This window comes from Devosia sp. Z11_6 (assembly GCF_058133665.1).
Window position 1 is genome coordinate 674212 of sequence record NZ_JBYUNQ010000001.1, and the last position, 225331, is coordinate 899542.

Genomic DNA, 225331 nt, shown 5'->3' on the forward strand with positions numbered 1-225331 from the left:
GGCGGAGGGCGGAAACCCAGGGCAAGGCGACCCGCACTGGCGAGCCAGGTTGTTGCCCGCCGGTGCCAGCCATTACCACCGCCCAAATGCGCCGGCGTAGCCGCCGCGACGGGGGCGGGGCGTTCCCATTCATCGAAGTAAACTGATTTGAAGAGATAGCTTGGAGGGATCATTATCGCACTACTCCTTGAATCGGTTCAACCCGAGGATGTGAGTGTGGGTTGAATCGGTTCAAACTAGCATTGCGATTGCCAGCGTCAACCCGATTTGAACCGATACATCTTTTTTGCTAGTGGTGGAGGGAAGGAGTTCTTCGTGGTCAAACCGCCGGTCACCATAAAACTGAGGGATGTAGCGGCGGCGGCCGGTGTGTCGCAGGGCACGGCATCCAATGTGTTCAGCCGACCTGAACTCGTTCGGCAAGAGGTGCGCGAGCGCGTGCAAGCGGTTGCCAAGGAGTTGGGCTATGGCGGGCCGAGCCTGAAGGGGCGGCTGCTGCGGGCGGGCAAGGTCAATGCCATCGGGGTCGCTGCGGTTGAGCCGCTGTCCTATTTCTTTGAGGATCCGTGGGCCCGCAGCCTGCTCGCGGAGATGTCCGAAATCTGCGATCGGCGGGGCGCCGGCATGGCGCTGGTCTCGGCGGTGAACCGGGAAAAGCTGGCCTGGAACATCGAAACAGCTTTAGTGGACGGGTTTGTGCTGCTGTGCGTGGAAGGCGGGCACGAACTGGTGGCGCTGACGCGCAAGCGGGACCTGCCTTTCGTGGCGCTGGCGCTGGGAACAGGCGACGACTCCATCCCTGCGATCGGGATCGACAATATTGCCGGCGCGGCGATGGCGGCGCAGCACCTGGTGGAACTGGGGCACTGGCGCTTTGCGGTGCTGAGCACCGAGCTTAAAGAGGGGCATGCGGGCCCGGTGGGAGAGGCGGAGATCGCGGCGGCAATTTATTCCACCTCGCGCGACCGCATGCTGGGCTATTGGCAGGTGCTGGACGGTGCCGGCATCGCCCGCGCTGACGTGCCGGTGCATGAAACCCGCAATGAGCCGGCCAGCGTATGGGCGGCGCTGGAGGCAGTGTTCACCGGGGCGACCAAACCAACGGCCTTGCTGTGCATGTCGGACCGGATTGCGATTCTCGCCCTGGACTGGCTGCGCGGGCGCGGGCTGCGCGTGCCTGAGGATGTTTCGGTGGTGGGTTTTGATGGTGTGCCTGAAAGCGCCGCGGCGCAGCCGCCGCTGACCACGGTGCAGCAACCGCTGGCGGATATTGCCCATCGGGCCGTGGCGGCGATCCTCGACGGGCCGGTGGAGCGCCAGGTGGTTCCGCTGTCGCTGGTGGTCCGCGGTTCCACGGGAGCGCCGCCGCCATAGCGCTTGCCGGTGCCCGAACGGGCCAGTATCACATCCCACAGATGTGGAGATGATCGATGAAACTGTTGTCGGATGCATTGGACCGGGTGGCGCCTTCGGCCACGGTGGCCATCACGCAAAAAGCGCGCGACATGGTGGCCGCGGGCAAGGACGTGATTGCCCTTTCGGCGGGGGAGCCCGATTTCGACACCCCGCTGCACGTGCGCGAAGCCGGGATCCGCGCCATCAATGAGGGCAAGACGCGCTACACCAATGTGGATGGGATCGCCGAGCTCAAGGAAGCAGTGGCGGCAAAATTCCGGCGCGACAACGGGCTCGATGTTCGGGCCGATGAGTGCTTTGTGGGCTCGGGCGGCAAGCAGATCATTTTCAATGCCCTGATGGCGACGCTGAACCCCGGCGACGAAGTGGTGGTGCCGGTGCCGTTCTGGGTGAGCTATCCCGAAATCACCCGGCTTTGCGGCGCCGAGCCCGTGCTGGCGCGGGCCGATGCCTCGACCGGCTTCAAGCTCAAGCCCGAAGTGCTGGAACAGGCGATTTCGCCCCGCACGAAATGGTTGATCCTCAATACGCCGTCCAACCCAACGGGCGCAGCCTATTCGGCCGAAGAATTGCGGGCGCTCGCGCAGGTGCTGCTGCGCCATCCCCAGGTGATGATCCTGACCGACGACATCTATGAGCCGCTGGTTTATGACGGGCGCCAGTTCGCGACAATTGCCCAGGTGGAGCCCGCGCTACGCGAGCGCACGCTGACCATGAATGGCGTCAGCAAATCGCATGCGATGACGGGCTGGCGCATCGGCTATTGCACCGGGCCCAAGCCGCTGCTGGCGGCGATGACCAAGCTGCAAAGCCAATCCACCACCAATGCCTGCTCGATTTCGCAATGGGCGGCGGTGGCGGCGCTGAACGGGCCGCAGGAGTTCCTCAAGGACTGGCGGGCGGCGTTCCAGGCGCGGCGCGACCTTGTGGTCGAGGGCCTGAACGCCGCCGCGGGGGTCGAGTGCCTGGTGCCCGAGGGCGCGTTTTACGTCTTCCCCTCCTGCGCTGAATTGCTGGGGCGCACCAGCGGCGGCGGCACCAAGCTCGAAACGGACGAGGACTTCGTCTTGGCGCTCCTGGCCGAAACGGGGGTGGCGCTGGTGCATGGGGCCGCGTTCGGGCTGCCCGGGCATTTCCGGCTGAGCTATGCGGCGGCGGATGCGCAACTGCGCGAAGCGGTGGCGCGCGTGCAGCAGTTCTGCGCCGCAGTACGCTAGACCCAACGAGGTATGGGGGTGCCGGCCAGTGCTGGCGCCCTAGCGATCGACGAAGCGGGCGGGGAAAAAAAAGGGCCCCATCCGAAGATGGGGCCATGGATAGGGCCGAAGCCAAATCGCTAGTAATGGTCCCGCGCAAGGGAGGAGGAGATGCGCCGGACCGGGTGGACCCAAGCCGAGGGAGGAGGATACGGCTTGAACCCGGTGTCGGGCAACGCAGGTCCGAGGGAGGAGGAAACGGACGGCGTCGCAGCGACAAGGACGTATATAGATAGCCCGATCAGTTAGTGCAACGCGGAAGAGCGAATAGGAGCTATGCGTTAGGCACAGCGACAATGTGTCCACTAAATAAGCAGGCGCATTGCTCGGCGTTGCAACCCGCCGGAACAGGCGAAAAAAAAGCCCCATCCGAAGATGGGGCTGATGATAGGGCCGAAGCCAAATCGATAGTGATGGCGAAGCGCAAGGGAGGAGGAAAGCGCTTCACCGATGGACCGGGATCGAGGGAGGAGAATCGATCCAAATCCGGCGTCGCGATGCGGGGTCCGAGGGAGGAGGATTCGGAGCGCGCCTCAGCGACAGGTTCAATATGAGGGAGACCCGCCCCGCCAGCAATGCGCGATGGGTCATGCCAGCCATGCGCCACATGCAGGCGATATACGATCACAATTGTGGGTTTTGGAGCCGGGAGTGCCCGGCGTGCTGCAGAAAGATTCGCGATTCTTGCGCTGGGCGCGCAGCGTCATTCCGCGTGAATATTTGGGACTGACAGGGCGTTAGCTGGGTAGGGGCCCCGACGGTGTCGCTGGCGGGGCAGGTCCGCCCAGCGATGGGTATTTGGAAGGCGCATCCGACAACGAACGCGTTCGCCCGCTAAAAGCTCCACTCGCGCGCCTTGCCGACGATGAAGTCGCGGAAGACGCCAACGCGCTTGGAATTCTTCAGCGCGGGAGGGTAAACAAAGTATGCTTCATAGGCCGGCAGCTCGATTTCGGGCAGAACCTGGACGAGGCCGCCGTCTTCCTGCTCGGTGACATAGTCGGGCAGCATGGCGATGCCGATGCTGGCCTGGCAGGCCTGGAGCATGCCGTAAATCGAATTGACCTTGAGCACCGCACGGCGCGGGCTGGAATCGCTGCGGCCCATGCGCTCGAGGAAATTGAGCTCGGGCAGGTAGGAAGGCACCGGCTCGCCAAAGCTGATGATGCGATGATCGTCGAGTTGCTCGGGGCTGTTGGGAGAGCCGAATTCGCTCAGGTATTCGGGCGTGGCATAGAAGTGGTTATGCACGGTGAACAGCTTGCGCTGGATCATCTCGGACTGGTTGGGACGATGCAGGCGAATGGCGACGTCGGCTTCGCGCATGGCTAGATCGAGCTCGGCGTCGTTGAGGCGGATTTCGAGCTGGATCAGCGGATAAAGGCGGATGAACTCGTTGATGCGCGAGGACAGCCAGGTGGAGCCGATCCCGACCGTGGTGGTGACGATCAGCGGGCCGGTGGGCTCGTCCTGGGACTCGGACATCTGGGTTTCCACCTGCTGCAGTTCCCAGTGCATGCGGTGGGCGGTGCGGAACAGCTGCTCGCCGACCTCGGTCAGCACGAGGCCGCGGGCATGGCGGATAAAGAGTTTAAGCCCAAGGTCGTCTTCGAGCGCCGAAATCTGGCGGCTGACGGCCGATTGGCTCATTCCCAGTTTTTCGGCGGCGTGGGTGAAACTGCCCGACTCTGCGGCGGTATGAAAAATCCGGAGCTTGTCCCAGTCGAGCATTACACAGTGCTTTCTTCTTAGTGGGTGGTCTACTCCGCCGCTTCGGCGAGTTCGTGTTCGGCCAGGAACCGTTCGGCATCGAGCGCGGCCATGCAGCCCATCCCCGCTGCAGTGATGGCCTGGCGATAAACGTCGTCGGTGACATCGCCGGCGGCAAACACGCCGGGGATGTTGGTCTGGGTCGTGCCGGGCTGGACCTGCAGATAGCCGCCCGGCTTCATGTCGAGCTTGCCGGCAAAGATCGAGGTTGCGGGCGAGTGACCGATGGCGACGAATACGCCGTCGATCGGCTGGGAATAGGTGCGGCCGGTCTTGAGGTCGCGCAGGGTCACTGCGTTGACCGAAGGGGGCATGGCGCTGCCATGGACTTCGTCGATCTCGGTGTTCCAGCGCACTTCGATCTTGGGGTTCTTGAACAGGCGATCCTGCAGGATCCGCTCGGCCCGGAACTCGCTGCGGCGATGCACGAGAATGACCTTGGAGGCGAAGTTGGTGAGGAAGAGCGCTTCCTCGACTGCGGTGTTGCCACCCCCGACTACGACCACTTCCTTGTTGCGATAGAAAAAGCCATCGCAGGTGGCGCAGGCGGAAACGCCAAAGCCCTGGAACTTCTGCTCGGAGGGCAAGCCCAGCCACTTGGCCTGGGCACCGGTGCAGATGATGATGCTGTCGGCGGTGTAGGTGGTGCCGCTGTCGCTGTGGAGCACAAAGGGGCGGCGGTCGAAATCGACCGAGGTGATCACGTCGTTGACGATGCGGGTGCCGACATGTTCGGCCTGCGCGCGCATCTGGTCCATGAGCCAGGGGCCTTGGATGACGTCGGCAAAGCCGGGATAGTTTTCAACATCAGTGGTGATGGTGAGCTGGCCACCGGGCTGGATGCCCTGGATCATCACGGGCTCCAGCATGGCGCGCGCCGCGTAGATCGCAGCGGTGTAGCCGGCCGGACCCGAACCGATGATGATGACTTTGGCGTGCATCGCAACGCTCTCCCCAGAGTACGAGGCCTCCCTTGGCCTCAGTTAAAGGCCGAAGTGCGGGCGGTTTCAAGGCCACCGGCACGCCGGGGGCAATTCAGCTGGGGCTGTGCACCGAAAAAGCACAGCCTGCACCAGCCTTTGCTCGCTAAACAGGCTTAGCTGTAGCGGATTTTCAGGATTTCGTAGGAACGCGAACCACCCGGGGCGGCTACTTCAAACGAATCGCCGACCGATTTGCCGATCATCGCCTTGGCAATGGGCGAGGAAATGGAGATGCGGCCACCCGAGGCATCGGCCTCTGGATCGCCCACGATCTGATAGGTCTTTTCCTCTTCGGTGTCCTCGTCGACATAGGTGACGGTGGCACCAAACTTGACGGTGGAGCCCGAGAGCTTGGAGACATCGATGATGTCGGCCAGCGCCAGGATCGATTCAAGTTCCTGGATGCGCCCTTCGTTCAGGCTCTGCTGTTCCTTGGCAGCCGAATATTCGGCGTTTTCGGAGAGATCGCCATGGGCGCGCGCTTCGGAGATGGCGTCGATGATGCGACGGCGCTCATTGGCAGTGCGGTGCTCATATTCAACGGTGAGGGCCTTGTGACCAGCCACCGTCATCGGGATCTTGTCCATTCGTATCGCCTCCAGGGCAAATGCAGGTGTCTTCCAGCCGCAACCCGTTCGGCATCCGCTTCACGACTAGTTTTCGGGGAAGATGGTTCAAATTGCCCGCCAGACGCGTTGCGGTCAAGCGGGTGACGTTCAAGAACATGGGGTGTCCACACGTGCGTTCAAGCTCCGCCCTAGTGTCAAGAGGAGGTTTGCCAATGCGCCGTCTTTTCGCAACACGATGTTCTTCCGTCATTATTGGGCTGTTTGCACTTGGGCGTCGCGCTGCCGGCTAGCATTCGCGCGCGCCGCTCGGGGAAGGTGCGGATAAGCCCGGGCTTGCGCCCGTCGGCAAAAAGCCCAGCGCCCAGGGATGGCGGCTGTTGAATTTAGGTCTCAGCGCAGGCCTCAACAAAAAAGCGCATCCGGTGGGATGCGCTTCCTATCGGTTGGGGGATTATTGAGGTCAGGAGGCGACGAGATTGTCGGCGGCGGATTTGCCGGTGCGTTTGTCCTTGACGATCTCGTAGGTAATCTTCTGGCCCTCATCCAGACCGTTCAGGCCGGAGCGCTGAACCGCCGAAATATGGACGAAGACATCGGTCCCGCCTTCGTCGGGCTGGATGAAGCCGTAGCCCTTTTGACCGTTGAACCACTTTACGGTGCCAGTTGCCATGATGCGCGTTCCCTCGTGCAGTCGCTGCTGTAGGCGGCCTTGGTCACAGCGACCAAGACTTGGTTGAATCGAATTGTCGGATAATGACGTCAGCAGGAGCGAATGGTATTCGCATGATCAGATCAGTCGGCCGCTTTATTCGATGAGGGGAGCTTAGCTCTAAACAATGGGGGGTTCAATACAGCGAATGATCGTGCCGAAGCACCCGGCCAAACATTCGTTTTGGCTAGGTCAAGAGCAACATGGCTCTAGTGCTTGGCATAGACTTGCGCGCTGCCAAGGCGGGAACTGAAGACGGCTCCGTAAGGGACCCAATGCTCGACAGCAGCAAAAAGCTGCAGGCGATGAAAAGATGTTAGCTCAAATGCATCCCAATGTAACCCTTTTGCGCAAAGCGTGTTCTTGCTTTTCGTCAAGAAATCCGTCACATCCGCCCTCCATCACCTCCATTCAGAGATCGTATACGCTTGACCAAGGCGTTCCAGAGTTCGGGCGACATGATCGCCGACCGACGTGCCGGTTTCGCACGACTCCTATCCGAAGAAGGCGATCACCACGCAGCTGCAGAGGTGATGGCGCAAACCCTGGAACTGGCGCCCGATTGGGCCGGGGGCTGGGACCTGCTGGGCACCTACTGCGAGAAGGCGGGCGATGTGAGCGGGGCCATTTCGGCCTGGCGGCACCTCGAAGCGCTGGACGACGAGGGGGTGTTCGGCACCGCCCTCAAGCTTTCAGCCCATGGTGCCGCGGTCGCAGCCGCAGGAACCGCAGTGAGCTATGTGGAAGCGCTGTTTGATCAATATGCGCCGCGGTTCGAGGCGTCGCTGGTGGGCAAGCTTGGCTACCAGGTGCCCGAACTGCTCGATGCAATGATCGAGCAGGAGATGGCGCGGCAGGGGATCGGGCGCTGGACCCTGGCGCTGGACCTTGGCTGTGGCACGGGCCTGATGGGCGAGCGGCTGCGAGGCAAGGTCGAGCGGCTCGACGGGGTCGATCTTTCCGCTGCCATGGTCGCGACAGCCCGGCGCAAGAACATCTATGATCGACTGGAAAAGGACGAACTCGTCCGGTTCCTCCAGCGCCGGCCAATCGAGGCCGATCTGATCACCGCGGCCGATGTGCTGATTTATTGCGGCGCGCTGCCCCCGGTGCTCAACGCGATGGTGGGAGCACTCAAGCCGGGTGGGCTGCTGGCCTTTTCGCTCGAGGCGCATGAGGGCGAAGAGCCGATGTTCTTGCGCCCGTCGCTCCGCTATGCGCATGGGGTTGCGGCAACGCGGGTGGCCCTTGCCGATGCGGGCCTGCATGTGTGTCAGTTTGAGACCGCGACTCTGCGCCAAGACCGCGGCGCGCCAATTGCCGGTATGCTGGTGGTGGCGCAAAAGCCCGATCCGGCCCAGCTTGAGGATGAAGCATGAATACGCTGCGTTATGATTTCCGCTCCGACACCGTGACCCGTCCTTCCCCCGGTATGAGGGCGGCGATGGCGGCGGCGGAGGTGGGTGACGATGTTTATGGCGATGACCCGACCGTGCAGCACCTCGAGCAGCGGATGGCAGCGCTGCTGGGCAAGGAAGCGGCGCTGTTCGTGCCGTCGGGGACAATGTCTAACCTCCTGGCGCTGATGAGCCATTGCGGGCGCGGCGACGAGTTCATTGCCGGGCAAAACGCGCATTGCTACATGTTCGAAGCGGGCGGGGCAGCCGTGCTGGGCTCGATCCAGCCCCAGCCCATTGCCCACCAGCCTGATGGGACGATGGCGCTCCATGACATCTCGGCAGCCATCAAGGCTGACGACATGCATTTTGCCCGCACCCGGGTGATTGCGCTCGAAAACACCTTTGGGGGCCGGGTGCTGCCGCTCGATTATATGAATGAGGTGGTCGAGCTGGCGCGCGAGCGTGAGCTCGGGTTGCATCTTGACGGCGCGCGAGCGTTCAATGCCTGCGTGGCGCTGGGGATCGAGATCTCGGAGTTTGCCGCACCGTTCGATACGGTGTCGATTTGCCTATCCAAAGGGTTGGGCACGCCGGTTGGGTCAGTGCTGGTGGGAACCGGCACGCTGATCGAAAAAGCGCGGCGCAATCGCAAGATGCTCGGTGGCGGGATGCGGCAGGCGGGCATTCTGGCGGCGGCGGGGCTTTATGCGCTGGAGCACAACGTGGAGCGGCTGGCCGAGGATCACCGTCGGGCCCGGCGGCTGGCAGAGGGGCTCGCGGGCTTTGCGGGGCTGAGCGTGCCGATGCCGGACACCAATATCGTCTTCGTGAAGGCTGATGCCGAGCTCGAAAAGGCGATGACGCAGTTCCTGGGGGAGCGCGGCATTGCCATCGGCGGGCAATATGGGCAGCAACGCTGGGTGACGCATCTGGATATCGATGATGCGGCGGTGGGCGATGCGCTGGCGGCCGTGCGCGAGTTTTTCGGGGGCTGAGACGTAGGGGCGGGAGCACGAGCCGCCGCCCCTTTGAATTTCACCCCAGGGCCACGCGGATGGCCCTTTCCACCGGGGAGTAGTTGTCGTCTGCCCGCTCGAGCTGAAGGGGTTCGGCGGGCAGGAGTGGCGGCTGGGCCATGAACTTGACCGTTTTGCCGCGGTGGATCTGGGCGGCGTGGACGAGGAACGGGTGGCACAGATAAACCGTGCCCGCGGGACCCGTGGCGAGGGCCTCGCGACCGGTGTCAAACCAGTCAGGCCGGTCCGTCAGCATGTCGCGCAAGCTGCGTCCGTCTTCCCCAGCCGGAGCCAGATAACGGGCGACTTCGAGATGCGAGCCGGGGCGAATGCGGGTGGGGGCATCGTCCGCCCCGACATCGGAGAACAGGAACAACATCAAGAGCGCACGGCCGCGCGAGTTGATGTTGGCGCGCCATTCGAGGAAGTCCGGGTTGTCGTCGCCAAAGCTCGCATCGATGTGCCAGCCGGTGTCGCCCGCATCCTGGGGAATGGGGAAGCGGACCGGGAAGGTGCCGAGGCCGCCCCGTGGCAACCAGCGACCGGGGCCGACGAGCTGGTTATAGGCGGCCCTCAGTGTTGGCGTGTTGACGGCTTCGCGGAAGGGCGGCTGGGAGAATTCGCCGAGCCGGATTACCGGTTGAGTCCAGGTAGCGGGGTCATCGGGATTGCAGCCGGTGGCGGCCCAGAGGATGGCACGACCTTCGGCGGCGAGTTCGGCAGGAAAGGCATGGTCGAGGCGTACGAAGCCGTCGGTGATGAAAGCGTTGATCTGCGCTGGCGTGAGCCCGTCCGAAGTTTCAGGCATTGAGATGTCCATGAGTTCGCGTGGCCGCACGGCGGCCTGGAGGCGGCTGGGCCGCCAGTGTGTGCCTCAGGAGGCGCCGATCAGGCGCGCAGGAACACGGCGAACTTGTTGGACAGGATCATCATCATGGTGAGCCAAGGATAGCAAAAGCGGCGCCGAGTGCAAGCGGGCGCCAGGCTAGAGGTCTTCGAGCACTTCGGCGATCCAACCCTTGGGGTCGGCGGTGAAATCACGGTAAAGCCGGAAGTGGCGGGTATCGGCGAGCCGCACCGGGGCAAGGCCGTCGCGGGTGATTTCGAGGAGGGTGGCGCCGGGGAGCGCCATCAGCAGGGGCGAGTGGGTGGCCATGATGATCTGGGCGGTGGCGTTCTGGCCCAGGCGATGGAGCAGGCGCAGCAGTTCGCGCTGGCGCTGGGGCGAGAGGGCGCTTTCAGGTTCGTCGAGGAAATAGATGCCCTGGCGGGTCATGCGGCTTTCAAAGAAATCAACAAAGCCCTCGCCATGGCTTTGCGACAGGTAGTCCGGGGCTGCGCCACCGGCGTCCATGGCTGCGGCATCGAGATAGCGGGCGACGGAATAAAACGACTCGGCGCGAAAGAACCAGCCATTGGTCACCTTGGGGAGCCAGGAGGCGCGCAGCACGTCGGTGAGGAGGGCGCCGCTGCGGTCGAGGGCGCTGGAATGGTCGACCGGCATATAGCCCTTGCCGCCGCCCGCTTCATCATAGCCGCTGAGGGCCGCGATGGCTTCCACGAGGGTGGATTTGCCGGTGCCGTTTTCGCCCACGATGATGGTGATGGGAGTGGTGAACTCAAGGCTCCAGTCGGGATCCTGCAACCAGGGGAGGTTGAAGGGATAGCCGGAGCGGGTACCCCAATCGGGGAGTCGCCACAAGCGCTTGAGGAAGGGAGCGGGGAGGCGGGTTTGCCGGCTTTGACGGGCCAAGACCGCCTCCCTTGAGCTTTGGTTGGATGGGCAGGAAAGCTTCGCCAGATGGCGAAACTTTGGCTCCCAGCCGATCTAGTGGGCGAAGTAGTCCTGCAGCGGGCGGACCTGAAGGTTGCCGTCGCGATAAGCGAGGATACCCTGCACGGCCGCCATCGCCCCATCGATCGTGGTGTAATAGGGGATCTTGGCATAAAGCGCGGTGCGGCGGATGTCGCGGCTGTCGGAGATCGACTTCATGCCATCGGTGGTGTTGATCACCAGCTGCACGCCGCCATTCTTCATCAGATCCACAATATGCGGGCGCCCTTCGAGCACCTTGTTGATCTTGGTGGCGGCAATGCCGTTTTCCACCAGATAACGCTGGGTGCCGCCGGTGGCGAGGATGGTGAAACCAGCCTGCTCGAGATGGCGGGCGGTGTCGATGATCAACTCCTTGTCGTCATCGCGCACCGAGATGAAGGCGGCACCGCTGGTGGGGACCTTGGAGCCCGCACCCATCTGCGACTTGGCGAAAGCCATGGCGAAATCGTAGTCGAGGCCAATCACTTCGCCGGTCGACTTCATCTCGGGCCCGAGCACCGTATCGACGCCCGGGAAGCGGCTGAAGGGGAACACGGCTTCCTTGACGGCGATGTGCTTGAAGGTCTTTTCCTGGAGATTGAAGCTCGCCAGGCTTTCACCGGCCATGATGCGCGAGGCGATCTTGGCAATGGGCTGGCCAATCACCTTGGCCACGAAGGGCACGGTGCGCGAAGCGCGCGGATTGACTTCGAGGAGGTAGATGACACCGTCCTTGAGGGCATATTGCACGTTCATCAGGCCGCCCACCTTGAGGGCAAAGGCGAGTTCGCGGGTCTGCCGCTTGAGCTCGTCCATGATCTCGGGGGAGAGATTTTGCGGCGGCAGCGAGCAGGCGGAGTCGCCCGAGTGGATGCCCGCTTCCTCGATGTGCTCCATGATGCCGGCAACGAAGACGTCCTTGCCATCGCAAAGCGCGTCGACGTCGATTTCGGTGGCGCCGGACAGGTAGGCATCAAACAGCAGCGGGTTGTCGGACAGCACCGAGTTGATCTGGCCGGTGCGGTCATTGGGGTAGCGCTGCAGGATATCGGGCGGCACAAGACCGGTCAGGGTATCCTGCACATAGCGCTCGAATTCGCTGGCGGAATGGACGATCGCCATGGCGCGGCCGCCCAGCACATAGGAAGGGCGGATCACCAGCGGGTAGCCCAGGCGCTCGGCAACAAGGCGAGCCTGTTCAAGGCTATAGGCGATGCCGTTCTTGGGTTGAGTCAATTCGAGCTTGTTGAGGAGCTTGGAGAAGAGGTCACGGTCTTCGGCCAGATCGATGGCGTCGGGCTGAGTGCCGAGAATGGGCACGCCAGCCTTGAGCACGGCTTCAGCGAGGTTGAGCGGGGTCTGGCCGCCGAACTGCACGATCACGCCATGGAGCGTGCCGTTCTGCTTTTCGGTGAGCAGGATCTCGATGACGTCTTCTTCGGTCAGCGGCTCGAAATAGAGGCGGTCGGAGGTGTCGTAGTCGGTCGAGACAGTTTCGGGATTGCAGTTGACCATGATGGTCTCGTAGCCGGCCTCACCGAGCGCGAAGGCGGCATGGCAGCAGCAATAATCGAACTCTATGCCTTGGCCGATGCGGTTGGGACCGCCGCCAAGGATGACGACCTTCTTGCGGTCGGTGGGACGGGCTTCGTCGGCGGGCTCGCCGGCAAAAGGCGCCTCATAGGTCGAGTACATATAGGCGGTCGGGGAGGCGAACTCGGCGGCCGAAGTGTCGATGCGCTTGTAGACCGGGCGCACGGCAAGTGACTGGCGCAGCTTGCGCACATCCGTGGTTTTCACCCCGGCGAGTTGAGCGAGCCGCGCATCGGAAAAGCCCATGGCCTTGAGCGAGCGCAGGGTCGCGGCGTCCTTGGGCAGGCCGAATTGCTTGACCTTGGCTTCGGTATCCACGATCCCCTGCATCTGCTCGAGGAACCAAGGGTCGATCTTGCAGGCGGCGTGAATGTCCTCAAGGCTGGTGCCCAGCCGCATGGCTTCGGCGACATGGAGGAGCCGGTTGGGCGTTGGCGTGCCGAGAGCCGCCTTGATGGCGTTTTTGTCTTCGCCTTCGCCAAGACCGGGAATGCCGATCTCGTTGAGGCCGGTCAGGCCGGTTTCGAGCGAGCGCAGCGCCTTTTGCAGCGATTCCTGGAAGGTGCGGCCGATAGCCATGGCTTCGCCGACCGACTTCATCGACGTGGTCAGGCGATTGTCAGCGCCGGGGAATTTCTCAAAGGCAAAGCGCGGGATCTTGGTGACGACATAGTCGATGGTGGGCTCAAAGGACGCCGGGGTCGCGCCGCCGGTGATGTCGTTGTCGAGCTCATCGAGCGTGTAGCCGACGGCGAGGCGCGCCGCGACCTTGGCGATGGGGAAGCCGGTCGCCTTGGAGGCGAGGGCGGAGGAGCGCGACACGCGCGGGTTCATCTCGATGACAACCATGCGGCCGTCAGCCGGGTTGATGCCGAACTGGACGTTGGAGCCGCCGGTTTCCACACCGATCTCGCGCAGCACCGCCAGCGAGGCGTCGCGCATGATCTGGTATTCCTTGTCGGTCAGGGTCAGGGCGGGGGCGACGGTGATAGAGTCGCCGGTATGCACGCCCATGGGATCGATGTTCTCGATCGAGCAGATGATGATGCAGTTGTCCTTTTTGTCGCGGACAACTTCCATCTCGTATTCTTTCCAGCCGAGCACCGATTCTTCGACCAGCACTTCGTTGGTGGGCGAGGCGTCGACGCCGGACTCGACGATGGCGAGATATTCTTCGCGGTTATAGGCGATGCCGCCGCCGGTGCCGCCCAGGGTAAAGGACGGGCGGATGATGGCGGGCAGGCCAATCACTTCAAGCGCCTGGAGCGCTTCGATGGTGTTGTGCGCCAGCATGGAGCGTGGGGTTTCGAGTCCGATCTTCTTCATGGCGTCGCGGAAGAGTTCGCGGTCCTCGGCCTTGTCGATGGCTTCAGCGGTGGCGCCGATCATCTCGACGCCGAACTTTTCGAGCACGCCCATCTTGCGCAGCGAAAGCGCGCAATTGAGGGCGGTCTGGCCGCCCATGGTGGGCAGGAGCGCATCGGGGCGTTCCTTCTCGATGATCTTGGCGACCACTTCGGGGGTGATCGGCTCCATATAGGTCGCGTCAGCCAGATCCGGGTCGGTCATGATCGTGGCCGGATTGGAATTGACCAGGATGATCCGGTAGCCCTCTTCCTTGAGCGCCTTGCAGGCCTGGGTGCCTGAATAGTCGAACTCGCAGGCCTGGCCGATGATGATCGGGCCGGCACCGATGATGAGGATCGATTTGATATCGGTACGTTTTGGCATGGTGCTCGCTCAACTGTTCACGTCGTAGTGGCGCGCTGCCGAGCAAAAGTGAGAACCACTTTTCCGGCAACGCTCCGAGAGCCCGGCGAGAAGGAGGGAATCGCCCGGACAGCACCTGTCGTGGCAAACTCGCGCGGCGGCAGCGCTGCGCGCGCGGGGTCAGATTCCAGACATGGTGGTTAGGTGGGCTGTCTAGCCGAGATGGTGGGGAAAGGGAAGGGGGTGGCAGCTCTGCATAACGCGGGGAACTGACGCGGGGCGCCTTGCCCGGGCGGGGTAAAAACCGCGCTGCCGCTGGGGTTTGGCTGCGGTGTTGCGCAAATGCGGCAAATACACGGCATGTTAAGTGGACTTGGCCAATAGTGCGGCTGGGGAGCCAGGATCGCGGCGCCCGTGAGTTCAAGTGGGCAGATCCGGCAGCAGCGGCAAAGGTCGCGGCGCGAGGGCGGCCTTCAAAGCGAGTGTATGCTGCATGCGCCTTCTTGTCGGTATTCTGATCGTGGTCGGCTGCGTCATGGGCGGCTATGCCGGCGTGGGCGGGCATTTTGCGGTGTTGTGGCAGCCGTTTGAATTCATCATCATCCTGGGGGCCGCGATCGGGGCCTTCGTGATCGGCAATACCGGGCCGGTGATCAAGGGCACGCTGGGGGCGTTTGCGACGCTGTTCAAAGGCCCAAAATACAACAAGGCCGCTTATGTCGAGCTGCTGGGCATGCAGTTCACGCTGTTCAAGCTGGTGCAGGCCAAGGGGATCCTCGCGCTCGAGCCGCATATCGAAAACCCGCATGAATCGGAGCTGTTCAAGCGTTTCCCGACCTTTGCCAACAACCACCATGCGGTGGAGTTCGTGTGTGACTATCTGCGCATGGTGACGCTCGGGTCCAACAATGTCCATGAGATGGAAGCCCTGATGGATGAGGAGCTGGAGACCCACCACCAGGAGCAATATCGGATCGTGGGCGCGATGCAGGCGCTGGCTGATGGTACGCCGGCGCTCGGGATCGTGGCGGCGGTGCTGGGCGTGATCCACACGATGGGCGCGATCAGCGAGCCGCCCGAAGTTTTGGGCCACATGATCGGCGGCGCACTGGTCGGGACATTCTTTGGCGTGTTCGTCGCCTATGGGTTCTTTGCGCCCTTCGCCCAGTCGCTCAACAATATCTACCAGGCGGAATCGAAATACTTCCTGTCGCTCAAGGTCGGCCTGCTTGCCCATATCTCGGGGCAGGTGCCGGTGATGGCGATCGAATTTGCGCGCAAGGCGCTGCTGTCGGAAGACCGCCCGAGTTTTGAAGAGGTCGATGCGGCAACGGCAAACCTGGCCGCGGCATAAGAGTAGAACGCCATGGCCCAGTATAATCAGCCCATCATCATCAAGAAGGTCAAGAAGGCGGCCCACGCCCATCATGGCGGGGCCTGGAAGATCGCCTATGCCGATTTCGTGACGGCCATGATGGCGTTCTTCCTGCTGCTCTGGCTGATCAGCATGACGACGCCGGAGCAGAAGGAAGGCCTGGCGGATTATTTCGCCCCGCCGAGCATTGCGCCGACGACGAGCGGGGCGGGGGGCTTACTGGGGGGCACGGCGCTTGACGCCGCTGGCGCCAAGATGGCCGGCACTTCGCTCAAGGACCAGCAGGAGGCGGCTACTTCTCCCGCAAGCACGCGCGCGGGCAGCCAGGAAGCGGGAACCGAGGGGATCAAGGGCGAGACCGGCGCAACCGAAACTACCACTGGCGTTGCGCCCAAGGACTTGAACACAGTCCAGGCCTTTCACAGCGCTGCGGCCAGCATCCGCCAGGCCTGGCAGGCGCTGCCCGATATCACGGAGATCGCCGATAATCTGCTGGTGGAAGCGACCGAGGACGGCCTCGACATCCAGATCATCGACCAGGAAGGGACGCCCATGTTCCCCGAAGGATCGAAATACCCCACCGAGCCGGCGCGCCAGGCGATTGCTGCGCTAGGGCCGATTTTGCAGAAGCTTTCCAGCCAGATCACGATCTCAGGCCACACGGCGGCGGGTGGCACATATGTCAATCCGCGCTATGGCTCCTGGGAGCTTTCGAGCGATCGGGCCAATGTGGTGCGGGGGCTGTTGGGCGAGTTCGGGCTCTCCGATGACCGGGTGAGCGCTGTGAGCGGCAGGGCGAGTGCCGATCCGTTCTTTCCCAACGACCCCTATCAGGCAGCCAATGAGCGGATCAAAATCGTCGTGCTCAACCAAGCCCCGCCGGTGCCGGCCGGCTTAAGCTTCTAGTTGGCTGAAGCGCTGCCGTAGCGCTCGCGATTGCGAGCGCGCGCCTTGGCGGCTTCGATCTCCCGATCCTTGGGCGGGGCGGCGGTTTCGAGCGCCTGCAGCAGGTGGCGCAGATTGCGCTCGATGGCTTCGACGGCCTCATGGAAGGCGGCCTCGTTAGCCTTTGATGGTGCCGTAAAGCCCGAAACCTTGCGCACGAACTGGAGCGCGGCGTCGTGGATCTCGTTGCCGCTCGCGGGCGGCTCGAAATTGAACAGCGGCTTGATGTTGCGGCACATGTTTATTCCTCCGGCTCGGTGGTGAACAGCAGCGGGTAGCCCTTGCTGCGCGCCGTTTCGGTGGCCCGGTTGGCCTTTTCCTCGGCGATCTCCTTGGTGAACACGGCAACCACGCACGACCCCTTGGTGTGGGCCGTCAGCATGATGCCAAGGGCCTGAGCCTCGGGCACGCGGAATTCGGCCTTGAGTAGCCGCACGACGAATTCGCGCGGCGTGAAATCGTCATTGACGAGGATGACCTTGTGCAAGGGCGGGCGGGCAGTTTTCTGGCGCGTCTCGACGCGAGGCTTTGAGTCGGTGTTGGTTCCAGCCATGAGCAAGCCTCCCTGGTGGTGATGGTGCCTGGAGCGCCGCCAAATTCTAGCACATCTGCTGTCGGAGCAGGAGGGGCGCTGGGCAAGGGCTGCAGAGCTAAGGCAAAGGCGCGGCCAAGGGCGCCGCCTTGTAATTAGCCCGGCGGAAGAGCATATATGAGCGGTATGTTTTCGGCCAATTGGCTACCTGATCCTCCCGGTCCTGCCGGTTGCTTGGCGATCCCCGAGACTTGCGACTCCCCGCAGCGCCCCGCTTTTGAGCCCGTGCTGCCCGTCCATCTTGATCCCCAGGCAGGTGCCCATGTCCAGTTTCAACTACAATGCCGCGGCCGAACTTTACCCTAGCAAGAGCTTCTACAAATCTCGCCAGGTGCGTTACCAGCGCTTCACTTCGGCCGCCGAGGCGCTCCGCTACGCCATCGAAGAGATGCCAGCGGAATTGCTGCGTGGCTCGTTGCTCGAAGTCGACGAGCAGCGCTTCGAAGGCAGCGATATTCGTGATCTGTATTACGCCGAAGGTTATCCACTGGCGCGCGCGCAGGGCTAACCGACGACCGGGCTGCCGCCGGTGGCGGAGCGGCCCGGAGAGCGCAGGCATGAAAAAGCCCCGCTCCAAAGAGCGGGGCCGGTATGGCATCAAGCCTTGGGCTAGATGCTGGTCTTGCGGTCGCCAAGGCCGGTATTGCGGTCGTCCTCGACTTCCACTTCGGTCTTGCGCACGGTGTCGCTGATGGTTTCCTCGCGGCTGGCTCCCTCCTTGCGCAGGGAGATTTCCTCGGTAACGCGAGCCTGCTTGTCGACCACAGCTTCTTCGGCGTGCTCCTCGGCCTCGATGGTGCGATCCTGGAAGGCGGCGTCGCCGGCGCCCAAAGCACGATCCACGGGGCGACGCTCGATGGTCACGCGCTCCTCATAGAGGTTCACATTGGCGCTGACGGGTTCCTCGCGAACATAGGAGCGGACGCGGACCCGACCCAGATTGACGTCGCGCTTGCCAACGCGCAGTTCTTCCTCAACCACCGGGATCACTTCATCAGTGCCGATCTCGGAGGTGGTGCGATCGGTATATCCAGCACCCGAGGTGGAGGTTGTCTGGCCCTGGCTGGTCGAGGCGTAGCCCGCGCTGCCAGTCGAGCCGGCAATGTCCGAGGTGGTGGTGGCGCCTACGCCGCTCGCGCCCAGCGTGCTGCCGCTGGTGGTGCCTGCACCCAGAGTGCCGCCGGAGCTGTTGGTGGAGTCGGCGGCGCGGCGGGCAGTGCCGGAATAATCGGTGGTGTAACCGGTCCAGCCTTCCGTGCGCCAGCTTTCCTCGCGCTCGTCGAGATCAATGGCCCCTTCGTCATCCAGGATGTCGAGAGCGGTATCGTGGTTCGTTGAATCCAGATCGCTGACGGTCACCAGATAACCGCCGCGGCTCAGGCCCTCGGCATAGGTGTAGCGGTCCTCGTCGGGCATGAAGAAATCAGCCAGCGAGGCAAAGAAGCCGCGGTGGGTTTCTTCGCGATTCTGCACAGGTTCGTCATTCTCGTAGCCAGGCATAAGGCGAACATTGTCGCGCGAGATGCCCGCGTCAATCAGCCGCTCGACAGCGCGATCAGCTTCGCTGCGGGAGTCAAAAAATGCCGAAAGCGTGCGCTCGGCGCCGGTTGCGGAAAACTGGCTCATTTATTGTTCCTCTTCGATGTTGGGTTGGTCCGTTTCACTTCTTTCAACCACCGCGTGCTGCTTGCGCAGGGTGATCGGTAATTCGACGTGCTCACGCGATACAGAACGGCGCAGATGAAGCTCCTCCTTGAGCACCAGGCGCTTTTCGACCACGAGAACCTCCTCAACCACGGGGATGATGGTAGTATCCCCTTCGGTGCGGATTGGGGGGGCCTCGGTGATCTCGATCCCACGCGGGACGCGGGTCACTTCAACATCCTGGCGGTCGAGCATGGCCGAAACCACGTCCTCCACGAGCTCAGTCTTGGTGCTAACCCGGACCTTGCCGGTGACCACGTCCTGCTTACGAATGGTCGAAAACTCGTCAACGACCTGCAGGGTATCTTGGGCGTCTGTCATTGCTGTTCCGCCGCTGTGTCGAGGCCAAGGGAACGGGCGGATTCAGGCTTGGTTCCCAATTGTGAAGTGCCGGGCGGGCACGGTTTTGTTAACATGGCTTTCACCACGTCAGAGTGATGATCGAGTGTTAGTAGGAGTTCGTGGATGCGCCAGATCGAGGTGCTAGATGGAGTGCGGGTACGGTTTCCGGGCCGGGACGATGAGTTCGACCTGGGTGTAGAGATCGGTGCGGCGGTTGTGTTGATGGCTCTTGGCGAGCCGGTGATCGAGCGGCGGGTGCGGGCTGAGTGCGTCGAGCAACTGCGCCCCCTGGCCGAGCGGTTCGGGTATCGCCTGGTTGGGGGCGAAAGCGACGAGCAAGCCGAAGCCGAAATCACGCTGTTCCATGCGTCCCGCCGGCCGCAACTCAAGCTCGTGCCGACGCAGGCTAAGCGCTAGCTGGTGCCTCCTGGGTGATAGATCATCCCCAGGCGCTGAACTCTTGGAGCGGAGAGCCGTTGGGCAGGGAGTTTGAACCTGCGCAAGGAGCTTTCGCATGGCCGGCGTCCCCAATATTTCCCTCAATGATGGCAATTCCATTCCCCAGCTTGGCTTCGGGGTCTGGCAAGTGCCCAATAATGAAGTGCAGGCAGCGGTCAGCGAAGCCTTGCAGGCGGGGTATCGCTCTATCGATACGGCCCAGGGCTATAATAATGAAGAAGGCGTGGGACGCGCCATCAAGGACAGCGGCATTGCGCGCGAGGAGCTGTTTGTCACTTCCAAGCTGCGCACCCGGGACCAAGCTTATGATCAAGCGATCAAGAGCTTCCATGGGTCCCTCGAAAAGCTCGGGCTCGATTATCTCGATCTGTTTTTAATCCACTGGCCGGTGCCGGGGCAGGACAAGTATCCCGAAGCCTGGAAGGCCTTTGTGCAGCTGCAAAAAGAAGGCCTGATCAAGAGCATCGGGGTTTCCAACTTCCTGCCCGAGCATCTGGAGCGAATCATCGGGGAGACTGGCGTGACCCCGGCGGTCAACCAGATCGAGGTGCATCCCGAGTACCAGCAGCGCGACGTGCTGGATTTCCATGTGAAGAACCGCATTGCGATCGAGAGCTATAGCCCGCTCGGCAGCGGGGCGGCGCTCAAGAACCCCACAATCGCCGAGATTGCCGAAAAGCACGGCAAGAGCCCGGCGCAGGCGATTTTGCGCTGGCACATCCAGGAAGGTTTTATCGTCATTCCCAAGTCCACCCATCCGGAGCGCATCCGGGCCAATATCGACGTGTTCGATTTCGAATTGGACGGGGAAGACCTGCAGCGGATTGCGGGGCTCGACCGGCCAGATGGCAAGACGGGTGGCGATCCGGCGACCAATAACGCGATCTGGTAGGAACTAGCCGTGCCTGGGGCTGAGCAGCTTGGCCAGCCCCAGCACAAAAACGGCGACGAGCGCGGGACCAATTGCGAGGAGCGAGCCCGCCGCCATGAGCGCGCCCGTGCCGGCCCACATGATGGAAGCAAAGGCTTCCGACAGGGTGGCGGCGCGGGAGGCGACCTGGCGGCGGCGGAACATGGAGCGCTTGGCGGTAACGCGGAACCAGAGCTGGATGGCCGTGGCGGAGCCGGCGGACAAGGCCGCGCAAAGCGCCGTGACGGCCGCCATGGCTGGCGAGGACAGAGCCAGCAAGGCGAGCAGTGGCAGGAGGATGATCGCAATGACGGCGAGCACCGCCTCGATCTTGCTGATCAGCACCGTGCGCGCTGCGAGGGGCGCGGTGGCCACGAGGTCAGGGGCGTCCTCACCCGAGATGGCGAGCCAGGCGAGCCCGCCGGCAAGCTGGCCCGCGGCCATCACGAGAACGGGCACGGCCACGACATAGGCGCCGGCGCTGTCGCCATAGTTGATCCAGAGCAAAAGAGCTGGCGGCAGCAGGTAAAGGATCTGCATCAGCGTTTGCGACAAGAGCCAGGGGTCGCGCTTGAGAAGGCGCCATTCCTTGCGGCGCAGCGCCTGGGCTTGCGTCATCGGGCGAAAACGCGGCGGGGATGGCTCACTGCCGGCGCGGACATGGGCCAGACCTGCCGCGGCAATGGCGTGGCGCCCAAAGCTCGAGGCGGAAAGCGCGATCATGCCAGCGAGGGCACCAAAGCTGATCGCTGCGGCCAGCGTCAAGGCCACCCAGTCCCCCAGGGCTGCGCGGGCGGGAAGCCAAACGGGGCTGTTGAGAGCCGGAGCGGCGTTCACCAGATCGGCAGACTGGAACAGGGTGAAGCGCGAGAAACTGCCGTAGTGAATGATCGCGACCGCCTGGATGCCAATGATGAAGCCGGCGCCGATAATGGCGGCGACGATCTGGGCGATCAGCCGGGTTCGCTTCGCGCCGACCAGGCGGAACAAGGCGATGGTGATGGCGACGGCAATGGCGGTGGACAGCGCGCCCGCGGCGAGAAGAAGGCCGTAGGCAGCGAGCCAGCGGGGGCCATCGAGCAGCGCCAGCATGTTGATGAGCGGGCTGGCCAGCAAAGCGGAGAGGGCCACGGTGGTGATCGCAACGGCGCCGGTGCGAACGGCAAAGAGGCGGCGTGACGAGGCGGGGGACGAGAGGATCAGGTCGAGATCGGAGCGGGCGTAATAAACGCGGGTGATCGACTCAAGGGCCTGGGAAAGCGTGACGGACCAGAACAGCAGGCCGGTGCCGGTCAGCAACACCAGCGTTGGCTTGTCGGGGACGATGCCCGCCGCGACCCAGGGGCGCACCAGCCCATAAGCAAGGAGGTGGAAGAGGACGGCGGCAAAAATACCGAACAGTACAATCGCTACCCGGCGGCCCGTCTGGCCCCCGGTCATCATGACCAGCCAGTCGCGCCAGGCGAGCTTGAGCTCGTGGCGGGCAAACCAGAAAAGGGATGTGGGCGCCGTGGTCATGCAGCGGCGGTATCCGGTTCGTTGCGCGCGACCAGATCGAGGAAAATATCCTCGAGGCTTTGGTTGGCTCCGCCGATCCGGTTGCGCAGCTCGGCGAGCGTGCCTTCGGCAATGAGCCGGCCACCGCTGATCACCCCGATGCGCTCGGCCATGCGTTCGGCGACTTCGAGAATGTGGGTAGTCATGATGACGGTGACGCCTTCGCCCACCTTGCCCAGCAGCACGTCCTTGACCTGGCGGGCCGAGCCGGCGTCGAGTCCGGTGAGCGGTTCGTCGAGGATGATGAGGCGCGGGTCGTGGACGAGGGCGCCGGCAAGGGCGACTTTTTGCAGCATGCCTTTGGAGAAGCTGCCGCAGAGCTGATTGGCGTGGGGCGCGAGGCCGAGCCAGTCGATCAGGTCATGGGCCTTGCGACGGGCGGTGGAGGCGTCCATCTGCCAAAGGCCGGCGACGAATTCGAGATATTCCAGCGGGGTGAGGCGGTCATAAACCATGGGCTCGTCCGAGACCCAGGCGAGGATGCGCTTGGCTGCCACCGGGTCTCGCCGCGCATCGATGCCGAAGATGGAAATGGCGCCGCGGTCGGGCTGCAGCAGTCCCGCCACCATGCGCAGGATCGTGGTCTTGCCCGCGCCATTGGGACCGAGCAGGGCGTAGAACTCGCCGGCCCGCACGGTGAGATCAAGCTGCTGGATCACAGGACGATCAAAGGATTTGGACAGATCGGAAATGGCGAGGGCAGGGGCGGCGGTCATGGCGAACTCCGGCTGACAAAGCCAGGTTTAGCGCCGGGAGCGTTGCGGTGGCGTGAAGGGGGGCAGTTAATGTTCGGCAAAGCGGCATTTGCTGGAGCCGGGCAACCAACCCGGCCCTAGGGGTGTTCAAACCCCAACCCAGGAGGTTCGATAATGGCTGACGTGAAGTATGAAGTTGTGGAGCATGATGGCGGGTTTGCCTACAAGGTAGGGGACGTGTTCTCCGAGGCTTATCCTACCCACGAACTGGCGCTCGATGCGGCCGTGGCTGCGGCCGACCGGCAGCAACTGGCCGGCGACACCGCGGCCATTCTTTACCAGGACGCCAAGGGCGAATGGCACGAGGAACTCGCCACGGGCGAAGACCGGCCGCAAACCGAGATCGAAGATGCGCTGGTGGATCAGGAGCCGGTTGCCGCTGAAGAAAACGCCGGTGAGGGTGACTTCGTGGTCGGCACCACCGTTGTCGAGGGTAAGGCGCATAGCCGTGATGAGAGTTACAAGGGCCGTGCGCCCCTGGCCTCACCGAACGAGCGGCAGAGCTAGCTTCCGGAACCAAGTTGGCGCCGCGCGCATTGTGGCGACAACATAGTGCAGGAGTTACAAATGGATATTCGCGAACGTGAAACCGTTGTGGTCGATCGCGGGAGCCGCGGCGGTGGCAGCGGCTTGTTGATCGGCATCATCGTGGCGCTCGCGCTGCTCGCCATCGGTTACCTCGTGTTCTTCAACAATAATGGCGGTGGCGGCGGGACAGTCGATGTCGACGTTCCAGCAGTCAGCGTCGATGTGGTTCCCGACGGGCAGTAAGCCCCGTTACCACCAGATGCAGCAGCGGGCGCCTTCAGGGGCGCCCGCTTTGTTTTGTTCAGAGGGTGATGCGGTACAGCCCGAAGCCGTCTTCGTTGTTGTCGCCGGTGGGCTCGACTTTGACAGCGGTGACATCGGCGACGTGCTCGGCGGCCTTGGGGCCGGTGGCAAACAGGACGGTGGTGTCGCCGATCGGGGCGAGCGACCAGTTGCTGTCCGCCTTAGGGTCAATCGTGCCGTTTTCGACGATATAGCGCACGATGAGGTCGCGATTGGTGTCGGGCCCCTTGAAGACGATCTTGTCGGCGCCAATGCCGGGGAAGGTACCGCCGCCTCCAGCGCGGTAATTGTTGGAGGCGACCACGAAGCGGGCAGCCGGATCGATGGGCGCGCCGTTGAACTGCAGATCAACGATGCGGTTGGCGTCGGGATTGAGCTCCTGCTTGCCGTCGGCGGAAAAGCGCGAGGGCTGGGTGATGTCGATCTTGTAGGTCACGCCATCGATGACGTCGAAGTTGTAGGCGGGAAAATCGAGGTTGATGAGTTCGGCGTCGGAGGCGCCCTTTTCCACCTGGTTGAAGATGCCGGCGGAGCGCTCGAGCCAGTTCTTGACGTCGGCCCCGGTGATGACGAGGGCCTGGATGGTGTTGGGGTAGAGATAAAGGTCGGCGACGTTCTTGATGGCGACGGGGCCCACCGGCACATCGGTGTAATAATCGGGGCCGCCGCGACCGCCGGACTTGAAGGGGGCTGCGGCGGACAGGATCGGCAGACCCTCCCATTCAGTACCCTTCATCATCTGGGCGATGTACCAGGTCTGAGCCTGGGAGACGATCTGCACGGATGGATCATCGGCCACGAGGGCGAAATAGGAGTGGAGGGGGGCTGAGGTTTCGCCCACAGGGCGGCGGATATAATCGAGGGTTTCCTCATGCTCTTGCTTGGCGGCGGCTGTGACTTCCGCCTGGTCCTCCACCAGCGGGGTGACCTTGCCATCGACGCGTTCGAAGATCGGGCGAGCTTCGGCGGTGTGGGAGACGACGGACCATTTGCCCTCGGCGTCCTGCTCGAGGAGCAGGTCGATCAGGCCCACATGCGAGCCCCAGAAGCCCGGCATCACGGCGGGCTTGCCGTTGAGGGTGCCAGCATCGACATCGGCGCCTTCCAGTTCGGCAAAGTCGGGGCCGGGGAACACCAGATGCTGGTGGCCGGTGAGGACCACGTCGATGCCCTCGACACCAGCCAACTGCAGGGAAGCGTTTTCCGAGCCCGGACCTTTGTCTTCGGCGATGCCGGAGTGGGAGAGGGCGATGATCAGGTCGGCGCCTTCAGCACGCATGCGCGGTACATAGGCCTTAGCGGTTTCCACGATGTCGCGCGTGGCGACCTTGCCGGTGAGGTGGCTCGAGTCCCAGGTCATGATCTGAGGCGGCAGGAAGCCGATGATGCCGACGCGGATGGTCTTGCCCGCGCCCGAGCCATCAGTCAGCTGTTTTTCGATGATGCGGTAGGGCGCGATATAGGTGTCGTCGGCTGTGGGGTCGTCGCCCAGCGTCGTGCCGCGCACCAGATTGGCTGATACAAAGGGGAAGTTGGCGCCCGAAAGGGCGGCGTCGAGATAGTCGAGGCCGTAGTTGAATTCGTGGTTGCCGAGGGTGGCGGCTTCGTAACCCAGCGTGTTCATGGCCGCGATCATCGGGTGCACATTGCCCTTAAGGCCCTTTTCATAGGCGATGTAATCGCCCATGGGCGTGCCCTGGATAATGTCGCCGTTGTCGACCAGCATGGAGTTACCCGCCTCGGCGCGGATCTGCTCGATGATCGCCGCGGTGCGGGCCAGGCCCATCGTGTCGTTGGGCGCATCGGCATAGTAATCATAGGGGAAGACCGCGACATGCAGATCGGTGGTCTGCAGGATGCGCAGATGGGCCTGATTGGCCTGGGCGAGGCTGGCAAAGGGGTGCATGGCGGCGAGTGCACCAATGCTGACCGACCCGGCAAGAAAATGACGCCGGGACATGCTGGGATTGAACTTCATCGCGTTCTCCGAACTGCGGCTCTGGGGAGGAACTGCCCCCGTGGGGGCGGCATCGAACTCGGGTGGTCTGCCGTGTCGCCGTGACGCTGCGATGACAGCGGCAGGAGCAGGCTAGGCCTTCTGTCGGGACGGGTCAATTTGGCGCATCAGGGCCGCGGGGGAACTCACATCCTCCTCCAAGGCTTATGGTGGCAGGCATTGTTACGCCCCGCGCAAGGATCCAGCATGAAGTGGCAAGGAAGAAATCGTAGCTCCAATATCGAGGACCGGCGCGGGCAGGGCGGCGGTTTTGGCGGCCGTCGTGGCGGCGGGCTGGGCGGACTTGGACGGGGCGGTGGTATTCGCATTCCAATGGGCGGCCGCACGGGCGGTGGCCTGGGGCTGTTTGGCACCATCGTCGTGCTGGGCATCCTCTGGTTTGCGACTGGGCAGAATCCGCTCGATATGCTCACGGGCGGGTCGAGCACCGGCGGGGTTCCGGCGCAAAGTTCGTCGCGCAGTCTGCCCACGCAGGGCGAGGATGAACTCGCCGATTTTGTGGGCGTGGTGGTCAAGGAAACCGAGGATCTCTGGACCGAGGTGTTCACCGCCCAAGGCGCGGAATATGTGGAGCCACGCGTCGTGCTGTTCACCGATGTGGTCAACACCGCGTGTGGCACAGCCGATTCGAGCACGGGTCCGTTTTATTGCCCCGGCGACCAGCGGGTGTATATCGATCTGAGCTTTTATGATCAGCTGCACCGGCAGTTTGGCGCGCCCGGCGACTTTGCCCAGGCCTATGTGCTGGCCCATGAAGTTGGCCACCATGTGCAGAACCTGACCGGCATCCTCCCCGAATTCAACCAGCGCCGGCAGAGCATGAGCCAGGAAGATGCCAATGCTTATTCGGTGCGCATCGAATTGCAGGCCGATTGCTATGCCGGGGTGTGGGCAAACTATGCGGGGCAGCAAAACCTGCTGGAAACGGGCGACTTTGAAGAAGCGCTCAATGCGGCCGAGCAGATTGGGGATGATACGCTGCAGATGCGCTCGCAGGGGTTCGTCGTGCCCAAGACCTTCAATCACGGCACATCCGAGCAGCGCCGTAACTGGTTTGACCGCGGTTACCGTTCGGGGGATCCGGCCGATTGCGACACTTTCTCGGCGCGTATCTAATGCTTGAGCCGGAAGAGTTGCTGCTCGCCGATGACGGCGTGTTTCCTAATAGCCGGCTGCCGGTGCTGGTGTATCGTGGCGCGGTCAAGCCCGAAGACGGCGCGCCGGCGCTGGAGCGCTTGTTCGAGCGTAATGGCTGGCCGCCCAAATGGCGCGACACGGTGTTCACGTTCCACCATTATCATTCCAACGCGCATGAATGCCTTGGCGTGGCTGAGGGAAATGCAACCCTGCGCCTGGGGGGACCGAGCGGGGCCGAAGTGAAGGTGGAGGCGGGCGACGTGGTGGTGATCCCCGCCGGGGTGGCGCATCAGCGGATGCTGGCGAGCACTGACTTCATGGTGGTGGGCGCTTATCCACCAGGCGAAGAGCAATGGGATACGCTGCGCGGGCAGCCCGATGATCGACCCAAGGCCGATGAAACCATCGCCAAGCTGCCGCTGCCGGAAAGCGATCCGGTGACCGGCAAGACTGGAGCACTGGTAGACCGGTGGCGCTAGTCGCCAGGCGTGCTTAAAGGCCGAGCAGGTGCCGGGCGACCATGGCGGTGGCCCAGCCGGCAAACAGCATGATGAGGCCGGGATAGCGCAGCGACACGAGGCCCGCGACCAGCAGGGCGAGTTTGACGTCCCAGCCGCCATTGAAGAAGGCCGGAGCGAACAGGGTTGTCAGCACGGCCGCCGGAACGGCATCCAGCGCTGCCTGCAGGCGGGGCGGGATGGTGTGGAGCCGGGTGATCAGCACATAGCCGCCAATTCGGGTCAGGTAGGTGGCCACTGCAGCCGCAGCAATCAGGGCCAGCATTCCAGCATCGACCCCCATCAGTGCGCCTCCGGCGCTACGGAAGACCTAGCCTGCGCCAGCGGAGCGGGCAGCAGCACGGCAACAAGGATGCCGAGGACTGCGCCGATGCTGACATGCCAGGGGGAGCCGACGAAGTGATAGGCGAGCACGGCGCCCGTCATGCTGGCGAGCACAACCGGATAAAAGCCGGTCCGCCGGCGGAAAGTGACCACGAGACCAAGGAAATAGATGGGCAGCAGCACGTCGATGGCGAAGGTGCGGGGGTCGCCGAGCAGGCCGCCGAACCAGGCGCCAAGGACGGAGAACACCACCCATTGCAGCCAGACCACAAGGCCGAAGGTGAGATACCAGGTGAAGCTGAGCGACTGGTTTGTCTCGGAGCGCCGGATGGCGTCGGCATATTGCGGATCGGTGAGGAGAAAGAAAGCGAGTAGCCGCTGCATGGGGCTGTAGCGGCTGAACATCGGCGCCAGCGCCGCCGAATAGAGCACGTGCCGAAAGTTCACCGCGAGGATCGACAGAACAATCAGCCAGGCTGGAACGTGGCTGCCGAAAAGCTCGATGCCAACGAGCTGGCTGGCGCCCGCAAAAACGAGGGCGCTCATGAGGCCGACATCGAGAACGCTCAGGCCATTGTCGACCGCGACCGCCCCAAACAGCACCGCGAACGGCGCCGAGGAGACGGCCACCACAAAGCCACTGCGCAGGCCCGCGAGGAAATCGCTACGGTTCATGAGGCGAAACGCTTCCTCGCGTGAGACTTAGGTGCCCTTAGACGCCGGGCTGCTTGTGTTCGGGCTCGGGGGCCATGCCCTTTTGCTCGCGCACATGGTTGAGAAAGCGCGTGAACAGGTAATGGCTGTCGCGCGGGCCGGGGCTGGCTTCGGGGTGGTATTGTACAGAAAAGATCGGCTTGCCCTCGACCGCCAGGCCGGCGTTGGAGCCATCGAACAGGGAGATATGGGTCTGGGTCACGCCGGCGGGCAGGCTCGCGGAATCAACGGCAAAGCCGTGGTTCATCGAGGTGATCTCGACCTTGCCGGTCGTGAGGTCCTTGACCGGGTGATTGGCGCCGTGATGACCCTGGTGCATCTTGGAGGTCTTGCCGCCCAGGGCAAGGCCGAGCAGCTGGTGGCCAAGGCAGATGCCAAAGACCGGCTTGCCGGTATCCATCAGCTTCTGGATGGTGGGCACGGCATATTCGCCGGTCGCCGCGGGATCGCCGGGGCCGTTGGACAGGAAAATGCCGTCGGGCTGGTAGGCCATCACATCCTCGGCCGTGGCGGTCGCGGGCAGGACAGTGACGCGGGCGCCCTGATCGGCCAGGCAACGCAGAATGTTGCGCTTGGCGCCGTAGTCGATGGCGACGATGTGGAAGGCCGGATCGGTGACTTCGGCATAGCCTTCGCCCCATTTCCAGCCGGTCTCGGACCAATGATAGGTTTGGGCGGTGGTGACTTCCTTGGCCAGGTCGAGCCCTTCAAGGCCGGGGAAGGCGTTGAGTTCGGCGGTAATGACCGCATCGTCAAAGGCGCCGTCGGGCTGGTGGGCGATCACGCCATTGGGCATGCCGCCTTCCCGGATCTTGGCGGTCAGGGCGCGCGTGTCGATACCGGCAATGCCGATGATGTTGCGCTTCTTGAGCCAGGCGTCGAGCTTTTCAGCGGCCCGGTAATTGGAAGGATTGGTGATATCGGCCTTGAGCACGACGCCCCGCACGCCCGACAGAGCGGCCTGGTTGACCATCTCGATGTCTTCGTCGTTGGTGCCGACATTGCCGATATGGGGGAAGGTGAAGGTGATGATCTGCCCGGCATAGGAGGGATCGGTCAGCACTTCCTGGTAGCCGGTCATGGCGGTGTTGAAGCACACTTCGCCGGCGGCCTGGCCCGTGGCTCCGATTCCGCGCCCCTCAAGACGGGTACCATCCGCAAGGATCAAAAGGGCGGTCGCGGGGGATTGCTGCCAGCCGGTCACGGTGGGCCTCCAGGGTTCTTGGCAATGTCGATTGAGGTCTCCTTCTAGAAGGAGCCACGGGACCGCGCAAGTGGCGCACGGCTTTGTTTACGCCTATATGGGCCGGCAGAATTGCATGGCAAGAGGAGATCGAGTGTGCGCGAGACCATCAGCGAAGCCCTGAAAACTGCGCTCAAGGCACGGGACCAGCGCCGGACGGCCACGCTCCGGGCGATCAGTGCGGCCATCAAGGACAAGGATATCGCGATCCGCCAGGACAATCGCGGGCCGGCGACCAATGAGGAAGTGCTCGCCATCATCCAGAAGATGGTCAAGCAGCGGGAAGAAAGCTTTGCCATTTATGCGCAGGCGGGACGCGCGGACCTGGCCACGGTGGAAAAGGAAGAAATCGATATTCTCAATGAGTTCCTGCCCAAAGGACTCACGGAGGATGAGGTGGACAGCGCCATCAAGGCCGCCATTGCGGCTACGGGCGCCGAGGGACCCAAGGACATGGGCAAGGTCATCGCCCAGCTTAAGGCTGACTATCCCGGACGGATTGATTTCGGCAAAGCCAGCGGCAAGGTGAAGGCTGCGCTGTCGGCCTAGGCCACTAGCCGGCGCCCGGCAGTGGGGTCTTAAACGCAGTCCGGCCCGCCCGCTTCGGACTAATAAAGAGCGTCATCAGCGCGACGCAGCAGCTCTTTAAAAAGGTCCGCCCGGCGGTCCTCAGGCGGCGGCAGGCGCGCCGGGCGGCACTTCACCGCCGTGGCGCTCCCACGCATAGGAGAGAACTGCAATGGCCAGCGCCAGCAGCAACGCCGCGACCCCGATCAGGGGGAGGTTGCGGTACCCAAAGCCGTGCTCGAGCAAGGTGCCGCCCAGCACCGCGCCGATCGCAATGCCGATATTGAAGCCGGTGGGCACCAGGGCCGAGGCCAGATTGGGCGCATCGCCGGCCCAAGCGAGAATGCGGGACTGCACGGGTGAGCCGAAGGCGAAGTTGACGCCGCCCCAAGCGATCACCGTGATGGCCATCAACCAGGGGACGGGGCTGGCGAGATAGAGGGCTGCATAAACGCTGGCCTGCAGCACCATGATGCCGATCAGCGATGGCATGAGTTTCCAGTCGGCGAGGCGGCCGCCGATGAAAACGCCAATGGTGGAGCCGATGCCGAAGAGCAGCAGCACCCACGGCACGACGCCGGGTTCGAGTTGGGTGACTTCGAGCAGGAGCGGGGCGATGAAGGTGAAGAGGCTGTATTGGCCGATCATCACCAGAACGACGATCAGCAGCGAGCAGATAATGGCTTGTCGCCCGAGCGCGCGGAACTCGCGCTTGAAACTGCCCGCAGCGGCCTGAACGCCGGGGGCGGCGGGCAGGAAAAAGGCGGTTGCCAGCGTGGCGACAAACCCGATAGCGCCCACGGTCCAGAAGGTGGCGCGCCAGCCCAGGGCATTGCCGATCGCGGTCCCGCCGGGCACGCCAAGAATATTGGAGACGGTGAGGCCCGACAGGATCAGGGCGACGGCAAAGCCGCGCCGTTCGGGCGCGACCAAGGTCACTGCGACCACGGCGGCGATGCCGAAATAGGCGCCATGCACGACCGAGACGATCACCCGCGCCGCCATCAAGAGCTCGAAGTTGGGCGCGATGGCGCAGAGCGCCTGTCCCAGGGTGAACACGGCGCCTAGAAGAAGGATCAGGGTCTTGCGCGACATGCGATTGGTCAGGAGCGCAAGGAGGGGGCCACCTATGGCGATGCCGATGGCGTAGCCCGAGATGAGGTAGCCGGCGACCGGAACCGAAACGCCGAGATCGGTGGCGACATCAGGCAGAATGCCGGCGATGACGAATTCGGCGGTGCCGAAGGCAAATGCCGCAAGAAACAGGGCGAGCAGCGGCAACGACATCAAAGCAAACCTCGGCATGGATGGGGCGGGGCGACAAACCATGCCCGAAGCGGCAGGGCAATCCACATCAGGGTCGCAGTGGCTCGGCGGCAACCAGGGCAAGGGTGACCGATGGCTTGCGCCGCGCTAGAGTGGGGTGCTGGCAGCGGGGCCGGCCGGGAGATCTTTTGATGGCGATTAATGGAGAAATCAAGCGGCGCTTTGCGGCGATTACCGCCTTGCGCGGCCTCATCATGTTGCTGGCGGGGCTTTATGCGATCCTGGCGCCGGGCGATGCGCTGACGGTGCTGGTGCTGGCCGGCGGCATTATTCTGATCGTCGACGGCGCCCTGGGTTTGTGGAGCCTCACGTTTGGTGGCGGCAAGAGCGGCAATTACTGGTTCGACGTTATTTCCAATGCCTTGTCGCTGCTTCTTGGTGTGTTGATTCTGCTCAGCCCGCTGGTCGCCACGATTTTAACGGCGACGTTCCTCGCGAGCCTTGTCGGGCTGGCGGCGCTGCTGGTGGGGATCATGCAAATCGTCGTCATCATTCGCGAGCGTGAAATCTACGCGCGCATCTGGCCGGTGCTGCTGTCGGGCATCGCCTATGTGGTGCTTGGTCTGGTGTTTCTGGTTTTTCCCCTTGTCAGTTCAAGCGTGATGGTGGTGTTGGGCGGCATCATGCTGGTGCTATTCGCCTGTGGCCTGTTTGGCTGGGCCTGGCGGCTGTATCAGCGCAGCAAGCGCGCCTGAGGCTGTGGAAAACCGCTGAGGACGTGACATCGGTCAAGCCAGTGCTTACCTAGCGGCTATGCGCTTTTCCGATCAGTTCCTGGATGAAATCCGTCAGCGCCTGCCGATAACGCAGGTGGTAGGCGAGCACGTCATTTGGGATAAGCGCAAGTCGCAGCCGGGCAAGGGCGACATGTGGGCCTGTTGCCCGTTTCATGGCGAAAAATCGCCCAGCTTTCACGCTGATGACCGGCGCGGCATCTATCATTGCTTTGGCTGCGGGGTGAGCGGGGACCATTTTCGCTTCCTCGTGGAAAAAGCCGGGTTGAGCTTCCCCGAAGCGGTAGAGCGGCTGGCTGGGATGGCTGGCGTGCCGATGCCGGCGCGCGACGAGCGTCAGGAGAAGCGAGCCGCGCAGCAGCGCACGCTGATGGATGTGATGGAGCTGGCCGCCAAGTATTTCGAGGCGGCGCTGCATCACAATATCGGCGCGCGGGCGCGGGGCTATCTGCATGAGCGGGGCGTTTCAGCCGCCAGCCAGGCGCGGTTCCGGCTGGGTTTTGCACCCGATAGCCGCAATGGGCTCAAGGAGCATCTGGCGGCCAATGGCGTATCGGGCCAGCAGATGCTCGAAACGGGGCTCGTGGCGACGCGCGACAATGATCCCATGCCCTATGATCGCTTCCGCAATCGGCTGATGTTCCCGATCACCGATTTTCGTGGGCGCATCATCGCCTTTGGCGGGCGGGCGCTGTCGGCGGATGTGCCGGCAAAGTACCTCAATTCGCCCGAAACGGAGCTCTTCAAGAAGCGCCAGACGCTTTACAACGGCCACACGGCCCGACAGGCCGCCCATGACGGAGCGACGGTGATCGTGGTCGAGGGTTATCTCGATGTGATTGCCGCGGTCAGCGCCGGCTTTGAAGGGACGGTGGCGCCCTTAGGGACGGCTCTGACCGAGGAGCATCTGCAGCTGCTTTGGCGCCTGAGCGATACGCCGGTGCTGTGTTTTGACGGCGATGCGGCGGGCCAGAAAGCAGCGCAGCGCGCGGCGGAAATGGTGCTGCCGCACCTCAAGCCCGGTCAAACCGTGAAGATTGCGACGTTGCCGGAAGGGCAGGATCCCGATGACCTGATCAAGGCGCAGGGCAGGGCGGCCTTTGCCGATGTGATCGAGCGGGCGCGCAGCTTGTCGGATGTGATCTGGAGCCTGGAAACGGGTGGGTTGGTGCCCGAAGCGCCCGAGGAGCGGGCAGCATTGCAGGCGCGACTGCGCGAGCGCGCCAATTCCATCGGCGACAGTTCGGTGCGCTTTCATTACGCGCAGGCATTTGATGAGCGTTTGAAGGCGTTCTTCTCGCCTGTGCGCTCGGGAGGCTATGAACGGCGGGGTGGCGGAGGCGAGAAGCGATCGCCCTACGGTGCTGGCGGGTATGCTCGGTCGGGTCGCGGCTCACCGCGGGTGGTCGTGTCCGATACGTTGCGCAATTCGCGGTTGCTGAAGCCAGGTCTTGCCGCCGAGGCAACGCCGCGCGAGGCAGCGATCATCCTTAGTCTGGTCAATCATCCCGCATTGGTGGAAGACAAGTTCGAAGCGCTGGCGGCGCTCGACTTTGAGACTCCTTCGGCTCGCAATGCGCTAAGCGAAATCTTGCGGCTGGTGGTACGGCACCACGATATTTCGGCGGCCGATCTTAAATCGGCACTGAGCATTCGCGGATTTGGGCCAGCCTTGGAACGAATGGAGCAAGTCCTGCAGGGGCAGGGCGTCTGGCAGATCGGGCTGGAGATTGCCCTTATTGACGCGGAAACTGGATTGAGTCACGCGCTGGCCTTGCATAACAAGAAAGTTCAGCTAAATAAGGAACTCAAGGCAGCCGAAGCGGCGCTGGGCGATGACCCGAGCGAAGAGACCTTTGAAAGGCTGCGCGACATCAAGAACCAGATAACCACTGTCGATGGCACAGAGGCACTGATAGAAGGATTTGGTTCGCTATCGGGACGCGCGACACGCAGTTTTTAGGGTTTCTCCCTAAATGCCGCGGGTACGCGCAATTTTGCATATGTGAAGAACCCGAAGCGAACCCGGTAGCGCGCCGCGGCGTTAACGCTTGAGCTACCGCACCTTTACCGCGCTTTGAGGTGTCACCACTTAAAGACCTTACCGGCACTCGCCTGCAGCGGGTCCCGAGGAGTACCAGATGGCCACTAAGGCAGCTACCAAGACCACCAAGGAAACCGAGAAGCCGGAAGCCGGCGCCCCCGAGGCGACGAATGACAGCCCGCTACTCGACCTATCCGATGCCGCCGTCAAAAAGCTCATCAAGGTCGCCAAGAAGCGCGGCTATGTGACTTACGAAGAACTCAATGCGGTTATGCCCTCGGAGGAAGTTTCCTCCGAGCAGATCGAGGACATCATGTCGATGTTCTCGGACATGGGCATTAATGTCGTTGATGAGGACGAGGTCGAAGAAACCGAAGTCGAAAAGGACGAGGACGAGGGCGGCGGCGGTGAAATCGCGCCTGCCAGCAGCACCGGCAGCGCGGTTGCGACCACATCCAATGCCAAGGCCGGTTCAGACCGGACCGACGATCCCGTGCGCATGTATCTGCGCGAAATGGGTTCGGTCGAGCTGCTGAGCCGCGAGGGCGAAATCGCCATCGCCAAGCGCATCGAGGCTGGTCGCGAGACCATGATCGAAGGCTTGTGCGAATCGCCGCTCACTTTCCAGGCCATCATCATCTGGCGCGATCAGCTCGCCGAAGGTGAAATCCTGCTGCGCGACATCATCGACCTGGAAGCAACCTATGCAGGCCCCGATGCCAAGCAGGCCGCTCCCGCGCCCGACCTCGTCAACCTCAACGCTGCCCCGCGCATGGAGAGCGTCGCTGAAAAGCCCAAGGCTGCGCCGGCCTCGCGTCGCGCCGGTTCGGGCGAGGATGACGACTATGTGCCCGAGGAGCCGCAGGCCCCGCAGGACCCGGTCGACGATGACGACGACGAGTTCGAGAACGCGCTGTCGCTCTCGGCGATGGAAGCCGAGCTCAAGCCGCAGGTCGTGGAGACCTTCGATCGCATTGCCGAAGCCTATGGCAAGATGCGCGAGATGCAGGACCGGCATGCTGAGGACCGCAGCGCCGATGTCAGCGATGCCGATCGCAAGCAGCTCGATGAGTTGCGTGGCGAGGTGATCGCCGACGTCAAGTCGCTGTCGCTCAATGCCGGCCGCATCGAGAACCTGGTCGAGCAGCTTTATGACATCAACAAGCGGTTGGTGAAGCTCGAGGGCCGTTTGCTACGCCTGGCGGAAAGCTATGGCGTCAAGCGCGAGAAGTTCCTTGAAAGCTATTACGGCCAGGAAGTGAACCCGGCCTGGGAAGAAAACCTCGCCAGTTTCGATGGCAAGGGCTGGGCTGAGTTCGCCAAGCGCGAAGCCGACACGATCCGCGAGATTCGTGGTGACGTGGCGACGCTGGCGACCGAAGCTGGCCTCAATATCGGCGAATATCGCCGCATCGTGCACAAGGTGCAAAAGGGCGAGCGCGAAGCTGCCATCGCCAAGAAGGAAATGGTGGAAGCCAATCTTCGCCTCGTGATCTCGATCGCCAAGAAGTACACCAATCGCGGGTTGCAGTTCCTGGATCTGATCCAGGAGGGCAATATCGGGCTGATGAAGGCCGTCGATAAGTTCGAATATCGACGCGGCTACAAGTTCTCGACCTATGCGACCTGGTGGATCCGGCAGGCCATTACCCGCTCGATCGCCGACCAGGCGCGCACCATACGTATCCCGGTGCACATGATCGAGACGATCAACAAGATCGTGCGCACCTCGCGCCAGATGCTACACGAGATCGGGCGCGAACCAACGCCGGAGGAGCTCAGCGAAAAGCTGCAGATGCCTTTGGACAAGGTGCGCAAGGTGCTCAAGATCGCCAAGGAGCCGATCTCGCTTGAAACCCCGATCGGGGACGAGGAAGACTCAAACCTGGGCGATTTCATCCAAGACGTGAATGCGATCCAGCCAATCGACGCGGCTATCCAGAGCAATCTGCGAGAGACGACGACGCGCGTGCTGGCGTCACTGACGCCACGTGAAGAGCGCGTGCTGCGCATGCGCTTTGGTATTGGCATGAACACCGACCACACGCTCGAGGAAGTGGGCCAGCAGTTCTCGGTTACGCGCGAACGTATCCGTCAGATCGAGGCCAAGGCCTTGCGCAAGCTCAAGCATCCCAGCCGCAGCCGCAAGCTGCGCAGCTTCCTTGATAACTAAGTGTAACCGGGCATCCTCGCCGGTGGCGGGGATGCTGATGTCGGCAAGGCAAGCTTTCCCATGTCCGCTGTGCAGCGCCTGAAGGTTACGGCGATCCGCGCCATAGTGCCATTCAAGCTGGTGGTCACCTTCTCGGATGGCTCGAGCGGGACCTTCGATGCCGCTCAGATGCTGAGCGAGCGAGGCGAGGGGGTCGAGCCCCTGCGCGACCGGCGTTATTTCGGCAGCGTAGCCCTGGCTAATGGCGTGCCGACCTGGCCGAACTATTTCGACCTGTCGCCTAGCTGGCTCCGCGAAGAAATGGAGCGGCGCGGTGAGTTAATTGTGCCGCGCCCAGCGCGGCAGCGCCCATAAGGAGGATGGCGATGTCGTTTCTGAGCAAGCTTTTTGGTGGCGGGGCCAAGACATCGGCTGAGCCGGCGGGGGACAAGGTTCTGGGCGAAGAAAGCTACAAGGACTTCACTATCCGGGCCATCGAGATGCGGGCGGGAAGCGAATATCAGCTGGCCGGGACCATCGAAAAGGACGTCGGCGGCGAGCTCAAGACCTATCGGTTCGTTCGGGCAGACCGCATGAGCTCCAAGGATGATCTGATTGCGATGGCCTTGAACAAGGGCCGGCAGATCATCGACGAACAGGGCGAGAATATTTTCAGCTAGCCCTTTTTTCAATCTTTGCAACCGGACCGGGCGCGCAGCCGTGCGCCTGGCGGTTGCTGCTGTTTAGGAGAACCTATCATGGCAAGAAAGCCAACCGCCCGCAGTGAATTCGTGATGTTTGACGTTATCTATGAAGATGGCAGCCAGCGCTCTAACCGCAAGGTCGACGCAGCCTTGTTGGGTGGCCTCGACGGCGATGAGCCGGCGCGTGCCGCCATCATGGAGCAAGATCGCGCCATTTCCGAGAAGTCGGGCCTGCCGCCGCTGCAGATCAAGTCGATCCGCCGCAGCGGCAAGTAGGCGCTTGCGTTTTATGGCGCGGCAGGCGCGCCCAAGGCTTTGTCCACCGCAGGCTTAACCACCGTTCCATAAAGCTCGATGGCCTTCATGACCTTGTCATGGGGGAGGGTGCCGACGCTCATCTGCAGCCCGAAACGGTCGTGCTTGAACCATTCATGCTGCTGCAGGATCTTGTCGATGACCTCCTGCGGCGAACCCATCACATAGGCTCCCTGTGGGCTCGCTCCAGCCTCGAACTGTGCGCGGGTGGTTGGTGACCAGCCCCGCTCCTTGCCGATCCGGCTCATGGCATCGCTATGGGCGGGAAAGGCGATGTCACGGGCGTCCTGGCTGTCTTGCGCGATGAAGCCATGCGAGCTGATGCCAACGGGTAGGGTGGTCTCTCGGCCAACTTGCGCCAGAGTGTCGCGATAAAACTGCACCAGAGGCGCGAACTGCCTGGGCTGTCCGCCAATGATGGCGATCATCAAGGGCAGGCCGTAATAGGCGGCGCGAGCGACCGAGTTTGGAGTGCCACCCACCGCGATCCAGAGCGGCAGCGGCTGTTGCACAGGTTGCGGGTAGACGGTTATGCCGGGGATGGCGTGCGTGTGCTTGCTGCCGGGCCAAACGACCTTGCCGCCCTCGCGCAGCTTGAGCAGCAGTTCAAGCTTTTCCTCAAATAGTTCGTCGTAATCGTTGAGGTCATAGCCGAAGAGCGGAAAGCTCTCGATGAACGAGCCTCGCCCGGCCATGATCTCGGCACGGCCGTTCGAGAGCAAATCCAGGGTCGCAAACTGCTGGTAGACGCGGATCGGATCATCCGAGCTCAGCACGGTAACGGCGCTGGAGAGGCGAATGGATTTGGTGCGCGCGGCCGCTGCGGCCAGGATCGTTACGGGTGCGGAAGCCACATAGTCAGGCCGGTGATGTTCGCCCAAGCCGAAAAAGCCGAGGCCCAACTGATCAGCCAGCTCAATCTCCTCCAGGAGGTCACGCAGCCGTTCTGCCGGGCTTTGCAGATGACCATTGTTCAACAGATCCGGGGTGTTCTCGGCGAAGGAATAAAGTCCAAGTTCCATGCGATGTCCTTTCCGTCCGCCCGGAGATGACCCTGCTGCCTGGCGCAATCAAGAACGCACATGGTTGTAACTGCCCAATGGGCGCATTCCTGTTGCCCAAACAGAAGGGCCCCGGCGAATGCCAGGGCCCTGAAGATGCCTGCCTTGGGAGTGCAAGGGCACCGTATCTGAAGTTTATTATGGAGCCACTGGAGCGCCAGCAGCAGGGGCTGCATCAGTCGCCGGAGCGGCTGGGGCAGGGGTAGCTTCAACGGGGGGAGCCGATTCGATGGCCGGAGCTGGAGCCGTCATTGCGGGTTCAGCCGCAGGCTCGGTGACAGCTGCGGGCGCCGCTGCGCCATCAACTGCAGTTGACGTGCCGGAGTTTGCAGAAAATACAAGGTAGCCAATCGCCAGCAGGGCGAGAGCTACGATAATGCCGACGAACCAGCCAGTGCCGCTACTTTCGCGCACATAGGTGGTCCGAGTTGTGTCTGTATCATACACGGTGTCGCGTTCTGGATTTGCCATAGTACTCACTCCTCTATGCTGTTCCGTAGTCCAGAAACGCGAGGTTTTTACTTTCGTTCCCGATTAAGTGATCACAAGGATCATGCCGTTCCGGGAGTCTTCGGGACAAAGAAAAAGGCCGGGCACATTGCCCGGCCTTTCCAAAGTCAGTGGCTCTGACGCCGATTACTTGTTGGCGACCGTGATGAGCGGCGTGATCCGGCGGATCGTCACGCGACGGTTTTCCCGCTCGGGAGCTTCGGTGCGGATCTTGAGATAGCGTTCGCCATAGCCCTGCGTAGCAAGGTTCTCAGGGGGCACGTCGTAGAAGTCGGTCAGGATACGAGCGACCGTGGCGGCGCGAAGATCGGAGAGCTGCAGGTTCGAGATGTCCGAACCAACCGCGTCGGTGTGGCCTTCGATCAGGAAGGTTTCAGCCGGGTTGCTTTCCAGCAGGTCGAGCATCGCGGCCGCGACCTTGGACAGCGAGCCAACCTGGTCCTGGCTGATCGTGGCAGCACCGGTGTCGAAGGTCAGACCGCCCACTTCGAGCTTGCGCACGCTGTCGCGAACGCGGGCCGAACGCTTGACCTCGTCGATGGAGTAAAGGCGCGCAACCTGTTCCACTGGTGGCTGGCGGAAGAACACTTCAACCTGTTCCTCGTCAGCATCGGCGGCATCCAGCACATATTCCTGCACCGGAATGTTGAGACGCAGCGGCGGGAGGTCCTGACCCGGGTCGCGCCATTCCAGGAGTTCGTCATCATACTGTTCGTCGAAATAGGCGAGCACGACTTCCTGGCCGTCTGGCCGGATGCGGGTGCGCTGCAGCACGTCACCATTGCGGTTGCGCACGGTTACGATCTGGGTGCCGTCGGGACGCGTCACGGTTTCGCGGATGCGGCCGTTGCGGAGCTCTTCGTAGAAGACCTCGTCCTCATTGGCATTGTAGAAGCGCGAAGTGTCCTGGCCGGGAGTGTTGACATAAAGCTGGTTGCCAAGCTCCACGACGACCTGGGTCAAGGTATCGCCATAATTGGTCTGCTGGACATTGTTCTGCTGAACGTTGTTTTGCTGAACGTTGTTCTGCTGACCGATATTGGTCGAGTTGTCGATGGCCGTATTGTTGGTGGTGTTGTTCGTGACGTTGTTGACCACATTGGTTTGGTTAACAACCGTGACGTTCTGCGGCACCTGCTGGGCAGGCAAAGCCTGAGCCTCGATAACCTGACCCTGCTCCTCGCGAACGGCAAGGACGGCAGCTTCTTCAGGAACCGCCAGGCGAGCTTGGGCGTCCGCATCGCTGGTTGGCGGGGGCGCGGCAGGCTCTTCAGCAACTGCGGGCTGTGCTGCAGTTTCGGGGGCAGCCTGGCCTTCCACGGGAGCCGTTTCGGCGTCCTTGGCGCTGTCCAGAACCGGGGCGACCTGTTCCTGGGTGACGCCTTCGGGCAGATCTTCGATGACTTCGGCAGGTTCTTCGGCCGATAGGGTCTCGATCGACTCCGAGGTAGCAGGCTGTTCAGTGGTGGTGGCTTCGGGCGTGGTCAGCTCGGGGGTGGTTTCGGCGGGCTGTTCGGTTGCAGGCTGTTCGCCGGTTCCGGTGGTAGCGGCTGGCTCTTCACCGGCCTCGGTGGTTTGCTCGGCTGCCGGCTCTTCGGCGGTCGCGGGTTCTTCCGTGACAACGGTTTCAGCAGCAGGCTCTTCGGCTGCCGGAGCGGTCTCCTCAGCGGCCGCGGGCCCCGCTTCGGGCGCGACGTCCTGGGTGGTTACGGTTTCTTCGGGATCGGTTTCCTCGACGGTTTCTTCTTCAACCGTTTCTTCGTCTACCGATGGTTCTTCGACGGCTTCCGTCTCGACCGCAGGCTCTTCAGCGGGTGCTTGCTCGACAGCCGCAGGTTCTTCGGCCGGAGCTTCTTCCTCGACGGCAGGCTCCTCAGCCGGCGCCTCGTCTACAACAGCGGGCTCTTCGGCAGGGGCTTCTTCGGTGGTTTCGTCGGCAGCGGGAGCTTCCTCTTCGTCCGGGGCGGCTTCGGCATCGGCGCCGGCGGGCTGCGCGGCGATGCAAGATTCTAGCGTGCTGAACCCGGCGTCAACGCAAGCCTGGGGCAGCTCGGCTGGTGCGACGCTTTCCTGCGCCGAGACGCTCAATGGGGCAACGGCCAGAAGGCCCAGGCTCGTGCTGGTCAGGAGCCAGTTTCGGATGCGCATTGCTGTTTTTCCTTTAATTTTTAATGTTGGCATCAAGCATCAGCATCTCAGATGAACGGCTTCTGAACGAAACGACAGCTGGCTGGATGATGCTCTTATCCCCGCAAGGCCCGCAACGCCGGGGGTTAGGGGTGGTTCCACCGGAGCGCTGCGGCTTACTGTCTTGAAGCCAAAGATGGCGCGATTGCGGCGTAGGCCAGTGGCGGCGCGACGGGCGCCATGCTAGGGCGGGAACAGGCTCGTGGACCTTGCATGCACCAGATCATTGAAACGCTGACGATGCCGACCCGGGGGCAGGGGCTTTACGAGTTCACCGCCAAGGCTCGGGACGTGGTCACGCGCGCTGAGGTCGGCACGGGGCTGCTGACCGTGTTTTGCCGGCATACTTCATGCTCGCTGCTGATCGGGGAAAATGCCGATCCGGATGTGCAAACCGACATGCAGGGCTATTTTGAGCGGCTGGTGCCCGAGGGCATGGATTGGCTGGTGCATACCGCCGAGGGTCCCGACGATATGCCGGCGCATCTGCGCACTGCCCTTACCCAGACCTCGATCGGTATTCCGGTGATGGGCGGCGCCCCGGTATTCGGGACCTGGCAGGGCTTGTTTTTGTTCGAGCACCGCCGCCGCCCGCATTGGCGGGAGGTCGTGCTGCACCTGTCAGGAGAGCGCTGATGGCCTGGACTGAACTGGTCGGGTACTGGCCCTTCGTACTGGGCCTCATGGTGACCGGGGTGTTCTCCGGCCTTGCCGCGGGTCTGCTGGGGATCGGGGGTGGTGCCATCATCGTGCCGGCATTGAGCAATGCGCTGCTCCTGCTAGGGTTCGATGCCGATGTGGTGCAGCACGCCGCGGTGGGTACCTCGCTCGCCATCATTATTCCCACCGGCCTGATGAGCGCACGGGCGCATCTGGCGCGTGGGGCGCTGGATGTGCCGACGCTCAAGCTTTGGGTGCCATTCATTGTCGCGGGGACATTCCTGGGTGGTTTGATGGCGGGGTTATTTTCCGGCGATGCCTTGCGGATCGTTTTTGCGGTGATGGCCTTTCTGATCGCCGCCAATATCGTGTCCAGCTGGCAGACCCGCTTGATGGGGCACCTGAACGGCTCGCGCTTGGTGCACCGGATCGCAGCCAGCATTGTTGGCTATAATTCGGCGCTGATGGGGGTCGGGGGCGGCTCGCTCACCGTGCCAACGCTGGTCGCCTTTGGTGCCACCATGCATGCCGCGGTCGGGACCTCAGCGGCGATCGGGGTGGCCATCGCCGTCTCGGGAACCCTGGGCTTTATCATTTCGGGCTGGGGCGTGCCGGGCCTTCCCCCACTCAGCCTGGGCTACATCAACCTGGTGGCGCTCGTGCTGGTGGGAACGCTTGCAGCGGTGTTCGCGCCCTATGGGGCGGCGCTGGCGCATCGGCTGGACCAAAAAACGCTCCGCTATCTGTTCGCGGCGTTCCTGGTGCTGGTCGGGCTCAACATGCTCTGGAAGGTGTTGGCTGGATAGGTTGATGGGGGCGGTTTGACTACGGTGGTCCGCCCCCATCGCCCATACCCCTCGCGAGAGGAGAGTGGGATTCTTATTTGTCGGTGTCGAGTTCCCATTGCACCGAGACATTGATGGCGAAGCTGAGCTCGCCAGCCTCGACAGGAACATCCTTCTGGGGCGCAGCGGCGGCCATGCTGCGCGCCTCGAATGGCTGCGGGCCGCTGAAGTTCTGGCTTTCGTTGATCGACACGATCTCCTCGAGCGAACCGCCGGCGGCAGTAGCATAAAGCTCGGCCTTGGTGCGGGCATCGGCAAAGGCTGCCTTACGGGCCTCGTCCAACAATTCGCGTGGATCCTCGACGCTGAAGGACACGCCATTGATGGTGTTGGCGCCGATGGTCACCGACTTGTCGAGAATGGCGCCGAGCTGGTCGAGCGCGCGAACCTTGACAGTCACGACATTGGCCACCTGGTAGCCGGCGATGCGAGGCGGCAGGGTATAGCCGTTGGTGTCGCGCTCGTCGGAATAAACATAATTTGGGCTGACTGAGAAACCCGAGGTCTGGATGTCGCGGGCCTCGATGCCCGAAGCCTTGAGCTCGGTGATCAGCTCGGCCATAGCCTTGGTGTTGAGGTCGAGCGCTTCGCGGGCGGTGGCGCCTTGGGTGGTCACGCCCGAGGTGATGAAGGCGGTATCGGGGGCGGCGGTGACTTCGCCTCGACCTTCGATGGAGATGGTCCCGGCATAGGCCGGCAAGGCAAATCCGGCCACGAGGGCGAGGGGCAAAAGAGCAGCAAGGTGACGCATCTGAACACTCCATCAGGGGCGGGGAGACTTCCCCAGTCAATGCGTCAGTATTGCGGCACAGCTGAACCGGAGTTGAACAAGGCTGTGGGTAATCGTTTAGCGCAGCCGAACGCTTCGGGGCCTGCGAGGTCTTGCGCGAGCGGGCGCCCGAGAGTAGTCAAACCCCATAAGCGGAGGGAGCATTATATGAGCGGGCAGGATTATCCCGAGGGCGTGTTGCTGGGGCGGGCACGAGTGCCGGGACACAATCATCCACGCGTGGTGACAGTGCGCGACGACGTGCTGCTGGACATCACGGCGCCGGGTTTTGCCACAGTGCGCGACATTGCTGAAAGCCAAGATGCGTCAGGATATGTCAGTTCAGCGCAGGGTACGCCGATCGGTCCTGTCGAAGCGGTGCTACGCAACAGCCATGCCCCCAGCCACGATGCCAGCCAGGCCAGCCTGCTTTCGCCCATCGATCTGCAGGCGATCAAGGCTTCGGGCGTCACTTTCGTGGTGTCCCTGCTCGAGCGCGTGATCGAGGAGCAGGCACGCGGCGACAAAAGCCGCGCCGATTCCCTGCGCACAGAGATCCTCGACCTGATCGGCACGGACTTGTCCGAACTGGTGCCGGGCTCGGAAACGGCAGCGCGCGTCAAGGCAGCGCTGATCGAGCGGGGCGTGTGGAGCCAGTATCTGGAAGTCGGCATCGGGCCGGACGCCGAGATCTTCACCAAGGGCCAGCCGATGAGCTCGGTGGGCTATGGCGCCAATGTGGGCCTGCACCCCGCTTCGAGCTGGAACAACCCCGAGCCGGAAGTGGCTCTGGTGGTGACCAGCAAGGGCGCGATCATCGGCGCCACGCTGGGCAATGACGTCAATCTGCGCGACGTGGAAGGCCGTTCGGCACTGCTGCTGGGCAAGGCCAAGGACAACAATGCTTCGGCTTCGCTAGGGCCATTCATCCGCCTCTTCAGCGGCGACTTCACGCTTGAAACGGTCAGCAATGCCGAGATCACGCTGCGGGTGGAAGGCGAGGATGGCTTCGAGCTCGACGGCCATTCGTCCATGAGCCAGATCTCGCGTACGCCGGCATCGCTGGTTGCAGCCACGATCGGGGATCACCATCAATATCCCGACGGCCTGGTGCTCTATCTCGGCACCATGTTCGCCCCGGTCAAGGATCGCGGCGGCGCCGGCAAGGGTTTTACCCACAAGCTGGGCGATGTGGTGTCGATCTCGACCCCTTCGCTGGGGAAGCTCACCAACCGGGTGCAACTATCCACCCAATGTCCGCCCTGGACCTATGGCGCCAGCCACCTGCTGCGCGACCTCGCCAAGGCGAACCTGCTTTAAGGCTTTTCGGAAAGGCACGAAACCATGACTGACCTCTACCAGAACCTGATCGACGGCGAATGGGTGGGCTCGGATGGCGCCGAGAACATCAATCCATCCAACACGGCCGAAGTTGTGGGTGTTTATGCACGCGCCTCGGCCGAAGACACCAAGCAGGCCATTGCGGCGGCCAAGGCGGCATTTCCAGCCTGGTCGCGTTCGGGCATTCTCGAGCGCCATGCCATTTTGCGCAAGGCCGCCGACGAGATCCTCGCGCGCAAGGCGGAGCTGGGCGAACTGCTGAGCCGAGAAGAAGGCAAGACACTGCCCGAAGCAATCGGTGAAGTGACCCGCGCCGGGCAGATCTTTGACTTTTTTGCCGGCGAAGTGCTGCGCCTGACGGGCGAAGTGGTGCAGAGCGTCCGCCCCGGCGTCGGCGTCGAGATCACCCGCGAGCCCATCGGGGTGACCGGCATCATCACGCCCTGGAACTTCCCCATCGCCATCCCGAGCTGGAAGATTGCGCCGGCGCTTTGCTATGGCAATACCGTGGTGATCAAGCCGGCCGACCTCGTGCCGGGCTCAACCTGGGCCATCGTCGATATCCTGCGGCGCGCGGGGCTGCCCAAGGGCGTGCTCAACCTCGTCATGGGCAAGGGTTCGGTCGTGGGCCAGACCCTGCTCGACAGCCCCGATGTGACTGCCATCAGCTTCACCGGCTCGGTGGGCACCGGCAAGCGCGTGGCTGCGGCTTCCATCGAGCATAACCGCAAGTTCCAGCTCGAGATGGGTGGCAAGAACCCGGTCGTGGTGCTGGACGATGCCGACCTCAAGGTCGCGATCGAAAGCGTGGCGCAGTCGGCGTTCTTCTCGACCGGCCAGCGCTGCACGGCCTCTTCGCGCGTGATCGTGACCGAAGGCATCCATGATGCGTTCGTCGAGGGTCTGGCGGAGCGCGCCCGCAATCTGCGCGTCGGCCATGCGCTGGATAAGAACACCGAGATCGGGCCGGTGGTTGATCCCAACCAGCTCAAGCAGGACACCGATTATATCGCGATCGGCAAGCAGGAAGGCGCCAAGCTGGTGGCCGGCGGCGAGCGCGTCCAGAAGGACACCGAGGGCTACTTCCTCCAGCCGACGCTCTTCACCGAAACCACCAACCAGATGCGCATTTCGCGCGAGGAAATCTTCGGGCCGGTCGCTTCGGTGATCCGGGTCAAGGATTATGAGGAAGCGCTCGCCGTTTCCAACGACACGCCGTTTGGCCTGTCGGCGGGTATCGTCACGACCTCGCTGAAATATGCCACCCACTTCAAGCGCAATGCGGAAGCGGGCATGGTGATGGTCAATGTGCCCACCGCCGGCGTTGACTTCCACGTGCCCTTCGGTGGCCGCAAGGGCTCGAGCTATGGCCCGCGCGAGCAGGGCAAGTATGCGGCTGAGTTCTTCACCGTGGTCAAGACCGCCTATACAGCGGCCGGCTAGGCTTACCCAGGAGGGCAATGATGGACAAGGCAGACCCGCGAGCGGCGACCCCATTGGCCATCATTGCCGCCGAGGCCCCGGTTCGCATCAAGCCGTCCAACTATCCGCCGGTATTTGCGGTGCGGATGGAAGGGCGGGTCAAGCAACCGCTGGGCGATCTGTTCGCCCTGCGCAATTTCGGCGTCAACCGCACGACGCTCAATCCGGGGGCGGTCAGCTCCCTCCAGCACCGGCACAGCCGCCAGGACGAGTTCGTTTACGTGCTCGAAGGCGAGTTGTGGCTGGTGGCGGGCGAGACCGAGATGCGGCTTGAGGCGGGGATGTGCGCTGGCTTTGCGGCCGGCGGCATCAGCCACCATCTGGAAAACCGCTCCTGGGAGCCCGCAATCTATCTCGAGATCGGCGATCGCAGCCCAGGCGATGTTGGCAGCTATCCCGATGACGATCTTGTTGCCAACCACACGCCCGAGGGCTGGCGTTTTACCCACAAGGACGGCACGCCTTATTGAGGCGGCTTAGCGCAGCGTATTGCCGGAGACGGTGAGGGTCGGGAACTGGCCGGCATCGTCCTGCAGACGCTCGGAGGCGATCTCGTTCCAGCGCGCGGCGACCAGCGGGTGGAGCGTTTCCGAGATCAAATTGCCGGTGATGCGGGCGGCTCCGGCGCCTTCGGCGACGCTAACCACAATGCCGCGCTCGGTGCCGCGGATCAGATTGTCGGTCACAAGCACATCGCGCAGGAACGGTCCCCAGCCCACGCCGATGCCGATGCCGGGCACGGCATCGATAATATTACCCGAGATGACGGCGTCTGCTTCGGCGGCGATGCCATAGGGATTGACGTCGGGATTGGTGCGGGAGGTGGCGGTGATGTTGCGCACGATATTGCCCGAGCACATGGCGAGGCGCCCGCCATTGTCCCAATTGGTCATGGAAATGCCGCCGGCGGCGCCATCCACCAGATTGTTGGCGATGATCGAGCCGGCAAAGGCGAATTCGGAATAGATCGCGATCTCGCCGCCATTGGTGCAGGTGTTGCCGGTGATCTGGGTGTCGTTGGCCGTGTTGAGGCGAATGGCCGAAAAGGCGCAGTCGCTGATCTGGTTGTCGGAAACGATCACGCCGTCAGCGCGGAAAATGTTGATGCCATTGCCGTTCTGGCCATTGCCGCCGTCACGCCAGTCGATGCTGCTGACCGCATTGTTGGTGATGATGGAGCGATCCCAGCCCGGTTCGCTGCGCCAGATCAGAATGCCGCCATTGCCGCAACCGGTGATGCGGTTGCCAGAGATGAGCATGCCCAAGCTGTCGATGGAATAGATGGCGGCGTCGGCGCTGCGCGAAAAGCTGCAGCCGGTGATGGAAGCGGCACTGCGCGCAAGGAGGAGGCCCTGGGCCGGGGCATCGGTGAAGCGGCAATCGCGCAGCGTGGTGTCAGTGGCGTCCACCAGTTGGACGAGGCCGGTATCGCTGCGGCCGGTGCCACTGCCGTTGCCGGCGAAGCTGAGGCCATCGAGGATGACGTCGGCGGTGTTCTCGATGGAAAGGAGGCTGTCGCCGCCGGCGGCGAGCGCCAGGATGGTCTGGCCGGAGCCTTGGAGGCGGAGGGGAGCCGTGATGCGGATATCGGCGACCGCGTAGGTGCCGGAGGGGAGGGCGAGCGGCTGCCCCAGGCCGGTGGCGGCGTCGATGGCGGCTTGCAGGGCACCGGACTGGTTGGCGCTCGACGTGCCATCGAGGCCAAAGGCTGATGCGTCAAGGGCCGGTTGGGCGCGCAGGGGGGAAGCTAGTGCTGCGGCGCTCGCCATCACACCCAAGGCCAAGATGCTGCGTCGCTGGATCATTGCCGGTACTCCTTTGTTCAAGGCTAGCGAGTTGCGGCGAGAGCGGGGTTAAGGCGTGGCGGGGCGGGGCTAAAATCCCTCCGTGTGCTTAGCACTTCCTTCACGCGCAACTCCGTAGTGTTGCCGCGATAGGCGTCAGGCGGCGCCGCAGCGCTGCAGGGCCGGCTCATGGCTGAATTGGCGGGCGCCTTTGCGCCTCACACAGGTATCGGCACTCGGCTAGGGCGCAGCTTCCTGCGCGACCGCGCGCTCTGGCTCTTGCACGCAGCGGTGGCGATATGGGTGTTCTCGGGTGGCGTCGTTCTGTTCGAGCCATCGCCTTACGAGTTCAGCTTCGTGCTGGTGCTTGCCATGGCACTGGCTGCGGGGATGAGCCTTTTTAGTTCGACCATCCCGTTGCTGCTGTTGACGACGGCCTTTATCCCGTTCGGGCTTATCGCAGCGTTCCAGGTGCGCTACACGCCGCTGACCGAGGCTTTCACCTTTGTCGCGGTGACGATCTTCCTGTTCATCACCAGCTATTTCGTCGCGAACTTCGTGGGTGAAGCTCCGGAACGGCGGGTTCGGCTGATCGTTCGTGCTTATATGGCCATCGCCGTGCTGTCGTCAGTGCTCGGCGTCTTGGCTTATCTCGGCCTCATGCCGGGCGCTGATGCCTTTGTGCTGTATGGTCGCGCCAAGGGGCTGTTCAAGGACCCCAATGTGTATGGGCCCTTCCTGATCCTGCCGGCTATGTATGTGCTGCGCGACGTGTTTTTCCTGCGCGGCGGCAAGCTCTTGATCCCCGCCATCTTGTTCATGCTGGTGATGATCGGCGTTTTCATGAGCTTTTCGCGGGCGGCATGGGGGCATTTTGCCCTGTCGTCGCTGCTGGTGTTCGGCTTGTGCTTTTTTCTTGAGGCTTATGCCCGCGACAAGGTGCGGATGTTGCTCCTGGCGCTGGCGGGTTTGTTCGTGATCATGATCGCGTTAGCCGGACTGCTGAGTATCCCGGCGGTGGGGAGCCTGTTCGAGGAGCGGGCCAGCGTCACGCAGGATTATGATACCGGCGATACCGGGCGGTTTGGGCGGCAGGGCTATGCGTTCGATCTGGCGCTATCGCATCCGCTGGGACTTGGACCGACCGAGTTCCACAATCTGCGCATCATCGAGCAGCCGCACAACACCTATGTCACTGTGATCCAGGCCTATGGCTGGGGTGGTGGTGCTTGTTACTATCTGCTGGTGCTGGCGACGTTGTGGCGCGGGTTCCGCGGCCTGGCCGACCGGAGCCGGCGCAAGCTGCTGATCCCGGCACTGGCGGTGTTTATCCCGCTCGCGCTGCAATCGGGCGTGATCGATACCGATCACTGGCGGCATTATTTCCTGGTCGTAGGGTTGATCTGGGGCGTGACTGTCCGGGCCGATCCAGACCTGCGGCTGCCCGCTTTGCGCAAGCAGGCCGCCCGAGGGCTATGACCCTCAGGCGGGCGGGAAGCGTCAGCCCATTGCGAGCACGCCCCCCAGCACGATCATCGCCAGCGTGACGAGCATGGAATAGGCTAGCAGAATGGACAGCGGTGGCGCGTGTTCGGGCTTAAGGGCCCGCGCTAGCAGCAGCAGCAGGATGGGCAGCCAATCTAGGGTGAAGCGCTGGGCGGCATATTGCGAGAAGCCGTTGGAATGGTAGAGCAGCGTCAACCCAAGAATGGCGGCGCAGGTGCCCAGACCCCACCAGAAGCTGCGGTTCCAGTTACCCAGAAACACCCACAACAGCACTGGCGTCACGAGGAATAGCGAGGCGCCATTGGTGTCAAAGCCGCCCATCTGCGTGAGATAGGGCCCGGTGAAATCCACATGCGGACCGGCAACGAACATGTAGATGAGGTTGAAGATGAAGTAAGCGGGGGCAAAGATCCCGATTTCGCGTACCCGCGAGACAAGGAAGTTGCCCGCTGTCTCCCCCGTGTCGAACTGGGGTGGGAAGATATAGTTGTAGCCCGTTTCGGTGAAGGAATCGAAGCGGACATAATTGTAGGCGAGGTAGATCAGCACCCCGAGAATGGGGAAGGCAGCAAGGGTAAAGGCTCGCCGCCATGCGGCCTGATCGATGCGGAACAGGGGCACGCCATCTTCGAGCAGGAGGATGTAGAGGAAGGGCAGGTAAAGGATCGTCATCTGCCGCGACAGGAAGGCGAGCGCGATGAAGAGCCCCGCGAGCAAACCGTTGCGGCGCACCAGCGCGAAGTAGATCGCTGCCGTACTGAACAAGGTCCCCCAGCTCTGGGCGAAGAACCAGACCCGGTCGCCCCGAATGGTGACAAAGGCGAGCGGCGTCGCGAACAGCACCAGAAAAACGAGCAGGACGGCCAGATCGCGGTTGAGCTGTATCGACGCGTTGGCGATGCGCCACCAAAGCCAGCCGGTGAGGCCAAAAGCAAGGATCGTCAGCGGCAAGAAGAAGTGAAAGCTGCTGCCGAACAGGGCTACGAAGGGCAGGATGACCAGCCCGGGCGCGGGCGGAAACACCACATAGGTGCGGCCCTCATAAAGCGCGCAGTCGCCGTCAAAGCACGGCCCGGTGGCATCGAGCCGCCCTTCGAGCCAGGATTGGGCGAGCAGCGCGTAGCTGTTGGTGCCGGGCACTTCGCGCAAAATCGAAACTGCCATGACGGCGAGGAAGGCGAGGACGAGCCCGCCCAGTACCCCTGAGATAACAAGACGCTTGCTGTTCACTTCTGCCCCCAATTACTGGGCAAAAACCTAGCCAGCAAAGAATGAAGAAAATCTCGCTGCAATTAGCAACAATTGTGAGGGAAGATGATTGGGGCTGAGCGCCCATCGAGTTGCTGTTTCTATGCTTTCCCAAGCATTTCCACCCGCGGTTAACGGCGTGAACATGGAAAGGCACTAGGCTGCCCCGGTTCCTGCCGTTAGAGGCCAGTTGCTTGCGCGCGTTTGACTCCCAGATCGACCTTTATCAGCTGCTCGGAATTATCTGGGCGCGCCGGTGGGCCGCGCTGCTGGTGCTCCTTGTGGTGCCCGTGCTGGCATATGTTGCCGTGTCACGCGTTCCCCGGCTTTATGAATCTTCGGCCACGATCCTGGTGGAGCCACGACCCAACTACTTCGGGGCGGGTCAGCCAGCGTCCGTATCAGTTCCGGACCGAGCGACCATTTCCAGCAATGTGCAATTGCTGCGCTCACGCGACACTTTGATGGATGTGGTGGCGCAGCTCGGGCTGGCGCAGCAAGCCGAGTTCAACGGCGGCGAAACGGGGCAGGCGGCGTTTGACGCCGCGGTGCTGGCGCTCGATGAGCGTACGCTGGTAACGAGCGAACTGGGAACCGCGATAATCTGGCTGAAGACCCGGGCCCGTGCACCCGAATTGGCACGCCGATTGGCGCTGAGCATCGCCGAAACGGCGATCGCCCGACGGGCGCAGCAGGGGCTCGACGATGCCCGGCAGGCACTAACGTGGCTTGAGAGCACGATACCGGAGTTGCGGCAGCGAGTGTTTCAAGCCGAGGACGCCGTGGCCAAGTTCCGCATTGCGCGGGGGACGATTGGGGACCTGCCGGAGGGCAGCATGGTTGGCAGCCAATTGAGCGACATGGCGGGGCGACGGCTTGCGGCTGAGGAGCGCAGTTCGAGCTTCAGGGCGCGTGCGGCGGTGCTGCGGCAGCGCCTGGCGCTAGGAGGTTCGCTGGTGGGCAGCACGGAACTGGCGGCGGACGCAAGGGGCAGAAGTCTCATTCAGCTCCGGGCCAGTCTGCAGGGACAGCTGGCGCAGCAAGCCAGCAGTTTATCGTTCAACCATCCGAATGTTCTGGGATTGCGGGCGCAGATTGCGGACGTCGATGCGCAACTCGCTACCGCGGCGCGGCACATTGGTGACCAGATGGATCGGCAGGCCGAGACTGAAGCGGCTCTGGCTGCGGCACTGGCGGCCGACCAGCAGATCTTGCAACAATCCGTCGGCGGGGAAGAGCGCGACAGCGTGGCCCTCGCGGCGCTGCAGCGCGATGCGGCGGCGCAACGTAGCGTCCTCGAGCGTTACCTGCAGCAGGCGGAAGCGGCGCGGGCCCAGGTAGACGGGGGCGCTGCATTCCCTGATATGCGCCTGGTGTCGCATCCGGTGGTGTTGAGTGCACCGGTTTCGCCCAAGACCGGGCTGGTGCTGCTGGCGGTGATGATCACGGCGGGAGCGCTGGTGTTGACCTATCTGATCGTCACGAGCCTTGTGGCCCGTCGTCCGGCTGCAGGATAGGATCGATCAGTCGGGTTTTGACTGGCGCCACTGGCGCAGCTGCTTGGCAAAGCTCCAAAGCTTGTCGTTCTGCTTGATGTGCCGCTTAAGCGCGCGCTTGCCATTAAGGAGGGCGGCGGCGGCAGTGCCCTTAGCGCTTAGCGCAATCGCCGCGTCGTTGATCGGCGTCTTCTGGGTCCAGGAGGTTTTGTAGGCGAAATCGCCCACGCCCATATCGATGCTGCTGATCCCCGCGGCGATAAGATCTTCCACCAGCAGGAACATCAGGAGGCCCACAAGGCTGTATTTGGAGGCCGGCCCGTCCGTGTTGGAGTTGATGTATTGCGAATAATGGCAGGGGGAATAGGTGCCTACCGCCGTCGCCACGATTTCTTCGCCGACATAAAGCGCATGGAGCGCTACGGCCGGCTTGTCCTCGCTGGCGCCGGCAATGGCCCCATCCCGGAACAAGGCGCGGAAGTGAGGCTCGGCAAAGACATTTGGCACGCCCATTTGCCGGAATCGCACGGAGCGATGCTCAAGGAAGGCCGCATGGACTTGGTCGATGTGCTCGAGCGTTGTGGCGCGGCGCAAGGTGACGGGACCTAGCGTTTCTTCGAGCCGGCGACGCCCGCGCAGGATATCGACCCGCCGCTTTTTGGGGAGCGTTTCGAGCATGGTGGGCGCAATGTCCGCATAATAGAAATGGTCCGGCGAAGGCTGATGGGGAAAGCTCAGCAGGGGATTGTCGATGCCTCGCCATTGGGGAGGCAGGTGCTCGAAGCTCAGCACATCGACGCCGGCCTCGTCTCGCAACTGGGCAAAGGCCCGGTTCAGCAGGAGTCGGGTAAGAAGCGCCGCAGCATCGCGCCGAACAGGCATCCAGTCGCTGTTGCCAAAGGAGGAGCCGGGAATGGCCGCAAAGGTGCAGCCGGCCTTGCGGTGAAGATGCAAGGGAAGCAGGGCGGCGGGGCTGCCATCGAATTCGATCTGTAGGGTGACGAAGTCCGCATCTTCGAGCTGCTGGGAGCGGGCAATCTCGGCAATCCAGTCGAAGCGCTGGTAGGGCGTGAAGATCGCCTCGCGCTCAAGAGCGCGCCACGCCGGCTCGGCAGCGGCGAGGCCGCGCTGCAGGGTGATTCGGCCGCCGGAGGTCGTGGACCCCGGAGCCGGCTGGTTGGCAAGCTCGTCGATCAGGCGTTGATCCGTGGTGGTCATGCACTGCCCCGCCGTTCCCTCAAGAAAACAGCGTTAGCAGCCGGCTTTTAACAAACCGCTTGAGCAGATCGTTACAAAATCATCAACAGGCGAGAGCAGGATCGCTCAGGCGGGCTGGGCGAAACGCTCGTCAAAGGCATAACCAGCGCCCCGCACGGTGCGGATCGGATCGGCATCGCGGCCCCGGTTGATCGCGCGGCGCAGGCGGCCGATGTGCACATCAACGGTGCGTTCATCGACATAAACCTCGTTGCCCCAAACGCCGTCGAGCAACTGCTCGCGCGAATAAACCCGGCCGGGATGGCGCATCAAATATTCCAGCAGGCGGTATTCAGTAGGGCCAAGATGGACGTCGCGGCTGCCGCGCCGCACCCGGTGCGTGGTGCGATCGAGTTCCAGATCACCCAGCTTGAGCGAGGCGGTGACGAGATTTGGGCTGGCGCGGCGCAGCAGCGCCCGCACCCGGGCAACCAGTTCAGGCACCGAGAAGGGCTTGACCATGTAGTCATCGGCACCGGTCGCCAAACCCCGGATGCGCTCTTCTTCCTCGCCACGGGCGGTCAGCATGATGATGGGGATCAATGCGGTTTCCTGGCGGGCACGGAGGCGCCGGCACAACTCGATGCCGGAAATTTCAGGCAGCATCCAATCGAGCAGGATCAGATCGGGAACCTTGTCCTTGATATGCTCGAGCGCATCATTGCCGGTTTCGGCCGTGAGCACCGCAAAGCCTTCGGCTTCGAGATTGTAGCGCAGGAGGATCGAGAGGTCTTCTTCGTCTTCGACAACAAGAATTGTGGCTGGCATGGGTTACCCTCCAGTCGGGCTCAGCGACCCGATTGTTCAACTGCGCACTCCCTCCCACAGGGCAGGGTGGCGCCAAAATAAACCTTGGTGCGTGCTATGCTTTGATTTGCGTGCGGTGCAGTTCCTGAACGTCGCCCGTAAGCTGCCGGCCGGTTTGCAGGTAGTAGGCCCGTTCGGCAATGTTGGTGGCGTGATCGCCGATCCGCTCCAGGCTTTTGGCGCAGAACAGGAGATGGGTGCAGGTGGTAATGTTGCGCGGGTCTTCCATCATATAGGTCAGGAGTTCGCGGAAGAGCGATGTGTGCATGGCATCGACCTCGTCGTCGCGATTGCAAACCTCGATGGCAGCGGCAGCGTCGCGGTTCGAATAGGCATCGAGTGCGTTCTTGATCTGGCCCAGCACCAGCGCCGTCATGTTCTTGACGCCGTTATAGAAGGTGGGCTGTAGGTTCATGCCTTCGAGTTTGAGCGAGCGGCGGGCCAGTTGCTTGGCCATGTCGCCGACGCGCTCCAGGTCCTGGGCGACGTGGATCGCGGTGATGATGGCACGCAGGTCCGAAGCCATGGGCTGGCGCCGGGCGATCATTGACACCGCCATGTCGTCGATGCGGCGCTGCATGTCGTCGATGCGCTGGTCGGCGATGATGGTGAGGTCGGCCAGTTCGCGGTCAAGCTTGAGCAGCGACTTGGTGCCGTTCTCGATGGCGAGTTCCACCATGCCGCCCATTTCCGCGATGGCCTGGGCAAGCGCGACCAGTTCGTCGCTGTAGGACGTTACAATGTGGTCTTTAGTGGCGGGCATGGCGTTTCCTCCGTTGGTGCCGGGCAAATCAGCCGATGCGGCCCATGATATAGTCTTGCGTCTGCTTGTGGACCGGGTTGGTGAAGATGTCTTCGGTCACCCCTTCCTCGATCAGCTTGCCCAGGTGGAAGAACGCGGTTTTCTGGGACACACGCGCTGCCTGTTGCATGGAGTGGGTGACGATCACGATGGTGTAGTTCTCGCGCAACTCATCGATCAGTTCTTCGATGATGGCGGTGGCGATCGGATCAAGGGCTGAGCAGGGCTCGTCCATGAGGATGACTTCGGGGCCGACGGCGATGGCGCGGGCAATGCACAAACGCTGCTGCTGACCGCCCGACAGGCCGGTGCCGGGCTCGTTGAGGCGATCCTTGACCTCCTCGAACAGACCGGCCTTGCGGAGCGAGGAGACAACGATCTCGTCGAGATCGGACTTGTTGCGCGCCAGGCCGTGAATGCGCGGTCCGTAGGCGACGTTCTCGTAGATGGATTTGGGGAACGGGTTGGGCTTTTGGAACACCATGCCGATCCGGGCGCGCAGTTCCACCACGTCGAGCGCGGGATCGTAGATGTCTTCGCCGTCGAGCTTGATGGTGCCGCCGACTCGAGCGCCTTCGATGGTGTCGTTCATGCGATTGATGCAGCGCAGGAAGGTCGACTTGCCGCATCCCGAGGGGCCGATAAACGAGGTCACCGCGCGATCGGGGATGTCGATGGAGATGCCGAACAAAGCCTGCTTGGCGCCGTAGTGGACGGTTACGTCCCGGGCTTCGATCCGGATAGGACGATCCAAGGCGGCAGACGGGTTCATGGCGCTAGTCACTGATTGTTGGGTCAACTTCACCTTACCGGCAAGCATGTCCATTTTCGATGTCCTTGTTGCGTGAGGTCGATCAGACGCGCTTTTCGAGGCGCGAGCGCAGATAGATGGCCGTGCCGTTCAGCACGATCATGACGCCAAGCAGCACCATGATGGCCGCTGCCGTGCGCGGTTCAAAGAAATTGCGGTTCTCGTTGCCTTGCCAGAGATAGATCTGGACGGGCAGGGCGGTGGCCTGATCGAGCGGGGTAGCGGGCACCTGGGCCACAAAGGCCTTCATGCCGATCAGCAGGAGCGGCGCTGTTTCACCAAGGGCGTGGGCGACGCCCAGAATGGTGGCCGTGAGGATGGAGGGAAGCGTCACCGGCAGTACATGATGGAACACCATCTGCGTCTTGCTGGCCCCCATGCCCAAGGCGGCTTGGCGCAGGGCGGGGGAAACGCCCAGCAGCGCGCCACGGGTCGCGATGATGATGGTGGGAAGCGTCATCAGCGTCAGCACCAGACCACCAACCAAGGGAGCCGAGATGGGCAGGTGCATGTAGTTGATGAAGACCGCGGCGCCGAGCAGACCGAAGACGATGGAGGGCACGGCGGCGAGGTTGTTGATGTTGACCTCAATGAAGTCGGTCAAGCGCGACTTGGGGGCAAATTCCTCGAGATAGATCGCCGCGGCAACACCGACGGGAACGGCCAGGACGATCACGATCAGCATCATGTAAAGGGAGCCCACAAAGGCGCCCAGCAGGCCCGCGGAGGCCGGCGCGGCGCGGCTATCGGCATTGGTGAACAGTGACCAGGCAAAGCCATTGGTGACGGTGCCGTTCGCCTCGAACGCATCGATCACGCTGCGGGCGGCCGGTGACAGCTGCTGCTGCGCATCGCCGAGCGAGCGGTTGATGTTGCCCTTGATCCAATTGTCGGCGTTGGCCGAGGCGAGAACGTCCACCGGCACAGTGCGGCCAAGCAGCGCTGGATCGGCAACGAACATCTCCCGGAGTTGATGGCGGGCATTGGTTTCCGGAATCGAGAGGAGTTCGCGCGAGGTGATCTCGGTGCCCGACGGCAGCTTGGCGAGCAGCGCGGCCTCTAGGATGCGGTTCCAGTTCAACAAAGCCAGTTCACGCCGCCACCGAAGGTCCGCAGCCTGATATTCCGCGGGCGAGGGGAATTCGCTGGCCACGGGCGCAGGGCCGACATCGATGATGGCGGGATCGAAGAACACCTCCAGATGCAGGTTGGACTGTACGAAAGCCGGGATCCCCTTGCGGGTCACATCCACGAACAGGAGGGCGACAAAGCCCAGGGCGAGAACAATGGCGCCGATGCCCAGTCCTCGAAAGATCGCTTCGTTCCGGTGCCGGCGGCGCAAGCCCGACCGGACCAGGCGCGTGCGCTGCTGGGAGATTTCGCGGGGGGCAGTGGTGAGGGTGGTGGCCATGTTACTCGTACTGCTCCCGGAAGCGGCGGACGATATAAAGCGCGAAGATGTTGAGGCAGAGGGTAATCACGAAGAGGGTGAGCCCCAGGGCAAAGCCGACGAGGGACTGAGGGCCGGAGAAATCGGTATCGCCGGTGAGCTGGTTGACGATGGACACGGTGATGGTCGCAACGGGCTCGAAGGGGTTGCCGCGCAGCACGGGTGCATTGCCCGCGGCAAGCACCACGATCATGGTTTCGCCAATCGCGCGGCTGACGGCCAGCAAAAAGGCGCCAACGATGCCCGGCAGCGCGGCGGGCAGCAGCACTTTTCGGATGGTTTCGCTCTGGGTGGCCCCAAGCCCGTATGAACCATCGCGCAGAGTGCGTGGCACCTGGTTGAGAATGTCGTCGCTGAGCGAGGAGACAAAGGGGATGATCATGATGCCCATGACAATGCCGGCGGTGAGGGCGCTGGTGGCATTGATGTTGAGCCCGACTAGACGGCCGAAATCGCGCAGGAATGGCCCGACGGTCACGAGTGCGAAAAACCCGAAGACGATGGTCGGAATGCCGGCCAGCACCTCGATCAAGGGCTTGGCGACGGCCCGCAGCCGGCGCGGCGCATATTGGCTGAGATAGATGGCGGCCATCAGGCCTAACGGTACGGCCACCAGCATCGCGATGGCGGTGATCATCAGCGTGCCGGCGAGGAGCGGGAGCAGCCCGTAGCGGCCGTAATTGCCCGCAGCGGGGGCATTATTGGGGGCCCAAACCGTACCGAAGAAGAAATCGAGGGGATGGATGAAGGTGAAGAAGCGGATGGCTTCGGTCAGCAGGGACGCAACAATCCCAAGGGTGGTGAGGATTGCGACCGCCGAGCAAAGCAGCAAAACGATGTTGATGACCCGCTCCACTGCGTTGCGAGCGCGAAGACGGGCAGTGATGCGCTTGCGGGCGTAAAGAAGCGCTGCACCACCACACAGTGCGGCGACCAGCAGCACGCCGGCATTGGTGAGCATTTGGAACCAGCGCAGGTGCTCCCCGGCGGCTTGCTCATAGGGGGCGACTTCGCCAGCAACGCCAAAGCCCGAGGCGATAGCCTGGATGCGGCCGATGGTGGCGTTCAGGCCGGTCTGGTCGAGCGACCGGAGGGTTTCGAGGGGAATTTGCGCGACGATGTAGTTGTGGGTGATCTCGCCACCGAACCAGGCCCAGAGCAGCAGAACCAGCAGGGCGGGGATCATGGTCCAGATGGCGGTATAGGCACCGTGGTATTGCGGGCGCGAATGGACCTTCTGGCCACTGGTTGTTGCAAGAGCGCGGCTGCGCGACCAACCCGTCTGGTAGGACAAGCCGAGCAACACCAGCAAGAGGCCGGCAACAGCAAGGGAATTCATGCGATGCTCCCGCACATAAGGGAGCGGGCCACCTTCGAGGGTGGCCCGCCGGATCGATTACTGGGTCGGGCCAGCTTCGAAAGCGGCCATAACTTCTTCGGTTTTTTCGGCGGGCTGGGGAATCAGGCCGGCAGCTTCAAGCACGCCGCCTTCGCCGGAAACGGCCTCGGACAGGAAGAAGGCGACATAATCTTCCAGGCCCGGGATGACGCCGATATGCTGGCCCTTGACGTAAAAGAACAGCGGACGGCTGACAGGGTATTCACCCGCTGCAACGGTTTCCTTGGAGGGCGTTACACCGTCAACGGTGGCGACCTTCAGGGTATCGGTGTTCTGCTCGTAAAAGGAGAGGCCGAAAACGCCGACGGTGTTGGGGTCGGAATTGAGACGCGCCAGAGTTTCGGTATAGTCGCCCGAGATCTCGGTGACCACGTCCTGACGGTAAGTGGTGCAAGCGGCTTCTGCTTCGTCCTCGCTCAGCCCTTCAGGCAGCCCGGCTTCCTCGCAACCGGCGTCCACAACGCGTTCCTGGAATACTTCACGCGTGCCGTGGTTCGAAGCGGGAACCGCCAACATGATCGGCTGGTCGGGCAGCGAGGGATCGATTTCGGACCAGTTGGTGTAGGGATTGTCCACGAGTTCGCCGTCCACAACTACCTTGTCTGCGATTGCCTTGTAGACATGAACAGGGGTGAGGGCAAAGTCGGGGCCCGAGGCGGCAGAAGCAAAGACGATGCCGTCAAAGCCGAACTGGATTTCCCGGATGTCAGTCACGCCGGCGGCGGTGCAGGCTTCGCGCTCGCCGTCGCGGATCTGGCGGGATGCATTGGCAATATCGATGGTGTTGTCGCCAACGCCAGCGCAGAACTGGGACAACCCACCGCCCGTGCCGCCGGAGCCAACAACTGGCGTGTTGAATTCAGGGAAAGCTGCGCCGAATTCTTCAGCGACGATCGACGCGAAAGGCAGAACGGTGGAGGAGCCGGCGATCTGGATGGTATCGCGGGTCTGGGCGAACGCAGCAGTGGAGCCGGCAACAAGCGCAACGGCTGCAGCACTGGCAAGAAGTGCAGTTTTCATGTGGTTCCCTTTTCGGAGTTCGTCTTTATCGTGTTAGCCGATCCGGCAAGTCCGGGCCCGCGCTGTGACCCGGCCAACCTATGAAGCCGTGGCGACGGTTTTATTACGGATGTGCAACACCTGTGTGACGGTGCAAGTCATTGCCGCCACGGGCGAATTTCAATGACAACGCCACGCTTGCCAAAGGACGGGCTTTCTCAGGTGGCATAGGTGAGTAGGCGTGCCACGGAGTGCCTCGGGCGATCCGCTGCGGGATTAACACGGGGAAAATTGAACCGCAGGCGAGATCTGACCGTTAGCTCACGGACAGGAGGCCCTATGAGAAACGTTCTTATCGCTCTCGCAATTTTTCTGGTTCTCGGCATCGGGGCCGTAGTGGTCAGCTCGTTCAATGCCGCAGGTCCGCAGCGTGACGTCACGGCACCAGAGTCGCTGGAAGGCGGAGCCGAAGCCTCCCAGTAGCCGAGTCTGCCGGATCAGCGTTGATCCGATGGAGGTGGAGCCGCCCTGGGGCGGCTTCCTTCGTCAGGCGCGGCCGCCGTCGACGCTCAGGATCTGCCCGGTGATCCAGCTGGCATGTTCGGACGCTAGGAATAGCACGGCCTTGGCAATATCGGCGGGCTCGCCCAGCCGGCGGAGATGAATGGAGTCAACAAGCGCCTTTTGCCCCGCCTCACCATAGCTTTCCCACTGCCGCTGGGTTGCGGGGTTGGAGAGAACAAAGCCAGGGGCGACACTGTTGACCGTGACGCCATGCGGCCCGAGCTCCAGGGCGAGTTGCTTGGTCAGCCCGACCAGGGCGTGCTTGGCTGAGCTATAGGCCTGGATCCCAGTCAGGCTTGGGCGCAGCCCGGCCCCCGAGGCAATGGTGACGATACGTCCCCCTTTTTGTGCTTTCATGCCGGGGGCGGCAGCCTGGGCGCACCAGAAGGCAGCATCGACATTGGCGGCAAAGAGCTGATGCCAGGCCTGCTCGGATACGTCCTCGAGCGGGTGGGCCACCTGGCCCCGCACGCCCCCTGCAGCCAGAGCCAGCACGTCAATGCCCCCGAGCAGGGCATTGATTTCGCTGAACCTTGCCTGCACCTGACTGCGGTCGGACAGATCAAGGGTCATGGTGTGTTCAGCACCTGCGGCCTTGGCTTCGACGAGCCCTTCTGGGTCCAGGTCAAGAGCCACGACGCGGGCGCCGGCTTCAACCAGCGCCGCAACGATGGAGCGGCCAATGCCTTGGGCGGCGCCCGTGACGACCGCGCGTTTACCGGTGAAATCTAGCTGCATGCTGCCAACAACTCGTCCAGAACGTCCCAGGATTGGGGGCGGCCATTTTCCACTTCGTGCACCAGCTCAACCAAGCGCTTGGTGATCGGGGCATCAACGCCCGCTTCCTTGGCCAGATCGATGATAATGGCGAATTGCGCGTCCACCTCGGTCTTGCGCTTGCGCACGGCGATGTCGCGCCATACGCCCGAATGGGTCTTGGCGGTGTGGCGGTTGTGTTCTTCCATGGCGGCAATGGAGCGCTTGGCGTCCTCGGTTGAGGAGCCCGGCATGAAGGCGGCAGGATCAAAGCCGTTGAAGCCCAAGGGCGTCACGCCACGGGCGCGGGCGACGGCCATCACTTCACGGCCAAGGCCTTCAAAGACCGGGGCGTGCTTGGGGCTGGCGAAGTTGTCCGACATGGAGGCGGGGGTGAGGGCGGTGGCGAACAGCATGCCGCCATAGCCCATCTTGCCCCAGAGATAGCCCCAGATATTGGTGGTGAGCTCGGCATCGGGCTCGTAGAGCGAGAAGAGGCGGTGCACTTCGCGCAGCCGGTCGGTGACCGAGCCGTCGAGTTCACCGATCGCCACTTTGCCGCGATTGCCCAGGAGAATCTTGCCCGCTTCGAGCCAATCGGCGCCGAAATTGACAAAGCAGCCAATGGTGCGCTCGGGGCCGATCAGCTTGCCAATGGTGAGCTCGTTGAGGCCATTCTGGGCGGATACGACATAGCCGTCATCAGCCAGGAACGGCCGCAAGGCCTCGATGGCCGCTTCGGTGTGCTGGGCCTTGACCGCCAGGATCACGGTCTTGAACTTGCCGGTGACCTCAGCGGGCAGGGCCGCCTTCATGGGCTGGGTGAAGGTTTCCACCGGCCCTTCGATGAGCAGGCCATTTTCGTTGATGGCAGCGACGTGCTCGGGGACGATGTCCACCAGCAGCACATCCTCGCCGGCGCGGGCCATGAAGGCGCCGAGCGTGCCGCCAATGGCGCCGCCGCCCCAGATCAAGATGGTGTCGGTCATGCCCAGCCATCCTCGATCAGCGCGCGGGTTTCTGCAATGGCAACGTCCCAGATCGCCTGCATGTCTTCGTCCGAGCGCTGGTAGCGGCCGCCGAAATTGCCGTCGCCCAGGTATTCCTTGACCTTGCCGGCGTCCATGGTCTTGAGCTTGTCGAGGTCAGCCATCGGCTTTTGCTCGTCGGGCATGCCGATATTGGGCAGGCGCGTCCAGGGGAAGTTCTCCATCCAGGAAGCGTGCGAAGCCACGGGATCGATGGCGTGCACCTTGGCAAGCGTCTTGGGGGCGTTCCACCAGTTGTGCCAGCGGATTCGGCAATCGGGGTTGCTGTTGAGCCATTCGAGCGCCGCGGTCTGGCCCGGCGTGTTGCCGCCATGCCCGTTCACGAACAGCACGCGCTTGAAACCAGTGCTCGCGAGGCTATCGAGAATATCGGTGATGATGCGCCCATAGGTATCCATGCGCAGGGTGATGCTGCCGGGATAGGTGGCGAAATAGGGGGTGATGCCAAAAGCCAGGGCCGGAAACACCGGAATGCCATAAGGTTCAGTAGCTTCCACCGAGATCTTCTCGGCAAGAATCGAGTCCACCGCATTGCTCAGATAGGCGTGCTGTTCGGTAGAGCCGAGAGGCACGATCGCCCGGTCATCCGATTTCAGGTAGGCTTCGACCTGAAACCAATTCATGTCGGCGATTTTCATGCTGTCTCCTTGGCAGTGGTATTGTTTCTCAGGTTATCAAGCAGCGGCAGGACGTGTTGCTGCACGAAAGTCCGCTCCGGCGCGTGCCGGTATTCGAATGCCTGTTGATGGGGAGCGACCTTGGCGGCCATCCAGTCCAGGCCGGTGGCATAAACCACGACGTCGACCTGCTCTATAAAGCGTTCGAGCTCGGGATCGTCGGCCATGGTGATCGCCGTGCTGGTCACATGAGGGCAAAAGCGCATGACGCCGGACTTCATCATCGCCATGAACTGGGGGAAGATGGAGACGATGCCGACCCGCATGCTTGGATCGAGGCCGGCGAGGCGCGTTCGGGTGGCCTCCGAGGCAATAAACTGAAGGCCGAGCACCGGGATATTGGTGCCAACGATCTGCTCGACTTCAGCCCGCCGGTTGGCGAAGGTTAGGATCAGGTCGGCAGGGGGCAGGGGCGCTCCATTGCGCAAAGCGTCGACGGTTACTGCAACAAGAGTGTCAGTTGCGGGCAAGTTCGGGCGAATGTGGTCGGCATAGGCCTGGGTCGCATCGGCAAACAAGCCCACCAGCACGAGATTGAGCCCGTTTGCCTGCTGGAACCGCAGATGCCCGGCACGACCGGCAATCATGGCGGTGATCCTGCCAGCGTCCACGCCCAGGCTTTGCCCCAGTTGCAGCAGGGCGTCGATGGCGGGGTTAAGCCGCTGGAACACCGTGGGGTCGGGCAAGCTCTCGGTCTTGGCTACGAATGTGCCCGAACTGCCACGCGACTCGATCAGTTTCTGTTGCTTGAGTTCGTTGTAGACGCCCACAATGGTCATGGGGGCTACGCCGGCGCTTTCCGCCAGCTCGCGTACAGAGGGTAGCCGCATTCCGGCCGGCAGGTCGCCGAGCGCAATGCCATATTGGATAAGGCCCTGGAGCTGCACGCCGAGTGGGACGGGCAGGGAGCGGTCGAGTTTCGCAGCAAATGTGGCCAGGATTAGCTCAGCCTGCGCATGTCCTAGGCGGTCAGAACGATTTGATCGTTTTTCCGGCAGATTAGTGCGAGGAGAGCTTGACATCAAGGGCCGATCTGGTTCCGTTTGGGCGCAAGCGTTCTAGTCAGTCAGTACAGGATTGAACAGTGGCGCCACGTAATCAAGGGGTTCAAATGCTTTTCCGGAAGAATGCCGTCCTCGCCCTCACCTTAGCCCTGATCGGCTCCACAACTCTGTCCGCCCAGGTCATGGCTGACGACCTGACGATCGGCGTGCGCGCCGGTCCTGACTCCATCGATCCGCATTGGTCGACCCTGGGTAGCCAGGCAGAGTCGCTGCGCCACATCTTCGATACGCTGATCGGCGTCGACAAGGATCTGCAGCTGCAGCCGGCGATCGCCACTTCGTGGACGCCAGTCGATGACGACACCTGGGAATTCAAGATCCGGGAAGGCGTCAAGTTTCATGACGGCTCCGACCTGACCGCCGAGGACGTCAAGTTCTCGATCGACCGCATTCCGCAGGTCACTGGCCCGATGAGCATGACCATCTACACCAAGTCGGTGGATTCGGTTGAGGTCATCGACGACTACACCGTGCATGTGCACACCAAGGGTACCGCGGCAACGCTGCCCAACGACTTTATCCGTCTCTTCGTGGTGTCGTCCGAGATCGGCGAAGTAGGCAACGAGGAGTTCAACTCCGGCCAGGCTGCGATCGGCACCGGTCCCTATAAGTTCGTCTCCTGGCAGCCCAAGGGCGACCTCGTCCTCGTGCGCAATGAGGAATATTGGGGCGAGCCAGCCCATTGGGAAAATGTCGTCCGCAAGGAAATCCCCAATGACGCCTCGCGCGTTGCGGCTCTCCAGTCGGGTGAAGTCGACCTGATCAACTATGTGCCGGCGACCGACTATGCCGCCATGCAGAATGACTCGCGTCTGGACACCTTCATCGCCGACAGCGTCTATATCCTCAACATCACGCCTAACGTGAAGGATGAGCTGCCGGTCAAGGCCAAGGTGAACGGCGCTGAGATCGCCGAGAACCCGCTCAAGGACCTGCGCGTTCGCGAAGCCATGGATCTCGCCATCAACCGCGACATCCTGTCGGAAGTTGTGCTCGAAGGGTTGGGCAAGCCTGCCAATCAGCTGATGCCGGCTACCTTCTTTGGCGGCTCGACCGAACTGCCAGTGCGTGAGTATGATCTCGAGCGCGCCAAGGCGCTGCTGGCGGAAGCTGGCTACCCCAACGGGTTCGAGCTCGATTTCGCCTGCACCAACAATCGTCTTCCCGGCGATGCTGCTGTGTGCGAGGCCCTGTCGCAGATGTGGGCGCGTGCTGGTCTCAAGATCAACGCCAATGCACTTAACGGCACAGTGTTCTTCCCGGCCCAGCAGGCTGGCGAATTCAGCCTCTGGCTCTCGGGCTGGGGTACGTTGACGGGCGAAGCGTCCTATACCTATGGTTCGCTGGTGCACACCGCTGATCCGGAAAATGGTCTCGGCGCGTTCAACAAGTCGGGCTACTCCAATCCAGAGATCGATGCTCTGCTCGAGGAAGGCTCGCGCACGCTGGATGATGAAAAGCGCCGTGGGCTCTACAAGCAGGCCACCGAGCTCTCGATGAACGACCGTGTGCTGATCCCGACCGTGATCATCCAGACTGTATGGGCTGCCAAGGCCGATACGCTGACCTTCGAGCCGCGTGTTGACCAGGAAACGCTCGCCCACCTGATCCAGCCTGTCGCTCAGTAAAGCTCTCGACGCCCGGCTGTTCAGCTGACAGCCGGGCGGTTCCCATCAACCTGTTGAGCCCGATGGGGCTTCACGCTAGCGGATTTCCTGTTCTTGGGATTCTTCATCCAACGCATTTTTCAGGCAGCCATCGTCGTGGTGGTCATGTCGATCCTGGTGTTTATCGGCGTTTACGCCATCGGCAATCCTATCGATGTGATGATCGATCCGGCCTCAACCCAGGAAATTCGAGAAAACCTCATCCGGCAGTACGGCTTCGACCGGCCGCTGTACGAGCAGTATTTCGTGTTCGTAGGCAATGTGCTGCAGGGCGAGTTCGGCCAGTCATTCGTATACCGCGTACCGGTGCTGGATCTGATCTTTTCGCGCTTGCCAGCGACTTTTGAGTTGGCGCTGGGCGCCATTTTGATGGCTGCCGTAGTCGGTGTACCCCTCGGGATCTGGGCCGGCTACCGGCCACGGGCGTTTTCGTCCAAGGCCATCATGGCGCTGTCGATCCTCGGCTTTTCGCTGCCGACCTTCTGGGTGGGCTTGTTGCTGGTGCTGACCTTCGCCGTGCAGCTGCATTGGCTGCCTTCAGGCGGGCGCGGGCCGACCAGCGACCTTCTCGGCGTGCCCTTCTCGTTCTTCACGCCAGAGGGCTGGAGCTACATCATCCTGCCGGCCTTTAACCTCGCGCTGTTCAATATGGGCCTGCTGATCCGGCTGGCTCGCGCGGGCACGCTCGAGGCGATGAGCTCAGACTATGTGCGCTTTGCGCGCGCCCAGGGCCTCAAGGAAAGCAAGGTCGTGGGCCTGCATGTGCTCAAGAACATCTCGATCCCGATCGTGACCGTGTTCGGCCTCGAATTCGGTTCGACCCTGGCCTTTGCCGTCGTGACCGAGACAATCTTCAACTGGCCCGGAGTGGGCAAGCTGATCATCGACTCCATCATGGTGCTCGATCGCCCGGTGATGGTGGCTTACCTCATCCTGGTGGTGCTTCTTTTTGTTCTCATCAATCTGGTGGTCGATCTGCTGTACGGCATTCTCGATCCGCGTATTCGCGCGAGGCGGTCGGCATGAGCATGGTTGAAGATCTTCAGGTTGAAACCTGGCGCACACGGCTGCGCGACTTCTGGAGCGAGTTCTCCGAGAGCAAGGTGGCGCTGGTCTCGCTGGTGGTCATCGTCGCCATCGTGCTGATCGCCATCTTTGCCCCCTGGCTGTCGCCGCAGAACCCGTATGACCTGGCCAAGCTCGACCTCTTCGACTCGCGCCTGCCGCCAGGCAGCGTTGGCTCGGGCGGCTATGTGCACGTGCTGGGCACCGATGCGGCGGGTCGCGACCTGCTGTCGGCGATCTTTTATGGATTGCGCATCTCGCTGCTGATCGGGCTGATGTCGGGTGCCCTGGCATTGCTCGTTGGCATGACCATCGGACTCATCGCCGCCTTCAAGGGCGGCCGGGTCGAGGCGCTGATCATGCGCGTGGTCGATCTGCAGCTCTCGATGCCGGCGATCCTGTTGGCCCTTGTGCTGACGGCGATGCTGGGGCAGGGGCTGTGGCAGCTGGTGACGGCTTTGGTCGTGGCGCAGTACGCCTACTTCGCCCGCACCATTCATGGTTCGGCCAGTGCCGAGCGCGACAAGGACTATATCGAGGCGGCAATCGCCACGCCCTTGCCGGCGCACATCATCCTCCTGCGGCACCTGCTGCCCAATTCGCTGCCCCCGCTCATCGTGGTGGCGACCGTGCAGGTCGCAAGCGCCATTGCGCTGGAAGCGACATTGTCGTTCCTCGGCCTTGGGCTGCCGCTCACCGAGCCCTCGCTCGGCGCGCTGATCTCCAACGGCTTCCAGTATCTGCTGTCGGGCCGGTTCTGGATCTCGGTTTATCCGGGGGTCGCGCTGGTGATCACCATCGTTTCAATCAATCTTGTCGGCGATCAGGTTCGGCATGTGCTTAATCCGAGGCGCGGCCAATGAGTGATGCCGTTCTGTCTGTGGAAGAACTGCAGACCCATTTCTTTACCCGCAAGGGCGTGCTCAAGGCCGTGGACGGGGTATCCTTCTCCGTCGGCAAGGGTCGGATCCTGGGGCTGGTTGGCGAGTCCGGTTCGGGCAAGTCGGTCACCGGCTATTCGATCCTGCGGCTGGTGGATGCACCGGGCAAGATCGTCGGTGGCCGGATCCTGCTGAACGGGACCGATCTGGCGAGCCTCGACAACGAGGCCATGCGCAAAACGCGTGGCGCCGTCATCTCGATGATCTTCCAGGATCCGATGATGACGCTCAATCCCGTGCTCAAAATCGGCACGCAGATGGTGGCGGCGCTCAAGGCGCATGTCAAAATCTCCACCGGCGACGCGCGCAAGCGCGCCCGGGATGCGCTCGCGCTGGTGGGTATTCCCGCTCCCGATGAGCGGCTCGATGTCTACCCGCATCATTTGTCCGGCGGGATGCGCCAGCGCGTGGCGATTGCTATTGCGCTGCTGCACAAGCCCGCGGTGATCATTGCCGACGAGCCGACCACGGCGCTCGACGTGTCGATCCAGAGCCAGATCCTGGCCGAGGTGCGCCGGCTCGCCGATAGCACCGGCACAGCCTTTGTCTGGGTGACCCACGACCTGTCGGTGGTGTCGAGCCTCGCGGACGATATTGCGGTGATGTATGCGGGCCGCATCGTGGAGTCGGGGGAAAGCGCGGCCGTGCTGGCTCACCCCAAGCACCCCTATACGGCCGGGCTGATCGCTTCGGTGCCGAGCCAAGCCAAGCGCGGCGAGAAGCTGGCGCAGATCAAGGGTTCGACTCCTTCGCTGGCCAATTTGCCGCCGGGCTGCCCATTCCAGCCGCGCTGCCCACGCGCCACCGAGATCTGCCGAACCATGCCGCCATTGGCGCCGGTCGGCGACACCATGGTGCGTTGTTACCACCCCATTCTGGAGGGCGCGGCATGAACCAGCCGATCCTTGCCATCACCAACGCCTCCAAGCGCTTTGTGCGCCGCCCAGCCCTGACCGACAAGATCGCCCATAAGCTGGGCGGCAAAGACCGCACGCAGACCGTGCATGCCGTAACGGACGTCAGTCTTGGCGTCCAAAAAGGGGAAGTGGTCGGCCTCGTCGGGGAGTCGGGCTGCGGAAAATCCACCCTTGGGCGGATGATTGCCGGCATTTATGACCCGAGCGACGGGTCCATCACCCTTGACGGCAAGCCCGTGGCCACCAGCACGGGCGGGCGCCCGCGCAAGCTGACGACCCGTGTGCAGATGGTGCATCAGGACCCGTTCTCGAGCCTTGATCCGCGCATGCGGGTGGGCGACACGGTGGCCGAAGGCCCCGTGCACCACAAGCTCGTGCCGGCCAGCGGCGCGGATAGCTATGTCGCCGACATGCTGCGTCGGGTGGGCCTTGATCCCAGCACGCGCCGCCGCTTTCCGCACCAGTTCTCGGGCGGCCAGCGCCAGCGCGTAGCCATTGCGCGCGCCTTGGCCATGCAGCCCGAACTGCTGGTGCTGGACGAGCCGGTAGCGTCGCTCGACGTGTCGATCCAGGCGCAGGTGCTCAACCTCTTCCTTGATCTGCGGCAGACACTGGGGCTCACCGCCGTCTTCATCAGCCACGACCTCAGCGTTGTGCGTCACGTGTCGGACCGCGTCGCGATCATGTATCTGGGGCGGATCGTGGAACTGGCCGATGCCGTGCCGCTGTTCGATGCGCCGGCCCATCCCTATACGCGTGCCTTGCTCGATAGCGTGCCCAAGCTGGGTGCCGGGCGCGGTGCGTTTTCGGCCGTGGTCGGGGAAATTCCGTCGCCGCTCAATCCGCCGCCAGGATGCCCGTTCCATCCGCGTTGCCCCCATGCGGGGCCCCGCTGCAAGGTTGACCGTCCCGTTCTCAAGCCTGCCGCCGGTGCCCCCGGCGATGTTGCCTGCCACCTTTATGATGGTGGCACAGGAGCCTGATTGACATGACTGCATACCAAGATTTCGTCACGCGCTTCGGCGCGGTCAACGACGTGCTCAACGCCGTGAACATCCTCAACTGGGATGCGCGTACGATGATGCCGGCGCAGGCCAGCGTCACGCGCTCCGAACAGGTAGGCACGCTGACGGGCCTCGCGCGCGATCTGATCGTCGAGAGCAAAACGCGCGACCTGACCGCTGCCGCCGACGCGGAAACCGCCGGCCTGCCCGACGATTCCATCGAGCGATGCAGCGTGGTGCAGGCCAAGCAAGCCATCGACTTCCACCTGCGCGTGCCTGGTGAGTTGGTGCGCGAGCGGGCGGCCCAACATTCGGTGGCGAATGATGCCTGGATTGCCGCCCGGCAGGCCAATGATTTTTCGATTTTTGCGCCTCATCTGGCCGAAATGCTGCGCCTCTCCAAGCTTTATGCCGATGCGATCGGCTGGCAGGAGCATCCCTATGATGCACTGGTGGGGCTTTATGAACCCGGCGAGACCGCCGCCAGTTTGACGAGTCTTTTCAGCGCCCTGCGGGCCGGTCTTAAGCCGATCTACGACGCGGCCGTGGCGCGCCCGGCACCGCGCAGCGACTTTCTGTTCCGCACGGTGGATCCGGCCCTGCAGCGCAAGTTCGCTGCCCGGATGGCGGAGGCGTTCACTTTTGATCAGAACCGTGGGCGGCTCGATATTTCCGTGCATCCTTTCGAGGTGTCGTTCACGCGCAACGATGTGCGCCTGACCACGCGCTATCGTCCCAACTACATGCCGATGGCCTTGTTCGGCACCCTGCACGAAACCGGACACGGGCTCTACGAGCAGAACATTGCGCCCGAGCTGACCCGCTCCGTACTCGCGACCGACCTCATCGGGCTTTATGCCGTGGGTGGCACGAGCTTTGGCGCCCATGAGTCGCAGTCGCGGCTGTGGGAGAACCATGTCGGGCGCAGTCGGTCGTTCTGGCAGCGGCATATGGACGATCTGCGCAGCGATGTGCCAGGCGTTTATGACGATGTCAGCGCCGAGGAGTTCTACAAGGGCGTGACCCGGGTTTCGCCGGGCCTGACCCGGGTCGAGTCCGACGAGATGAGCTACGACTTCCACATCATGCTGCGGGTGGAGCTCGAGCAAGCCATGCTCGATAGCAGCGTGGCTGTCGCGGATGTGCCGGGCGAGTGGAACAAGGCAATCAAGCGCGATCTGGGGCTGGATGTGCCCGATGACCTGCAGGGGTGCCTGCAGGATATCCACTGGTCGGTGGGTTACCTCGGCTCGTTCCCGACCTATACGATCGGCAACATCACGGCAGCGCAGCTGATGGAAACTGCACGCAAGAACGTTCCCGAAGTGATCGCCTCGAGCGAAGCAGGTGATTATGCGCCGCTCGCGGGCTGGCTGCGCGACAATATCTGGCAGCATGGCCGGCGGTTCTCGCGCGATGAACTGCTGCAGCGCGTGACCGGGCGTTCGCTCGAGATCGCGCCCTATCTCAACTATCTCCAAGCCCGTTATTCGGAAGAGGCATAAAGCATGGCAAGTCTTGTGATCCACGGCGGCGCCGGCACCATTCCGCGTGCCAACTTTACGCCCGAGACCTACCAGGCCGCCCGGGATGGTCTGCGTGATGCGCTGCGCGCCGGCTGGGACGTCCTCTCCCGTGGTGGGTTGGCGGTTGATGCGGTGGAAGCGGCCGTGGTGGCGCTCGAGAAGCACCCGAGCTTCAATGCCGGCCATGGCGCGGTGCTCAATGCCGCCGGCGACCATGAGCTGGATGCCGCCATCATGGACGGCCGCACCCGCGCCGCTGGCGCCGTTGCCTCGGCCCGCGCCATCCGCAATCCGGTGCGTGCGGCGCGCCGGGTGATGGATGACAGTGATTGTGTGCTCTTGTCGGCCGGCGGTGCCGATGCCTTTGCGCGCGAGCAGGGGCTCGAAATGGTGGAGCAGTCCTATTTCACGACGCCGCTGCGCCAGCAGCACTGGCTGCGGGCCCAGGAAGAAAAGGCGGGCCTGCTGATGCGGCCGCGCAGCGAAGCCGAAAAGCACGGCACCGTGGGTGCGGTGGCGTTTGACGATCAGGGCAATCTGGCCGCGGCGACCTCGACCGGCGGCTATACCTATAAGCGCGTTGGCCGCGTTGGCGACACACCGGTGATCGGGGCCGGCACCTATGCCTGCAATGGCGTGGTGGCGGTGTCCTGCACGGGCCTGGGCGAGTATTTCATCCGCCGTGGCACGGCCCATGACATTGCCGCGCGCATCCGCTATCGCGGGGAAGCAGTGGCGGATGCTGCACAGGCTGCCATTGCCGATCTGACGGAAGACCAGTGCGGCGCCGGGCTCATTGCGGTTGATTTCGAGGGCCGGGTCGCCATGCCGCACAACACCGAAGGCATGTATCGCGGCTCGGTGACAGCCGAGGGGATCGCTTCGGTCGGCGTTTATGCCGACGATTTCAGCGCGGTGCCGCTGTAAACCGCACGGTGGGCGCGTTCACCGCGCCTGCCACTTGCGAGAAATTAACAATCCTCTTGTGCGCTTAAGCCCTGACATCGCCGCGCTGCCGGGTTAAGCGGAAGCCGAGCGTCGCAACGCCCCTCCCGGGGCGCGGCGGCGTAAGCGTTTTCAATGCCGCTTGGCTGGCCCGGAGCAAAGTGCGGGTCAGCTGCCCAGCGGCGCAAAGGGTAGTTTTATGGTTCGCAAGTTTATTCTCGATACCGATGGTGGCGTCGACGACGCTCAGGCGCTGCTGATGCTGATCGCTGCGGGGCGCACGCCTGACGCCATCACCACCGTGTTTGGCAATGTGGGGCTTGATGCCGCCACGCGGAACATTCTGGCGGTTCTCGCCGTAGGTGGGGCGGGCGATGTGCCCGTGCATAAAGGGGCGGCACGGCCGCTGACCCAGCCCATCATCGATGCCAAATATATCCATGGCGAAGATGGCCTTGGCGGTGCACCGCGGCCGACGCAAACGGCGCAGCCCGCCAGCGAAGATGCGGTTGGCTTCCTCGTTTCGAGCCTACGCGCAGCGGCCCCTGCCGGCGACAAGATCGATATACTAATGATCGGGCCGTTGACCAATCTGGCCCTGGCCTTGCGCCTGGCCCCCGACATCGTGGGCGGCATCGGACAGCTGACGATCATGGGCGCTACGGTTTACGGCCGCGGCAACACCACGCCCGCGGCAGAGTTCAATATCTATGCCGACCCGGAGGCGGCCGCGATCGTGTTCGGGGCCGAGATCGAGACCCTCGTGGCACCCTGGGAGCCCTGCGTTACCCATTACATGACGGGGGCGGAAGTGGATGCGATGTTCGCAGCGCTCCCCGAGTGCTTCGAAAAGCAGTTCTCGCTGGCCCTGGCCCACCATGCCCGGCAAACCAATATCGGCTATGGCGGGGAAGACCATTTCCGCTTCGTCGATCCGCTAGCCGCCGCGGCCGTGATCGAGCCCGGCATCGTGACCAAGACGATCGAAGCATCGATCGATGTGGCGCTGGCACCCGGCATCACCCGCGGCATGACCGTGGTGGACCCCTCGGGCCGGCTGGGCACGCCAAAGGTTACCGTGATCGAGGAAGCCCGGATCGAGCGGCTGGTGGCGCTGTATCAGCGCTCGGTGGCGTATCGTTCCGCTGCCAGCTAAGGGCAGGGCGCCGCTGCCGACGAACTTGGAGTAAGACCGTTATGAGCGGTCGTCTCCAGGGTCACGCTTCGGCTAAAGCGGCGTGATGGCGAAAGCGCGATCAGCCACGATTGGCTGCGGCGTGAATTCAAGCGCTCCGTTCCGGGCACTGGCGACATGCTGGTCGAGAGCGCGCCCATCCGAAGTGTTCCAGCCCGTGACCTGGTAAGTGCCTTCGGCAATGCCAGGAACACGGACCATGGTTGAGCGGGCGGAAACGTCGGTTCGCACCCGCCCATCCGCTGCCAGTTCATCGCGGCGCAAGAGCCAGAGCAGTGCCTGCTGGGCGTCGCCGCAGCCAAAGGCGTGAAAGCCTTCGGCGGTGATCTCGGTGTTGAGGTTGCGGCGCCTGAACTCGGTCCAGTTCAGGAGCGGCAGAAAGTCGGCCATGGCCTTTTGTGCGCGGCGCATGCCGGGCGTCAGCACATGGGGATGGCGATTGGGCCAGCGCATGCCGCCGCCCACCGCACCCGAGGCGAGATGGGCCCAGGAGATATGGCGGAAATACTCGTCGTCGAATGCTTCGGGCAGAGTTTTCTTCTTATCCTTGAAGCTGTGGATCGGGCCGTGCTCGGTATCGAGAAAGGGACGGTTGTCGCGGATCTCGGCGAGACTGTCGCGAACGATCTGGCCAAACAGGACGGCCGGCTGCACCGTGTCCTTGGGATTGTCGATCGGCCCCGAGCCATAGATATGGATGGTTGCGAAATCGAGATCCGGATGGCGGAAGATATGCTCGTGCAGAGCCATATGCGGCTTCCACGTCAACTCGGGCCCGAAGACGGAAACGGTCTGGGGATGAGCGCGGCCGTAGAGTTCGGTTTCCAGTTCACGGACATAGCTGGAGAGGTCATGGATGAATTCAGAAAAGTTGTCGGCGCTGTCGCCGGCTTGAGCGGGGTGAATTTCGTTCCACAGATCCCAAGCAAAGAGCGCGCCTGATCCACCCCAGCGGCGGGCGGCAAAGCCCAGCCTTGCCTTGATCAGCTGCCGGGTTTCGGGGCAGGTGAGGATCTCCGAGGGCGAGCGGAGCGGACCGCCATTGGCCGTGTTCCAAGGGTGCCAGCGCCAATGCAGCCAGGTCCAGAAGGTATCAACCGGGGTCAGGAGCAGGCGCAGGCCGATGCGCTCGCAAAGGGCAAATAGGTCGTCCCAGAACTGCACCATGGAAGGCACGTAGCGGCCAGCGGGGCGTTCGAAATAGCGGTGCCGGACTTGGGCATATTCCAGCATCAGCCGCAGACAGGTAACCCCGCTGTCCTTGAGCCACAGCAGGTGTTTTTCGACGCTTTCCGCGTCGCGGCGGCGAAACAGGCCGTTCAGCTCGGGCCAGCTGATAGCGTCGTTCTGCCCGATGGGCGTCCAGGGAGAGCCGGTTTCATCGACAAAGTATGGCGCGTGACGCGCCACCGAGATCCAGGAGAGGGATGGGGTCGCAGCGGAAAGAAGCGAGCCGTCCGCGCCAACAGCCTTACTCATCCAAACTCCTGATATTTAACTCAAGCTGCGAGCCAAATGGTTCGGGCCGGACGGGGTTCCTCCTGGCATGGACACATCAATTGGTCCAGAGCGGAGTGGCGCCCACCGTGGATGAACTCAGTGGATATTGGCCTCAGCAACGATCAAGAGGGTTGGAGCTGAAACTCACTTCCGCTCGCGTAGGGCCTTGCGGGCTCCGGCCGCGGCGCGGCGGATAATGGCGGCACGTCGATCATCCTCGTCGGCAGCCCACATCGGGTCCACCTTGTCTTCCTTCATGATCAGATGGCGCGTCGGCTTGGTATCGGGATGCAGTTCAGCGTTCATGAGGGTGTTCTCCTGCATGGACGGTGCGCCGCTGATGGTTAGCGATGTGTGAAGAAGGTCGATCAAATCTGTTACATCGCGGGACTGTGATCTGGCGGTGATGCATTCCGCGAATAGCTCGCCCGCAAGTCAGCGAACCACCCCTTAATGGTCCAGCTTGGGGCTTGCCTAGTGGCCTTTGCCGCCGCTTTCCAGCTGCAGCTTTCGCCAGCGGGCCAAGCGCTCCGGGTCGAGCGTGCCTGCCGCCACAGCTGCGCGAACGGCGCATCCTGGCTCGTGATCGTGGCTGCAGTTGCGGAACTTGCAAGCGGGGGCAAGCTCAGTGATTTCGGCAAACAGCATGTCGATGCCTTGGCCGACATCCCTTAAATGCAGGCTGCGCACCCCGGGTGTGTCGATTACCCAGCCGCCAGCTTGAACGGCGTGAAGAGAGCGCGACGTCGTTGTGTGGCGCCCTTTTGAGTCAGTCTCCCGGACCCTTCCGGTTTGCTGTGGCGGCTCTCCGGTTTCACCCACCAGCGTATTGACCAAGGTAGATTTGCCAACGCCCGATGAGCCGACCACGGCTACTGTGGAGCCAGCCCCGCACCAGGGCTGCAGCGCTAACGCGGCATCAGGCGAGCGAGCGTTCAGTGTAAGCGCAACCAGGTCGCGCTGCAGGCCCTTGGCCTGGCGCAGGTAATCGGCTGGGTCGCTGGCCATGTCGGCTTTGGTCAAGACGATAACGGGTTCGGTTCCTGCATCATTGGCGAAAGCGAGGTAGCGCTCGAGGCGAGCGGTGTTGAAGTCGGCATTGCAGGAAACGACAACCAGCAGGGTGTCGACATTGGCCGCGACGAGCTGGGCGGGCCTTCGGCCCTCGCCGGGACGCTGCAACAGCGTTTTGCGCTCCAGCCGTCGGTGCAGGAGCCCTGTCAGGGGATCTGCGAGGACCCAGTCCCCAACGGCGAAGTCAGCCGTGTCGGTACGCACCGGTAGATCGATGTCGATCTGGCCAGTCACCGAGAGCGCGGTGAGCCTCGCACGGTGCACGGCATCGATCCTGGCTGGGGTAAACTCTGCCTCCCCGGCCGAAAGCTGGTCCTGGAGAAATGTTCCCCAACCCAGCTGGCGCAACGAATCTGCCTGGTCCGGGGGTGGGGGCGACTTCACGCTCCGGCCCTGACAAGAAGCAGTGTTTGCAGCCCGAAGGTCGATCCCTGCGAAGCCATCTACTGCTCGCTGGAGGTCTGGTCGGGATCGGTGTTCTCGGTTTCGCCGGCGGGTTTGAGCTTGGCTTCAGCTCGTTCAGCCTTTTTCTGCTTTTGCAGCCGCTCGCGTTCCCGCCGTTCGAAGTCGTAATTGGGTTTGCGCGCCATGGATGCCTCTTTCTGTATGTCTGCGTAGGTGAGGCTTTGGCGCTCAGATTGCAACCCGTCCGCGCGCTTTCCTACTTGGAGCGTGGATCGAGCGCATCACGCAAACCGTCGCCCAGCAGGTTGAAGGACAGCACGGTGATGAAAATGGCCATGCCGGGCCACAGTGCCATCCAGGGTGCGTTGCCCATGAAGCGCTGCGCCGTGTTGAGCATCGAGCCCCAGGACGGTGCCGGGGGCTGCAGCCCCAGTCCGAGGAAGGACATGCTGGCCTCTGCAATGATGGCCGCAGCAATGGTCAGCGTGCTCTGCACCATCAGCTGGGGCAGGATATTGGGTAGGATATGCCGGAAGGCGATGCGCCAGCGCGGATTGCCGACGGCGCTTGCCGCTTCCACATATTCTTCGCTCTTGATCTGCAGCACCTGGCCGCGCGTCAGGCGGATAAAGAGCGGCATGGCGGTGATGCCGATGGCGAGCATGGCATTGGTCAGGCTGGGCCCGAGAAAAGCGGCAAGTGCAATGGCAAGGATCAGGAAGGGGCAGGCCAGCATCGCGTCGGTAAAACGGCTGATGAGGCCATCGACAAAGCCGCCGATGAAGCCGGCGGCGAGCCCAAGCGGGACGCCGATGGCGATAGCAATGGCGACCGAGGTCAGGCCCGCCATCAGCGAAGCGCGGGCGCCATAGATGATGCGCGAAAGGATGTCGCGCCCGGCCTCGTCGGTGCCCATCCAGAATTCCGCGCTTGGCGGCTTGCGGACGGCCGTCCAGCTTTGGGCCGTGGGATCATAGGGTGCGATAAGGGGCGCGAAGATCGCGACCAGCACCATGAACACTACGATGATCAGGCCGAACATGGCGCTTTTGTGCCGCACGAGGCGGCGCCAGACGCGATGTTGGGTCCAGGCGGTCAGTGGGTTGGTGCGCGGCGCAGAAGAAGAGATTGCGGCCAAGATCAGCTCCTCAGACGAGGATTAACAAGGATATAGCCGATATCGGCCAGGAGATTGAGGATGATGTAAAAGAGGGCCGTCACGAGGACGACGCCCTGCACCACCGGGTAATCCCGGGTGAACACGGCATCCACGATCAGCTTGCCGAAGCCGGGAATGGTGAAGATCTGCTCGGTCAGCACCGCGCCGGACAGGAGCGCACCAAATTCTAGCGCACCGAGGGTGATGATCGGCGTTAGGGCATTGCGCATGGCGTGCTTGAACAGCACGACCCATTCGCTTAGGCCCTTAGCGCGGGCGGTGCGGACGTAGTCGCTCTGCAGCGCCTGGATCATGGCACCACGCGTGTGGCGCATGATGACGCCGGCAATGCTGCAGCCGAGAACGAAGGCCGGCATGATCGTGGTGGCCAGATTCATCTGCCAGTTCTCGCCGGGGCTGACATATCCCGAGGCCGGCAGCCAGCGCAGATAGATGGAGAAGAACAGGATCATCATGATCCCGAGCCAGAAATTTGGGATCGAGATGCCGGCCAGCGACACGACGTTTGTCACGTAGTCGACGGGGGTGTTGCGCTTGAGCGCCGAGATCACCCCGCCGGTGATGCCGAGCAGCAGGGCGATAACAATGCCCATCACCGCCAGCTGCAGGGTCACGGGGAGTTTCAGCAGGATCAGTGAGGCGACGGGCTGGCCATGGCGCATGGAAACGCCCAGATCCCCGGAGAACACGCCCTGGACCCAGTAGAGATACTGCACGAAAATAGGCTGATCGAGATGGTACTGCGCGCGGATGGCGGCGACCGTTTCGGCATCCGGGTTCTCACCGGCCAGGATCAGGGCCGGATCGCCGGGCAACAGATGCTGGAGCGAGAAGATGATCAGCGACAGCAGGAATACGGTGGGGACCAGCTGCAGGAGGCGGCGGGCAAAGAGGCTCCACATGGCTCTAGTTCCTCCCTGCGGCCGTGATCGGCGCAGTCTCGAAAGCGGCAAAAAGCTGCTCGAGCTTGGGATTGCGGCTGGCGTCAGTCCGGGTCACGGGGCCAGGTTCGGGCAATTCGCGCCAGAAGGCGCAGGCATTGGCGTGGCCATTGGGTTCAACATCAAGCCGCATATCCACCTCCTTGCAAGCGGGGCGGGCGTGGGGGCAGCGGGTGTGCAAGCGGCAGCCCTGCGGGGGCGCCAGCGGGCTGGGCAGATCGCCCTGCAGGGTCGCGGCACTCGTTTCGCGCTTGGTGGGCGCGGCGACGGGGATCGCGGCCAGCAGCGCGCGGGTATAAGGATGGCGCGGGGCGCCAAAGATCATGTCGGCGGTGCCGATTTCCACGAGCTTGCCCAGATACATGACGGCAACGCGGTCGGCGATGTGCTTGACCACGCCCAGATCGTGGGAAATGAACACCAGCGCCAGTCCAAGTCGCTTCTGCAAATCCTTGAGCAAATTGAGGATCTGGGCCTGGATGGAGACGTCGAGAGCTGAGACGGCTTCATCGCAGATGATGGCGCGGGGCTCGGAGGCGAGGGCGCGGGCAATCACGACACGCTGGCGCTGGCCGCCGGAGAACTCGTGCGGATAACGGTTGGCCTGTTCGGGACGCAGGCCAACCATTTCCAGCAGTTCGGCGACGCGCTGGCGGCGCTGATTGGCGGGCACCACATTGTGCAGCATCAGCGGTTCAGCGATGGTCTGGCCGATGGTCATGCGCGGATTAAGCGAGGCATAGGGATCCTGGAAGATCAGCTGCACCTTGTGCCGGCGGCGGCGCATGGCGGCGTGGCCGAGCTTGGTGACATCTTCCCCGTCGATCCAGACCTGCCCGGCCGTCGGCTCGATCAGGCGCATCAGCAGGCGCCCGACCGTGGATTTGCCGCAACCGGATTCGCCGACAATGGCGAGGATTTCGCCCGGCATCAGCGCCAACGACACGTCGTCAACGGCTTTGACGCTGGCCAGCGGGCGACCCAGGAAGCTGCGCTTGGCGACGAACTGCTTTTCGATGCCGCGGATTTCGACAATCGGGTGAACGGCCGGCGCAGTCTGGGCTGAAACGGTGGAGGCGGTCATGGGACGAGGTTCTCCAGCGGAGTGCGCCAGCAGCGGCTGAAATGGCCAGGCGAGACTTCCAGCAGGTCCGGCATCTCGGCGCATTTGTCGATGCTGAAGGGGCAGCGGGCGCGGAAGCGGCAGCCGCTCGGTGGATTTGCCATATCGGGCACGGTGCCGCTGATTGCGGTCAGGCGCTCGCGCTTGCCATCAAGCCGGGGCAGGGAGCCGAGCAGGCCAACGGTATAAGGGTGTTCGGGAAAGGCGAAGAGCTGCTCAACCGAGCATTGCTCGACCACCTGGCCGGCATACATGACGATCACGTCGTCGCAGGCTTCGGCCACAACGCCCAGATCATGGGTGATGAGGATGATGGCGGTGCCGGTTTTCTCCTGCAGCTCGCCCATCAGTTCGAGCACCTGCGCCTGGATGGTGACGTCGAGCGCGGTGGTGGGTTCGTCGGCAATCAGCAGTTCGGGATCGCAGGCCAAGGCCATGGCGATCATCACGCGCTGGCGCATGCCGCCGGAAAGATTGTGCGGATATTGGTGGTAACGGGTTTCGGGCGAGGGGATGCGCACAAGGCGCAGCATCTCGATCGTCCGTTCCGCAGCTGCCTGTTTGGACACTTTGCGGTGGCGCAGGATGGCTTCGCTGATCTGGTCCCCAATCGTATAGGAGGGGTTCAGCGAGGTCATCGGCTCCTGAAAGATCATGGCGAGGCGATTGCCACGCAGATCGCGAATGGTGCCGTGCGGTTCGCCCAGGAGTTCGCGGCCGGCGAAATTGACAGCGCCCGAGATGCGGGCGCTGTCTTCGGGCAGGAGGCGCATTACCGCCAGCGAGGTCACGCTCTTGCCGCTGCCTGACTCACCCACGATGGCGAGCGTGCGGCCCTTGCGGACGGCAAAGCTCACGCCATCAACCGCGGTTACGGTGCGATCTTCGCCGGCGAAAACGACGCGCAGATCGTTGACCTCGAGAACCGGGTTGGCGGCAAGGTCAGCCCGTTTTTCTGGGCGGGCTGACAGGGTTTGAAGCGGAGTGGGCGTGCTCATTGCAGCGGTAATGCCTGTTGCTTAGTCCTGCCGGCTGACGCCGCCCAGACGGATGATGCCGTCGGGGAAGGGCTGGAAGCCGGACAGATTGGCGTTGTGGGCGAAGATCCACTGCGAGTGGTAGAGATAAACGATCGGCAGATCGCGCAGCAGGATCTCGATGGCCTGGGCGTATTTGGCCTTGCGCGTTTCGGTGTCCCCGACAGCGCGCGCTTCGGTCATGATCGCGTCCAGTTCCTCGTTGCAGTAGTGCGCATCATTGCCGGCTGCACCGCAAGCGAGCATGGGCGTGATGTTGAGGTCAGGATCGACGCGGCCGCTCCAGCCCACAAGGTGAGCTTCAAAGGCGCCTTCGCGGGCGATGTCGAGCAGGGTCATCAGCTCGGTCGGCTTGATTTCGACATTGATGCCGACTTCACCAACCATGGCCTGGATGATCTGGGCGACCTGCTGACGCTCGGCGTCGGTGGGCACCAGCAGTTCCACATCAACCGAGCTCACGCCGGCTTCGGCCATCTTGGCGCGGGCAGCGTCAAGGTCGCGAGCGGGAATGGGGTAGTTCTGGTCGTAGTATGGGCTGCTGGGTGGGAAGGGCTGGTTGCCGGTGGTGAACTGGCCTTCGAACACAACCTGGTTGATGGCGTCGCGATCGATGGCCAGGCTGAAGGCTTCCCGAACGGCAGCCCTCTTGCCGGCGTCGAGGTCGGCGCCGGAACCCGTAATATTGAAGGTCACGCCATAATAGCCCAGGCCCACGACGGGAGCGACCGCGAGGTTGCTTTCGCCCTGAACAGCCGGAACATCGGTCGCAGCAAGGCGCTCGATCAGATCCATCTGGCCCGAGCGCAGGTTGAGCAGGCGCACATTGCCATCGGGCATGCCACGATAAACCAGGCGGTCAAAGTGGTAGTTGTCGGCGTCGTGGTATTCGGCGAACTTTTCGAGGACAATGCGGTCCTGGGCAATGTGTTCGACGAACTTGTAGGGGCCCGAGCAGACTGGGCTGTTGGTGAAGTTCTCACCCAGCTCTTCGCCGGCCTTGGGGCTGATGATCATGCCGGCGCGATCGGTGAGTGCGGCCAGCAGCGGCACCGAAGGCTCGCTCAGATTGATCTGGAGCTGAAAGGGGCCGAGCACCTCGATGTTGGCGATGCTGCTGATCTCGGACTTGCGGCGCGAGGCTTCCATGGTCAGTGCGCGATCGAGATTGTACTTGATCGCTTCGGCATCGACCTTCTCGCCATCGTGGAAGGTGGCGTCTTCGCGGATGGTCAGGGTCAGCGCGGTGCTGTCGGCATTCCATTCCCAGCTGGTGGCCAGCATGGGTGCGATCTGGCCTTGTGCGTCGATGTCGACGATCTTGTCGCACAGCGACTGCAGCACGTGGCGGCCAACAAAGCTCCAGTTGGTTGCCGGATCGAGGGTATCGGGATCATCCTGCAGGCCGATATTGAGCACTGACTGTGCCTGAGCCGGCGCGGCAGCGATGCCCGTCAGGGCAAGGCTCGCCATCAGGGCGATGTGTAGTGGCTTGAGCATCATTCTGGTCTGTTCTCCCATTCGATATGATTGTTGCGGCTAGCGCGCGACCGCGTAGCCCTGCATTCCGCGCGGATTGGCTGCCGCCTTGATGACTTGCGTCGTCCCGTCCATCTCACGGGCGACGGCGCTGAGCCGGCCTTCCGACCAGGCATCCCCCAGGGTGATCTTGTGACCGCGCCGTTCCAGTTCCGCCTGGGTTTCGGCGGAATAGCGCGACTCGAGGGTCACGGCGCCAAGGCTGATCTCGCGTGGCCAGAAGGAGCTGGGCAGATGGTCGGTATGGAAGCTAGGCGCGTCGATAGCTTCCTGCAGGTTCATGCCGCCATGGATGTGGCGCAGCAGCATGATGAGCTGCCACTGATCCTGCTGGTCGCCGCCAGGAGTGCCGAAGGCGAGATAAGGAACGCCGTCGCGGAACACCATGGAAGGCGTGAGCGTCGTGCGTGGCCGCACACCCGGCGCCATGCTGGAATTGAGACCCTCATCGAGCCAGAACATCTGTCCGCGCGTGGTGAGGCCAAAGCCGAGACCTGGAATAACCGGGCTCGACTGCAGCCAGCCGCCCGACGGCGTGGCGGAAACCATGTTGCCCCAGCGATCCACCGCGCTCACCTGCACGGTGTCGCCGCGCTGGGCGCCATCGCGGGTGAGGGCAGGCTCGCCCTGTTTGTCGGTGGGCAGCAGCACATCGCGCGCAACGGTCGGCTCGCCGCCGCCGATACCCGGCTGGGGAATCGTGCCGACGGGCCGCAGCGGCGGCAGCGCGGAGTTGCGGCCCTCGGGGGAGCCCGGACGAACCTCCATCGAGGCGGTGTCGCCGATCAGCTTGCGGCGCTCATCGGCATAAGCATCGGACAGCAGCGCAGTCAGCGGCACATCGGGGCTGTCGCCATACCAGGCTTCGCGGTCAGCCATGGCGAGCTTGGCGCTTTCCACCACCAGATGCACGAAGTCGGGGCCGAGCGTGTCGACCTTGTCGATGCCGGTGCCCTTGAGCAGCTGCAGCATCTGGAGCAGCACCGGCCCCTGCGACCAGGCTCCGCACTTGTAAACGTCGTAGCCGTGATAGCTGACCGAAACGGGCTTTTCGATCTGAGGCTGCCAGTTGGCCATGTCCTCGGCGGTCAGCAGGCCTTTGTGGGCTTTGCCCGAAACGTCCCACACTTCCTCTGTCGCGCAAAACCGGTCGATCTGTTCGGCCACGGGTCCCTTGTACCAGAAGTCCAGCGCCGCATTGATGCGGGCTTCGCGCGTTGGCGCCTTTTGGGCGTCATCCAGAATGCGGGTGTAAAGCGCCGCGACCTGCGGGTTGCGAAACAGCTTGCCTGCTTCGGGTGCCGCGCCGTTGGGCAGGTATAGTTCGGCCGAGCTTGGCCAATGGGTGGTGAACAGCTCGCGCATGGACGCGATGGTGTTGGCGATGCGTGGCACCAGGGGATGGCCGTTGGCCGCGTAGTAAATGGCCGGCGCCAGCACATCTTCGAGTTCGGCCGTGCCGAAATCACGCAACAGAGTCAGCCAGGCGCCGAATGCCCCCGGCACGCAGGCCGGCAGCATGCCAGTGCCCGGAACAACGGTCAGGCCAAGTTCGCGAAAATAGTCCAGCGTTGCCTTGGCGGGAGCAAGGCCTTGCCCGGAAATCACGATCGGCTCGGAGGCGCCGGCGGGCGTTACCAGAATTGGAACTTCGCCCGCGGGGCCGTTCAGATGCGGCTCCACGATCTGCAGCACAAAGCCCGCCGCGACAGCGGCGTCAAAGGCCGTGTGACCTTTTTCGAGAATCGCCATCCCCGTAGCCGATGCGAGCCAGTGGGTGGTGGACACCCCCCCGAACGTACCGCGCAGTTCCGGACGTGTTGTAAAGCTCATCTTTTCCCTTCAGCTTCTCGGATACGCCCTTGAGGCGCTGTGGACAAAACTCGTATCAGCTGTGAGTATTGTATACGATACAGCTGTGCGGCCCCAACACAGCGGGGGATAAGGCGGCATACTGTATATTGTTTGCGCACATTGCAAGGCTGTTGCATAATTCACCGATGCAAGAATGCCGCGGCGCCAAGAGGGTCCGCGAGGAAGGAGCACGATGCTGGAGACGCGCAAGGTCCACAGCCATGTGGTTGCGGAGGAACTCGAAGAAGAAATTATCGCTGGGATCATCCCGGCGGGATCTCGTCTGGATGAGAGCTCCATTGCGGAGCGATTCGGCATTTCGCGCACCCCCGTTCGCGAGGCCCTCCATATCTTGTGCGGCCGCTCGCTTGCCGAGCGCGTCCCCTACAAGGGCGTTCTGGTGGTGCAGATTTCGGCCGAGCGCATCGACCAGATGTTCGAGGCCATGGCCGAAATGGAGGCCACCTGTGGCCGCTTGTCCTCGCAGCGCATGACTATGAGCGAGCGCGCCGAGCTCGAGCGCCTGCACCAGCAGATGAATGCGCTGGCTGAAGCGGGCGACCATGGCGGCTATGACACCGCCAATGCCGCGTTCCATGAGCTGTTGTTCCAAGGCAGCCACAACAGCGATCTGGCCGCGATAGCCCAGGCCCTGCGCGTCAAACTGGCTCCGTTCCGCAAGTATCAGCTCAAGGATACCGGCCGGCTCAAGCGCTCCTGCATCGAGCACCAGCAGATCGTTGATGCCATCTTGGATCAGGATGGGCGCGCGGCGGAAACGGCCCTGCGGCGCCATCTGGTTTCGGCAGCGCAGGAAGTGCTGATCCGCCGCCAGATCCAGGACAGCGCCACCAGCCATTCCACCCTTTCACCCGCTTGAACAAGACCCCACAATGTCCCATTCCGAAGACGAAGCCGCGATCCGCACCGTAATTGCCGACATGCAGGCTGCTTGGAATAACGGCGACTTTCACGGCTACATGGCTGGCTTCGCCAACCCTGACGTGGTCTTCGTCTCCCGCGGGCGCGTGCAGCGCGACTGGCAGGCAACGCTCGACCATTATATCCGCGATTATGGCGCGGCCCCCGAGATGCGTGGCGAGCTTGAGTTCTCCAATATTCGCATCGAGATGCTTGCACCCGATGCGGCCCAACTCATCAGTTCCTACCGCCTGTCGCGGCCGCGCGAGGCACAGCAGGGCATTAATACAAGGCTAATGCGTAAGCGGAACGGGCGCTGGGTGATTGCGCTAAACCACGTTTCGAGCTTCGAGCCAGACTAACCTCTCTTTCTTCCCATTCCTTCCGGCGCGCTTCTGCCGCCCAACCAATTCGGCGACTTCAATGGCATTTTCCACGCGACTCAAGAGCCTCGGCATTGATATTTACATGGTGCTGCTGATCGGCATGGTGGTCCTCGCGACGCTGTTGCCGGCGCGTGGTTTTGGGGCGGAGGTGGTTTCGAAGGCCTCCTACTACGCCGTAATGCTGCTGTTCTTTTTGTATGGTGCCAAGCTCAATACCTCGGCCATTGTGGCGGGCATCGCTAATTGGCGGCTGCAGCTGCTGGTGTTTGCGTTCACCTTCATCGCTTTCCCGTTGCTGGGCCTTCTTGCGTCGACCGCGCTGGGCCCGGTGCTGCAGCCGGAAATCGTAATGGGGCTGCTTTATCTCAGCCTCCTACCGTCAACGGTGCAGTCTTCCATCGCCTTTACGTCCATCGCCGGTGGCAATGTGCCCGCTGCAGTCTGCGCGGCATCGGTGTCGAACCTGTTGGGTGTCTTCATAACCCCGGCGCTCACAGCGCTACTCCTGCACACCGGCGGGCATGGGGTTGATGCCAGCGCCATGCTGAGCATCGGCGTGCAGATTCTGCTGCCCTTCTTTCTTGGGCAAGTGGCCCGTCCGCTGATTGGACCATGGGTCCAAAAGCATAAGCTGCTGACTTCTATCGTTGATCGTGGCTCGATCCTGTTGATCGTTTATTCCGCCTTCAGCGCGGGCATGGTGGCCGGCATCTGGAGTCAGGTGGATTGGGTGGCGATCCTCATTCTCATGCTGATCAGCTCCGTTCTTCTTGCCGTGGTGATGATCGGCACAGTCTATGTCGGGAAGGCCTGCGGCTTGTCGCAGGAGGACCGCTTGGTGCTGCTGTTCTGCGGCTCCAAGAAAAGCCTCGCGAGCGGGTTGCCCATGGCCAATATCCTGTTTGCCGGGCAAGCCGTGAGCCTGATCATCCTTCCCGTGATGATCTTCCACCAGATCCAGCTTCTGGTCTGCGCCGTCATCGCCCAACGCATCGCCAATGGCCGCAAGGCGATGGTGGCCCAAGTCGAGCCCAAGGCCTCGGCAGCTTAGCAGGCTTCAAAGGCGGCGTGCTGGCGGCTTTCGCCGCTCGCGGCCTGGAGGCGGTCATTGTTGATCTCCCGGTCTTGATCAGCAATGACCATGCGCTTGGGAATCAGCTGACGTTCGGTTCAGCCAATAGTGGGCCAACTGCGCTTCGCCTGCAGGTGTCGCTTTCCAGGACCGCTAAAAAGCGCTGCTTTCCCGCCCGGATACAAACCGCTCGTCGCAGCGTTTGACTTTCGTTTGCAGGGTTCGGCCATGAGCGACCAGCAAACCACCCCCACTCCCGCGCCGATCCAGACCGGTCCAGCCCAGGTCGCGCTCTATGCTCTGGTGATCGGCGCGGTTGTTGGCCTGATGCTCGTCGCATGGTTCCTGCGTCAGATCTTGCTGCTGTTCTTCGCGGCGATCCTGTTGGCAGTGATCATCTGGAGCGTGGCCGAATTGGTGCGCAAAATCCTGCCGCTCCGTCCAAAAGGGTCGGTGGCAGTCGCTTGCCTGATCATTGTCGCCCTCGTTGTCGGCCTGGTCTGGCTGATGGGCGCTCAGGTGGTCGAGCAAGTCTCGACCTTGCGTGACGCAGTTCCCTTGGTGGCATCTGAACTGAAAACCCGATTTGGCCTGGATGTGCAGCAATGGTTCGCCCATGCTGACTACACCAGCTGGCTCCAGGACGCTCTGGGCTATGTGCCGAGTGTGTTCAGCACGGTATCATCCAGCATCCTTGTCGTGGCCGGCGGAGTCTTTCTGGCGCTTGATCCACAGGGTCATCGGGAAGGGGCCCTTTTGCTGGTGCCCCGGTCCCGACGCGAGCGGCTGCGCCAAACGCTCAATCTGGCGGCACGGTCACTGCAACATTGGCTGGCGGGGCAGGTGATTGCCATGGTGATTATCGGCGGTGCAACCGCTGCGGTTCTCGCCATGTTCGGAGTTCCCTCCGCGCTGGCCCTAGGGCTGATTGCAGGTCTGCTGGAATTCGTGCCCTATGTCGGCGCCATCGTCGCCTATGTTCCACTTGGGTTGGCCGCCATTGCTCAGGGCGTCAACACCTTCTGGTGGGTCTTAGGGGTTTACGTCCTCATCCAGCAAAGCGAGGGCAATATCCTCATGCCGCTCCTCCAGAAACGGACGGTGGAGGTGCCGCCAGTCGTCGCGCTATTTTCGGTGGTGGGCTTGGCACTGCTGTTCGGACCACTGGGAATTGTCCTGGGCGTGCCGCTGACGGTGGTGCTGCTAGTAGCCCTGCGCGAACTCTATATCATCGATGTGTTGGGGGAGCCGCGCGAAAGCGCAAGGTCCGACCGTATCCGAGCCAGACCGACCCGAAGGGCCTAACTCTAAGCACTTGAATAGAATGGTGGGCCCACCAGGACTCGAACCTGGAACCAGACCGTTATGAGCGGTCGGCTCTAACCATTGAGCTATAGGCCCCGGCTGGGTGTGTAGCAAAGTGTCGGGAGGGCCGAAAGGGTCAACTGCCAAGGAAGTAACACTTCCGTCAGGGTCTGACGTTGGGTGCTGGAGCTGGGGCTCATCGCCCCGAGGCACTGGGGCGGCTGAACAGTTCGGTGAGCTTGAGCAGCGCCGCCAGATGCACGTTCTCGGGGGTGGAGGGATCACGCAGGCAAAGCACATCGCTGACAACGGTGAAACTCACGCCGTTGCGGATGCCCGACGCGGTGAAATGCAGCCGCCGGTGCTCGGCCGAATAGCGGGCATGGGTCACTTCAAACTGCATGATGCCAGCTAGGCATAAGCCGTTGGCAAGGCAAGCGCGATGCGCAAGAAGCGCCCAGTAGTCCGCTCAATTCTGCATGACCGGCAAGGATCAGGGTAGCCGGGCCAGCCGTTCGGCCAGCAAGGCATAAAAGCCATCGGCATCTGCGTGGCGCATGAACTGCACATTGGCTGGCTTGCCGGTGACATGCCAATAATCGGCCACGCTCATGCCGCGCGTCAGCTCGCTCCCCGTTTCAACCGCAACATGACAGTGACGGCCGGTGAACAGGGTGGGCTTGAGCAGATAGGCGATCACCGTGGGATCATGCAGCGGCGCGCCTGACCAGCCATATTTCTGCAAATCGAAATCCTGGGAAAAGCTCAGCATCTCGTACACCGCCGTGCCGGCGCGATTGCCCAGGGCGCGGATGGCGGCGAGCCGCTCCGGTGTGGACTGTACGCCATGCGTAACGTCGAGCGGCATCATGGTGATTGGCGCCCCACAACGCAGCACAACATCCGCGGCTTCGGGATCAACATAGATGTTGAATTCGGCCGCTGGCGTGATGTTGCCGACTTCGAAGTAAGCGCCGCCCATCAAGACGATCTCGGCAATCCGCTCGGCGATCCGCGGCTCCTTGATGAGCGCCATCGCAATATTGGTGAGAGGCCCCAGCGCACAGAGGGTTACCGTGCCCGGCTCGGAAGCGAGCAGAGTATTTACGATGAAGTCCACCCCATGCATCCGCTCGAGCAGGAGCTTGGGGGCCGGCAGGTCGGGGCCATCGAGGCCGGTTTCGCCATGCACATGCTCGGCCGTGATCAGCGGGCGCCGGATGGGGCGGCCGCAGCCGGCGAACACGGGAATGTCCTTGCGGCCGGAAAGCTCGACCACCTTGAGCGCGTTGCGGGCGTTTTGCGCAAGCCCGACATTGCCTGCAACAGCGACCACCCCCACAACCTCAAGTTCCTCAGGTGATGCCAGCGCCAGCAGCATGGCGACAGCATCATCCTGGCCGGGATCGGTGTCGATGATGATCTTGCGGGTCATGGAAGAACCTGAATTTAGTTGGATCGAAGAATAGCTGAGTGGCGCCAAGGGCCTGGCGCGCCAAACCTTACATCGGCCGGCGCCCGGCGCGATAGCCGAATAGCTGCCATGCCCTCATGTGCTTGACGGATGTCGCTTGGCTGCCGAACAGTCCGGGTTCATCGAAGACAAGGAATCGAGTGTGGAACACGTGGTAACGGAAGCGGCAGGTCACGGGGTGGACCTGATACCCATCGTGGTGCTGCTGGCGGCAGGTGTGTTTGCCGTACCATTGTTCAAACGCATCGGGCTCGGCTCAGTGCTGGGCTATCTCGCCGCTGGGTTGTTGCTTGGCCCATCCGTGCTGGGCGTGATCCATGAGCCTGAAGCCGTGCTTTCGGCCGCCGAGCTCGGGGTCGTCCTCTTTTTGTTCATCATCGGCCTCGAAATGGAGCCGACGCGGTTGTGGGCGCTGCGCAAGCAGATCTTTGGCCTGGGGGTCGTCCAGGTACTGGTCTGCGGCGCGCTGCTGACGGGGGTGGGCATTCTCCTCGGCTTTGCGCCACCGGTGGCCTTTGTCGCCGGCATGGGCTTCGTTTTGACCTCGACGGCCATCGTCATGCAAATTCTCGGCGAGCGCGGGGAACTTGCCACAGATAGCGGCCAGAAAATGGTCTCCGTTCTGCTGCTCGAAGACCTTGCCATCGTGCCGCTCCTGGCCATCGTGGCGCTGCTCGGCCATTCCGGCGGATCGGACAGCTTCGGTACCCGCCTGGTGAGCATTGCCATCGCGCTTGGCGCCGTGCTGCTGCTGATTTTTCTCGGGCGCCGCATCATGAACCCGCTCTTTGCGGCGCTGGCCTCCACCAAGCAGCGTGAGGTCATGACTGCCGCTGCATTGCTGGTGGTACTGGGCGCGGCCTTGTTGTTTCAGTTGAGCGGGCTTTCCATGGCCATGGGAGCCTTCCTGGCTGGCGTGCTGCTCTCGACCTCGACCTTCCGGCATCAGCTGGAAGCGGATGTGGAGCCGTTCCGCGGCATCCTGCTCGGGCTGTTCTTCCTTGCCGTCGGGATGTCGCTGGACCTGCGCATTGTCGCGGACAACTGGGCGATCATTGCGCTCAGTGTTGCCTGCTATATGCTGGTCAAGGGTATTGGCATCTATGCGATTGCCCGCCTGTTGCGGTCCTCCCATGGCGAAGCGCTGGAGCGCGCCGTGCTCATGTCACAGGGCGGCGAATTTGCCTTTGTGTTGTACACGACGGCGACAGCCGCTGGCATCATCGACGCACCCACCAACTCCATCTTCACCGCGACAGTCGTGATCTCGATGGTGCTGACCCCCTTTGCGATCGCGGGCCTGCGTTTTGTGACGCCAAAGACCACCCAGTCCATGGACGGGGTGGATAGGGTGAGCAATCTGCGGGGCAGGGTGCTCATCATCGGCTTCGGGCGCTTTGGCCAGATCGCCAGCCAGCCGCTGCTGGCGATGCATCATTCCGTCTCGATCATCGACAATGATACCGACATGATCCGGGCTGCCTCGCAGATCGGCTTCAAGGTCTATTACGGGGATGGAACGCGGCTCGATATCCTGCATGCCGCAGGGGCTGACAATGCCGAGATCATCCTGATTTGCGTCAATGACAAGGCGAGTGCAACGCGCATCGCCGAATTGGTGCGTGACGAGTTTCCCCTTGCTAAGGTCATGGCCCGTGCATTCGACCGCGGGCACGCCATTGAACTGGTCAAAGCCGGGGTCGAGTATCAACAGCGCGAACTGTTCGAGTCCTCGTTGATCCTTGGCGGCAAGGCGATCACGCTGCTTGGCGCCAGCCAGGAAGAAGCCGACCAGGTCGTGGCGGGCGTTCGCGAGCGCGACAGCCAGCGGTTCGAGTTGCAGATGGTGGGCGGCGCGCAAATGGCAGGGCGCCACTTGCTGCTCAGCAATGCGGTCGATCAGGCGCGTGAAAGCGGTGTTGCCGTGCGTGAGGAGGACATCGACGAAGACGCTAAAGAAGCGTCTTCGGTGGGAGGAGCCCGTTAGTGCCGCCAAAGTGAGGGCTTTAACCAACACTGGTTAAATGCCAGACTAAAGTCTAAGAGGGACCTGTTCGTCACGTATTCCGGATCGCGATATGCCCCAGAAGCCAATCGTCTACGACGCTCCCACCCCCCAGCCTCGTGCCACTACAGTGGAGGCATTGGAAGCCGAGATCCTTGAACGGCTGATCTATTCGGTCGGCAAGGACCCCATTGTCGCGCGGCCTCATGACTGGCTGGCGGCGACAATTCTGGCGGTGCGCGATCGGGTGATGGACCGCTGGATGGAGTCCTCGCGCGAAACCTGGCGCATTTCCCACAAGCGCGTTTATTATCTCAGCCTCGAGTTCCTGATCGGCCGCCTGATGCGCGACGCCATGAGCAATGTGGGCCTGCTTGAGCCGGTGAGAGAAGCCCTCAAGAACCTCAATGTCGATTTGGGCGACCTTATCGATCTGGAGCCTGATGCCGCGCTCGGCAATGGCGGCCTAGGCCGTCTTGCCGCGTGTTTTCTTGAGTCGATGTCCTCGCTCAAGATCCCTGCCTATGGCTATGGCATCCGCTATGTGCACGGGCTGTTCCGCCAGGAAATGAGCGAAGGCTGGCAGGTGGAGCTGCCCGAAGAATGGCTCGCCCACGGCAATCCCTGGGAATTCGAGCGGCGCGAAAGCTCCTATGAAATTGGCTTCGGCGGCATCGTTGAGCCGGTTGAAGGGCCCGATGGCACGGTGCGCCAGGAATGGCGCCCCAACGATCATTTCCTTGCCGTCGCCTTCGACACACCCATTGTAGGCTGGCGCGGAGCGCGGGTGAATACGCTGCGCCTTTGGAGCGCCCAGCCGATTGATCCCATCCTCCTCGACAAGTTCAATTCGGGCGACCATCTCGGGGCGCTCGAGGAAAGCTCACGGGCCGAGGCGATCACACGGGTGCTCTACCCCGCTGACTCGACCGCCGCCGGGCAGGAGTTGCGGCTGCGTCAGGAGTTTTTCTTCTCCTCGGCTTCCCTGCAGGACATCGTGCGCCGGCACTTGCAGCAATATGGCGATCTGCATTCCCTGCCGGACAAGGTCGCCATCCAGCTCAACGACACGCACCCGGCCATTTCGATTGCCGAAATGATGCGCATCCTAGTGGATTTGCATGGTCTGGATTGGTCCGTCGCCTGGCCGATCTGCAAGGCAACCTTCAGCTACACCAACCACACCCTGTTGCCCGAAGCGCTGGAAAGCTGGCCGGTGGCCTTGCTCGAGCGCATGCTGCCGCGGCACATGCAGATCATCTACCAGATCAACAGCCAAGTTCTGGGCGAAGCGCGGCGCAGCGCCGAGTTCACCGATGCGCAGGTGGCCAATCTGTCGTTGATCGATGAGAATAGCGGGCGGCGGGTGCGCATGGGCCAGCTGGCTTTCGTCGGCTCGCACGCCACCAATGGTGTGTCGGCGCTCCACACCGAGCTCATGAAGCAGACGGTGTTTTCCGATCTGCACAAGCTTTATCCCGACCGGATCACCAACAAGACCAATGGCATTACGCCGCGCCGCTGGCTGATGCAGTGTAATCCCGAACTCACCAAGCTCATCACCGAAACCATTGGGCCCGCATTTCTGGATGATGTGAATGCGCTCCACGCGCTCGCTGATCACGCCGAGGATCCGGCCTTTCAGAATAAGTTTGCCGCAGTCAAGCGCGGGAACAAGGATCGGCTGACCCGCCTGATCAAGGATCGCATGAACATCGTAGTCTCACCGGACGCCGTGTTCGACGTCCAGGTAAAGCGCATCCACGAGTACAAGCGACAGTTGCTCAACATCATCCAAGCCGTTGCCGCTTATCAGGAAATTCGCGCTCACCCGGAACGCGAATGGGTGCCCCGCGTTAAGATCTTCGCGGGCAAGGCAGCGCCAGGGTACTGGAACGCCAAGCTCATCATCAAACTCATCAACGACGTCGCCAAGGTCATCAATAATGACCCGGCGGTGCGCGGTCTTCTCAAGGTGGTCTTCCTGCCCAACTACAATGTCAGCCTCGCCGAGGTGATCATGCCAGCAGCCGATTTGTCTGAGCAGATCTCGACAGCGGGCATGGAGGCATCGGGCACCGGCAACATGAAGTTCATGGCCAATGGCGCCATCACCATTGGCACCATGGATGGCGCCAATGTGGAGATGCACAAGGAAGTTGGCGCGGAAAACATCGTCATCTTTGGCTTGTCCACTGAAGAGGTCAACGACAAGCGAGCGCGGCACGAGGCGCCCATCCAGGCCATCGATAGTTCGCCAGCTCTCAAGGAAGCCCTCGAAGCGATCGCGTCGGGCGTGTTTTCGCCCGATGATCCGCATCGCTATGGCGATCTGATCGGCGGGCTTTATGACCGCGACTGGTTCATGGTCGCGCGAGATTTCGACTCCTATGTGGCGGCCCAAGCCCGGGTGGATGGCTTGTGGCTCGATAAGGCGCGCTGGAATGCCATGGGCATTCGCAACACGGCGCGCGTAGGCTTTTTCTCTTCGGATCGCACGATTAAGCAATATGCCGAAGAAATCTGGGGCGTGCCCGTCGCTGCAACCTAGGTTGCAGCGGAGCGCGTCCGATGAATGCAATAAGTCAATGAGGTCCAGCCGGCTTTGACCGGCTGTGATCGGACAAAGGATGCGCGGGTGGACAGGCAGGACTGGCAGGCAGATGCCCGGGAAGTGGAAGCGATCGTCGGTGGGCGTCATGCCGACCCGTTCGCCTTTCTGGGCTTGCACGAGAGTAACGGACAGATGGTGCTGCGCGCATTCGTGCCGCACGCCGAGAAACTGAGCGCTTGGACGCTGGGCGGCGAGTTCCTTGGTGAACTGTTGCAGAGCCATCCGGCTGGTTTCTTTGAAGGCCCGGTCCCGCTAGCTGCCCGCCAGCCGATCCGCTATAAGGCAAGCAATGCGGGCGGGGAGTGGGATGTCTATGATCCCTATTCCTTTGGTCCCGTACTCGGCCCGCTCGATGACTACTATATCGGCGAAGGCAGCCATCTCAGGCTTTACGACAAGCTTGGCGCGCATGAGATGGAATTCGAAGGCATCCATGGCACTCACTTTGCTGTCTGGGCGCCCAATGCGCAGCGCGTGAGCGTCGTTGGCTCGTTCAACGAATGGGACGGCCGGCGCCATCCCATGCGCAAGCGGCTAGATACCGGGGTCTGGGAAGTCTTCATCCCCGTGCTCGGAACGGGCACGCTCTACAAATACGAGATCGTCGGTCCCGACGGCGTCACCCAGCCGCTCAAGGCCGATCCTTACGCCCGCCAGGCGGAAATGCGCCCGCGCACCGCTTCCGTGGTCCCCGATCCCTCGCCGTTCGTGTGGACGGATGCCCAATACATGGAAGAGCGCCGCTCCAAGGATTGGCGGCGCATGCCTATGTCCATCTTTGAGGTGCATCTGGGCTCATGGCGCCGCAAGCCTGATGGCGGCTTCATGTCCTATGAACAGCTTGCCGAGCAGCTGGTCCCCTATGCCGCCGACATGGGCTATACCCATATCGAGCTGATGCCGATCACCGAGCATCCCTATGATCCGAGCTGGGGCTACCAGCCCACCGGGCTTTATGCGCCGACGGCAAGGTTCGGCGATCCCGCCGGCCTTGCCCGCTTTGTTGATGCCGCTCATGAAGCCGGTATCGGGGTCATTCTCGATTGGGTGCCGGCGCATTTCCCGACCGATGCGCATGGGCTCGCTCATTTCGACGGCACGGCGCTGTATGAGCATGCCGATCCGCGCCAGGGTTTCCACCCCGACTGGAACACGGCGATCTACAATTTCGGCCGCCGTGAGGTCGTCTCCTTCCTCGTCAACAATGCCCTCTATTGGCTCGAGCAGTTCCACCTTGACGGCTTGCGCGTCGATGCAGTGGCCTCGATGCTTTATCTCGACTACTCCCGCCAGCCCGGCGAGTGGGTGCCCAACCAGCATGGCGGCAATGAAAACCTGGAAGCGGTCGAGTTCCTGCAGCGGGTAAACACTGAAGCTTATCGGCTTCATCCGGGCACATTCATGATCGCCGAAGAGTCCACGTCCTGGCCCGGGGTGAGCCGCCCCGTTGATGCGGGCGGGCTGGGCTTCGGGTTCAAGTGGAACATGGGGTTCATGAACGACACCCTGCGTTACATGAGCCGCGAAATGATCCACCGTCGCTATCACCACAACGACATGACCTTCGGCACGGTCTACGCGTTCACGGAAAACTTTGTGTTGCCGCTCAGCCATGACGAGGTGGTGCATGGCAAGAAGTCACTGATCGAGAAAATGCCGGGCGATGACTGGCAGAAATTTGCCAATCTGCGCGCTTATTACGCCTTCATGTGGGGCCATCCCGGCAAGAAGCTCTTGTTCATGGGGCAGGAGTTTGGCCAGCGTGAAGAATGGACCGAGGCCCATTCGCTGGATTGGTGGCTGCTGGAAGCAGGCATGCATGAGGGACTGCGGAGGCTCGTTGCTGACCTCAATGCTGCCTATCGCCAGCTTCCCGCCCTGCACGAGCGTGATTGCGAGCCGGAGGGCTTTGAGTGGGTCATTGGCAACGACCACGCCAATTCCGTCTTTGCCTGGTTGCGCAAGGCCCCGGGCGCCGATCCGGTGCTGGTGGTCTCCAACATGACCCCCGTGCCGCGCAGCAACTACAAGATCCCGATGCCGATTGCCGGCAAGTGGGTCGAGCGTATCAACACCGATGCGGGTTGGTATTCCGGCAGCAACACGGGCAACCAGGGTGCTGTTACCGCCTATCCCGTCGAGGGCATGCATTGGCCGGCAGAAGCCGAGCTCTATCTGCCGCCACTTTCGACACTGTTCTTGAAATTCGAACCTGCGTGAACCGGCGGGGGCCGAAGAACGCTCCGGGTCAAACCGGGCTATTTTGGAGGGATTAAATGGCTGATTATCGGGCGCCGTCGCCGCTGGCACGCGAGGCGATGGCATATGTGTTGGCCGGTGGTCGCGGCACGCGTTTGATGGAACTGACCGACCGCCGCGCCAAGCCCGCAGTGTATTTCGGCGGCAAGTCGCGCATCATCGATTTTGCGCTCTCGAACGCCATCAATTCGGGCATTCGCCGCATTTCCGTGGCGACGCAATACCAGGCGCACAGCCTGATCCGGCACTTGTCGCGCGGCTGGAACTTCCTGCGCCCCGAGCGTAACGAAAGCTTCGACGTCTTGCCCGCCAGCCAGCGGGTGCGCGAGGACATGTGGTATGCCGGCACTGCCGATGCCGTGTACCAGAACATGGACATCATCGAGGATTCCGGGGCGCGCTATATCGTTATCCTCGCGGGCGACCACATCTACAAGATGGACTACGAAATCATGCTGCGCCAGCATGTGGACACCGGCGCCGACGTGACCATCGGCTGCCTGGAAGTGCCGCGCATGGAAGCCACCGGCTTTGGCGTGATGCATGTGGATGGCCGCGACCGGGTCGTCAATTTCGTCGAGAAACCCAAGGATCCGCCTGGGATCCCCGACAAGCCGGACATGGCGCTGGCCTCGATGGGCATCTATGTGTTCGACACGCGGTTCCTGATGGAGCAGCTGCGGCGCGATGCGGCCACCGAAGGCTCCAACCGGGACTTCGGCAAGGACATCATCCCCTATATCGTCAAGAACGGCACCGCATGGGCGCACCGCTTCCCACGCTCCTGCGTGCGCTCGTCCAAGGAAGAAGTTTCCTATTGGCGCGACGTCGGCACGATCGACGCCTATTGGAAGGCCTCGATCGACCTCACCGATATCCAGCCCCAGCTCGATCTCTATGACCGCGACTGGCCGATCTGGACCTATGCCGAGATCACCCCGCCGGCCAAATTCGTGCATGACTATGACGGGCGGCGCGGTGCGGCGGTGAACTCCCTGGTCTCGGGCGATTGCATCATCTCGGGCGGCTCGCTGCAGCGCACGCTGCTCTCGACCGGGTCGCGCGTCCACTCCTATTCCGAACTCAACGAAGCGGTGGTGCTGCCCTATTGCGACATCGGCCGCAGTGCCAGGTTGCGCAAGGTGGTGATCGATCGCGGCGTCAACATTCCCGAAGGCCTGGTTGTGGGCGAGGATCCCGAGTTCGACGCCAAGTGGTTCCGCCGCAGCGATGATGGCGTGACGCTGATCACCCAGCCCATGATCAACAAATACCTGGCGAGCCGATGATTGAAGTTCTCTCGGTCGCGTCAGAGGTTTACCCGCTGATCAAGACCGGCGGCCTGGCCGATGTGACGGGCGCCTTGCCCGCCGCGCTGGCTGGCCGCGGCGTCAATATGCGCACCCTTGTCCCCGGCTATCCAAGCGTGCTGGGGCAGATGGAAGGTGGTCGGGTGGTCAAGGAGCTCGATGATCTCTTTGGCGGTCCCGCACGGCTGCTGGCCGGCCGGACGGCTGGCCTCGACGTGATCATCATCGATGCGCCGCATCTCTATAATCGCCCCGGCAATATCTATGTCGGCCCCGAAGGGGACTGGCCGGATAGCTGGCAGCGTTTTGCCGCGCTGGGCTGGGTCGGGGCTGAACTGGCCATGGGCATGGTGGGTGGCTATCACCCCCAGATCATCCATGCCCATGATTGGCAGGCGGGCCTTGCCCCGGCCTATATCAAGTTCGGCCGCTCGGACCGGATCAAGACCGTGATGACCATCCACAACATGGCATTCAAGGGCTTTTTCGGCGCCGAGATTTTTGGCCAGCTCCGCTTGCCGCCACAGGCCTTCAGCGTGCACGGCGTCGAGTACTATGGCGGCATTTCTTACCTGAAATCGGGGCTGGAATGCGCTGACTTTGTCACCACCGTGAGCCCCACCTATGCCGAGGAAATCCGCACGCCCGAGTTCGGCCTCGGCCTCGAAGGGCTGCTGAACGCCCGCCAGAGTACCGTTGCGGGCATTCTGAACGGCATTGACACCCAGACCTGGAACCCCGCCACCGATCCGGCGCTGGCACAGAAATATACCTCCAGCACTGTGCATATGCGTCGCGTCAACAAGGCGGCGGTGGTTGAGCAGTTCGGCCTGGACGGCGTGAACGGCCCGCTGTTCTGCGTCGTCAGTCGTTTGACCGACCAGAAGGGCATGGACCTGCTGCTGCAAGCTGTGCCCGACCTGATCGGGGCCGGTGGGCGGCTCGCGGTCCTGGGCTCGGGAGAAGCTTATCTTGAGGATGGCTTCCGCCACATGGCCGCTGCTTACCCCGGCAAGGTTGGCCTCGTCGTGGGCTATAACGAGAACCTGTCTCACCTCATGCAGGGCGGGTGCGACGCTATTGTGATCCCGTCGCGGTTCGAGCCCTGCGGGCTGACCCAGCTTTATGGCCTGCGCTATGGCTGCGTGCCGGTTGTCAGCCGCATCGGCGGTTTGGCCGATACGGTGATCGACGCCAATCCCGCCGCGCTGCAGGCGGAAGTCGCCACCGGATTTCAGTTTGCGCCCAACAGTGTCGAGGCCCTTGCTGAAGCCCTGCGCAAAGCCGTCCGGCTTTACCGCCGGGACAAGGTTTGGAAGAAAATGCAACGCCGCGGCATGAAGGCTGATGTGTCCTGGGAAACCAGCGCCGGCCTTTATGCAGACCTTTATGCCTCTCTCCTCCGGCTCAAGAATGACGATGATCAAGACGATTGAAACCACGCCTTACCCCGACCAGAAGCCGGGCACATCCGGGCTGCGCAAGCGCGTAACCGTTTATCAGCAGCCCAACTATGTCGAGAACTACATCCAGGCGATCTTTGACTCGCTCGAGGGGTTTGCGGGCCAGACCCTCGTGATCGGCGGCGATGGCCGGTTCTACAATGATGTGGCCATCCAGAAGGCGATCCGCATCGCGGCTGCCAATGGCTTTGGCAAGGTGATGGTGGGGCAGAACGGCCTGCTCTCGACGCCCGCCGCCAGCCACATCATTCGCCACTACGGCGCCTTTGGCGGCCTCGTGCTCTCGGCCAGCCACAATCCGGGCGGACCGGACGGCGATTTCGGCATCAAGTACAATATCGGCAATGGCGGGCCGGCGCCCGAAAAGATCACCGATGCGGTGTTCGCGCGCACCAAGGTGATCGAGAGCTACAAAACCGTCGATGCGCCCGATGTGGGGCTGGGGCAGGTGGGTAGCCAGCGCGTCGGCGACATGGTGGTCGAGGTGATCGACCCCGTGGCTGATTACGCGGCCTTGATGGAAACTCTCTTCGACTTCGACGCCATCCGCGCATTGTTTGCCGGTGGTTTCCGCATGACCTTTGATGCGATGCATGCGGTCACCGGGCCCTACGCCAAGAATATCCTCGAGGACCTACTGGGTGCTCCTCATGGCACTGTCGTGAACGGCACACCGTCGCCCGATTTCGGCAACGGCCACCCCGATCCGAACCTCGTCTACTGCAAGGACATGCACGACCTGCTGATGACGCCTGAGGGTCCTGATTTCGGCGCCGCCTCTGATGGCGATGGCGACCGGAACCTCATTATCGGCAAGAACCGCTTCGTTACCCCCTCGGATTCTCTCGCGCTGCTCGCCGCCAATGCGCATCTCGCGCCCGGCTATCGCAACGGCATTGCCGGGATCGCTCGTTCCATGCCCACCAGCGCCGCGGCAGACCGGGTCGCGGAAAAGCTGGGCATCGAGATGCACGAGACGCCCACCGGCTGGAAGTTTTTCGGCAATCTTCTCGATGCTGGCCGCGTCACCATCTGTGGCGAGGAAAGCGCGGGCACGGGCTCCAATCACGTGCGCGAAAAGGATGGGCTCTGGGCCGTGCTGCTGTGGCTCAACATCATCGCCGCGCGCGGGCAGAGCGTGGACGAGATTGTGCGCGAACATTGGGCCACTTACGGGCGCAACTACTATACGCGGCACGATTATGAGGAGGTCGATGCCGCGATTGCCAATACGCTGGTCGATGATCTGCGCGCGCGCCTGCCGAGCCTTGCCGGCCAGACCTTCGGCGAGGACCTGCAGATCGCCTATGCCGATGACTTCACCTACCATGATCCGGTGGATGGCTCCACGAGCGCCAAGCAGGGCATCCGCATTGGCTTCACTGACGGCTCGCGCATCGTCCTGCGCCTGAGCGGCACGGGTACCGTTGGTGCCACCTTGCGGCTGTATCTTGAGCGTTACGAGGCGGCCGACGGACGTCACGAACTGGAAACGCAAATGGCTCTCGAGCCTTTGATCGCCATTGCCGACCAACTTGCCGGAGTTCGGCAACGCACTGGCCGTGAGGCACCGAGTGTTATCACCTGAGATGGTGCCGCGGCTGCTCCCCGGCCGCGGCAACACCCATGATCTGGGCGCGACGATCACCCCTGCGGGGGTCAACTTCGCGGTTTATTCCTCTGCTGCAACAGCGCTTTGGGTATCGATCTTCGATGAGCATGACAGTGAGGTTCATCGCTTTCCATTCGATGTGCATCACGACGGTATCCATGCCGCTCTGATCGCCGGTCTGGGCGTCGGCACGCGCTATGGGCTGCGTGTCGATGGTCCATATGCGCCCGATAGCGGCTTGTTTTTCGATCCCGCGCGGCTCCTCGTTGATCCCTATGCCCGGCAACTGGATCGGGTCTTCGCCTATTCGCCCGATTTGCGTTGCCCACGAGACCCCTCCTTCGATACTGCGCCACTGGTGCCCAAGGCCGTTGTCGTCGAAAAGCTTACGGCTGCGACTGGGCCGCTCCTGACGACTCCTAAGTTCTTCTACGAGCTCAATGTGCGTGGTTTCACCATGCGCCACCCCCAGGTCCCACCGGCCGAGCGCGGTACGCTGAAGGGCTTGGGTGCGCCGGCCGTGATCGAGCACTTCCAACAGCTTGGCGTCGACACCCTGCAGTTGATGCCGGTGACCGCCTGGATTGACGAGCGGCACCTGCCGGCGCTGGGGCTGAGCAATGCCTGGGGCTATAATCCTATTGCCTATGGCGCCATTGATCCGCGCCTTGCACCCGGCGGTATCGCCGATCTACGTCAGCTCACAGACCGCTATCGGGAAGCGGGGATAGCGGTGATCCTGGATGTGGTGTTCAACCACACCGGCGAAAGCGATGCGCAAGGCCCGATCCTGAGCCTCATGGGTCTCGATCCCCAAGCTTATTTCTGGTTTGCCGATCGCGAAGACCGCCAGGAACTCGTCAATTACACCGGCACTGGCAATACGCTGCGCTGCAATCATCCAGCGACGCAGCGCCTCGTCATCGATAGCCTGCGCTTCTGGGTGGAGGAGGGCGGTGTGTCAGGCTTTCGCTTCGACCTGGCGCCGGTGCTGGGGCGCGAGCCCGAGTTCAATTCCAGCGCCGAACTGCTCGAGCGGATCAAGGCCGATCCACTGCTGAGCCGGTGCATCCTTGCCGCGGAACCCTGGGATCCGGGTCCTGGCGGTTATCAGCTGGGCCAGTTCGGGCCGCCATTCCGGGAGCACAATGACACTTATCGGGATGGGGTGCGGGCCTTCTGGCGGGGCGAGCCCGGCTCGATCGGCCGTTTTGCCTCCAAGCTTGCCGGCAGCGCCGAGTTGTTTGATCGCGATGGACGCACGCCCGCTTCGGTGATCAATCTGCTGGCGGTGCATGATGGCTTCACCCTGCGTGACCTCGTCAGCTACGCGCACAAGCATAATCTCGCCAATGGCGAAGACAACCGCGACGGCCACAACCATAATCTCTCCTGGAATTGCGGCGTGGAAGGGGAAACCGAGGACGCGCAGATCAATCTAGCCCGGCGCCGCGATGTGCGCGCGCTGCTCGCCACGCTGCTGCTGTCGCGCGGCGGCATCCTCCTGCAACAGGGCGACGAGTTGTTCCGCACGCAAGGAGGCAACAACAATGCCTATGCGCAGGACAACGAGATCACCTGGCTGGACTGGTCCAACGGCGATTGGGAGCTAGCGGCCCTTGTTGCCGCCCTTTGCGCTTTTCGCCAGGGGCATCCGGCGGTGCATGCTGATCGCTTCCTCAACGGGACCGGAGCCGCCGGGCACCGCGACGTGACCTGGCTGCACCCATCGGGTCACGAGATGAACAGCGTCGAATGGGAGCATCCCAATGCTTCGGTTCTCGGCATGCATCTCTGCTACGGCTCCGATGACGTGCTGATCTGGTTCAACCGCCGGCACGATAGCCTCGCGGCGCAACTGCCCGCTGGCGACTGGAGAGTGGGTCTCGCTTCCGACCTGCACCCGGTGATTGGCGGCGGAACGGTTACTTTGGGGCCCCGTACGGTGGTGGCTCTGGTTCGGGGAAAGGCAGACAATGATCATCGCCCAGCTCAGTGATATCCACGCCAACGGAACCCGAGAGGCGCTGGCCCGGCTCGATGCCGTGCTGACCTGGCTGCGACCTCTCGCGCCGGACGCGGTAATCGTGAGCGGGGACTTGGCGGAAGATGGCGCACTGCAAAGCTATGCTGATGTTGCCGAACGGCTGGGATCGCTCAAGGCGCCGGTCCAGGTTGTGCCCGGCAATATGGATCACCACGGCCCCATGCGGCGCGTCTTCGGAGCCGAGCACGGTTGGGGGCTGCAGGGCGCGCTTCACAGCATCAGGGATCTGGGGTCGCTGCGATTGATCGGGCTGGATGTGACCGTGGCCGGTCAGCACCATGGTGACGCTGCACCCGTGCTTGGGTGGCTCGCGGAGCAGCTGGCGGAGCAGGTCCCGCCAGCGCTCCTGTTCCAGCACCAGCATCCTTTTCGCTGCGGCATCGACAACAAGGATCGCAATATTTGCCTTAACGGCGCCGCCTTGGCGGACACGATCGCTGCGGCTGCCTCGCCCGTGCTAGGCCTTACCTGCGGGCATGTGCACCGACCATTGTTCACGAGCTTTGCCGGCCGCCCCGCCACGATGGCTCCTTCTGTGGCGCGCTCCAACAAGCTGCGCCTCGATGGCAAGGAGGCTCAACGCGTCGACCCGCCCGGGCTGATGATCCACCATTTCGCCGATGGTCGTCTGGTCAGCCATGTGGTGATGATCGCTTCCTAGTCCGTCGCCTCGACCATGCCCATGCGGCGGTAAAAGCGTTGCGCGGCAATGTTGTCGGCCTCGACCTTGAGATCAACCTGGGTCAGCCCCTCGGCGGCAAAGACGGCCAAGGCGGTGCGCAGCAAGGCTGCGCCAATACCTCGATGGCGCCACGCTGGCGCAACAGCCAGATCCTTGATGAAGCCACTAGTCCAGCACTGGGCAATGCCGATGGGCCGGTCATTCGCGTCCGCGGCGATGATGACGAGCTCGGGACGAAACTCGTCATCCTCGACAAGACCTGTCCACCAGGTCTCAAAGGGCGGGACACTGCCGCCGCCATCGCGGTAAGCCAGCACCAGCAGATCGTGCAGATCTCGCGGTCGGGCCACCGCCAGTGGCATCCGGTATGTGCCTTGGGGCCAGACCGGCGCCGGCGGCGAGCCCGTAAGGCTCGCCCGCAAGCGCAGAAAGACGGTCACTGCTATTCCGCGGCCGCGGTCACCTCGGCCAGCCCGCCGGCCTTTTCGATGAAGGCGATGATCTGATCGAGGCTTTCGCGGCGCAGCAGGTCGGTGAACACATAGGGGCGGCCCTCGCGCACCTTTTGCGTATCGCTTTCCATCACTTCAAGGCTGGCGCGCACATGTGGCGCAAGATCGGTATGGGTGATCACCAGCAGGTCCGAGCGCGAGATCGCCGGGCCGCCCTTGCGCGGGATCTTTTCGCCCTGGGCCACCGAAATCACATAGATGGTGAGGTCAGCCAGGTCGGGCGAGAAGGTTGCGGCCAGATTATCGCCGCCGCTTTCGATCAGGATGATGTCGAGATCGGGGAACTTGCGGTTGAGCGCGTCGATGGCCGCAAGGTTCAGCGAGGCATCCTCGCGGATCGCCGTATGCGGGCAGCCACCGGTTTCAACGCCAACGATGCGATCTTCCGAAATCGCCTGCACCCGCGCGAGGATCAGGGCATCCTCCTGAGTGTAGATGTCGTTGGTCACCACGGCCATGGAATAGCGCTCGCGCATGGATTTGAGCAGCATTTCACATAGCGTGGTCTTGCCCGAACCGACGGGACCGCCAATGCCGATGCGGAGGGGACCGTTGAGCGACTTCATAGGAGCCTCAAGAGAACAAGTGCCAGAAAGCCCAGCCCGATAAACAGGCAAAGCGGTGAATAAACCCGCCGGTCGTTGAACCGGAAGCTTGGTTCAGGGGTCCGTTCCGCCCAGCGGGCGGTATAGCCCAGGCCTCCTCGCGCCAAAAATGGGATCGCACACAGCGCGCCGACCAGTGTCAGGGTGGCGCCGCCGCTGTCATGGTCCGCGAGTGCCAGGGCGACGATGCCGGCGGCCAGCGTGCCGATTGCTACGGCCAGCGAAACCAGCCGAGGCGGCATCCGCGTGACGCCCGGGGTGCCCACAACGGTTTGGGCGAGCAATTGCTCGTTGCGGATCGGCCAGGTCGTGCCCACCGACCAGAGTAGGTGGGCAAACGAAACCGCCAGCAAGGGAATGAACATGAAGGCGGCAATGAACATGCTCATGAGCGGAAGATTCTCGTATGGAGGGTCTCGTGGGCCATTTGCGCGATATCGGCGGCATAGGCAATGCCCCCGATCTCGTTGAGGCCAGCGCTCCCGCACAACGTCGCCACTTGCGCGACCGCCGGCTCCAGCGCAGCCATGATCCGCAAGCCATCGGTTTGACCGATGGGCACGAGCCGCACAGCCACCGAGACCTGCGCATGCACGGCCGCAGTGATGAAGGCCAGGAGTGTGGCGCCGGGCTCAAGCCCGTGCTTGCCGGCAATGGCGCCTACGGCGATGGGGTAGGGGCAGGGCTGAGGCAGCACCAGGGTCCCCGTCCCGGACCAGGCCTGCGCTGCCGCAGCAAAGGCATCGCCGGTAGTGACGGTTTCCGTGTGTCGTTCTCGCGCCGGCGTCAGTGCGAGGCACAAGTCGGCAAGCTCACTTAATGCTGCCGCGTCATCGGCCACGCGATGGGCGGCGGCCAGGAGGATGGCGTCGGTGCGCAGCCCACCATGATGCAGGCTGCCCTCGATCCAGTCCTGCGTCGTGGCGCGGTCATGCACCACACGGGTCTGGATGGCGGTTTCGAGCCCCGCCGACCACGCGAAAGCCCCGACGGGAAAGGCGGGTGACAGCCAGGTCAGCAGCTTTTGCAGGTCGCCGCCGCTCATCGGTTAAGCAAGGCGTGCCCGGCATCGCCATGGCTGTGATAGGCGCCGTGCTCGGCGAAAAACGGTTCGGAGATATTGGTGATGCGCGCACCGAGCCCTTCCAACATGGTTTTGAGCACGTGATCGCGCTTGATCAGGATGCGATCCGCCTCCAGCTGCGCTGAAGTGTGGCGATTGCCGATATGCCAGGCGAGCCGCACCAGATGGGCGCGATCGTCGGCCCGAATCTCATAGAGCAATTCGTCCGCAGCAATGATCCCTGCAAGGCGCCCGTCCTCGAGCAGCAAGGCCCCGTCATGCTCAAGGGTCAGGGTTTGGGGAAAATCCACCAGCACTTCGGTGCCGCCGCGCAGGGTCAGGAGCTTGCGGCGCAGGCGCCGCTCGTCATGGGCAAGACTGATGACGTCAAAGGCATCCCCACGGCCATGGCCGGGGGGCAGGTGGGCGGAGGCACGCAGCATGGGTTCACTCTGTTGCCTGAACGAGGGCTCAGGGGGTGTTGTTGACTTCACTACAGGTATTGATCGGGTCGGCATCCTCGCCTTCGGTGATGTCGATCAGCGTCGCGTCGACACCCTTGGTGGACCAGATGAATTGCCCCGCGGCATAGCGCACACCCGAAGCGGAGAGCACCGCGGCAAACACCAGCGGTTCGGTTTGGTCGGGCACGGGCAGGATGGCGAGGAAGTTGGGGGCGGCATTGATGTATTGCACGCTGATGGGATCACCCACTTCGCAATCATAGACGGTCACTCGGCGCTCCAGATCGCCACCTTCGTTGCCCAGCGTTATGGAAACGCTGGTCTGCGCTGCCATGGCTGGCACCGCCGTGCCGGTGAGCACCGCAAGCGCGGCCAGAACTCGTTTCGTGATCATCGTGGCTCTCCCTATCGACCTCAGCCCAAAGACTTGCACCAACAAGCGGCGGAAGTTGGATGGCGCTCAGACCAGCGCCACTATAGCGAAAGCCAGAACAATCGCGATAACGTCTTCCACCAGCCCCGCGGGTCGATCGCTGCCGAACGCGGCGGCCATGCGGGCGCGCAATTCAGCGCCGCCTAGGGTGCCCAGAACCGCCCCTATGGCGCCGGCGATCAATCCGCCGATCAGGCCGTCGCCCGAAATGCCAAGCACGGCTCCAGAAAAGGCGCCGGTCACGATGCGGGCGCCAAATTGCATCGGCACCTTGCGGCTGGGTGTTTGCGGCAGTTGGTCGGTCACCAGCTCCAACACCGCAAGAATGGTGAAGATCCAGGGTGTGATCGCCGACCCCATGAACGACGCCCAGCTGTTGCTGAGGTCGATCCAGCCCAGAGCCGCCGCCCAACTGACGGCCGCCAGCGGGGTCACGGCGCGCAAGCCGGCAACAACGCCAATAAGAAGTGCGAGAAGGTAGATCATCGACGCCTCCAGCAACGATCCGCGGCAGACTGCCGCCCTGCAAGATTAGTGCAGCCGGGAAGGCTTGTATCTAGGCCGATCCCAGTCAAAACAGGAAATAGCGTTGCGCCATCGGCAGCACGGTTGCCGGTTCGCAGGTCAGCAACTCTCCATCGGCTCGCACTTCATAGGTTTCGGGATCAACATCGATAACCGGGGTTGCCGTGTTGTGGATCATCGCTGCTTTGCCGATACCACCACGGGTATTGGTGACGGGCAACAATTGCTTGTCGACGCCCAGCTTGCCGCGCAAGCCGTCTTCATAGGCCGCTTGCGAAATGAAGGTGACCGATGAGTTGGTCACGAGCTTGCCGAAGGCGGCGAACATGGGCCGGTAATGCATGGGCTGGGGCGTTGGGATGGAGGCATTGGGGTCACCCATGGGGGCAGCGGCAATCGAGCCGCCAAGCAGCACCATTTCGGGTTTGACGCCGAAAAAAGCCGGGCTCCAGAGCACGAGGTCCGCCCGTTTGCCCACTTCGATCGAGCCGATATGCTGGCTCATGCCATGGGCGATTGCGGGGTTGATGGTGTATTTGGCGATGTAGCGCTTGACGCGGAAATTGTCATTGCTGCCCGTTTCTTGCGGCAATTGTCCGCGCTGCCGCTTCATCTTGTCGGCGGTCTGCCAGGTTCGGATCAGCACCTCGCCGACCCGGCCCATCGCCTGGCTGTCCGACGAGATGATCGAGAGCGCGCCCATGTCGTGCAGGATGTCTTCCGCCGCAATGGTTTCCTTGCGGATGCGCGACTCGGCAAAAGCCACATCCTCGGGAATGTTCCCGTCGAGGTGGTGGCACACCATCAGCATGTCGAGATGCTCGGCAATGGTGTTGACCGTATAGGGTCGGGTCGGATTGGTGGAAGAGGGGATCACATTGGGCAGCCCCGCCACCTTCAGAATGTCGGGTGCGTGCCCGCCGCCGGCGCCTTCGGTGTGGAAGGCGTGGATAGTGCGGCCCTTGAAGGCGCCGATCGTGTCTTCCACAAAGCCCGATTCATTGAGCGTATCGGTGTGGATCATCACCTGCACGTCAAACTCGTCAGCGACAGAGAGGCAGTTGTCGATGGCCGAGGGTGTGGTGCCCCAGTCCTCGTGCAGCTTGAGGCATGATGCACCGGCCAGGATCATTTCGACTAAGGGGGCAGGGCGCGAAGCATTGCCCTTGCCCGCTAGCGCCAGGTTCATTGGAAAGGCATCAAAGCTCTCGATCATCCGCCCGATATGCCAGGCGCCGGTGCAGGTGGTCGCCAAAGTGCCGTGCGCCGGGCCCGAGCCGCCCCCCAGCATGGTTGTCACCCCGCTCATCAGCGCTTCCTCGATCTGCTGGGGGCAGATGAAGTGAATATGGGCATCCATGCCGCCCGCCGTCAGGATCTTGCCTTCCCCGGCTATGGCCTCCGTGGAGGGGCCGATGATGATGTTGACGCCCGACTGCGTATCGGGATTGCCCGCCTTGCCGATGGCAAAGATCCGGCCGTCCTTCAAGCCGATATCGGCCTTGTAGATCCCTGTTACGTCGACAACCAAGGCATTCGTGATCACCGTATCCACGGCGCCTTCTGCCCGGGTCCGCTGGGACTGGCCCATGCCGTCGCGGATCACCTTGCCGCCGCCGAACTTGACCTCTTCGCCATAGGTGGTGAAGTCCTTTTCCACCTCGATAAAGAGTTCCGTATCGGCCAGGCGCACCCGGTCGCCGGTGGTCGGGCCATACATGTCGGCATAGGTAGCGCGGGAAATGCGGGCGGGCATTGAAACGGCTCCGGTGGTGGGCGGCTGAGGGTTGGTCCGGCGATCAGTTCGACTTGGCGGGGCGCTGCTGGCGGTAAAAGGCGATGGCGCGTTCGATCAGCGTGTCGATCAGTTGCTCGCCTTGAGCCACTACGGGATCATCGGCATGGCTGCGCGCCAGGATCGACATGGAAAGGGCCTGGATGGCATAGGCCTGGTTGATCCGCCCGGCGCGCTGATGGGTGTCCATTTGGGTGCCGAATTCCCCAAGCACCGCGCGCACAAAGGTCATGTTCATGGCGGATTTGGCATCGGGCCAGGTTGCAACCCTGAGCTGGTCGGCGATGCCCTGCGCCAGATGGCCCAGCGTCAGCATGGCAGGCGCGCTGCGGATGCCATCCCCGTTGAGGTCTGCCATCACTGCTGCCAGGCGCCGCTTGAACTCTTCGCGCTGTCCCACTTCGGTCTCGCTCATAGTGCCCCGCCGATCTGCCCGCGAAACCCATAGACTTGCCGGTCGCCGCCAAGCGGGATCAGCCTGATCTCTCGGGTTTGCCCGGGCTCGAAGCGCACGGCAGTTCCCGCTGCGATATCGAGCCGCATGCCGCGGGCTTGCTCGCGCTCAAAGCGCAGCCCCGCATTGGCTTCATAGAAGTGATAGTGCGAGCCGACTTGCACCGGGCGATCGCCGGTATTGGCCACTTCGAGCACGGTCACAGCAGCGCCGGCGTTTAGTTCAACATCGCCGGGAACGGTGATGACTTCACCTGGAATCATGGACGGGACCTGTTGGTTCTTGGGCTGCCGAGCAGACTCGGCTCAGCGGATCGGTTGGTGGACGGTAACCAGCTTGGTGCCGTCGGGAAAGGTTGCTTCCACCTGGATGTCATGGATCATCTCGGCAATCCCTTCCATGACCTGGTCGCGGTTGACCACATGGGCCCCGGCTTCCATCAGTTCGGCCACCGGCCGCCCGTCGCGCGCGCCTTCCACGACGAAGTCGGTGATCAGCGCGATGGCTTCGGGATGGTTGAGCTTGACGCCGCGCTCCAGCCGCCGACGGGCGACGGTTGCGGCCATGGAGATCAACAGCTTGTCTTTTTCGCGGGGGGTCAGGTTCATCGGAAGTCCTATAGATGCCACAGGCGCGGCACGCTGCCGGTGCCGGAGAGCTGGGCAAGAAGTGGAACAATTCGGCGCCGTAGCGCAAGCCCGCCTTGAGCGAGTGCGCGGATCACGAGCCGTTCGCCAACGACGCTGGCCGCGATGGGCCCGTCCAGATCTGCAATGGTTTGGCGCACTCGGGCAAGTTGGGCTTCGGCGGCATCAGCGCTCGCGGCGATGTGGAGGATCGTGGCAAAGGCGCGATGGCCGGCCAGCAGCGACAAACCTTCGCGCGGCGAGGATTCCGGCGTCAGCCGGTTCGCTTCGGCATGAATAAGGCGGCCCTCGCGCCGCACCCGCCATTGATCGGTCAGGGCGGCATGGGACGCGGTTTCTCCCATCGCATCGCGCCCGAGCAGAACCGCTTCAACGGCGGTGAGAGTGGCGCCGGCCTCCAGTTCGATGTCGATACGACGGTTGAGGGCGCTATGTTCAAAGAGAATGGTTTCCTGGGGCATCCAGTCCAGATGCGCGCCAGCGCCCACTTCGAGCCGGGCTTGCACCTGCGCAGGCCCGCCTAAGGAGCGATAGATGCGCTCGCAAGCCTGGGTGGTCACCAGCAGCTTGCCGTCCGGGGCCACCTGCGCCGACCAGGCCATTTGGTCGCCGCCGGTCAGGCCCCCCGCGGTGTTGATCAACACCGCTTCGAGATGTTGCCCATGGGTGTTGGGCAGGCGGATCTTGGCGCATCCATCCTGGAACAGGGTGTCGATCCGCGTCGCCCCGGCGCGCTCCTTGGTGCGGAGTTCACCGGCCCCGCGGGCGCGCTGCAAAACGGGGAATGAGTGCTCTATGGTAAGTGAATGCTTCATTGCGACAGTTGAATGGGGCGAGCAACGATTTGCGCGAACCGGCGTTCTTTCTGCGAGCACATGCTCTTACAGCACAAAAAATAAAGAGGAACCTTGCATGCGTACAAAGTCTCTGCTTTCAGCCGTTGCACTTGTCTCCGCCATGACGTTTTCTGGCTCCGCCTTTGCACAGACCATGTTCAACGGTGTTGAGCTGACCGGATCCGAGCTTGATGCTGTCCAGCAGCGCTGCACGCAGCTGGCAACCGCTGCCACCACCGAGTCGCTGACCGAAGATAGTGCTTCCGACGACGGCGACGGTGCTACGGAATCCACTCCTGGTGCCGGTGCGGATTCTACCCCCCAGGTCGAGAATCCTCCGGCCGCCAATGAAGTCGAAAATGCCGGCATCAATATCGACCTCGATACGATCACGCTGGAACAGTGCGAAGCTGCCGGTCTCGGCGAGTAAGCACTCCAAGCTTCTGCTTTAACGCCCGGCCTTGCCGGGCGTTTTTGTTTAAACCATGAGGTGCCGGCGCACTTCGGGCCGGTCAAGATCGCTGGCAGGCCCTGCATGCTGAATCTCTCCTCGGTCCATGACATAGATATCGTCGGCGACCTCCCGGCAGAAATCCAAGAACTGTTCCACCAGCAGGATGGTCATGCCCTTTTCGTCGCGCAGGAACTGCAGGGCGCGGCCGATATCCTTGATGATCGAAGGCTGAATGCCTTCGGTTGGTTCATCGAGCACCAGCACTTTGGGCCGGGTCACCAGCGCCCGCCCGATCGCCAGTTGCTGCTGCTGGCCCCCTGACAAATCCCCGCCGCGCCGGTTGAGCATGGATTTGAGCACCGGGAACAGCTCGAAAATGTAATCGGGAATGGTGCGCTCCGAGCGGGGAACGCTCGCAAATCCGGTTTCAAGGTTTTCCCGCACGGTGAGTAGCGGAAAAATTTCCCGGCCCTGCGGCACATAGCCGAGCCCCAGCCGCGCGCGCTTATAAGGCGGAGATTTGCGCAGCAGTTCGTCCCCGAGGGTGATGGAGCCTGCGGTAATATTGTTGATCCCCGATATGGCGCGCAGGGTCGAGGATTTACCGACCCCATTGCGCCCGAGCACGGCGGTGATGCGGCCGGGCTGGCAGGTGATGGACACGCCGCGCAGCGCCTGGGCGGCGCCGTAATGTAGGTCGATGGCGTCGATGGAGAGGGCGGTCATGCTCAGCGTCCCAGATAGCGTTCGATGACGAGGGGATTGGCGCTGACCTGTTCGAGGCTGCCTTCGGCCAGCACCGCGCCCTCGGCGAGGCACGTCACGCGTGAGCCCAGATCGCGCACAAAGCTCATATCGTGTTCCACCACCACCACTGAACGGGTCGTTGCGATCTCGCGCAGGAGCTTGGCGGTTTCGGCCGTTTCGCTGTCGGTCATCCCGGCAACAGGCTCATCCACCAGCAGCAGCTTGGGATCCTGCGCCAGCAGCATGCCGATTTCGAGCCACTGCTTTTGCCCATGGCTCAGATTGGCGGCCAGATCATTCTTGCGGTGACCGAGCCGGACCGTGTCGAGAATGTCCTCGATCCGGCCGATGTCCTCGGCGTCAGCGGTATAAAACAGCGTCGCAAAGATGCCGCGCGGCTTGCGCAACGCCATTTCCAGATTGTCCCAGACGGTCTGGCTTTCGAACACGGTGGGCTTCTGGAACTTGCGGCCGATGCCCAGATTGGCGATCGCCGCTTCATCGAGGCGGGTTAAGTCGGTGCGCCCATCGAACAGCACTTCGCCATCATCGGGCCGAGTCTTGCCGGTTATGATATCCATCATCGTGGTCTTGCCCGCGCCGTTGGGGCCGATAATGGCCAGCATCTCGGCGGGATAAACGATCAACGACAGGTTGTTGATCGCCTTGAAGCCATCAAAGGCGACCGAAACGCCATCGAGATACAGCATGGTGCCGGTTTTTTCGGACATGGCTTACTCCGCTGCCTTGGGTTGAGGATCAAGGCCGGCTTCCAGCTGCATCGGGCTGGGCGTCTGCGGCTGGTGCTGCTCGCGCCTCGTGGTGAGACTGCGATATTGCCCGAGTAGGCCGACAATGCCCTTGGGCAGGAAGAGCGTAACGCCGACGAACAGTGCGCCCAGCGCAAACAGCCACAACTCGGGCAGGGCGCCGGTGAAATAAGACTTGCCCATATTGACGAGAATTGCCCCGATGATCGGCCCGACAATGGTGCCGCGCCCGCCCACTGCGGTCCAGATCACCACCTCGATGGAATTGGCGGGATCGAACTCGCCGGGGTTGATGATCCCGACCTGGGGCACATAAAGCGCGCCGGCAATGCCGGCCATGACTGCCGACACTACAAAGGCAAAGAGCTTCACATACTCAACCCGGTAGCCGAGAAAGCGCGTGCGGCTTTCGGCGTCGCGCACTGCCACCATCACCTTGCCGAGCTTGGAGCGCACAATTGTGGAGCAAACCAGCACGGAAAGTGCGAGCGCGATTGCCGTCGCTGCGAACAAGGAGGCCCGTGTCGTGGGCGCGGCAATCGGCTGGCCGAGGATGTCCTTGAAGTCGGTCAGCCCGTTATTGCCGCCAAAGCCCATGTCATTGCGGAAAAAGGCCAGCAGCAGTGCATAGGTCATGGCCTGGGTGATGATGGAAAGATAAACGCCCGTGACCCGGCTGCGGAAGGCGAGAAAGCCGAACACAAAGGCGAGGATGCCCGGCACCAGCATCACCATCAGCATGGCAAAGGCGAAATTGTCGAAGCCCTGCCAATACCAGGGCAGTTCCTTCCAGTTGAGGAAAACCATGAAGTCAGGCAGCTGGGCATTGGCATAAACGCCGCGATTGCCGATCTGGCGCATCAAATACATGCCCATGGCGTAGCCACCCAGCGCGAAAAAGGCGCCGTGGCCGAGCGAAAGAATGCCGCAATAGCCCCAGACCAGATCAAGGGCGAGCGCCAGCATGGCGTAGCTCAGATATTTGCCGAAGAGGGTCACGGCATAGTTGGGAACGTGGCCGAACTGGCCCGGCGGGATCAGCAGGTTGGCGGCCGGCACCAGCACGGCCAGCGTCACCAAGATGCCAATCAACCAGATCGCCTTGCGATCCAGCGCGCGAAACAAGGCCTGGGTCAGCATGGGGCGGCACTCCAAGATGGGTCAGTCCGGCACAGCGCACGGGGCTCCTGCGCTTCCCTCCCCCTTGAGGGGAGGGATCGAGGGTGGGGGTGGCTGGGCGCGCCACTGAACGACCCCCAGCCCAGCCCTCCCCTCAAGGGGGAGGGAGCGAACACACCGAGATTACCGATCGTTCTCACGCCTCCACCGACCTTCCCTTGAGCGCGAACAGCCCGCGGGGCCGGCGCTGGATGAAAAGGATGATCAGCACCAGGATCAGGATTTTGCCCAGCACCGCCCCGGCATAGGGCTCAAGGAACTTGTTGGCGATCCCGAGCGTCATGGCGCCCACCAGCGTGCCCCAGAGATTGCCCACGCCGCCGAACACCACGACCATGAAGCTGTCGATGATGTAGCCTTGCCCCAGATTGGGCGAGACATTGTCGATCTGGCTGAGCGCCACCCCCGCGAGCCCGGCAATGCCCGAGCCGAGACCAAAGGTCATCGCATCGACAAAGGGGGTGCGGATGCCCATGGCCGAAGCCATGCGCCGGTTCTGGGTGACAGCGCGCATCTGCAGGCCCAGCGCCGTGCGATTGAGCACCACCAGCAGCGCGACGAATACGACAATGGCAAAGACGACGATCCAGACTCGGCTCCAGGTCAGCGACAGTCCGTAAAAATCCACGGAGCCCGACATCCAGCTGGGATTGCCGACCTGCCGGTTGGTGGGCCCGAAGATCGAGCGTACGGTTTGCTGCAGGATCAGCGACAGGCCCCAGGTTGCGAGCAGCGTTTCGAGCGCCCGGCCGTAAAGCCAGCGGATCACGCCGCGCTCGATGGCAATGCCGATCAGGGCAGTCAGGAGAAAGGCAAGGGGTAGGGCAATGGCGAGGGAATAGTCGAACAGAGCCGGCGCGTTCTGGCGGATCACCTCCTGCACCGCAAAGGTGGTGTAGGCGCCCAGCATCACCATCTCGCCATGGGCCATGTTGATGACGCCCATGACGCCAAAGGTGATGGCGAGCCCGATCGCGGCGAGCAGCAGCACCGAGCCCAGCGACACGCCGAACCAAACATTTTGCAACGCCGCCCAGGCGGCTCGATCACGCTGGAGCCCATCAAGGCTCGATTGGATGGCGGGCTTGAGGTCGTCGGGCGCACTGGCCAATGCCGATGTGAGGATGGTGATCGCATCGCGGCTGCCGGAAGCCGCGACGGTGGCTGCGGCCTGCTGCTGGTCTTCAAAGCTCACATCGTCGGATTTGAGCAGGATCACCGCGCGGGCCAGCTCCATCGTGGTGCGGATCTTGGGATCGGCTTCGCTGGCCAAGGCGGCGTCGAGCAGTTCCAGATTGGCTGGATCCGCATCGCGCAAAATGGATTGGGCAGCCGACAGGCGCGTGCCGGGATTGTCGCTCAGCAGCGTCATCTGCCCGATAGCCGTACGGATGGTGCGCCGAAGCGAATTGTTGACGCGCACCTTTTCGGAGTCGCTGCGCGCAACCTCGCCGAGCGCGGCACCGGTCACCGGATCGGTCAGGGCATAATTGCTGCCGCTGCGCTCGACAAAGGCCACCTTGCCGGTCGCTTCCACGGCGTAAAGATCGCCTTCACCCAGCACCTGCAGTACCGGCACAGCGCGCGGGTCGCCGGTGGCCACCAGCGCGGCGATGGCCGCTTGCCGGTCACCATAGTCACCGGGATAAAGGGCATCCACCAGCGTGGAGAGTTGCTCGTTGGGTGCCTGGGCGAAGCCGGGTGAGGAGAAGGAGACGAGGAGCGCCATAAGCAGAGTCAAACGAGCGGCCAAGGAGCGCCAGTTCCACTGACGGTTTAACCGCAAGCCGAGGCTCGCCGTCTTGCTGCCAGACCGCTCGCCGATAAGGCTGCCCTCGATCATGCTCATATGCTTTGCTCCGCCTAGACAGGAGCGAAGGCGGCAGACCGCCTTCGCCAGCTCAGGTTGGGGTGTTACTGGGCGGCGACAGCCGCGCCGCAACTCTTGGTCTGGGTGTTGTAGTTGCCGCAGTTGATGGGCGCGGTCCAATCGGCTTCCAGCACCGCCGACTCGGGCAGGAAGTCCGACCAGGCATCGCCCGGGACCAGGTCTTCGGTTTCCCACACGACGTCGAACTGGCCGTCGTCCTGGATTTCGCCGATCAGCACCGGCTTGGTGATGTGGTGGTTGGGAAGCATCTTGGCGACGCCGCCGGTCAGGTTGGGCGTTTCGAGCCCGACAATGGCTTCGATCACCGCATCAGCCTCGGTGCTCTCGGCCGCTTCGACCGCCTTCACCCAAAGATTGAAGCCGATATAGTGCGCTTCCATCGGGTCATTGGTGACGCGATCCTCGCTGCCGATGAACTCGTGCCAGGCGGTGATGAACTCCTCGTTCTCGGGCGTATCGACCGACATGAAGTAGTTCCAGGCCGCCAGGTGCCCGACCAGCGGCGTGGTGTCGAAACCCGAAAGCTCTTCCTCGCCCACCGAGAAGGCCACGACCGGGATGTCTTCAGCCGCGACGCCCTGGTTGCCCAGTTCGCGATAGAAGGGGACATTGGCGTCGCCATTGATGGTTGAGACCACAGCGGTCTTCTTGCCCTCCGAGCCGAAGGCGACGATGTCGGAGACAATGGTCTGCCAGTCGGAATGACCGAAAGGCGTGTAGTTGATCATGATGTCTTCCTGCGCGACGCCCTTGTCGAGCAGGTATTGTTCAAGGATCTTGTTGGTGGTCTGCGGATAGACATAGTCGGTGCCGGCCAGCACCCAGCGCTCCACGCCTTCGTCGTTCATGAGGTAATCGACAGCCGGGATCGCTTGCTGGTTGGGGGACGCGCCGGTGTAGAACACGTTGCGCTGGGACTCTTCGCCTTCATACTGCACGGGATAGAACAGCAGCCCGTTGAGCTCCTCGAACACCGGCAGCACCGACTTGCGGCATACCGAGGTCCAGCAACCGAATACGGCATCCACTTCATTGACGGTCAGCAGTTCGCGGGCCTTTTCGGCAGCCAGCGGCCAGTCCGACGCGATATCGACCACTACTGGCTCGATCTGCTTGCCCAGCAGCCCGCCCTTGGCGTTCTGCTGCTCGATCAGGAACAGCATGGTGTCCTTGAGCGTGGTTTCGGAGATCGCCATCGTGCCCGAGAGCGAATGGAGGATACCGACCTTGATGGTGTCGTCTTGAGCGAAAGCGGGGACCACGGCCGCGCCCAGTGTAATGCTCGCGCCCAGGCCCAGTCCCGCGATCAGGCGGTTTACTTTTGTCATGCTTACCTCCGGCAGATGATTGCAGCGAGGTAATTGCAAAGCCTGTGCCAGCAGCTAGCGGCGGCGGCTAAGAGACTGATTCAAATACAGGCTAGTCGGCAAATACTCGCCGCCCCCTGCCCAGAGCGGGTGGGCGCGTGCTGCATCTGTAAGCAGGCCCCTAATGGTCCGGCTATATTTTAGGCATTGAGCGTGACTGCTGCTGAATTGCGCATAACTGACGGTGTTCACGAAATTTTAGCTAGCGCAAAACCCGGGAACATTTCATCGGGCAACCCGTTCTTCCAGCAAGCTGCAGCCCCGCGAACCTGGTGGCCGGCAGGAATTGGCGATTGGCCCGGTGCCGCGCCAAATGATCGGCGGGCGCTGCAAAGGCTGACGCTCCTTTGCAGCGCCTCCGGTGGGGGCGTGAGGCTTTGGTCTCGCGCCCCTTTTTGATGTTCGCTGCCTCGTTCCGGTAGGCATTGCGCCGCCATATTGTGCAACGGAGCTCGTTGGCGCGAAATGATGCAGTTTCTGCTTGCGCCTCGCTGTGCCGTGCGCTTGACTTCCCCCAACATTGTTGAGGGACAAACGCATGTTCAATCGCCGACATTTCACTGCTTGCGCAGCTCTAGCCGCCACACTGGCCGTCACTGGCTTTGGCAGCCTGCCTGCCATGGCGCAAACTGCCATCAAGCTAACGCTCGACTGGCGCTTCGAAGGCCCTGCTGCCGGCTTCCTTTTGGCGCAGGACAATGGCCACTTCGCCGCCGAAGGGCTCCACGTCACCATCGACACCGGCAACGGCTCGGTGGAAGCCATTCCGCGCGTTGCCACTGGCGCCTACCAGTTTGGCTTTGGCGACATCAACTCCCTGATCAAGTTCCTCGACGAAGATCCTGCCCAGCCGGTCAAATCGGTCATGATGGTCTATGACAAGCCGGTGTTTTCGGTGGTCGGCCGCAAGTCGCTGGGCGTGACTGACGATCCCAAGTCGCTGGAAGGCAAAAAGCTCGGCGCCCCGCCGCCCGATGGCGCTTTCGCGCAGTGGCCCGCCTTTGTGGAAGCCGCCGATCTCGACACCTCCTCCATCACTATCGAAAGCATCGGCTTTCCCGTGCGCGAGCCAATGCTGGCTTCGGGCGATGTGGATGGCGTCTTCGGCTTTGCCTTTTCGGTGATCCTCAACCTTCTGGCCAATGGTGTGCCCGAGGATGACATCTCCACCATCCTCTTTGCCGATCACGGCCTTGAGCTTTACGGCAATGCCATTCTGGTCAACGAGACCTTCGCTGACGAAAACCCCGAGGTCGTGACTGGCTTCCTGCGCGCCCTTGCCAAGGGCTTTGCCGATGCCGTCGCGGATCCCGCTGCCGGGGCCGCGGCCGTTCTGGCCCGCAACGAGACGCTCAATATCGATACCGAAACGGCGCGGCTCGAAATGGCCAATGAGATGAACATCAAGACCCCTTACGTGGTCGAGAACGGCTTTGGCGGCATCGATGAGGCGCGCCTTGCCGCTTCCATCGAAACCCTCAAGATCTCCATGGATCTCAAGGGTGTCGTCACCGCTGCCGATGTGTTCGACGCCAGCTATCTGCCGCCCGCGGCCGAGCGTATGCTGCCCTGATAACAACAACCACGGGGTGGTTCGGCATGCCGGACCATCACCACTGACGGGGGAGATTGCATGGCGCTGGTCAGCATTGAAAACGTGGATATGCGCTATGGCGGCCCGGAGGGCACGCTCGCCGTATCCGGCCTTTCCATGAACATCCAAAAGGGCGAGTTCGTGGCCGTGGTTGGGCCCTCGGGCTGCGGCAAGTCCACGCTGATGAAGCTTGTGACGGGTCTCCATATTCCTCAAGCCGGAGACGTGGTCGTGGCCGGCTCGCCAGTGACCAAACCCGTCTCCATCGTGGGCATGGCCTTCCAGAACCCAACCATGCTGCCCTGGCGCACCACGCTCGAGAACATCCTCTTGCCCCTCGAAATCGTCGAGCGCCACCGCCATCGCCTGCGCAGCCACAAGCGCGACTATGTCGAGCAGGCCGAGCAATTGCTCGAAACCGTGGGGCTCAAGGGCTTTGGCTCTAAATTTCCCTGGCAACTCTCGGGCGGCATGCAGCAGCGCGCCAATCTCTGCCGCGCGCTGATCCACCAGCCCGAATTGCTGATGCTGGACGAACCTTTCGGCGCGCTGGATGCCTTTACCCGCGAAGAGCTCTGGTGCGTAATCCGCGACCTGCATGCCGCGCAGGGCGTCACCATCGTGCTCGTCACGCACGATCTGCGCGAGTCAGTGTTTTTGGCCGACAAGGTCGTGGTGATGAGCGCCCGGCCGGGCCGGGTCATTGCCGAGCACCGGGTGCCTTTCGCGCGCCCGCGCCAGCTCGACATCATGTACCAGCCGGAGTTCAACGAGATGGTGCAATCGCTCCATGGCGAGATTGCCAGTGCGCGGGTGGCGGCATGAGCGTCATCACCCAGAACACCGCCGTTGCCGGCACCCCGCCGCGCCCAGCCTTCCGCATCAACTGGATCCGCCTCGCGCCGCTGCTCTACACCATCGGGCTCTTCGTGCTGTGGGAGATCGGGGTGCGCCTGTCCGGCCTGCCGCACACCATTCTGCCCGCGCCCTCGCGCGTGTTCGAAGCCATCGTGCAGTACTGGTCGCCGATCTGGAAGAACTCGCTACAAACCCTTTACACCACGACGCTGGGCTTCCTGATCGCCGTGGTGGCGGGGCTCGGCATTGGCCTTTTCATCGGCTGGTCCAAAACCATCTATGCCGGGCTTTACCCGATCATGATTGGCTTCAACGCCATCCCGAAAGTGGCGCTGGTGCCGGTGCTGGTGATCTGGTTCGGCATCGGCACCGTGCCCGCCGTGCTGACCGCCTTCCTGATCTCGTTCTTCCCCATCGTGGTCAATGTCGCCACGGGGCTCGCCACCATCGAGCCGGAAACCGAGGATGTGCTGCGCGCGCTCGGGGCGAAAAAGCTCGACATCATGCTCAAGGTCGGCATCCCGCGCTCGATGCCGTATTTCTTTGGCTCGCTCAAGATCGCCATCACCCTGGCTTTTGTCGGCTCCGTGGTCAGCGAAACCGTCGCCTCCAACAATGGTTTGGGTAATATGATGGCTTCGGCGCAGTCCAACTTCAACGTGCCGCTGGTGTTCGCCGGGCTCTTGATGCTCGCCGTTGAAGGCATCGCTATGTATGCGCTGATGGCGTGGCTGGAACGGCGCATGACCGGTTGGGCGCACCGCTCCACCATGGCGCAATAGCGACAAAGAAAACGGGCGCCGCGGCGCCCGTTGCTTTATTCCGCTGCCGCTTCGATCACGGCGCAAGCGACGCGATCACCCGAATTACCCGAGGGATCGGTCTTGTAGTCGTCGGCGCTGGCATGGATCACCAGGGCGGTGCCATCGTCATCGAACACGTAGGCGTCGTCACCTTCCTCCAGCGAAATCATCTCCGTGGAAAGCTCGATGTCTGCCATGCCATCGGCATCCGCCGTGATGTTGGGCAGGTCACCGGCATGCGGCCCTTCGGGATTCTCGGTGCCGTGCTGATGCTCGGTTGGGTTGAAGTGCGAACCCGCCGATTCAAAAGCGGTCGAGGCATCGCAATCGCCCGTTTCGTGGAAGTGGAGGCCGTGCTCGCCCGGGGTGATGTCCATCACATGCCCAACAATGCTGACGGCATCGCCGTCCTGGGTGAGCGTCACCGAGCCCACTTCATTGCCCGAGGCATCGATGAATGTGGCTGTAGCCGTAGCGGCGTCCTGCGCTTGGGCGGGCAGGGCGGCGGCGAGAGCGAAGGCGCTGATCAGAACTAAGCGTCGCATCGTGATGCTCCATTTTTGGTGTTGGAAGGTAACGATGCCGGCTCGCCTCCGTTCCGCCGTTCAGCGCCGCTCCGAACCGCAGCGCAGCCAGCAATAGCCATAGGGCCCCAGTGTCACTGTCGTGCCGCTAGCGAAGGGCGTGCGGTTCTCGGCGTCCGACAGCAGCGGCACATAGCGTTCGATGTCATCGATCTCCATCACCATGCTGACGGGACGGTCGGTAAAGTTGTGCAAGGTCACCACATGCCCGCCGCGCCAGCGATAGCTCAGCGCCAGCACATCGTCCGTGCCCAGGTCGACCACTTCGCATTCGCCCCAGCCGATTTCGGGCGCCGAGCGGCGGGTGCCGATCATGCCCGCCACCGCATGGAGCAGGGAATCGGGATCGCATATCTGCTCGGCGACATTGACCCGGCGGTGCCCGTTGGCGCCTTTAGCCGGCACTTTGCGCACGGTCTCTTCGGGTTGGGCGGCCGAAAAGCCGCCATTGGGTTGCTCGTTCCATTGCATGGGCGTGCGCACCGCCGCACGCTCGGGCAGGGACAGGTCCTCGCCCATGCCAATTTCCTCGCCGTACCACATCACCGGGGTGCCGGGCAGGGCGAACATCAGGGAATGGGCGAGCCGCAGCCGGGCGGCGTCATTGCCCAGCATGGGCGCCAAGCGCCGGCGAATGCCGCGCTCGTAAAGCTGCATGTCGGGCTCGGGAGCAAAGGCCTTGAACACTTCGCGCTGCTCGGCCTTGGACAATTGGCCGAGGTTCAACTCGTCATGATTGCGCAAAAAGCTCGCCCATTGCGCCGCTTCGGCCCGCTTGGGACGGTGCATCAGCGTTTGGCGCACGGGTTCAGCCGTCTTGCGCGCAAAGCCGAGGAACAGGCTTTGGTTGAGAGGGAAATCGAGGATCATGTTCATGCGATTGCCATCGCCAAAATAATCGCCTGATCCCTCATAGGGAATGTCGGCTTCGGCCAGCAGCACCGAGCCGGCTCGCCGCCAACTCATGAATTCCTGCATTTCGGTCAGCAGCACAAAAGGGTCAGCGCCGGTGTTCTCCAGTCCCATATCCTCGATGAGGAAAGGCACCGCATCCACCCGGAAGCCCGACACGCCTAGGGCCAGCCAGAAGCCCATGATCTTGAGGATTTCGGCCCGTACTTCGGGATTGGCGACATTGAGGTCGGGCTGGTGCTTGAAGAAGCGATGCAGATACCAGGCACCGGCCTTGCGGTCATAGGTCCAGATGGCTTCCTGCACGCCCGGATAAACCACGCCTTCGGTAATGTTGTCGGGCTTCTCCTTGCTCCACACATACCAGTCGCGGAAGGGGGAGTCCTCGCTTTCGCGCGCCGATTGAAACCAGGGATGGTCAATCGAGGTATGGTTCACCACGAGGTCGAGGATCACCCGCATGCCCCGGTCGCTTGCCGCGTGCATGAACTCCACAAAGTCCCCGAGCGTGCCATAGCGCGGGTCGACCCCGTAATAATCGGTGATGTCATAACCATTGTCGCGCCGGGGCGAGGGATAGAACGGGTTGAGCCAGATGCAATTGACGCCCAGGCGCTCCAGGTGATCGAGTCGGTCGGCCAGGCCAACGAAGTCACCAATGCCGTCGCCATTGCCATCCATGAAGGTTTCGACATGCAGGCAATAGATGACGGCGTTTTTGTACCAAAGATTGGCTGACATGAATTCTCCCGGCGTAACCGGAACGCCAACGACGCTAAGGGCTTGGCCGTTCCCGCTTCATGTCGTCGCGCTAAAGCGAGCTTTGCGCCGGGGCGACACCGCCGCCGAAGCGGGCGCTGGTGTTCAGCCGCCGCTACCTACGGGCGCATTGCCGTGGCGCTCGGCTTGGCCTACATAGCAGCCCAAACCAAGGTTCCTACGAGGTCGCAAGCCTATGGCTCGCCAGTTTATCTATCACATGAGCGGAATGTCCAAAGCCTATGCCGGTGGCAAGAAGGTCTTGGACAACATCCACCTGTCATTCTACCCCGATGCCAAGATCGGCGTGCTGGGTCCGAACGGCTCGGGTAAGTCGACCCTGCTCAAGATCATGGCGGGCATCGATACCGAGTTCACCGGCGAAGCCTGGTTGGCCCAGGGCGCCAAGCTCGGTTACCTCTCGCAGGAGCCCGAGCTTGATCCGGCGCTCAACGTGCTCGGCAATGTCATGACCGGGGTCAAGGAAAAGAAGGCCGTCATCGATCGCTATAACGAGCTGATGATGAACTATTCCGACGAGACCGCCGATGAAGCGGCCAAGTTGCAGGACCAGATCGACGCTGAAAACCTGTGGGACCTCGAGTCCCAGGTGGAGGTGGCGATGGAAGCCCTGGGTTGCCCTCCGGGCGAAGCCGACGTGACCAAGCTTTCAGGCGGCGAACGCCGCCGCGTGGCCCTGTGCGCCCTGTTGCTCAGCAAGCCCGACCTGCTGCTGCTCGACGAGCCCACCAACCATCTCGATGCCGAAACCACCGCCTGGCTGGAGCGCCATCTGCGCGAATTCGCCGGCGCCGTTTTGATCATCACCCACGATCGCTACTTCCTCGACAATGTCACGGGCTGGATCCTCGAACTCGATCGTGGTCGCGGCGTGCCCTATGAAGGCAATTACTCGGCTTATCTCGCCGCCAAAGCCAAGCGCTTCGCCCAGGAAAAGAGCGAAGACCAGGCCCGCGCCAAGGTGCTCGAGCGCGAACGCGAATGGATGGGGCAGTCCCCCCAGGCGCGCCAGTCCAAGAGCAAGGCCCGCCTCAAGGCCTATGACGAGTTGGTCAAGATCAACGAGGCGCGGACGCAGTCCTCGACCGCCCAGATCATCATTCCTGTGGGCGAGCGGCTGGGCCAGAACGTCATCGACGTGGAAGGCCTCTCCAAATCCTTTGGTGATCGCCTCCTCATCGACAATCTCACCTTCAAGCTGCCCCCGGGCGGCATCGTGGGCATTATCGGCCCCAATGGCGCAGGCAAGACCACGCTGTTCAAGATGCTGACCGGCCAGGAGCAGCCTGACTCCGGCACCATCAAGGTCGCCGAAAATGTCCATATGGGCTATGTCGACCAGAGCCGGGACAGCCTCAACCCCAACAAGACTGTGTGGGAAGAGATCTCGGAGGGCGACGAAATCCTCATGCTGGGCAAGCGCGAGGTCAATTCGCGCGCCTATACCTCGTCCTTCAACTTCAAGGGCGGCGATCAGCAGCAAAAGGTGGGCAATCTTTCGGGCGGGCAGCGCAACCGGGTGCACCTGGCCAAGATGCTCAAGTCTGGCGCCAACGTCCTCCTCCTCGATGAGCCGACCAACGATCTGGACACCGAAACCCTTGCGGCGCTCGAAGAGGCGCTGGAGGAATTCGCCGGCTGCGCCGTGATCATCAGCCACGATCGCATGTTCCTCGATCGGCTCGCGACCCATATGCTGGCCTTTGAAGGCGACAGCCATGTGGAATGGTTCGAGGGCAACTTCGCCGACTATGAAGCCGACAAGGTCCGGCGCCTCGGCGCCGATGCGGTCAATCCCAAGCGCGCCACCTATAAGCCGCTGACGCGCTGATCGGACCAATAATGATGGGCGAGCCATTCGACATCGAGATCGGCCAGGCAATCCTGGCCGGCTCCGAACTGGGCGAGGGCCTGCCCGTCGTCTTCCTGCATGCCGGCGTTGCCGACAGCCGCATGTGGGCCAGCCAGATGCAGGCGGTCGCCGATGCCGGCTGGCATACCATCGCCTATGACCGGCGCGGCTTCGGCGAAAGCGAAAGCCCCGACGAGCCCTTTAGCCATCTCGATGATCTCGAAGCACTGCTTGATGCGCTCGATATCCATGCCGCCGTACTGGTGGGCTGCTCGCTCGGGGGTGGCCTCGCCCTCGATTTTGCCCTGCGCCATCCCGGCCGCATCATCGGTCTCGCATTGCTCGGCACGTCGGTGACCGGCGCGCCCTGGAGCACTTCGGACATGGAAGCCGCGGTGGAAGCGGCCGAGGAAGACGCCTATGAGCGCGGCGATCTCGACATGCTCAACAAGGTGCAGGCTCACCAATGGCTCGATGGTCCGCGCGCCCAAAGCGGCCGCGTTGGCGGGGCGGTGCGCGAGCTGTTCCTCGACATGAACGGCATTGCTTTGCGCAAGCCCGAACTCACGCAAGGGGAGCGCGCGTCCGAAGCCTGGAGCCGGGTAGGGGAGGTTGCCGCCCCCACGCTGCTGCTGGTGGGCGACGAGGATTTCGGCGCCCTCATCGAGCGGCACGACCACCTTTCTGAAGAAATGCCCAACGCCTTTGCCGCGGTGCTCGAGGGCGTCGCCCACCTGCCCAGCATCGAGCGGCCTGATCTGGTCAACACGCTGCTGCTGCAGTTCCTCGATGCCATTGAAGGCGGCGGCTCGCCTGAGCTCGACTAGCCGGTGACCACAAGGGTCTTGGCGCCGCTGTCACGCCCCTGCTAAGGACACCCGAGCCCCGGTTCCGGGGCGGAGCATCCCATGTCCGCGCCAACTTCCCCCGCTACGTCCCCATCCACGACGCGCCCGCAAAGCGCCGACGCGCGCACCGGCGTTCTTGCCGCGATCGGCACGTTCCTGTGCTGGGGCTTCCTGCCGCTGCTGTTCCGGCAGCTCGATGCGGTGGGCTCGGTGATGATCGTCGCCGAGCGCACGCTGTGGTCGTTGCTGCTCTTGGGCGTTATCCTGCTCGTCACGCGCAAGTTCGGCGAAGTTCGCGCTCTCTTTGCCGATCGGCGCAAGGCCATCATCATGCTGGTGTCCGCGGTGCTGCTGGGCGGCAACTGGCTACTTTATATCTGGGCGGTGGAAACCGGTCAGGTGATCGAGGCCAGCTTTGGCTATTTCATCAATCCACTGGTCAATGTCGCCATGGGCATGGTGCTGTTGGGCGAACGGCAGAACCGCCTGCAAACCATTGCCATCGCCATCGCCGCCTTCGCCATCCTGCTCCAGGCCATCGGCATGGGCAGCTTTCCCTTTATCGCGCTCGGTCTGGCGCTGACCTTCGGTTTTTACGGCTACTTCCGCAAAACGGTTATGGCCGGCCCGGTGTCGGGCCTGTTCGGGGAAACGGTGCTGCTGGCTCCGGCGGCCCTGGCCTATGTCGTCTTCAACATCGCGACCTATGGCTGGGGCGCCCATGCTGATCCGGGCACGATGGTGCTGCTCATGCTGACCGGCCCCGCCACGGCGGTGCCGCTGCTGCTGTTCGCCTATGGCGTGCAGCGGCTGCGCCTGACCACGATCGGCATGCTGCAATATATTTCGCCGTCCCTGCAGTTCATGGTCGCCGTCTTCGTGTTCCACGAGGAGCTCAACGGTGTGCGGCTCCTCAGCTTTGGGCTGATTTGGCTGTCCCTTGCCGTGTTCAGCTATGACAGCTTCCGCAATCGCCGGCTGCCGGTGGAGCCCGTTCCGGCAGGCTAGCCTTTGGCCTCGCCCATCCCGGTCTCGCGGATCAGCTCGGCCACTTGTTCAAACACCCCGGCAAATGGCGATCCATCTCGCCATACAAGCGACAGGTGCCGGCCTGCGCGGGGCGGCGCCAAGGGGTGGATGGCGATGCGGTCGCCCGCTTCCTTGCGCAAAGCAATGCGGGGTAACAGCGTCACGCCCTGGCCGGCGGCAACAAATTCCACAATGGTGGACAGCGAAGTGGCGGCAAAGGTACGGCTCGATAGCTCGCTGCCGAGATCGCAAGCCGCAATGGCCTGGTCACGAAAGCAATGGCCTTCATCGAGCAACAAGATGCGCTCAGGCGGCACGCCGGCCAGCGATACCGGACCCTCGCGCGCTTCCGCCAAACTCGTGGCCAGCACAAAGGGATCCTCGAACAAGGGGAGGCTGCTCAGCTTGGGGCCGCCCCTTGGCAGCTCGGAGCCGATCAGCGCCAGATCAAGGCTCCCGTCGCCCAGCGCCGCCAGCAAGGCGCCCGTGCGGTCCTCGCTGATGGCAAAGCGCATTTCGGGCAGCCGCTGCGCCAGGGCCGGGAAAACATCGGGCAGCAGATAGGGCGCCACAGTTGGAATCAGCCCGAACCTGAGCGGTCGGTCGGGCGCGGTGGCGGGCCCGGCGGCAAAACTCGCCAGCGCCTCGGCTCCCGATAGCAGCGGGCGGGCCCGCCCAACGAACTCGCGCCCAAAGGGCGTCAGGCGCACTTCCCGCACCAGCCTATCGAAGATCGGGATTCCGCACCAGGCTTCAAGTGACTGAATTTGCTGGGAAAGTGCGGGTTGAGTAACGTTGCAGGCGGCGGCCGCGCGGCCGAAATGGCCGAGATCGGCGACCGCGATGGCGTAGCGAAGCTGTTTGAGGGTAAAGCTCATGATAGGTTCATCTTATCGCATTAAGAAGATCAATCAATTTGCCTGATGAAGATTGATTGGGCACAAAGCTGCCAGATTAGAACGGGTCCAGCTTGCTGACTCGTTGGCGCAAGGAGTTTCTCGTGAGCGACAGACCAAGACTGACCACCACCGCCGGTGCGCCGGTTACCGATAACCAGAATGCCAAGACCGTCGGCCCGCGTGGCCCGGTGCTGCTCGAGGACTACCAGCTGATTGAAAAGCTCGCGCACCAGAATCGCGAGCGCGTTCCCGAGCGCGTGGTGCATGCCAAGGGCTGGGGCGCCTATGGCACCCTGACCGTCACCGAGGACATTACGCGTTATAGCCGTGCCGCCTTGTTCTCGCATGTGGGCAAGCAGACCGAAATGCTGCTCCGCTTCTCGACTGTGGCCGGCGAGCAGGGTGCCGCCGACGCCGAACGCGACGTGCGCGGCTTCTCGCTCAAGTTCTATACCGAAGAGGGCAACTGGGACATCGTGGGCAACAACACGCCCGTGTTCTTTGTCGCTGATCCCTACAAGTTCCCTGACTTCATCCACACCCAGAAGCGTCATCCGCGCACCAATCTGCGCTCGGGTACCGCCATGTGGGATTTCTGGTCGCTGTGCCCGGAATCGCTGCACCAGGTCACCATCCTCATGTCCGACCGCGGCATCCCCCAGGCGCCGATGTTTATGAACGGCTATGGCTCCCACACTTTCTCCATGTGGAATGCCAATGGCGAGCGGTTCTGGGTTAAGTTCCACTTCAAGACCCAGCAGGGCCACCGCACCTTCACCAATCGTGAAGCTGAGGACGTCATTGCCAAGTCGCGCGAGAGCTACCAGGAAGAGCTTTACACCACGATCGAGAACGGTCAGTTCCCCAAGTGGACCTTCTTCATCCAGGTCATGCCGGAAGGCGAAGAAGACGAGTTCGAGAGCCGCACCGGCTGGAGCGCGTTCGACCTGACCAAGGTCTGGCCCCATGCCGACTATCCGCTGATCAAGGTCGGCGAGATCGAGCTCAACAAGAACCCCGAGAACTACTTCCAGCACATCGAGCAGGCTGCCTTCAACCCGTCCAACGTGGTCCCGGGCATCGGCTTTTCGCCTGACAAGATGCTGCAGGGCCGCTTGTTCTCCTATCCCGATGCGCAGCGCTACCGTATCGGCGTCCACTATCAGTCGATCGAGGTCAACAAGCCCCGCTGCCCGGTGCATCATTATCACCGCGACGGCGAAGCCACGCTCGGTATGCGCACCAATGCGGACGCCTATTACGAGCCCAACAGCTTTGGCGGCCCGGTGGAAGATCCGAGCTTTGCCGAACCACCGCACCGCTATGAAGGCGTAGTGGGCCGCTATGACTTCCGTGGCACGGCCGATCACTTCAGCCAGCCGCGGGCACTGTTTGCCCTTTTTGACGAAGGCCAGCGCCAGCGGCTGTTCTCCAACATTGCCGAAGCCATGAACGGCATCCCCCAGTTCATCGAAGATCGCCAGCTGGCGTTGTTCGATCAGGTGGACCCGGCCTATGGCGCCGGCGTGCGGGCAGCTCTGGTCAAGGTGAAGGGCGAAACCGATGCCGAGAAGACCTCGAGCATCAGCACCAGCCACAGCAGCGAAGTCGGCTCGCACTAAGTCGCAGAGATGATCGAAGGGGCGCACTGGTTGCGCCCCTTTCTTCTATCTGGTTGCGTACAATTTTAGTCAATTGCTCCGCATCCGTTTGACCGGGCGCAAGCGAGTGCGGGCGCAGGGTGGTTTTACGCATAGTCGTGGAGACCACCGATGAACGAACTCGATCAAGGCCAACGCGCATTCTCCAGCTTCCGGGTCTTGAATGGCGAGGACAATCACTCCGAGCGCGAACAGCTGTTCCGCAACATGGCGCAATTGTTCAGCTATGTTTCCGACCGCTGCGACGATGAGCAGGTTGCCCAATATGATGAGGTGCTTTGCCACCTGGCCGAGCTGGTCGAGGTGGAAGCCCGCGCCCATGTCGCCAAGCTGCTGGCGCCGCTGGAACGCGCTCCGGGCACTGTCGTGGTCAAGCTCGCCAATGATGATATCGAAGTGGCGCGTCCGCTGCTCGAATTCTCCAATGTCCTCAGTGACGACGATCTGATCGACATCATCAGCAAGCAGAGCGAAGCGCATCGTGTCGCCATTGCCAGTCGCCCCAGCGTGCCCGAACGGGTGGGCGAGGCCATTATCGAGCATGGCGAGACTTCCTCGCTGGTGCGGCTGGTGCGCAATTCCCATGCCGAGTTCGACCGGGCGACGTTGCAAAAGCTGGTCGCCCGCGCCACCCAGGACGCCGAGATCGCCCATGACCTGCGCGGCCGGCACGATCTGGATTGGCAGTCGCTGCGCGGCGAGATCCACCAGCTGTCGGACAAGGTGCTGGAAGATCTCTCGCGGGCCGAGAGCACGCTGGATCCGGTGGCCGCTGGCAAGGTCAACGCCGTGGTGTTCAACCGCATCCGCAATGGCGTCGGCTTTGCCGCCTCCGAGTGGAAGCTGGCCTATAACCAGGTCAAGGCGCTGTCCGATCGCAAGCAGTTGGACGACCGCGCGCTCGCGCGCTTTGCCCGCTTTGGCTATGGCCACCACGCGGCCGCTGCCATCAGCGTAATGCTGCGCATCACCCCGGAAGTGGTGGTGAAGTGGCTCGCGAGCCAGGATTATGTCGCGGTAAGCGTCGCGCTCAAGGCCGCGGGCGTTGCGCCCGACCTGTTTGCAGCCCTTTTTGCCGTGCTGCCCTGGCGCGATCTGCCCAGTGCCGATGACAAGGCATTGATCCAGCAGCGTTTCGTTGGCATGGATCGCGAGGAAGCCGACGAGATATTTGCGCTGTGGCGGGCCCATTCCTTCCGCAAGCGCACCGCGACCGACGAACGCGCCTCCGCCTAGGCCCAAGCCTCTGGACCTCCGTCCCAAAGGGATATAAAGATATCTTTATATCTCGTGAGGGCTGATGGCTGAGTTGGCGGAATTGGTGGGAGTGCTCAAGGCGGCAGGTGAGGGGACTCGCCTGCGCCTTCTGGCTTTACTCGCTGGCGGGGATCATTCCGTCAAGGACCTGACCGAAATCCTTGATCAAAGCCAGCCGCGCGTTTCGCGCCATCTCAAGCTCCTAGCCGATGCTGGCCTCGTGCAACGCAATGCCGAGGGCGCCTGGGCTTATTATGGCCTCGCCCAGGATGGCGAAGCGGGAGCGGTTGCGCAATGGCTGGTGGGGCGGGTGGATCACACCGACCCAGAGCGGGTGCGCGACTGCGAGCGGCAGGCCGAGGTGCGTGCCGCCCAGCAGGCGCAGGCGGCGCATTACTTCGCCAAGGTCGCCGGCAGCTGGGACCTGCTCAAAACGCTCCATGTTCCTGAAGACGCCGTCGAATCGGCTGTGCTTGAGGGCTTCCAGGCAGGGGCGGTGGAGTTGCTGCTTGATCTGGGTACCGGCACCGGGCGCATGCTCCAGCTGCTGGCCGACCGCTACAAGCGCGGCATCGGCGTTGATTCCAGCCGCGAAATGTTGAGCGTGGCGCGCGCGCGGCTTGGGTCGGCCGGCGTGACCCATGCGCAGGTGCGGCTCGGAGACATGGCCGAACTGGACCCTGCACTCGGACCGGCCGATGCGATCGTGATCCACCAGGTTCTGCATTATTTCGATGATCCGGGCCGCATGCTGATGGGCGCGCGCGAATTGCTCAAGCCAGGCGGGCAGATGGTGATTGTCGATTTTGCCCCTCATGAACTGGAATTCCTGCGCACCGAGCACGCGCATCGTCGGCTGGGCTTGTCCCAGGCGCAGATGAGCGGTTGGGCCGCGAGTGCCGGGCTGCAGGTTCAGACCGTGCGGGAATTCCCCAGTGACAATGGCGAACGCGGGCTGACCGTCTGCCTGTGGCGCCTCTGCGCATAAACTTGAATGGAACAGCCATGATCGAAGACAGCGACCGCACCAGCCGGCAACTTGCGGAAAAGCGCCCGCCGCTTCACCTTTCCTTTGAGTTTTTCCCCCCCAAGAACGACGCTACCGAGGAGCGCTTCTGGGAAAGCCTGCACAAGCTCGCGCCGCTCCACCCCGAATTCGTTTCCGTCACCTATGGCGCCGGGGGCACGACGCGCGAACGCACCTTGCGCATGGTGTCGAGCATCACCGACCAGACCGGGCTATCGGGTGCCGCGCACCTGACCTGCGTCGGCGCCACGCGCGACGAGGTTGATGCCGTCGTGCGCGCTTATCAAGCCGCCGGGGTCAACCGCATCGTTGCCCTGCGCGGCGATCCGCCGGAAGGGGTAGGGCAGCCCTTCACGCCCCATCCCGAAGGCTACCGCAACGCCGCGGACCTCGTCGCCGGTATCCGCCGCATCGGTGATTTCGACATTTCCGTCGCGGCCTATCCCGAGCGGCACCCGCAAAGCCCCGATTGGCAAAGCGATATCGATAATTTGAAGAGCAAGCTCGACGCCGGCGCCACCCGCGCGATCACGCAGATGTTCTTCAACAATGCCGATTACCTGCGCTTTCTGGAACGTGCTCGCGCCGCCGGCATCACCGCCCCGATCATCCCCGGCATCCAGCCCATCCACAGCTTCAAGCAGATCTCGGGCTTTGCCGCCCGCTGCGGCGCTTCCATCCCACCCTGGATGGTCGAGCGATTCGAGGGCCTGGACGATGATCCGGAAACCCATGCGCTTGTGGCATCCGCCGTGGCTGCAGAGCAGGTCACCGAGCTACTCGACGAAGGCGTCACCGCCTTCCACTTCTATACGCTCAACCGCTCCAACCTGGTGCTGGCGCTTGCCCGGCTGCTGGGGCGGCGCGCCAATTAATTCCGCCTTAACCATGTTCTGGTGGCGTGGCCAGATGCCGTTCAGGTTCTGTTCAGGCGCGTGGCCGCTATGTGGCGGGCTGACATGGTCTCCTTGAAATGGCCATGAAAACCGTCTTTCTCCCGGTTTTGAGGGCGGGACAACAGGGTTTGAGAACATGAAATTCGATCGTCGTCTCACCAATGGCCTGGCATGGGCCGGTCTGTTTGTTGTTGTCGGCGTACCCGTCGCCGATATGCTGTCAGCCCAGCTGCTGGGCGAGCCCGAGCGCGTGGCCGTCACCTCGCCCCAGGCGCCGATCCCTGCGCCAGCGGGCGAACGGCCCACAGCCAAGCCGGTAAAGGAAGCTGTCTCCAGCGCACCAACAACTCCGGTCGCCGCCAAGCCAGCCGCGATCGCCCCGGTCAAGGCTGATTCGGCGGCGCCCGCCAAGGCAGTAGAGCCGGTCAAGCCCGTGGCCGAGCCCGCAAAAACCGGCAACAAGCCCGGCGATCCGGTGAACTCGTTCCTCGAGTCCGGCAAGGCGATGCCTTCCTATATCACCGAGGCCAATTCTGCGCCCCAGGCTGCCCCCGCTCAACCGACGGCTCCGGCTCCCGTTGTGGCTCCGGCTCCCGCTCCGGCCGTTGCCGCTGCGCCGCTCGAGCCCGCGGCTCCTGGAGTTGACCCCGTGGAAGTCGCTTCGCTGCCGCCCCAGAAGGTGGCACCCGTGCCGATGCCACTGTCCATGCGTCCCCCGGCGCAGATTGCCGTGGCACCGAGCCGGGATGAGCCCGTGATCATTCCGCCCGATGTTGTCAGTGCCGACCGTGGCCGGATCGACGCTGACGATCTGGAGGACTGGGAGTCCGGCCCGCTCTCCGAATTCCTCAACCGGCGCCAGGGCGGATCCGGAAGGACCGCCGGCTTTGAGGAAGAATTCTATCCCGAGGAACCGGTTCGCCGGGGCCGGGATCGCCTGATCGGGCCCGTTGAGGAAGTTTATATCGTCCCCTTCCGCTGATGGGCTGGCATGCGCGGGGAGTGGTGGACGCCGCCCCACGCCGCCGGTATTTTCCCAACCCAACTGGCCGACGAGTCGTTCGCCGGACGCTGCCGAAAGGAGCCGCAATGCTGTGCTGTGTGCGCAAAGTGGAAGAGAACAAGGATCGCTGGGAGAAACTCTCGGCCTTTCTCGGCTCGTTCACGCGTCGCACTGGACTGGCCGGCTCTGTCGCCAATATCCTTGATCCCGACACCTGGCTGCCGGGCGGACGCGACGCAGCCTTTACCCTCGCGCTGATTGCGCTTTCGGCCAAGATGGCGGTGGCCGATGGGGCGGTGACCGCCTCGGAAGTGCGTGCCTTCAACGCGACGGTCGAAGTCTCCCAGGAGCAGGAGCCTCAGGTTGAGCGCTTGTTCAATCTGGCCAAGCAGGATGTAGCGGGTTTTGAAAGCTATGCCCGCAAGATCGGCCGCTTTTTCGCCGACAGTCCCGACACGCTCGAGCATGTGCTCGATAGCCTGTTCTTTATCGCTACCGCCGACGGCATGGTGCATGAGGCCGAGCTGGAATATCTCCACTCCGTGAGCAACATCTTCGGCTTTGATGAAGCGCGCTTCGAGCAGATCTCGGCCCAGCATGTCATGCTGGATAGCGATCTTGACCCCTATCTCGTGCTTGGCCTGACTCCCGGCGCGCCACCAGAAGAAGTGCGCCGCGTTTATCGCCTTCTTGTTGCCGAACACCACCCTGACCGTCTCATCGCCAAGGGCGTACCTGAGGAACTGATCGAGGTTGCTACAGCGCGCATGGCGGCGATTAATCTGGCCTATCAGGCGATTACCAAGCCACGCGTCCAGCCGCTGCTGCCCAGCAGTGCTTGACGGCACCAACGATCCGTTTCTACAAGGCCCATGCCAGTTGACCGGGTGGCCGCTGCCGGATGGGTAACCATCCGGGAGAGGAAAGTCCGGGCTCCTTCGAAACACGGTGCCGGGTAACGCCCGGCGAGGGCGACCTCAGGGAAAGTGCCACAGAAAGCAAACCGCTCCGGCGCGCCGGAGTAAGGATGAAAGGGTGCGGTAAGAGCGCACCGGGGACCCAGCAATGGGGACCGCACGGTAAACCCCACCGGGAGCAAGACCAAATAGGGATGACGCGGGGCTTCATGCCCCAGCCGGTTTTGAGGCCAGATCATCCGGGTTGGTTGCACGAGGCGCCTGGCAACAGGCGTCCTAGATGAATGGTCACCACGTACCGCGCGCAAGCGCGGTGCCCTACAGAACCCGGCTTACAGGTCAACTGGCGCCTTTTACGAGGCAGAGAACTGGAGCGACACGCGGGTGCCGCGTCCCTCGGCCTGATAGGCGACAGTGCCCCCAAGGCCGTGGGCCATTGCCTTGACAATACGGCTGCCCAGGCCCGTGCCCTGGGGCTTGCCGGTGCCGTTCCAGCCGATCCCATCGTCTTCCACCACCAGGTCGATCAGTTCGCCCTTGCGGGCAACGCTGATGCGCACTTCGCCACCGGCATCGGCGCCATAGGCGTATTTTATGGCGTTGGTGACGAGCTCGGTCACGATAACACCCACGGAAGCGGCCTTTTCCGTGGGAATGGAGATGTTCTCGACCGCAACGAGGATGCGCGAAAGGCTGCCCGCCGCCTGCATCGAGGTTTCAAGTTCGCTGGCAAGGCTTTGCAGATATTCGCCAATATGGACCGAGCGCACATCGTCAGTGGTGTAGAGATGCCGGTGCACGCCCGCGATAGCCTGGATGCGGGCCTGGGTTTCGGCCAGCGCGCTGCGAGCTTCCTCATTGGTGATGGCATTGGCCTGCAGGCCCACCAACGCCGCCACCATGGCCAGGCTATTGGCCACGCGGTGGTTGACCTCGCCCAGCAGCGTTTCGGCGCGGTCCTTGGCCTCGCGCATTTCCTGCTCCGCCTTGGCCTTGGCGCGGTTGAGGCGTTGCAGGTCCACGGCATGGCCGATCGCGCTGGTCAGGAGTTCCAGGAAGTCCATGTCGACGGTTTTAAGGACGTAATCGGCCGCGCCCGCCTTGAGCGCCGCCACCGCCACGGCCGTTTCCACCGTGCCAGTGACATAAACCACCGCCGGCCGGTCAGGCATATCGGCCAGTTGAGCCAGAACATCGAGCCCGGTGCCGGTGGGCAGATTATGATCCAGCGCCACCACGTCGATGCCGCCTTGCGCAATGCGCGCCAGGCCTTGTTCGCCCGTCGTTGCATGCTCGAAGATATAGCCGCGTCGCTCTATTGCCTTCTGCACAAGGCGTGCAAGGCCGGCATCGTCATCGATATAGAGCACATAGGGCGTGCGGTTAGGCATGGGTCAGTCGGCTTCCGGAACCTGAATCACCGAGAAAAACAATCCCAACTGGCGAATCGCGTTGGCAAACCCGTCATAGTCGACCGGTTTGGTGATATAGACATTGGCGCCCAGATCATAGCAACGCTGGATTTCGCGCTGGTCATCAGTGGTGGTCAGCACCACGACCGGCGAGCGGCGGGTATGTTCGTTGCTCTTGACCTTCTCGAGGATGTCGACGCCGGTCATGTCGGGCAGGTTCAGATCGAGCAGGATCAGCAATTGCCGTCCGCTGCTGACTTCGCCGCTGCCATCATTGCCCATCAGATAGTTCAGCGCCGAGGTGCCGTCGGTGAAGGGGATGATCTGGTTGCTGACGCCGGCCCGCCGGATGTTCTTCTCGATCAGCCGCGCGTGCCCCTCGTCGTCCTCGATCATGACAATGGTGACGGGTGTGCCGGAGTTCATTTTGCATTGCTCCCGAGATAGCTGCGCAGATCGCGCGGCAGATTGATTCTAAAGGTCGTTCCTTTGCCCAGCTCCGAGGAGAGGGTAATTTCGCCACCCAGGCTGCGCACCATGGTGCGCACATGCGCCAGGCCGATGCCTTCGCCCGGTTGGCTCTGGCTACCAGAGCGGCGGAAAAGTTCAAAGACGCGCTCATGGTCAGTAGACGCAATGCCGCGGCCGTTATCGATCACTTCGATGTTGAGTCGGTTGCGCTCCGCGGGCAGGGCGCGGATGGCCACGGTCAGCGGTCGGCCAGGTTCCTGGTACTTGACCGCATTGTCCAGGAGATTGCCGAGCACCTGTTCCAGCGAAAGCCGGTCAGTGACGAGGCGTGCGACCTTGACCTCGGTTGTAACCGAGCCGCCATTTTCCGTCACCTGATGCTGGATGGCGCTGACCGAAGCGTCGATGATTTCGGCGAGGTTCAGTGCTTCGGGCTTGAGCTGGCGCCGGCCTTCGCGGGAAATCTTGAGGATGGCGTTGATCAGTGCATCCATCTTGCGGGTCGAAGAGCGGATAAAGCCGATCGCCTCCGGAAGGTCCTCCGTGGCGGCCAGGCGCGCCTCGGCGAATTTCGGATCGCCCGATTCTTCGCGCTCGCTCATATAGTCACGCAGGGTAGCGACGCTGGTTTCCAGTTCGCTGGTAAACCCCATGATGTTGACGAGAGGCGCGCGCAGATCATGGGTCACGATGTAGGCGAAGCGTTGGATTTCCTCATTGGCCTTGCCCAGGTCCGCGGTGCGTTCCTGCACCCGCTCCTCAAGGCTTTGATTGGCTTCTTCCACTTCGCGGCGCGCCCGGGCAATTTCCCTGGTATAGGCCAACGCTGTCCAGACTGAGCCCCCCACCACAGCAACGATCACCAGCGCGCCAAAAATGGCGACCCAACGCAGCGCGGTGGCGGCATTGCGCTGGTCGACCACGCCGGTATCGAGGCGCTCCTGTGCGCTTGCCACCAGTGCCACGAGGAAGTCGCGGGTGCGCCCCATGTTCTCATTGCCGGTGTCGCTGTTGACGATCGCCAGGGCGGCATCACGGTCGCCAGCGCGCATGAGATCAATAGTTCGGGCAAGTTCTTGCAGCTTGATGTCGATGGCAGATTGGAGTTCGACAAGGCCTTCGCGAAGCTGGGGATAGGGCGCCAGCACGGTGACCAGCCGCTGCTGCAACACGGGCAGGCGTTGAACGGCCCCGGTATAGGGTTCCAGATAGGCTTCGTTGCCTGTCAGCAGAAAACCGCGCTGCCCTGTTTCGGCGTCCACCAATGCGTTACGCAGATCGGTAGCGGCGCTACGGATTTCGCGCGATACGACCACCTCGTTGAAATAGCCCTGAGTGCGCTCAACCAGCCAGATCGTCGTGCCGACAATGCCGACCAGTGCAAAAAAGCCGACCAACAAGAGAATGGTGGTCGCGCGAACAAAGGCATTGTTCGATATCGGCATCAAATTACCCTGAAGTGACGGTTGTTCATGGCCTAATCCGCTGGAGGGGGCAACCTTGAATTCCGCCCTCCAGGTGGGCAGGCGTCGCGCGCGATGCGTCGGGTGTGATCGGCAACTTGCCGCGTGCGCGACATGGGAAACAGAATCTTAAACACACTGGTCCAAGAGTGAGCTTGGTTTGAGTGACCCGCATCGACGCGGGCGTGGAGTTATGGTCGCATGGGCAAGAGTAAGATGCCCGAAGCCAGCCAAGAGAATATGTCGCATATCCCCGTGCTCCTCGATGAGGTGCTGGCGGTGTTTGCGCCTGTTCATGGCAAGCGAATCGTTGATGGCACTTTTGGTGCCGGCGGCTATTCCCGCGCGCTCTTGGCTGCCGGGGCCGAGGTCGTGGGCATTGATCGCGATCCAAGCGTGCTGCCCTTTGCCGATGCATTGAAGGCCGACTACCCCGACCGGTTTACCTTTCTGCCGGGCACATTTTCCCAGCTTGACGATTTGGCGGGCGAGCAGGGCCCGTTTGACGGGGTGGTGCTCGATATCGGCGTCAGCTCGATGCAGCTGGACGAGGCCGAGCGCGGCTTTTCCTTCATGCGCGAGGGTCCACTCGACATGCGCATGAGCGGGGCAGGCGAAAGCGCTGCTGATCTCGTCAATGGCCTTGAGGCAGAAGCGCTTGCCAACCTGCTTTATGCCTTCGGCGAAGAGCGCAAGTCGCGGCGTATCGCCCAGTTCATCGTGGCGGCCCGCCAGGAAGCGCCAATCGAAACAACCTTGCAGCTGGCCCGCATCATCGAGAAAGCCATCGGCCGCAAACCCGGCGATGCCCATCCGGCCACCCGCTCGTTCCAGGCGCTGCGTATTGCCGTTAATGCCGAGTTCGAGCAGTTGGTGCAGGGCCTGTTCGCGGCCGAGCGCCTGCTAGGTGAAGGTGGGCGGCTCGCCGTCATTACCTTCCACTCCCTTGAAGACCGCATCGTCAAACGCTTCTTTGATCCCGACAAGGGCGCGCCAACTCAGTCACGGCACCTGCCGCAGGTGGTGGGCGAACAGCGGCGCTGGGTCGAAGTTGCCAAGGCGAAAAAGCCTGGCAGCGCCGAGCTTGAGCGCAACAGCCGCTCGCGGTCGGCCATTCTGCGCTGGGCGGTCCGGGGCGCTGCGCCCGCCCGTCCGGTGCGAATGGAGGGCCTTGGCGTGCCAACAATCCGGGGGAATGCATGATCCGCAACCTCAACATTCTGCTGCTGTTTTCCAGCGTGCTGATGCTTTCGGGCGTTTACGCGCTGAAATTCTCCATCGAGCACACCGCCAGTGAGCGCACCGCGCTGATCGCCCGCATCGACCAGCAGGAGGGTGACCTTTCTCTGCTCAAGGCCGATTGGGCGGTGCTCAACCAGCCCGGCCATATCGATCCGATCGTTCGTCGGCACCAGGCGGCGCTAGGCATTGTGCCGGTCAAGCAAGAGCAGTTTGGCTCTTTTGCGAGTCTCCCCATGCGGCCGGTCAAGCCCAACAGCGCCGCGCTTAACGCGCTGTTCCAGTCGCTGGACGCCGGCATCGACCCCATCGACGCTATTCTCGAACTTGAGGGTATTGAGTAATGGCCTTGGCGCACGAGAATTTCGCCCCGCCCATTTCGCTCGACGGCGCCCGCAAGGTTCGCGGCAATCTCACCCAGGCGCGCATTCGCTGGATGATCTTCGCGATCGTGCTGGGTTTTGCCCTGGTGAGCGCGCGGCTGGTGCAGTTGGGCATGGTCGTGCCCGACTCCACGATCGAAGGGCAGGCACGCGACCTGATCACCGCGACTCGCCCACCAATTCTTGACCGCAATGGGCTCGAAATGGCGGTCGATATTCGTGTTCCCTCGCTGTTTGCCGAGCCGCGCCGCATCATCGATGTGGAAGAAGCCGTGCAAAAACTGCGCACGGTCATCCCTGATCTCGACGAGAAGTGGCTGCGCGACCGGCTCACCGGCGACAAGGGCTTTGTTTGGCTCAAGCGCGAGCTGTCGCCCTCCATCCAGGAGCGGGTGATGCGGCTGGGCATTCCAGGCATCGACTTCATCACGGAATCCAAGCGCTTTTACCCCGGCATGGCCGAGGCTTCCCACGTTCTGGGCTCAACCAATATCGACAACCAGGGCATTGCCGGCATCGAGCGGCACATGGACGGCGAAAACGTCGCGCTCCTGCAGGAGCTGGGTCTTGCCCGCGGCAATGCGCTGACCCCGGTTGAGCTTTCCATCGACATGCGCGCCCAGCATGTGATGCACGAGCAGCTGATGGACGCGATGACGCGCTACCAGGCGATTGCTGCCGCCGGCATCATGCTCGATGTGCATACCGGCGAGGTCATTGCGCTCGCCTCCGTGCCCGATTTCAACCCGAATGATCCCGCCTCCGCACTGGTCAAAGACAGCTTCAACCGCATCACGGCCGGCCTTTTCGAGCCCGGCTCCATCTTCAAGACCGTGACCATTGCCGGTGCACTCGATAGCGGCGCAGTGTCGGTGGGCGATCAGTTCGATGCGCGCTTCGGCGTTCGCTTTGGCCGCTTCACCATCGATGACTTCCACGGCAAGCACCGCATTCTCAGCCTGCCTGAAGTTTATAAATACTCGTCCAATATCGGCACGATCCGCATCATGCAGGCCATGGGCAAGGAGCCCTACCGGCAGTTCCTGAGCACGATGGGCTTTGACCAGCGGGTACCGTTCGAGCTGCCCGAGATGCGCTTGCCAACGGTTCCCAAGCAGCTGTCCGAAGTTGGCGCGGCCACCGCGTCTTTCGGTCACGGCTTATCGGTTTCCCCGCTGCACATGGCGGTAGCCTATGCAGCATTCGTCAATGGCGGCAATTACGTGCCTCCCACGCTTTACAAGCGTGACCTGGGGGAGGCCGAGACCCTGTACCGGCGCGTCCTGCAGCCATCCACCAGTGATGCCCTGCGCTATCTCATGCGGCTTAATGCCCTTGAAGGTTCGGGCTCGCAGATGAACAAGGAAGCGCTGGGTTATCGCGTCGGCGGCAAGACCGGCACGGCCGAAAAGGTGGTTGACGGCCGCTATTCTTCCAGCAAAGTCACCAACTTCTTTGCGTCGGCGTTCCCGCTGGACAATCCGCGCTATGCAATGGTGATCATGGTCGACGAGCCAAAGGCCGAAAACCCGCAGTCCGGCACCACCGCGGGCTGGAATGCCGGTACCGTCACCGGCCGCATCGTGCAGCGGGTTGCGCCCATGCTGGGCATCGCGCCCGATTTCTCCGAAGCGCTCGATCAGGCGCTGAAGCCCGCTGGCGTTTACTAAGGCGAACCACAAGGACCTGTTGCAGTGTCACTGAGCGTATCCCAGTTGCTGGAAGGATCAGGCGCCGCGCCGGTCGAGGATCTGGGTGCGGTGTTCGGCCTCAACTCGGACAGCCGGCGGATCGAGCTGGGCGAGCTGTTCTTTGCGCTCCCCGGCGCAGCGGTGCATGGCAATGCCTTTATCGCCGATGCGGTGGGGCGCGGGGCCCTGGCAGTGGTCACCGATCTCGCGCCGGCCCAAGATCCGGGCGTGCCGGTCATCTTGGTTCCCGATGTCCGTGCCGCCTATGCCCGCGCCGCCGCGCGCATCTTTGCGCCCCAGCCGCAAACCGTGGTGGCGGTCACCGGCACCAATGGCAAGACGTCCGTCGCGTCTTTCGTGCGGCAGATCTGGCAGCAGGCCGGAATTGCTGGCGCCAGCATCGGCACGCTCGGGGTGCAAACCGCCACGCGCCACATCGAGGGCAGTCTCACCACCCCCGACGCGCGATCGATCCACCAGAACATGCGCGCGCTCAAGGGGCAGGGCATCGACCATGTCGCGCTCGAAGCCTCCAGCCATGGTCTTGACCAGCGGCGTCTCGAAGGTATGCGCTTTGCCGCTGTCGCCTTCACCAACCTGACGCGCGATCATCTCGATTACCACGCCGATATGGATGAGTATCGCGCGGCTAAACTGCGGCTCTTTAGCGATCTGCTGGCCGATGGCGGCACGGCGGTGGTCTATATGGACGATCCCGAGCACGCGGCTTTCCTCGCGGCCGCGGCCGAACGGGGCGCAAAGCTGCTGGGCGTTGGCCATGCCCCCGGGGCTGCCATCCAGATCCTTTCGGTGACAACGCAGGGCTACGGGCAGCGCGTCGAGGTCCGCTTCGAAGGCGAAACCGTGAGCTTTCACCTTCCGCTCACCGGCGAGTTCCAGGTCGGCAATGCCCTGGTCGCCGCCGGGTTGGCGATAGCGAGCGGTGTCCCAAAGGCGCAGGCTTTCGCCGCGGTGGAGCAGCTGCGTGGCGCCAAGGGGCGCCTGGAGCTCGTAGCCGAGCACAACGGCGCGGCGGTGTTCGTGGATTATTCCCACACGCCCGACGCCTTGAAGACCGCGCTCGTGGCTTTACGCCCCTATGTGACGCGTGATCTGCGTGTGGTCTTTGGCGCCGGCGGTGATCGCGACAAGGGCAAGCGTCCGCAGATGGGCGCCGTTGCAGCCGAGCTGGCGGACAAGATCATCGTCACTGACGACAATCCCCGCACCGAAATTGCCGCCACGATCCGCGCCGAGATCATGCATGCGGTACCCCGCGCCGCAGAGATCGGCGATCGCGGCGAAGCCATCAGCACCGCCGTTGCCGCGCTCCAGCCCGGCGACGTTTTGCTCGTTGCCGGCAAGGGGCATGAGGATTACCAGATCATCGGCACGACCAAGCACCACTTCTCGGACCACCAAGCCGTGGCCGAGGCAATCAAGAGACTCTGATGCCCGCACTCTGGACCCGAGACGCCCTGTTGCAAGCCACAGGGGGGCGGATGGTGGGAACGGTTGGGGCGAGCATCGGCTCGGTCTCGATCGACTCGCGTGACCTGGGTCCCGATTCCTTGTTCGTCGCCATCAAGGGCGACCGCTTCGATGGTCATGACTTTGTGGCCCAAGCCCTGGCCAATGGCGCCGCTGCTGCATTGGTGAGCGAGGGTCGGGGCGAACAAGACGGCTGCATCGTCGTCCCCGATGCGCTGGAGGGACTGCGCGATCTCGCTCGCGCCGCCCGTGCCAGGAGCGAGGCGCTGGTGGTTGGCGTCACCGGCAGCGTTGGCAAGACCACCACCAAGGAGGCGATCCGCACCGTGCTCGAGGCGGCAGGTCCGACCCATGCATCGATCAAGAGTTTCAACAATCACTGGGGCGTGCCGCTGATGCTGGCCCGTATGCCAGCGGAAGCGCAGTTCGGCGTCTTCGAAATGGGCATGAACGCCGCCCGCGAGATCTCGCCCTTGTCGCAACTGGTGCGGCCGCATGTCGCCGTTATCACCAATGTGGCCGCCGCACATCTGGAAAATCTCGGTTCTTTGGAAGCCATCGCCGCGGCCAAAGCTGAGATCTTCGAGGGGCTCGAGCCTGGCGGCACCGCGGTGCTCAATGCCGATCACCCCCAGATCGAGCTGCTGCTCGAGGCGGCAAGCAAGGCGGGCGTTCAACGGGTGATCACCTATGGCTTCACCGAGGGCTGTGACTGGCGCATCCTCGAAGCGGATCTGCAAGCCGAGGGCAGCACCGCCACGCTCGAGCATGCCGGCGAGCGCATCTCGCTCCATCTCAACACTCCGGGCCGCCATATGGTGGTCAATGCCGTTGCAGCGCTGATTGTCGCTGACCTCGCCGGAATAAGCCGGGAGCCTGCCGTGGCAGCATTGGCCAGCTTTGGCGCACAGCCGGGCAGGGGGCAGCGCCTGCTCCTGGGCGATCCCGAGCGCCCGCTGCTGCTGATTGATGAAAGCTACAATGCCAACACCGCCTCGATGACTGCGGCGCTCGACGTCTTTGCGGCCCAGCCCGCACCCGGCGGCCGCAAACTGCTGGTGCTGGGCGACATGCGTGAGCTTGGCGCTCAAAGCGCTGCACTCCATGCCAGCCTGGCCGAAGCAGTTCTGCGCTCGGGCGCCGAGCGTATCTACCTGGTCGGCCCCGAAATGGCCGCCCTCGCCACTACACTGGGCGCCGGGCGTGTGGCTTGCCACACACAAACGGCAGCAGAGATGGGGATGATCGTGCTCAACGATCTTGCTTCGGGCGATGCAGTTATGATCAAAGGGTCCAACGGCGTGGGGCTAGCGGGCGTCGTTGAAAAAATCCGGGGCCATTTCCACCAGAAATAGCCCACCCACGCGAGGACACCTCCCAGAAATGCTGTACTTTCTTGCCCAGTTGGGGGACACGCTCGCGGCGTTCAACGTCTTCCGCTACATCACCTTCCGCACGGCGGGGGCGGTGGTTACCGCCTTGTTCTTCGTGTTCCTGTTTGGGCCGGGGATGATCTCCTTGCTGCGCCTCAAGCAAGGCAAGGGTCAGCCGATCCGCGAAGATGGCCCCCAAGGCCACCTGCTGACCAAGAAGGGCACGCCCACCATGGGCGGGCTGATGATCCTGTCGGGCGCGGTTATTTCGACCCTGCTTTGGTCGAACCTCACCAATGGCTATGTCTGGGTGGTCTTGTTCGTGACGGTCGGCTTCGGCGCCATCGGCTTTTACGATGACTACCTCAAGGTCAAGCGCATGAGCCACAAGGGCTTTGGGGGCAAGCAGCGCCTAGCTCTTGAAGCCATCATCGGCGTGGTGGCCTGCTACGCCATCTCGCAACTCTCGCCCGGCGCGTTCTCCAATGCGCTTTTGTTCCCATTTGCCAAGGGATTGGCGGTTGATCTTGGCATCTTCTTTGTGCTGTTCGGCGGCTTCGTGATCATGGCCGCCGGTAACTCGGTGAACCTCACCGACGGGCTGGATGGCCTCGCCATTGTGCCGGTGATGGTTGCCTCGGCCTGCTTTGCCCTGATCGCCTATCTCGTGGGTAACCAGGTCTTCTCGGATTACCTGCTGCTCAACCATGTCCCCGGCACAGCCGAACTTTCGGTGGTTTGCGGCGCCCTGATCGGGGCCGGCCTCGGCTTTTTGTGGTTCAACGCCCCGCCAGCCCAGATCTTCATGGGCGACACCGGCTCGCTCGCCTTGGGCGGCGCGCTCGGCTCAATCGCCGTCGCCACCAAGCACGAAATCGTCCTTGCCATTATTGGGGGCCTCTTCGTGCTGGAAACCGTGTCGGTGATCGTTCAGGTCGCCTCGTTCCGTCTCACCGGCAAGCGGGTGTTCCGCATGGCGCCCATCCACCACCATTTCGAGCATATGGGCTGGACGGAGAGCCAAGTCGTGATCCGGTTCTGGATCATTTCCTTCGTGCTGGCGCTGATCGGGTTGAGCTCGCTCAAGCTACGCTAGTTGGCGGCGCTGCGCCGCAGTTGTCCAACTTGTTGCAAAATGCGATGCAAGTTGGAAATCGGTAACCATCCCTGGGTTAGATATGGGGACTAGTGTTCCGCCTGGAGGCCGCGAGGCCGACTGCCCATGATGTTTTCCCGTGCCGAAAAAACACCCATCGCCGAATGGTGGTGGTCGATCGATCGCGAACTGCTTGGGGCGCTGATCCTGTTGCTGACCTGCGGCATGGTGCTGAGCTTTGCCGCCAGCCCGCCGGTGGCCGAGCGCATCGGGCTGTCGCCGTGGTTCTTCATCATTCGCCACGCCATGTTTTGTGGGCTGGCGCTGCCCGTGCTGGTCGCAACCTCCTTGTTGAGCCACCGGCAGGCGCGGGTTGGCGCTCTCATTGCGCTGGGTGTCAGCGTTGTCCTGCTCTGGGCGACCCTGAAGCTGGGCACGGAAGTGAAGGGCGCCCGGCGCTGGATCACCCTGGCCGGCCAGTCCATTCAGCCATCCGAATTCGTCAAGCCGGCCTTTGCCGTGCTGGGCGCCTGGTTGTTCTCGGAATCGATGATCCACCGCAATGTACCGGGCAAGATCCTTGCCACGCTGATCATGCTGGTGATCGTTTGTGGCCTCTTGCTGCAGCCCGACATCGGGCAGACCGCGCTGGTACTGGCGACCTGGGCCGTGCTGCTGTTCCTGTCCGGCATTTCCTGGTTCATCATCTTTGGCCTGGCCGGTGTCGCAGCCGTGCTGCTGTTTGGCGCTTATATGTTCTTCCCGCACTTTTCGCGCCGCATCGATACCTTCCTCAACCCCGATGGTGGTGGCAATACCTACCAGATCGACCGCGCCCTCCAGTCCTTGCTGGAAGGCGGCTGGTTTGGTCGGGGCCCCGGCGAATCTATTGCCAAAAAGCTCATCCCCGACGCCCATGCGGACTATGTGTTCTCCGCCGCCGCCGGTGAGTTCGGCATTCTCTTCTGCATGGTTTTGGTGGGATTGATCGGCTTTATCGTTATCCGCGCCATGCTCGGGGCACAGCGCCAGAGCAGCCTGTTCGCCCGGCTCGCGGCTTCGACCCTCGCAATCCAGTTCGCCATGCAGTCAGGCATCAACCTGGCCGTGAACCTCAACCTCGTTCCACCCAAGGGCATGACCTTGCCCTTCGTGTCCTATGGCGGCACCTCGATGATTGCCATTGCTTTTGGCATGGGGCTGATGCTCGCGTTCACCCGCACCAAGCCCGAAGAACGCCTGGCCACCGGGCTGCCCAGTTACAAAAGCGCATTGGTGCCCGCAGAATGAAAAAGTTCATGTTGATGGCCGGCGGCACGGGCGGGCACCTGTTTCCCGCCATGGCCCTGGCCCAGGAATTGCGCCGTCGTGGTCACGTCATCGAGCTGATGACCGACCATCGGGTGGAAAGCTATGGCAGCGAATTCCCGGCGCGCGAAATCCACATCGTGCCCTCCGCCACGCCCTCGACGCGCAACCCGGTCAAGTTTGCCGCGGCGGCGGTCAAGCTGAGCGGCGGCGTTGCCGTCGCCTTGCGCAAGCTGCGGCGCAGCCGACCTGATGCCGTTATTGGCTTTGGCGGCTATCCCACCTTTCCACCATTCGTCGCAGCAAGCCTCCTGGGCATTCCCGGCATCCTGCATGAGCAGAATGCCGTAATGGGTCGGGCCAACCGCGCGCTGGTGCGTTTCGCCGATCTGCTTGCCCTGAGCTTTGCCAGCACCAAATATGCCGAGGCGCTGCAGATCGAAACCGTGCTCACCGGCAATCCGGTGCGTGACCGGGTGCGCGCCGTTGCCGATCGCCCCTATGCGGCGCCCGATTCCGAAGGGCCGTTGCACCTCGTTGTGTTCGGCGGCAGCCAGGGCGCCAAGGCGCTGTCCGACATTGTCCCCGCCGCCATTGCCGAGTTGCCCGAAGCCCTGCGCCAGCGCCTTCAGGTACTGCAGCAGTGCCGCGCCGAAGACCTCGACCGGGTGGCCGAAATTTACCGCAAGGCTCGAGTCAATGTTGAACTGGCGGCCTTTTTCGGCGACCTGCCGGAGCGCATCGCCGCCTCCCATCTGGTGATCGCCCGCTCGGGTGCATCGACGGTGGCGGAACTCTGCGTCCTCGGGCGCCCCGCAATCCTTGTGCCGCTGCCTGGCTCGATTGATGCCGATCAGAAAAACAACGCCCTCACGGTCGAAGCGGCCGGGGGCGGCTGGGTGGCCGAGCAGGCTACGCTCTCACCGCAATCGCTTGCGACACGCCTTGGCACCTTGTTGACCGACCCTCCGGCTCTTGCCACCGCAGCGGCCCGGGCCAAGGGGCTGGGCGCGCCCCATGCTGTGGAAAAACTCGCTGACCTCGCCGAAATGCTGGCGGGCAAAGACTTTCAAGAACTGGAACATACCCCATGAAAATGCCGCGCAATATCGGGCCGGTCCACTTTGTCGGCATCGGCGGCATCGGCATGAGTGGCATCGCCGAAATCCTGCACAATCAGGGCTATGTGGTGCAGGGCTCGGACGCCGCTGCCAACCCCAATGTGCAGCGCCTGCGCGACATGGGCATCCGCATCGAGATCGGCCAGCGCGCCGAAAATCTCGGTGAAGCCGCTGTTGTCGTCGTCTCTTCCGCCATCAAGAAGGACAACCCCGAGCTGGTGGCCGCCCGTGCCCGGGCGCTGCCGGTGGTGCGGCGTGCCGAGATGCTGGCCGAGATCATGCGCTTCAAGAACGCCATCGCCATCGGCGGCACCCATGGCAAGACCACGACCACCACCCTGGTCGCGACGCTGCTCGATGCCGGCGACCTTGATCCCACCGTTATCAATGGCGGCATCATCAATGCCTATGGCACCAATGCGCGCCTCGGCGCCGGCGAATGGATGGTCGTGGAGGCCGATGAAAGCGACGGCACCTTTGTCAAGCTGCCGGCCGACGTTGTCGTCGTCACCAATATCGATCCCGAGCATCTCGATCACTATCGCGACTTCGAGGGGGTCAAGCGCGCCTTCCACAACTTCGTCGAGAACGTGCCCTTTTACGGCTTTGCGGTGATGTGCCTCGATCACCCCGAAGTGCAGGCGCTGGTCGGCGAGATCCGCGATCGCCGCGTCATCACCTATGGCACCAACCCCCAGGCCGATGTGCGCCTCGTGGACCTGGAAACCGTGGACGGTATCAGCAAGTTCTCCGTCGAGATCCGCGACCGCATCCGGTTGACCCAGCTGCGCATCGACGGGCTCGAACTGCCCATGCCGGGCGAACATAACGCCCTCAACGCTACCGCCGCCATCGCGGTGGCCGACCAACTCCATGTCCCGGCCGAAGCCATCCGCAAGGGCCTCAAGGGCTTTTCGGGTGTCAAGCGCCGCTTCACCAAGACCGGCGTGGTCGGCGGCGTCACCGTGATCGATGATTACGGCCACCATCCCGTCGAGATCGCCTCGGTGCTGCGCGCCGCCCGCCAATCCACCAAGCGCGACGTTATCGCCGTGGTCCAACCGCATCGCTATTCGCGCCTGCAGGATCTGTTCGACGATTTCTCTGCCTGCTTCAACGACGCCGACACCGTGATCGTCGCCCCGGTCTACGCCGCCGGCGAGCAGCCCATCCCCGGCGTCACCCATGACGAACTGGTCAACCGTATCCGCGCCCGCGGCCACCGCGATGCTCGCGTGATCGACCGCGCCGAAGCCCTTGCGCCGCTGCTCGCCAGCCGCGTGGCCAAGGGCGACTATGTGGTGTGCCTGGGTGCCGGCAACATTACGCAATGGGCCGCCGCGCTGCCGGCGGAACTCGGCGCGCTTATGGGGGAGGATCCCCAGTGAGCCACCCCGTCGCGTTCGCTGTTCCTGGAGCAATTTGATGGCCAAGCATGTTGCCGTCCTTATGGGCGGATTGTCCAATGAGCGTCCCGTATCCCTGAGCTCCGGCAAGGGCTGTGCCGAAGCCCTTCGCCGCGTCGGCTACCAGGTGACCGAGGTCGATGTCGGCTATGACGTCGCCGAACAGCTGCGCGAGATTGCGCCAGACGTTGCCTTCAATGCTCTGCATGGCCGCTATGGCGAGGACGGCACCATCCAGGGTGTGCTGGAATTTCTGCGCATTCCCTATACCCATTCGGGCGTTTTGGCTTCGGCCTTGGCCATGGACAAGCACCAGACCAAGATCATGCTCAAGGCCGCCGGCGTGCCGGTGACCGACCATGTGGTGGCGAGCCGCGCCGAAGTGGGCCGCTCCCATGTCATGCCCGCGCCCTATGTAGTCAAGCCCGTCGCCGATGGTTCCAGCTTTGGCATCCTGATCGTCAAGGCTGACCAGTCCCATCCACCCCAGGAGATCCTGGGCGAAGACTGGAAGGGCGGCGAAGAGCTGATGGTGGAGCGCTATATCCCTGGGCGGGAGCTGACCTGTGCCGTGATGGGCGATGTAGCCCTTGGCGTCACCGAGATCGTCACCGATCTGGCCTTCTACAACTACGAGGCGAAATACTCCGCCGGCGGATCACATCATGTGCTGCCGGCGCAAATTTCACCGAAAATTTACGACAAAGTGCAGAAGATGAGCCTGCTTGCCCATGCGGCGTTGGGGTGTCGCGGGATTACCCGAAGCGACTTCCGCTTCAACGACGCGGCAGGCGAAGATGGTGAATTGGTCTGCCTTGAAATCAACACCCAGCCGGGAATGACCCCCACTTCGCTGGCGCCCGAACAAGCGGCTCACGCCGGGCATTCCTTCGAAGAACTGGTCACCTGGTTGGTGGAGGACGCGAGTTGCAACAGGTAAAAAGCGAGGCGTTTTTCGCCGGAGCGCGGGTGGTCAATCCGCGCCAGCTGCCTGTTCGCATGCGACCGCCCCGGCGCAAGCTGGCCAATATTGTGGGCCGCGCCTGGGTGCTGCACCGCCTCGCCCTCGTGCGGGCCGCCAGCGCTATGGCGCTGCTCGCCGTTGGGCTGGGTGTGTGGCAGGTCCGCGAGCCGATCGGGCTGGGGATGGCCACACTTGGCGAGCTGGCGCAAGGGCAGGCTGCCGCTGCCGGCTTTGCCATTGGCGAAATCTCGATCACGGGCCAAGCCCTGACGCGCGAGCAGGACGTCTTCGATGCCCTTGGCGTGCAGCCCTACACCTCGACCGTTGCGTTTGACGTCGAAGCGGCCCGCCTGCGCATTGCCGAGCTGCCTTCGGTAGAAGCCGTCAGCGTCCGCAAGGGCCTGCCCGGCGATATCGTCGTGACCATCACTGAAAAGGTGCCGGTGGCGCGTTGGCGCGTGGATGGCGTCACCTTTGTGGTGGATGCCCAGGGCGACCAGATCGGCGAAGATGCTGGTGCTTATGGCGATCTGCCCCTCGTCGTGGGCGATGGCGCGGCGGATGATGCCCTCGTGATGATCCGGGCGCTGCAGCAATATCCGGTGCTGCAGGAGGGTCTGGTGGCCCTGTCGCGCATCGCCGATCGCCGCTGGGACATGATCTACGAAACCGGCTTGCGCGTGCAATTGCCCGAGCTTGGCGTCGCCCAGGCGCTGCGCAAGCTCGATATGTATCAAACTGAATACCAGCTCCTCGACCGCGACGTCACCGTGATCGATTTGCGCGTGGATAGCCTCGTGGCAGTCCGGCCGGCCGAGATCGAAGAAGAAAAAGAAACCAAGAAACCATGATGACCGATGCCATGACTTCGCGGCTTCGTCCCCTTCAGCCCGGGCGCACCACGCTTGTGGCGGTGCTCGACATCGGCTCCACCAAGATTTGTTGCGTGATTGCGCGTTTGTCGCCCCGGCCGGAAGGCAAGTCGCTCAAGGGCCGCTCGCACAAGGCCGAGGTCATCGGCTTTGGTTATGGCCCATCCTCGGGGGTCAAGAGCGGGGTCGTCACCGATATAGAGAAGGCCGAGCAGGCTATTCGCTCGGTCGTGGGCATGGCCGAGCGCGCCGCCGGGCTGACCCTGGAGTCGGTGCTCGTCAATGTCACCGCAGGCCGACTCGGCTCGGAAACCTTTTCCGCGGCCGTCTCGCTTGATGGTCAGGAAGTCGAAAAGGCCGATCTGCAGCGCGTGCTGCGCGCCGTTAACGAGCGCAGCGTTCGCCCCGAGCGCTCCATCATCCATGCCTTGCCCATCGGCTATTCGCTCGATGGCCAAAAGGGCATCCAGGATCCCAAAGGCATGGTCGGCGACAAGCTCGGCGTCGATGTGGCGGTGGTGAGCTCGGAAACCCTTGCCATGCGCAATCTCGAATTGGTGCTGCATCGCTGCCATTTGCAGATCGAAGCGCTGGTCGCCACGCCCTATGCCTCGGGTCTGGCGACCCTGGTTGATGATGAAGCCCAGCTCGGTGTCGCCTGCCTGGATTTCGGCGGCGCGACCACGACCGTTTCGGTCTTCAACGAAGGCCATCTTTGCTATGCCGACGCTATCGCGATTGGCGGGCATCACCTGACTCTGGACATTGCGCGCCAGCTCTCGGTCAGCGTTGCCGATGCCGAGCGCCTGAAGACGCTTTATGGCTCGGTGCTGCCCGGCCAGGCCGATGAACGCGACATGATTCCCATCCAGCCGGTGGGCGCGACTCACGATGAGGCGCCGGGGCAGGTGGCTCGTTCCGTGCTGACCCGGATCATGCGGCCGCGAATCGAAGAAATCCTGACGGCCATCCGTGATCGCATGCAAGCCACGGGCATGATGGATATGTGCGGGCGGCGCTTCGTGATGACCGGTGGCGCCAGCGAAATGACGGGCCTGCCCGAAGTCGCGCGCCGCGTGCTCGCACGCAATGTGCGCAACGGCCGGCCGATGGGAATCGCGGGGCTGCCGGAGATGGCCAAGGGCGCAGCCTTCGCGACCGTTGCCGGCATGCTGATTTACCCGCAGGTGTGCTCGCATGAATATGCCGAGCCGCGCGGCGCCAGCAAGCTGACCGGCACCGATGGCTACCTGGCGCGGGTCGGGCACTGGCTGAAGGCCAGCTTTTAGCGTGGTTGGCCGGGCAGCCTCCGCTGCCCGGCGACTCACTTTATCCCCGGTGCCAAAAGCTCGGTTATTGTTGCCCCATCTTCATGCGCAACTGCGCGGTCGCGACGAACGGTCGGCATGGGGAGGCCGGATGGCATGGGGGTCGCTCCATGTCCTGTGGTTTAAAGGATGATCTGTGACCCGATTTGAGCCCCCGGGTTTGCTTTCGGCACGGGCTTAAGCCGAGGACGGTCCTTTCCATAGAGTCTCCGGGATAGCATGGGGCAAGGCTTGCTTCACCTATACCTTTCGCCGGACGACCGGCACCGAGGCGATCCTTGCCCCATGTCGCAGCCGCTGACCTCCGGTCGAGCGGAGATTTGGCACGTCTCAGCCGCCCTGGCGCCGTTTACCATCTCGTTTTCGTGAAGCTGAAAGCCGGCCTGAAACGCCGCACGTCCCCTGGTCTCCAGAGAGCGGGGAAGTGTTGCATTTTGCATGAGGGTTAACGGCAATGGGACAGTTGTTAGGTGCCCGTTAACGATTTGGGAGGTAAATCTTTACCAACCAAGCCACTATGGGGCCCCTAATGACCATCAACCTCACGATCCCAGATATTCAGGAACTTAAGCCCCGCATCACCGTATTCGGATGTGGTGGCGCCGGCGGCAACGCCGTTAACAACATGATCGAGTCTGGGCTCGATGGCGTCGACTTCGTCGTTGCCAACACCGACGCACAGGCTCTCGCCCTCAGCAAGGCACAGCGCATCATCCAGTTGGGTGTCGGCGTTACCGAAGGCTTGGGTGCTGGCTCGCACCCGGAAGTCGGTCGCGCCGCAGCCGAAGAAAGCTGGGACGAGATCAACGATCACCTCTCGGGCTCGCACATGGTGTTTATCACCGCGGGCATGGGCGGCGGTACCGGCACCGGTGCGGCACCGGTTGTGGCTCGGGCCGCTCGTGAGCAGGGCATCCTGACGGTTGGCGTGGTCACCAAGCCGTTCTCGTTCGAAGGGAATCGTCGCGCTCGTCTGGCTGAAGACGGCATCGATGAGCTGCACCGCCATGTCGACACCCTGATCGTTATCCCCAACCAGAACCTGTTCCGGGTTGCTAACGAAAAAACCACCTTCGCCGACGCCTTCGCGATGGCAGATCAGGTGCTGTTCTCCGGCGTGGCCTGCATCACCGATCTGATGGTCAAGGAAGGCCTCATCAACCTCGACTTCGCCGACGTTCGCGCCGTGATGCGCGGCATGGGCAAGGCGATGATGGGTACTGGCGAAGCATCGGGCGAAGACCGTGCGCGTCACGCTGCCGAAGCTGCCATTGCCAATCCGCTGCTGGACGATGTGTCCATGCAGGGTGCACGTGGCCTGCTGATCTCGATCACCGGCGGCCCTGACCTGACCCTTTACGAAGTGGACGAGGCTGCCAGCCGCATCCGCGAGGAAGTCGACTCGGATGCCAACATCATCCTGGGTGCAACCTATGATCCAGATCTGACCGGCACGATCCGCGTCTCCGTCGTGGCGACCGGCACCGATGCAACCATGGTGCAGGCGCTTGAGCCCGCAAAGCCGCATGCTTCGCGCACGCCGCTTTCGGTAAAGCGTCATGTTCCCGTCGAGCCGACCCGTATTGCCGCCGAGCGTAGCGCCCAGGGCGTTGTTCAGCAGCAGATCGAACATCAGGTGGAAGCCGCGGTAGCCGAGGCTATCTCCCATGAAGCGCCAGCCCCCGCCTATAGCGGCCATGACGATGATGGTGTGATGGTGGAGCCCTATATCCCTTCGGCCCAGGCCATCGACGAGATGGACGAGCCCGCAATGCCCGAAGAATCGCCGGTGCCGAGCGTTTATGTGCCTTCGCACGCCGCTCGCCCCGAAGGTCAGCGCCGGATGCCCCGCACTGAGGAGCTTCCAATTGTTGCGCGCCGGTCACAGGAGCCGCAGGAAAGGCAGGACGCCGAGCCCCGCAATGCCCGTGCCTTGTTCAAGCGTTTGGCCTCCAATGTGGGCCTGAGCCTGGGTCAAACCGCTGAAGGCGGACGCGACGAAGCGGTCTATTCCGGAGCCGATGATGCCGCTGCCCGCAGCGCGATTGAGGCAGGCGGCCCAAGGGCTTCGCGGGTTCCGGCTGCTGCTGAAGGTGCGCGCGGCGCTCTTGATCCGCATGGTCGCCAGCCCGCTCCTGCGCCCCAGAAAGAGCATCTTGAGATCCCCGCTTTCCTGCGCAAGCACGGTTAACGGTTCCTTGTAGCGAGCATCCAACATCACTCGGTGCGGCTTCCGCACCGAGTTTTTTTTGGCTAACAGTTTCCGCGTACCCCGCTGGGGTGGAGTGATCCCGAGTATGAATAAACTGTCCACGCGCCAGCGCACCCTGTCATCCACCCTGTCCTTTGCTGGATATGGTGTTCACGGGGCACAGCCCGTTACGCTTACCTTGGGCCCCGCGCCCGTAGATAGCGGGTTCCTGATTTGCCGCGAAATGAGCGACGGAAGGGTCACCAAGCCCGTACCGGTGCATTTCTCACGCATTACCCGCACCACGCTGTGCACCACGCTCGATCTGGGCGACAGCGTCAGCGTCGCCACCATCGAGCATGTGACCTCCGCCTTGTCGGGCATGGGCGTCGACAATGCCTTGATCACTCTGGACGGCCCGGAATGCCCCATTCTTGATGGCAGTGCATTCCCGTTCGCCCAGGCGATTCTGGAAGCAGGGCTCGAAATCCAGCCCGCCCAGCGCAAGTTCCTCAAGGTCATGCGCGCTGTTACCGTGCGCAACAACGACTCCTTTGCCGCGCTCGAGCCCTATAACGGCCGCGCCCTCGATCTCGAGATTGATTTCGACAGCAAGGTCATTGGCCGCCAGCGCATGATCTTCGACTGGACGCCGCGCCGGTACTACGACGACGTTTCGCGTGCCCGTACCTTCGGTTTCGTTCGCGACGCCAAGATCCTGCGCCAGGCCGGCTACGCCATGGGCTCGAGTCTCGACAATTCCATCACCGTCCATGAGGACAAGATCCTCAATCCCGGCGGCTTGCGCTACGAGGACGAATTCGTCCGTCACAAGCTGCTCGATGCCATCGGCGACCTGTCACTCGGTGGCTTGCCGATCTGGGGCCGGTTCCGCTCCTATAAGGGTGGCCACGCCTTGAACGCCCATGTTCTGGCTGGGCTATTTTCGAGTGAAGCCAACTATGAAATAGTGGGCGCCGAGGCATTGCCGCTCGAATTCGAGGCGTTTGACGATCAACCTGATGGGCTGGCTGTCAATCATTACCTGCGTTCGGTGCGTTAATTCTTCGTGGCCGGCACGGCCACAGTTTTGATCCATTTTCTATCTACGCCGCAGCAGCGGTACGTGTAAGGACGGGACAGTTCGTGACAGTTGTTGCTTTTGGTGGTCGCGCTAGCCGGACAGTCCGGTTGCTTTCGGTTGGCGTCATGGTCGTGGCGCTTACGGGCTGCTCGGGCATGAACCTGTTCGGGCCCCCTAAGGCCAAGGAAGAGCCGATCATCCCGGCGGAGTCGCTGTATCAGCAGGCTCTCGATAATATGGACGCGCAGCGCTACAACACGGCTGTGACCCAGCTTGAGCGCCTCGAGCGCCAGCACCCCAATTCGCCCCTGGCGGAAAAAGGCAAGCTGATGCAGGTCTATGCGCATTACCGCATCGGCAAGTTCGCCGAAGCGATCCTCGCCGCCGACCGCTTCCTTGCGCTTTATCCGAACGGCAAGGACGTTCCTTACGTGCTCTATCTCAAGGGCAACTCCTATTACGGGCAGATCAAGGACATCACTCGCGACCAGCAATTGTCGCGCGATGCCATCGACACCTATAATCTGCTGATCGCCAACTATCCCAAGTCGCCTTACGCCGAGGACGCTAAGGAAAAGCTGCTGGTTGGTTATGACCAACTCGCTGGCAAGGAAATGTCGGTTGGCCGCTATTATCTCGGCAACGGCCAGTACACGGCTGCCATCAATCGCTTCCGGGTGGTTGTGGAAGAACACCAGACCTCGACCCACATCGAGGAAGCGCTTTATCGCCTGACCGAGGCCTATCTCCTGCTCGGTCTCGTCAATGAGGCGAAAACCGCAGCGGCCGTGCTTGGACACAACTATCCCTCCAGCACCTGGTACCAGGAAGCCTTCAAGAAACTGGGCCAGCAGGGTCTGGCTCCTGCCATGGGAAGCGGCAGCTGGATGAGTTCGCTGCGCAAGTAACGAACTAAAGTGTTGCTTGTTTGTTCCGGGGCGCGCTAGTTTGCTGGCGTGCCCCGATTATTTGCCGGCCATGCCGCGCAGCGGTGCCGGTCTGGGTGGAGCTTGGGATTTCCGGGAATGCTGAACGCGCTTTCGGTTCGCAACATTGTCCTTATCGATCAGCTTGATCTGGCGCTGGGCGCCGGCATGACAGTCCTCACCGGTGAGACCGGCGCCGGCAAGTCGATCCTGCTTGATGCGCTGACGCTGGCTCTCGGCGGGCGGGGGGACGCTTCGCTGGTGCGCCGCGGCAGCGAGAACGGCCAGGTTGTCGCCGTGCTGCAACTTGCGGCCGATCACCCGGCGCGGGCGGCACTGCGCGACAACGCCATCCCGGACGATGAGGACGTGATCCTCCGGCGGGTGCAATATGCCGATGGCCGCACCCGAGCGTTTATCAATGATCAGCCGGTGTCGGCTGCGCTCCTGCAACGCGTTGGCTCGCAGATCGTGGAAATCCATGGCCAGCACGATGACCGCGCTCTGGTGGATGTCGCAACCCACCGCGCGGCGCTCGACGCCTTTGGGGAATTGGACACCCAGGCGGCTCTGGTCCGGGACGCCTGGCAGGAACTCGCCGATGCACAAGCTGCGGTCAAGGAGCAGAAAGCCTTGGTTGCGGCGGCGTTGGCGGAGGAGGACTTCGCCCGTCACACTGTCGAAGAGCTCTCCAAGCTCGCCCCGCAGGTCGGCGAGGAAGAAGAGTTGTCCGAGCGCCGGCAACATCTGCAGCAGCTTGAGCGTTCGGCCGCCGAGGTCGGGGAAATTGACGAGTTGATCAACGGACCCATGGCTCCGGCGCCGGCCCTTGCCGGGCTGATGCGCCGCTTGCTCCGCAAGATCGACGGTGGGGCAGACCTGTTCCAGCCCATTGTCGATGCGCTCGATAACTCGTTAGTTGCGCTTGATCGTACCGCCGATGCGCTTGAAGAGCTCAAGCGTGAGATGGCGTTTGACCCGGCCGAGCTGGAGGGTGCGGAAGAGCGCTTGTTTGCCCTGCGCGCTGCAGCACGAAAGCACCAGACCAGCTGCGATGACCTGCCAGCCGTGCTGGCGCGGTTCTCCGCTGACCTGGAGACCCTGCAAAGTGGGGAAAGCCGATTGGCCTCCCTTGAAGCCGCGGCGGCGCAGGCTGAAGCGCTCTACCGCAGCCATGCCAAGGCTCTCAGTGCCAGCCGGGCCGAGGCTGCCGGGGCACTGGGCGCGGCCGTGGGCGCCGAGTTGCCGGATTTGAAGCTGGGTTCGGCGCGTTTCATCGTTGATCACCAGATCGATGAAAGCCGGCTCATGGCGTCTGGCTACGACCAGATCGCCTTTCATGTGCAAACCAATCCGGGCACCATGCCCGGGCCGCTGCTCAAGGTTGCCTCAGGGGGCGAGCTCAGCCGCTTCCTTCTGGCGCTCAAAGTGGTGCTGGCCGATCGTGGTTCGGCGCCGGTGCTGATCTTTGACGAAATCGACACCGGCGTTGGCGGCGCGGTGGCAGACGCCATTGGGCGGCGCTTGGCGCGCCTGGCCAACAAGGTGCAGGTTCTGGCCGTGACCCACGCTCCCCAAGTTGCCGCCCGTGCTCAACGGCATCTCTTGATCGAGAAGCAGGCGGTTGAAGAGGGCGCCTTTGTCCGTACGCATGTCAAACCGCTGGATACTCCAGCGCGGCGCGAGGAAGTAGCGCGCATGCTGGCCGGCGCAAAGGTTACCGAGGAAGCCAGGGCCGCTGCCAGCAAGCTTCTGAGCGAAGTGCACTGACGGATCTGGAAGCGCGGAGCATTGGCAGCAGCGGATTTCCCGCTGCTGCAGGGCTACAATCTAAGCCGCTTCGCCGCCGCTCTTGTTCAGCCGTACAATCAGCACATCGCGGGCCGGCACGGTAATTGCCCCCGCACCATCCGCAGCGTTGTATGATGACCAGTAAGGCTTACCCAGGGAGGCGATTTGCTGGTCCACCATGACTTCCGCCTTTTGCGCCTCGCGCGTAGGATTGATCACCCAAAGCACAGCTCCTTCCGGTCCTTCATGCACGCGGGCATGCAGTTGGGGGTTTGAGAGGGTTAATAGCGGTTTTTTGCCGGTCCACGCGAGCACATCAGCAAAGTAAGCCAGGTTTTCCGCGCTGCTGGTGCGAAAATATGCAATGCCGGGATGGGTGCCGACCAGCAATGTCCGGCCCTTACCAAAGCTGTTCTCCACCACCGCGGTGCGACCGTCCGTGAAAGCGCCGCGCGCAGTGCCCGTCGTCGGAGCATAGGACTGCAGGAACCCGCCGCCGCCAACTGGCTTCCCACCGAAATCGAAACGGATGCGATCCCCGATATCAGGCATGAACTCGACCTCGCTTTCGCGCGCCCCGAACACCCGGTCGAGCCCGTTGTGGGGCTGCACCGTTCCAACCTTGCCGCGATCGCCGAAATAGCCCGGCGTTGCTTCCGAGATCAGGGTTCCGCCGGCTTCCACCCAAGCTGCCAAGGCCTGCGCATGCTCACCAGTCAGCATGATCGGGTAGGGGGCATAGATGGTGTCGTAATCGTCGATATGATCGATATGGACCCAGTCGGCTTGGATGCCATTGTCGAAAAAGCCGCGATAGGCACCCCACATTGCCTCACGATAAGTCTCGGGCTTGTGGTTGTGGTTGAGCAGGTAGTCCCATGCCTGCGCCTCCGGGATCACCAGCAGGGCGATATCGCCTTTGACCGGCTTGGCCGCAAACAGCGACTTCTGCTCGGGTGCATTGGCCCATTTGCCGATCTCGCTCGCCATGTCCGAGCGCGGGGTGCGCGATCCGTCCATGCCATAGGAGCCAAAGGCGCCAAACAGCGGACCGTCCAGCAGCGGCCGGTAGCGCAGGTTGAGCACGCCAGTTGCGCCGGCGGCAAAGGAGGTCATGGTGAGCGTGCGGATATCTTCGGGGTCCATCACCCGGCCATCTTCCTTGTCGCGGCCCAGCACTTGCGGCTGCAGCCACAGCGGGCCGCCAGGCCGTTCGGCATGCCACCAGGGTTTGCCGCGGGCAGCCGCTCGCGTAATGTCTGGCCCGAAGAAGTTCTGCCAGGGTGCAAAGCCGCGCCGGCTCGGCACCCAGGTCAGCCCGTAGAGCTCGACCTTGGAAGCGGCGAGCCAGTCATCGGAGCCATTGGCGGCCATGTTGGGGATCGCGCCACCCACGCCATGGGCGGCAATCAGGCAATCCGGATCGATCCCGCGGATGGTGTCGATCTTGAACTGCATCTGGTCGTAGTAGTTCTCGCGCTTGAAGGCGAGCCAGTCGAGATTCTCGGGGTAAGCTGCCACTTCGCGGGGCGGCTCGATGTCGTCCCATTCGGCATAGGAATAGCGATACCAGGCATTGGCGAGCCTATCGAGATCGCCATACTTGGCCTGCAGCCAGAGCCGGAAATCGGCCTTCATGAACTCGGAATAGTCGACGTCGGCGGCGTAGTTGACCTCGTTCCACACGTCATAGCCGAGCAGGCCGGGATGGCCCTTGTAGCGGGTCGCGAGGGTAGACAGGAAGTTGCCCACCGCTTCCTTGACCTCAGGCGCATTCATGCTCAGCGAGCCCGCGCCACCGCCATTATTAGCAAAGCCGCCGGTTGCCGCGCTCACCCCCATAGTGGAGGTCAACGGCCGCCCGTCAGCCCGCAGCTGCCGGGCATGGGCAAATTTGCGGTAAGCCCAGTCTGGCACGGTGTGCGTCAACTCGGCGATGATGGTCTTGATCCCGTTCTTGGCGGCAAGGTCCATCTGCCGGTCATAATCGTCCCAGTCATAAAAGCCGGGGCGCCGCTCGATGGCCGACCACATGAACCAGTGCCGGAACACATTCATGCCGTCCTCGGCAGCAACGGCATAATCGCGCTCCCAATCCTCGCGCGGTGGATTGGATTTGCGGAAATACACGGCTCCAAATGGCGTCTGCGGCAGCTTGTCGAGTGGCATGGCTTGGTTCCTGGGCATGAAGGTTCGTTCAGCGGCACGTCGGCGCCGCTGCTGGCAAGCTTGTGCTGGTGCGTGGGGCTAGCTGCTGCCGCCCGCCAGCGCCTCAAGGGTGCGGATCAGGGCGGAATGGTCTTTGTCGCCGTCACCTCTGGCGACAGCGGCATTCATCAGCTGCTGGGTTGCCGCGGCGTTGGGCAGGGCAAGGTCAAGCGCGCGCGCCGCATCTACCGCCAGCGCCAGATCCTTGCGGTGCAGCCGAATACGGAATCCGGGATCGAAGGTCTGCTTGATCATGCGTTCGCCATGCAGCTCAAGCACGCGGGACGCGGCAAAGCCGCCCATCAGCGCCTCGCGCACCTTGGCGGGATCTGCGCCGGCTTTCTGGGCAAACAGCAAGGCCTCGGCGACTGCCTGGATGTTGAGCCCGACAATGATCTGGTTGGCGACCTTGGCGGTCTGCCCATCACCGACACCACCGACGAGCGTGATGTTTTTGCCCATGGTCTGGAACAGCGGCAGGGTGCGCTGGAACACCGCCTCCTTGCCACCCACCATGATGGTGAGAGCGGCGTTCTTGGCGCCCACTTCGCCGCCCGAAACCGGTGCATCCAGATAATCAGCGCCGAGCGCCTCAATGCGGCTGGCGAAGTCCTTGGTGGCAATGGGCGAGATGGAGCTCATGTCGATCACGAGCTTGCCGGGGGCAAGGCCGGCGGCCACGCCCTCAGGTCCAAACAGCACCGCTTCGACATCGGGCGTGTCGGGTAGCATCAGGATGACGATGTCGGAGGCCTCAGCCACGGCCTGCGCGCTCGACAGCGCCTTGCCGCCTTGCTCGACCAAGGCTTGGGACGCTTCCTTGACCCGGTGCAAGGCGACCTGGTGCCCGGCAGCGATCAGATGGCCGGCCATGGGGCGCCCCATGACGCCGAGGCCGATGAAACCGATATTCATGTTGCGCTCCTTAGAGATAGGGTTTCATCCAGCCGAGCCCGGCGCTGGTGCCGGCCTTGGGCTTGTACTCGCAGCCTACCCAGCCGGTGTAGCCGAGCCGATCGAGTTCGCTGAGGACGAAGGGATAGTTGATCTCGCCCGTGCCCGGCTCGTTGCGGCCGGGATTATCGGCGATCTGGACATGGGCGATGCGCTCGCGCAGCCGGGCATAGGTGGGCACGAGGTCTCCCTGCATCACCTGGGTATGGTAGACGTCGAATTGGATGAAGAGGTTGTCGGACCCCACCGCATCAAGGATGCGCTCGGCATGGTGGGTCGTCGAAACGTGGAACCCCGGAATGTCACGCAGATTGATCGGCTCGAGCAGCAGCTTGATGCCGGCATCGGCCAGACGCGGTGCCGCATAGCGCAGATTGTCGATCAGAATTGCATCGCGCTCTTCCACGCTGCTGCCCGCAGGGGCGATGCCGGCAAGGCAGTTCACCTTGGTGCAAGCCAGGGCCTGCGCATAGGCAACGGCGGTCGTTACGCCGCTCCGGAACTCCTCGACGCGGTTGGGCAGACAGCCAATGCCGCGCTCGCCAGCGTCCCAGTCACCGGGGGGCAGGTTGAACAGCGCCTGCTCAAGACCATTGTCCTTCAGGCGCTCCGCGACCTCATCGGCGCCAAAGGCGTACGGGGCAACATATTCGACGGCCCTGAACCCATCGGCTGCCGCCGCGGCAAAGCGGTCAAGGAATGGCTGGTCGGCATAGAGGAAGGCGAGATTGGCGGAGAATTTGGGCAAGGCGGTTTTCCTTCAGGCCACATAGCGGGTGCGGTGCAGCATCCGTTTGTTGCGGGGATCGGGGTTGGGAACAGCCGAAATCAGGCTCTGGGTGTAGGGGTGTTGCGGCTGGGTGCAGATCTGCTCGGCGGTGCCGACCTCCACCAGCTTGCCCAGGCGCATCACCGCAACCCGGTCGCAGAAATAGCGGACCACGGAGATGTCGTGGGAGATGAAGATGAAGCTCAGGCCCAGCTTTTGCTGGATGTCGAGCAGCAGATCGAGGATCTGGGCGCGGATCGACACGTCGAGCGCTGCCGTGGCCTCGTCGGCGATAATGATCTTGGGATCGAGCGCCAGGGCGCGGGCGATGCCGATGCGCTGGCGCTGGCCACCGGAGAACGCATGCGGATAGCGCTCCATCGCCATGGGGTCGAGCCCTACCAGCGTCAGCAATTCGGCGACACGCGCTTCGATTGCCGCCCCGCGCATCTTGCCCGAGACATAAAGCGGATCGCCGATGATCTCCTTGACGGTCATGCGCGGGTTCAGAGACGCGAATGGGTCCTGGAACACCAGCCGCACATCGCGATGAAACGCCTTGAGACCCTGCTTGCTTAGAGCGGTGACATCCATGGGCGCGCCGGCACCATGATAGGTGACCGTGCCGGCGCTGGGCTCGACGGTGCGCAGGATCAGGCGGCCAAGCGTGGTCTTGCCCGAGCCGCTCTCGCCCACAATGCCGAGGTTCTCGCCGGGATAAAGATCGAGGCTCACATCATCGACGGCTTTGAGCGCATGGCTGTTGCCACCGAACCACGCGCTCGAGGCACCATAAACCTTGGACAGGTTGCGCACGCTAAGGACCAGCTGGCGCGCCTGCGTGCTGGTCTCGGCACGCGCGGCGGTGCGCTGGTTCTGCTCGAGCTTCACCGTCGAGTTGAGCAGGCGCACCGTGTAGGGATGACGGGCATCATGGAAAATGTCCTCAGCGCTGCCCGCCTCGACAATACGGCCATAGCGCATCACCGCAACGGCGTCGGCAACCTCGGCGACCACGCCCATGTCATGGGTGATCAGCAACATCGCCATGCCACGGCTCACCTGGAGGCGCTTGATGAGATCGAGGATCTCCGCCTGGGTTGTGACATCGAGCGCGGTGGTGGGCTCGTCGGCGATCAGGATGTCGGGATCAGCCGCCAGCGCCATGGCGATCATGGCGCGCTGGCGCATGCCGCCGGAGAATTCGAAGGTATAGCGGTCGACCATCTTGTCGGGATTGGGGATCTCGACCTGCCGCAAGAGCTCGATGGTTTCGGCACGCGCCTGCTTCTTGTCCATGCGCCGATGCAGACGCAGGGCTTCGATGATCTGGCTGCCGATCGTGTGCACTGGCGAGAGCGAGCTCATCGGCTCCTGAAAGATAAGCCCAATGCGTCCGCCGCGGATTTGCAGCAGCTTGGGATCGCGGTCCGAGAGCGCTGCGATGTCGATCTCTTCGCCCTGGTTGCCGAGGAGGATGCGGCCGCCGGTAATGGCCCCGTTGCGATCAAGGATACGAAGCAGGGCACGGGCGGTCACCGATTTGCCCGAGCCGCTTTCACCGACAAGGCACAGGGTCTCGCCGCGCCGCAGCACAAAGCTGACATCCCGCACCGCATGCAGGATCTCGGTGCGGAGCCGGAAATCGAGGCTGAGATGCTCGACACTGAGGACAATCGGCGCCTCATCGCCTGCTGGCTGCGTGCCGGTAGAGAGGGGATGGACAGTCATGGCTCAGCTTTCATAGGGGTCGGCCGCGTCGCGCAGACCATCGCCAAGGAAGTTGTAGGCCAGCACGGTCAGAACCACAGCGCCTGCCGGCCAGATCAGCAGCCAGGGCGCGCCCGCAATGGTGCGCACATTCTGCGCGTCCTGCAGCAGCACCCCCCAGGACACGACCGGTGCCTTGAGCCCAATGCCGAGAAAGCTCAGCGCCGTTTCAGCAACGATCATCGTGGGCAGGGCGAGGGTCACGACCGCGAGGATGTGGCTCGTCAGCGAGGGCATGATGTGCCGGAAGATCAGCCGGCGTTCGCTTGAGCCATCCAGACGGGCGGCGGTAACGAAATCCTCGCCGCGCAGGGCAAAGAAGCGGCCCCGCACTTCCCGCGCCAGTCCGGTCCAGCCGAACAGCGAGACGATAAGGGTGATGAGGAAATACACCGTCAGGGGTGACCAGCTCAGCGGAATGGCCGCGGCAAGGCCCAGCCAAAGCGGGATAGTCGGCATTGAGGAAATCACCTCGATGATGCGCTGGATCACCAGATCAACCACGCCGCCGTAGAACCCAGAGATCGCACCGAGCGTCACGCCGAGACAGAGGCTAATGGCGACGCCGATCAGGCCGATGGACATGGACACCCTTGTGCCGTGGATCAACCGGCTCAGCAGGTCGCGGCCGAGCTTATCGGTGCCCAGCAGATACATGGTATCGGTCGACTTGAGGGGCCCGAGCAGATGTACGTCGGAAGGGAACAGGCCCCAGAGCTTATAGGGCGCGCCCTTGACCAAGAGACCGATGGGCACGACGGCGTTCTCATCGATCACGTAGCTACGGCGCAGCGATGCCTGATCCACACTCATAGTGTAGCCAGTGACGTGCAGTTGGAAGTGTTGGCTACCATCCTGCTCGGTCACGAAAAGCCTTAGTTCCTGGGGCGGCGCATTGGTGAATTGCGGGCGGGCCGCGTCGGGCAGGGTGGGTGCCAGGAACTCGGCAAAGATGCCGATAAGATAGAGCATGAGGATGATCACGCCGGCGACGAGCGCGACCTTGTTGCGCGAGAACTTGGCCCACATCAGCCGCCATGGACCCGCGACCGCAGTTTCGATCGGCTTGCCGACCTGCAGGGAAGAGACGGCAGGGCCGGTTTCGGGCGTTCCCTCGATGAAAGTGTGCGCAAGCATCAGTTGAACCTGATCCGTGGGTCAAGAAGGGCGAGCAGAATGTCGGAGATCAGCATGCCAAAGAGCGTCAGCACGCCCATCAGCAGGATAAAGCTGCCGGCCAGATACATGTCCTGGCTGATCAGGGCCCGCAGCAGCAGCGGGCCGGCCGTGGGCAGGTTGAGGACAATGGCGGTGATGGTGACGCCAGAAACAAGCTCGGGCAGGACCCAGCCGATCGCCGAAACGAAGGGGTTCAGCGCGATCCGGACCGGATACTTCAACACGGCCTTGTATTCGGGCAGGCCCTTGGCCTTAGCCGTCACCACATAGGGCTTGTTCAACTCGTCGGTGAGATTGGCACGCAGGATGCGGATCAGTGCTGCCGTGCCGCTGGTGCCGATGACGATGATCGGGATCCAGAGGTGAGCCAGGAGATCGACGAACTTGCCCCAGCTCCAGGGCGCCTCGACATATTCAGGCGAGAACAGGCCGCCCACGCTCTGGCCCAGAACCTTGTAGCTGAAATACATCAGCGCCAGCGCCATGATGAAGTTGGGCACGGCGAGGCCGATAAAGCCGAGGAACGTGAACGCGTAATCGCCGAACGAGTGGCGTCGCATGGCCGAATAAATGCCGATCGGCAGGGACACAGCCCAGACAAAGAGCAGGGCGGCAATCGAGATGGCGAGCGTCGAGCCCATCCGCTCCCAGATCAGGTCGGCGACTGGGCGGTTCCATTCAAAGGAATAGCCAAAATCGCCGCGGAAGATGATGCCGCTGATCCACTTCCAATACTGCAGCCAGATCGGGTCATCAAAACCATAGGCGCGGCGCATGGCTTCGAGCTGCGCGGGATCGACGTTCTGGCCGCTCTCGGCCATGGTCGCCAGCATGGAGGTGAGATAATCCCCCGGCGGTAGCTGGATAATCATGAAGGCGATGAGCGACATGCCGAACAATGTCGGGATCATGTAGATCAGCCGCTTGATCACATAGTTCAACATGGCGCCGCCCCCTCTAGCTCCAGGTCAGGTGGACAACTTCGAGTGTCTCGATGCTGGGCACAACGACATTAAGCCGTTCGTCCACAAGGCTCGTCTCCAAGCGCTGGCCGGCGACCAGCAAATCGACTTTGCCCACAGTCTTGCCAGCTGGCACTGCGATGGAGACCGTGATCTCGCCGGTTGGATAGACTTCGCGGATGGGGCCCTTCATCATCATGGGATTGGAAATGTTGTTGAGCACAACAGCCATGCCCGCTTCGTTCTCGCGCACTGCGAGGTCGAGCACCGCGCGGCCGCCGATTTCGACGTCAGCACGTTTGCCCAAAGCCCAGCGTACGGCATTGCCGATGAGGCGGGAGTGGTCGGCCGCGAGAACCTCCCACAGAATGGCGCCGATATTCCACGGGATGTAGACAGTGCGACCGCCGCCGGGATGCTCGCGGGTCACCACCGCTGCGCCCTTGGGCTCTTCACGCGGGTAGACCTCTTCCATGGGCAGGTCGGGAAAATCGGGGACGTAAAGGAAGGGCTGGCTGGTGTCGGGCGCGGCATCTACGGCTAGAAGCCTGGTGCCGCCAATAATGCGGTTCGCGCCCTCAAAGCCCTCGGAGATCGGGTGTTCGCCGTTGATGGCGACATAGGTGTTCTTGACCGGTCCGCGGGCCGCCCCGGTCATGGACACACCCAGCAACTGGCCCAGACCAATGGCGTTGCGGAGCTTGTTGTCCGGCGTGCGGGTGGAGCTTTCGTGCGCCGCGACGATGCTGCCGCCACGGGCGACATAAGCCTCCAGCGCCGCGATCTGCTCGTCGGAAAGGCAGGTGGCATTGGCGAGGATCAGGACTTTGAACTTGTCCAATGCCTCCGGGGTCATCGCCTGGTCTGAAACCATCTCGAATGGAATGCGCGCTTCCACCAGAGCCAGATAAAAGCCGAGATCGTCGGCTTCGGCTGCCCTGCGGGTGTCGAGGCCGTGGTGGCGCAGGGTCGTGGCGGGGTCGAGGATTGCGATCTCGGCGGTTGGCGTCATTTGCGATAGCACCGGCTCGAGATCGGCATGCAGGTTGAAGCTATCGACCACCGGCTCGACCCAGCGGGTGTCGGGCACCACGCCATTGAACTTGGTGAACCAAGGCAGGAGCCCCTGCGTCGTGCCGTCGTCCATCCAGGCCTGGATCTCGGGGCCGGTGGTGACCGAATCTTTCCAGCGATATTCTTCTTCGGGACCGATGGAGGTGATCAGGATTGCAGGCCGGTCGCGGAAGGTCGCGCGCATGCGCTTGCCATTGCGCCCGCTCATCCACACAGGTTCGGTCCCCCGGCGGCCCTGATCGTCGACGCACAGGAAGGGGCAGTATTTCTCGATGATCTCGAGGTCGAACTCGGTCAGCGATACCGAGCCCATATTGGGGATGAAGCTGGTATGCGGCTTGATCGCCTTCATCACCTCGTCCCATTCCACCACCAGGCGGCTCAGCACGCCACGGCGCCAGGCGGTCCAGGCCAGCCAGGCGGGGTTCTCGAGCTTCTGATCGAGGGGCAGCTCATGTCCGGTTGCTTCGCGGAAATTGCTCTTGCAGGCATCGCAATAGCACACGCCATGGCCCTGCCAGCGATTGGCGAAGATGGCGTCGATATCATAGTTGGCCGTCAGCTCGCGCAGCACCTCGGGCATGAACTTGAAGTTGTAGTCTGAATAGGCGCAGGTCACCCACACTTCGGGGAAAGCCCAGTGGCGGCGCTTGTTGCCGTCCTTATCCACGGCGATCCATTCGGGATGAGCGTCCGCGGCATCCTGGTGGATGGCGTGCGGATCGACGCGCGCCATGACGTGCATCCCGAGCTTGCGGGCGCCGGCGACCAGCTCACCGAACGGATCGCTGTCGCCGATGAACTTGGACACGTAGTGCAGCGGCACCTTGGAGGGATAATAGGCGATATAGCCGCCCGCGCTCAGGCAGGTGGCGTTGGAGCGCGTGCGCTTGAACACGTCCACCCAGAAGGCCGGGTCGTATTTGATGGGGTCGTCTTCGGCGAGGGTGAGCTGCGTCCAGCGGGTCGCTGACTTGTACCAGTCATGAGTGCGGAGGTGATCGGTTGTCTGCGACTTGCTGTCGAGCATGGGGTGTCCCTGGGCATGGGTTCGCTATCGCCGGCCCCGGGAGGGCCGGCGGAGTGGAAAAGGGCGACTGGTTAGCGGCAGTTAGCTCTTGAAGAACTGCTCGGGGCGAGCCGGGCCAGGGGTGGGCCAGCCGAAGGAGTTGGGCATCTCCTTCATCAGGTTCACCACGTTGTTCTTCACGATGCCGTAGCCATCCGGCGGCAGGCTGACGCCGAAGGTGAGGAACAAGTCGGCCGCGTTCTGCAGGACCTGCGCCATCCGCTCGTTCTGGCCAGCCGGATCGGCGGTGGCGACGAGTTCGCGGTAGAGCTCCTGCTGCGCCTTGACCTCCGGGGGAGGCTCAACCGCCGCTTCGTTGTCGGGCTGGGTGTAGTAGAGGGCCCAGCCAGGGGCATAAAAGCAGTTGTTGTTAATGGGCACGTAGAAGCGCGCGTCGAGCATGGCGGCGATGCCGGAATTGGCCCCGAACTGGTGCGCGGTGGCGTCGTATTCACGACCGCGGCGCACGCGTTCTTCCCAAAGCGAGCGGTCCATGGTGCGCATCTGCGCATCAATACCGACGGCCTGGAACATCGGGATGGCCAACTCGAACATGTCGAGGAAGGTCGTCCGGGTCTGGTCGATCTCGAAGATGATCGTGACGCGACGGCCTTGCTCGTCCAGCCGGTAACCCTCGCCATCCTTGTTGGGGATGATGGCGTCGAGCATCTCATTGGCTTTCGCCGGATCGTATTCGGTGAATTGCTTGGCCAGCTGCTCGTTATAGAGCGGATCGCCCTCACGCATGGAGGGCTGGGCAGGGGAGCCCTGACCCACAAAGACCGCGTCGATCATGGCCTGGCGATCGATCGCCACAGACAGGGCGTGGCGGAATGCCTTGGTGTTGAAGAGCGCGTTCTTGACGGGGTCGTTGTGGTTAAGATTAAGCTGGAAGGCCATGACGTTAGCGGCCGTTTCCTTGAGCGTATAGAAGCTGTAGTCGCCCGTCTCCTGGCTGTCGAACAGGACCGGCTTGTTGGCCGGCGTGGCGATATACTGGTCCATGATGTCGACCTCGCCCTGCAGCGTCTTGAGCAGCAGCACTTCGGGATCGGCGACCATCTGGTAAACGACGCGATCGAAATAGGGCAGCTGGGTGCCCGCGGTATCGACCTTGTAGTAGTAGGGATTACGGGAGGCGATGGCCTGTTCGGTGCTGGAGCCGGGGGCACGGTCGAACACCCAAGCATTAAGCGTGGGGCGGTTGCCGTTCTGGTAAAAGGTGTTGTCGTCCAGCATGCCGATCTCGCGCTGGAACAGCGCAATCCAGCTTTCTAGACCCGCTTCCTTGGCGAGGGTATTGGCCTCGGGATTGTAGCGGATGTGGAATTTTTCGAGGTAGTGCTTGGGGGTACGGGTCAGCTGATCCTGGTTGGCCCAGGCAAGCTGCTGCACAAAAAAGCCGTTGGGGCCGGGAAAGATGACCTTGAAGGTTTGTTCATCCACCACTTCGAGCTTGGCCGGCTCGCCATCGACCATCCACCAGGCATTGCTGCCATGGGAGGTTTCGGGGTCCATGAAGTAGGCGTCGTACCAGAACTGCACGTCGGCGGTGGTGAAGGGATGGCCGTCAGACCACTTGTGGCCCTTGCGCAGGGTGAAGGTGTATTCGGTCGCGGCGTCGTTGACCGACCAGGATTCAGCAACGTTTTCAACGAGGCCCGACCAATCCTGATTGTAACGCACCAGCGGCTCATAGCCCTGGTAGCGCACCAGCATGGAGAGGGAGCCGCCGCCGACCAGGGCGTGGTTCCAGTCGCCGCCTTGCTGGCCGACGCGCTCGAGCGGGGTGATGACGAGCGGGTTGGCAGGGAGACGCTCGGCGACAGGCGGCAGTTCGCCGCTATCGACACGCGCCTTAAGGAAGGCTGATTCCCCGGTGGTCTGAGCCCAGGCCCAGCCGGGCATTGCGGCAGCGCCAGCGAGTGCGGAGCTGGCGACGAGGAAAGCCCTGCGGCTTATTGATACCATGAATGTCTCCTCCAAAACCTGACCGCCTTTAGCGTTGTCAGCTGTCGGGGAGCTTGCGACGTCAAAACCGTTAGGTAAAGCGTTATGTTGTTCTTGATGTGGATTGTTGCTCGGGTTAGGTGAGGTCCAGGCTGCGCAGTTCCGCTGAACTGGGGCTTGGCAAGGAGTTGCGATGGCACGCGTTACCCTCTCCACAATCGCCCAGCATATGGGGATCTCCAAGTTCGCAGTATCGCGCGCGCTCTCGGGGAAGGATGGTGTCAGCGAAGCCACCCGCCAGCGGGTGCAGCAGGTGGCCGACGAGCTTGGCTATGAACGCGCGGGTGGCGACAGCGGCGTGCCGGCGCTGGGGATCGTGTTCCACGACACCGACCTCGTAAACTCGGAACTGCACCTGCTGGTGCAGAGTGGCTTTCACACCGAAGCGCAGAAATACGGCTATCAGGTGCGCATGGCTTCCACTCATTTGCTGGATGAAGTGGAGGAGTTTGCCTTGCAATGTCAGGGTGTTGCTCTGGTTGGCCCACATTCGCTGGAAAGCATGACGCGCATCAAGGAACTCGGCATTCCCATGGCGCGCAATGGGTGGGTGGACCCTCTGGCACCATTTGATCTCGTGTCAGGCACCGATCATGAGGGCGGCGCCGCGGTGGCTAATTACCTGATTGAACTGGGTCACCGTAACCTCGCCTATGTGCATGGCACGCCTGGTTATCGCGGCCGCACCGAGCGGTTCTATGGCATGCGCGAAGTGCTGGAAGCCCGAGAGGACGTGGAGTTTCGGGAGATCAAGTTCCACAGCGAGAAGCGCTTCACCGCGCATCTGAAGGAAGCGAAGGCAGATGGTTTCGAGCCGACGGCCTTCTTTTGCGCCCATGACGGGATGGCGCTGACGGTGGTGACCGAGCTGCTGACGCTGGGCTATCGGATCCCGGAAGATGTCTCGGTGGTAGGGTTTGGCGACTATTCTGCCGCTACCCAGATCACGCCGCACCTAACAACGGTTAGGGTGCATGGGCGCCAGATCGGGGCAGGGTTGGTGCGGGTGCTGGATGACCGGATCAAGGGGCGCATAGCGCCGGATGTGGCGGTTCGGATCTCGTTTGCAGCGCATCTGGTGGTGCGTGAATCGGCGGGGAAAGCCAGGGTTCGGGGGGCGGAAAGGCTGGCTGTGGAGTAGCTTGCTGGAGTATTCTTGACCGCCGCGCCGCAGGCGATCACCAAGTCAGAGTGCTCCGATGTCCGATTTCAGCCACAAAGATGAACGCGATCTGAACGAAGCGGAGGCGCAGCAGGAGCTGGCCCGGCTGGCGGTGCTGATCCGCGAGGCCGATCTCGCCTATCATCAGCAAGATGCGCCGGTGATGACCGACGCGGAATACGATGCTTTGCGGCGGCGCAATGCGACGATCGAGGCGCGCTTTCCGCAACTGGTGCGCGCGGACAGCCCAACTGAAACCGTTGGTGCCGCGCCGGCTGAAGCCTTCGCCAAGGTTCGGCATGGCGTGCCGATGCTCAGCCTGGGCAATGCGTTTGCTGATGAGGATGTGGCCGAGTTCGTGCAGCGGGGGCGCAAGTTCTTCGAGAAGGACCTGGCGCGCGATCCGGCCATGCAGCTCGAATTCACGGCCGAGCCCAAAATCGATGGGCTGTCGGCATCCTTGCGCTACGAGAAGGGCGTGTTCATGCGTGGCGCCACCCGTGGGGATGGGACGGTGGGGGAGGACATCACCGAGAACCTCCGGACGATCGCCGATATTCCGGCAAAGCTTGAGGGGGAGGGTTGGCCCGACCTGATCGAGATCCGCGGTGAGGTTTATATGACCCATGCCGAGTTCAAGCGCCTCAAGGATCATTCGGCCAAATATGGCGGGCAGGAATTCGTCAATCCGCGCAACACCGCGGCCGGCTCGCTGCGCCAGAAGGACCCGAAGATCACGGCCAGCCGCAAGCTCAACTTTTTTGCCTATGCCTGGGGCGAGGCGAGTGCGCCACCGGCGGCGACGCAGTGGGACGCAATGCAGAAGTTCCGCGACTGGGGCTTTGTAGTCAATCCACTGCTGATCCGCACGGCTTCGGTCAGCGAGTTGCTGGAGCAGTACCGCAAGATCGAGGCACAGCGGGCGAGCCTCGGCTACGACATCGATGGCGTGGTCTACAAGCTCGACCGGCTGGACCTGCGCGAGCGCTGGGGGTTCGTGTCGCGCGCGCCGCGCTGGGCGATCGCGCATAAATTTCCGGCTGAGCAGGCGACCACCGTGCTGCTGGGGATCGACATCCAGGTGGGGCGCACCGGAGCGCTGACCCCGGTGGCGCGGCTGCAGCCGGTGACGGTGGGTGGCGTGGTGGTTGAGAACGCCACCTTGCACAATGAAGATTACATTGCGGGCAAGGGCAGCAATGGCGAGCCGATCCGCAATGGCGTCGATCTGCGCATTGGCGACACGGTGGTAGTGCAGCGCGCCGGGGACGTGATCCCGCAGATCGTCGATGTGGTGATGGAGCAGCGCCCCGTCGATGCGCAGCCCTTTGTGTATCCCCATCAATGCCCGGCCTGCGGGTCCGACGCGGTGCGCGAGATCAACGAAAAAACCGGCAAGCTCGATTCGGTGCGCCGCTGCACCGGCGAGTTGATCTGCCCGGCCCAAGCGGTGGAAAGCCTCAAGCACTTTGTGGGCCGCAACGCGATGGATATCGATGGGCTGGGCGACAAGCAGGTAGCGCAGTTCTATGCAGAAGGGCGGATCGCGCGGGCGGCCGACATCTTCACCCTGCGGGCGCGCGACGAGCGCTCGGTCAAGAAATTGAAGGACGTGGAGGGGTTCGGCGCCGTATCCGTCCGCAAGCTGTTTGACGCCATCGATGCTCGACGCGAGCCGGAGCTCGATCGCTTCATCTTTGCGCTGGGAATTCGCCATGTGGGGGAGACCACGGCGGCGCTGCTGGCCAAAACCTTCGGGACGATTGAGGCGTTGCGCGACTCGGCGGTGGATTCAGCCAGCCACGAGGGCGAGATCAGCCCGGTGTTTCCCCAGATCAACGGCATCGGGGAAGCCGTGCGCTCGTCGGTGCTGGCGTTCTTCGGCAATGAGCGCAACATCCAGGCCCTCGATGATCTCCTCAAGGAGGTAAAGCCGAAACCTTATGTGGTGACCATTGCTGCCGATAGCGTGGTGGCGGGCAAGACCGTGGTGTTTACCGGATCGCTCGAAAAGATGACCCGGTCGGAAGCCAAGGCGATGGCCGAACGGCTGGGAGCGAAGGTTGCCGCCTCGGTTTCGGCGCAAACCGATATTCTGGTGGCGGGGCCCGGCGCCGGCTCCAAGCTCAAGAAGGCCGAGGAGCTTGGGGTCGAGGTGATCAGCGAAGAAGAGTGGTTCGAGCGGGTCACGCCGTGAGCCGCTTCATCGCCAGGTTGGTTGCAGGTGATTTGACACGGCAGGCGGGGCAGGGACCTCGCGGGGCTATCGGGAGCGAGAGCAAGATGCGACTGATGATGCTGGCGGCAACGGCGGTGCTGGGCCTTAGTGGATGGGCGGTGGCACAGCCCTTTTCGACGCCCGAGGCGTTGCTGGAGGCGTTCTACGCGCCGTATTTCTCGGGTGAGTTCGCCGAAGACGAGTCTCAGTTCCGCTCGGCGGCGCTGCAGGCGCTTTACAACGCCGATGCGCAAAATACGCCGGAAGGCGAGATGGGCGCCTTGTCATTCGACCCCTTCATCAATGGCCAGGATTTCGAGATCACCGACTTTGCCATCGGGGAAGCGGGGGTGACCGGCGATACGGCTGTGGTGGAGGTGAGCTTTGAGAACTTCGGCGAGCCGACCGAGCTGACCTATGAGCTGGTGCTGGAAGACGGCGGCTGGAAGATCGACGATGTGGCGTCCAATGATCCCGAGAACCCGTATCGGTTGAGCGAGATTTTTGCGGAGGCGCAGGGGGAGTGAGGGGGTAGTTCCCTCGTCTTCTCGCTCTTGAGGGGGGCGTGCCTCGGCAGACTCCGAGCATGTGGGGCCGCCTGAACCCCCACCCTCGATATCCCTCCCCTCAAGGGGGAGGGAAGGCTGACTGCGGGGCTGTGGACCTAGACGCACGATCTCGGGCGTGGGCCTCCCTCCCCTTGGAGGGGAGGGTTGGGGAGGGGGTCGATGGGTGGAACGCTGATCACCTTCGCCGCTCACTTCACCCGACACTTGCTTAGCGGTGAGACGGTCCTTGCGTGGGGCGGCCGCGGTGTTTCGCGCCGCGACCCCCTCCCTCGGTCCCTCCCCTCAAGGGGGAGGGAAGGCCGACTGCGGGGCTGGTGGGGGCGCCCAGATCGGTTGGGGTTGATCGTTCGTAGATCGGGGCTGGATGACCCCTTTCCCTTAATTCCTCCCCGCTAGGGGGAGGGTGTCGACTGATGAGCTGGTTTGGCCGAAGGCAGAGAATTACTCTGTGAGCGGCGCTGTGGCGGCTTCGAGCCAGGTTTTGACTTCTCCGGTGAGGTGGGGGCTGATCTCGGTGCGGACGCGGGCGTGGTAGGTGTTGAGCCAGGCGCGTTCGGGGGGGAGGAGGAGGGTTTCGTCGATCAGCTGGCGGTCGATGGGGGCGAGGGTCAGGGTTTCGAATTCGAGATAGCCGGGGGCCACTTCGCTGTCGCGGACGGCGAGGAGGTTTTCGATGCGGATGCCGTATTCGCCTGATTTGTAGTAGCCGGGCTCGTTGGACAGCACCATGCCGGGCTCGAGCGGCAGGGTGTAGCGCGAGGAGATGCCGATGGGGCCCTCGTGCACACTGAGGGCGGCGCCGACGCCGTGGCCGGTGCCGTGATTATAGGTGACCCCGGCCTGCCACAGGAACTGGCGGGCGAGCACATCGATCTGGGCACCCGACGTGCCCTTGGGGAAGCGGGCCATCGAAATGGCGATCATCCCCTTGAGGACGCGGGTGAAGCGATCGCGCTGTTCATCGGTGGCGGGGCCGCTGGCCATGGTGCGGGTAATGTCGGTAGTGCCCGAGAGATATTGCGCGCCCGAATCCACCAGCATGAGATCGCCCGGCGCGAGGGTGCGGTTGGTTTTTTCAGTCACGCGGTAGTGCACGATGGCGCCATTGGGGCCGGCGCCTGAAATGGTGTCGAAGCTGGCGTCCAGGCAGGTGGGCTCCTCGCGGCGGAAGGCTTCAAGGGCGGTAACGATGGCGATCTCGGTCAGGGTGCCGGTGGGTGCACTCTGGACGAACCAGGCGAGGAATTTGGCAAGAGCGATGCCATCGAGCTTGTGGGCTTCGCGCATGCCGGCCAGTTCCGCCTCGTTCTTGCGGGACTTGGGCAGCAGCACCGGGTCGCGTTTTTCGACGAGCGTGGCGCCAGTGGCTTTGAGGGCGGCTGCGACCGCTTCGGGCGCGGTGGCGGGATCTACCAGCACGCGCTTGCCGGCACCGCCAAGCGCCTCGAGCGCTGCGGGGAATTCGGCCACGGGATGGACGAGGTCGGCGAGGGGGCGGATGGCAGCCAGGCGCTCGGGCGTGAGCTTGGCGCTGTCGACGTAAAGGGCGACATTGCGGTCCTTGTCGACCGTGGCATAGCCCAGCACGAAGGGCGCGTTGGGCACGTCGCTGCCGCGGATATTGAGCAGCCAGCAGATGGATTCGGGCAGGTTGAGCACGACGGCATCGGCGCCTTCGGCCTGAAGCGCCGTCGCGAGGTCCTCGAGCTTGGCGGCGCTGGATTTGCCGGTGAGATTGTCCGAGCGCAGGGTGATGGGGGCGTTGGGCGGAGCGGGACGGTCGGTCCAGATGGCGTCGACGAGGTTGGCGACCGGGCGCAGGGTGACGCGGCCGGCCAGGCGCTCGGTCAGCTCGCGGATTTCGGCGGGGGTATGGAGCCAAGGATCATAGGCCAGCACGCCATTGGCCGGCACGTAGTTGCCGATTTCGGTGCCCAGTGCCTTGCCCTGGCCGATCTCGATGACATCGACCAAGGTGGTGTCGGTCTGGGCGGGAGCCTGGAGGGTGTAGCGGCTATCGATGAAAAGGGCGGCGCGCTCGGGGCCAATCACGGCGACCCCGGCGGAACCGGTAAAGCCGGTGACATAGGCGAGGCGCGCTTCGCTCGGGGGTACCGATTCGCCGCGATGGGCATCAGCCCGCGGGATGAGGAAGCCATCGACACCAGCCTGCGACATTTGCGCCCGCAGGGCCTCGAGCCGGGGCGCGACATTGGCCGGGTCGGACTTTTCGGCAAAGCTCTGGAAGATGGCGGGTGGGAAGGTGGCGGGCATGGGCTGTCCTGGGAAGCAGGGGAGGTTTGACCCCATTGTAGCGGGGTATGAGGCGGATGGAAAACCGGGCGCGGGTGGGAGATTAAAGCGGCGGTAACCCGGGTTGCAGGACTGGCATGGCTGGTCTGTGCGGGCGGGCCTTACCCCAGTGGGCGGTTCGGCCTAGATGTGAACGCGACGATAAGATTTGTCGTCACCGTGCATGGAGTTTGCTGCAATGGCCGAGAACAAGATCGACTTCCGCAAAGCGCTGGGTTCCGTCGTGGATGCGCGCGGTCGCGAAACCAGCCGTCCGGGCAACTACCACATGCAGCACCAGCTGATCGGCGCCTTCACCAAGCGCCCCTGAGGCCGCTGTTTGGTTTTTTGCCGGACCTGATCACGAGCTGATCCGAGGATCCCCGAACCTGCGTTCGGGGATTTTGCTTTTTAGGGGGCTGCGCCTCAGCGCTTTTGCAGCATCAGGGTGGTCCATTCCTTGCGCTGCAGCTTTTGCACCAGCACCATGCCCTGGCGGGCATAGGCGACGATGACGCCGCGCGACTGATGCTCCAAAATGCCTGACAGGATGATGGAGGCGCCAGGCTCGGCAATGCGGCCCATGGCCGGCGCGAGCGCGGTGAGCGGGCCCGCGAGGATATTGGCGACGATCAGGTCATAGGGCGCGCCGGCCTGGATCGTGGGGTGATTAAGGCCGGTGGCCTCGATGGGCACGATGAAGCGCGACACGCCGTTGATCGCGGCATTTTCGGCGGTGGTGGTGACGGCGATGGGGTCGATGTCGCTGGCGATCACCGGGGTCTTGAGGCGCTTGGCCAGCGCAATGGCGAGCACGCCCGTGCCGGTGCCGACATCGAGCATGCGCCGGGGGCGGCCGCGCTTGAGGACGCGATCAATGGCTTCAAGGCACCCGGTGGTGGTTTCGTGGTGGCCGGTGCCGAAGGCCTGGGCGGCGTCGATCTTCATGGCGGTATAGCCATGCGGGATCGCGCCTTCATGGTGGCTGCCATAGACATAAAAGCCGCCGGCGATCACGGGGGGCAGGCCTTCAAGGGATTTGGCCACCCAGTTCACTTCGGGATCGAGCGTCGTGACGCTCCATTGCACGGCGCCGCCGAGGGTTTGCTGGGCGAGGGCGGAGAAGGCTTCGAGATCGGGCGGGGAATCGCAGACGGCTTCGAAGAACCATTCGCCCGTCGCTTCGTTCTCATGGGCAGAGGCGGTGAGCGCGAGGTCGTCGCGCTCCATCACGGCATCGACCAGCTTATAGGCGTCATCCTTGGAGAGCGGGGTGGAGAGTTGATCGACAGACATGCAGGGCTTCCAAAAGAGAGCAGGGCGATGGTGCCCTTCTAGGGGGTTGGGGAGGAAAATACCATGTACGGGTTGATCGGAAAGCTTTTGGCGGCACCGGGCAAGCGGGTGGACTTGCTGGAAATCCTGATGGAGGGCAATGCGCGGATGCCGGGATGCCTGAGCTATGTGGTCGCCATTGATCCGGCGAGCACGGACGGGATCTGGGTCACCGAGGTGTGGGATAACAAGGATAGCCACGCCGCTTCGCTGCAGCTGCCGCGCGTGCAACAGATGATTGCGCGGGCCCGGCCGATCATTGCCGGGTTTGGCGAGCGGTTCGAAACCGAGCCGCTCGGGGGCGTGGGGCTGCTGCCGCAGATCGTGCCGGCCGAAGACTAGGGCTAGAGCTTGACCGCGGTGCCCGAGACCGAGACCATCAGCATCGAGCCGCTGTCGCCGACAACTTCATAGTCGATATCGACGCCCACCACGGCATCGGCGCCGAGGCGGCGGGCTTCGTCGCGCAGTTCCTCGAAGGCCTGTTCGCGCGCCTGGCGGAGGGTGGATTCATAAGCGCCCGAGCGGCCCCCGACGAAGTCGCGGATGCCGGCAAAGAGGTCCTTGAACACATTGGCGCCCACGATCACTTCGCCGGTGACAATGCCGCGATATTCGCGGATCGGGCGGCCTTCGAGCGTGGGGGTGGTGGAAACGATCATGACGGTCAGCCCTTTTTGATGAAGCTATCGAGCACTTTCTTGCGGCCCGCTTTTTCGAACTCGATGGTCAGCTTGTTGCCCTCGATATCGGTGATGAGGCCGTAGCCGAACTTAAGGTGGAAGACGCGCTCGCCGGCGGCATAGGCCGAGCTTGAGCCCAGATCCACCGAGCGGGCGACCAGTTCACCCTCGATGGTGGTGGGGCCGCCGCCCTTGCGACTGGCCTGCTGGGCGCGGGCGCGCTGCCAGCCGGGGGTCTGGTAGACGCTTTCGAACGGGTCCGCCTTGTTGAAGCGGCTGGCCGCGCCACCGCCATAGCCATAGCCGCCATAGGCCGAGCCGCGGTCGGTGACCTCGACGGCTTCGGGCGGCAGTTCATCGATGAAGCGCGAGGGGATGGCCGATTGCCAGAGGCCGTGGATGCGCCGGTTCTGGGCGGCCGAGATGCGCACGCGCTTGCGGCCGCGGGTGATGCCGACATAGCCGAGGCGCCGTTCTTCCTCGAGCCCGGCGCGACCGGACTCGTCCATGGAGCGCTGGCTGGGGAAGGTGCCATCCTCCCAGCCGGGCAGGAACACAGTGTCGAATTCGAGCCCCTTGGCGGAGTGGAGGGTCATGATGGTAACGGCGTCGGTCGCTTCGACGCTGTCGCCCTCCATGACGAGGGAGATGTGTTCGAGAAAACCGCCCAGGGTTTCGAACTCTTCCATGGAGCGGCTGAGCTCCTTGAGGTTTTCCTTGCGCCCGTCGGATTCGGCCGACCGGTCGGCCGCCAACATGTCCATATAGCCGCTTTCCTCGAGGATCTGCTCGACCAGCTGGTAGGGCGGCAGGCTTTGGGAGCGATAGGCCCAATCCTCGAACTGGGTGACAAGGCTGCGCAGCGTGGTGCGCTGCTTGGGCTTGAGTTCCTCGGTTTGCACCATCATGCGGGTTGCCTGGAGCAGCGGGATGCGCTGGTGGCGCGCCGCCGCGGTCAGCATGTTGACGGTGGAATCACCGAGACCGCGCTTGGGCACGTTGATGATGCGGTCGAAGGCGAGGTCGTCGGCGGGTTGCGCGACGAGCCTGAGATAAGCCAGCGCATCGCGGATTTCCTTGCGCTCGTAAAAGCGCGGGCCGCCGACAACGCGGTAGTTGAGCCCGAGGGTGATGAAGCGCTCTTCGAATTCGCGCATCTGGAAGGAGGCGCGCACGAGGATCGCCATGGAATTGAGCGGCTCACCGGCGCGCTGGTACTGCTCGATCTCCTCGCCGACCGTGCGTGCTTCTTCCTCGCTGTCATAAACCTGGGTGAAGGACACGAGCTCGCCGCCTTCGGCAATATCGGTGTGGAGCGTCTTGCCCAGCCGGCCTTCGTTGAAGGCGATAAGGGTCGACGCGGCCTTGAGGATATTGGCAGTGGAGCGATAATTGCGCTCGAGCTTGATCACCTTGGCGCCGGGGAAATCGCTTTCAAAGCGCAGGATGTTGTCCACCTCCGCGCCACGCCAGCCATAAATGGACTGATCATCGTCACCCACGACGCAGATATTGGCTTCGGGCGCCGGCTTGCCTTGGGCCAGCAGGCGCAGCCAGAGATATTGGGCGGTGTTGCTGTCCTGGTATTCGTCCACCAGCATGTATTTGAACTTGCGGTGGTACTCGGCCAGCACTTCGGGATTTTCCCGGAACAGGCGAATGCATTCGAGCAGCAGATCGCCGAAATCGGCGGCGTTTAGCGTCTTCAGCCGGGACTGATAGTCGTAGTAGAGCTTGCCGCCCTTGCCATTGGCGTAAAAGCCGCTTTCGGCAGCTGGCACGTCCTTGGGCAGCCAGCCGCGGTTTTTCCACGCGTCGAGCATGCCGGCGAATTGCCGAGCAGGCCATCGCTTCTCATCGATGTTCTCTGCGGCCAGCAACTGCTTGATCAGCCGGATCTGATCATCGGTATCGAGAATGGTGAACTGGGGCTTGAGGTCCACCAGTTCGGCATGGGCGCGCAGGATGCGGGCGGAAACGGAGTGGAACGTGCCCATCCAGGGCAGTCCGTCCAGGCTGGGCACGATGTCGTGGATGCGCCGCTTCATCTCGGCGGCCGCCTTGTTGGTGAAGGTCACGGCAAGGATCTGGCTGCCCCAGGCCATGCGCTGGTTGAGAATATGGGCGATGCGGGTGGTCAGAACGCGCGTCTTGCCGGTGCCGGCGCCCGCGAGCACGAGGAGCGGGCCTTCGGTCGAGACCACCGCTTCGCGCTGTTCGGGATTGAGCCCGGACAGATAATCTGGCGCGGCGGCGCGGCGCAGCTGGCTGGTGATCGGCCCGGGGGCGGGGCGGTCATGGTCGTGAGCTTCAGCGGGCATCGAGTTGCTTTCCATCGCCGGGCGCCATCGTGCGGCGCGGCGCGAGGATTGACGAATCTTGATTTGTTCTCGCCGCAATATAGGTGCGGAGGGCGCCGGTGTATAGAACGCGGCATTGTCCATCGCCGGGCAGCACGGCCATATTGGGGCCGATTTGCCATTTCGCGGGCCATCCTTCAGCCCTTTTACCGCCTCAGCGACAAGCAAGGCTCGCCAAAGCCGCGAATGCGCTGATATGCGGGGGCAGGCGGGGTTGCGCGAGGCGCGGGCTTGCCTAAACTCCGCTGCGAACACCGGGTGAACACGCGCCGTGCTGAACCGCATCTATATCATCATCGGTACCCTGGCGATCATCGTGCTCGCCGGCGGATTCATCGCACCCTATTTCATCCGCTGGAGCGATTATCGCGGGCGGATGGAAGAGTTGGCCACAAGCGTGCTCGGCACTCCTGTGACGGTGCGCGGCGACATCGCCTTCAGCCTGTTGCCCAATCCGCGCCTCGAATTTTCCGACGTGCTGGTGGGCTCCCCCGAGGAGCCGGCGGCAACGGTTGGCTCGGTCGAAGCTGAATTCTCGCTGATGGATTTCCTGCGCGACAACTACAATGTCACCCGGCTCGTGCTGCGCGAACCAGTGATCGACTTCACCGTGGATGAAAGCGGGTTGTTTGGCAGCGGCGTCGATGTTTCGGGTGATCGCTCGGCCGTGGCGCTGCAGCAGGCGAGCATCGTGGATGCAACGATTCGCCTGGCGGACCGGCGGGCCGGGGACAACTTCGTGCTCGACGATCTCGATGGCGAATTACGCCTGGCGAGTTTTTCAGGGCCGTTCCAGTTTCAGGGCAATGCCGATTACGCCGATCGCCGCTATGCCTTGCGGTTCAACGCTGCGGTGCCCGAAGGCGATGGCAGCAGCCGGGTGAGCTTTTATCTCGAGCCGGTGGATCGCACCTCCTCGCTGAGCCTTGAGGGCGTGCTGCTGGGTGGAATGGCGCCCAAGCTGGATGGCCGGCTGGTATATCGACAAACCCCGCCAGCGGGCGAAAACGCCGATGCGATCCATGGCGATCTGGTGTTTGAAAGCCCCGTCAGCGGGTCTGCCGACCGGATCGTCTTGTCCGGTTACACCTTGCAGCCTGACGAGACGCGGGCGGGAACACGGCTAACTGGCGCGGCCAGCATCCAGCTGGGCGCGCAGCGCAGTTTCGATGCGGTGATTTCGGGGGGCGTATTTGCACTGCCCCCGCGCGACGCTTCCGAAAACACTGCTGATCTGCCTTATGAACTGGTGCGGATACTGGGGGAATTGCCCGCGGCACCGGTGCCGCAGCTGCCTGGTCGGATCGGGGTTGATCTGGCAGAGGTGGGCTTGCGCGGCTTCGCCTTACGCAATTTGCGGCTCGATGCGCGCAGCGATGGCAGCCAATGGCGCATCGAGCAACTGATCGCGCGCCTGCCGGGGGAAACCGAGTTGCGCGCGCAGGGAATGGTGACGGGCGAAGGGGACCAGCCCGTGTTCACGGGCGAGCTGGCACTGACCAGCCAAAGGCTCGATGCGCTGGCGCAGCTGTGGCGCAAGCCAGCCGAAGACAATCCGCTGTTCAACCAGCCGGGCTCGCTCGCGGCCCGGGTGATCCTGGGTCCCGACGCGTTGGGGCTGACCGGAGGGCGGCTGACCCTGGACGGGCAGGTGCATGGGCTCGAAATGCGGATCGGGTTCGGCGAGGAACCGCGGCTCGACGTGGTGGCGCAGCTGGGTGAGCTCGGTGGCCAGGGCAGCGCGATTTTGGCGGCGCTGCTGCCGGGCATCGGCAATGAACCGCAATTCGGCAACAGCTTTCCCGAAGGCAGTTTTGCCGTGAATGCCCGCAGCGCCGAAGTGCTGGGGCAGGCGGGACGCGATCTGCAGGCGCAAGGCGAGTGGTCGCCAGGGCAATTGCGGCTGGAGCGGCTCGCGGCAGCTGACCTGGGGGGCGTGGGGCTGGATGCCCAATTGCAGCTGGCAGGGAGTTTGACGGAACCGATGATCAGCGGGGATGGCAGCGTGCAGATTGCGGCGGCCGATGCGCCGGCGCTGCGTGCCGTTTACGACCTGCTGGCGGTGCCGGAGGGTTGGCGGCAATGGCTGGCGGGTTCGGCCCCCGCTGATCTGCGCTTCGATCTGGCGGAGCCCGTCGAAGGGGGCGCGCAATCGCTGACCCTGGACGGCACGCTCGGGACGGCGGCGCTGCATGGGCGGGCGGAATTGTCGGGTGGGCTCAACGGGGCGCTGTCGGCGCCAGTGCGCCTGCAAGCCAATCTCGAAAGCACGGATATCGAGGCGCTGACGCGGCAGCTGGGGCTCGGTGATGCAGTGGTGTTCAGCGGCAGCGGCTCGGCGCTGGTGGTGGCAGGGCTGCAGGGCAACGCCGAGAACGGCTTTACCCTTGGGCTCAATGCGAGCCTGGGCGAGGAACGCGTGAGCTTCAACGGTGATGTCGCGCTGGCCGACACGGGCGAGTTGCAGGGCGATGGGCGGATCGAGCTCGCGCTCGAGGATGCCAGCGGGCTGGCGCAGGTGGTGGGCGCCGATGGGGTGAGCCTGCCGGGCGTAAGTGTCGGGGCGCAATTGCGGTTCGAGGGCGAGCGCATGCTCGCGCTAAGCGAGATCAACGGCCAGGCTGGGGATGCCGGCTTTTCGGGCACGCTGACGCGGACACGCACAGGCGATGCGACGGCGCTGGAGGGGGAGCTGACCCTCGAGGCGGCAAGCGTCGAGGGGATTGCGGCGACGGTGTTTGGGCCGGCGGCGCTGGTGGGGGCGGATGGCGCCTGGCCCGAAGGGCCGCTCAGTGCGGGCGCTGGAGGGCGCGGTACGCGGGGCACGGTGCGGGTCACCGCGGAGGCCGTTTCTGCCGGCGGTGCCCCGTTGCTGCGCGATGCCGTCTGGGAGCTGGCCTGGGACGAGAGCCGTTTGCGCCTGGCGGGCTTTACGGCGCGCGCGGGGAATGGCGAAGTGCGGCTCGATGGAGCGGTGTGTTGCTCGGGGGCGCTGGCCGACAAGACCGTCACCGGGCGATTGTCGGTGGCAGGGGTTGACCTGGCCGCTTTGGCGCCGGCAGGACTGGCATCTGCGCTCGGTGGCCGGCTCGATGGCGGCGTGCAGTTCGAGGGCACGGGTGCGAGCCTGGCCGGGGTCGCGGAAAGCTTGGCGGGCGAGGGGAATTTCACCCTGGTGGATTTCACTGCCGCCGGACTCGACCCCGATGTGTTCGGCACGGTGGCAGGGCTCGAGGATGTGCTGGAAACGCCGCCTGAAACGCTGACGACGCTGATGGGGATCGCGCTGGGCGAGGGGCCGTTCCGGGCGCCCAGCGTCACCGGCGCATTCACCATTGCGGGCGCGGTGGTGCGGCTGGGCAATCTCCTCGCGGAAAACCCGACGGCGCGGCTGGCCGGCAGCGTTGACCTTGATCTGCGCACGCTGGCGCTGCAGGGGCGGTTTGCACTCACGCCGAAGGGCTTTGTTGATCCGCAGGGGCTGGTGCGCGACGACACCAGCCAGATCTTTACCGCGATCGCGGGGACAATCGGGGCGCCGGAAGTGCGGCTCGACCTCGAGCCGATGGTAGGCGCGATCCAGGTGCGGGCCAATGAGATCGAGGTGGACCGGCTCGAAGCCTTGCGCATCGAGGATGCCGAGCGGCAGCGTGCGGCGGCAGAAGCGCGCAACAGGCTGATCGAGCAGCAGCGCCAGCAACGGGCCGAAGAGGAAGCGGCGCGCCTGGCCGAGGAAGCAGCGGAAGCGGAGCGGCTGGCTGAAGAAGAGGCCGAGCGGCAGCGCCTTGAAGCAGAAGCCGAAGCAGAGGCAGAGGCAGAGGCGGCGCAGGAGCCTGTTGAGGAGGAGCCACCGGCTTTGCCGCAAGGGCCGCTCAATCTCGAGTTTACGCCGCTGCAGGTGCTGCCGGGCGCGAGTTTCGGACGCTAGTCGGTAGCCGGAATGCGCTCCTGCAGCCACGCCAGGGCGGCGAGACGCAAGGCCGAAGACAAATTGGTGGTGTGGCGGGTTTCGTCGACCGATTTGACGAGCCCGGCAAGGCTTTGCCCGGATTGTGCGGCCATCTGCTCGAGCACCGCCCAGAACTCGGGTTCAAGCGCGATGCTGGTGCGGTGGCCGGCAATGGACAGGGAGCGCTTCTGCACCGCCCCAATCAGGGCTTCTTGCGGAAGGCGTCGAGGCTGATGACCTTTTCGCCCGTGGCTTCGCCGTCGGCGGCGGGCTGATCAGTGGCAGCCGTTTCCCGCGCCTCGGCAATCTCGTCGGCCGTGGCACCGGCGGGTGCCGTCGTGGGATCGAAGTTGAGGCCAAACTGCACGGAGGGGTCGAAGAACCCCTTTATCGCGGCAAAGGGAATGACGAGCAGTTCGGGCTGGCCATCAAAACTCAGGCCGACCTCGAAGCCGGTTTCGGTGACCTTGAGGTCCCAATACTGGTTCTGGATGACGATGGTCATTTCCTTGTCGTACTGCGCCAGGAGCTTTTCGCTCAGGCGCACGCCGGGGGCGCGAGTGACAAAGGAGATAAAGAAGTGATGATCGCCTGGCAGGCCGGTCTTGGCCACTTCTGCCAGGACTTTGCGCACGACGCCGCGCAGTGCCTCCTGGGCGAGAATGTCGTAGCGCAGGTGATCTTCGGCCATATCGATAGTTTCCGGCTGGTGTCGATTCAGAACGGCCCATATCAGCCTCACGTTCCCTGAGAATTCAAGGACAAAGGCAAAAGCTGCGGCGATAAGCGGGGAGGGAAGTGCAGGCTTCTGTTGCCAGGTGCCTGCGGACCCCGCCTGTCAGCCGGCTAGGGCTGGAGGACTTAGATTCCCAGTACTAGCGCTGCTTACGCAGCGAGAGCGACTGGAGCCTTATGGTTGTCATTTGCAACTATAAGTTTTGGACCGATAACGGTGGTACCTCACCGAGCGAAAACACACCCTTTACGCCCTCGTCGATCCTGTTTCGCCCCCATTGGCTACTCTCGCGGGGAGGGTAGATGGTGGAGGCGCCGGGTACTGCCCCCGGGTCCGAAAGGTTTATTACGATGGCAGTTTATCGCCATAGCTCTTGCGAGCACGACATATATAGGACGCGCCCCCGCCCGATGCAAATGGCTTGATGCAAAAAGGCGGCAGCATCCGCAGGCCTTGGTGTTTGCGCGCGCCTGTGTCACACTGGCGCGGCAAAAGCCCGGAGTGCAGACGATGCAGATCAAGGCCGGCTTCACCCTCAGCTACCAGTGTCCCCAACCTACGCCCATGCTGCTGTGCCTGCATGTGCATCCATCACGCCGGGCCGATTTGCTGAGCGAGCAGATCCTCGTGTTTTCACGGCCGGTGGACGCATGGGACTACCTTGATGGCTTCGGCAATTCCTGCACCAGGATCGTTGCCCCGGCGGGGCAGCTGACCATTTCAACCGAGTTCTGGGTGTTCGATACCGGCTTGCCCGATGTGGTGCCTGCCACTGCACATCAGCACGCAATCGAGGAATTGCCGGACGAAGCGCTCGTCTACCTCTTGGGTTCGCGCTATTGCGAAACCGATTTGCTGACGCCGGTGGCTTGGGAGTTGTTCGGCGCTACCGAGCCAGGCTGGCCGCGGGTGCAGGCAATCCTTGATTGGGTGCATAATCATATCCGGTTTGATTACGGGCAGGCCGACCGCACGCGCAGCGCTTTCGGCGCGTATCAGGGGCATGTGGGCGTGTGCCGCGACTTTGCGCATCTGGCGCTCACTCTTTGCCGATGCATGAATATACCGGCGCGCTATTGCACGGGCTATCTGGGCGATATCGGGGTGCCGCCCAATCCGGCGCCGATGGATTTTTCCGCGTGGTTCGAGGTGTATCTGGGCGGGCATTGGTATACCGCCGATGCGCGGCATAACACCCCGCGGATTGGGCGCGTGCTGATGGGGATCGGCCGCGATGCCACCGATGTGGCGCTGTCGACCCAGTTCGGGCCGGGCACCCTGTCGGGCTTCGAGGTGGTGACCGAACAGGTGCAGCCGGCGGTCTAGCCGTTCCAGCGCATCCCCATGTAAACGCCGCCGCGTTCGAGTTCGTCGAGCATCTGCTCGAGGTGCTTTTGCTTGGTTTCGGGACGCTTCACCTTGTTGATCCACAACAGGTAATCGTTGCGTTGATAGGGCGGGCGGGCGTCGTATTTGTCCCGCAAGCCCCGTTGCTCCAGAGCATCGCGGACAAACTCGGGCATCTCCTCGCGCGCGCGTAAAGGACGCAGCCTTGGGCTCACCGTGCCATTTCCTTCTGCTCGCCCGCTGGCCTTTGAAAAGGCGCGGGGAGGCGCAGGCTTGAAGCGATAACAGGGATGGTCATGGCGCTGCTCCTTTCAGCCAAGGCTAGACCGAGACTGCTGACACGCAAAGACAGCAGCAGCGGCGGTACTAGGCTACTCCCGCGGCTCCGCAAAAGGGCAGAAGCTCTCGGGGAAAAGCGGAGCGACGGGCAGGCGCGCCGCACCGGAATCGGTTAGGCTGGGGGCATGCAGCCTTATCTCAAGCTTTTATCCGACATCCTCGAGCACGGCGTCGACAAGGGCGACCGGACCGGCACCGGCACGCGCTCGCTGTTCGGCTACCAGATGCGGTTCAACCTGGCGGAGGGCTTTCCGCTCGTCACCACCAAGAAGCTGCATCTCAAATCCATCATCTATGAGCTGCTGTGGTTCATCCGCGGCGACACCAATGTACGCTGGCTGCAGGAGCATGGGGTCAAGATCTGGGACGAGTGGGCCGACGAGAACGGCGATCTTGGCCCGGTCTACGGCTCGCAGTGGCGCAGCTGGCCGGCGCCCGACGGGCGCAAGATCGACCAGCTCGGCGCCGTCATCGAATCCATCCGCACCAAGCCCGATTCCCGGCGCCATATCGTTTCGGCCTGGAACCCGGCTGAAGTGGATGAGATGGCCCTGCCACCCTGCCACTGCTTGTTCCAGTTCTACGTGGCCAATGGCAAATTGAGCTGCCAGCTGTATCAGCGCTCGGCAGACACGTTTTTGGGCGTGCCGTTCAACATCGCCTCCTATGCCTTGCTGACCCATATGGTGGCGCAGGTGACGGGGCTCGAAGTGGGCGATTTCGTGCACACCTTTGGCGATGTGCATCTTTATTCCAACCATTTGGAGCAGGCGCAGCTGCAGCTGACGCGCGAGCCGCGGCCATTGCCGCAGCTGACGCTGAACCCGGCGGTGACCCGGATCGAGGACTTCCGCTTCGAGGATGTGACGATCAGTGGCTACGATCCGCATCCGCATATCAAGGCGGCCGTTGCCGTATAGGGGCTCCTTCCCCCGCTGCGCGCGACGGGCTAGGGTGCGTTTATCGGGGTTGCGGGGGCGTGGCCGTCCCCGGCAAAGAGGGGTCTGCGATGCGCTGGATTGGCATTGTTTGTTGGGTGGCGGCGACGGCCCCGGCGCTGGCCAATGACACCTCGGCGGTGATCGGCGCGGGTGGGCTGGAGTTCGTGTCCAACAATTCCATCGCCATGGCGAGCGAAGAGCTGTTTATTTCGGCTGAAGAAATCCGGGTCGTTTACCAGTTCCGCAATGATGGGGATGCCGACCAGAAGGTGCTGGTGGCTTTTCCCATGCCCGATATTGCGGCTGACCCGTGGTCGCCGGTAGCCTTTCCCGATGGTCCCGAAGACAACCCGTTCCGCTTCGAAACGACGTTCGATGGGGTGCCGGTCGAGGCGGAGCTGCATGAATATGCCTTTGCGGCGGGGGTGGATCGTACCGACTATTTGCGCAAGCGGGGAATTCCCTTGCTGCCCTTCGGGGAGACGGCTACCGAAGCGGTAGACGAGCTCGACGAGGCGACGACTGCCGAAATGTTGCATCTCGGGCTCCTCGTCCCGGACGAGTTCGATGCGGGCAAAGGGTGGGAGCTGCATCATCGGCCATACTGGACCTGGCGGGCGGCTTATACCTGGGAAGCCACTTTCCCCGCGCGGGCGACCGTTGAGGTCGTGCATCGCTACAAGCCTAGCGTCGGCGGGACGGCAGGGATCAGCTTTCTCAACGAGGCGGGTGGCAACTACAACCCTGCCGCGGAATATGAGCGCAAATATTGTGTAGACGAGGCCTTCCGCAATGCGGTGCTCAAGACCGCCAGGCCCGGCGAGCCCTGGACGGCACCCTTCACCGAAAGGTGGATTTCCTACATTGTTTCGACCGGTTCCAACTGGGCCGGCGGAGCGATCGAGCGGTTCCGGCTTGTGGTCGACAAGGGCGCGCCCGAAAACCTGGTGTCGTTCTGCGGCACCGATGTGCGCAAGATCGGGCCAACCACCTTCGAGATGGAAGCAAGCAATTACTGGCCGCAGCGCGAGCTCGATGTCCTGATCCTGCAGGGCCATGAGGCGCAGCCGTGAGCCTGCGCATCCGGCCGGCCGCCCCGGCTGATGCAGCATTGGTGCTCGGGTTCATCAAGGATCTGGCGCGCTACGAAAAGCTCGAGCACGAGGTGGTTGCCACGGAAGCGGACATTGCGCGCGACCTTTTTGGTGCCAATCCGCGGGTGTTCTGCGAGATTGCCGAATGGGACGGCAAGCCGGCGGGGTTCGCGCTCTGGTTTTACACTTATTCGACCTTCCAGGGCCGACACGGCATCTGGCTCGAAGACCTGTTCGTGGATCCGGCGTTGCGGGGGAAGGGTCTTGGCAAGGCGCTGTTGCGCCACCTGGCGCAGCGCTGTGTCGCCGAGAAGCTAGGGCGGCTGGAATGGTGGGTGCTGGACTGGAACCAGCCTTCGATTGATTTTTACCTGGGGCAGGGTGGCGTGATGCAGGATGAATGGACCAAGGTGCGGGTGGATGGCGAGGCTTTGGCCAGGTTGGGCCAGCCATGAGCGCCCAGATCGCAATGATTGCCGCCGTGGCGCGCAATGGGGTGATCGGCAGCGCCCAGACCATTCCCTGGCGCATTCCATCGGACTTTGCCTATTTCCGCGACAGCACGATGGGCAAGCCGATCGTGATGGGCCGCAAGCAATATGACACAGTGGGCCGGCCGCTGCCGGGGCGGACCAATATTGTCATCACGCGCCGGCAGGACTTTGGGCCACCCGGCGTGATTGTGGTGCCAACTCTTGAAGCCGCGTTGACCAAGGCAGCCGAGATTGCTGGCGCCGACGACGTCGATGAGATCATGGTGATCGGAGGCGGGGAAATCTATCGCCAGCTGATGGACCGCGCCGATCGGCTTTACATCAGCCATGTCGAGCTGGAGCCGGAGGGGGATGTATTGTTTCCCCCGATCGATCCCGAGGTTTGGGTGGTGGTGGATGAACCCGATATCGCCCCATCGGCCGATGACGAGGCCGCCTACCGCGTCAAAGTGTACGCCCGTCGTTAAGGGCGCGCTCATTGATCGGTTCCCTGTGCCTGCCTATATAGGTCGGCAAGTAAACGACGATGGCTGAAAGGATTATGATGCCCTGGGAGAGTAATGGAGGCGGGGGTGGCCGCAATAATGGCGGCCCGTGGGGACAAGCCCCCGGTGGCGGTGGTGGTGGCGGCGGTCCACGTCGGCCAGGCAACACGCCAAACCTTGAAGATATACTCAACCGCGGACGTGACCGGTTCCAGGGTGGTTTGCCCGGCGGACGCTGGGCAATTATCGGCGGTGTTGTGCTGGTGATCGGCTTTTGGGCGCTGAACTCCATCTATACTGTTGATCCGCAGGAAGTGGGCGTTGAACTACGGTTCGGTGCCCCCAAGCCAGAATTGTCCAATCCAGGGCTGCATTTCCATCTGTGGCCGATCGAAACGGTTGAACGCGTCACGGTTACCGAGAACCAGACCGATATTGGCAGCGCCAGCGGCTCGGGTGCTAGCGGTTCGGGCTCACGCACGGGCGGCGATGATGGGCTGATGCTTTCGGGCGACCAGAACATCGTCGATGTGCGCTTTTCAGTGCTGTGGTCGGTTTCGAGCCCGATCGACTATCTGTTCAATGTGCGTGACCCCGAAGACATGGTCCGCAATGCCGGCGAAAGCGCGATGCGCGAAGTGGTGGGCCGTCGTCCGGCCCAGGACATTTTCCGCGACGACCGTGCCGGTATTGCCATTGAAGTGCAGGAGATCACCCAAGCCATTCTCGACAGCTACGGCATTGGCGTTCGCGTCGGCCGGATCTCGATCGAGAATGCCGCGCCGCCGGCCGAAGTGGCCGATGCCTTCAACGAAGTGCAGCGTGCCGAGCAGGACGAAGACCGCCTGCAGGAAGAAGCCCGTTCCTATGCCAACACCCTTCTCGGCGATGCCCGAGGCCGGGCCGCGGCGCTGCGGGAAGATGCGGCCGCGTACACCAACCGCGTGGTGCAGGAAGCAACCGGTGAGGCCCAACGCTTCAACGCGATCTACGCCGAATATGTCAATGCGCCCGAAGTGACCCGCAAGCGCCTGTTCCTTGAAACCATGGAAGAAGTGCTGGGCGGATCGGACAAGGTGCTGATGGAGAGCGGGGCCGGCGGCCAGGGCGTGGTGCCATATCTGCCATTGCCTGAGCTGCGTACGCGCAGCACTGCACCGACCACTCCTCCCACCACGACGAGCGGGAACTAAGCCATGCAAAACCGTTTGATTGTCATCGGCGTTGCCGTCGTTCTCGCGCTCTATGTGTTGTTCTCGTCGATCTATGTGGTCAACGAGCGCGACCAGGCTATCGTGATGCGCTTTGGCCAGATCACCGATATCCGCACCGAACCGGGCATCTATTTCAAGATCCCGACCGATATCGTGGATAGCGTGCAGATCATCGAAGATCGGCTGCTGCGCCAGGATATTGCTGACATGACCGTGCAGGTTTCGGGCGGCGCCTTTTACGAGGTGGATGCGTTCCTGACCTACCGGATCACCGATCCGCGGCTGTTCCGCGAACGTGCGCTGGGCCAGTTGCAGGTTGCCGAAAGCCGTATCGCCACCCGCTTCGATGCAGCGCTGCGCCAGGTTTATGGCTTGCGTGAATTCAATGCGGCGCTGTCGGAACAGCGCCCGCAGATGATGCGGGAAGCCCGTGACCTGATCCGTCCCGATATGGCGGAGCTGGGCATCGAAGTGGTCGATGTGCGTATCCTGCGCACCGACCTTGCCGCCGAAGTGTCCGAGCGGACCTATGAGCGGATGCGCGCCGAGCGTTTGGCGGAGGCCGCATTGCTGCGGGCTCGCGGCCAGGAGCAGGCCCAGTCGCTGCGCGCCATTGCCGATCGCCAGGCCGTGGAAATTGTGGCAGCGGCAACGCGTGACGCCGAGATCATCCGTGGTACGGGTGACGCCGACCGGAACCGGATCTTTGCTGCCGCCTATGGGCAGGATCCCGAGTTCTTCGAGTTCTATCGCTCGATGGAATCGTACCGGACGGCACTGTCCAATACGGGCACGACCATGGTGCTGTCGCCTGAAAGCGAGTTCTTCCGGTATTTCGGCTCGAATGGCGAATTGCCGGCGGCCAATCCGAACCTTGCGCCCCCGATTGCACCGGTACCGGCCCCAGCCGTGCCGACCAGCGAGGGTCCGGCCCTTGATGGCCTCGGGATCGAGGATGCCACTACGCCTAGCCTGACGCTGGACGACGGCTCCGAGCTGGCACCGACCGTGGGCACGGATGTGCCGCCGCCAGTGGAAGGCGAGACCGCTCCTGCGGCAGCGCCCGCCGCCGAAGCACCGGCGGCACCGGCTCCGGCTCCCGCTGCGGCTCCGACGCCCTAAGCGGCACCGGATAGCGAAACGAAAACCCCCGCCAGTGGCGGGGGTTTTTTGTTGGGCAGGTGGTGGGCGGGTTAGCGGACGATGTCCTCGTCGGTATAGCCCTGCAGGTAAAGCAGGGCGGTGAGATCGCCATGGTCTATCCGCACGCCCGCTTCGGCCGCAACGGCGGGCTTGGCGTGGATGGCGACGCCCATGCCGGCGGCGCGGATCATGTCGAGATCATTGGCACCATCGCCGACCGCCATGGTCTGGCTGAGCGACAAGCCACGCTCGGCGGCGAGGGCTTCGAGCTTGGTGCGCTTGGTGTCCTTGTCCACGATGGGCTTTTGCACCGTGCCGGCGAGGCGGTCGCCATCGAACTCCAGCACATTGGCGAGCACTTCATTAAAGCCGATGCGCTTGCCGAAATGATCGGCAAAGATGGTGAAGCCGCCTGAGACAAGGGCCGTATAGGCGCCATAGGCCTTCATGGTCTGCACAAGGGCGCGGCCGCCGGGCGCGAGGGTGATGGCTTCGCGCCGGACCTCCTCGATGACCTTGCGCTCAAGGCCCTTCAGCAAGGCGACGCGGGTATCGAGCGCCTGGGCGAAATCGAGCTCGCCGCGCATAGCGCGATCGGTGATCTCGGCGACTTGCGGCTTGATCCCGAGGGCGGCGGCGAGCTCGTCGATGCATTCCTCGTTGATCATGGTGGAGTCCATGTCGGCGAGAAGGATCTGCTTGCGGCGGCCTTGGGTGGGGACAAGGGCGGCATCGACGGCACGGGTGCCAATCACGGCACGAGCCTCGGCCAGCGCTTCGGTTGACTTTGGCTCGATGATCTCGCAGGCAATGCCGTGATTGAGCCAGTTGAGCTCGCCTCCGGTTTGACGCAGGACGGCTTCTGCCAAGCTTGGATCGAGTTCGGAGTCGGCGGGATTGGCGATAAGGCAAAGAACCGGCATGGCTGGTATCGAACTCGGGGAGGGATGGGAGTGAAGGGCCGTAGGCGCGCCGTTTTGATAGCGGGTCCAACCGCGAGCGGCAAGTCGGCCTTGGCGCTCGAGCTTGCCCGGGCGCAGGGGGGCGTGATCATCAATACCGATGCCATGCAGGTCTATGACACCTTGCGGGTGGTGACGGCCCGTCCGAGCGCCGATGAGGAGGCATTGGCGGAGCATCGGCTCTATGGCGTGGTGCCGGCGCGGGTCCGGTTTTCCACCGGCCAGTGGCTGGGAGCGGTGCGGCAAGTGATAGAGGAAATCGATCCGGAGCGGGCGCTGTTTTTTGTGGGCGGCACAGGGCTTTACTTCGATGCGCTGCTGAATGGATTTGCCGATATTCCCCCGATTGCGGCCGAACTGGTGCTTCAAGTTCAACAAGAGATTCAAGCGCTCGACGCCCCCGGAAGGCTCGCTTTGTTGGAGGCAGAGGATCCGGTGAGTGCGGCCCGGCTCGGGGTGGCGGATCCGCAGCGGCTGACGCGGGCGCTGGCCGTCAAGCGCGCGACGGGGCGCACCTTGTCGAGCTTTCAGGATGCGCCGCAGGCGGCGCTGCTCGGTGGGTTTGAAGTGGAGCGCATGGTGCTCGACCCTGACCGGCAGGTGTTGCGCGAGCGCATTGCGCGCAGGTTTGCGGCGATGTTCGAGAGCGGGGCAGTGGAAGAAGTGCAGGCCCTGCGTGCCCAGGAGCTCGACCCTTCCTTGCCGGTGATGAAGGCTATCGGGGTGCCCGAGATCGGCGACTGGCTCGAGGGCCGCAGCAGCAAGGAAGAGGCGGTGCGGCTGGCGACGATCGCCACCCAGCAATATGCCAAGCGGCAACGGACCTGGTTTCGCAACCGCTTCGCCGATTGGCCGCGTCGCGCCAGTTAAGGTCGCCAGCACGCCGGAGCGTGGGGCGGGGCGCCAGCACGCTGTGCGTGCAGCGGATCTAGCGGGGACGCAAGAGCCCTAGTCGTTCGCGCATGGCAAAGCGGGCGACCAGAACCACGGCCACAAAGCCAAGCCCCACGGCCAAGCCGATCCAGATGCCGACGCCGCGCATGTCAAAGGTGAAACCAAGAAGATAGGCCACTGGCATGCCGACCAGCCAATAGCCGATGATGGCGACCACCATGGGGATCTTGGTGTCGCTGAGGCCGCGCAGCGCATGGGCTGCGACGACCTGGGCGCCATCGACGATCTGGAACAAGCCGGCGACCGCGACGAAGCTGGCGGCAAGGGCAAGCGCATTATGGTTAGCCGGCTGGTCAGGGTCGAGGAAGATGGTGACAATGGCGGGGCCAAACGCCAGGAAAACGAGGGCCGAGCAGGCCATAAAGCCGGTGCCAAGACCAAAGGCAGTCCAGCCCGAGCGAGCGATGCCAATGGGGTCGCCGCGCCCGAAGGCATGACCGACCCGCACCGTGGCAGCGGTACCGAGGCCCAACGGCACCATGAAAGCCGTGGAAGCGCATTGCAGGGCAATGGCGTGGGCGGCGACTTCATCAGTGCCGAGCCGGCCCATCAGCAAGGCGCTGGCCGTGAAGAGGCCCACTTCGGCCAGGACGGTGATGCCGATCGGCGTGCCGACGCGGAAAATCTGCCCGAGGCGCTTCCAGTCCGCGGCCCAAAGGCGATGCAGCAGATGCAGGCGGCGGAAGCGGCGGTGGCGCAGCACAAAGATCGCCATGGCGGTGAACATGACGATGTTGGTCAAAAGGGTTGCAAGGGCGGCGCCGCGCAGCTCCAGCCGCGGCAAGCCCCAATTGCCAAAGATCAGGCCATAGTTGGCGAGGGCGTTGACGACGACCCCGCCGACGGTGATCAACAGCACGACCCGCGTGGCATCAAACGCGGCGAGCAGCGAGCGGAACGCGACAATGCCAAGGGCGGGAAACAGCAGCCAGATGGCCACATGGATGTATTCTTCGGCAAGAAGCGTTGCCGCGGGATCTTGCCCCAACAAGGCGAAGACCCGCCGGATCTGCCAGATGATGGGCGTGAGCACGAGCGCCAGAATGGCCGCAGCCCACAGGCCCTGGCGCACGATATGGCGGATGGAGCGGGTGTCACGGGCGCCGCGCGCCTGGGCAACGAGGGGCGCTACGGCGCCAACCAGCCCGATACCGCCAACAAGAAAAGGCATCAGGAAAGTCGTCGCAAGGGTACCAGCCGCCAGCTGGCTCGGACCCAGCCAGCCCAGCATGATGACATCGGTGGTTGCAAGCGCGTTTTGCGCCAGCTGTGCGATCACCAGCGGCCAGGCGAGGGCAAAGGTGGCGCGCAGTTCGGCAATCCAGCTGACGCGCACGGGCTCAGGTGCAGCGGTGGCGTCGGCCACAACCGTGATTTGCTCGCTCATGTGATTTCGTCCTACTCGCGGGCGCATGCTCTAGCCCATCACAGGATGAGGTGAAAGAGCGGAGAGGGAAATGACGATGGTGCAAGGTGGGGTTCTGGCGCGGTTATTGTTGGCGGGGGCTGGAGTTGTAGGGGCGATTGGCGTTGCTGCGGCTGCGGGTGCCTCGCATGCTGGCGGGTCCCGCAACATCGAGGCGATCGCTGCGGTATGCCTCGCCCATGGCCCCGCGCTGCTGGCGCTTGGGCTGGCGGGGCGCGGGCGGATCCTGGGTGCGGCGGGAGCATTGCTGGCCATGGGCACGGGCCTGTTTGTGCTGGACCTGGGCGTGCGGGAATGGCTGGGGCAGGGCGCTTTTCCCGGCGCGGCACCGATGGGGGGGATGGGGATGATCGGCGGCTGGCTTGCGATCAGCCTTGCCGCACTGGCGCGAAGGGCGCCGGAAGAAAAAATCTAGGAATGCAGATTTGTGCGGAACCAATCACTCAATCGTGCATTTGCTCCTCCGATAGTACCTGGAGGGTTTTCCATGCATAAGTTTCTGATCATCGCCGCTACCACCCTGTCGCTGGCTGCGTGCACTGCCACACAAGAGGGTGCTGCTGTCGGCGCAGGCGTAGGCGCCGTTACCGGCGCTGTTGCGACCGGTAGCGTTGCCGGTGCGGCTGTCGGCGCAGGCATTGGCGGCGTGGTCGGCGCAGCCGCCGGCAATGTCCTCGGTCGTGTCGACGGCGACAACAATATGTGCTGGTACGAAAACCGCAATGGCGGCCGGTACAAGGACGTTTGCCCACGCGGCTAAACAGGTCGCCGCATCGCCCCATGCGGCGCGCGCCCCTCGGGGCGCCAACACTCGGTCCGGAGTCCCTCCCGGGCCGAGTGTCTTTGTTTATGAAGGACTTGAAATTTGTTTGCGGGCGCGGCATATTTCACAACATACGTTACACTCGTCTTGCGCTAATCCAATCACCGGCGTGCCGGAAACTTGGCTACCTCCTGACTGTGAATCGTTAGACCGGGCTTTCCCGCCCGTATTCAACCCTTAGCCGCCGCGGCGGCGACCACTTGTTACGAGGATCAAATTCCATGGCCGCAATCACCGGTACCGTGAAATTCTTCAACACCACCAAAGGCTTCGGCTTCATCTCGCCAGAAAATGGTGAGAAGGACGCGTTTGTCCACATCTCCGCCGTCCAGCGTTCGGGCCTGCAGGGCCTGTATGAAGGCGACAAGGTGACCTATGAACTCGAGACCGGCCGTGACGGCAAGGTTTCCGCCACCAACCTGACCCTGCTGAGCTAAACTCAACAGGTTCGAGTTTCGGAAGGCCCCGGTAGCGGGGCCTTTTTTGTCCCGCCGCAGAGCGCCGTTCGGCATGCCGATACCGCTAGCGCCCCGGGGGGCTTTACTTTTTCTTCAGTTCCGTGCATAAGGCAGGCATACGTTTTACAGCCTACGTCGGCTGCCTGATCTGCCGAATTTCGGCCTGGCTACCTGCTCAACTTGCGAACGTGTATGCGCCCACCGACATGTTGTCATGGGCAACGGCTCGTTCGCCTCGGCGAGAGCACACAGAAAAGGGTCAGCCATGATCACCGGTACCGTTAAGTTTTTCAACACCACCAAGGGCTTCGGCTTCATTTCGCCTGAGAATGGCGGCCAGGACGCATTCGTGCACATCTCCGCCGTTCAGCGTTCGGGCCTGCAGGGCCTGTATGAAGGCGACAAGGTCACCTACGAGCTCGAGACCGGCCGCGATGGCAAGGTTTCGGCAACGAACCTGACCCTGCTCGACAACTAAGCGATCCCTTACCGGATCTGGAAAGGCTCCCTCCGGGGAGCCTTTTTTGTTTTTGTGCCCGGCTCGGGCGATGCCATTTGCCCGCTTGACCGATTTCGGGCGAGGGGCTAGAAACAAACCAACTTTTTTATGGAGAGGTCCCGTGCGGGCACTCATTCTCGTAGTAGGCTGGCGCATCGGCGACGTGGGATAACATCCCGCGCGAATGCTGATGCGCCGAAAACAGGTCCCAAACGGGGCCTTTTTTATTGCCCATTTTCCGCCGGGGCGGAGGGGCGGAACCGAACGGCCCGGTGGGGCAACCAAGGAGCAAGCAAGATGGCGGAACACGAGAAGATGACGGGCGCCGAGATGGTGATCCAGGCGCTAACCGATCAGGGTGTCGAGCATATCTTTGGCTATCCCGGTGGCGCGGCGCTGCCGATCTATGACGCGATGTTCCAGCAGGATGTGATCCAGCATATCCTCGTGCGCCACGAACAGGGCGCGACCCATATGGCCGAGGGCTATGCCCGCTCGACCGGCAAGCCGGGCGTGGTGCTCGTGACCTCGGGCCCGGGGGTGACCAATGCGATCACCGGGCTGACCGACGCGCTGCTCGATTCCATTCCGCTGGTGTGCATCACCGCCCAGGTGCCGACCTCGCTGATCGGCACCGACGCGTTCCAGGAATGTGACACGGTGGGGATCACCCGCTCCTGCACCAAGCACAATTATCTAGTGAAGCGCATCGAGGACCTGCCGCGGGTGCTGCATGAAGCGTTCCTGATCGCGACCACCGGCCGGCCCGGCCCGGTGGTGATCGATATTCCCAAGGATGTGCAGTTTGCACTAGGCACCTACTACAAGCCGGACGCGCAGAGCCTGCGCCAGCGCAGCTATCGCCCGCAGGTGGATGGGGACATCGCCGCGATCGAGGCTGCTGTCGACATGATGCTCAAGGCCGAGCGCCCGGTGTTTTATACCGGTGGCGGCGTGATCAATGCCGGGCCGCAGGCCTCCGAGCATTTGCGTGAACTGGCTGAGCTGACCGGCTTTCCGGTGACCTCGACGCTGATGGGCCTCGGCGCGTTTCCGGCGGCCAATCCGCAGTGGTTGGGAATGCTGGGCATGCACGGCACTTATGAAGCAAACCTCGCCATGCATGGCTGCGATCTGATGATCAATATCGGGGCGCGGTTCGATGACCGCATCACCGGCCGGATCGACGCCTTTTCGCCCGGCAGCCGCAAGATCCATGTGGATATCGACCCAAGCTCGATCAACAAGATCATCCCTGTTGACCTGCCCATCATCGGCGATTGCGGGCGGGTTTTGGCCGAAATGGTGCGAATCTGGCGCTCCAAGACCAACCAGCCGCGTACCGAAGCGCTCGCGCCATGGTGGGGGCAGATCGGCAAGTGGCGCTCGGTCAATTCGCTGGGCTTCCAGAACTCGGACACGACGATCAAGCCGCAATACGCGATCCAGCGCCTTTATGAGGCGACCAAGGACCGAGATGTCTACATCACCACCGAGGTTGGGCAGCACCAGATGTGGGCGGCGCAGCACTTCCATTTCCAAAAGCCCAACCGCTGGATGACCTCGGGCGGTTTGGGGACGATGGGCTATGGCCTGCCAGCGGCGGTCGGCGTGCAGGTGGCGCATCCAGAGGCGCTGGTGATCGACATTGCCGGCGAGGCCAGCGTGCAGATGACGATGCAGGAAATGTCCACGGCGGTGCAGTACCGCTTGCCGGTCAAGATCTTCATCCTCAACAATGAGCGCATGGGCATGGTGCGCCAGTGGCAGGACCTGCTGCATGGCTCGCGCTACGCGCATTCCTATTCGGAGTCGCTGCCCGATTTCGTCAAGCTGGCAGAGGCTTATGGCGGCAAGGGCATCCGGTGCGAGAACCCGGCCGAACTCGACGCGGCAATTGCCGAGATGCTCGATTATGATGGTCCGGTGCTGTTCGATTGCGTGGTCGAAAAGGATGAGAACGCGCTGCCGATGATCCCCTCGGGCAAGCCGCATAACGAGATCATCCTGCCCGATACCGCCAATATCGGCTCGATCATCGATGAAAAGGGAAGGGCGCTGGTTTAGGAGGCGCGATTTCTCCCGCGCTCCGTGTCTACCCCGGCCTTGAGCCGGGGCGCCATCTTGAGATCTCGAGATGGATCCCGGCTCAAGGCCGGGATGACACCGGGGGCGGGAGGCACCGTTGCCAATTGCAGCAGTTGAGGACAAAATACATGAACGCACATCTGCAGCCGACCGGTTCGGCTTATTTCATGACCAAGGAAAACCAGGAGATCGAGCGGCATACGCTGTCGGTGCTGGTGGACAATGAGCCGGGTATTCTTGCACGCGTGGTGGGGCTGTTTTCGGCCCGGGGCTACAATATCGAGAGCCTGACCGTCAGCGAGACCGAACACGACAAGCGACTTAGCCGCATCACTGTGGTGGTGGTGGCGACGCCCAAGGTGCTGGTGCAGATCAAGCTGCAGCTTGAGCGCCTGGTGCCGGTGCACAAGGTGCATGACCTGACCAGCGAAGGGGGCTCGGTGGAGCGCGAGCTGGCGCTGATCAAGGTGGCGGGTTCGGGCGACCACCGCGCCGAGACCTTGCGGTTGGCCGATGCGTTTCGGGCGCAGATCGTTGATGCCACGGTCGAAAGCTTCGTGTTCGAAGTGACGGGCAAGTCGAGCAAGATCGACAGCTTCATCGCCTTGATGGCGCCTCTCGGCCTGGTGGAAGTGGTGCGCACTGGGTTGGCGGCGATCTCCCGGGGTCCCGAGGGGATGTGATCGCGGTGTTGTGCCGGGCGCGCAGGATCAGTACTGCTGATGGCAGTCAGTTCCTAAACCGCACCGCAACGCCGAGTTTTTCGCGATGACCCTGCTTTCCGTCAATCTCAATGCCGTGGCGCAGCTGCGCAACCGGCGCGATCTGCCCTGGCCCAGCGTTACCGGTATCGCCCGGGTGGTGCTGGATGCCGGGGCAAGCGGGATCACCATCCATCCCCGTCCGGATCAGCGCCACATCCGGCGCACGGATGTGTTCGAGCTCGCGGCCTTGCTGCGGGAGGATTATCCCGGAGCCGAGTTCAACATCGAAGGCTATCCGAGCGACGATTTCCTGGCGCTGATCGATACGGTGCGGCCCCAGCAGGTGACGCTGGTGCCCGACGATCCAGCGCAGGCGACCTCCGATCATGGCTGGGATTTTGCTGCTTCGGCGGCGATGCTGTGGCCGGTGATCAAGCAGCTCAAGGAGATGGGCAGCCGCGTGTCGCTGTTTTGCGATCCCGATGCGGGGCTTTATGGCACGGAAGCGGCGCGCGATCTGGGCGCGGACCGGATCGAGCTTTATACCGGCCCCTATGGCGCCTGCTTTGCTGATCCCGAGCGGGGGGCGGTTGAGTTGTCCAAGCTTGCCAGCACCACGGCCGACGCCATGGCGCTTGGCCTCGGCGTCAATGCCGGGCACGATTTGACCCTGGCCAATTTGCCCGCATTTCAGGATGCCGTGCCTGGCGTAGCCGAAGTTTCCATCGGCCATGGAATCACGGCCGATGCGCTGCTGATGGGGTTTGCCGAGGCGGTGCGCCGCTATTGCGCGGTGCTGGGCGGCTGAGCCAACAGCCCGTCGGTCAGGTTTGACGAACGCTGCGTTGAACACACCGAGTGCAGCTGTTGGTGCGCAGCCCTCAAAAGCCCCGAAATACGGCAACTTAAGGCAGTTCAGATACTTACACCCATGTGCCTTAGGGCCCTTCGGGGAACCCACGGACATGAGCGTGCCCACTTGCGTGGAAATCGCACAGGCACATATATCGCCTCAGTTACGTTTTGTTACCAAGGAGGGCACGCAATGTCCAAACTCAAGATTGGCGTCATTATCTCGTCCACCCGCGAAAGCCGCTTCGGCGACAAGCCGGCGCAGTGGATCCTCGACAAGGCCAATGCCCGCGACGAGATCGAGGCTGAACTGGTCGACCTGCGCGATTTCGACCTGCCCTTCTTCAACGAAGTGGCGTCCAATATGTGGATGCCTTCAAGCGACCCCCGGGCTGTCGCCTGGCAAAAGAAGGTAGCCGAATTTGACGGCTTCATCTTCGTCGTCGCCGAATACAACCGCTCCATCACCGGCGCGCTCAAGAACGCGATCGACCAGTCCTATGTCGAGTGGAATCGCAAGCCGTTCGGCATCGTTGCTTATGGCAGCGTTGGCGGCACCCGTGCGGCCGAACATCTGCGCGGCATCGGCGTCGAGATGCAGATGGTGTCGACCCGCTCGGCCGTCCATATCGGGGGCAGCGACTTCTTTGCCGTGCATCCGCTCGGCGGCCAGAACAAGAGCTTCAGCGATATCGAAGGCTCGATCGGCCCCAGCGCCAAGGACATGCTGGACCAGCTGATCTGGTGGGGCACTGCCACCAAGGCCGCTCGCGCCCAGGATAATGCCCAGGCTGCCGTCGCGGCCGAATAGGTATTTCGAAAGCAAGACCTCCAGCTTTCGTTGACGTCAGGGGCCGCTCGGTGTGAGCGGCCCCTGTGCGTTTGGGCGCTTGAATAGAAGTTGTGTTGTATGTGAGATATCCGAGGTGTATAGCGGCGCCCGCCGTTACCCATGAGAGCACAGGTTTATGACGCAGACGAATACGGCCGGTGCCAGCACCGGTGCCGATGCGAGCGATCTTCACGACCACTCTCATAACAAAGACCTGCCCATGCTGCTGCTCGGCGCGCTTGGGGTGGTCTATGGCGATATTGGCACGAGCCCGATCTATGCCTTCCGGCAGGCGATGAGCATTCGCCCCGGTGCCGCTTCGAGCAGCAGCGAAATCCTGGGACTGCTGTCGCTGATTGTTTGGGCGCTGACACTGACCGTCGCGGTCAAATATGTGTTCTTCGTTACGCGGGCGGACAACAAGGGCGAGGGCGGTACGCTTTCGCTGATGGCGCTGGCGCGCAAGACCTTCACCAATCCTCCGATGTGGATCACTGTGCTCGGCGTGCTGGGAGCGTCGCTGTTTTTTGGCGACGCGATCATCACTCCCGCCATCTCGGTGTTGTCGGCGGTTGAGGGTATTGAACTCGTAGCCCCCAATATGCGCCGCTGGGTGGTGCCGATCACGCTGGTGATCATTGTCGGCATCTTCATGGTGCAGCGCTTTGGCACTGCCAAGGTCTCGATCGTGTTTGGTCCCGTAACCGGGATCTGGTTCCTGACCCTGGGCATTTCCGGCCTGGTGCATATTGTGCAGTACCCAGCAGTGCTGCTGGCGATCAATCCTTTCCTGGGCGTCGAGTTTCTGGCCACGCATTTCGGGATTGCCTTTGTGGTGATCGGCGCTGTGTTCCTGGCGGTGACCGGGGCCGAGGCGCTTTATGTGGATTTGGGGCATTTCGGGCGCCGGCCCATTGTGATTGCCTGGTTCGCCCTGGTGTTTCCGTGCCTCTTGCTCAACTATTTCGGGCAGGGCGCCTTTGTGTTGCAGATGGGCGTCGAGAATGTCGAAAGCCCGTTTTTTGAAATGCAGCCGGAATGGGCCTTGGGGCCGTTTGTGGCACTTGCGACCATGGCGACAATCATCGCCAGCCAGGCGGTGATCTCGGGCACCTACAGCCTGGCGCAGCAGGCTATCGCGCTTAACATGCTGCCGCGCATGGTCGTGCAGCACACTTCCGCCACCCAAAGCGGCCAGATCTACATGCCCCAGATCAATACGATGCTGATGCTCGGCGTGCTGATGCTGGTGATTGCGTTCGGCAGTTCCGAGGCGCTGTCGAACGCCTATGGTATCGCGGTTTCGGGCGTGATGATCGTTACCCTGGCGCTGCTGCTGGTGGTGATGTGGCGCAACTGGAAGTGGAACCCGGCCGTCGTGGTGCTGTTCGGCGTGGTGTTCGTTGTGATCGATGGCGGGTTCTTTGCCGCCAATGTCTCCAAACTGTTCCAGGGTGGCTGGGTGCCGGCGGCGGTGGCGCTGACGGTCGCCGTCATCATGGCGAGCTGGATCGGGGGCCGGCGGCGGCTGGCGGAAAAGACCCGGCGCGATGAAGTGCCGTTGCAGTTCCTCGTGGATAATCTCTCCAAGAAGCGCCCGACACTGGTGCCCGGCACCGCCGTGTTCCTGACCAGCGATATCGAAGGCGCGCCCACGGCGCTCCTCCACAGCCTCAAGCACTACAAGGTGCTGCACGAGCAAAACGTGATTCTGACGGTGCGCACCTCGGCCTCGCCTAGGGTGCCCGACGATGAGAAGGTGACGATCGACGCCTATAACGAGCTGTTCAGCCGCGTCGTGGTGACCTTTGGCTATATGGAAAGCCCCAATATTCCAAAGGCCTTGATCCTGGGGCGCAAGCTGGGGTGGAAGTTCGACATCATGTCGACCTCGTTCTTCCTGTCGCGCCGCTCGCTCAAGCCCGGGCCGCGCCAGGGGCTGGTGCGCTATTGGCAAGACCGGTTGTTCACGCGGTTGGCGCGCAATGCCAGCGACGCCACGGAGTATTTCCACATACCAACGGGCCGCGTCGTCGAGATCGGCACGCAGGTGGTGCTGTAGCCCTTAGCCCTTGATCATGTCCGGGCAGACATAAGGGACGGTTGCCGTGACGAAGCGCTGTTCCTGGGTTTCGGCGCCCAGGTGCAGGCGCAGCACCAGTTCGGTTTCGGTGAGGGTGGCGATATCGGCGTCGATGGTCATGCCATCTTCGTCCCAGCTGATGGCCGTGGACGAGACCTGCTGCCATTTGGAGAGCCGGTAGGTTTCCCAGCAGCTATCGCTGACCAGCGTGCCGTCCTCCAGAAAGATCTGCATGGGGCCGGGCAGGTTCTCGTCAGCATCGGAGCGCACCCAGACCTTGTTAAGCAGCGGATTGCCGGTCTCGCGCTCATCCTCCTCCATGCTGCCTTCGGCTTCCTGAGCCGTAGCGGGCAGGGTGGGGCAGGCGCCCACACCCCAGACACTGAGCAGTGCAATAACAGCGGCTTTGGTATCCACCGAGCTTCTCCCTGGTTGACCAGCTGGCCAAGAGCGATCTGCCGCCGGCAAAGCGGCAGAAATAGGATGGGTGCGCTTACGAATCCTGTTCGGCAAACTCGCGCTGCTTGAGCCAGCGGTCGCGTTCGCGCACCCGGGCAGCCTGGTTGGGCCACAGCTCGTAGCCCGGTTCTCCCAGCGCGTGGCGGGCATGGACGGCCCAGTTGGGGTCATCCAGTGCCGCCCGGGCCAGCGCAATGAAATCAGCATCGCCATTGGCGAGCACGGCTTCATCGGCCGCCGGATCACCCCCGAGCAGGCCAACCGCCATGGTGGGGATATCAGCGCCTTTGCGCACGGCGGCGCTGAAGGGCACCTGGTAGCCGGGCGTGGAACGGATGGCGCCCGAATCAAAGCCGCCGCTGCTGCAGTCGATCGCATCGACGCCCAGCGCCTTGAGCTCGCGGGCGAGCACGACGCTGTCTTCCACCTGCCAGCCGGCGGGATCATTGTCGCTGACCGACAGGCGCACGATGACGGGTTTGTCGGCCGGCCAAACGGCGCGCACGGCCTGCGTCACTTCCAGCACCAGGCGCATGCGATTTTCGCGGCTGCCGCCATAGTTGTCGGTGCGCTTGTTGGCGAGCGGCGACAGGAACTGGTTGAGCAGATAACCGTGGGCGGCGTGGATCTCGACGAGGTCAAAGCCCGCCTCATTGGCGCGCAGCGCGCCGGCGACGAAGGCTTCGATGACATTGCGAATGCCAGCGGCATCAAGGGCCGTCGGCTTGGTGAAGTTCTTGCCCTCGGCATGGATCTCGTCGGTGGGACCGACGGGCGTCCAGCTTTGGAAGCCGACGCCAGGCTTTTCCTCCTCCGTTTCGTCAAAGCCCTTGCGCCAGGGAATGGGCGTCGAGGCCTTGCGCCCGGCATGGGCCAGCTGGATGCCGGCGGCAGCACCCTGGGCGTGAAGGAAATCGACGATGCGGGTCAGCCCGGGAATGTGCTCGTCCTTCCAGATGCCAAGATCGGCATAGGAAATCCGGCCCTCGGGGGTAACGCCCGTTGCCTCGGTGATGACCAGCCCGAACCCACCCATGGCAAAGCGGCCGAGATGCACCAGGTGCCAGTCATTGGCAAAGCCATCACGAGCCGAATACTGGCACATTGGGGCAATCACGGTGCGATTGCGCAGCTTGAGGCGGCGCAAGGCAGTGGGGGTAAACAGCAAGGACATGAGGGCAAAACCGGTGGGGAAAACAGAACCTGCAGATTGCACACAAGCGCATCCATCGGCAAGTGCCGATGAAGAGAGTTCGAGCGCGCAGAAACCAGGGCCGGGTTGCGCCGGCCTGATGTAACGATCCCCGCCTGCCCAGTCGGCTACGCTCTGTGCGCCTTCGACGTTGACAGCAATGATTCTGGATCGATCTAATACGGGCAGTTCGGGGGGATGATGAACAAGAGAATGTCGCCGCGCGTGCGGCCAACATTGGTGGATGTTGCCCAGAAGGCCGGCGTGTCCCGGGCGACAGCTTCGCTGGTCGTGCGCAAGAGCCCGTTGGTGAGTGAGGATACCCGGGCGCTCGTTGAAGCGGCAATGGCCGAGATCGGCTATGTCTACAATGTCGGCGCTGCCGGGATGCGGGCCGCGCGGAGCCGCACGATCGGGGTGATTATCCCCAATCTGTCCAACACCTTCTTTGGCGAACTTCTCGCCGGGATTGATGAGGTCATCGACGGGGCCGGATTGGCCACCTTTATCGCCCATTCCGGGGAATCGCCGGCCAAGCAGGACGTCTTCGTCAACCGGATGCGCGAGCATGGGGTGGACGGGCTGATCGTTTGCCCAGCAGCGGGCACCGAGCCCGGCTTCGTCGCTCGCCTCAGGGCCTGGGGGATGCCTGTCGGCGAAGTGCTGCGCACATCGGCTGCCGGTGAGGTCGATTATACCGGAATGGACCAGGCCGGGGGAATGGAGAGCGCCGTCAGCCTCCTTGCAGAGCTGGGGCACAGCCTTGTCGGCTTTGTTGCCAGCAATCTCAACCATTCGGCGCGTGACGAAAGGCTCGGGGCGTTCCGCTCCGCCATGCGCCGGCACCCAAGGCTCCAGCCCATCGAAACCGTCATCGAATCCACTCATGGCGCCGCCATTGCACTTGCCCAGAGCATGGCAGCACAAACTGCCGCACCAACTGCCTGGATCTGTCACAACGACGTGATCGCCCTGGGTATGCACAAGGGCTTCAGCGAGGCGGGGCTGGTGCCAGGGCGGGACGTGTCCTTGATCGGTTATGACAATGTGGCGGAAGCCGATCTGGTGCGACCAGGGCTGGCCTCGGTTGCCACCGAGCCCTTCGCCATTGGCCTGCACGCCGCCCGGCAACTGCTGCACCGGATCGACAATCCCGATGCCCCCCCGGAGCGGCGCACCGTGCCCAGCCACCTGGTTGAGCGCGGCTCGATTGGACCTGTTCGAGCGCTCGCCTAAGGGTTGACCTTCGCGGCGCGGTGCTATTTAGATCGATCTAATCGCGAGCAAGGTCTGGGGCAGAACCCGTGGGTTACCAGTTCAATTTTGCGCCGGTGTTCAACAATTTCGATCAGTTGATCTACGGCGCCTTGATCACCATCCAGCTCAGCCTGGGCGCCATCCTGATTGGCACGCTGATCGCGATCCCCTGCGCGCTGGCCAAAACGGCCGGGCCCAAGCCCCTGCGCTGGCTGGTGAACCTTTATATCGAGGTGATCCGTAACACCCCGTTCCTGATCCAGATCTTCTTTATCTATTTCTCGCTTCCGGCACTCGGCATCCGGTTTGATCCGAACACCGCTGCACTCGTCGCGCTGTCGGTCAATGTAGGCGCCTATGCCACCGAGATCGTGCGCGCCGGGATCGAGTCGATCAACCGCGGGCAGGTCGAGGCAGGTAAGGCGCTTGGCCTCAAAGGGCATCAGATCTTTCGCTACATCATCCTCAAGCCGGCGCTGCGCACCATCTACCCTGCGCTCACCAGCCAGTTCATCTACCTGATGCTGACTTCGTCGGTGGTGTCGGCCATTTCCGCGACCGATCTGGCGGCGGCCGGAAACAACATCCAGTCCTCGACCTTTGCGGCTTTCGAGGTCTATCTGGTGATCACCATCATGTATTTCATTCTGTCGCTGGGCTTTTCCGGCCTGTTTTCCGCGATCGGACGCGCCGCGTTCCGTTATCCGCTGGCGCGATAGGATCAAGCCATGTTTCGCCCCTTTGGCCCCAATGAAATCCTTTATATCGTCAGCGCAGTGCAGTGGACGCTGCTGCTGTCCGCCATTGCCTTTGCCGGCGGCGCCCTTGGGGGCATAGCCGTTGCACTGGGGCGCGTCTCCAAAAAGCCATGGCTGCGCTATCTGGCACTGGCCTTTATCCGGGTGTTCCAGGGCACGCCGCTGCTGATGCAGCTGTTCCTCGTTTATTTCGGCCTGTCGATCATGGGCGTGGGCATCAATCCCTGGATCGCGGCCGCGGTGGCGCTGACGCTGCATGCCAGCGCGTATCTGGGCGAGATCTGGCGCGGCTGCATCGAGGCGGTGCCCTCGGGTCAGGGTGAAGCCAGCTATGTGCTTGGCCTCAAATACTGGGACAGCATGCGCTATGTCATCCTGCCCCAGGCCGCCAAGATTTCGGTCGCGCCAACGGTTGGCTTCCTCGTGCAGTTGATCAAGGGGACCTCACTGGCCTCGATCATCGGCTTTGTGGAACTGACCCGCGCTGGCCAGATCATCAACAATGCCACCTTCCAGCCTTTGCTCGTGTTCTCGCTGGTAGGGGCGCTGTATTTCATCCTGTGCTGGCCGCTGTCGATGTGGGCCCGGCATCTGGAGGGTCGGTTCGCCGTGGCCACCACGCGCTGACCGGACATCATCACACTGGGAGTGAGCTTTAAATGAAACTGAGCAGAAAACTGATCGGGCTGGCCGGTGCGGCATTGTTGGCCGCGGGCCTTGTGAGCGCCCCCGCCGTCGCGCAGACGGTCGAGGAAATTCAGCAGCGCGGCACCATCAATGTGGGGATGCTGGTTGATTTCCCCCCATTCGGCATTCTTGATCAGTCGGGCAACCCCGACGGCTATGATGCCGACGTGGCTCGCCTGTTGGCCGAGCATATGGGCGTTGAAGTTAACCTCGTGCCGGTCACCGGTCCAAATCGCATCCCGTATCTCTTGTCCAACCAGGTCGATATTCTGGTCGCTTCTCTCGGCATCACGCCCGAGCGCGCTCAGCAGGTCAATTTCTCCGACCCCTATGCTGGTATCGAAATCTTTGTGTTTGGCGACACCAATCTCGAGGTGACCGGGCCCGAGGGGCTGTCGGGCAAGAACATCGCGGTGGCCCGCGCTTCCACCCAGGACACGGCCATCACCGAGATTGCGCCCGCTGACGCCAATATCCAGCGCTTCGACGACGATGCCTCGGCCGTACAGGCCCTGCTTTCGGGCCAGACCCCGCTCATGGGCGCGTCCAACGTCGTGATCGCCCAGATCAACACCATGGCGCCCGATCGCTTCGACACCAAGTTCTCGCTGCGCCAGCAGAGCCAGGGCATTGCCGTGCGCCCCGGCAGCGATGAGCTGCTTGCCTATATCAACGACTTCATCGCCAGCGCGAAGGCCGACGGCAAGTTGAATGCACTGCACCAGGAATGGGTTGGCGGACCGCTGCCCGAATTCGTGGTGGCAGGCGAATAAACCGACAGATCAGGACTTGAGGGCAGAAACTGCAATGACCAAGGCTGCACCCGAAACTGCCGATATCGCCGTCGCCATGCGCGACGTCGATAAATGGTATGACAGCTACCACGCCCTCAATGCCATCAACCTGTCCGTCGCACGCGGCGAGAAGATCGTCGTGTGCGGCCCTTCGGGATCCGGCAAATCCACCCTTATTCGCTGCATCAACCAGCTCGAAACCATCCAGTCCGGCACCATTACGGTTGACGGCATCGAGCTGACCTCGGGCAGCAATGTGGAAAAGATCCGCCGCGATGTCGGCATGGTGTTCCAGCAGTTCAACCTCTTCCCGCACATGACTGTGCTGGAAAACTGCATGCTCGCCCCCACCCTGGTGCGCGGGGTGAGCAAGGCCGAAGCCGAGGCGACGGCGCGGCGCTATCTCGAGCGCGTGCGCATCCCTGAACAGGCCGACAAATACCCCGCCCAGCTTTCAGGCGGTCAGCAGCAGCGCGTCGCCATTGCCCGGGCGCTCTGCATGAACCCCAAGATCATGCTGTTCGATGAGCCCACCTCGGCGCTCGATCCCGAGATGGTCAACGAAGTGCTCGACACCATGATCGACCTCGCCCGCGAAGGCATGACCATGCTGGTGGTGACCCACGAAATGGGCTTTGCCCGCAAGGTGGCCGATCGGGTGATCTTCATGGACAAGGGCGAAATCGTCGAGATCGGCGAACCCGAAAGCTTCTTCTCCAACCCGCAGAACGAGCGGACCAAGACGTTCCTGGGCCAGATCTCCCACTGATGCGTGCTTCCTGCGTCGCAATGAGATGATCAAGCCCGCTGAGGGAAGTTCAACACTGACGTGTGAGACTGATCGTCCCGCCTTCGATGCTGAGCCCGCTATTGGTCTGCGTGTGCACGCCTCGGTCTGGTAGGTAAGCCCATTTTACGGATGCGGGCGGATTCTCAGAGATACTCCCGCTCGCCGCAGGTCATGACGGAGACCTACAGGTGGTGATCTTCGTCCCCATACATACTGGCAAAGAAACAGTTGCGCAGAACCGTACCGTACGGTACGGCATGCCGATGAAATTGTGGCAGATGAGCCTGCCAAGGGAGTTCGTGCGTGCCGGTGACCATCAAGGTCAATGAAGAGAGTTTTACCCCGCGTCAGCAGGCCGTGCTGACCGCGGCGCTCGATCTGCTGGTTGAGAATGGAGAAGGGCTGACCATGACCGCGGTGGCGCGGCGGGCCAGCTGTTCCAAGGAAACGCTCTATAAGTGGTTCGGCGACCGCGACGGCCTGCTGACCGCAACCGTGCAGTGGCAGGCGGCCAAGGTGCGCATGCCCCAGGTGGATCGCACGGGCCTCAATGCACAAACGCTGCGCTCGTCGATCGAGCAGTTTGCGCGCGACCTCCTCACCACCATCGTGGGCGAGGTTTCAATTACGCTCAACCGCACCGCCGTGACCCATGCCGCCCAGGAAAAGGACCGGCTCGGGATCATCGTGCTCGAAAACGGACCGCTGGCGATCCGCCGGCGCTTGAAACCGATTCTCGAAGCGGGGCGCGATGCGCGCCTACTGCGGTTTGACAACAGCGAAGACGCGTATCGCACCTTTTTCGGGCTCGTCGTGCGCGATGTGCAGATCCGGCTGCTGCTGGGCGACAAGAAGCTCACCCAGTCCAATGTCGAAGCCAATATCGAGGCCGATGCCACGGCCGCGACCAACCAATTCTTCGCCCTCTACGGGGCGGATACAGCGCCATAACCAGGGAGTGCTCCATGCGCGTTTATTATGATCGTGACGCCGATCTCAACATCATCAAGTCCAAGAAGGTCGCCATTGTCGGCTATGGCTCGCAGGGCCATGCGCATGTGCTGAACCTGCGCGACTCCGGCGTTACCGATGTGGTGGTGGCTCTGCGTCCCGGCTCCCCGTCGGCCAAGAAGGCCGAGGGCGAAGGCCTGAAGGTCATGTCGGTTGCCGAGGCCTCCGCCTGGGCCGATGTGATCATGATGCTGACCCCCGACGAATTGCAGGCCGATATCTATAAAGAGCATATCGAACCCAATATCCGTGATGGCGCCGCGCTCGCCTTCGCCCATGGCCTCAATGTGCACTTCAACCTGATCGAGCCCAAGTCGACCGTCGACGTGATCATGATCGCCCCCAAGGGCCCGGGCCACACCGTGCGTGGCGAATACCAGAAGGGCGGCGGCGTGCCTTGCCTGATCGCGGTGCACCAGGACGCTTCGGGCAATGCCCATGACATCGCGCTCGCCTATGCTTCGGGTGTTGGCGGCGGCCGTTCGGGCGTGATCGAAACCAATTTCCGCGAGGAATGCGAGACTGATCTGTTCGGCGAGCAGGCTGTGCTCTGCGGTGGCCTCGTGGAGCTGATCCGCGCCGGCTTCGAGACGCTGGTGGAAGCCGGCTATGCGCCTGAAATGGCCTATTTCGAGTGTCTGCACGAAGTGAAGCTGATCGTCGACCTGATCTACCAGGGCGGCATCGCCAACATGAACTACTCGATCTCGAACACCGCCGAGTGGGGCGAGTATGTCACGGGTCCGCGCATCATCACCTCGGAAACCAAGGCCGAGATGAAGCGCGTGCTGCACGACATCCAGTCGGGCAAGTTCACCTCCGAGTGGATGCAGGAAATCAAGGCCGGCGGTTCGCGCTTCAAGGCGACCCGGCGTCTGCATGACGAGCACCAGATCGAGGAAGTCGGCACCAAGCTGCGGGACATGATGCCCTGGATCAAGGCCGGCGCGCTGGTCGACAAGGCCAAGAACTAAATCGCTAAGGACGGGGGCTTCGGCCCCCGTTTTCTTTTGCGGTGCTCCATCTTCCGCGCCGCCGCCAAACCCGGTAACTAGATCGGGAGGAGTGACCCATGCGCTTACCAGAGTTTCCCCAGGAGGGCGGATGCCAGTGTGGCGCCGTGCGCTACCGGCTCAAGGCTGCCCCGCTTTCGGTCTATAATTGCCACTGCAAGGACTGCCAGCGTTTTTCGGGGGCAGGCTGGTCGATGTCGATGATCGCCCGCGAAGAAGATATCGAGCAGCTTTCGGGTGAGACGGTGCGCTACGACCGCCGCGCCGATAGCGGCAACGTCATTGCCATGCATTTTTGTGCCCATTGCCATGGCTGGGTCTGGAACTTGCCACCGATGCCGGGCATCCGCGTGATGCGGGCCGGCACGCTCGACGATATCGACTGGGCGGTGCCCGTGGGCAATATCTGGACGGAGAGCAAGGCCGCCTGGGCCAGCATCGATCCTGATCTGGTCAATTTTCCCCAGGGCGCCGTGGATCGCACGCCGCTGTTCGACGCCTGGACCCGCCATCATCAGGATTGAAACATGACAACTCACGACGATATCGCGCTGATCAAACGCCAGGAACTCGAACTCGCGCTGCCGCAGCTGGATGAGGATGTGGCATTCAGCATCGGCTCATCGGTGCGGGCACGCGCGCTGGCCGAGGGTTTGTCTCTCGTGGTGGATATCTGCACCTGGGACCGGCGGCTGTTCTTCGCGGCCACGGCAGGAACAGGCCCGGACAACGCCGAATGGGTGCGGCGCAAGATCAATTCGGTCAGGCGCTTTCAGCGCGCCAGCTACCGGTTGGTGCTGGAGCGGGGCGAAGCTCCACCACCACCACAAGCCGGGGTGGACCCGGTCGACTATGTCTTTGCCGGTGGCGGTTTTCCCCTGCGGGTGCCGGGCGCGGGGATTATCGGCTGTCTCACCATTTCGGGCCTGCCCGGGCGGGAAGATCATAATGTTGCCGCGGCGGCCCTTTGCGAGCATCTGGGGCTGGATCGTGCCGCTTACGCGTTGGCGCTTCAGTAATGGCGGTTGGCTTGACAGGCCCCCAAAGCAACTCCATTGCTGAGGGCAGGGGGCCTGTCATGAAACTGAATTATCTGCTGCTGGACGTCTTCACGCAGGAGCGCTTTGCCGGCAATCCACTGGCGGTGGTTTGCAAGGCCGATGGCTTGCTCGACGACGAGATGCAAACCATTGCCCGCGAGTTCAACCTCAGCGAAACAGTGTTTCTGCTCAAGCCACAGACCGAGCGCAATTCGGCTGGCGTGCGCATCTTTACGCCGATGACCGAGTTGCCCTTTGCCGGCCATCCGACTGTCGGGGCGGCGGTGGTGCTGGGGCTTAACAACAAGGTCAGCGCCGTCCGGCTAGAGGAAAAGATCGGGCTGATCACGGCGCTGTTCGAAAAAACCGACAAGAGCTCGGGCGAGGCGCGTTTTGCGCTGCCGCAACTGCCCGAGCAGGTGGGCAAGCTCGACAACATGCTGGCAATCGCCCAGGCTCTGGGCATTGATCCCGAGGAGATCGGGTGCGGTCCTTATCGCCCCACGGTGTATTCGGCCGGGGTGGTGTTCCACCTCGTGCCGGTGCGGGACGCTGCGGTGCTGAAGCGGGCACGGCCGAACATGGCGGCATGGAACGAGGTTTTCCCCCATGGGCGGCACTCGGTCTATCTGTTTACGCTCACCCCCGATGAGCCCGGCAATGATATTGCCGCCCGCATGTTTGCGCCCGGGCTTGGCCTTGCCGAGGATCCGGGCACCGGTTCGGCCGCGGCGGCGCTGATTGGGCTCCTCTCCGAGCATGTCAATATCGGCACCGGCCAGATCGACCTCGTGATCCGGCAGGGGGTGGAGATGGGGCGGCCCTGCCGCATCACCATCCAGTTGCGCAAGGAGCGCGACCGGCTGGTGCATGGGGGCATTGGCGGGCATGCCGTCATCGTTGGGGAAGGGGCCCTGGATCTGGGGGACTGAGCTTATCAGCACAGTTCCTTGCGCCCAGCCTGTCCTCCAGGGTTGCAACCCAGGCTGATGTGGGCCATTATCGCCACGCAACCGGATGAATGTTATGCAGCGCAAGCGCGCCATTGCCATTGCCGTCGAACAGCGCCAGGCCCTTCAGGCCCGCCTTTTCGTTGCCGCCGCTTTGTTGCTGCTTCCAGCGCTAGTGCTTCTTCTTATCAGCCCCTGATCACCGGCAGCTCGATCAAGCGAGCGGGTCGTCAGGGGATTACGCCACCAGCCGAACAGTAAATGTCCGGCCTGCAGAGCCTTGGCTTTGGGCCGTTTGATAGGATCATCCGCATGACTACCCCCGCTACCGACACCAACAAAGACCGCGTCTTCATCTTCGACACCACGCTGCGCGACGGCGAGCAATCGCCCGGCGCGACCATGACGCTGGAAGAAAAGCTGCAGGTTGCCGAAACGCTCGACGAAATGGGCGTCGATATCATTGAGGCCGGCTTCCCCATCGCCTCCAATGGCGATTTCGAAGCCGTGGTTGCCGTCGCCAAGCAGGTCAAGAACGCCACGGTCGCAGGGTTGGCCCGTGCCATCACCGCCGATATCGACAGGGCGGGCGAAGCGGTGCGTCATGCCCGCAAGGGGCGCATCCACACTTTCGTTTCGACCTCGCCGATCCATCTGGCGCACCAGATGAAAAAGACCGAGGACGAGGTGATCGAGATCATCGCGCGCACGGTGGCCCAAGCGCGCAACCTGGTGGACGATGTGGAATGGTCGGCGATGGATGCGACCCGCACGCCGCTCGAGTTCCTCAAGCGCTGCGTTGAAACTGCGATTCGGGCCGGCGCCACCACGATCAACCTGCCCGATACGGTGGGTTATGCGGTGCCCGAAGAGCATTTCCGCATGTTCAAGACCATCCTCGAGACCGTGCCCGATGCCGACAAGGCAATCTTTTCGGTGCATTGCCACAACGACCTGGGCCTGGCTGTCGCCAATTCGCTGGCCGGTGTTGCCGCCGGCGCCCGCCAGATCGAATGCACGATCAATGGACTGGGCGAGCGTGCCGGCAACGCGGCGCTCGAGGAAGTGGTGATGGCGCTGCGCACCCGCGCCGACGCCATGCCCTACCACACCGAAATCGAGACCACGCATCTGGCGCGTGCCAGCCGGATCGTTGCGGCGGCGGCCAATTTCCCGGTGCAGTACAACAAGGCCATCGTGGGCAAGAATGCCTTCGCCCATGAAAGCGGCATCCACCAGGATGGCATGCTCAAGAATGCCGAGACCTATGAGATCATGACGCCAGCCAGCGTCGGCATCAAGGAAACGACCCTGGTGATGGGCAAGCATTCCGGCCGCGCCGCCTTCAAGGACAAGCTCAAGGAACTTGGCTATGAGCTGGGCGAGAATGCCTTCCAGGAAGCCTTCCAGCGCTTCAAGGATCTGGCTGACCGCAAAAAGCACGTCTATGACGCCGATATCGTGGCGCTGGTGGACGATGAAGTCGGCTCGGTCGGCGATCGCATCCGCCTTGTTGATATGGAAGTCATTTCCAAGACCGGCGGCACGCACCGCGCCAATATTACCCTGTCGATCGATGGCGATGAAAGCTCGGTGAGCTTTGATGGCACCGGTTCGGTCGATGCGATCTTCAATGCCATCAAGGAGGCCGTGGGCCAGCAGCCGCACCTGGTGCTTTATGCGGTGGACGGCGTGACCGGCGGCACCGATGCGCAGGCCAGTGCTCATGTGCGCCTCGAAATGAACGGCCGCATTGCCTCGGGCAATGCCGCCGAGCCCGATACGCTGGTGGCTTCCGCCCGCGCTTACCTCAATGCCTTTAACCGCTTGATGATCGAGCGCGGCGCCGCCGCCCAGGGCGCCATGGCCGGCTAAGACACGCTGACAACACCCGCAAGCCTGTCGCGCCAAGTTGTGCGGCAGGCTTAGCCGCGCGTTGCGTAAACGCCTGCCATCGGGCATCAAGGCGGGCGAGGTGCTTGCCATGATCAGCCGGAGCGAAATCAGGGGCGTTCTAACCGGGCTGGCCGTCACGGCCCTCGTCCTGCTGGTCGGGGGCACAGTCTGGCCATTGCTGCCTGGTCAGCCACTGCTGCAGACGTTGCGCTTCCACTCGGCACTGCTTTGCCTTGCCCTGGCGATAGCCCTGGCCATTGCCGGCTCACGCTGGCGCGCCGGGCTGCTGGCGCTGCTCGCGCTGCTGAGCGTGGGGCAGGGTGGCTGGATTATCTACGGGCAACAACAAGCGCGCCTGGCGGCTGCTGCCCGCCCGGTGACGCGGACGGTTGAGCTGGTCAGCTTCAACATCCTCAACAACAATACCGAGAATGGGCCGGCTATTGCCGGGATGCTCGCCGCCTCGTCGGCGGATGTGGTGTTTACCCTCGAATCGGCCCCCTTGTTTCCCGAGCTGGGCGCGCTTGCTGCCGTTTACCCCTATCGCATCGGCTGCGAGCAGGAGCTGACCTGCGACCTCACCATGTTCTCGCGCACCCCGCTCGAAGATGTGCAAACCCTCAGCCTGTCGAACTTCTCCCAGCAGCGGGTGATCACCGCGCGCACGCGGATCGGTGGGGAAGCGGTAACCCTCGTCGCCGTTCACCTGACCAAGCCATACTTCGACATGCAGTCGGAAGCGGAACTGAGCCGGCTGCGCGACATCCTGGAAGCGGTCGAGGGGCCCGCGATCATTGCGGGAGATTTCAATGCCGCGCCCTGGTCCTATGCGATAAATCGGCTGGTGCGGGGCAGCCAATTGCAGGTGGCGCCATTTTATCCCTCGACTTGGCCGCCCGAGTTCGGACCGATTGGCGTGCCGATCGACAATGTCTTCACCCGCGGCAATGCGGTGGTGGAAAGCCTTGCAGTGCTGCCCGGAACCTTTGGCTCCAACCACCGGGGCCTGCGCGCCCGCATCGGCATCACCGCGCCTTAACGCCTCGCCGACCCCGAACCCGCTTTACCGCTGTTGTGCACAGCCAAAAAGGGGCTGGACGGCGCAGTTTCCCATTGTGTGCAGGCCTTTGCGCCTCGTTGTCCTTTAGATTGCATTTGATGCAAATGCGCCCGGCTCCCGCAAGGACCGCGAAGGCATGCGGTCCCATCTTCTGCGGGCGTGCCGAGTGCACCGACTCACCAGAATCTTCCGACAGGAGCCATTGCCATGAAGCCAACCTACGATCTTGCGCGCGAGCATCTCCGACGCGCCGCGGCCATGCTGCAGGGTGGCGACAACCAGTCGCGGCAGTTGCGGAACATCGTCGAGCGAACCATCACCCTGATCGATGATCTGACCGAAGATGCGCCCGCTTGGCAAGGAAACGTGCTGGATTTGCAGTCCTTTAGGGAGCGGCGCGGACTTTAGGACTTAACGGCAGGCCTATGCAGCGGGCTGGGCAAAACCATTGGCAGTATCCAAGACGGATTTCAGCCGCTCCTGCATATCAGCCCGCGCCTGCATCCAGTTGCGGCTGGACACCGCAACGCGAACCGCGAGGGTCACAGTCGAATCACCCAGGGCATCAACCAGGATTTCCGGCTGGCCGGCAGCTTCGGGTTGCCCGTTTGTAAGGCCCGCCAGCACCGCTTGGCGCACCGCGCCGATATCGGCCGTGCGGGGCACGTTGAACTTGAGCTCGAGAACGCGCGACGCTTCGCGGGTATAGTTGATGATCTTGGCGTTGGAGAGCTTGGAATTGGGGGCGAACATGAAGACCCCTTCAGCCGTGCGCATCTGCGTTGCAAACAAGCCCACTTCCACCACGGTGCCGGCAATGCCGTCGGCATCGATCTGATCGCCCACATTGAAGGGGCGCAGCAGCACCAGCAGGATGCCCGCAGCAATATTGGAAAGGGTGCCCTGCAAGGCCAGGGCGACCGCCAGGCCGGCAGCACCAAGCACGGCAAGGATGGAAGCGGTCTGCACCCCGAACTGGCCCAGCACGATAATAATGGTCACCAGCAGCACGCCATAACGCACCACTTGCGACAGGAGCGGTACGATGGTGGGGTCGCGGTGTAAGCGCCCGGGTAGGAGCTGCACGACGTAGCGCGACAGGAGCCCCGCCAACATCCAGCCGCCGACCAACACGACCAGGGCGACCAGCCCCGACCAGACATTGGCGATGATCCAGGTGGAGGAAAGGGCTAGGAAATCGGAATCGAGCATAGAGGTCTCCAAGGCTTGCGCCAGCCAAAGACGATGGGTGGCCGATGGTTGCGCCGGTTGTTCTTCGGGGGATGGACTTGTTAATCTAGCTAATCAAGCCCTTGTGGAAAGTGACAGCGGGCGCTGGACAGTCCCCGATCCCTTTGCTAGAGAGGCGCCAACCTTGGTACCGGGTTTTCAACCGGGTGCGTAGCTCAGATGGTAGAGCAGCTGACTCTTAATCAGCGGGTCCACGGTTCGAGTCCGTGCGCACCCACCAAGGTTCTTCTTCCCCGTATTTGTGGTGATCGGCGAGGCTGTCGCCTTGACCCGTCACGGCGTTGGTGCCCCAAAAGGCGTGCCCGGTGTGCGAATCGCTGGGTCGCGGCACGGTGTGCCGTGCGCTGAACCAGCCGAGGAGGAAACGGGCGATGGCAACCAAGGTGCTGTTTGTGGGCGGGACGGGGCAGATTTCGCTCCCCTGCGTGGCAGAAGCGGTGGAGGCGGGGCACGAGGTCACGGTGTTCAACCGCGGCAAGTCCGAGGTGGCGCTGCCACCCGGCGTCAGCGTGATCGCCGGCGACATGAAGGATCCAGCCAGCTATCGCCAACTCGGCGAGCAGCAATGGGACGTGGTGTGCCAATTCATGGTGTTCACGCCCGAGCAGATGGCGCAGGACATCGCGGTGTTTACGGGGCGGGTGGGGCAGTACGTCTTCATCTCCTCGGCGTCCGTTTATGAAAAGCCAGCCCGCCACTACGTGATCACCGAGCAAACCCCGGCGATCAATCCTTTCTGGAAATACAGCCAGGACAAGATCGCCTGCGAAACCATGCTCCAGGCCAGCACCGGCCTGCCCTGGACCATTGTGCGGCCCAGCCACACAGTGCGGACGGGCTTGCCGACCATGATGGGGCCGGCCGATACCACCGTGCAGCGCCTGCTCGATGGTAAGCCGATCATTGTTGCGGGCGATGGCGCGACCCCTTGGACACTGACCCGCTCGGCCGATTTTGCCGTGCCCTTTGTGCGGCTGTTCGCCCATCCGGATGCGCTGGGCGAGATTTTCCATATCACTTCGGATCGCGGCTATAGCTGGGACGCAATCCACACCGCCATTGCTGCCGGCTTGGGCGTTCAGGCGCAGATCGTGCATGTTCCAACCGACACGCTGGTGCGGTTCAACCCGGAATGGGAGGGGCCATTGCGGGGCGACAAGAGCTGGTCAGCGCTGTTCGACAATTCCAAAATCAAGAGCGTCGTTGGGGAGTTCGAGTGCGCCGAAGTGCTCGAAACAGTGCTCGAGGAGCCGCTGGCGCATTTGCGGCGGCGCATGGCCGCCGGATTGAAGGTGGACGCCGGGTTCGACCAACTGATCGGCCAGATTGCGGCCGCTCAGTCGGCGCTCGGCCAGTAGCAGTCGAATCACGAAAAAGGGCCCCGCTGATCAGCGAGGCCCCTTGCGTTGGAGAGAAGATCAGACAGCTAGTTTGAGCCGTCGTTCGGGCGCTGCTTGTCGCCGCCTTCCTTGGTGTCCTTGGTCTTGGCTTCGCCGCCTTGCTGACCGAAATTGGTTCCGCCGAGATGGCCGCCTGCATCCACGTGCTTGAGCTGTTCTTTTTGACGATCGTCCTTGCTCATCGTGTTCTCCATGGTGTTAGGCAAGGTCAACTGCAGAGGGGCGCACTTGTTCCCGGCCGTGCACGGAGGTGAGTCGCTCCAGCCTGGAACAACGCCCGGTAATCCCCCCTATTCACAGGGGCTGCGGCGTTAAGCGCTCCCGTTCACCTTCTTGCGAGGCAAAGCTTGGCGCGGACCTGGAAGCCTGCAATGAAGACCTCTCCCTTGAGGCTTCATTAATGTTCCGCCCCTCCCGCCGGGTTTTGCCATGAGACTGACTTATCGTGCCCGGCAGCGACGCAGGCGGGCGGCAAAAATCATGCTGTATCTGGTGCTTGGCATCGTGATCTTCACGCCCAAGTTCGACATCCAGCAGCCAGTGGGCGGGACCACCCAGGTCGCGAGCATACGCTAGCAGCGCGCTCGATCAGGCCGTTTCGCACCGTGACCTCGGCCGCGGCAATGCTGCTGCGCGGCAGGCACATGGATCGGCTGGACTGGGGCTGCGTTGGCCGGCACAGAGATCAACACGGAGCACTATCATGGTGCCCAAACATCCCCACGCCCGATGCCTGCCGAACCTTGCCGCAGCCATGAACTGCGAAGGCCCCAATCCACCACCGCGCGCCGCCGTGCAGCGCCGGCCGCAGCCGTTCCGGCGCAGTTTGTTGCAGCCGCTGCAGCGCGGGTGATTATTGCGATCGTGGGTTGAACGCCTTGCGGCCTGAGCCGTTGCTGGTGGGTAGCGCAAAGGAGAATGCGGTGGGCAAGCGTATTGTTTTTACCGGCGGCAGCGGCAAGGCCGGCCGGCATGTGATCGCATACCTCCTGGGGCGCGGCCATCAAGTGCTCAATGTTGATCTGGCGCCTTTGGCCATGGCAGGGGTCAACACCCTGACAACCGACCTCACGCAGAGCGGGGAGGCATTCAATGCCCTCTCCATGCATTTCGATTTTGCCGGCCTTGAAACCGGCACCGGCCCGGCGCCAGTAGATGCAGTGGTGCATTTTGCCGCCATACCGCGCATCCTGCTGCGACCGGATAACGCTACATTCCAAGCCAATGTTGTCTCGACCTATAATGTGATCGAAGCGGCGGTGAAGCTCGGGATCCGCAAGATCATCATCGCGTCGAGTGAAACCACCTATGGCGTTTGTTTTGCCGAAGGGGACAAAGACTATCACAGCTTCCCCCTCGACGAGGCTTATGACGTCGATCCGATGGACAGCTATGGCCTGTCCAAGGTGGTCAACGAGAAAACCGCGCGCGCCTTTGCGATGCGCTCGGGCGCCGATATTTATGCGCTGCGCATCGGCAATGTGATCGAGCCGCACGAATACGACAAGTTCCCGGCCTTTCTCGCCGACCCCCTGTCACGCAAGCGCAATGCCTGGAGCTATATCGATGCGCGCGATCTCGGGCAGATCGTCGATCTTTGCGTGCAAAAGGATGGCCTGGGCTTTTCGGTGTTCAACGCCGTCAATGACGAGATCACTGCCGACGAGCCCACCGAGGAGTTCCTGGCCAAATGGGCGCCTAACACGCCGATCCGGCGCCCGCTCGAGGGCTTTGAGGCGCCGCTGTCGAATCGCAAGGCGCGCGAGGTGCTGGGCTTTCGCGAGGAGCACAACTGGCGCCAATATGTCCGCTAGATCGGGCGAGATTATCAGGCAGAGTTAGCTTTTCCATAACCACGAAAGCTGCAGCGGGGAGCAGATCGCGTAACCGTGATCTAGGCTCCGGCGGAGCGCTTCCCAATCGGGCCCAGACCTGCAATGAAGCGAGTTGCGGCTGGGCTCGCCCCGAATTTTCAATTGGGAGAGGGCACTGCGGCGGTCTGCCTTGTTCATTTCATTCCGGTCCCGATGCCCTTATCCACCAACGACACAATCCTTAAGGATGGCGGCGAATGCGGAGCGCTGCTGCGCGCCATAGACTGGACAGTTCATCCACTAGGCCTGCCCAGCGCGTGGCCACCCGAGTTGCGCACCCTTGTCGGGGTGATGTTGGGCTCGGTGCAGCCTATGCTGATCCTCTGGGGGCCCCAACACACCGTCCTTTATAATGATAGCTATGCCGCAATGTGCGGCGATCGCCACCCGGAGGCCCTGGGCCGGCCGTTCCAGCAATTATGGTTCGATATCTGGGACGAGGTGCTGCCCATCATCGACGCTGCATATGCAGGGCGCGGGACCTCGATGGATGACATCGAGTTCACCATGCACCGAAAGGGCTATCCCGAGGAAACCCACTTCGCTTTTTCCTATACCCCGGTGCGCAACAGCGAGGGGCGGATTGTCGGCATCTTCTGCGCCTGCCAGGAAACCACATCCGAAGTGCTGATGCGCCGGCGAGAACTGCAGGAACGCGAGCGCTTCCTGCAGGTCTTCGAGCTTACGCTCGGGGCCATTGCCGTGCTGAGCGGTCCTGATCATGTGATCACCGTCGCCAATGCCGATTACCAGATGCTGGTGGGCCGCCGCGACATTGTCGGCAAGCCGGTGAGTGAAGCGCTGCCCGAGGTTGTCAACCAGGGTTTTGTGGAACTGCTCGACGAGGTGTACCGGAGCGGCGTTGCCCATTTGGGCAGGGGAACGCCAGTAAAGCTGCAGCGTAAGCCCGGCGGCGCCATCGAGCAGCGCATCATCGATTTCCTTTATCAGCCGCTGCGCGACCTGCACGGGAAGGTGGACGCGATCTTTGTCCACGCGATCGATGTCACCGAACGCATCGAAGCCGACCAGCAGCAGTCGCTGCTGCGCAGCGAACTTGGCCATCGCATGAAGAACCAGCTGGCCCTGGTGCAGGCAATCGTCAACCAGACACTTCGCACCGCTCCCGATATCCCGACGGCGGCCAAGTCACTGGGCGATCGCGTCCAGGTGCTGGCCGGCGCCCATGACCTGCTGATCGCTGGGGAAACCGGATCCGCCACGGTCGGGGAAATCGTGCGCAAGCTGGTGCGGCTGCATGACGATGGCCCCCAAACACGGTTCCGCTTATCGGGCGAAACCATCGAGGTGGCGTCGCGACCGGCGCTTTCCCTTTCACTGATCTTGCATGAACTCTCCACCAACGCAGTCAAATATGGCGCCCTTTCAGGCGGCGAGGGCTATGTGAAGGTGAACTGGGGCCGGCAGGACAGTCCCGAAGGCGAGCGCTTTGTGCTCGACTGGGAGGAAGTTGGCGGTCCCCCGGTGAGTGTACCGCGAACGCTTGGTTCGGGCTCGCGGTTGATCCGCGCCGGGCTGGCCGGGACCATCGACGGCAAGGTCGCCCTCGAGTTTGCGCCGCTAGGTGTGCGCTGCACGATTTCGGCCGATCTGGAGAGCTTTCAGCTGGAGCGGTAAAGTATTGCCCGCCAGGTTTTGCTGAAATTTCTCAGCCAAATGCTTTCCAGCGGCCATCATCGCGGCTATAGCCCAGCGACCGCCTTTTCTCCCCCACAGGACCACGCTCATGTTCGGCATTGATCCGAGTTTCTTTTCTTCGCTGCTACAGGTCATCATGATCGACCTGGTGCTGGCCGGCGACAATGCCGTGGTGATCGGCCTGGCAGCAGCCGGCCTGCCATCGGATCTGCGCAAGCGCGCCATTCTGATCGGCATAATCGCGGCCACCATCATGCGCATCTGCTTTGCGCTGATCACGACCCAGTTGCTCTCGCTGGGCGGTGGCTTGCTGATCGCCGGCGGCATCTTGCTGCTTTATGTGTGCTGGAAGATGTATCGCGAGCTCAGCCAGCCGGCCCATGAGGAACATGAAGCGCTCGAAGCCTTGGGCGACGCCGATCTCAACGCCGATGGTTCGGTTGCGGGGCGCGCGCCCAAGAAGACGCTGCGCCAGGCTGTGCTGCAGATCATCATTGCCGACGTTTCCATGTCGCTCGACAACGTGCTGGCCGTGGCCGGTGCGGCCCAGCACCATACCGAAGCTCTGATCTTCGGCCTGGGTCTTTCCGTCGTGATGATGGGCGTTGCCGCCACCTTCATCGCCGGCCTGTTGACCAAGCATCGCTGGATTGCCTGGGTCGGCCTGGTGATCATCCTCTATGTCGCCGCCAAGATGGTCTATGAAGGCGCCGACGCCCTGCTGGACCACACCCTGCCGCACATTCCGCTGTTCTATGGTGGTCCCGGCTCGCATTAGCCTTTGGTAACCAGTGGCCGAGTTTTGTGGCATTTGCCACTCTCGGCTAGGGTTTTGCTCATCGCAACGCAGTAGCTTTCGGCTTGATCTCCTGAGCCGAAAGCTGCCCATGCCCGCAATCCTGGATCAAACCGTTCCACGCCTGGACCACCGGGCACCGGCGAAAGCCCAGGCTCCGGCGTCGTCCCTCGCTCCCGAACTGGTTTCCGGGGCGCAATGGGATTGGATCATCGCCGAATTCGATGAAGTCTGCCAGGAACAGCTCCACCTTTTCAGCACCACCCGGTGGCCCTCGGTGCGGCAGGAACCCATGGTGTTCCGGCTGGATGGGGAAATCGTCGGCGGTGCCCTGGTGATGATCCAACCCCTGCCGCTGCGGCTGGGCGCCCTTGCGGTTTCAAAATGGGCGCCGATGCTCAAACATGCCGATCACCCCCAGGCGTCAGCCATTCATGCCGGCATGATCGAGGCGCTGGTGGCTGAATATGCCGATAATCGCGGCATGATGCTCTCCGTGTTGCCGCGCGCGTCGATCGAGCCCGACAACGCCAGCTATGCTCAACTGCGCGCCCGCGGTTTTCAGCAGGGCTCGCAGCTGCTTTATCCCAACCGCTACATCATCGATCTCAGGCTTTCCGATGCCGAGCAGCGCAAGAGCTTTGCGCAGAAATGGCGCTACCACCTCAACAAGTCCGAAAAAGCAGGCTTGAGTTTCGAGCATGCCGAGCCCGAGCGGCTGGGTGAGTTCACCACGCTTTATGAGGCGATGCTCGACCGCAAGAATTTCCCCGATCATTCCGCCTATGAAACCGTGCCCGCGCTGATGAACACCGAAATCGCTGCGCTGCGGCCCGAGCTGTTCTTCGTGCGCCACGAGGGCGAAGTGATCGCCGGGGCCCTGATCTTCAAGGCGGGCGATCGGGCCGTTTATCTCTATGGCGCCACTGCAGACAAGGCGCTGCCACTGCGCGCAGGCTACTTCATCCACTGGCACATCATTCGCTGGCTGCGCGACAATACGGAGGCGCGTTGGTATGATCTGGGGGGCACTGATGGCAATCACGGTCTGCACCAGTTCAAGAAGGGCATGGCTGGCGACCGGGGCGTGATCCGCCCCGTGCCGCCCGTTGCCAACTACGCTTCGCGCCCCTGGCCGTTTCTTGTTGGCAATGGTGCCTTCATGGCCCGCGACACCGCTAACGCGCTGCGCCGCCATGTCGCCGGGCTGTTCAACCCCGCTGCACGGCCCGACCAGGCCCGCGACAGCGGGCAGGGCCGCGCCCCATGAGTTTGGCGCGTCGGCTGGCTTCCCAGTCCACCATCATCTTTGGCGCCCGCCTGTTCGGTGCGGGGCTGATCTTTGTCGTCCAGGCGCTGATCGCCCGCTGGTGGGGGCCGGGCCTGCTTGGCGAATATCTGCTGATCGTGGCCGCGGTGAACCTGATCAGCGTCGCCATGCCTTTCGGCTTCCAGACCGTGGGCGCTTATTTCGCGGCCGAATACCGGGCGCGGGCGCAGCAGCGGCAGCTGCTGATTTTCATGCTCTGGGCCTATGGTCATGTCCTGGGCACGCTGGCGCTGCTGCTAGTGGCTGGTTATCCACTGCTGCAGGCGATCGGGCAGGGCGGCAGTGTGCTGGCGCAGCATCTGGTGCCCGCCGCGCTGCTCGCCTTTGCCACCGCGATGTTTTACGTCAATGGCGCGCTGCTGGTTGGGCTCAAGCACCCGCTGGCCGGCTATGTGGTTGATTCCGTGTTCCGCCCGCTGATCGTCGTAGGCGCCTTCTTGGTGACTGCGAGCGTGGCTCCGCCAGCCGAGGCATTCTCCAACATGCTGTGGGTAATCGGCGTCGGTTGTGCCCTGGTGTCGCTGGTGCACTTCGCCTATGTCGTGCGGGTGTTCCGCTCCGTTCAAAACGAAGCGCCGGCTCAGCCGCGTGAGCTCGCCCGCTGGTGGCGCTTCGCCGTGCCGTGGGTGCTGATCGGGCTCGCCACCGACTTCTTTTTCGATATGGACCTGCTGCTGCTCAGCCATCTGCTCGATCGCGAGCAATTGGCCATCTT

The 225331-nt window shown here is 62.8% G+C and carries 210 protein-coding genes, 2 tRNA genes and 2 other RNA genes (1 of these 214 cut by a window edge); 122 read left to right on the forward strand and 92 right to left on the reverse strand.

Annotated features, from left to right (window positions below; all coding sequences use genetic code 11):
* Window positions 1-315: 315 nt before the first annotated feature.
* On the forward strand, window positions 316-1374 hold the full coding sequence (locus tag AC3YMN_RS03200) for a LacI family DNA-binding transcriptional regulator (protein WP_489888907.1): 1059 nt from the start codon (window positions 316-318) through the stop codon (window positions 1372-1374).
* A 56-nt stretch (window positions 1375-1430) separates the two neighbouring features.
* A complete protein-coding gene (locus tag AC3YMN_RS03205; RefSeq protein ID WP_127753686.1) occupies window positions 1431-2633 on the forward strand; it encodes a pyridoxal phosphate-dependent aminotransferase in 1203 nt (400 codons plus the stop codon).
* 873 nt (window positions 2634-3506) lie between these two features.
* Here AC3YMN_RS03205 and AC3YMN_RS03210 read toward each other — a convergent pair.
* The 4 genes from AC3YMN_RS03210 to AC3YMN_RS03225 all read right to left on the reverse strand — a co-directional run bounded on the left by AC3YMN_RS03210 (window position 3507) and on the right by AC3YMN_RS03225 (window position 6664).
* Window positions 3507-4403, reverse strand: a complete 897-nt coding sequence (locus AC3YMN_RS03210) for a LysR family transcriptional regulator (RefSeq protein WP_127753685.1) — start codon at window positions 4401-4403, stop codon at window positions 3507-3509.
* A 29-nt stretch (window positions 4404-4432) separates the two neighbouring features.
* A complete protein-coding gene (trxB, locus tag AC3YMN_RS03215) occupies window positions 4433-5383 on the reverse strand; it encodes a thioredoxin-disulfide reductase (protein ID WP_489888908.1) in 951 nt (316 codons plus the stop codon).
* A gap of 155 nt (window positions 5384-5538) precedes the next feature.
* Complete coding sequence (gene greA, locus AC3YMN_RS03220; RefSeq protein WP_127753683.1) at window positions 5539-6012, reverse strand: transcription elongation factor GreA; 474 nt, start codon at window positions 6010-6012, stop codon at window positions 5539-5541.
* A 442-nt stretch (window positions 6013-6454) separates the two neighbouring features.
* Entirely contained in the window at window positions 6455-6664 is a 210-nt protein-coding gene (locus tag AC3YMN_RS03225; RefSeq protein WP_127753682.1) for a cold-shock protein, read from the reverse strand.
* A 467-nt stretch (window positions 6665-7131) separates the two neighbouring features.
* On the opposite strand from AC3YMN_RS03225, the gene AC3YMN_RS03230 reads away from it, so the two are divergent.
* Together AC3YMN_RS03230 and ltaE are read left to right on the forward strand one after the other, a co-directional pair.
* On the forward strand, window positions 7132-8082 hold the full coding sequence (locus AC3YMN_RS03230) for a class I SAM-dependent DNA methyltransferase (protein WP_489888909.1): 951 nt from the start codon (window positions 7132-7134) through the stop codon (window positions 8080-8082).
* Window positions 8079-9098, forward strand: coding sequence for a low-specificity L-threonine aldolase (ltaE, locus tag AC3YMN_RS03235; protein ID WP_489888910.1), 1020 nt, complete (start codon window positions 8079-8081; stop codon window positions 9096-9098). The genes AC3YMN_RS03230 and ltaE overlap by 4 nt, the downstream gene beginning before the upstream one ends.
* Window positions 9099-9138: 40 nt before the next feature.
* On the opposite strand, the gene AC3YMN_RS03240 is transcribed toward ltaE, so the two are convergent.
* From AC3YMN_RS03240 to carB, 3 genes are all read right to left on the reverse strand, one after another.
* Window positions 9139-9927: a phytanoyl-CoA dioxygenase family protein gene (locus tag AC3YMN_RS03240; protein WP_489888911.1), complete on the reverse strand. Its 789-nt coding sequence runs from the start codon at window positions 9925-9927 to the stop codon at window positions 9139-9141.
* A 177-nt stretch (window positions 9928-10104) separates the two neighbouring features.
* A complete protein-coding gene (locus AC3YMN_RS03245; RefSeq protein ID WP_489888912.1) occupies window positions 10105-10872 on the reverse strand; it encodes an AAA family ATPase in 768 nt (255 codons plus the stop codon).
* Window positions 10873-10947: 75 nt separating this feature from the next.
* Window positions 10948-14259, reverse strand: coding sequence for a carbamoyl-phosphate synthase large subunit (gene carB / locus AC3YMN_RS03250; protein ID WP_172123746.1), 3312 nt, complete (start codon window positions 14257-14259; stop codon window positions 10948-10950).
* A 472-nt stretch (window positions 14260-14731) separates the two neighbouring features.
* Between carB and motA the strand changes: the two genes are divergently transcribed.
* Both motA and AC3YMN_RS03260 read left to right on the forward strand, forming a co-directional pair.
* On the forward strand, window positions 14732-15592 hold the full coding sequence (gene motA, locus AC3YMN_RS03255; RefSeq protein WP_127753677.1) for a flagellar motor stator protein MotA: 861 nt from the start codon (window positions 14732-14734) through the stop codon (window positions 15590-15592).
* Window positions 15593-15604: 12 nt separating this feature from the next.
* Complete coding sequence (locus AC3YMN_RS03260; RefSeq protein ID WP_127753676.1) at window positions 15605-16519, forward strand: flagellar motor protein MotB; 915 nt, start codon at window positions 15605-15607, stop codon at window positions 16517-16519.
* On the opposite strand, the gene AC3YMN_RS03265 is transcribed toward AC3YMN_RS03260, so the two are convergent.
* Both AC3YMN_RS03265 and clpS read right to left on the reverse strand, forming a co-directional pair.
* A complete protein-coding gene (locus AC3YMN_RS03265) occupies window positions 16516-16797 on the reverse strand; it encodes a DUF2277 domain-containing protein (protein ID WP_489888913.1) in 282 nt (93 codons plus the stop codon). The two genes, AC3YMN_RS03260 and AC3YMN_RS03265, sit on opposite strands and share 4 nt — an antisense overlap.
* A gap of 2 nt (window positions 16798-16799) precedes the next feature.
* Window positions 16800-17111 carry an ATP-dependent Clp protease adapter ClpS gene (gene clpS / locus AC3YMN_RS03270; RefSeq protein WP_127753674.1) on the reverse strand — a complete coding sequence of 104 codons (312 nt, stop codon included), beginning with the start codon at window positions 17109-17111 and terminating at the stop codon, window positions 16800-16802.
* 301 nt (window positions 17112-17412) lie between these two features.
* On the opposite strand from clpS, the gene AC3YMN_RS03275 reads away from it, so the two are divergent.
* Window positions 17413-17658, forward strand: a complete 246-nt coding sequence (locus tag AC3YMN_RS03275) for a hypothetical protein (RefSeq protein WP_127753673.1) — start codon at window positions 17413-17415, stop codon at window positions 17656-17658.
* A 101-nt stretch (window positions 17659-17759) separates the two neighbouring features.
* Here AC3YMN_RS03275 and AC3YMN_RS03280 read toward each other — a convergent pair whose 3' ends face one another.
* Both AC3YMN_RS03280 and AC3YMN_RS03285 read right to left on the reverse strand, forming a co-directional pair.
* Window positions 17760-18776, reverse strand: coding sequence for a YsnF/AvaK domain-containing protein (locus AC3YMN_RS03280; RefSeq protein ID WP_489888914.1), 1017 nt, complete (start codon window positions 18774-18776; stop codon window positions 17760-17762).
* A complete protein-coding gene (locus AC3YMN_RS03285) occupies window positions 18777-19175 on the reverse strand; it encodes a DUF2382 domain-containing protein (protein WP_172123742.1) in 399 nt (132 codons plus the stop codon).
* Window positions 19176-19319: 144 nt separating this feature from the next.
* Here AC3YMN_RS03285 and AC3YMN_RS03290 point away from each other — a divergent pair, with 144 nt between their 5' ends.
* Window positions 19320-19613 carry a hypothetical protein gene (locus AC3YMN_RS03290; protein WP_172123741.1) on the forward strand — a complete coding sequence of 98 codons (294 nt, stop codon included), beginning with the start codon at window positions 19320-19322 and terminating at the stop codon, window positions 19611-19613.
* 97 nt (window positions 19614-19710) lie between these two features.
* Entirely contained in the window at window positions 19711-20547 is an 837-nt protein-coding gene (locus tag AC3YMN_RS03295; RefSeq protein WP_489888915.1) for an aldo/keto reductase, read from the forward strand.
* Window positions 20548-20550: 3 nt separating this feature from the next.
* Here the strand turns inward: AC3YMN_RS03295 and AC3YMN_RS03300 are convergent, their stop codons facing one another.
* Together AC3YMN_RS03300 and AC3YMN_RS03305 are read right to left on the reverse strand one after the other, a co-directional pair.
* Window positions 20551-22083 (reverse strand): permease, encoded by a 1533-nt coding sequence (locus tag AC3YMN_RS03300; RefSeq protein WP_489888916.1) that lies wholly within the window; start codon window positions 22081-22083, stop codon window positions 20551-20553.
* Window positions 22080-22838: an ABC transporter ATP-binding protein gene (locus tag AC3YMN_RS03305; RefSeq protein ID WP_489888917.1), complete on the reverse strand. Its 759-nt coding sequence runs from the start codon at window positions 22836-22838 to the stop codon at window positions 22080-22082. Before AC3YMN_RS03305 ends, AC3YMN_RS03300 begins: the two co-directional genes overlap by 4 nt.
* Before the next feature lie 153 nt (window positions 22839-22991).
* Between AC3YMN_RS03305 and AC3YMN_RS03310 the strand changes: the two genes are divergently transcribed.
* Entirely contained in the window at window positions 22992-23384 is a 393-nt protein-coding gene (locus AC3YMN_RS03310) for a hypothetical protein (RefSeq protein WP_489888918.1), read from the forward strand.
* 60 nt (window positions 23385-23444) lie between these two features.
* The gene (locus AC3YMN_RS03315; protein ID WP_127753666.1) at window positions 23445-23648 is read left to right on the forward strand and encodes a hypothetical protein; all 204 of its coding nucleotides are present in this window, start codon (window positions 23445-23447) and stop codon (window positions 23646-23648) included.
* Window positions 23649-23706: 58 nt separating this feature from the next.
* On the opposite strand, the gene AC3YMN_RS03320 is transcribed toward AC3YMN_RS03315, so the two are convergent.
* Complete coding sequence (locus AC3YMN_RS03320; protein WP_489888919.1) at window positions 23707-25686, reverse strand: bifunctional 2',3'-cyclic-nucleotide 2'-phosphodiesterase/3'-nucleotidase; 1980 nt, start codon at window positions 25684-25686, stop codon at window positions 23707-23709.
* A gap of 225 nt (window positions 25687-25911) precedes the next feature.
* Between AC3YMN_RS03320 and ypfJ the strand changes: the two genes are divergently transcribed.
* Together ypfJ and AC3YMN_RS03330 are read left to right on the forward strand one after the other, a co-directional pair.
* A complete protein-coding gene (gene ypfJ / locus AC3YMN_RS03325; protein ID WP_127753665.1) occupies window positions 25912-26841 on the forward strand; it encodes a KPN_02809 family neutral zinc metallopeptidase in 930 nt (309 codons plus the stop codon).
* A complete protein-coding gene (locus tag AC3YMN_RS03330) occupies window positions 26841-27341 on the forward strand; it encodes a cupin domain-containing protein (protein WP_489888920.1) in 501 nt (166 codons plus the stop codon). The genes ypfJ and AC3YMN_RS03330 overlap by 1 nt, the downstream gene beginning before the upstream one ends.
* 13 nt (window positions 27342-27354) lie before the next feature.
* On the opposite strand, the gene AC3YMN_RS03335 is transcribed toward AC3YMN_RS03330, so the two are convergent.
* The 3 genes from AC3YMN_RS03335 to carA are packed head-to-tail and all read right to left on the reverse strand — an operon-like array spanning window position 27355 to window position 29622.
* Window positions 27355-27663, reverse strand: a complete 309-nt coding sequence (locus AC3YMN_RS03335) for an AzlD family protein (RefSeq protein WP_127753664.1) — start codon at window positions 27661-27663, stop codon at window positions 27355-27357.
* The gene (locus AC3YMN_RS03340; RefSeq protein ID WP_127753663.1) at window positions 27663-28379 is read right to left on the reverse strand and encodes an AzlC family ABC transporter permease; all 717 of its coding nucleotides are present in this window, start codon (window positions 28377-28379) and stop codon (window positions 27663-27665) included. The genes AC3YMN_RS03335 and AC3YMN_RS03340 overlap by 1 nt, the downstream gene beginning before the upstream one ends.
* A gap of 37 nt (window positions 28380-28416) precedes the next feature.
* On the reverse strand, window positions 28417-29622 hold the full coding sequence (carA, locus tag AC3YMN_RS03345; RefSeq protein ID WP_489888921.1) for a glutamine-hydrolyzing carbamoyl-phosphate synthase small subunit: 1206 nt from the start codon (window positions 29620-29622) through the stop codon (window positions 28417-28419).
* Between the two features lie 135 nt (window positions 29623-29757).
* On the opposite strand from carA, the gene AC3YMN_RS03350 reads away from it, so the two are divergent.
* Complete coding sequence (locus AC3YMN_RS03350; protein ID WP_127753661.1) at window positions 29758-30210, forward strand: GatB/YqeY domain-containing protein; 453 nt, start codon at window positions 29758-29760, stop codon at window positions 30208-30210.
* 120 nt (window positions 30211-30330) lie between these two features.
* Here the strand turns inward: AC3YMN_RS03350 and AC3YMN_RS03355 are convergent, their stop codons facing one another.
* Window positions 30331-31515 (reverse strand): MFS transporter, encoded by a 1185-nt coding sequence (locus tag AC3YMN_RS03355; protein ID WP_489888922.1) that lies wholly within the window; start codon window positions 31513-31515, stop codon window positions 30331-30333.
* A 170-nt stretch (window positions 31516-31685) separates the two neighbouring features.
* On the opposite strand from AC3YMN_RS03355, the gene AC3YMN_RS03360 reads away from it, so the two are divergent.
* From AC3YMN_RS03360 to AC3YMN_RS03385, 6 genes are all read left to right on the forward strand, one after another.
* Window positions 31686-32249, forward strand: coding sequence for an HdeD family acid-resistance protein (locus AC3YMN_RS03360; protein WP_164854848.1), 564 nt, complete (start codon window positions 31686-31688; stop codon window positions 32247-32249).
* Between the two features lie 58 nt (window positions 32250-32307).
* Complete coding sequence (gene dnaG, locus AC3YMN_RS03365; protein WP_489888923.1) at window positions 32308-34251, forward strand: DNA primase; 1944 nt, start codon at window positions 32308-32310, stop codon at window positions 34249-34251.
* Window positions 34252-34429: 178 nt separating this feature from the next.
* Window positions 34430-36505 (forward strand): RNA polymerase sigma factor RpoD, encoded by a 2076-nt coding sequence (gene rpoD, locus AC3YMN_RS03370; protein ID WP_489888924.1) that lies wholly within the window; start codon window positions 34430-34432, stop codon window positions 36503-36505.
* 60 nt (window positions 36506-36565) lie between these two features.
* Window positions 36566-36859 (forward strand): DUF2442 domain-containing protein, encoded by a 294-nt coding sequence (locus tag AC3YMN_RS03375; protein WP_127753656.1) that lies wholly within the window; start codon window positions 36566-36568, stop codon window positions 36857-36859.
* Window positions 36860-36870: 11 nt separating this feature from the next.
* On the forward strand, window positions 36871-37164 hold the full coding sequence (locus AC3YMN_RS03380) for an HlyU family transcriptional regulator (RefSeq protein WP_489888925.1): 294 nt from the start codon (window positions 36871-36873) through the stop codon (window positions 37162-37164).
* Between the two features lie 78 nt (window positions 37165-37242).
* Complete coding sequence (locus AC3YMN_RS03385) at window positions 37243-37464, forward strand: hypothetical protein (protein WP_127753654.1); 222 nt, start codon at window positions 37243-37245, stop codon at window positions 37462-37464.
* Between the two features lie 11 nt (window positions 37465-37475).
* On the opposite strand, the gene AC3YMN_RS03390 is transcribed toward AC3YMN_RS03385, so the two are convergent.
* A complete protein-coding gene (locus tag AC3YMN_RS03390) occupies window positions 37476-38525 on the reverse strand; it encodes an LLM class flavin-dependent oxidoreductase (RefSeq protein WP_489888926.1) in 1050 nt (349 codons plus the stop codon).
* A gap of 675 nt (window positions 38526-39200) precedes the next feature.
* Window positions 39201-41222, reverse strand: coding sequence for an OmpA family protein (locus AC3YMN_RS03395; RefSeq protein WP_489888927.1), 2022 nt, complete (start codon window positions 41220-41222; stop codon window positions 39201-39203).
* Window positions 41223-41474: 252 nt separating this feature from the next.
* On the opposite strand from AC3YMN_RS03395, the gene AC3YMN_RS03400 reads away from it, so the two are divergent.
* Together AC3YMN_RS03400 and AC3YMN_RS03405 are read left to right on the forward strand one after the other, a co-directional pair.
* On the forward strand, window positions 41475-41897 hold the full coding sequence (locus AC3YMN_RS03400) for a secondary thiamine-phosphate synthase enzyme YjbQ (RefSeq protein ID WP_489888928.1): 423 nt from the start codon (window positions 41475-41477) through the stop codon (window positions 41895-41897).
* On the forward strand, window positions 41897-42727 hold the full coding sequence (locus AC3YMN_RS03405; protein WP_489888929.1) for a sulfite exporter TauE/SafE family protein: 831 nt from the start codon (window positions 41897-41899) through the stop codon (window positions 42725-42727). Before AC3YMN_RS03400 ends, AC3YMN_RS03405 begins: the two co-directional genes overlap by 1 nt.
* Window positions 42728-42800: 73 nt before the next feature.
* On the opposite strand, the gene AC3YMN_RS03410 is transcribed toward AC3YMN_RS03405, so the two are convergent.
* Window positions 42801-43517 (reverse strand): SIMPL domain-containing protein, encoded by a 717-nt coding sequence (locus AC3YMN_RS03410; RefSeq protein ID WP_489888930.1) that lies wholly within the window; start codon window positions 43515-43517, stop codon window positions 42801-42803.
* A gap of 186 nt (window positions 43518-43703) precedes the next feature.
* Here AC3YMN_RS03410 and AC3YMN_RS03415 point away from each other — a divergent pair, with 186 nt between their 5' ends.
* From AC3YMN_RS03415 to AC3YMN_RS03425, 3 genes are read left to right on the forward strand one after another with little or no spacing between them, the layout of a single operon-like run.
* Complete coding sequence (locus tag AC3YMN_RS03415; RefSeq protein ID WP_489888931.1) at window positions 43704-44855, forward strand: fumarylacetoacetate hydrolase family protein; 1152 nt, start codon at window positions 43704-43706, stop codon at window positions 44853-44855.
* A gap of 24 nt (window positions 44856-44879) precedes the next feature.
* Window positions 44880-46319: an aldehyde dehydrogenase family protein gene (locus AC3YMN_RS03420; RefSeq protein ID WP_489888932.1), complete on the forward strand. Its 1440-nt coding sequence runs from the start codon at window positions 44880-44882 to the stop codon at window positions 46317-46319.
* A 20-nt stretch (window positions 46320-46339) separates the two neighbouring features.
* Window positions 46340-46828: a cupin domain-containing protein gene (locus AC3YMN_RS03425; protein ID WP_489888933.1), complete on the forward strand. Its 489-nt coding sequence runs from the start codon at window positions 46340-46342 to the stop codon at window positions 46826-46828.
* A gap of 6 nt (window positions 46829-46834) precedes the next feature.
* Here the strand turns inward: AC3YMN_RS03425 and AC3YMN_RS03430 are convergent, their stop codons facing one another.
* Window positions 46835-48163, reverse strand: a complete 1329-nt coding sequence (locus AC3YMN_RS03430; RefSeq protein WP_489888934.1) for a TIGR03808 family TAT-translocated repetitive protein — start codon at window positions 48161-48163, stop codon at window positions 46835-46837.
* A gap of 168 nt (window positions 48164-48331) precedes the next feature.
* On the opposite strand from AC3YMN_RS03430, the gene AC3YMN_RS03435 reads away from it, so the two are divergent.
* Window positions 48332-49621: an O-antigen ligase family protein gene (locus AC3YMN_RS03435; protein WP_489888935.1), complete on the forward strand. Its 1290-nt coding sequence runs from the start codon at window positions 48332-48334 to the stop codon at window positions 49619-49621.
* A gap of 21 nt (window positions 49622-49642) precedes the next feature.
* On the opposite strand, the gene AC3YMN_RS03440 is transcribed toward AC3YMN_RS03435, so the two are convergent.
* Window positions 49643-50878 carry a glycosyltransferase family 39 protein gene (locus tag AC3YMN_RS03440; protein ID WP_489888936.1) on the reverse strand — a complete coding sequence of 412 codons (1236 nt, stop codon included), beginning with the start codon at window positions 50876-50878 and terminating at the stop codon, window positions 49643-49645.
* Window positions 50879-51090: 212 nt separating this feature from the next.
* Between AC3YMN_RS03440 and AC3YMN_RS03445 the strand changes: the two genes are divergently transcribed.
* Entirely contained in the window at window positions 51091-52413 is a 1323-nt protein-coding gene (locus tag AC3YMN_RS03445; protein WP_489888937.1) for a GumC family protein, read from the forward strand.
* Window positions 52414-52419: 6 nt separating this feature from the next.
* On the opposite strand, the gene AC3YMN_RS03450 is transcribed toward AC3YMN_RS03445, so the two are convergent.
* The 7 genes from AC3YMN_RS03450 to AC3YMN_RS03480 form a co-directional block, all read right to left on the reverse strand.
* Window positions 52420-53610 (reverse strand): GNAT family N-acetyltransferase, encoded by a 1191-nt coding sequence (locus AC3YMN_RS03450; protein WP_489888938.1) that lies wholly within the window; start codon window positions 53608-53610, stop codon window positions 52420-52422.
* A gap of 105 nt (window positions 53611-53715) precedes the next feature.
* The gene (gene phoB / locus AC3YMN_RS03455) at window positions 53716-54417 is read right to left on the reverse strand and encodes a phosphate regulon transcriptional regulator PhoB (protein ID WP_127753639.1); all 702 of its coding nucleotides are present in this window, start codon (window positions 54415-54417) and stop codon (window positions 53716-53718) included.
* A 94-nt stretch (window positions 54418-54511) separates the two neighbouring features.
* The gene (phoU, locus tag AC3YMN_RS03460; protein ID WP_127753638.1) at window positions 54512-55219 is read right to left on the reverse strand and encodes a phosphate signaling complex protein PhoU; all 708 of its coding nucleotides are present in this window, start codon (window positions 55217-55219) and stop codon (window positions 54512-54514) included.
* A 28-nt stretch (window positions 55220-55247) separates the two neighbouring features.
* The gene (gene pstB, locus AC3YMN_RS03465; protein ID WP_127755266.1) at window positions 55248-56030 is read right to left on the reverse strand and encodes a phosphate ABC transporter ATP-binding protein PstB; all 783 of its coding nucleotides are present in this window, start codon (window positions 56028-56030) and stop codon (window positions 55248-55250) included.
* A gap of 82 nt (window positions 56031-56112) precedes the next feature.
* Entirely contained in the window at window positions 56113-57480 is a 1368-nt protein-coding gene (gene pstA / locus AC3YMN_RS03470) for a phosphate ABC transporter permease PstA (RefSeq protein ID WP_489888939.1), read from the reverse strand.
* 1 nt (window position 57481) lies between these two features.
* Window positions 57482-58858 carry a phosphate ABC transporter permease subunit PstC gene (pstC, locus tag AC3YMN_RS03475; protein WP_489888940.1) on the reverse strand — a complete coding sequence of 459 codons (1377 nt, stop codon included), beginning with the start codon at window positions 58856-58858 and terminating at the stop codon, window positions 57482-57484.
* A gap of 57 nt (window positions 58859-58915) precedes the next feature.
* Entirely contained in the window at window positions 58916-59938 is a 1023-nt protein-coding gene (locus AC3YMN_RS03480) for a PstS family phosphate ABC transporter substrate-binding protein (protein WP_127753635.1), read from the reverse strand.
* Between the two features lie 318 nt (window positions 59939-60256).
* Here AC3YMN_RS03480 and AC3YMN_RS03485 point away from each other — a divergent pair, with 318 nt between their 5' ends.
* Complete coding sequence (locus tag AC3YMN_RS03485) at window positions 60257-60400, forward strand: hypothetical protein (protein WP_164854846.1); 144 nt, start codon at window positions 60257-60259, stop codon at window positions 60398-60400.
* A 63-nt stretch (window positions 60401-60463) separates the two neighbouring features.
* Here the strand turns inward: AC3YMN_RS03485 and AC3YMN_RS03490 are convergent, their stop codons facing one another.
* From AC3YMN_RS03490 to AC3YMN_RS03505, 4 genes are read right to left on the reverse strand one after another with little or no spacing between them, the layout of a single operon-like run.
* Window positions 60464-61219, reverse strand: a complete 756-nt coding sequence (locus AC3YMN_RS03490) for an SDR family NAD(P)-dependent oxidoreductase (protein WP_489888941.1) — start codon at window positions 61217-61219, stop codon at window positions 60464-60466.
* Window positions 61210-62226: a ketopantoate reductase family protein gene (locus tag AC3YMN_RS03495; RefSeq protein WP_489888942.1), complete on the reverse strand. Its 1017-nt coding sequence runs from the start codon at window positions 62224-62226 to the stop codon at window positions 61210-61212. Before AC3YMN_RS03495 ends, AC3YMN_RS03490 begins: the two co-directional genes overlap by 10 nt.
* The gene (locus tag AC3YMN_RS03500; protein WP_489888943.1) at window positions 62223-62924 is read right to left on the reverse strand and encodes a creatininase family protein; all 702 of its coding nucleotides are present in this window, start codon (window positions 62922-62924) and stop codon (window positions 62223-62225) included. The genes AC3YMN_RS03495 and AC3YMN_RS03500 overlap by 4 nt, the downstream gene beginning before the upstream one ends.
* On the reverse strand, window positions 62921-63850 hold the full coding sequence (locus tag AC3YMN_RS03505; protein WP_489888944.1) for a GntR family transcriptional regulator: 930 nt from the start codon (window positions 63848-63850) through the stop codon (window positions 62921-62923). The genes AC3YMN_RS03500 and AC3YMN_RS03505 overlap by 4 nt, the downstream gene beginning before the upstream one ends.
* Window positions 63851-64074: 224 nt before the next feature.
* Here AC3YMN_RS03505 and AC3YMN_RS03510 point away from each other — a divergent pair, with 224 nt between their 5' ends.
* From AC3YMN_RS03510 to AC3YMN_RS03545, 8 genes are all read left to right on the forward strand, one after another.
* Entirely contained in the window at window positions 64075-65655 is a 1581-nt protein-coding gene (locus AC3YMN_RS03510; protein ID WP_489888945.1) for an ABC transporter substrate-binding protein, read from the forward strand.
* A gap of 93 nt (window positions 65656-65748) precedes the next feature.
* A complete protein-coding gene (locus AC3YMN_RS03515; RefSeq protein WP_282567555.1) occupies window positions 65749-66720 on the forward strand; it encodes an ABC transporter permease in 972 nt (323 codons plus the stop codon).
* A complete protein-coding gene (locus AC3YMN_RS03520) occupies window positions 66717-67622 on the forward strand; it encodes an ABC transporter permease (RefSeq protein ID WP_489888946.1) in 906 nt (301 codons plus the stop codon). Before AC3YMN_RS03515 ends, AC3YMN_RS03520 begins: the two co-directional genes overlap by 4 nt.
* On the forward strand, window positions 67619-68593 hold the full coding sequence (locus AC3YMN_RS03525; protein ID WP_489888947.1) for an ABC transporter ATP-binding protein: 975 nt from the start codon (window positions 67619-67621) through the stop codon (window positions 68591-68593). Before AC3YMN_RS03520 ends, AC3YMN_RS03525 begins: the two co-directional genes overlap by 4 nt.
* Window positions 68590-69600: an ABC transporter ATP-binding protein gene (locus AC3YMN_RS03530; protein WP_489888948.1), complete on the forward strand. Its 1011-nt coding sequence runs from the start codon at window positions 68590-68592 to the stop codon at window positions 69598-69600. The genes AC3YMN_RS03525 and AC3YMN_RS03530 overlap by 4 nt, the downstream gene beginning before the upstream one ends.
* A 5-nt stretch (window positions 69601-69605) precedes the next feature.
* A complete protein-coding gene (locus AC3YMN_RS03535) occupies window positions 69606-71126 on the forward strand; it encodes a carboxypeptidase M32 (RefSeq protein WP_489888949.1) in 1521 nt (506 codons plus the stop codon).
* A 3-nt stretch (window positions 71127-71129) separates the two neighbouring features.
* A complete protein-coding gene (locus AC3YMN_RS03540; protein WP_489888950.1) occupies window positions 71130-72074 on the forward strand; it encodes an isoaspartyl peptidase/L-asparaginase family protein in 945 nt (314 codons plus the stop codon).
* Between the two features lie 217 nt (window positions 72075-72291).
* Window positions 72292-73248, forward strand: coding sequence for a nucleoside hydrolase (locus AC3YMN_RS03545; protein WP_489888951.1), 957 nt, complete (start codon window positions 72292-72294; stop codon window positions 73246-73248).
* Window positions 73249-73320: 72 nt separating this feature from the next.
* Here the strand turns inward: AC3YMN_RS03545 and AC3YMN_RS03550 are convergent, their stop codons facing one another.
* The 10 genes from AC3YMN_RS03550 to AC3YMN_RS03595 form a co-directional block, all read right to left on the reverse strand.
* On the reverse strand, window positions 73321-74766 hold the full coding sequence (locus AC3YMN_RS03550) for a glycoside hydrolase 5 family protein (protein ID WP_489888952.1): 1446 nt from the start codon (window positions 74764-74766) through the stop codon (window positions 73321-73323).
* A 165-nt stretch (window positions 74767-74931) separates the two neighbouring features.
* Window positions 74932-75093 carry a hypothetical protein gene (locus AC3YMN_RS03555; RefSeq protein ID WP_164854844.1) on the reverse strand — a complete coding sequence of 54 codons (162 nt, stop codon included), beginning with the start codon at window positions 75091-75093 and terminating at the stop codon, window positions 74932-74934.
* 168 nt (window positions 75094-75261) lie between these two features.
* A complete protein-coding gene (rsgA, locus tag AC3YMN_RS03560; RefSeq protein ID WP_127753622.1) occupies window positions 75262-76245 on the reverse strand; it encodes a ribosome small subunit-dependent GTPase A in 984 nt (327 codons plus the stop codon).
* A gap of 59 nt (window positions 76246-76304) precedes the next feature.
* Window positions 76305-76451: a hypothetical protein gene (locus AC3YMN_RS03565; protein WP_164854843.1), complete on the reverse strand. Its 147-nt coding sequence runs from the start codon at window positions 76449-76451 to the stop codon at window positions 76305-76307.
* Between the two features lie 71 nt (window positions 76452-76522).
* On the reverse strand, window positions 76523-77404 hold the full coding sequence (locus AC3YMN_RS03570) for an ABC transporter permease (protein ID WP_489888953.1): 882 nt from the start codon (window positions 77402-77404) through the stop codon (window positions 76523-76525).
* 2 nt (window positions 77405-77406) lie between these two features.
* Complete coding sequence (locus AC3YMN_RS03575; RefSeq protein ID WP_489888954.1) at window positions 77407-78348, reverse strand: ABC transporter permease; 942 nt, start codon at window positions 78346-78348, stop codon at window positions 77407-77409.
* 4 nt (window positions 78349-78352) lie between these two features.
* Entirely contained in the window at window positions 78353-79471 is a 1119-nt protein-coding gene (locus AC3YMN_RS03580) for an ABC transporter ATP-binding protein (protein ID WP_489888955.1), read from the reverse strand.
* Entirely contained in the window at window positions 79468-80508 is a 1041-nt protein-coding gene (locus AC3YMN_RS03585; RefSeq protein ID WP_489888956.1) for an ABC transporter ATP-binding protein, read from the reverse strand. Before AC3YMN_RS03585 ends, AC3YMN_RS03580 begins: the two co-directional genes overlap by 4 nt.
* A gap of 21 nt (window positions 80509-80529) precedes the next feature.
* A complete protein-coding gene (locus AC3YMN_RS03590) occupies window positions 80530-82050 on the reverse strand; it encodes an ABC transporter substrate-binding protein (protein WP_489888957.1) in 1521 nt (506 codons plus the stop codon).
* Between the two features lie 36 nt (window positions 82051-82086).
* The gene (locus tag AC3YMN_RS03595) at window positions 82087-83919 is read right to left on the reverse strand and encodes a gamma-glutamyltransferase family protein (RefSeq protein WP_489888958.1); all 1833 of its coding nucleotides are present in this window, start codon (window positions 83917-83919) and stop codon (window positions 82087-82089) included.
* A 214-nt stretch (window positions 83920-84133) separates the two neighbouring features.
* Here AC3YMN_RS03595 and AC3YMN_RS03600 point away from each other — a divergent pair, with 214 nt between their 5' ends.
* The 4 genes from AC3YMN_RS03600 (at window position 84134) to AC3YMN_RS03615 (ending at window position 87624) form a co-directional block, all read left to right on the forward strand.
* On the forward strand, window positions 84134-84820 hold the full coding sequence (locus tag AC3YMN_RS03600) for a GntR family transcriptional regulator (protein ID WP_489888959.1): 687 nt from the start codon (window positions 84134-84136) through the stop codon (window positions 84818-84820).
* 13 nt (window positions 84821-84833) lie between these two features.
* Entirely contained in the window at window positions 84834-85223 is a 390-nt protein-coding gene (locus AC3YMN_RS03605; RefSeq protein WP_489888960.1) for a YybH family protein, read from the forward strand.
* Window positions 85224-85284: 61 nt separating this feature from the next.
* A complete protein-coding gene (locus AC3YMN_RS03610) occupies window positions 85285-86298 on the forward strand; it encodes a bile acid:sodium symporter family protein (protein ID WP_489888961.1) in 1014 nt (337 codons plus the stop codon).
* Window positions 86299-86547: 249 nt separating this feature from the next.
* Entirely contained in the window at window positions 86548-87624 is a 1077-nt protein-coding gene (locus AC3YMN_RS03615) for an AI-2E family transporter (RefSeq protein WP_489888962.1), read from the forward strand.
* A gap of 20 nt (window positions 87625-87644) precedes the next feature.
* Here AC3YMN_RS03615 and AC3YMN_RS03620 read toward each other — a convergent pair.
* The 3 genes from AC3YMN_RS03620 to AC3YMN_RS03630 form a co-directional block, all read right to left on the reverse strand.
* Window positions 87645-87720, reverse strand: a tRNA-Ile gene (locus AC3YMN_RS03620).
* Between the two features lie 100 nt (window positions 87721-87820).
* A complete protein-coding gene (locus AC3YMN_RS03625; RefSeq protein WP_127753612.1) occupies window positions 87821-88027 on the reverse strand; it encodes a hypothetical protein in 207 nt (68 codons plus the stop codon).
* A 90-nt stretch (window positions 88028-88117) separates the two neighbouring features.
* Entirely contained in the window at window positions 88118-89059 is a 942-nt protein-coding gene (locus tag AC3YMN_RS03630) for a nucleoside hydrolase (protein WP_489888963.1), read from the reverse strand.
* 190 nt (window positions 89060-89249) lie between these two features.
* Between AC3YMN_RS03630 and AC3YMN_RS03635 the strand changes: the two genes are divergently transcribed.
* The 8 genes from AC3YMN_RS03635 to AC3YMN_RS03670 all read left to right on the forward strand — a co-directional run bounded on the left by AC3YMN_RS03635 (window position 89250) and on the right by AC3YMN_RS03670 (window position 103069).
* Window positions 89250-91085, forward strand: coding sequence for a monovalent cation:proton antiporter-2 (CPA2) family protein (locus tag AC3YMN_RS03635; protein WP_489889192.1), 1836 nt, complete (start codon window positions 89250-89252; stop codon window positions 91083-91085).
* Between the two features lie 91 nt (window positions 91086-91176).
* Window positions 91177-93654 (forward strand): glycogen/starch/alpha-glucan phosphorylase, encoded by a 2478-nt coding sequence (locus AC3YMN_RS03640; protein ID WP_489888964.1) that lies wholly within the window; start codon window positions 91177-91179, stop codon window positions 93652-93654.
* An 87-nt stretch (window positions 93655-93741) separates the two neighbouring features.
* Window positions 93742-95937, forward strand: coding sequence for a 1,4-alpha-glucan branching protein GlgB (gene glgB, locus AC3YMN_RS03645; RefSeq protein WP_489888965.1), 2196 nt, complete (start codon window positions 93742-93744; stop codon window positions 95935-95937).
* Between the two features lie 56 nt (window positions 95938-95993).
* Entirely contained in the window at window positions 95994-97265 is a 1272-nt protein-coding gene (gene glgC, locus AC3YMN_RS03650; RefSeq protein ID WP_127753609.1) for a glucose-1-phosphate adenylyltransferase, read from the forward strand.
* The gene (glgA, locus tag AC3YMN_RS03655) at window positions 97265-98722 is read left to right on the forward strand and encodes a glycogen synthase GlgA (RefSeq protein ID WP_489889193.1); all 1458 of its coding nucleotides are present in this window, start codon (window positions 97265-97267) and stop codon (window positions 98720-98722) included. The genes glgC and glgA overlap by 1 nt, the downstream gene beginning before the upstream one ends.
* Window positions 98706-100337: an alpha-D-glucose phosphate-specific phosphoglucomutase gene (locus AC3YMN_RS03660; RefSeq protein ID WP_489888966.1), complete on the forward strand. Its 1632-nt coding sequence runs from the start codon at window positions 98706-98708 to the stop codon at window positions 100335-100337. The genes glgA and AC3YMN_RS03660 overlap by 17 nt, the downstream gene beginning before the upstream one ends.
* Window position 100338: 1 nt before the next feature.
* Window positions 100339-102360: a glycogen debranching protein GlgX gene (gene glgX, locus AC3YMN_RS03665; protein WP_489889194.1), complete on the forward strand. Its 2022-nt coding sequence runs from the start codon at window positions 100339-100341 to the stop codon at window positions 102358-102360.
* Complete coding sequence (locus AC3YMN_RS03670; protein ID WP_489888967.1) at window positions 102338-103069, forward strand: metallophosphoesterase; 732 nt, start codon at window positions 102338-102340, stop codon at window positions 103067-103069. Before glgX ends, AC3YMN_RS03670 begins: the two co-directional genes overlap by 23 nt.
* Here the strand turns inward: AC3YMN_RS03670 and AC3YMN_RS03675 are convergent.
* The 12 genes from AC3YMN_RS03675 to AC3YMN_RS03730 form a co-directional block, all read right to left on the reverse strand.
* Window positions 103066-103530, reverse strand: a complete 465-nt coding sequence (locus AC3YMN_RS03675) for a GNAT family N-acetyltransferase (protein ID WP_489888968.1) — start codon at window positions 103528-103530, stop codon at window positions 103066-103068. The two genes, AC3YMN_RS03670 and AC3YMN_RS03675, sit on opposite strands and share 4 nt — an antisense overlap.
* 2 nt (window positions 103531-103532) lie before the next feature.
* A complete protein-coding gene (ureG, locus tag AC3YMN_RS03680; RefSeq protein WP_127753604.1) occupies window positions 103533-104168 on the reverse strand; it encodes an urease accessory protein UreG in 636 nt (211 codons plus the stop codon).
* Window positions 104165-104596, reverse strand: a complete 432-nt coding sequence (locus AC3YMN_RS03685) for a DUF3995 domain-containing protein (protein ID WP_127753603.1) — start codon at window positions 104594-104596, stop codon at window positions 104165-104167. The genes ureG and AC3YMN_RS03685 overlap by 4 nt, the downstream gene beginning before the upstream one ends.
* Window positions 104593-105252, reverse strand: coding sequence for an urease accessory protein UreF (locus tag AC3YMN_RS03690; protein ID WP_489888969.1), 660 nt, complete (start codon window positions 105250-105252; stop codon window positions 104593-104595). Before AC3YMN_RS03690 ends, AC3YMN_RS03685 begins: the two co-directional genes overlap by 4 nt.
* Entirely contained in the window at window positions 105249-105713 is a 465-nt protein-coding gene (locus tag AC3YMN_RS03695; protein ID WP_172123686.1) for an urease accessory protein UreE, read from the reverse strand. The genes AC3YMN_RS03690 and AC3YMN_RS03695 overlap by 4 nt, the downstream gene beginning before the upstream one ends.
* Window positions 105714-105741: 28 nt before the next feature.
* Entirely contained in the window at window positions 105742-106128 is a 387-nt protein-coding gene (locus tag AC3YMN_RS03700; RefSeq protein ID WP_127753600.1) for an MliC family protein, read from the reverse strand.
* Window positions 106129-106194: 66 nt separating this feature from the next.
* Entirely contained in the window at window positions 106195-106653 is a 459-nt protein-coding gene (locus AC3YMN_RS03705) for a DUF4126 family protein (RefSeq protein WP_127753599.1), read from the reverse strand.
* A gap of 85 nt (window positions 106654-106738) precedes the next feature.
* A complete protein-coding gene (ureC, locus tag AC3YMN_RS03710; protein ID WP_489888970.1) occupies window positions 106739-108448 on the reverse strand; it encodes an urease subunit alpha in 1710 nt (569 codons plus the stop codon).
* Between the two features lie 43 nt (window positions 108449-108491).
* Complete coding sequence (locus tag AC3YMN_RS03715; RefSeq protein WP_127753597.1) at window positions 108492-108902, reverse strand: hypothetical protein; 411 nt, start codon at window positions 108900-108902, stop codon at window positions 108492-108494.
* Window positions 108899-109204 (reverse strand): urease subunit beta, encoded by a 306-nt coding sequence (locus AC3YMN_RS03720; protein ID WP_127753596.1) that lies wholly within the window; start codon window positions 109202-109204, stop codon window positions 108899-108901. Before AC3YMN_RS03720 ends, AC3YMN_RS03715 begins: the two co-directional genes overlap by 4 nt.
* Window positions 109205-109246: 42 nt before the next feature.
* Entirely contained in the window at window positions 109247-109549 is a 303-nt protein-coding gene (locus AC3YMN_RS03725; protein WP_127753595.1) for an urease subunit gamma, read from the reverse strand.
* Between the two features lie 8 nt (window positions 109550-109557).
* Complete coding sequence (locus tag AC3YMN_RS03730) at window positions 109558-110403, reverse strand: urease accessory protein UreD (protein WP_489888971.1); 846 nt, start codon at window positions 110401-110403, stop codon at window positions 109558-109560.
* A gap of 97 nt (window positions 110404-110500) precedes the next feature.
* Between AC3YMN_RS03730 and AC3YMN_RS03735 the strand changes: the two genes are divergently transcribed.
* Entirely contained in the window at window positions 110501-110854 is a 354-nt protein-coding gene (locus AC3YMN_RS03735; RefSeq protein ID WP_127753593.1) for a hypothetical protein, read from the forward strand.
* A gap of 48 nt (window positions 110855-110902) precedes the next feature.
* Here AC3YMN_RS03735 and urtE read toward each other — a convergent pair whose 3' ends face one another.
* From urtE to urtA, 5 genes are all read right to left on the reverse strand, one after another.
* A complete protein-coding gene (gene urtE, locus AC3YMN_RS03740) occupies window positions 110903-111604 on the reverse strand; it encodes an urea ABC transporter ATP-binding subunit UrtE (RefSeq protein WP_489888972.1) in 702 nt (233 codons plus the stop codon).
* A gap of 2 nt (window positions 111605-111606) precedes the next feature.
* The gene (gene urtD / locus AC3YMN_RS03745; RefSeq protein ID WP_489888973.1) at window positions 111607-112356 is read right to left on the reverse strand and encodes an urea ABC transporter ATP-binding protein UrtD; all 750 of its coding nucleotides are present in this window, start codon (window positions 112354-112356) and stop codon (window positions 111607-111609) included.
* A 3-nt stretch (window positions 112357-112359) separates the two neighbouring features.
* A complete protein-coding gene (gene urtC / locus AC3YMN_RS03750; RefSeq protein ID WP_489888974.1) occupies window positions 112360-113535 on the reverse strand; it encodes an urea ABC transporter permease subunit UrtC in 1176 nt (391 codons plus the stop codon).
* Window positions 113536-113710: 175 nt separating this feature from the next.
* Window positions 113711-115303 carry an urea ABC transporter permease subunit UrtB gene (gene urtB / locus AC3YMN_RS03755; RefSeq protein ID WP_489889195.1) on the reverse strand — a complete coding sequence of 531 codons (1593 nt, stop codon included), beginning with the start codon at window positions 115301-115303 and terminating at the stop codon, window positions 113711-113713.
* Between the two features lie 185 nt (window positions 115304-115488).
* Window positions 115489-116793 carry an urea ABC transporter substrate-binding protein gene (gene urtA, locus AC3YMN_RS03760; protein ID WP_489888975.1) on the reverse strand — a complete coding sequence of 435 codons (1305 nt, stop codon included), beginning with the start codon at window positions 116791-116793 and terminating at the stop codon, window positions 115489-115491.
* Between the two features lie 577 nt (window positions 116794-117370).
* Here urtA and AC3YMN_RS03765 point away from each other — a divergent pair.
* The 3 genes from AC3YMN_RS03765 (at window position 117371) to AC3YMN_RS03775 (ending at window position 120066) form a co-directional block, all read left to right on the forward strand.
* A complete protein-coding gene (locus AC3YMN_RS03765) occupies window positions 117371-118405 on the forward strand; it encodes an ABC transporter substrate-binding protein (RefSeq protein WP_489888976.1) in 1035 nt (344 codons plus the stop codon).
* Window positions 118406-118495: 90 nt separating this feature from the next.
* Window positions 118496-119251, forward strand: coding sequence for an ABC transporter ATP-binding protein (locus AC3YMN_RS03770; RefSeq protein WP_489889196.1), 756 nt, complete (start codon window positions 118496-118498; stop codon window positions 119249-119251).
* Window positions 119248-120066: an ABC transporter permease gene (locus AC3YMN_RS03775; RefSeq protein WP_127753587.1), complete on the forward strand. Its 819-nt coding sequence runs from the start codon at window positions 119248-119250 to the stop codon at window positions 120064-120066. Before AC3YMN_RS03770 ends, AC3YMN_RS03775 begins: the two co-directional genes overlap by 4 nt.
* Window positions 120067-120101: 35 nt before the next feature.
* Here AC3YMN_RS03775 and AC3YMN_RS03780 read toward each other — a convergent pair whose 3' ends face one another.
* Window positions 120102-120632: a superoxide dismutase family protein gene (locus AC3YMN_RS03780; protein ID WP_489888977.1), complete on the reverse strand. Its 531-nt coding sequence runs from the start codon at window positions 120630-120632 to the stop codon at window positions 120102-120104.
* Between the two features lie 60 nt (window positions 120633-120692).
* On the reverse strand, window positions 120693-122324 hold the full coding sequence (locus AC3YMN_RS03785) for an alpha-amylase family protein (protein ID WP_489888978.1): 1632 nt from the start codon (window positions 122322-122324) through the stop codon (window positions 120693-120695).
* A 214-nt stretch (window positions 122325-122538) separates the two neighbouring features.
* Between AC3YMN_RS03785 and ettA the strand changes: the two genes are divergently transcribed.
* The 3 genes from ettA to rarD all read left to right on the forward strand — a co-directional run bounded on the left by ettA (window position 122539) and on the right by rarD (window position 126071).
* The gene (gene ettA, locus AC3YMN_RS03790; RefSeq protein WP_127753584.1) at window positions 122539-124194 is read left to right on the forward strand and encodes an energy-dependent translational throttle protein EttA; all 1656 of its coding nucleotides are present in this window, start codon (window positions 122539-122541) and stop codon (window positions 124192-124194) included.
* Between the two features lie 14 nt (window positions 124195-124208).
* Window positions 124209-125042 carry an alpha/beta fold hydrolase gene (locus tag AC3YMN_RS03795; protein WP_489888979.1) on the forward strand — a complete coding sequence of 278 codons (834 nt, stop codon included), beginning with the start codon at window positions 124209-124211 and terminating at the stop codon, window positions 125040-125042.
* A gap of 81 nt (window positions 125043-125123) precedes the next feature.
* The gene (gene rarD, locus AC3YMN_RS03800; RefSeq protein WP_489888980.1) at window positions 125124-126071 is read left to right on the forward strand and encodes an EamA family transporter RarD; all 948 of its coding nucleotides are present in this window, start codon (window positions 125124-125126) and stop codon (window positions 126069-126071) included.
* Here the strand turns inward: rarD and AC3YMN_RS03805 are convergent.
* On the reverse strand, window positions 126068-126970 hold the full coding sequence (locus tag AC3YMN_RS03805) for a hydrogen peroxide-inducible genes activator (protein WP_489888981.1): 903 nt from the start codon (window positions 126968-126970) through the stop codon (window positions 126068-126070). The two genes, rarD and AC3YMN_RS03805, sit on opposite strands and share 4 nt — an antisense overlap.
* 122 nt (window positions 126971-127092) lie before the next feature.
* Here AC3YMN_RS03805 and AC3YMN_RS03810 point away from each other — a divergent pair, with 122 nt between their 5' ends.
* The 7 genes from AC3YMN_RS03810 (at window position 127093) to rnpB (ending at window position 134103) form a co-directional block, all read left to right on the forward strand.
* Window positions 127093-128613, forward strand: coding sequence for a catalase (locus tag AC3YMN_RS03810; protein ID WP_489888982.1), 1521 nt, complete (start codon window positions 127093-127095; stop codon window positions 128611-128613).
* Between the two features lie 150 nt (window positions 128614-128763).
* The gene (locus AC3YMN_RS03815) at window positions 128764-129888 is read left to right on the forward strand and encodes a DUF2336 domain-containing protein (protein ID WP_489888983.1); all 1125 of its coding nucleotides are present in this window, start codon (window positions 128764-128766) and stop codon (window positions 129886-129888) included.
* Between the two features lie 64 nt (window positions 129889-129952).
* Complete coding sequence (locus AC3YMN_RS03820) at window positions 129953-130897, forward strand: ArsR/SmtB family transcription factor (protein ID WP_489888984.1); 945 nt, start codon at window positions 129953-129955, stop codon at window positions 130895-130897.
* Between the two features lie 17 nt (window positions 130898-130914).
* Window positions 130915-131811 (forward strand): methylenetetrahydrofolate reductase [NAD(P)H], encoded by an 897-nt coding sequence (gene metF, locus AC3YMN_RS03825; protein ID WP_172123670.1) that lies wholly within the window; start codon window positions 130915-130917, stop codon window positions 131809-131811.
* Between the two features lie 157 nt (window positions 131812-131968).
* The gene (locus tag AC3YMN_RS03830) at window positions 131969-132814 is read left to right on the forward strand and encodes a hypothetical protein (protein ID WP_489888985.1); all 846 of its coding nucleotides are present in this window, start codon (window positions 131969-131971) and stop codon (window positions 132812-132814) included.
* 107 nt (window positions 132815-132921) lie between these two features.
* Window positions 132922-133677, forward strand: coding sequence for a J domain-containing protein (locus AC3YMN_RS03835; protein WP_127753575.1), 756 nt, complete (start codon window positions 132922-132924; stop codon window positions 133675-133677).
* 33 nt (window positions 133678-133710) lie between these two features.
* An RNA gene (rnpB, locus tag AC3YMN_RS03840) (RNase P RNA component class A) lies at window positions 133711-134103 on the forward strand.
* 2 nt (window positions 134104-134105) lie between these two features.
* Here rnpB and AC3YMN_RS03845 read toward each other — a convergent pair.
* From AC3YMN_RS03845 to AC3YMN_RS03855, 3 genes are read right to left on the reverse strand one after another with little or no spacing between them, the layout of a single operon-like run.
* Window positions 134106-135143 carry a sensor histidine kinase gene (locus tag AC3YMN_RS03845; RefSeq protein WP_172123668.1) on the reverse strand — a complete coding sequence of 346 codons (1038 nt, stop codon included), beginning with the start codon at window positions 135141-135143 and terminating at the stop codon, window positions 134106-134108.
* Between the two features lie 3 nt (window positions 135144-135146).
* Window positions 135147-135590, reverse strand: coding sequence for a response regulator (locus AC3YMN_RS03850; RefSeq protein ID WP_127753573.1), 444 nt, complete (start codon window positions 135588-135590; stop codon window positions 135147-135149).
* Window positions 135587-137080 carry a sensor histidine kinase gene (locus AC3YMN_RS03855; protein ID WP_127753572.1) on the reverse strand — a complete coding sequence of 498 codons (1494 nt, stop codon included), beginning with the start codon at window positions 137078-137080 and terminating at the stop codon, window positions 135587-135589. Before AC3YMN_RS03855 ends, AC3YMN_RS03850 begins: the two co-directional genes overlap by 4 nt.
* Window positions 137081-137299: 219 nt before the next feature.
* Here AC3YMN_RS03855 and rsmH point away from each other — a divergent pair, with 219 nt between their 5' ends.
* The 16 genes from rsmH to recN all read left to right on the forward strand — a co-directional run bounded on the left by rsmH (window position 137300) and on the right by recN (window position 157341).
* On the forward strand, window positions 137300-138301 hold the full coding sequence (gene rsmH, locus AC3YMN_RS03860; protein WP_489888986.1) for a 16S rRNA (cytosine(1402)-N(4))-methyltransferase RsmH: 1002 nt from the start codon (window positions 137300-137302) through the stop codon (window positions 138299-138301).
* Complete coding sequence (ftsL, locus tag AC3YMN_RS03865) at window positions 138298-138681, forward strand: cell division protein FtsL (protein ID WP_127753571.1); 384 nt, start codon at window positions 138298-138300, stop codon at window positions 138679-138681. Before rsmH ends, ftsL begins: the two co-directional genes overlap by 4 nt.
* The gene (locus AC3YMN_RS03870) at window positions 138681-140390 is read left to right on the forward strand and encodes a peptidoglycan D,D-transpeptidase FtsI family protein (RefSeq protein ID WP_489888987.1); all 1710 of its coding nucleotides are present in this window, start codon (window positions 138681-138683) and stop codon (window positions 140388-140390) included. The genes ftsL and AC3YMN_RS03870 overlap by 1 nt, the downstream gene beginning before the upstream one ends.
* Window positions 140391-140420: 30 nt before the next feature.
* Entirely contained in the window at window positions 140421-141863 is a 1443-nt protein-coding gene (locus AC3YMN_RS03875; protein ID WP_489889197.1) for a UDP-N-acetylmuramoyl-L-alanyl-D-glutamate--2,6-diaminopimelate ligase, read from the forward strand.
* Window positions 141863-143257, forward strand: coding sequence for a UDP-N-acetylmuramoyl-tripeptide--D-alanyl-D-alanine ligase (locus tag AC3YMN_RS03880; RefSeq protein ID WP_489888988.1), 1395 nt, complete (start codon window positions 141863-141865; stop codon window positions 143255-143257). Before AC3YMN_RS03875 ends, AC3YMN_RS03880 begins: the two co-directional genes overlap by 1 nt.
* Window positions 143258-143285: 28 nt before the next feature.
* Window positions 143286-144371, forward strand: coding sequence for a phospho-N-acetylmuramoyl-pentapeptide-transferase (gene mraY / locus AC3YMN_RS03885; protein ID WP_489888989.1), 1086 nt, complete (start codon window positions 143286-143288; stop codon window positions 144369-144371).
* Window positions 144372-144500: 129 nt separating this feature from the next.
* Window positions 144501-145661 carry an FtsW/RodA/SpoVE family cell cycle protein gene (locus tag AC3YMN_RS03890; protein ID WP_127755256.1) on the forward strand — a complete coding sequence of 387 codons (1161 nt, stop codon included), beginning with the start codon at window positions 144501-144503 and terminating at the stop codon, window positions 145659-145661.
* Entirely contained in the window at window positions 145658-146773 is a 1116-nt protein-coding gene (murG, locus tag AC3YMN_RS03895; RefSeq protein ID WP_489888990.1) for an undecaprenyldiphospho-muramoylpentapeptide beta-N-acetylglucosaminyltransferase, read from the forward strand. Before AC3YMN_RS03890 ends, murG begins: the two co-directional genes overlap by 4 nt.
* Window positions 146770-148188: a UDP-N-acetylmuramate--L-alanine ligase gene (gene murC / locus AC3YMN_RS03900; RefSeq protein WP_489888991.1), complete on the forward strand. Its 1419-nt coding sequence runs from the start codon at window positions 146770-146772 to the stop codon at window positions 148186-148188. The genes murG and murC overlap by 4 nt, the downstream gene beginning before the upstream one ends.
* A gap of 34 nt (window positions 148189-148222) precedes the next feature.
* The gene (locus tag AC3YMN_RS03905) at window positions 148223-149146 is read left to right on the forward strand and encodes a D-alanine--D-alanine ligase (RefSeq protein ID WP_489888992.1); all 924 of its coding nucleotides are present in this window, start codon (window positions 148223-148225) and stop codon (window positions 149144-149146) included.
* Window positions 149134-150021, forward strand: a complete 888-nt coding sequence (locus AC3YMN_RS03910; RefSeq protein ID WP_489888993.1) for a cell division protein FtsQ/DivIB — start codon at window positions 149134-149136, stop codon at window positions 150019-150021. The genes AC3YMN_RS03905 and AC3YMN_RS03910 overlap by 13 nt, the downstream gene beginning before the upstream one ends.
* On the forward strand, window positions 150018-151331 hold the full coding sequence (ftsA, locus tag AC3YMN_RS03915) for a cell division protein FtsA (RefSeq protein WP_127753563.1): 1314 nt from the start codon (window positions 150018-150020) through the stop codon (window positions 151329-151331). Before AC3YMN_RS03910 ends, ftsA begins: the two co-directional genes overlap by 4 nt.
* Before the next feature lie 568 nt (window positions 151332-151899).
* Complete coding sequence (ftsZ, locus tag AC3YMN_RS03920) at window positions 151900-153561, forward strand: cell division protein FtsZ (protein ID WP_127753562.1); 1662 nt, start codon at window positions 151900-151902, stop codon at window positions 153559-153561.
* 106 nt (window positions 153562-153667) lie between these two features.
* Entirely contained in the window at window positions 153668-154624 is a 957-nt protein-coding gene (gene lpxC, locus AC3YMN_RS03925; protein ID WP_127753561.1) for a UDP-3-O-acyl-N-acetylglucosamine deacetylase, read from the forward strand.
* A gap of 83 nt (window positions 154625-154707) precedes the next feature.
* Window positions 154708-155553: an outer membrane protein assembly factor BamD gene (locus AC3YMN_RS03930; RefSeq protein ID WP_127753560.1), complete on the forward strand. Its 846-nt coding sequence runs from the start codon at window positions 154708-154710 to the stop codon at window positions 155551-155553.
* Window positions 155554-155670: 117 nt separating this feature from the next.
* Window positions 155671-157341 (forward strand): DNA repair protein RecN, encoded by a 1671-nt coding sequence (gene recN, locus AC3YMN_RS03935; RefSeq protein WP_489888994.1) that lies wholly within the window; start codon window positions 155671-155673, stop codon window positions 157339-157341.
* 60 nt (window positions 157342-157401) lie between these two features.
* Here recN and AC3YMN_RS03940 read toward each other — a convergent pair whose 3' ends face one another.
* From AC3YMN_RS03940 to AC3YMN_RS03975, 8 genes are all read right to left on the reverse strand, one after another.
* Window positions 157402-159531 carry a beta-galactosidase gene (locus tag AC3YMN_RS03940; RefSeq protein ID WP_489888995.1) on the reverse strand — a complete coding sequence of 710 codons (2130 nt, stop codon included), beginning with the start codon at window positions 159529-159531 and terminating at the stop codon, window positions 157402-157404.
* Window positions 159532-159609: 78 nt separating this feature from the next.
* On the reverse strand, window positions 159610-160485 hold the full coding sequence (locus tag AC3YMN_RS03945; protein WP_489888996.1) for a 2-hydroxy-3-oxopropionate reductase: 876 nt from the start codon (window positions 160483-160485) through the stop codon (window positions 159610-159612).
* Window positions 160486-160495: 10 nt separating this feature from the next.
* On the reverse strand, window positions 160496-161272 hold the full coding sequence (gene otnI, locus AC3YMN_RS03950) for a 2-oxo-tetronate isomerase (RefSeq protein WP_489888997.1): 777 nt from the start codon (window positions 161270-161272) through the stop codon (window positions 160496-160498).
* Window positions 161273-161284: 12 nt separating this feature from the next.
* Complete coding sequence (locus AC3YMN_RS03955) at window positions 161285-163024, reverse strand: ABC transporter ATP-binding protein (protein WP_489888998.1); 1740 nt, start codon at window positions 163022-163024, stop codon at window positions 161285-161287.
* 3 nt (window positions 163025-163027) lie between these two features.
* Window positions 163028-164200: an ABC transporter permease gene (locus AC3YMN_RS03960; protein ID WP_127753554.1), complete on the reverse strand. Its 1173-nt coding sequence runs from the start codon at window positions 164198-164200 to the stop codon at window positions 163028-163030.
* Window positions 164200-165186, reverse strand: coding sequence for an ABC transporter permease (locus tag AC3YMN_RS03965; protein ID WP_127753553.1), 987 nt, complete (start codon window positions 165184-165186; stop codon window positions 164200-164202). The genes AC3YMN_RS03960 and AC3YMN_RS03965 overlap by 1 nt, the downstream gene beginning before the upstream one ends.
* A gap of 13 nt (window positions 165187-165199) precedes the next feature.
* A complete protein-coding gene (locus AC3YMN_RS03970; protein ID WP_489888999.1) occupies window positions 165200-167308 on the reverse strand; it encodes a family 10 glycosylhydrolase in 2109 nt (702 codons plus the stop codon).
* 81 nt (window positions 167309-167389) lie between these two features.
* On the reverse strand, window positions 167390-169318 hold the full coding sequence (locus tag AC3YMN_RS03975; protein WP_489889000.1) for an ABC transporter substrate-binding protein: 1929 nt from the start codon (window positions 169316-169318) through the stop codon (window positions 167390-167392).
* A gap of 172 nt (window positions 169319-169490) precedes the next feature.
* Here AC3YMN_RS03975 and AC3YMN_RS03980 point away from each other — a divergent pair, with 172 nt between their 5' ends.
* The 3 genes from AC3YMN_RS03980 to AC3YMN_RS03990 all read left to right on the forward strand — a co-directional run bounded on the left by AC3YMN_RS03980 (window position 169491) and on the right by AC3YMN_RS03990 (window position 173264).
* A complete protein-coding gene (locus AC3YMN_RS03980) occupies window positions 169491-170498 on the forward strand; it encodes a LacI family DNA-binding transcriptional regulator (protein ID WP_489889001.1) in 1008 nt (335 codons plus the stop codon).
* A 58-nt stretch (window positions 170499-170556) separates the two neighbouring features.
* Entirely contained in the window at window positions 170557-172716 is a 2160-nt protein-coding gene (gene ligA, locus AC3YMN_RS03985) for an NAD-dependent DNA ligase LigA (protein ID WP_489889002.1), read from the forward strand.
* An 86-nt stretch (window positions 172717-172802) separates the two neighbouring features.
* Window positions 172803-173264 (forward strand): DUF3828 domain-containing protein, encoded by a 462-nt coding sequence (locus AC3YMN_RS03990; RefSeq protein ID WP_489889003.1) that lies wholly within the window; start codon window positions 172803-172805, stop codon window positions 173262-173264.
* Window positions 173265-173747: 483 nt separating this feature from the next.
* On the opposite strand, the gene AC3YMN_RS03995 is transcribed toward AC3YMN_RS03990, so the two are convergent.
* Window positions 173748-175580 (reverse strand): aminopeptidase P family protein, encoded by a 1833-nt coding sequence (locus AC3YMN_RS03995; RefSeq protein ID WP_489889004.1) that lies wholly within the window; start codon window positions 175578-175580, stop codon window positions 173748-173750.
* A gap of 217 nt (window positions 175581-175797) precedes the next feature.
* Between AC3YMN_RS03995 and AC3YMN_RS04000 the strand changes: the two genes are divergently transcribed.
* The gene (locus AC3YMN_RS04000; protein ID WP_282567554.1) at window positions 175798-175929 is read left to right on the forward strand and encodes a hypothetical protein; all 132 of its coding nucleotides are present in this window, start codon (window positions 175798-175800) and stop codon (window positions 175927-175929) included.
* A 95-nt stretch (window positions 175930-176024) separates the two neighbouring features.
* On the opposite strand, the gene AC3YMN_RS04005 is transcribed toward AC3YMN_RS04000, so the two are convergent.
* Window positions 176025-176894 carry a 50S ribosomal protein L11 methyltransferase gene (locus tag AC3YMN_RS04005; RefSeq protein WP_489889005.1) on the reverse strand — a complete coding sequence of 290 codons (870 nt, stop codon included), beginning with the start codon at window positions 176892-176894 and terminating at the stop codon, window positions 176025-176027.
* Window positions 176895-176957: 63 nt separating this feature from the next.
* Here AC3YMN_RS04005 and AC3YMN_RS04010 point away from each other — a divergent pair, with 63 nt between their 5' ends.
* A complete protein-coding gene (locus AC3YMN_RS04010) occupies window positions 176958-177275 on the forward strand; it encodes a putative quinol monooxygenase (RefSeq protein ID WP_172123647.1) in 318 nt (105 codons plus the stop codon).
* A 2-nt stretch (window positions 177276-177277) separates the two neighbouring features.
* Here the strand turns inward: AC3YMN_RS04010 and AC3YMN_RS04015 are convergent, their stop codons facing one another.
* Both AC3YMN_RS04015 and AC3YMN_RS04020 read right to left on the reverse strand, forming a co-directional pair.
* Window positions 177278-177595 (reverse strand): heavy metal-binding domain-containing protein, encoded by a 318-nt coding sequence (locus AC3YMN_RS04015; protein WP_127753544.1) that lies wholly within the window; start codon window positions 177593-177595, stop codon window positions 177278-177280.
* Window positions 177596-177600: 5 nt separating this feature from the next.
* Complete coding sequence (locus AC3YMN_RS04020) at window positions 177601-179937, reverse strand: ATP-dependent helicase (RefSeq protein WP_489889006.1); 2337 nt, start codon at window positions 179935-179937, stop codon at window positions 177601-177603.
* Window positions 179938-180247: 310 nt separating this feature from the next.
* Here AC3YMN_RS04020 and AC3YMN_RS04025 point away from each other — a divergent pair, with 310 nt between their 5' ends.
* A complete protein-coding gene (locus AC3YMN_RS04025) occupies window positions 180248-183904 on the forward strand; it encodes an AsmA family protein (RefSeq protein WP_489889007.1) in 3657 nt (1218 codons plus the stop codon).
* Here the strand turns inward: AC3YMN_RS04025 and AC3YMN_RS04030 are convergent.
* The 3 genes from AC3YMN_RS04030 to ssrA all read right to left on the reverse strand — a co-directional run bounded on the left by AC3YMN_RS04030 (window position 183901) and on the right by ssrA (window position 185081).
* Entirely contained in the window at window positions 183901-184119 is a 219-nt protein-coding gene (locus tag AC3YMN_RS04030) for a ribbon-helix-helix domain-containing protein (protein ID WP_206524614.1), read from the reverse strand. The two genes, AC3YMN_RS04025 and AC3YMN_RS04030, sit on opposite strands and share 4 nt — an antisense overlap.
* Window positions 184120-184127: 8 nt before the next feature.
* Window positions 184128-184616: an SspB family protein gene (locus AC3YMN_RS04035; protein ID WP_127753540.1), complete on the reverse strand. Its 489-nt coding sequence runs from the start codon at window positions 184614-184616 to the stop codon at window positions 184128-184130.
* Between the two features lie 106 nt (window positions 184617-184722).
* Window positions 184723-185081: a transfer-messenger RNA gene (gene ssrA, locus AC3YMN_RS04040) on the reverse strand.
* A 90-nt stretch (window positions 185082-185171) separates the two neighbouring features.
* Between ssrA and AC3YMN_RS04045 the strand changes: the two genes are divergently transcribed.
* Window positions 185172-185987 carry a transglutaminase-like domain-containing protein gene (locus AC3YMN_RS04045; protein WP_127753539.1) on the forward strand — a complete coding sequence of 272 codons (816 nt, stop codon included), beginning with the start codon at window positions 185172-185174 and terminating at the stop codon, window positions 185985-185987.
* On the opposite strand, the gene AC3YMN_RS04050 is transcribed toward AC3YMN_RS04045, so the two are convergent.
* Window positions 185984-186184 carry a YdeI/OmpD-associated family protein gene (locus AC3YMN_RS04050; protein ID WP_489889008.1) on the reverse strand — a complete coding sequence of 67 codons (201 nt, stop codon included), beginning with the start codon at window positions 186182-186184 and terminating at the stop codon, window positions 185984-185986. The two genes, AC3YMN_RS04045 and AC3YMN_RS04050, sit on opposite strands and share 4 nt — an antisense overlap.
* Window positions 186185-186472: 288 nt before the next feature.
* Between AC3YMN_RS04050 and AC3YMN_RS04055 the strand changes: the two genes are divergently transcribed.
* The 6 genes from AC3YMN_RS04055 to hflC all read left to right on the forward strand — a co-directional run bounded on the left by AC3YMN_RS04055 (window position 186473) and on the right by hflC (window position 191697).
* Window positions 186473-187267 carry a thymidylate synthase gene (locus AC3YMN_RS04055; protein ID WP_489889009.1) on the forward strand — a complete coding sequence of 265 codons (795 nt, stop codon included), beginning with the start codon at window positions 186473-186475 and terminating at the stop codon, window positions 187265-187267.
* Window positions 187268-187356: 89 nt separating this feature from the next.
* Window positions 187357-188361, forward strand: a complete 1005-nt coding sequence (locus tag AC3YMN_RS04060; RefSeq protein ID WP_489889010.1) for a DUF4424 domain-containing protein — start codon at window positions 187357-187359, stop codon at window positions 188359-188361.
* Window positions 188358-188837, forward strand: a complete 480-nt coding sequence (locus AC3YMN_RS04065; RefSeq protein ID WP_172123641.1) for a GNAT family N-acetyltransferase — start codon at window positions 188358-188360, stop codon at window positions 188835-188837. Before AC3YMN_RS04060 ends, AC3YMN_RS04065 begins: the two co-directional genes overlap by 4 nt.
* A complete protein-coding gene (locus AC3YMN_RS04070; protein WP_172123640.1) occupies window positions 188834-189343 on the forward strand; it encodes a dihydrofolate reductase in 510 nt (169 codons plus the stop codon). Before AC3YMN_RS04065 ends, AC3YMN_RS04070 begins: the two co-directional genes overlap by 4 nt.
* A gap of 77 nt (window positions 189344-189420) precedes the next feature.
* Window positions 189421-190554 (forward strand): FtsH protease activity modulator HflK, encoded by a 1134-nt coding sequence (hflK, locus tag AC3YMN_RS04075; RefSeq protein ID WP_127755255.1) that lies wholly within the window; start codon window positions 189421-189423, stop codon window positions 190552-190554.
* Between the two features lie 3 nt (window positions 190555-190557).
* Window positions 190558-191697, forward strand: coding sequence for a protease modulator HflC (gene hflC / locus AC3YMN_RS04080; RefSeq protein ID WP_489889011.1), 1140 nt, complete (start codon window positions 190558-190560; stop codon window positions 191695-191697).
* 71 nt (window positions 191698-191768) lie between these two features.
* Here hflC and serB read toward each other — a convergent pair whose 3' ends face one another.
* Entirely contained in the window at window positions 191769-192641 is an 873-nt protein-coding gene (gene serB, locus AC3YMN_RS04085) for a phosphoserine phosphatase SerB (protein WP_489889012.1), read from the reverse strand.
* A gap of 24 nt (window positions 192642-192665) precedes the next feature.
* Here serB and miaA point away from each other — a divergent pair, with 24 nt between their 5' ends.
* Window positions 192666-193550 carry a tRNA (adenosine(37)-N6)-dimethylallyltransferase MiaA gene (miaA, locus tag AC3YMN_RS04090; RefSeq protein WP_489889013.1) on the forward strand — a complete coding sequence of 295 codons (885 nt, stop codon included), beginning with the start codon at window positions 192666-192668 and terminating at the stop codon, window positions 193548-193550.
* A gap of 58 nt (window positions 193551-193608) precedes the next feature.
* Here the strand turns inward: miaA and AC3YMN_RS04095 are convergent, their stop codons facing one another.
* On the reverse strand, window positions 193609-195021 hold the full coding sequence (locus tag AC3YMN_RS04095) for an MATE family efflux transporter (protein WP_489889014.1): 1413 nt from the start codon (window positions 195019-195021) through the stop codon (window positions 193609-193611).
* Between the two features lie 70 nt (window positions 195022-195091).
* Here AC3YMN_RS04095 and AC3YMN_RS04100 point away from each other — a divergent pair, with 70 nt between their 5' ends.
* The 9 genes from AC3YMN_RS04100 to AC3YMN_RS04140 all read left to right on the forward strand — a co-directional run bounded on the left by AC3YMN_RS04100 (window position 195092) and on the right by AC3YMN_RS04140 (window position 203378).
* The gene (locus AC3YMN_RS04100) at window positions 195092-195475 is read left to right on the forward strand and encodes a DUF423 domain-containing protein (protein WP_489889015.1); all 384 of its coding nucleotides are present in this window, start codon (window positions 195092-195094) and stop codon (window positions 195473-195475) included.
* 72 nt (window positions 195476-195547) lie between these two features.
* Entirely contained in the window at window positions 195548-195820 is a 273-nt protein-coding gene (locus AC3YMN_RS04105) for a YMGG-like glycine zipper-containing protein (protein WP_127753529.1), read from the forward strand.
* Between the two features lie 284 nt (window positions 195821-196104).
* Entirely contained in the window at window positions 196105-196320 is a 216-nt protein-coding gene (locus AC3YMN_RS04110; RefSeq protein WP_127753528.1) for a cold-shock protein, read from the forward strand.
* Between the two features lie 286 nt (window positions 196321-196606).
* Window positions 196607-196819, forward strand: a complete 213-nt coding sequence (locus AC3YMN_RS04115) for a cold-shock protein (RefSeq protein WP_127753527.1) — start codon at window positions 196607-196609, stop codon at window positions 196817-196819.
* A gap of 318 nt (window positions 196820-197137) precedes the next feature.
* Window positions 197138-198907: an acetolactate synthase 3 large subunit gene (locus AC3YMN_RS04120; RefSeq protein ID WP_489889016.1), complete on the forward strand. Its 1770-nt coding sequence runs from the start codon at window positions 197138-197140 to the stop codon at window positions 198905-198907.
* A gap of 149 nt (window positions 198908-199056) precedes the next feature.
* Complete coding sequence (gene ilvN, locus AC3YMN_RS04125; protein WP_127753525.1) at window positions 199057-199611, forward strand: acetolactate synthase small subunit; 555 nt, start codon at window positions 199057-199059, stop codon at window positions 199609-199611.
* A gap of 85 nt (window positions 199612-199696) precedes the next feature.
* Window positions 199697-200440 carry a pyridoxine 5'-phosphate synthase gene (locus AC3YMN_RS04130; RefSeq protein WP_489889017.1) on the forward strand — a complete coding sequence of 248 codons (744 nt, stop codon included), beginning with the start codon at window positions 199697-199699 and terminating at the stop codon, window positions 200438-200440.
* Window positions 200441-200677: 237 nt separating this feature from the next.
* A complete protein-coding gene (locus tag AC3YMN_RS04135; RefSeq protein ID WP_489889018.1) occupies window positions 200678-201295 on the forward strand; it encodes an NADPH-dependent FMN reductase in 618 nt (205 codons plus the stop codon).
* Window positions 201296-201452: 157 nt separating this feature from the next.
* A complete protein-coding gene (locus AC3YMN_RS04140; protein ID WP_127753522.1) occupies window positions 201453-203378 on the forward strand; it encodes a potassium transporter Kup in 1926 nt (641 codons plus the stop codon).
* 3 nt (window positions 203379-203381) lie between these two features.
* On the opposite strand, the gene AC3YMN_RS04145 is transcribed toward AC3YMN_RS04140, so the two are convergent.
* Window positions 203382-203816 (reverse strand): hypothetical protein, encoded by a 435-nt coding sequence (locus AC3YMN_RS04145; protein ID WP_489889019.1) that lies wholly within the window; start codon window positions 203814-203816, stop codon window positions 203382-203384.
* A 76-nt stretch (window positions 203817-203892) separates the two neighbouring features.
* Window positions 203893-205032, reverse strand: coding sequence for an NADH:flavin oxidoreductase/NADH oxidase (locus AC3YMN_RS04150; protein ID WP_489889020.1), 1140 nt, complete (start codon window positions 205030-205032; stop codon window positions 203893-203895).
* 219 nt (window positions 205033-205251) lie between these two features.
* On the opposite strand from AC3YMN_RS04150, the gene AC3YMN_RS04155 reads away from it, so the two are divergent.
* From AC3YMN_RS04155 to AC3YMN_RS04215, 13 genes are all read left to right on the forward strand, one after another.
* A complete protein-coding gene (locus AC3YMN_RS04155; protein WP_489889021.1) occupies window positions 205252-206286 on the forward strand; it encodes a LacI family DNA-binding transcriptional regulator in 1035 nt (344 codons plus the stop codon).
* Between the two features lie 68 nt (window positions 206287-206354).
* Window positions 206355-207026 (forward strand): amino acid ABC transporter permease, encoded by a 672-nt coding sequence (locus tag AC3YMN_RS04160; protein WP_489889022.1) that lies wholly within the window; start codon window positions 206355-206357, stop codon window positions 207024-207026.
* A 9-nt stretch (window positions 207027-207035) separates the two neighbouring features.
* Window positions 207036-207692 (forward strand): amino acid ABC transporter permease, encoded by a 657-nt coding sequence (locus tag AC3YMN_RS04165; RefSeq protein WP_489889023.1) that lies wholly within the window; start codon window positions 207036-207038, stop codon window positions 207690-207692.
* Between the two features lie 32 nt (window positions 207693-207724).
* Complete coding sequence (locus tag AC3YMN_RS04170; protein ID WP_489889024.1) at window positions 207725-208525, forward strand: transporter substrate-binding domain-containing protein; 801 nt, start codon at window positions 207725-207727, stop codon at window positions 208523-208525.
* Between the two features lie 34 nt (window positions 208526-208559).
* A complete protein-coding gene (locus tag AC3YMN_RS04175) occupies window positions 208560-209315 on the forward strand; it encodes an amino acid ABC transporter ATP-binding protein (protein ID WP_127753515.1) in 756 nt (251 codons plus the stop codon).
* Window positions 209316-209639: 324 nt separating this feature from the next.
* Window positions 209640-210287: a TetR/AcrR family transcriptional regulator gene (locus AC3YMN_RS04180; protein ID WP_127753514.1), complete on the forward strand. Its 648-nt coding sequence runs from the start codon at window positions 209640-209642 to the stop codon at window positions 210285-210287.
* Window positions 210288-210301: 14 nt separating this feature from the next.
* The gene (gene ilvC / locus AC3YMN_RS04185) at window positions 210302-211321 is read left to right on the forward strand and encodes a ketol-acid reductoisomerase (RefSeq protein WP_489889025.1); all 1020 of its coding nucleotides are present in this window, start codon (window positions 210302-210304) and stop codon (window positions 211319-211321) included.
* Window positions 211322-211419: 98 nt separating this feature from the next.
* Complete coding sequence (locus tag AC3YMN_RS04190; protein ID WP_489889026.1) at window positions 211420-211884, forward strand: GFA family protein; 465 nt, start codon at window positions 211420-211422, stop codon at window positions 211882-211884.
* A gap of 3 nt (window positions 211885-211887) precedes the next feature.
* Window positions 211888-212379, forward strand: coding sequence for a heme-degrading domain-containing protein (locus tag AC3YMN_RS04195; RefSeq protein ID WP_172123623.1), 492 nt, complete (start codon window positions 211888-211890; stop codon window positions 212377-212379).
* A 59-nt stretch (window positions 212380-212438) separates the two neighbouring features.
* Entirely contained in the window at window positions 212439-213332 is an 894-nt protein-coding gene (locus AC3YMN_RS04200; RefSeq protein WP_489889027.1) for a PhzF family phenazine biosynthesis protein, read from the forward strand.
* Between the two features lie 330 nt (window positions 213333-213662).
* Entirely contained in the window at window positions 213663-215225 is a 1563-nt protein-coding gene (locus tag AC3YMN_RS04205) for a 2-isopropylmalate synthase (RefSeq protein WP_489889028.1), read from the forward strand.
* 109 nt (window positions 215226-215334) lie between these two features.
* The gene (locus AC3YMN_RS04210; RefSeq protein WP_489889029.1) at window positions 215335-216285 is read left to right on the forward strand and encodes an endonuclease/exonuclease/phosphatase family protein; all 951 of its coding nucleotides are present in this window, start codon (window positions 215335-215337) and stop codon (window positions 216283-216285) included.
* 228 nt (window positions 216286-216513) lie between these two features.
* Window positions 216514-216714, forward strand: a complete 201-nt coding sequence (locus AC3YMN_RS04215; RefSeq protein WP_172123619.1) for a hypothetical protein — start codon at window positions 216514-216516, stop codon at window positions 216712-216714.
* 15 nt (window positions 216715-216729) lie between these two features.
* On the opposite strand, the gene AC3YMN_RS04220 is transcribed toward AC3YMN_RS04215, so the two are convergent.
* Window positions 216730-217518, reverse strand: coding sequence for a mechanosensitive ion channel family protein (locus tag AC3YMN_RS04220; RefSeq protein ID WP_489889030.1), 789 nt, complete (start codon window positions 217516-217518; stop codon window positions 216730-216732).
* A gap of 183 nt (window positions 217519-217701) precedes the next feature.
* Here AC3YMN_RS04220 and AC3YMN_RS04225 point away from each other — a divergent pair.
* Window positions 217702-217777, forward strand: a tRNA-Lys gene (locus AC3YMN_RS04225).
* A gap of 151 nt (window positions 217778-217928) precedes the next feature.
* The gene (locus AC3YMN_RS04230) at window positions 217929-218915 is read left to right on the forward strand and encodes an SDR family oxidoreductase (protein ID WP_489889031.1); all 987 of its coding nucleotides are present in this window, start codon (window positions 217929-217931) and stop codon (window positions 218913-218915) included.
* Between the two features lie 68 nt (window positions 218916-218983).
* Here AC3YMN_RS04230 and AC3YMN_RS04235 read toward each other — a convergent pair whose 3' ends face one another.
* Window positions 218984-219139 carry a hypothetical protein gene (locus AC3YMN_RS04235; protein ID WP_172121515.1) on the reverse strand — a complete coding sequence of 52 codons (156 nt, stop codon included), beginning with the start codon at window positions 219137-219139 and terminating at the stop codon, window positions 218984-218986.
* Between the two features lie 247 nt (window positions 219140-219386).
* Between AC3YMN_RS04235 and AC3YMN_RS04240 the strand changes: the two genes are divergently transcribed.
* The 6 genes from AC3YMN_RS04240 to AC3YMN_RS04265 all read left to right on the forward strand — a co-directional run.
* Window positions 219387-219533, forward strand: coding sequence for a hypothetical protein (locus tag AC3YMN_RS04240; RefSeq protein WP_489889032.1), 147 nt, complete (start codon window positions 219387-219389; stop codon window positions 219531-219533).
* A gap of 347 nt (window positions 219534-219880) precedes the next feature.
* Window positions 219881-220771: an NAD-dependent epimerase/dehydratase family protein gene (locus AC3YMN_RS04245; RefSeq protein WP_489889033.1), complete on the forward strand. Its 891-nt coding sequence runs from the start codon at window positions 219881-219883 to the stop codon at window positions 220769-220771.
* Between the two features lie 213 nt (window positions 220772-220984).
* Window positions 220985-222469: a sensor histidine kinase gene (locus AC3YMN_RS04250; protein WP_489889034.1), complete on the forward strand. Its 1485-nt coding sequence runs from the start codon at window positions 220985-220987 to the stop codon at window positions 222467-222469.
* Window positions 222470-222578: 109 nt separating this feature from the next.
* Window positions 222579-223268 carry a YjbE family putative metal transport protein gene (locus AC3YMN_RS04255; RefSeq protein WP_127753502.1) on the forward strand — a complete coding sequence of 230 codons (690 nt, stop codon included), beginning with the start codon at window positions 222579-222581 and terminating at the stop codon, window positions 223266-223268.
* Window positions 223269-223377: 109 nt separating this feature from the next.
* Entirely contained in the window at window positions 223378-224556 is a 1179-nt protein-coding gene (locus AC3YMN_RS04260) for a lipid II:glycine glycyltransferase FemX (protein ID WP_489889035.1), read from the forward strand.
* Window positions 224553-225331: the 5' portion of a lipopolysaccharide biosynthesis protein gene (locus AC3YMN_RS04265; protein ID WP_489889036.1), read on the forward strand. It continues 547 nt past the right edge of the window; only the first 779 of its 1326 coding nucleotides appear in the window; it begins with the start codon at window positions 224553-224555; the stop codon falls past the right edge of the window. Before AC3YMN_RS04260 ends, AC3YMN_RS04265 begins: the two co-directional genes overlap by 4 nt.

Bases quoted from the DNA above. Each gene is read 5' to 3' on its own strand.
- AC3YMN_RS03205 (WP_127753686.1), top strand. From the start codon at position 1,431: ATGAAACTGTTGTCGGATGCATTGGACCGGGTGGCGCCTTCGGCCACG.
- AC3YMN_RS03210 (WP_127753685.1), bottom strand. From the start codon at position 4,403: ATGCTCGACTGGGACAAGCTCCGGATTTTTCATACCGCCGCAGAGTCG.
- trxB (WP_489888908.1), bottom strand. From the start codon at position 5,383: ATGCACGCCAAAGTCATCATCATCGGTTCGGGTCCGGCCGGCTACACC.
- greA (WP_127753683.1), bottom strand. From the start codon at position 6,012: ATGGACAAGATCCCGATGACGGTGGCTGGTCACAAGGCCCTCACCGTT.
- AC3YMN_RS03225 (WP_127753682.1), bottom strand. From the start codon at position 6,664: ATGGCAACTGGCACCGTAAAGTGGTTCAACGGTCAAAAGGGCTACGGC.
- ltaE (WP_489888910.1), top strand. From the start codon at position 8,079: ATGAATACGCTGCGTTATGATTTCCGCTCCGACACCGTGACCCGTCCT.
- AC3YMN_RS03240 (WP_489888911.1), bottom strand. From the start codon at position 9,927: ATGCCTGAAACTTCGGACGGGCTCACGCCAGCGCAGATCAACGCTTTC.
- carB (WP_172123746.1), bottom strand. From the start codon at position 14,259: ATGCCAAAACGTACCGATATCAAATCGATCCTCATCATCGGTGCCGGC.
- motA (WP_127753677.1), top strand. From the start codon at position 14,732: ATGCGCCTTCTTGTCGGTATTCTGATCGTGGTCGGCTGCGTCATGGGC.
- AC3YMN_RS03260 (WP_127753676.1), top strand. From the start codon at position 15,605: ATGGCCCAGTATAATCAGCCCATCATCATCAAGAAGGTCAAGAAGGCG.
- AC3YMN_RS03265 (WP_489888913.1), bottom strand. From the start codon at position 16,797: ATGTGCCGCAACATCAAGCCGCTGTTCAATTTCGAGCCGCCCGCGAGC.
- clpS (WP_127753674.1), bottom strand. From the start codon at position 17,111: ATGGCTGGAACCAACACCGACTCAAAGCCTCGCGTCGAGACGCGCCAG.
- AC3YMN_RS03275 (WP_127753673.1), top strand. From the start codon at position 17,413: ATGTCCAGTTTCAACTACAATGCCGCGGCCGAACTTTACCCTAGCAAG.
- AC3YMN_RS03280 (WP_489888914.1), bottom strand. From the start codon at position 18,776: ATGAGCCAGTTTTCCGCAACCGGCGCCGAGCGCACGCTTTCGGCATTT.
- AC3YMN_RS03285 (WP_172123742.1), bottom strand. From the start codon at position 19,175: ATGACAGACGCCCAAGATACCCTGCAGGTCGTTGACGAGTTTTCGACC.
- AC3YMN_RS03290 (WP_172123741.1), top strand. From the start codon at position 19,320: ATGCGCCAGATCGAGGTGCTAGATGGAGTGCGGGTACGGTTTCCGGGC.
- AC3YMN_RS03295 (WP_489888915.1), top strand. From the start codon at position 19,711: ATGGCCGGCGTCCCCAATATTTCCCTCAATGATGGCAATTCCATTCCC.
- AC3YMN_RS03300 (WP_489888916.1), bottom strand. From the start codon at position 22,083: ATGACCACGGCGCCCACATCCCTTTTCTGGTTTGCCCGCCACGAGCTC.
- AC3YMN_RS03305 (WP_489888917.1), bottom strand. From the start codon at position 22,838: ATGACCGCCGCCCCTGCCCTCGCCATTTCCGATCTGTCCAAATCCTTT.
- AC3YMN_RS03310 (WP_489888918.1), top strand. From the start codon at position 22,992: ATGGCTGACGTGAAGTATGAAGTTGTGGAGCATGATGGCGGGTTTGCC.
- AC3YMN_RS03315 (WP_127753666.1), top strand. From the start codon at position 23,445: ATGGATATTCGCGAACGTGAAACCGTTGTGGTCGATCGCGGGAGCCGC.
- AC3YMN_RS03320 (WP_489888919.1), bottom strand. From the start codon at position 25,686: ATGAAGTTCAATCCCAGCATGTCCCGGCGTCATTTTCTTGCCGGGTCG.
- ypfJ (WP_127753665.1), top strand. From the start codon at position 25,912: ATGAAGTGGCAAGGAAGAAATCGTAGCTCCAATATCGAGGACCGGCGC.
- AC3YMN_RS03330 (WP_489888920.1), top strand. From the start codon at position 26,841: ATGCTTGAGCCGGAAGAGTTGCTGCTCGCCGATGACGGCGTGTTTCCT.
- AC3YMN_RS03335 (WP_127753664.1), bottom strand. From the start codon at position 27,663: ATGGGGGTCGATGCTGGAATGCTGGCCCTGATTGCTGCGGCTGCAGTG.
- AC3YMN_RS03340 (WP_127753663.1), bottom strand. From the start codon at position 28,379: ATGAACCGTAGCGATTTCCTCGCGGGCCTGCGCAGTGGCTTTGTGGTG.
- AC3YMN_RS03355 (WP_489888922.1), bottom strand. From the start codon at position 31,515: ATGTCGTTGCCGCTGCTCGCCCTGTTTCTTGCGGCATTTGCCTTCGGC.
- AC3YMN_RS03360 (WP_164854848.1), top strand. From the start codon at position 31,686: ATGGCGATTAATGGAGAAATCAAGCGGCGCTTTGCGGCGATTACCGCC.
- dnaG (WP_489888923.1), top strand. From the start codon at position 32,308: ATGCGCTTTTCCGATCAGTTCCTGGATGAAATCCGTCAGCGCCTGCCG.
- rpoD (WP_489888924.1), top strand. From the start codon at position 34,430: ATGGCCACTAAGGCAGCTACCAAGACCACCAAGGAAACCGAGAAGCCG.
- AC3YMN_RS03375 (WP_127753656.1), top strand. From the start codon at position 36,566: ATGTCCGCTGTGCAGCGCCTGAAGGTTACGGCGATCCGCGCCATAGTG.
- AC3YMN_RS03380 (WP_489888925.1), top strand. From the start codon at position 36,871: ATGTCGTTTCTGAGCAAGCTTTTTGGTGGCGGGGCCAAGACATCGGCT.
- AC3YMN_RS03385 (WP_127753654.1), top strand. From the start codon at position 37,243: ATGGCAAGAAAGCCAACCGCCCGCAGTGAATTCGTGATGTTTGACGTT.
- AC3YMN_RS03390 (WP_489888926.1), bottom strand. From the start codon at position 38,525: ATGGAACTTGGACTTTATTCCTTCGCCGAGAACACCCCGGATCTGTTG.
- AC3YMN_RS03395 (WP_489888927.1), bottom strand. From the start codon at position 41,222: ATGCGCATCCGAAACTGGCTCCTGACCAGCACGAGCCTGGGCCTTCTG.
- AC3YMN_RS03400 (WP_489888928.1), top strand. From the start codon at position 41,475: ATGCACCAGATCATTGAAACGCTGACGATGCCGACCCGGGGGCAGGGG.
- AC3YMN_RS03405 (WP_489888929.1), top strand. From the start codon at position 41,897: ATGGCCTGGACTGAACTGGTCGGGTACTGGCCCTTCGTACTGGGCCTC.
- AC3YMN_RS03410 (WP_489888930.1), bottom strand. From the start codon at position 43,517: ATGCGTCACCTTGCTGCTCTTTTGCCCCTCGCCCTCGTGGCCGGATTT.
- AC3YMN_RS03415 (WP_489888931.1), top strand. From the start codon at position 43,704: ATGAGCGGGCAGGATTATCCCGAGGGCGTGTTGCTGGGGCGGGCACGA.
- AC3YMN_RS03420 (WP_489888932.1), top strand. From the start codon at position 44,880: ATGACTGACCTCTACCAGAACCTGATCGACGGCGAATGGGTGGGCTCG.
- AC3YMN_RS03425 (WP_489888933.1), top strand. From the start codon at position 46,340: ATGGACAAGGCAGACCCGCGAGCGGCGACCCCATTGGCCATCATTGCC.
- AC3YMN_RS03430 (WP_489888934.1), bottom strand. From the start codon at position 48,163: ATGATCCAGCGACGCAGCATCTTGGCCTTGGGTGTGATGGCGAGCGCC.
- AC3YMN_RS03435 (WP_489888935.1), top strand. From the start codon at position 48,332: ATGGCTGAATTGGCGGGCGCCTTTGCGCCTCACACAGGTATCGGCACT.
- AC3YMN_RS03450 (WP_489888938.1), bottom strand. From the start codon at position 53,610: ATGACCACCACGGATCAACGCCTGATCGACGAGCTTGCCAACCAGCCG.
- phoB (WP_127753639.1), bottom strand. From the start codon at position 54,417: ATGCCAGCCACAATTCTTGTTGTCGAAGACGAAGAAGACCTCTCGATC.
- phoU (WP_127753638.1), bottom strand. From the start codon at position 55,219: ATGCCCGCCACTAAAGACCACATTGTAACGTCCTACAGCGACGAACTG.
- pstB (WP_127755266.1), bottom strand. From the start codon at position 56,030: ATGAACCCGTCTGCCGCCTTGGATCGTCCTATCCGGATCGAAGCCCGG.
- pstA (WP_489888939.1), bottom strand. From the start codon at position 57,480: ATGGCCACCACCCTCACCACTGCCCCCCGCGAAATCTCCCAGCAGCGC.
- pstC (WP_489888940.1), bottom strand. From the start codon at position 58,858: ATGAATTCCCTTGCTGTTGCCGGCCTCTTGCTGGTGTTGCTCGGCTTG.
- AC3YMN_RS03480 (WP_127753635.1), bottom strand. From the start codon at position 59,938: ATGAAAACTGCACTTCTTGCCAGTGCTGCAGCCGTTGCGCTTGTTGCC.
- AC3YMN_RS03485 (WP_164854846.1), top strand. From the start codon at position 60,257: ATGAGAAACGTTCTTATCGCTCTCGCAATTTTTCTGGTTCTCGGCATC.
- AC3YMN_RS03490 (WP_489888941.1), bottom strand. From the start codon at position 61,219: ATGCAGCTAGATTTCACCGGTAAACGCGCGGTCGTCACGGGCGCCGCC.
- AC3YMN_RS03495 (WP_489888942.1), bottom strand. From the start codon at position 62,226: ATGACCGACACCATCTTGATCTGGGGCGGCGGCGCCATTGGCGGCACG.
- AC3YMN_RS03500 (WP_489888943.1), bottom strand. From the start codon at position 62,924: ATGAAAATCGCCGACATGAATTGGTTTCAGGTCGAAGCCTACCTGAAA.
- AC3YMN_RS03510 (WP_489888945.1), top strand. From the start codon at position 64,075: ATGCTTTTCCGGAAGAATGCCGTCCTCGCCCTCACCTTAGCCCTGATC.
- AC3YMN_RS03520 (WP_489888946.1), top strand. From the start codon at position 66,717: ATGAGCATGGTTGAAGATCTTCAGGTTGAAACCTGGCGCACACGGCTG.
- AC3YMN_RS03525 (WP_489888947.1), top strand. From the start codon at position 67,619: ATGAGTGATGCCGTTCTGTCTGTGGAAGAACTGCAGACCCATTTCTTT.
- AC3YMN_RS03530 (WP_489888948.1), top strand. From the start codon at position 68,590: ATGAACCAGCCGATCCTTGCCATCACCAACGCCTCCAAGCGCTTTGTG.
- AC3YMN_RS03535 (WP_489888949.1), top strand. From the start codon at position 69,606: ATGACTGCATACCAAGATTTCGTCACGCGCTTCGGCGCGGTCAACGAC.
- AC3YMN_RS03540 (WP_489888950.1), top strand. From the start codon at position 71,130: ATGGCAAGTCTTGTGATCCACGGCGGCGCCGGCACCATTCCGCGTGCC.
- AC3YMN_RS03545 (WP_489888951.1), top strand. From the start codon at position 72,292: ATGGTTCGCAAGTTTATTCTCGATACCGATGGTGGCGTCGACGACGCT.
- AC3YMN_RS03550 (WP_489888952.1), bottom strand. From the start codon at position 74,766: ATGAGTAAGGCTGTTGGCGCGGACGGCTCGCTTCTTTCCGCTGCGACC.
- AC3YMN_RS03555 (WP_164854844.1), bottom strand. From the start codon at position 75,093: ATGAACGCTGAACTGCATCCCGATACCAAGCCGACGCGCCATCTGATC.
- AC3YMN_RS03565 (WP_164854843.1), bottom strand. From the start codon at position 76,451: ATGGCGCGCAAACCCAATTACGACTTCGAACGGCGGGAACGCGAGCGG.
- AC3YMN_RS03575 (WP_489888954.1), bottom strand. From the start codon at position 78,348: ATGTGGAGCCTCTTTGCCCGCCGCCTCCTGCAGCTGGTCCCCACCGTA.
- AC3YMN_RS03580 (WP_489888955.1), bottom strand. From the start codon at position 79,471: ATGACCGCCTCCACCGTTTCAGCCCAGACTGCGCCGGCCGTTCACCCG.
- AC3YMN_RS03585 (WP_489888956.1), bottom strand. From the start codon at position 80,508: ATGAGCACGCCCACTCCGCTTCAAACCCTGTCAGCCCGCCCAGAAAAA.
- AC3YMN_RS03590 (WP_489888957.1), bottom strand. From the start codon at position 82,050: ATGATGCTCAAGCCACTACACATCGCCCTGATGGCGAGCCTTGCCCTG.
- AC3YMN_RS03595 (WP_489888958.1), bottom strand. From the start codon at position 83,919: ATGAGCTTTACAACACGTCCGGAACTGCGCGGTACGTTCGGGGGGGTG.
- AC3YMN_RS03600 (WP_489888959.1), top strand. From the start codon at position 84,134: ATGCTGGAGACGCGCAAGGTCCACAGCCATGTGGTTGCGGAGGAACTC.
- AC3YMN_RS03605 (WP_489888960.1), top strand. From the start codon at position 84,834: ATGTCCCATTCCGAAGACGAAGCCGCGATCCGCACCGTAATTGCCGAC.
- AC3YMN_RS03610 (WP_489888961.1), top strand. From the start codon at position 85,285: ATGGCATTTTCCACGCGACTCAAGAGCCTCGGCATTGATATTTACATG.
- AC3YMN_RS03615 (WP_489888962.1), top strand. From the start codon at position 86,548: ATGAGCGACCAGCAAACCACCCCCACTCCCGCGCCGATCCAGACCGGT.
- AC3YMN_RS03625 (WP_127753612.1), bottom strand. From the start codon at position 88,027: ATGCAGTTTGAAGTGACCCATGCCCGCTATTCGGCCGAGCACCGGCGG.
- AC3YMN_RS03630 (WP_489888963.1), bottom strand. From the start codon at position 89,059: ATGACCCGCAAGATCATCATCGACACCGATCCCGGCCAGGATGATGCT.
- AC3YMN_RS03640 (WP_489888964.1), top strand. From the start codon at position 91,177: ATGCCCCAGAAGCCAATCGTCTACGACGCTCCCACCCCCCAGCCTCGT.
- glgC (WP_127753609.1), top strand. From the start codon at position 95,994: ATGGCTGATTATCGGGCGCCGTCGCCGCTGGCACGCGAGGCGATGGCA.
- AC3YMN_RS03660 (WP_489888966.1), top strand. From the start codon at position 98,706: ATGATCAAGACGATTGAAACCACGCCTTACCCCGACCAGAAGCCGGGC.
- glgX (WP_489889194.1), top strand. From the start codon at position 100,339: ATGGTGCCGCGGCTGCTCCCCGGCCGCGGCAACACCCATGATCTGGGC.
- AC3YMN_RS03670 (WP_489888967.1), top strand. From the start codon at position 102,338: ATGATCATCGCCCAGCTCAGTGATATCCACGCCAACGGAACCCGAGAG.
- ureG (WP_127753604.1), bottom strand. From the start codon at position 104,168: ATGAAGTCGCTCAACGGTCCCCTCCGCATCGGCATTGGCGGTCCCGTC.
- AC3YMN_RS03685 (WP_127753603.1), bottom strand. From the start codon at position 104,596: ATGAGCATGTTCATTGCCGCCTTCATGTTCATTCCCTTGCTGGCGGTT.
- AC3YMN_RS03690 (WP_489888969.1), bottom strand. From the start codon at position 105,252: ATGAGCGGCGGCGACCTGCAAAAGCTGCTGACCTGGCTGTCACCCGCC.
- AC3YMN_RS03695 (WP_172123686.1), bottom strand. From the start codon at position 105,713: ATGCTGCGTGCCTCCGCCCACCTGCCCCCCGGCCATGGCCGTGGGGAT.
- AC3YMN_RS03700 (WP_127753600.1), bottom strand. From the start codon at position 106,128: ATGATCACGAAACGAGTTCTGGCCGCGCTTGCGGTGCTCACCGGCACG.
- AC3YMN_RS03705 (WP_127753599.1), bottom strand. From the start codon at position 106,653: ATGATCTACCTTCTCGCACTTCTTATTGGCGTTGTTGCCGGCTTGCGC.
- ureC (WP_489888970.1), bottom strand. From the start codon at position 108,448: ATGCCCGCCCGCATTTCCCGCGCTACCTATGCCGACATGTATGGCCCG.
- AC3YMN_RS03715 (WP_127753597.1), bottom strand. From the start codon at position 108,902: ATGAGCGAGACCGAAGTGGGACAGCGCGAAGAGTTCAAGCGGCGCCTG.
- AC3YMN_RS03720 (WP_127753596.1), bottom strand. From the start codon at position 109,204: ATGATTCCAGGTGAAGTCATCACCGTTCCCGGCGATGTTGAACTAAAC.
- AC3YMN_RS03725 (WP_127753595.1), bottom strand. From the start codon at position 109,549: ATGAACCTGACCCCCCGCGAAAAAGACAAGCTGTTGATCTCCATGGCC.
- AC3YMN_RS03730 (WP_489888971.1), bottom strand. From the start codon at position 110,403: ATGAAGCATTCACTTACCATAGAGCACTCATTCCCCGTTTTGCAGCGC.
- AC3YMN_RS03735 (WP_127753593.1), top strand. From the start codon at position 110,501: ATGCGTACAAAGTCTCTGCTTTCAGCCGTTGCACTTGTCTCCGCCATG.
- urtE (WP_489888972.1), bottom strand. From the start codon at position 111,604: ATGACCGCCCTCTCCATCGACGCCATCGACCTACATTACGGCGCCGCC.
- urtD (WP_489888973.1), bottom strand. From the start codon at position 112,356: ATGTCCGAAAAAACCGGCACCATGCTGTATCTCGATGGCGTTTCGGTC.
- urtC (WP_489888974.1), bottom strand. From the start codon at position 113,535: ATGCTGACCCAGGCCTTGTTTCGCGCGCTGGATCGCAAGGCGATCTGG.
- urtB (WP_489889195.1), bottom strand. From the start codon at position 115,303: ATGGCGCTCCTCGTCTCCTTCTCCTCACCCGGCTTCGCCCAGGCACCC.
- urtA (WP_489888975.1), bottom strand. From the start codon at position 116,793: ATGACAAAAGTAAACCGCCTGATCGCGGGACTGGGCCTGGGCGCGAGC.
- AC3YMN_RS03765 (WP_489888976.1), top strand. From the start codon at position 117,371: ATGTTCAATCGCCGACATTTCACTGCTTGCGCAGCTCTAGCCGCCACA.
- AC3YMN_RS03770 (WP_489889196.1), top strand. From the start codon at position 118,496: ATGCGCTATGGCGGCCCGGAGGGCACGCTCGCCGTATCCGGCCTTTCC.
- AC3YMN_RS03775 (WP_127753587.1), top strand. From the start codon at position 119,248: ATGAGCGTCATCACCCAGAACACCGCCGTTGCCGGCACCCCGCCGCGC.
- AC3YMN_RS03780 (WP_489888977.1), bottom strand. From the start codon at position 120,632: ATGCGACGCTTAGTTCTGATCAGCGCCTTCGCTCTCGCCGCCGCCCTG.
- AC3YMN_RS03785 (WP_489888978.1), bottom strand. From the start codon at position 122,324: ATGTCAGCCAATCTTTGGTACAAAAACGCCGTCATCTATTGCCTGCAT.
- ettA (WP_127753584.1), top strand. From the start codon at position 122,539: ATGGCTCGCCAGTTTATCTATCACATGAGCGGAATGTCCAAAGCCTAT.
- AC3YMN_RS03795 (WP_489888979.1), top strand. From the start codon at position 124,209: ATGGGCGAGCCATTCGACATCGAGATCGGCCAGGCAATCCTGGCCGGC.
- rarD (WP_489888980.1), top strand. From the start codon at position 125,124: ATGTCCGCGCCAACTTCCCCCGCTACGTCCCCATCCACGACGCGCCCG.
- AC3YMN_RS03805 (WP_489888981.1), bottom strand. From the start codon at position 126,970: ATGAGCTTTACCCTCAAACAGCTTCGCTACGCCATCGCGGTCGCCGAT.
- AC3YMN_RS03815 (WP_489888983.1), top strand. From the start codon at position 128,764: ATGAACGAACTCGATCAAGGCCAACGCGCATTCTCCAGCTTCCGGGTC.
- AC3YMN_RS03820 (WP_489888984.1), top strand. From the start codon at position 129,953: ATGGCTGAGTTGGCGGAATTGGTGGGAGTGCTCAAGGCGGCAGGTGAG.
- metF (WP_172123670.1), top strand. From the start codon at position 130,915: ATGATCGAAGACAGCGACCGCACCAGCCGGCAACTTGCGGAAAAGCGC.
- AC3YMN_RS03830 (WP_489888985.1), top strand. From the start codon at position 131,969: ATGAAATTCGATCGTCGTCTCACCAATGGCCTGGCATGGGCCGGTCTG.
- AC3YMN_RS03835 (WP_127753575.1), top strand. From the start codon at position 132,922: ATGCTGTGCTGTGTGCGCAAAGTGGAAGAGAACAAGGATCGCTGGGAG.
- AC3YMN_RS03845 (WP_172123668.1), bottom strand. From the start codon at position 135,143: ATGCCTAACCGCACGCCCTATGTGCTCTATATCGATGACGATGCCGGC.
- AC3YMN_RS03850 (WP_127753573.1), bottom strand. From the start codon at position 135,590: ATGAACTCCGGCACACCCGTCACCATTGTCATGATCGAGGACGACGAG.
- AC3YMN_RS03855 (WP_127753572.1), bottom strand. From the start codon at position 137,080: ATGCCGATATCGAACAATGCCTTTGTTCGCGCGACCACCATTCTCTTG.
- rsmH (WP_489888986.1), top strand. From the start codon at position 137,300: ATGGGCAAGAGTAAGATGCCCGAAGCCAGCCAAGAGAATATGTCGCAT.
- ftsL (WP_127753571.1), top strand. From the start codon at position 138,298: ATGATCCGCAACCTCAACATTCTGCTGCTGTTTTCCAGCGTGCTGATG.
- AC3YMN_RS03870 (WP_489888987.1), top strand. From the start codon at position 138,681: ATGGCCTTGGCGCACGAGAATTTCGCCCCGCCCATTTCGCTCGACGGC.
- AC3YMN_RS03880 (WP_489888988.1), top strand. From the start codon at position 141,863: ATGCCCGCACTCTGGACCCGAGACGCCCTGTTGCAAGCCACAGGGGGG.
- mraY (WP_489888989.1), top strand. From the start codon at position 143,286: ATGCTGTACTTTCTTGCCCAGTTGGGGGACACGCTCGCGGCGTTCAAC.
- AC3YMN_RS03890 (WP_127755256.1), top strand. From the start codon at position 144,501: ATGTTTTCCCGTGCCGAAAAAACACCCATCGCCGAATGGTGGTGGTCG.
- murG (WP_489888990.1), top strand. From the start codon at position 145,658: ATGAAAAAGTTCATGTTGATGGCCGGCGGCACGGGCGGGCACCTGTTT.
- murC (WP_489888991.1), top strand. From the start codon at position 146,770: ATGAAAATGCCGCGCAATATCGGGCCGGTCCACTTTGTCGGCATCGGC.
- ftsA (WP_127753563.1), top strand. From the start codon at position 150,018: ATGATGACCGATGCCATGACTTCGCGGCTTCGTCCCCTTCAGCCCGGG.
- ftsZ (WP_127753562.1), top strand. From the start codon at position 151,900: ATGACCATCAACCTCACGATCCCAGATATTCAGGAACTTAAGCCCCGC.
- lpxC (WP_127753561.1), top strand. From the start codon at position 153,668: ATGAATAAACTGTCCACGCGCCAGCGCACCCTGTCATCCACCCTGTCC.
- recN (WP_489888994.1), top strand. From the start codon at position 155,671: ATGCTGAACGCGCTTTCGGTTCGCAACATTGTCCTTATCGATCAGCTT.
- AC3YMN_RS03940 (WP_489888995.1), bottom strand. From the start codon at position 159,531: ATGCCACTCGACAAGCTGCCGCAGACGCCATTTGGAGCCGTGTATTTC.
- AC3YMN_RS03945 (WP_489888996.1), bottom strand. From the start codon at position 160,485: ATGAATATCGGTTTCATCGGCCTCGGCGTCATGGGGCGCCCCATGGCC.
- AC3YMN_RS03955 (WP_489888998.1), bottom strand. From the start codon at position 163,024: ATGACTGTCCATCCCCTCTCTACCGGCACGCAGCCAGCAGGCGATGAG.
- AC3YMN_RS03960 (WP_127753554.1), bottom strand. From the start codon at position 164,200: ATGCTTGCGCACACTTTCATCGAGGGAACGCCCGAAACCGGCCCTGCC.
- AC3YMN_RS03965 (WP_127753553.1), bottom strand. From the start codon at position 165,186: ATGTTGAACTATGTGATCAAGCGGCTGATCTACATGATCCCGACATTG.
- AC3YMN_RS03970 (WP_489888999.1), bottom strand. From the start codon at position 167,308: ATGCTCGACAGCAAGTCGCAGACAACCGATCACCTCCGCACTCATGAC.
- AC3YMN_RS03975 (WP_489889000.1), bottom strand. From the start codon at position 169,318: ATGGTATCAATAAGCCGCAGGGCTTTCCTCGTCGCCAGCTCCGCACTC.
- AC3YMN_RS03980 (WP_489889001.1), top strand. From the start codon at position 169,491: ATGGCACGCGTTACCCTCTCCACAATCGCCCAGCATATGGGGATCTCC.
- ligA (WP_489889002.1), top strand. From the start codon at position 170,557: ATGTCCGATTTCAGCCACAAAGATGAACGCGATCTGAACGAAGCGGAG.
- AC3YMN_RS03990 (WP_489889003.1), top strand. From the start codon at position 172,803: ATGCGACTGATGATGCTGGCGGCAACGGCGGTGCTGGGCCTTAGTGGA.
- AC3YMN_RS03995 (WP_489889004.1), bottom strand. From the start codon at position 175,580: ATGCCCGCCACCTTCCCACCCGCCATCTTCCAGAGCTTTGCCGAAAAG.
- AC3YMN_RS04000 (WP_282567554.1), top strand. From the start codon at position 175,798: ATGGCCGAGAACAAGATCGACTTCCGCAAAGCGCTGGGTTCCGTCGTG.
- AC3YMN_RS04005 (WP_489889005.1), bottom strand. From the start codon at position 176,894: ATGTCTGTCGATCAACTCTCCACCCCGCTCTCCAAGGATGACGCCTAT.
- AC3YMN_RS04010 (WP_172123647.1), top strand. From the start codon at position 176,958: ATGTACGGGTTGATCGGAAAGCTTTTGGCGGCACCGGGCAAGCGGGTG.
- AC3YMN_RS04015 (WP_127753544.1), bottom strand. From the start codon at position 177,595: ATGATCGTTTCCACCACCCCCACGCTCGAAGGCCGCCCGATCCGCGAA.
- AC3YMN_RS04020 (WP_489889006.1), bottom strand. From the start codon at position 179,937: ATGCCCGCTGAAGCTCACGACCATGACCGCCCCGCCCCCGGGCCGATC.
- AC3YMN_RS04035 (WP_127753540.1), bottom strand. From the start codon at position 184,616: ATGGCCGAAGATCACCTGCGCTACGACATTCTCGCCCAGGAGGCACTG.
- AC3YMN_RS04045 (WP_127753539.1), top strand. From the start codon at position 185,172: ATGCAGATCAAGGCCGGCTTCACCCTCAGCTACCAGTGTCCCCAACCT.
- AC3YMN_RS04050 (WP_489889008.1), bottom strand. From the start codon at position 186,184: ATGCCCGAGTTTGTCCGCGATGCTCTGGAGCAACGGGGCTTGCGGGAC.
- AC3YMN_RS04055 (WP_489889009.1), top strand. From the start codon at position 186,473: ATGCAGCCTTATCTCAAGCTTTTATCCGACATCCTCGAGCACGGCGTC.
- AC3YMN_RS04060 (WP_489889010.1), top strand. From the start codon at position 187,357: ATGCGCTGGATTGGCATTGTTTGTTGGGTGGCGGCGACGGCCCCGGCG.
- AC3YMN_RS04070 (WP_172123640.1), top strand. From the start codon at position 188,834: ATGAGCGCCCAGATCGCAATGATTGCCGCCGTGGCGCGCAATGGGGTG.
- hflK (WP_127755255.1), top strand. From the start codon at position 189,421: ATGCCCTGGGAGAGTAATGGAGGCGGGGGTGGCCGCAATAATGGCGGC.
- hflC (WP_489889011.1), top strand. From the start codon at position 190,558: ATGCAAAACCGTTTGATTGTCATCGGCGTTGCCGTCGTTCTCGCGCTC.
- serB (WP_489889012.1), bottom strand. From the start codon at position 192,641: ATGCCGGTTCTTTGCCTTATCGCCAATCCCGCCGACTCCGAACTCGAT.
- miaA (WP_489889013.1), top strand. From the start codon at position 192,666: ATGGGAGTGAAGGGCCGTAGGCGCGCCGTTTTGATAGCGGGTCCAACC.
- AC3YMN_RS04095 (WP_489889014.1), bottom strand. From the start codon at position 195,021: ATGAGCGAGCAAATCACGGTTGTGGCCGACGCCACCGCTGCACCTGAG.
- AC3YMN_RS04100 (WP_489889015.1), top strand. From the start codon at position 195,092: ATGACGATGGTGCAAGGTGGGGTTCTGGCGCGGTTATTGTTGGCGGGG.
- AC3YMN_RS04105 (WP_127753529.1), top strand. From the start codon at position 195,548: ATGCATAAGTTTCTGATCATCGCCGCTACCACCCTGTCGCTGGCTGCG.
- AC3YMN_RS04110 (WP_127753528.1), top strand. From the start codon at position 196,105: ATGGCCGCAATCACCGGTACCGTGAAATTCTTCAACACCACCAAAGGC.
- AC3YMN_RS04115 (WP_127753527.1), top strand. From the start codon at position 196,607: ATGATCACCGGTACCGTTAAGTTTTTCAACACCACCAAGGGCTTCGGC.
- AC3YMN_RS04120 (WP_489889016.1), top strand. From the start codon at position 197,138: ATGGCGGAACACGAGAAGATGACGGGCGCCGAGATGGTGATCCAGGCG.
- ilvN (WP_127753525.1), top strand. From the start codon at position 199,057: ATGAACGCACATCTGCAGCCGACCGGTTCGGCTTATTTCATGACCAAG.
- AC3YMN_RS04130 (WP_489889017.1), top strand. From the start codon at position 199,697: ATGACCCTGCTTTCCGTCAATCTCAATGCCGTGGCGCAGCTGCGCAAC.
- AC3YMN_RS04135 (WP_489889018.1), top strand. From the start codon at position 200,678: ATGTCCAAACTCAAGATTGGCGTCATTATCTCGTCCACCCGCGAAAGC.
- AC3YMN_RS04140 (WP_127753522.1), top strand. From the start codon at position 201,453: ATGACGCAGACGAATACGGCCGGTGCCAGCACCGGTGCCGATGCGAGC.
- AC3YMN_RS04150 (WP_489889020.1), bottom strand. From the start codon at position 205,032: ATGTCCTTGCTGTTTACCCCCACTGCCTTGCGCCGCCTCAAGCTGCGC.
- AC3YMN_RS04155 (WP_489889021.1), top strand. From the start codon at position 205,252: ATGAACAAGAGAATGTCGCCGCGCGTGCGGCCAACATTGGTGGATGTT.
- AC3YMN_RS04165 (WP_489889023.1), top strand. From the start codon at position 207,036: ATGTTTCGCCCCTTTGGCCCCAATGAAATCCTTTATATCGTCAGCGCA.
- AC3YMN_RS04170 (WP_489889024.1), top strand. From the start codon at position 207,725: ATGAAACTGAGCAGAAAACTGATCGGGCTGGCCGGTGCGGCATTGTTG.
- AC3YMN_RS04175 (WP_127753515.1), top strand. From the start codon at position 208,560: ATGACCAAGGCTGCACCCGAAACTGCCGATATCGCCGTCGCCATGCGC.
- ilvC (WP_489889025.1), top strand. From the start codon at position 210,302: ATGCGCGTTTATTATGATCGTGACGCCGATCTCAACATCATCAAGTCC.
- AC3YMN_RS04190 (WP_489889026.1), top strand. From the start codon at position 211,420: ATGCGCTTACCAGAGTTTCCCCAGGAGGGCGGATGCCAGTGTGGCGCC.
- AC3YMN_RS04195 (WP_172123623.1), top strand. From the start codon at position 211,888: ATGACAACTCACGACGATATCGCGCTGATCAAACGCCAGGAACTCGAA.
- AC3YMN_RS04200 (WP_489889027.1), top strand. From the start codon at position 212,439: ATGAAACTGAATTATCTGCTGCTGGACGTCTTCACGCAGGAGCGCTTT.
- AC3YMN_RS04205 (WP_489889028.1), top strand. From the start codon at position 213,663: ATGACTACCCCCGCTACCGACACCAACAAAGACCGCGTCTTCATCTTC.
- AC3YMN_RS04210 (WP_489889029.1), top strand. From the start codon at position 215,335: ATGATCAGCCGGAGCGAAATCAGGGGCGTTCTAACCGGGCTGGCCGTC.
- AC3YMN_RS04215 (WP_172123619.1), top strand. From the start codon at position 216,514: ATGAAGCCAACCTACGATCTTGCGCGCGAGCATCTCCGACGCGCCGCG.
- AC3YMN_RS04220 (WP_489889030.1), bottom strand. From the start codon at position 217,518: ATGCTCGATTCCGATTTCCTAGCCCTTTCCTCCACCTGGATCATCGCC.
- AC3YMN_RS04230 (WP_489889031.1), top strand. From the start codon at position 217,929: ATGGCAACCAAGGTGCTGTTTGTGGGCGGGACGGGGCAGATTTCGCTC.
- AC3YMN_RS04235 (WP_172121515.1), bottom strand. From the start codon at position 219,139: ATGAGCAAGGACGATCGTCAAAAAGAACAGCTCAAGCACGTGGATGCA.
- AC3YMN_RS04240 (WP_489889032.1), top strand. From the start codon at position 219,387: ATGAGACTGACTTATCGTGCCCGGCAGCGACGCAGGCGGGCGGCAAAA.
- AC3YMN_RS04250 (WP_489889034.1), top strand. From the start codon at position 220,985: ATGCCCTTATCCACCAACGACACAATCCTTAAGGATGGCGGCGAATGC.
- AC3YMN_RS04255 (WP_127753502.1), top strand. From the start codon at position 222,579: ATGTTCGGCATTGATCCGAGTTTCTTTTCTTCGCTGCTACAGGTCATC.
- AC3YMN_RS04260 (WP_489889035.1), top strand. From the start codon at position 223,378: ATGCCCGCAATCCTGGATCAAACCGTTCCACGCCTGGACCACCGGGCA.